Below are 229561 nucleotides of genomic sequence, written 5' to 3'. Positions count from 1 at the left end.
ACCCCCGATCGAGAACAGCGCGAGCCCCGTGTCGATCAGATACGGGAACGCCTGCGACGAGTGCACGTACCGGCCGTCGTCGACGAACATCTCGACGGACGTGCGGTCGACCAGGATCCGCAGCCGCACCGTGCGGGCCGACGGGTCAAAGGGGCTGTGACTCTCCTGCCACCTGCCGGAGGTGTCGGGGTTGACGGTGGTGCGGCGGTTGACGAACGCGTAGTCGTCGTAGATCCCGGCGTCGATGTGCCGCCCTCCGTCGGGGGAACGGCGCAGCTGGAGGCCGGCGCCGGTCAGCGTGTTCCAGGTGATCTCGGTCGTCACCTCGTAGGACGTGCCGGTGTAGTCGAGGACGCGGGTGCCGTCGACCTCCAGGTCGCCCAGGTCCACGGTGCGCGAGACGTGGTCGTCCAGGGCGGGGACCGGCCGCGAGGCCAGGTAGTACGTCCCGTTCGAGGCCCGCTTCAGGGTGACCTCGCGGACGATCGAGTCGGTGCCGTTGAAACCGTCGCAGTCGATGGTGGGGGTGGTGTTGGCGTAGTCCCAGTTGTTGAGCCAGCCGATCGCGTGCCGGACGGACGGATCCACCGAACCGTCGTCCCGGTGCTTCTCGAACGTGACGGCCCCGTACCAGTCCCACCCGTGGTCGAGCCACTTCGGATCGCTCGCGTCGGCGGTGAACGTGGTGCCGTCGAAGGAACCGGTCCAGTACGCGTACGTGTTGGGCAGCCCGGCCGCCTTGCCGTTGGCGCTCGCGCCCAGCACCCACTTCGCCGTGCCGTCGTCCGCGGTGATGCGGAACAGGTCGGGGCACTCCAGGACGCCGATGCCGTCCTTGATGAAACCGCCGACGTACGTCCACGACTTCAGGTCCGCCGAGTGGTAGAAGCCGATCTTGTTGTTCTCGGCGAGGGTCATCACCCAGCGACCGCGTTCCTCGTCACGGACGACCTTGGGATCGCGGAAGTCGTGCACGCCGGGGTTGGCCAGCACCGGGTCGGTGCCGTGGTTGCGGAAGGTGCGGCCGCCGTCGGTGGAGTAGTACAGGTACTGCGCCTGAGTGACCTCGTCGGGCGCCATGGTGGCGATGACGATCACCGCGCCCGCGCCGAAGCCGGCGGTGTTGTCGGTGTCGACCACCGCCGAGCCCGACCAGACGTCGCCATTGGCGGTGTCCTTCGGCACGGCGATCCCGCGGTCGGTGAACGCGACCAGGTCGGTGCTGGTGGCCAGCCGCCAGGCGGTGCCCGCGGTCGTGCCGCCCGTCAGGTAGTCAGCGTTGTAGAGGTAGTAGTAGTGGTACTCGCCGTCGATCCACACCGGTCGCTGCGGATCGTTCATCCACTGGTCGGGGACCGTGAAGTGGTACGCGGCGCGGTAACTGGCGCAATCAGCTGCGGACTTGGGTTTCGCGGCGGCCGGGGGCGCGGCCGGCAGCAGCACGGCTGCCGCGCCCGCGGCCGATCCGGCGAAGAGCGCTCTCCTGGACATCCCACGCATCACTCATCGTTTCCTCTCGTCACTGAGCTCGTTGAGCTCGGAACGGCGGCTCATGGGGTCAGGACTTTGCGACCTAACTCGTTAAAGGTCAAGGGGTGCACGACTCTTGACAGCACCGTCGTGCACTTTCCATCATCTGGGGCATCAACCCTCAACTAACACGAGTTAGGCCCGTTGATGACCGACTCGCACGTCTCCCGCCGCACGCTGCTGCGGTACGGCGCCTACGGCGCGGGTGCCGCCGCCCTGACCGGCACCGCAGCGAGCTGGGACCGGCTCACCGGAGCCGACATCCCCGGCCGCGACGACGGTTCCCTCGTCGTCGCCACCCTCGGCCCCGCCTACGGACCAGAGGCCATCCGCACCCTCACCGAAGGCTTCGGCGAGGTGCACCCCGACATCAAGCTCCGGATCAACGCGGTGCAGGCCGTCGACTGGTCGGACTTCTTCGCGAAGATCCTCACCCAGATCGCGGCGGGCACCGCCCCCGACCTCGTCTATGTCGCCACCGAGGGCGTTCAGCTCTTCGCCCAGCGCCTCGGCGTCGCGCTGGACCAGTGGGTGAAGCGGGACGCGGCCGAACTGCGCGAGTACTTCGCCGACGTCCACCCCTCACTGGTGGAGTCGATGATGTACGAGGGCAGCCTCTACCAGCTGCCGGTCGAATTCAACGCGGCCGACATGTACCTCAACAACCAGGTGCTGAAGCGGGCGGGCGCCAGCTTCCCCGCGGCCGACTGGACCCGTGACGACTTCACCGCGCTGCTGCGGGACATGAAGAAGTCCAGCGGCAGCCGGTTCACCCCGTACTTCTGGACCAACCGCCTGTGGGGCGGTGTGGTGCCCTGGCTCTTCGCCAACGACACGAACCTGCTCACCGAGACCAAGGCGCCCGGCGGTGCCTGGCTGTGGGACTCCTTCTACCCGGCCGCCGAACGGCAGGGCCGCGGGGGCGGCTTCCGGTGGACGGCCCCGCAGGCCACACACGACCGCGTGGAGGAGGTCTACGACTACCTCGCCTCCCTCATCCAGGAGGACCTGTGCACCCGCCCCGAGGGCGGCAACGGCCAGAACCTCGTCGGCGTGTTCTCCACCGGCCGGGTCGGCGTCACGCCGGCCGGCGGCTTCTGGGCGGGCGGTCTGCATCTCGCGGGCATGCAGGGCGACGACTACGACGTGCAGTACTTCCCGCGCTGGCGCACCCAGCGCATGCAGTTCGGCGCCGCCGGCTACGCCCTGCTGCGCACGTCGAAGCGGCAGGAGGAGGCCTGGGAGTTCATCAAGTACGCCGCCCGGAGGGACACCCTGATGCGGCTGTTCAAGACCAACCAGACCACCCCGGCCCGCCGTTCGATGCTGACCGCCGACCGCTACCGGGAGACCGGCCCGAACCACTGGCAGACCTTCTACGACACCCTCGACAAGTTCCCCGACACCGGGCCGATCCCCGCCCCGCCGCAGGTCGCCGAGGTCGAGCAGGTGCTGCTCAAGCACACCGGAACCGCGCTCTCCGCCCGGCGCTCGGTGGGTCCCGCCCTGCGCCGGATGCAGGGCGATCTGGAGAAGGCCATGGAGCGTGACGTATGACGACCACCCGGACCCCCGCCCGGACAAGGACGGCGACTCCCCCGCCCGTGCCAGCCACGCCGCCGTCCGCCCGCGACCGCGGCACCCGCCTGCTGGCCACGCTGTTCCTGGCCCCGACGATCGTCGGCATCGTCGTCTTCACGGTCGTCCCGATCGTCGGCTCGGTGGTGCTCAGCCTCTTCCACTGGAACGTGATCGACGACCCCAGCTTCGCGGGCGCCGCCAACTACCGCGAGACGCTGACCGATTCGACCGTCCTGGTGTCCTTCCGCAACACGCTCGTGTTCATGGTGCTCGCGGTCGCCCTCCAACTGCTGATCGCGCTGGTGCTGGCGCTCGCGGTGAACGGACGGATGCCGGTGTGGCTGCGCTCGGTGTTCCGTTCGGCGTTCTTCTTCCCGCTGGTGCTGTCCGCCGCATCGATCTCGGTGGTGATGAAGTACCTGTTCAACCAGGACTTCGGTGTCGTCAACTGGCTGCTCGGGCTGATCGGCATCGCTCCGGTGCCATGGCTCACCTCCGAGAACTCGGCGATGGCGGCGGTCATACTCGTCTACGTCTGGCAGCAGTTCGGCTTCTCCTTTCTGCTCTTCGTCGGGGGCCTGAACAACATCCCCAAGGAGATCCACGAGGCCGCCTCCCTCGACGGCGCGACCGGTCTGCGCAAGCACCTCAACGTCACCCTGCCGCTGCTGTCACCCACCCTGCTGGTCGCGTCGGTGGTCGGCATCATCAACGCCCTGCAGGTCTTCGAGCAGCCGTACGTCCTCACCAACGGCGGACCCGGCGACTCCACCCGCACCGTCGTGATGGTCATCTACGAGAGCGCGTTCGAGCAGCTCCGCTTCGGCGAGGCGTCCGCGGTGGGCGTGCTGCTGTTCGTTCTGATCATGGCGGTCACCGCCCTCCAGTTCCGGCTCAGCCGGCGTTTCGTCCACTACCAGTGAGCCGGGTGAACCCCCTATGACCCAAGCGATTTCCACCGTGAGCCGGGCCCGCCACTCGCTCGCTCCGTGGGCGCGGATCACCGCACTGGCGGTGTGCGCCCTGCTGACGCTCGGTCCGGTCATCTGGACCGTCTCCACCTCGCTGCGCACGCCGGCCGAGTCCTTCGACCTGCCGCCGAGGATCATTCCGACCAGCCCGACCGTGGAGTCCTACCGCGGGGTCTTCGACCAGATCGATGTGTGGCTGCTCGCCCTCAACTCCACACTCGTGACCGCTTTGATCGCGGTCGGCCAGATGATCACCGCGGGTCTCGCCGGCTACGCGTTCGCCCGTCTCGAGTTCCGTTTCAAGAAGTCGCTGTTCGCACTGGTCCTCGCGACCATGATGGTCCCCTTGCAGGTCACGATCGTTCCGGTGTTCCTGGTGCTCAAGTCGATGAGTCTGACCGACACACTGCTCGGTCTGATCATCCCGGCGTTTCCGACCGCGTTCGGCACCTTCCTGATGCGCCAGTACTTCCTCGGCATGCCGAAGGACCTGGGCGAGGCGGCGATGCTGGACGGCTGCGGGCCCTGGCGGATCTTCCGCTCGGTCTACGCCCCGCTGGCCGCGCCCGGCCTCGCGATCGTCGGAGTGCTGGCCTTCAACTACCACTGGAACGAGTTCTTCCGGCCGCTGATCCTGGAGACCTCCGGCCAGAACTACACCCTGCCGCTGGGCCTCGTCTCCCTCCAGGGCAATCTCGGCACCGGCTCCATCTCGGTCGTCCTCGCCGGTGTCGTCCTTTCCATGATCCCCGCCGTCGCCGTGTTCGTCGTCGGCCAGCGCCCTCTGCGCGAGGGCATCACGTCCGCAGGAGTCAACCGTTGAAGCACGACCGCGACGCCCCCCGTTTTCGGGTCCGTCCGCCCGCCCACTGGCTCAACGACCCGAACGGGCCCTTCCGTTGGCGCGACCGCTACCACCTCTTCTACCAGCACAACCCCGATGCCCCGCGCCACGCGAACGTCCACTGGGGCCATGCCTCCAGTCCCGACCTCGCCCACTGGGAACACCACCCCATCGCGCTCACCCCGACACCCGGCGGCCCCGACGAGGCGGGCTGCTGGTCCGGGTGCGTGGTCGACGACGACGGCATACCGACCGCCGTCTACACCGGTATCGACCGCCACCACGCCGGCCTCGGCACCATCTGCCTGGCCCGGGCGGTCGTCCCGGACGACGAGACCCTCACCGACTGGAAGCCCCTGCCCACACCGGTCGTGACCGGCCCGCCGACCGGCCTGGACGTCGTGATGTTCCGCGACCCGTTCGTCTTCCGCAGCGGTGGGCGGCGCTGGGCACTGATCGGGGCGGGCCACTCCGACGGCACACCGTCGGTCCTGCTCTACGACTGCGACGACCTGGCCCACTGGCGGTTGGCCGGTGTGCTGCTCGACGGCAACGACCCTGTGGCGACGGACGTGTTCGGCGACAAGGCGGCGGGCTGGGAGTGCCCGCAGCTGTTCGCGACTGCGGGCGGGGAGTGGGTGCTCGTGGTGTCACTGTGGGACGGCGACCCGATGGGCACGGGCTTCCTGACAGGCCGTCTGGAGCCGGACGGCGACGGTGGGCTGCGGTTCGGGACCCGCACCGGCGGCCGACTCGACCACGGGCGGGACTTCTACGCACCCGCAGTCCTCCAGGAGGCAAACCGGGCCCTGATGTGGGGCTGGTCCTGGGAGGCCCGTGAGCAGGGCGAGGTGGACGCCGCGGGCTGGGCCGGTGTCCTCACCGCGCCGAGGGTCGTGGACGTCCATCCGGACGGCGCGCTGAACGTCGTACCGGCTCCGGAGCTGCAACTCCTGCGCGCGGCCGAGCCGTTCACCACCGCACCGGAACGCACCCCGCTGCCGCAGTCGTACGACCTGACGGTCACCGCCAGCACACCGACCACCGTCAGCCTGCTGCGCTCCGCCTCCGGCGCCGAGCTGACGATCCGCCTCGACCCGGACGAAGGCACCGTGACCCTGGATCGCAGCGACTGGCCGCAGCCCCGGAGCGAGGGGTCGGCGCCCCTGGTCGTGCGGGCGCCCGCGCGGGAGGTGCGCATCCTCGTCGACGGCTCCCTGTTCGAGCTGTTCGCCGACGATCGCGCCACCGTCACCGAACGGATCTACCGACGTCCCAACGACGTGCCCGAGCTCGTCGTGACCGGGGCCGGGGCCACCGTCATCGGATGGGAGCAGGTCCCACCGACGAGCGGCTGATCACCGGACCGGCGAGGCGCCGTACTGTCGCGGGCGGCGTCTTGCCTGTCTCGATGGCGTCGAGGAGGAGCCGGGTGGCCGCCTCGCCCATCGCCCAGTGCGGGAGGGCGACGGTGGTCAGGGGCGGGGACAGGAAGGCGGCCATGTGCTCCTGGTCGTCGTACCCGACCACGGACAGCTCTTCGGGGACGGTGATACCGAGCCGGGCAGCGGCGTGCAGTGCGCCCGCGGCGACACGGTCGTTGTAGCAGAAGATCGCGGTGGGGCGGCGGCCGGCGGGCACGCCGTCGAGCAGCCGCAGCGCTCCCTCGTAGCCGGCGGAGATCTCGCCGCCGGTCCGCACGACCCACTCCTTGGGAACGGTGATCCCCTCCACGCGCAGCGCGTCACGCAAGCCGCGCAGCCGCTCGACCGAGGCGATGTCGTCGAGGCCGCCGACGTGGGCGATCCTGCGGTGCCCCTCGTCGAGGAGAAGGCGGGCGGCCGTACGGCCTCCGGCGCGTTCGGCGGGGATGACGGCAGGCAGCGAGTCGTCCTCGGGAATGCAGTTGGCGAGGACGGAGTGGGTGCGGTGCAGGCCCTCGGGGACGCGGACGCGGCGCAGGGAGAAGGCGGCGTAGATGATGCCGTCCACACGTCGGTCGAGGAGCTCGGCGACCGCGGCGTCCTCCTTGGCACGGTCGCCTCCGGAGTCGACGGTCAGGACGAGGTGCTCGTTGTCCCAGGCGGTGTCCATCGCGCCGCGCAGCAGCCGGCCGGCGAAGGGCGAGGAGGCGATCTCGTCGGTGACCAGGCCGATCACGGCCGTACGACGGCGGCGCAGCCCGCGTGCGACGGGGTCGGGGCGGTATCCGAGCTGGGCGGCGGCCTGGCGGATGCGTTCCTGGGTGGCGGGCGAGAGGTTGCCCTCGGCCCGGCCGTTGAACACGAAGGAGACCGCGGTGTGCGACACGCCGGCGAGCCGCGCGACGTCCCGGGACGTGGGGCGTCCATGACCTGCCGGCTGCTTCTCCTCGCTGCTGCCCATGCCGTCCGCTGCCTTCATCCCCCGCCGGTTCCCCGCCCGCCCGCTTGATCACTGCTCACCCTATCCGTGACGCTGGGTGGACGACACAGTCGAAGGGAAGGTCCGGTAGTGATCAGCATTCCGGTACACACGCTCAACGACGGCACCAGGTTCCCGGCGATCGGTCTGGGCACCTGGCCCATGAGCGACACGGAGGCGGAAGGGGCGGTGGCGGAGGGCCTGCGTCTGGGCTACCGCCTGGTCGACACGGCGACGAACTATCGCAACGAGGCCGGTGTCGGGCTGGGCGTCGCCCGCAGCGGCGTCCCCCGTGAGGAGGTCGTGGTGACGACCAAGCTTCCGGGCCGGCACCACGGGTACGAGGAGACCCTGGCCTCCTTCGAGGAGTCCCGCGCCCGGCTCGGCCTGGACTACGTCGACCTGTATCTCATCCACTGGCCGCTGCCCCGCGTCGGCAAGTACGTCGACTCCTGGCGGGCCATGATCAAGCTGCGCGAGGAGGGTCTCGTGCGGTCGATCGGCGTCTCCAACTTCACGCCGGAGCACATCGAGAGGCTGGAGAAGGAGACCGGCGTCCTTCCCTCCGTCAACCAGATCGAACTGCACCCGCACTTCCCGCAGGACGAACTGCGGGCCTTCCACACCGCCAAGGGCGTCCTGACCGAGAGCTGGAGCCCGCTGGGCCGCGGTTCCGGCCTCTTGGACGACCCCGTGGTCGTCAGCACCGCCGAGGCGCACGGGGTGACGCCGGGCCAGGTGGTCCTGCGCTGGCACACGCAGCTCGGGGCAGTGCCGATCCCGAAGTCGTCGGATCCGGGGCGACAGCGCGCGAATCTCGACGTCTTCGGCTTCGAGCTGAGCCCGGCGCAGATGCACGCGATCGCCGACCGTGCCCACGAGCGCATGGGCGGAGATCCGGATGTGCACGAGGAATTCTGAGAGGTGCGGCCTAGCCATGAGGGTCGGGGGATGGGCCGGCTGGGCGGAGAGTCAGCTGGCACCTGTCTCATTCCAGGACGCCCGGTTCTGCGGGACCCTTCCAGCGCCGCGGACGCACCCCTGACACGCCTGGACTGACAGCGATCCCGCAGCTCGGCCGCCGTCGCTCGGTCAACGCGCCCTGCCGTACGAGCTGGTAGAGAGCGGGCAACAGCATCTTCCTGGCGAGGTCGCCAGTGATGCCGCACAGGACCAGGGCTCCGGCGCGCGTCGCAGTCGAATCGGCCATGGCGCGTGTCCTGTCTCTCGGGTTCTCCTGCGGGAGCGCGCCTCGGTCGATCACCTGATGCCGCGTACGCCGATGAGGGCGAAGGCGGCGGCCGGCGGGCAGGGAGCGCGAAATGCCTCCCACCGACGGGTCTGGCGAACACCTCTGTCCGGCGGGCTGCGGCGCGGCGCGAGAGGCTGCCGGATCGTTCCGGGCCGACATGAGCGCTCTCGCCGCTCGCGCCCGCTCCGCGCCTCGGCCGATCAGCCATCCCTCACACCGATCACAGGCGTGGCGTTCATTTGGGCCGATCGGCCACTCTCCCGCGTCACCACCTGCCGCTCCCCGCCCATATCCAGCCCTGTCGTGCCCCACGGTCAGCGGGGTTCAGTGCGCTCATCCGTTTTCGGATCCTTTCCAGATCGTCGGCCGTGACCACTTGCCATCGGCCGACGGTCACCTTATGGTCGTACGAACGTAAGGCATACGAACGTAAGCCAAAACCCAGGGAGTCCTGATGGCGACAACTCGGCCGGTGGCGCTTGTGACAGGTGCGTCATCGGGGATCGGCAAGGAAACGGCCCGCGCCTTCGTCGCGGCGGGTTTCGAGGTGGTCGGAACCGGCCGCAAGACCTCCGGACTCACTCCGCCCGCCGGTGTGACATACCTCGATCTCGACGTGGCCAGCGACGACTCGGCCACCTCCGCGGTCGGAGAGGTGATCGAACGGTTCGGACGCATCGACGTCCTGGTCAACAACGCGGGCCTCGGCTCGGCGGGCGCCGTCGAGGAGAACTCCGTCGCCCAGGCCCAGAACGTCCTGAACATCAACGTCCTCGGTGTCATCCGTATGACGAAGGCCGTCCTGCCGCACATGCGCGCCCAGGGAGGCGGACGCTTCATCAACATCTCGTCCGTCCTCGGGGTCGCCCCCCAGCCCTTCATGGCCCTCTACGTCGCGTCGAAGCACGCCATCGAGGGCTACTCCGAGTCGCTGGACCACGAGGTCCGCGAGCACGGCGTCCGGGTCCTCCTCGTCCAGCCCGCCTATACCAGGACCAGCTTCGACACCAACGCCGCGCAGCCCGACACCCCACTGGCTCTGTACGCGGAGCGACGGCGCGTCTTCGACGAGGTGATGGCGGTGGCGATGAAGGACGGCGACGACCCCGCCGTCGTCGCTAAAGTGATCGTCACCGCGGCCACCGACGACAAGCCGAAGCTGCGCTACACCGCCGGCCCGCTGGCATCACGCGTCACCAAGGCGCGACGCCTCGTCCCCGCCGGAGCGTTCGACAAGCAGATCCGCAAGAACAACCGCATGCCCACCTGACATCCCGGTCCGGCTTCAAGGGCACTGATCCCGACCGAATGTCTCCGGTGTGCCCGGCATCTCTGATGTCTCCGAAAGTCCATTGATGAGTCACTCGTTGATCTGCCGAGGAGAGTCATGCAGCAGCAACGTCAGCAAACGGCCCGGCATGGTGCATCGAGCACAAGACGTTTTCCGAAGAGGAACGTCGGCATCGCGCTGGCGGTCACCGCGACGGCGGCCGTTCTGGGCTCGGCGCCGTCCGCGTCCGCAGGGACGGGCCAGACGGGACACTCGTATCGCGGATCCGTTGTCACCGACGTACGGACCACGGAGAAGTTCGACTTCGCCGCCGGCGAGATCCCCGAGAACATCACCGTCAACCCCGACGGCTCAACGACCCTGTCCATGCTCGGCAGTTGCGCGGTGTGCCAGCGCACCCATGGGCCGCAACTGATGCACATATCCGCGTCCGGACACCGCACGGTGCTCGTGACCGGGCCGGTGGGTGAGGCAATCAGCGGCAACACCCGTGGCAATGACGGCACCGTCTACTACAGCTTGTGGGCCCCCGGCAACGCGGCCAGGAGCGGGTACCGGTCACCGGCACCGGCGCGGCCGGTCCCGTCCGCCTTGTCACGGGCGGCCTGCCCAACATCGACGATCTCAGCTTCCTGACCCCCCGCTCCGACGTGGCGTTCGCGGCACAGAACGGCTCCTCCTCGCAGAACGGCCCGGACAGAGTCGTGGTGATCTACCCGAACGGCACCTACAGGCCCGTCCTGACCAGCGCGGACGGTCTCGCCTCGCCCTCCGCGACCGCGGTTCGCGGCGACCGGCTGTACATCACCGACGGCGGGGTCCCCGAGCCCCACGACGCCAAACTCCAGACCGCGAGGATCAACTTCGCTGCTCTCCATGCCAACGCGGCACACTGACTCGACCCAGGCGGTATCCGGAGCACAAGCCCCGGCCGCATTGGAGGAACGCATGGTGCGGTACACCAAGGAACACAAACAGGAGACAAGGCAGCGGATCATTGCGACAGCCGGTCGCCGGCTCAAGCGCAACGGCATCGACGGCTCCGGAGTCGCCACGCTCATGAAGGACGCGGGGCTGACCAACGGCACCTTCTACGCCTACTTCGCGTCCAAGGACGAACTCGTCGCCACCGCGGTCGCCGACCAAATGCGCGCACAGCACGCGAACATCGTCGCGCAGGCGGCGCCCGGCCGGGCCGGACTCGAGCAGCTCGTGCGCTGGTACTTCTCCCCCGAACAGCGCGACAACATCGAGGACGGCTGCCCCAACGCCGCCCTGCTCGACGAGATCGGACGCTCCACGGATCCCACCAGACAGGCGTACACCGACGGCGCGCTCGTCCTCGTCGACGGCTTCGCCGCCCGCCTGGCACCCCACGATCCGCCGTCGGCGCGTCTGAAGTCACTCAGCCTCCTCGGCATGATGGCCGGGACGCTGCAGCTCTCCCGTGCCCTCACCGACCGGCAACTCGCCGACCAACTCCTCGAACAGGGCATCCGCAACGCCCTCGCACTGCTGGATGCCGAGCATCACAACTGAGTCGCCATCCACGTGTCGATCACGGGGACCGCCTGGTCGAAAGGGTTCGGCGGCTCCCTCGACAACCGCATCCGCTTCGCCGTCGAGGTCGCCACCACTCCGGCAGACGAGATCGGCGCCGGCCGCACCGCTTCCGGATCTCTCCCGAAACCCCGTTCAACGACATCACGGAGAGCGACACCCACGAGCTGTACCCGGCACTCGCGCGAACCCTCGCCCCGCTCGACCTCGCCCACCTGCACATCGGCCACCTGCACATCGGCCACGGCGGCGAACTTCTGCCCACCTTTCACACCGCCTGACAAACCCCGGCCATTCCGGTCCTGACGGGCCGGTATGCCCAGATCACCCCATGGAGGTACCACGTGTCCGAGCACGCTGTAGTTGAACTGAGCCCGGAAGCGATCGCATTCGCGGAATGGCTGGCCACAGGCCAGAATCCCCCGTCCGAGTTGGATGCGGCACGCATCCAGGCCGAGCAGGTCCATCTCGCGGCCCGGGAGCCGGAAGGCGTCACCTACCGGGAGGTGGACGCGGGTGGCGTGCTGGGAATCTGGTGCGAACCCGTCGATGCCAACGCCGACTACGTCCTCCTGCACACTCACGCCGGGGGCTCCGTTCTGGCGTCAGCACACGTCGACCGAAAGCTCGCGGGCCATATCGCCAAGGCCGCAGGGGCCCCCGTACTGGTCCTGGACTTCCGGCGAGCACCGGAACACAAGTACCCGGCTCAGGTGGACGACGCGGAGGCGGCCTTCAACTGGCTGCTGTCCGAAGGGTATGAGCCGGGGAACATCATCACGATCGGCCACTCGATCGGCGGGTTCATCGCCGTCGCCCTGGCGCTTCGCCTCCGAGACAAGAAGCAGCCACTGCCCGGAGCCATCGTGTCGATCTCCCCCTGGTGCGACCTCGAGATCGCCAACGAGACCATCGCGACCAACGCCGAGACGGACAAGATACTCAGCAAGGAACTGCTGGAGTTCTTCCGGGATGCCTGGATCGGCGGCACGGGCATCGAGTTCACGGACACCCGGATCAATCTGAACCGGGCAGACCTGAGCGGTCTGCCCCCGACCCTCGTCTCCTGGGGAACGTACGAGGTCCTGGCCGGCGAGGACGAGGAGTTCGCCACCCGCGTCAAGGACGCCGGAATCGACACGGCGACCGTAGTGGTCCCCGGCGGTCAGCACTCATACGTATACGGCGCCGGCCGGATTCCGGAAACCGACACCGCCATCGCGCAGATCGGCGCCTGGGTCCGCGAGAAGACGAAGATCTGACCGAACGGTCCGGGCCCGGCAGGCGCAAGACCCGTGCGCCTGCCGGATCGGGCCGTGGACGGACGCCGACACGGCCTGCTGCGGCGAGCAGATCCCGCGACACACGCGACCGCGCCCCGGTCCGGCAGACGACGACCGGGGCGACCAACCAGCCAACACAAGAAGGGCACCAAGCCCAGACCCGTCACGGGACAGGCGACAGGCGACAGACTCAGTGTTCCTGGATCAGGTGCGGAGCAGTGAGGTGTGGATACGGGCGATGGCCCGCAGTACCTCGTCGCGGTTCTTGGCTTGCTGGATCCATGCGGGCAGGCGGGCCACCACGGTCATCCTTCGGCCCTGTTCGTGCCAGGGGATCCCTTCACGTAGGGGCGCCTGCACGAATCGTCTGATCAGGTCCAGGTGTTCCAGGTTGTAAGCCCATACCCACCCGTGCCGGGTCTCGGTCTGCAACCACAGGCGGATGTCGAAGTACGGATCTGTGGCCGATTTGTGCCGGTCCCTGTGCAAGACCACAGATCCACGGTTCCATTCCTTCGCCAGCCCGCAGTTCCGGCAGACGAGACGCCTGGGCGCGAAGAGGCTCTGGTCCCGCACTCCGGTTGGGTCTGGTGCTGTCCCGACGTGCGCGACCTTCTCGCAGCCCGGGCAGCGCACGAGGACGGACACGAGAAAGTCGCACTTCGTGCTGCGTGGGTCCCGGAACCGATGGTGTGTGATCGGACGCATCGGACCAGTATGCGAGCCGAGCGCCGAAGGCTTCTACGGACTTAATCCAGAACAGTCGGTAGGCGTCACCGTGGTGCCGTCCTCCGAGATCACCCACCAGTCGGCCGGTCTGTCCCCGATGGAGCCGAGCGGGGAGTCACCCTTGCCGCGGACGAGGGCGGCCAGGTGGCCTCAAGAAGAGCCGGCAGAAACGTTCGTGGAGGTCGCCGCGTCGTCTCATTGCATGCGTCGGACGATCCCGGTCGCCCTGCCCATCAGCCATTCGAGCGGCCCTCGTTGGAAGAAGCGGGACCAGATGGTGGCGAGGACGGTGACGGACCCGATGAAGCCGAGCAGGATGTACAGGCGCGAGGCGGTCTGGCCTTCGGTGTTCAGGAGCCAGATGGCGACGATGTGGTAGACGTACGCCGTCAGCGACATCGAGCCGACCGCGATGACGGGCTTGGCCAGGCGACGCAGCCCAGGGAAGGCGTCCATGGCGGCCAGGCACGCGGTAATCACCAGGATCGCCACACCTGTGGCGGCCACGATGGACAGAGTCGCCTCGCTGTGAGGGGCGGCGGCCAGCATCCCGGCGGGAGTGTCGCCGAAGATGCCGATGCTGTCGGGCGATACGGACGACATGGACGGTCCGGATGGCATGGTCGATCCGGGTGACATGGACGGCATGGATGACATGCCCGAACCCTGTTCGGCTTTCCGGACAGCTTCGGCGGCACCGGGTACGAGACGCACCGCCAGCCAGGAACCGCCGTAGCCGGTGACGGCGAGGGCGACGCCGGTGAGGGCGAGGCGTATCCGGACGGCCGTGGCGGCCAGGTCGCAGCGGGCGACAGCCATCCCGGCGATGACGAACGGGACCCAGGTCAGGGCCGGATAGCCGCCGGTGAAGAACAGCGAGACGAGGCCGTCGGCCTGGCCGTAGGAGAGGAATACGCGGCCGCCGACCACCGGCTTCAGCGCGTACAGCAGCTGCGGGCCCACCAGGGCCCAGCCCACCGCGATCAGCGCCAGCGGCTTGGTGCCCAGCCGGTACAGCGGCAGCACGAGCAGGAAGAACAGGCCGTAGAAGGCGAGGATCGGCACGACCGGGGTGCCGGTCAAGGTCAGGGCGGTGCCCAGGGCAATCAGGATCACGGCCCGGATGATCACCTTGGCGACGGCCTGACGGCCGGCCAGGCCGGTCTTCGGTGTGCGGCGCCCGGTGATGAGGGCCACCGCGAAGCCGGCCAACACGGCGAACAGGGCGGAGGAGCGGCCTTGCGCCAGCTCCATCAGGTAGCCGATGACACCGTCCTGGCCCGGAGCGGGGCCCACATGGACCGCGTACATGCCGAAGACGGCCAGGCCCCGGGCCAGGTCCAGTCCGACGAGCCGGCCCACGCCGGGCGAGCCCGGCGTGGGCTCACCGCGCTTGTGTTCGGGAGGCGGTGCGTCGGTCGCCGGGGAGTCTGTGTGCTGTGTCATGGCTCTCAGACTGGAGACCGGGCGAGTCGCGGAGTATCCCGCAGAAGGCTGCCCTGCCCCTGCCGACTGGAGGGCGGTACCCCGCCGGGTGGCTGGAGCCGGCACCCGAGACGCTTCAGGGACGCTCCGGGGCTTTAGGGTCGAGGCGGTATGAGCCGGGCGGTAGGGACGAAGGTGAGGCGGAGCGCACGTGATCCGGGTAGTGGTGGTGGACGACGAGGCTTTGGTGCGCTCGGGCTTCGGGCTCATCCTGGGCGCGGCCGAGGACATCGAGGTCGTCGCGACCGCTGGCGGGGGCGACGCCGTTGAGACCGTCCGCCGGGAGCGGCCCGACGTGGTGCTGCTGGACATCCGGATGCCGGATGTCGACGGCCTCACCGTCCTGCGCGAGCTGCGGACGATGCCGGACGCTCCGGTGGTGGCGATGCTGACCACGTTCGACGCCGACGAGTACATCCTGACCGCGCTGCACTCCGGTGCGGCCGGTTTCCTGCTCAAGGACACCGAGCCGGAGCAGCTGGCCCACTTGGTGCGCACTTTGGCCGCGGGGGGTGTGGTGCTCTCCCCCAAGGCGTCCCGGACGCTGCTGCACAGCCACCCCGGCACCGAGGCGGCCGTCGACGTGGAGGCGGGCCGCGTCCGGCTGCTCACCGCCCGCGAGCGTGACGTCCTCGTCCTGGTGGCGGAGGGCCTGTCGAACGCCGACATCGGGGCGCGCATCCACCTGAGTGCCGGTACGGTCAAGGACCACGTCAGCGCGATCTTCACGAAGCTGCGGGTGACCAGTCGGGTGCAGGCCGCGCTGCTGGCGCAGCGGGCCGGACTGCTCGACGAGCGCCCGCAGCCGGAGGCCAGACGATGAGCCGTGCACGCGCCGCGTGGCAGCGGGTTCCGGCACCGGTCGTCGACCTCGTCCTGGTGGCGGTGGCAGCCATGGACCTGTGGTTGACCCTGTGGGAGGACACGCGGCCGGGTGTCGCGCTGGCCGCGCTCGGCTGTGGCGCGCTGGCCTTCCGGCGCAGGTTCCCCCTCGGCGTCTTCCTGCTCACCCTGCCGATCGCGCTGACGCAGCCGGTCGCCGTCGCTCCGCTCGTGGCGCTGTTCACCCTGGCCGAACGCTCACGGAACCGCCCTCTCCTCGCGGTATGTGTCGCCCTGGCCGCCGTGGTGAGCAGCGTTCCGTGGTCCCCGGCCAGTTTTGCCGAGGTCGGCCGGACCATGACGCTGATCGACTTCGTGTACAGCCTGGCCACCGCTGCCGCCCCGGTCCTCTTCGGACAACTCCTCCAGGCGCACCGGGACTTGGCGCGGCGGCTGACCGAGATCGAGGAGGCCAGGGAGCACGAGCGGGCCCTGCACGCGCAGGCCGTGCTCGCCCGCGAACGCGCCCAGCTGGCCCGCGAGATGCACGACGTGGTCTCCCACCAGGTCAGCCTGATCGCCGTACAGGCCGGAGCCATGCAGGTCGCCGCCCAGGACCCGAACGCCAAAGAGGCCGCTCGCACGATCCGTTCCCTGAGCGTCACCACACTCGACGAACTGCGCACCATGGTCACGCTGCTGCGCGCCTCCGGCGGCCACGCCACCGAGCTGACGCCTCAGCCCACCCTGGCCGACCTGCACAAACTCGTGGAATCCAGCGGCGCCCACGCACAGCTGAAGGGTGAACTCCCGCCCACCGTGGGCACACCGGCCCAACGGGCTCTCTACCGCACGGTCCAGGAGGCGCTGACCAACGTACGCAAGCACGCCCCCGGCGCCACGGCCTGCGTCGAGCTGTGGCAGAACGGCGACCACGTCGGAGTGACTGTCGCCAACACCCCGCCCACGCGCCCCTCCCTGTCCCTGCCCGGTTCACAGCAGGGCTTGGTCGGTCTGCGGGAACGGGCCGACATCCTGCACGGCACTCTGGAGGCGGGCCCGACCGTGGAGGGCGGCTACCGGGTGCGGCTGCGGATTCCGCTCAACGCGGACTGACCGACCAAGGCCTCGTCCTGAGCAGCGTCGATCTCGCCCGCGGGCTGGCTGACGGCCCCGGCCTCCGTCAGCGCCTGGCCGAGGTCTGACCCGACCCACGCTGCCCAGCAGGGCGGTGACCTGCCGGGACCGGTCCCGGGCGGTATCCCCTACTGTCCCGGCCATGAACATCCTTCGCAGGCCGAAGTTCTGGGTGCGACTCGTGTCCGTTGCCGCGCTCCTGGGGGCTGGATGGCTGGTCCTGGTCCCCCGCACGGCCGCGTACTTCGTGGATGACGAAGGCCACCCGTACGACATGAGCGTCATGTACTCCTGGGACACGAGGGACCAGGCCATGATCCTGCCGGGTGGGCTCTTCGAAGACGACGACAGCGGCGGGCAGGACGGCCTCGTGTCGATGGTCAGACTTGACTGCGGGACCGCGTTCACAGCTGGTGAAAACGAGGACCGGCGGTCCGCCGACGGGCAAGAGGCGTGCTCCGAAGTGGAGACACCGAGGCGGTTCTTCGGCGTCTGCCTCATCCTGCTCGGCTCCGCCGGGCTGTGGGCCGCCCCCAGGCTGCCTCACCTTCGGTCCCGCCTGCCCTGGGCTGCACAGGGCAGTGACGTCGACAAAGCACACCATCTCTCCGAGGGCCCCAGCGCTCCAGGCTCACATCAAGAGCCGGATCAGGGATGAGAATGGCATCCGCCGGCGGCCGGCCGACCCTCGACTATGGTCACGGCGCGCACCACACCCCGTAGGCCGGATGGTCTGCGTATCGCGGTGGGCGATGCGGCAGTGGACGTCCGGACGGCCCTGCGTGCGGTGATTATCGCGCGGGGGTGAGGAGCTGAGTGGCCGCCAGCTGCGCGTACAGCCGGTCCTGGGCCACCAGTTCCTCATGGGTGCCTACTGACCGGACCCGGCCGGTCTCCATGACCACGATCCGGTCGGCGCCTGTCACCGTCGACAGGCGGTGGGCCACCACCAGCACGGTGGTCTCACGGGCCAGCTCCGCGACGACGTCCCGCAGCGCCAGTTCGTTGACGGCGTCGAGCTGCGAGGTCGCCTCGTCCAACAGCAGCAGCCGGGGCCGCCGCAGCAGGGCGCGGGCGATGGCGACGCGCTGCCGCTCGCCACCCGACAGCTGCGAGCCGCGGTGTCCGACCGGGGTGTCCAGGCCGTGGTGCAGGCGCTCGACGAGGGTGTCGAGCTTCGTCCGGGCCAGGACGTCGCGGATGTCGTCGTCCGTTGCACCGGGTGTCGCGAACACCAGGTTCTCGCGCAGCGTGCCGGCCAGCACAGGAGCGTCCTGCTCCACGTACCCGATGGCAGACCGCAGCTCGGGCAGGGACCAGTCCCGTACGTCCTTGCCGTCGACCAGGATGCGGCCGCCGGTGGCCTCGTAGAACCGCTGGATGAGCGCGAAGACTGTCGACTTGCCCGCACCGGAGGGACCGACGAAGGCCGTCATCCCGGCGCCCGGTACCTCGAAGCTCACCTGCTGATGGGTGGAGGGCAGGCCCGGACGGTAGCGGAAGGACACGTCCTCGAAGCGGACCGACGCCGGACCCGGCACCGCTGCCCGCTGCCTGGGCACGGCATCCGTCTGCCGGGCGAGTGGCTCCGTCGACAGGCATTCCACGTGCGCGATCCGGGAGATTGCGGCTGCCCCCTCCTGATAGTGGGAGACGGCGTCGACCAGCTTGGCCACCGGCTCGATCAGGTAGAAGAGGTACAGCAGGAAGGCAATGAGGGTGGATACGGGGATCTCCCCGGACGCCACGCGCACCCCGCCGACCGCGAGTACCGCCAGGAAGGCCAGCTGTACGGCGAGTTCGTCCGCCGAGCCTGCCACGGACTCCCACTTCGCGCTGGTCACGCCGTGCCGCCACGCCCGCCGTGCCGCCGCATCCACCCGGGCGGTCTCCCGCTCCTCGGCACCGGATGCCTTCACCGTTCGGAACGCCCCGAAGGCCCGCTCCAGCGCGGTGGAGATCTCTCCGACCGCCTGCTGCGAGCGTTCGGTGGCGCGGGCGATTCTCGGCATCACCAGCGCGGCGGCTCCGCCGACCAGCACGACCACGCCGAGTGTCACACTCAGCAGCACGACGTCCAGGAACGCCATCATCACGATCGCCGCCACCAGGGCCACCGCGCCACTGGCCGCGGCGACGACCGCCTGGGTGCTGACAGCCCGCAGCAGTGTGGTGTCCGAGGTGACCCGGGACATCAGGTCACCCGGTGGGATCCGCTCCCACTCCGCGATCCGCAGGCGCAGCAGCCGCCCCACAAGGGTGCGCCGCGCTGCCAGGACCACCGACTCCGCCGTCCGCTCCAGCACGTACGCGCCGTACGCCTCGACGGCCGTGCCCAGCACCACCACGGCGGTGAGCGCGATCAGGATGCCGGCGATGGTCTCACCTGTCGCGAGCCGGTCCACCAGTGTCTTGGTGGCCAGCGGCTGCAGCAGTCCCCCGGCGGCCCCGACCAGGGCGCACAGCAGGCCGAGGGCGACGGCCCACCGGTGCGGCCTGACATACGCGTACAGCGCCTTGACCGTCTCTCGGGCCGACAGGGAGGTTTCATCCGTCATCGGGGCGGATGCGGTGTTCACGAGGTTCCTTTGTTCTGTGGTCTGCCGGGCACCGCATCAGCGGTCAGGCGCACCAGGGCGTGAGAATGTGCGGTCAGGGGACGAGTCCGGCTGTCCCCGTGGCGAGGGAGTGCGCCAACGTCTCGGCTGCTTCAGGACGGACGACGAACAGGACGAAGGCGCCGACCGCAAGCGTCATGCCGAGGAGTTCCAGAGACTCGCCCCTGCCAGGGATGGCGTCATGGCCCGGTACGTCGGCCGATGATCCGAGGAAGCAGTCGGGCTCCTTGTGTCGCGCACGGTGTGTCATGACTCCAGCCTCGAAGCCTGGCCGCCTCGCGCCCATCCGGCAGCTGTCGGGTCCACCCCCGCCAAGTGGCTGGACAGGACCGCCGGCCGGTCGTGCCGGACCGGTCGGGACGTGACTCCGCCGGTCGGCGGGGCGGTACCCGCCGACCGGCGGGGCCGTTACCGAAGCCTGCCGGATGGTCCGCCTCCTGACGTCCACGCGAGATTCTCCGCATGACAAAGTCACAGCCGCTGCAGGAGACGTCAGCTCCGCAGGAGAACTCGCCTCCGCAGCCCCGAACTTCCCCCGAATCCGCCGTGCCGGCCTCGCCCGATCCCTCGATGGGACGCCTCGTCGGGGTGGACCTGGCCCGCGCGCTGGCGGTGTTCGGCATGTACGTCGTGCACATCGGTCCCCCGCTGTCGGCCACGGACGGCGTCGCCAGCTGGGTCCGGTACATGGCGGACGGACACTCGTCGGTCCTGTTCGCCACCCTCGCCGGGTTCTCACTGATGCTGCTCGCCGGTCGCCGGGAGCCGAAGACCGGCCTGGCCGGCCGGAAGGCGAAGGCCAGGATCGCGATCCGCGCCGTGGTCCTGCTGGCGCTGGGTACCGCGATGGCGATGGAATACGGCGGAGTGATCATCCTCGGCTTCTACGGGGTCTACTTCCTGCTGGCCCTGCCCCTCGTGCGACTGCGTGCCAGGACACTCGCGATCACCGCGGCCGCCCTCGCCCTCGTCACACCACAGCTGTCGTTCGCCCTGAACTCGCTGCTGACCGAGCCGATCCGGCAGAGCATCAACGCCTACGACCCGCTCCACCGGCTCAGCGACGTGGGAGTGCTCGATCTCCTGTTCACCGGCTTCTACCCGACGATCACATGGATATCGTTCGTGATCGCCGGTATGGCGCTGGCCCGCCTCGACCTGTCCCGGGCCGTCGTCCAGTGGCGCCTGGCCGCGCTCGGCGCCGGCCTCACCGCGGCCGCGTACGGCATGTCCTTGCTGCTGGCCGGCAAGCACGCGTTGGACAGCCTGGCGGAAGGCGGGCCGTCGTCCGGTGCCTCCGGGTCGATGTCCGGCAGCTCCGGGTCGATGCCCCCCGACGGCGGATCCTTCGAGCCCCAGGCCTCGTCGCTCCTGACGGCCGGGCCGCACAGCGGCACCACGTTCGGCATCATCGGCAGCGTGGGGGTCGCGATCCTCGTGATCGTGGGCGCGACGGTGGCGATGGACCGCCTGCCGCGACTGCGCCGCCTGGCGAAACCGGTCGTCGCCGTGGGCACCATGTCCCTGACGGCCTACGTCGGCCACTTCCTCGTACAGTCCGCGCTGGCCATACCCACCGGGACCAGTTCGGTGCAGTCCTGGGGGCCGCTGCTCATGTTCGTCCTCGGGGCGATCGTGTTCGCCACGATCTGGTCCCGCTTCTTCCGCCGCGGTCCCCTGGAGTTTCTGCTCAACGCCGCCACCAAGCCGGCGAAGCACATCCGATAGGGCCAGGCCCGGGGTGGCTCGCCTGCACGTCCCACCCCGGCATGGACGGCTCGCAGATCCAGCAAGCGCATGCGAACCAGTGAGGGCACCACACCTGGTCCCCTGCTGAGGGCGGCCCGAGGGAGCCGCGCCGTCAGCCCCGCCGGACCGCCCCGAGCTGGGCACGGTGCAGGCCTGGGGCGGTGAATCGCTGTGCCACCGTGCGCAGGACGCGGGCCATCGCCTGGGCGGGTGGGGTGGCGGGGCGTGCCGCGGCGCTCGCGAGGAGGATGCGGCGGGTGGGGGCCGGGACGTCGGAGGCGAACGGCAGGAGGCGTACGTCGCTGCGTCGGCTGGTGAGGGCCAGGCGGGGTGCGAGCGCGATTCCGAGGCCGGCGGCGACCATGGCCTGCGCCTCCTGGTAGTCGTGCGAGGAGTAGGCGATGCGCGGTTCGAATCCCGCCTGGCGACAGCTTCGGCGCAGGACGTCGGCGACGGGGTGGTTGTCGGCGCGGATGATCCACTCCTGGTCGGCGAGGTCGCCGAGACTCACGGAGGGATGTGTGCGCAGGGGTGAGTCTGCGGGGACGACCAGCACCGTGGGGTCGTCCAGCAGGTGGGTGAGCAAGAGTGCCGGATCGTCGAGGCGGTTCCACTCGTAGTCCCAGAGCAGTCCCTGCTCCACCTCGCCGGTGTGCAGCATCTCCCTGAGTTCCGCGAGGACTCCGGCGCGCACCTCGATGCGGATGCCGGCGTGGCGACGTCGGAAGCGTGTGAGTGCCAGCGGCAGCAGGGACGCGCTCGCCGTGGGGAAGGACCCGAGCCGCAAGGTGCCCTGGTCGAGGGCGGTGAAGGAGTCCAGGTCGGCCTGGGCGGCACGGAGTTCCCGGCGGATGGCCTGACCACGTTCGGCCAGCGCGGCACCCGGCGGGGTGGGGCGGATACCGCGTGGCAGCCGCTCGATGAGGGGCTGCCCTGCCTCCTGCTCCAGCAGGGACATCTGCTGGGAGGCGGCGGAGGTGGTCATGCCGAGGGCTTCCGCAGCGGCAGTGAGTGAACCGCGTTCGGTGGCCTCGGTGAGCAGCAGCAGACGGCGCACGTTGAGCATGCCGTCGACTTTAGCTGAGCTAAACCCAGGTGAAGCGAACTGCGATTGTTCCGAAGTCATGGCTCTGCGAAGGTCTCCGCAATCGCCGAGCGGTTCACCGGCCCGCAATGCGCCCGCAACCGCCGCCTCGGCCCTTGTCCCTACCTCCGTTGATCCAGGAAGAGTCTCAGACGTGCACATTCCCGCGACCCTGGTGCGTGGCGGCACAAGCAAGTGCTGGCTGTTCAACCAGGTCGAAGTCCCTGCCGACCGTGGCGACCTCGAAAGGCTGCTGGTCGCCGCGTACGGCGCCACCGATCCCGTGGAGCTGGACGGGGTGGGCGGGGCAACCCCCACCACCTCGAAAGCGGCCGTGGTCAGCGCCTCGCCCCAGCCTGGCGTCGACGTCGACTACCTGTTCGCTCAAATCGGCATCGGGACGGGCTCGGTGGAGTGGACGAGCAACTGCGGCAACTGCGCCACTGGCGTCGCCCTGTACGTGGTGACCAAGGGGATGGTTCCGGTCACCGGCGACCGGACACGCGTGGTGATGCGCAACACCAACACCGGCGCGGTTCTCGAAGGAATCGTCGACACCACCGGAGGCGTGGTGCACCACTTCGGCCACCAGACGGTACCCGGCACCCGTGCCGGCGGGGTCGCGGTCGGCCTCACCTTCCGCGACCCGGCCGACGGCACCGCCGGTTCGCTGCTCCCCACCGGCCAGGCAGCCCAGGACCTGCGGGTCTGCGCCGCCGAGCCGGTTCGCGTGAGCATGGTGACCGCAGGAGCTCCGGTCGTCCTTGTCGACGCCGCCAGTGCCGGGCGTACCGGTGCCGAGTCACTGGAGCTGATGAGCGCGGACGTCCCCTGGCTGCGCACCGTCCGTCATACCGCCGCACCACTGATGGGGCTGCTCCAGCCGGGCGAGGAACCGGGCGACGCGGTGCCCAAAGTGGGCCTGGTCGGCCCGTCGGTGCCGTACACCAGCACCCTCGGTGAACCGATCGGTGCCGAGGACTACGACGTGTCGGTGCGCATGCTCACCATGAACGCCCCGCACCCCGCGATCGGCCTGACCTCCGCCGTCGCCATCGCGGCTGCCGGACTGCTGGAGGGGTCCGTGGTCTCCCGGACCACCGGCGGCCCGACCGACGAGTGGTTGCGCCTCGGCACGCCCGCCGGCGTCGTCGCGGTCCGATGCACCGATGTACGGGACGGCCTGCCGCACCGGGTCACCGTGCAGCGCGCGGCCCGTCTGCTCGCCGACGCCCGCATCTACGTACCGGAGACAGGCCGCCCACAAGCCGCCTGAGCCGCACCGAACATCACCTCGGCCGGACCGGCTCCCAGCCGTCCGCACCGGGATACCCTCGCGCCCTCGGGGCGCGCCACCCCGTCCCCACCGCACCAAGGACAAAGATGTCTGCTGAAGTGATCTCCATAGGCGCCCTTCTGGTGATGTTCGTGGTCGGCACCGTGCTGCCGATCAACCTGGGCATCCTCGCCTTCGTCGCCACCTTCGTGGTCGGGACCGCCTCGCTCGGTCTCACCGAGGACGAGATCTTCGAGGGGTTCCCGGCGAAGCTCTTCGTCACCATCGTCGGAGTCACCTACCTGTTCTCCGTCGCCCGCCGCAACGGCACCATCGACTGGCTCGTCGCGGCCGGGGTGCGGCTGGTCCGCGGCAAGGTGGAGCTCATCCCCTGGGTGCTGTTCCTGGTGGCAGCCCTACTGACGGCGTTCGGTACGTTCACCCCGGCCGCGGTCGCGATCCTCGCGCCGATCGGCATGAACTTCGCCTACCGCTACAAGCTCAACCCACTGGTCGTCGGCATGATGGTGATCAGCGGCGGACACGCGGGCGCGTTCTCCCCGCTGGCCGTCTCCGGTGCGCTGGTGCTCGGCCTCGTCGACGAGACCGATCTGCAGGTCTCCGCCGTGGCGCTGTTCAGTGCCAGCTTCGTGATCAACCTGGTGCTCTCGATCCTCACCTACGCGCTGCTCGCCAGGCGTCCCGCCCCGCTGGTCGAGGGCGCCGCGGAGGCAGCCGACGACGAGGACCTCGCCGTGTCCGGCAGGCCCGACTGGCGGCAGTGGCTCACCCTCGCCTCTCTGGTGGCCCTCGTCGTCGGCGCGCTCGGCTTCCACCTGGAGATCGGCTTCCTTGCGCTGGCTGCCGGCGCGCTGCTGGCCCTGGTGGACATGAAGCGGCAGGAGAAGGCCGTGGACGGCGTCAGCTGGTCCACCCTGCTTCTGGTCGCGGGCATGATGACGTACATCGCCATGCTGGAGAAGGCCGGCATCATCGAGGAGATCTCCGAACATGCCGCCAACCTGGGCGCCCCCGTCGTCGTCGCCCTGCTGCTGTGCTTCACCGTGGCCATCACCTCCGCCTTCGCCTCCTCCACAGCGATCCTCACCGCGATCATCCCCATCGCCGTACCGCTGCTTCTCTCCAGCCACCTCAGCGCCGCCGGACTGATCGCCGCGCTCGCCGTCTCCACGACGATCGTCGACACCTCTCCCTTCTCGACCAACGGAGCACTCGTCCTCAGCAACGCCCGTGGGGTGGACACCCGGCGCTTCTACCGCCAGGTCCTCGGCTACACCGGCGGAATCGTCGCCCTCGGCCCCGTCGTCGCCTGGGGCGCCCTGGTCCTGCCCTGGTCATAGCGCGAGCACCGATGACGGACAGCGCCGAGCGACTGAGTCCTCCGACAGGCGGCCCGCCGAGTTCAACGAGACCGCCGTCGTCCCGCCCGGCGGCGCCGCCTCCAAAGGCCTGCTCGTCCATGCGACCTACACCGAGCTGGTCGAGGTCGAACCCAAGCACGGGCCCAGGGTATGGACGTCGGACAGCCACTGCGGGGTGAAGAGCAGCTCCCACCGTCCATGACGGCCCTGCCGACGTGGCGCGACGGCAATCCTGGATCCGAGGTATCGGGGTCCGGCTACCGCCTCGGTCCCGCGACGGCGTAGGCCGCGGTGCCGACGACCGTGAGGGTCAGGGCCGTCCAGGTGCCCGTTGCCGTGCCGGGAGGCAGCAGCATCCATGTCGCCACCTCCATCGGCGCACTCGTCGGAGGCGGGGCGAAGAACGAGAACGAGAGCCAGGCGAACGGCAGCGTCCACGCGTACTGGCCGCCGGAGAGCGCCGCGCCCAGAGCGGCCAGTCCCATCAGGCCCGCGCTGTCCCGGACGACGAACGCGGTGGTGGCCGTGGACGCGCCCATGGTCTGCAGTGTCAGCAGCGTCGCGGCGACGACCGCTCCGGCGAGCAGCACGTGCGTCGCTCTGCGGGGCATCCAGCGGATCGCGGCCGTCCGGTCCAGCGCGAGGTCCTGCCCGCCGAGCCCGATCGAGAAGGCCATCGCCCCCGTGGCGAGGATGAGCACGGGCAGCCGCGGATCACCGGGCCCCGTGCCCTCGTCCCGGGCGAGTGCCCACACCGCCACCGCGCCGATCACCACCGCGGCGAGCGACGCGGGTACCTGACGCGAACGCGCGTACAACATCAGCCATCTCACCGGGACTCACCGCCGGACAGCACCTCGAACGGGTCGCCCTCGCAGGAGAGCGCTGCGGCGCGCATCGCGTTGATCCGAGAGAGCTGCTCGGCCCGTGGAAGTGCCATGAGCTCCTTCCACACCGTGCGGGTCTCGGCTTCGGCCCGGGCGGGCAAACGTGCCGACGGGCCGCCGAGCGGCTTGAGGTCCCCGAGGACCCAGCCCAGCGCGACGGTCCGCGCGTATTCGTCTCCGCCCATGCCGCCCCAGCCGACGGGGGTGCACCCTGGCACCATGCCTTTGGCGATCAGGGCCCAGGTCAGCTCCTCGCCCTTCGCGGTGGCGACGATGTCGTCGTCGAAGTCGAGGAGCACGGTGCTGCGGGACCACCGCGGCGTGGAGCCCTCCGGCAGTACGGCGGTGTTCTCCCGGACCGAGTTCGGCGCCTGATCACCGAGGGCACCGTGCAGCAGACGCAGCGCCTCCTTACCGGTACCCGCGAGGTCCGCGAGCCGTGCCTGCTGCGTCTTCGTCACGCACACCGGGCCGTCGCACACCGGCTCCGCGGCGGCCTTGTCGACGACGTACATCCGGCGCGCGTCGGAGGGGAGGACGAGCAGGGCGATCGCCGCACCCGCCAGGACGGGCGTCAGGGCGGCCAGCCGGGCCCGCGGTGTCGCGGCGACGAGCAGTGCGAAGCCGGTCGCGGCGATGCCGAGCAGCCACATCGTCTGCCCGACGTGCACGGAGGCGGAGAGCGTGACGAACGCCTCGCGTGCGTCTTCCACCGTCGGTGACAGCAGCGAGATCCGGTTCGGCTCCGTGATGGGGAACCCGTCCGCCGTCTCCGTCTGCGTCCGGCCCAGCGACATGTGCATGAGGGCCGTGAACACGAAGGCACCCATGGCCAGCGCCGGTGGGGTGAGCGGGGACGGCAGGGTCCTACCGGCCCCCATGCCCAGAACTGCCCCCGCGACGAGGAAGAGTGCCCCCACCAGCGAGATCGGCAGCCACCCGAGGTGCGTGTACTCGGTGTGGGCGAGCACCTGGACCCCACCCACGAGGACGAGGAGCGCGAAGGCCGAGGCCAGCGTGATCGCCGTCGCGCCAGCCAGTGTGGCCGCGCGGTGCCGGGCGGGCCGCGGCGTACTCGTCAGCAGCTCGGACATCTTCGAGCGGTGGTCGCGCAGTCCCTGCAGCGCCCCGAGCCCCACAGCGAGCGGCCACAGGTAGAACAGCAGGGAGCGGGTCCACAGGGCCATGGGCGTCCACTGGGCCGTCCACGCCGTGGTGCCACTCCGCCACCCCCCGTTCAGCAGGCACAAGAACGCCAGCGCCGGCACCAGGACCACAACGCCGGCCCAGGGGGCGACTGAACGCCTCAACTCGATACGCAGGACGCGGCCGTTCACCAAGTGCCCCTTCCCTGCTCGGGGTTGAGCAGCAGCGCCGAGTAGCCGCGCTCCAGCGGGCTGTCGCCCACGTGTTCGGGGCCGCCCGCCGAGGCCAGCTCGTCCGGAGGGCCCTGGAAGACCAGTCGCCCCTCGGCGAAGAGCACCACGTCGGTGCAGGCGGCGGCGACGTCCTCCACCAGATGGGTCGAGACGAGGACACAGGTGTCCTTACCCAACTCCTGCAGCAGCTCGCGGAATCGCAGCCGCTGCGCCGGGTCCAGGCCGGCCGTCGGCTCGTCGAGGAGCAGGATCGTCGGGTCGTTGACGATGGCCTGGGCGATGCCGACCCGGCGCACCATGCCGCCCGACAGGGCCTTCATCCTCTCGTCGGCGCGGTCCGCCAGACCCACCCGCTCCACGGCTCGCTGCACGGCGGCGGGGATGTCCGCCTTGGGCACCTCCTTCAGCCACGCCATGTACTCGACGAACTCACGCACTGTGAAGCGCTTGTAGTAGCCGAACTCCTGCGGCAGATAGCCGATCCGACGGCGCACCGCACGGTGCTCCCCCATGCCGCCCACGGACTCGCCGAGCAGCTCCAGGCTGCCCTCGGTGGGGCGCAGCACGGTGGCCAGCGTCCGGATGAGGGTGGTCTTGCCCGCCCCGTTGGGGCCGAGGAGTCCGTGCACGCCGGTGCCCAGCGACAGGTCGAGGCCGTCGACGGCCATACGTTTCCTGCCGACCCGGACCTTCAGACCTGTCGCCCGGATCTCCCAGGCGTAGGCCGTCGGTGCGATGTCGGCCGCGCTCACGGCGGACGTCATGTGGTGTTCCCTTCCCATGTTCTTTCCGATGGTCATCGATGAGCTCCCAGCACCGAGTACGCCCCTCTGCGGGCGACCACGACACCGATACCGAGTGCGAGGATCAGCCCCCACACGGGCAGACCGCCCGTCTGCAGGGCGAAGGTCGTACGGCTGGTGGCCAGGGTCGGTGCCACGACCACGACGGCCCAGACAGTGGCCAGGACGACGGCGGCGCGGGTCACACCGACGACACCGCCGAGTGCCAGGGTCGTCGAGGCGAAGGCCAGACAGGGCAACAGCCACTGGGCCACCATCACCCCTGTCGCCCAACCGCCCACCAGCAGCAAAGGGACGACCACGGCGAGCACGGACGCGGTACGCCGCAGCACCAGGTAGAGCCCGGCCCTGGGCACGGAGGCCGTCAGTTCGTACGCCGGGTCCAGACCGCGCGACCAGGACGCCGCGACACCGAGCACGGGCAGGACCGGCGCGAGCAGCAGCACCAACGAGACCTCGCCGGAGCCGGAGCCGGAGCCGGTGTCGGACAGATCGAGCAGCAGCGCCACCAGCGTCACGCCCACGACCATGGCCAGCCACGGCACCATCGTGGGCGTCATCCACCTCGACAGCGGCGCCGACCAGCGCCGTCGGCGCGGCATCGTGGCAGTGACGGCGAGTTGGGGTTCGAGGCCGGACCACACGGTGTCGACGAGCGACGCCACGGCGGGCACCCCGGCGCCGACAGCGGCAGCCAACCGGTCACGGCACACCCGGCACATCTCCAGATGCGCCTCCACGGCCCACACCTCGTCGGCGGAGAGGTCCACGCCGCCGCGAACATACCCCTCGATGATCCGCTTCGACGCGTGTTCGATGCTCATGCCAGCGCCCTCCGCATCTCGATACGGGCCCGGCGGGCACGGGTCTTGACCGTGCCCTCGGGCAGCCCGAGCAGGACAGCGGTCTCCCGGACGGACAGCCCGTCGAGCACCATCGCCTGCAGTACCTGTCTCAGCTCCGGCGCGAGGCACCGCAGCGCGTCCCCGACATCACCACCGACGGTCTCCGCGAGCGCCAACTCCTCGGCGGCGGGTGCCACGTCGGGCGGGGCGGCGGCCGGCGGCGGCTCCGCGTGGTGAGCCCTGCGCCGGAACGCGTCGACGAGGCGGCGCGCCGCGATCGTCCACAGCCAACCGGTGGCCGTTCCCCCGACCGCGGCCCCGGCGAACGCACCCGCCGCGCGCCACACCGCCAAGTAGGTCTCCTGCATGACCTCCGCGACGATCTGCTCGTCCACACACCGACGGCGCAGCCGCACCGCCATCCACGGCGACGTACGCCGGTACAACTCCTCGAACGCGGCACGGTCGCCTTTTGCCACCAGCCGGACGAGACGCTCCTCGTCCACCTCGTGCAGCGCTGCTCTGACTGATCTCACACCTGCTAGACGCCCGGGCCGGACGACAGGTTTTCTCATCGCCGTGATCCACGTCACACAGGGGCCTGGCTGCCGCGGGCCTTCGGACAGTCAGCGGTTCGGCAAGGGCCGGACCTTGACGACCGACCGTGACGGCTCCCCGTGACAGCTGCCAGACCCTCGACGTGGCCCGGGAATTGGCGCGCAGGGACCACTCAATGGACTTCCTTGGCTTCAAGCCGAAGATCGTGTCCGGCTCCGAGAGCGATGCTCGTCAGCGTTGCCTGGCGTCGAGGGCGGCGAGGCCGCCACGGACGGCGGCAGCCGTCTCGTCGAGCTGGTTTCGCTCCCGCACCCGCCAGTCAGCTTCAATGCGAAACGGGTCACCTGTGAAGCGGGGGAAGACATGCAGGTGAACGTGGAAGACTTCCTGGAAGGCTGCTTCGCCGTCCGCAAGGAACAAGTTGACGCCCTCACATCGCAAACCTGATCGGCGCAGTGCGCGTCCGAGCTGATGCGCCACTTTCCAGACCTGGACGCCGACGTCCTCCTGAAGGTCCTCCAGTCCCACCGCGTGCGCCTTGGGGATGACCAGCAAGTGGCCTGGGGTGACGGGCTGGAGATCCATGAAAGCGATCACCGATTCATCTTCCAGGACAATGCTGGCTTCCGCCTGACCCCTCGCTATTGCACAAAAGATGCATGCGCCGTCCGTCACAGCCTGCCCCCTCAAGGCCCGAGTACCTCGTGCCGCTCACGACACCAGAAGCGGCACCGAGGCGCGAGCAAGTTTCCCCGGCATCCGACAACTCTCCCCGGGACTCCAGCGTGCCGTCTGAGCCGCCGCGCCTGCGGGACAACACCACCTGCCGGCCTGGGCGTTCTGGGCTGTCGACCGCGTCGGTCAGGCCGAGGGGCCGGGGTCGGAGGCCGGGTCGGCGGCGGGTGGGTGTTCGGCTCGGTCGGGCCACACCCCCACGTGGTCCGGTTCCTCGGTCAGGCGGACGCGGCCGCTCAGCCCGTAGCGCTCCACGTAGTCCCGGGGCAGCTGGAGACGGCCCGCGCGGTCCAGGACCGTGTACTCCTCTGTGCCCCCGCCACCGGGCCCGCGCAGGGTCTCGGTCGAGGTGCGGCCGTCGCGGATGCGGACCGTGCGGCGGACCTGCCCCGAGACCAGCGGGTCGTGGGTGACGACCAGGACGGTGGCGCCGAGTTCCTCGTTCGCGCGGCGCAGCGCGGCGAACACCTCCTCGCCGCTCGCGGTGTCGAGTTCGCCGGTGGGTTCGTCCGCGAGCACCACCTGCGGGGTGTTGGCCGTGGCGACCGCGACGGCCACGCGCTGCTGTTCGCCGCCGGAGAGCTCGGCGGGCCGCCGGTCGCGGCAGTGGGCGACGCCGAGGACGTCGAGGAGTTCGGCGGCTCGCGCGGCTCGCTGGCGGCGCGGTACGCGTACGTACTTCATGGGTAGTGCGACGTTCTCCAGGGCGGTCAGGTAGGGCAGCAGGTTGCGTCCTGTCTGCTGCCATACGAAGCCCACGGTGCGGCGGCGGTAGCCGAGCCGGTCGCGCCGCCCCAGCGCGAGCAGGTCGTGCCCGGCGACCCGAGCGCGGCCCGCGGTGGGCAGGTCAAGCCCGGAGAGGATGGACAGCAGGGTCGACTTGCCGGACCCGGACGCGCCGACGAGCGCCATGCACTCGCCCTCCTCGACCACCAGGTCCAGGCCCTGGAGCGCCTGGACCTCGACCTCGTCGGTGCGGTAGACGCGGACCAGGTTGTCGCACACGACGAGTCCTTCGTCCGCCTGCGGACGCTGGGCCTGTCGGGCCCGCTCCTCCAGGTGTCGCAGGTCGCCGGCGTGAGGGTCAATCACCGTTTCTCCCCAGTCGCAGGACCGCGCCGAGCCCGCGGCGCCGTCCGATCCAGGTCTCCACAACCACCGCCACCACGACCAGCACACCCAGGCCTGCGCCCAGAGCAGCGGTGAGCAGCAAGTCGGGGTCCGGGGTGGGGGCGGCGGGTCCGCCCGTGAACTCCCGCAAATCCAGGGCGGGGCCGAGCAGTACGGGCAGCGTCAGGCCCAGGGCGGTGCCACCCGCCACCGCTGCCAGAACCATCGGCAGCAGCTGCAGCAGGTGCAGACCGGTAGTGGCGCGGCCGCCCAGACCCAGTGTGCGCAGATAGGCGGTGGTGCGGCCGCGCGCCTCGGCGGACAGCAGCAGTTCCAGGACCAGCGCCAGCAGAGCCAGGAGCACCGCGAGCGCGGTGCATGCGGTGTACGCGGCCCTCAGGACGCTGATCATGCCGTCGTCCGCGGCATCGGCTTCTTCCTCCGAGCGGATACGCAGTTCACCGACGGCCGTGTCGCGGCCGGCGCGCGGCACCAGGGACCGCAGCTCCTGCACGTCCATGCGCGGGCCGTACAGCAGCAGGGAGGATCCCTCGAAGTCGCTTGCCCCGATGGCCGTCAGATCCCTGTTGTCGGCCAGCAGCAGCCGTTGCCTGGGGGGTGTCGTGCCGCGGACCGGCCCGAGCGCCGCGTCGTGGAGTACGTCGGTCGGGAGGGTGCCGACGACGCGCAGGCGCAGTGTCCTGCCGTGCGAGGTGATGGTGAGCCGGTCGCCGGCGCGGGCCCCGGTGGCCAGCACTCGGATGTCCTTGCCGGGCCGCGGGCCGGTCAGTCCGGCAGCCTCCAGCGCACGCGCCGCGGGCGAGTGGGGGGCCGCCGCCCGCAGGCGTGCGCCGTCGATGCCGACCAGGCTCGCGATGCCGTACCGGCTGCCGCTGGTCGCGCTCGTCGGGTCCACGCGCAACTGCCGGACACGGACGGTCTCGCGCACTCCGCGCACCTGGGCCAGCCGCTCGGCGATGTCGGGACTGCGGTGTGCGGCGAGGTAGGAGGCGTCCGCGCCGACCCGCCAGGCGGCAGCCTCACGGCGCCCCTCCGCCAGCGTCCCGGCCACCAGGCCCCCGAACACCGCCCCGGCCAGGGTCACCACCAGGACCAGCAGCGCAAGGGCCCGGGCGGGTGCCTCCTTCGCCGCCCGGGACAGCGCGATCAGCGCCACCACGCCGCGCCGCCGGGCCGACCAGCGCGCCAGGATCCGTACCGGCAGCGGGTAACAGCGCACCACAACAGCCACGGTGGCCAGTCCCAGCAGTGCGGGCACCGCGGCCAGCAGCGGGTCGGGCCCGGCCTCGCCGACCGTGCCCCGGCTCCGCAGCGCGAGAACACCGGCCGCGGCCAGGAGCAGGACCACCGCCTCGGCGGTCAGGCGGCGGCCCGCCGCGAACGGGGCCGGGCCGTGACCGGTGCGCGCGCTGCGGTCGCGCAGGGCATGCCAGTTGAGCGCGGGCAGCAGGAGCCAGATGAGTGCGGCGACCAGCAGCGCGTGCCGGTAGGCGGGCGAGGGGCCCGGCAGCGAGCGGGCGGCGGCGATGCCCGCCACGAGCCCGAGCAGCACGGCCGGTGCCGTCCGGGCCGCCCTCGCCAGCGCCAGGCCCGTCGCGGAGGCGCCGCGGGCGCGCTGCAGCCGATGGGCATCCAGGCTCCGGCGTACCGCGAGCAGCGCGGTGACCGCGGTCGCGAGCAGGCCGACGATGAGCAGGGATGCCAGCGCGAAGGAGATCACGACGCGGCCCTGGCGCCATTGCCGGCCGAAGTCGGTGAGCACGTCTGCCAGATGCGTACTGTCCTGCAAGGTGGAGGCGGGATGCGGGCCGATCTCGCAGTACATGCCGCCGTAGTCGGCGATGTCACCGCAGAACACGGACCGTGCGTCGTCCGGGTAGCGCACCAGCAGCCGCTGCAGTTCGCCCTGCCCCCGGTCACCGGCGAACCGTGCGGCGCTGCGCGCATCGAGGTCCAGGCGCATCCCCCACGTGACCGTGAGCGCCGCCCCGGCCTGCGCCTGCAGAACGGTGACGGTACGGGGCGCCACCAGCGCGCGGGCCTCCCAGTCCAGTCCGGCTGCGGAGCGCGGCGGGACCCGCGACGGGCCTGCCAGCAACGGCAGTTCACGCCGCAGCCGGTCCCCGCCCGCCGCACCGGCGCCCTGCGCACCGGCGCTCTCGGTGTTGCCGCCCTTGGTGCCGGCGCTCTTGGTGCCGGTGCCGTCCACCGTAAAGAAACCGACGACGACGGCGGTGGCCTGGACCTTGTCCAACGCGCCCGGGCTGAGCGGGAGTCTCTGCCCCAGCCGCAGCTTCAGGGCATCGCGGGTCCGGGTGGAGACGGCGACCTCGATGGCCTCACCGCCCCGAGCGGGCGGCCGCCCCTGGGCGTAGGCCCCTGGGCCCGGCGCGTCGGAGGCGTACACCAGGCCCAACCCCACCTTCCCCGCCCCCGTCACGGTGTCCAGGAGGGGCAGCTCCACCCGCGTCGAGTCGTGTACGAGGCCGCCGTTCAGGGCTTCGGGGGCCGCGTTGGCGATCACGTCGGTGACCGGGAGCAGGTCCTCGTCCAGGTCACTCGCCCAGGCGTCGGAGTCCGCGCTGTCCGCCGGCTCGAACTGGGCGCTGAACACGATGCCGGGCTCCGCCCGCTGCTCCTGCTCCAGCCGGGAAGCCAGTGCCTGCCCGGCGAGCCGGTCCAGGAGCCCCGGCCCAGCGGCGGCGACCGCGGTGAGCAGCGCCACCAGCACGGCCAGGCAGACCAGCAGCGGCACATCGGCGAGCACCTCGCGCACGGCAACCCGGCGCAGCGGCCGTGCCGAGCCCTTCACCGGTCATCCCCCGCGCGCAGCACTCGCGCCAGGTCGACCCGCCCCAGAAACCGGGCGGCGACCGTCACGACCGCGCAGATCACCAACGTCGTCGCACCCGCCGTCAAGGCCACCCGGAGCCAGGGCACGTCGGTGAGCAGCCCCGGGTAGAGAGGCCTGCCGGTGTCGTCGACCGTCACCACCGGCATCACCATCGCGGCCAGTACGGTACCCAGCAGCGTGCCCAGCACCGCCGCCACCGCGGCCAGCACGAGCTGCTCCGTCCACAGATACGCCGCCAGCTGCCCGCGCCGCACACCGAGCGCCCGCAGCAGCGCGAACTCACGCGTCCTGGCCCGCGCCGACAGCGCCGTATGCAGGGTGAAACCGACGACGGCGAACGCCGGCGCGAGGACGAGACACAGGGTGAGTGCCCCGCGTGCCCCCTGCCGCAGTGGGTCGGCGGCCAGTTCGGCCCGCATCTGTGGCACGTCGACAGCCGTGCCGAGGCGCGGATCGGCACGTATCGCGTCCAGCGCGGCCGTCGCATCCCCGCCCTCGGCGGCCACCCACCAGGCGGACTCGGCCGCGGGCAGGGTTCCGCCGAGCACGAACTGGGCGGCCAGCGCCCGGGAATCGGCCAGCAGCCGCGGCCGGTCACGCTCCCCGCCCGGCACCGCGTCGATCCTCCCGACGATCCTGACACGGGCGGTGCCGCCGCCGGCGCGCTGCACCGTGACCGTGTCCCCCACCCGGGCCACACCCGAGGACAGCAGCATCCGGTCGGCCAGCGCAGGCACCGGTGGACGCCCCTTGGCGCGGTCGGTGCCCAGCCGCACGTTCCAAGTGGGGTACTTCAGCGTGGTGTCCGGTCCGCGCAGCACCGCGTCCAGGAGCGTGCCGGGCGCCGGGCGGTCGGAACACAGCACCGGTCCCGGAGCACTCCCCGGCAGCCGGCGCGTCTTGGCACCCGGGCAGCCGGCGATCCTCCGGTCCGGGGCGTCGGCACGCAGGTCGTGCCAGGCGGCGGGCCGGGCCAGGCCGGGTATGCGGTCGACGGAGAGGCGGTAGGTGCGCCGCACCCTCTCGCCGGCCATGCTCACACCCAGCTGGACGATCCGTGCACCCTCACCGACGACCGGAACCTTCAGACGTACGGTGCGGACCGTGCCGCCGGTGTCCTTGAGGACGGCCTCGCTCGCGCGGGTGAGGCCGTCTGCGTCCACGAAGTGCACGGTGAGCGTGACCGGCACGGGGGTGCCGGGCCCGTCGGCCGACAAGCGCACACGCAGAGGGAGTTCATCCGCCGCACCACTCAACGGCAGCCCGTGAACGGGAATGTCCCGGCCGAGCGGGGCGACCAGTTCGGACACCGGCCGGTCACTGAGGTCGGGACGCAGGGCGGGAGCGGGGCCTCGGGCGGTGTTGATACCGGTGACGGTGACCCAGCTCTGACCGAGGTAGCCGTTCGCGTCGACCACCGGAGTCACCGCCCCCGCGCCTGGCAGTGCGCCGTACGCGGCGCGCCGCTCGGCGGTCGCGAGCCGCTCACCGGGGACGATCCGCAGGTCGGCGCCGACCCTGAACACCGCCTGGTCGTGGTCGCCGCGATCCAGGATGGCCAGCGCTGTGCTGCTGAGCGCGGCAACGGCCAGCGCCAGTGTGACCAGCAGCGCGGGACCGGCATGCCGCGCAGCACGCCGCGCGATCTGCCAGCCGCCCAGCGGCAGAACCAGCCCGGTACCGCGCCGCGCGAGAGGATCAGCGATCCGCGCGGCCAGCGGCAGCGCCCGCAGCACCAGCAACGCCGCCGCACACGTCATCGCCACCGGTGCCAGCACGAGCACCGGGTCAACGCCCCCGCTGGTGACCGGCGACCGGTACTGCCGCAACTGCAGCCAGCCCAGCACCGCCACAGCAGCCAGCGCCACATCCGCACCCAGCCGCTGCACCCCCGCGAACCGTCCCAGGCGCAGCCGAAGCCTGTGCACCGCCTGCCGGTCCCGTACGGTCCGCACCGTCGGCAGCAGCAACGCCGTACCGTGCACCACCACAGCCAGCAGCGCAGCCACCCAACCCGCCGCCAAAGTCGCCGTCGTCGGCACCACGCCCGGAATGAGACCCGCCCCGTCCAGAAAGCGCAGCAGCGGGCCCGCAAGGAACGGCGCGGCCACTCCCGCCGGTACCGCAACCACCGCCCACTGCCCCGCAGTCGCCACCGCCAGCCGCAAGGTTCCCGCACCCCGCGCGGCCAACAACGCAAGCTCGGCACGACGGTGCTCGGCGAGCTGACGCGCAGTGAGCACAAGAGCGGCAACAGCCAGAGCGGCAAGCAGGGCCGCCGGAATGTAGAGACCCGCCCGCGCCACCGCGATCGGGGTCCTCAGGTCGTCGAGCGCGTTGTCCAACGTGGACCTCACCTCGAGCTCCGCCGCCGACCCGGCCGTGAGCGGCGCACCGCGGAACACGGACAGCGAAACGTCACTGCCACCGAACGCGTCGGCACGCCGCTGCAACGGCCCGATATCGCCGAGCCCCAGCCCACCGGCATCCGGTACAGCCAGCCACAACGCATCGGCGTCCTTGGCCAGATCCGGCGTCGCCGTCAGTGCCTGACGCGACACCAGCGCCATCGATTCGGGCGCTCTGAAGGTGGGACTCAGGCTCGCCCAGACCGCCGGGCTGCGGCCGTCCGCCCGGTACAGCCCGGCCACCCGCATCCGGACCTGCCGCCCGCCGTCGGGCTGCACCCGCAGTTCGTCCCCGGGCCGCACCGCGAGCTCCGCGGCAAACACCTCACTCAGCGCGGTCTCGACCAACCCACCACCACCGCCGTCTGCCCGCGGCCAGCGCCCCGCCACCAAGTCGGCATGCCGCTGCGTGTCCTGGAGGGCGACGAGAGTGACGGCAGCGTCGTCGCGCCGGCGGCCGTCCGCCTCGGTCACACTGAGTGCGGCGGACCGGCTGGCCGGGACCCGTAACGCGGACCAAGTGTGATGCGGTACGCCGCCGAAGGCACGGTCGACAGCAGCACGTACCCGGCCGTCAACTTCTCCCGCACCACGCGGCCGGTACGCTCCGGAGACCTCGACCACCGCCCCCGGATCACGAGCCAGCCGCCGCTGTATCCCGCCCTCGACAGCCTTCTCGGTGAGCGCCGCGAGCGCGGCCAGGACGGTGGCAGCGAGCAGCACCGCAAGGCCCGCGGCACCCAGCACCAGGCCATGGTGCGCGGTTCCACGCACTGCGGTAGGCGCACGTCTCCCGCTCAACTCGCCGGTCTCCCCCCGTACGACCAGCCACAGTATGGGTCCGTATATCCCAGCCCCACAATCATCCGGACCGGCCCGCCTGGACAGGTCTGTGCGCAGCAGGCTTGAAACCGACCCCACACCAGACCCCCGACGCCGCTCCAGCCCACCCACCCAGCAACGGCGGCAACGGCGGCAACGGCGGCAACGGCGGCAACGGCGGCAACGGCAAATGCTCACCCCTGCCGCCGAATACCCGACATTCGACACCCCGGCGCGCGTCTCACGGCCCAGCCGAGAGCGACAGGCTTCACCTCAAGACCGCCCTCGCCAACTGCCCCGTCACCAAGCCCGAGCCTGGCGTGCCAGTACCGACAGCAAGCCTTCCAGCCGGCATGACGACCAAGGCCTACGGCGGGAGTACCTGAGTCCTTCTCCCCCCCAATCCCGCACTGAAGATTGCCGGATACCGGCAATGCGGCAAATCCTGCCGCGCATGCATGCTGGCGTCTGCCGACCAAAACGGGGGCGCCAGTGGAAACAAGCACCGCCCGCAGCATTGTGCGTGCACGGATAGGGGCGGGCCTGGCGGTAACGATCCTTCTCCTGCCCTTCGGCGGCTACGGACTGGCCCAGACCGGAGCCGTACCCGAAGGCGCACCGGTCGCGCTCGTCCCGCTGTCCGAAATCGTCGGTTTCATCCTCCTCACTGCTCTGCGTGAGGAACGAGCCCCGTTCCAACACTCGTCGACACGTCTGACTGCGAACACCCTGACCGGCGAACGATCCGTGGACCTGAACCGGATCGCCACCGTCCGGCTGGTGACGACCTTCTCGTACGGCAGCGTGTATCGGACTCTGGTGGTGCGCGATGCCCATGGCGTGCGTCTGGGCATCACGAGCGAGAGAAGCCGCAGGAAGGTGCGCCGGGCAGTCGAGAAGGCGGACTCGAACGCAGCGCGAGGTGTCCCCGGGCCCCGGGTGAGCCGTGCAGCCCGAGCCCATCTGGGCCTTGCCCCAGGGCAAGGGCTCGCCGTCCACACGGTGCTCGCCTTTCTGCTCCTCACTGCGCCCGGAAGTCTGTACGTGGCTGTTGTGCTCCGACTCGGCGGGCAGTGAGCATCTCCTCCATAACGGCTCATGAGCCCGCCATGGCCACTACCACGACGACGATCGAGATATGACGATCAAATACGAATGGCGGGGCGACTTCGACAACGCCGCCCTCAACGCCCTGCACGCTGACGGCTTCGGCCACCAAGTCACTCAGACCGACTGGCGAGAACAACTTGAACACCACAGTCTCGGCTGGGTCTGTGCCTGGGAGGACGGATCTCTGATCGGGTTCATCAACATTGCCTGGGACGGTGGCGTTCATGCCTTCATCCTGGACACAGTCGTCGCACGGCAGCACCGGGCGAAAGGCATCGGTACCACGCTCGTCGCGACCGCAGCCCAAAGAGCTCGTGCCGCGAAATGCGAATGGCTCCACATCGACTTCGAAGAGCACCTGCGCCCATTCTACTTCGACGCCTGCGGCTTCAAAGAAACAACAGCCGGCCTGATCGCTCTCCAATGCCATGAGCCAAGGCGCACAGCACCAGAAACGGCATCAGCAAACCCACACTCGGCCCCCTGACCGAATCCAGTCCGTCACCGGGTGTGGCTGCACCACAGCCAGACCAGCACCCGCCCAGCGGCAGCGGGCAGGTCGTCCGCGAACACGTCGATGCCCTCAGCGCCGGCATCCTCGATCCGGTCCGGGCCGGCATCCCCAGCCATCGCAAGATCACCTCGTGGATCATGCGGACCCGGGAGACGCTCACCGAAAGCCCGGACGAGCGACTCCTTCAAATCCGGCTCGCCTGCCCGGACATCGCCTGCGACCTCGCCCGAGCCTTCGCCGATCTTCCTGACTCAGAACTGAGATCCCCGGCAAGTGCTCTCGGCCCCGACACCACTGTCACAGCGCGGCTCTATTCTTCGCGAGACGCCCAATACCGATGAACGGAGCGCGTGCTGTGCAAATCGCAGGCTTGGACCTGTACGTGAACCATCCCGTGATGGCTCTCGGCTCCACGGAATGGATCCCGACCACACTCGCGCTGGAGGATCGGCCGGCCGCTGCATGCGAAACGCACATCGTCGTCCGAGTCCAGGCTCAGGTCCAGCTGGTCAAGGTACGAGTGTTCATCGAGGACATCTCCAGCGTCGGGACGAAGCAGGATGGCTTCACCACCGTATTTGACGGCTCCCTGCTACTGGCCGACGGACGCCTCGTCGTCGGTGACGTCATCGGTCAAAGCCGGTACACCACCAATCTCGTGGGCCAGCCTGGCAAGCGCCGTGTCACCGTCGCCGTGGACAACCCCAACGGACCGGCCGGCGCCGTCGACATCACACTGGGCGAGATCCCGCTGTAGGCATCCGACGACTTCACCGAACGGCAGCCAGAACTCTCAAAGCCCCCAGCCCGTGCTTCGTCCCCACTTGGTTGCGGGATTGACCAGGGGGCGGATCCGTCTGGCCACCAGATGCGAGGGGCGTCGCGGACTGCCACGGGGCCCGTGGGCCATTGCGGGGCGACGCCCGAAGAGTGCCCTGGACACGGCTGTGACGCTCCCGCACTCCTCGGAAGCTGGGCGCCCGCTTCTGTAATCGGGCGCTCCGGTTGGCCCGACCCGTCAACCAGAGCGCCCAATGGAAGTGTCGGCCGGCGCGGCTGCCGGAGGCGGGGTACCGCTCCGGCGGCCGGTCAGCCGGTGGCGAGGAGTTCGAGCGTGTCGATCACTCGGTTCGAGAAGCCCCACTCGTTGTCGTACCACGCGACCACCTTGACGTGGCGGCCCTCGACGCGGGTGAGGGCCGAGTCGAAGATCGACGAGGCGGGATTGCCCACGATGTCGGAGGAGACGAGCGGGTCCTCCGAGTACTCGAGGACGCCGGAGAGCGGCCCCTGGGCATCGGCGCGGTACGCCGCCAGCACGTCGTCGCGCGTCACGTCGCGGGCGACGGTCGTGTTGAGTTCGACGATCGAGCCCACCGGCACCGGTACGCGGATCGAGTCGCCCGACAGCTTGCCGTCGAGGTTGGGCAGCACTAGGCCGATCGCCTTGGCGGCGCCGGTCGTGGTCGGCACGATGTTGACGCCGGCGGCCCGGGCGCGACGGGCGTCGCGGTGCGGACCGTCCTGCAGGTTCTGCTCCTGCGTGTAGGCGTGCACCGTCGTCATGAACCCGTGCTCGATACCGGCGAGGTCGTCGAGCACCTTGGCCAGCGGGGCGAGCGCGTTGGTGGTGCAGGAGGCGTTCGAGACGATCGTGTGCACGGCCGGGTCGTAGGCGTCGGTGTTGACCCCGAACGCGAGCGTGACGTCGGCGCCGTCCGACGGCGCGCTGACGAGCACCTTGCGCGCGCCCGCGTCGAGGTGGGCCCGGGCGGCCTTGGCCGAGGTGAAGCGGCCAGTGGCTTCCAGGACGATGTCGACGCCGAGTTCGGCCCACGGCAGCTGCGCCGGTTCGCGCTCGGCCAGCACCTTGATCCGACGGCCGTCGACGACGAGTACGTCCCCGTCGACGGTCACCGGGCGTCCGAGCCGGCCGGCCGTGCTGTCATAGGCGAGCAGCCGGGCGAGAGTGGCGGGCTCCGTCAGGTCGTTGACGGCGACGATCTCCAGGGCGCCGTCGCGCTCCAGCAGGGCGCGCAGCACATTGCGTCCGATGCGGCCGAATCCGTTGATGGCGATGCGAGTCATGAGTGAGGTCCCTTCCCTTCGCCACCAGGCTGGCGCGCGGCCGACGCCGCTGACAGTGGCGGGATCGCCATGGTTCAAAAGGATCCCGCCATGCCCTGCCACGCCGGTGCCGGGTGGCTTACTCGCCCCGCGTGAAGGTGCGCCGGTACTCGCTCGGTGTGGTGCCGAGGATGCGCTGGAAGTGCAGGCGCAGGTTCGCGCCGGTGCCGAGCCCGATGTCGGCGGCGATCTGTTCGACGCCGCGCTGCGAGCGCTCCAGCAGTTCGCGGGCCAGGTCGATGCGGGCGCGCATCACCCACTGCATCGGCGTGTAGCCGGTCTCGTCGACGAAGCGCCGGGAGAACGTGCGCGGCGAGACCCCCGCCTGCCGCGCCAGTATGTCGAGGGTGAGGGGCTCGCCGAGCCGGTGCAGCGCCCACTCGCGGGTGGCGGCGAACCGCTCCCCGAGCGGCTCGGGGACGCTGCGCGGCACGTACTGGGCCTGGCCGCCGCTGCGGTAAGGGGCCGCGACCAGACGCCGGGCCGCGTGGTTGGACGCGGCCACTCCGAGGTCGCCACGCAGGATGTGCAGGCACAGGTCGATGCCGGAGGCGGCGCCTGCCGACGTGAGCACGCTGCCCTCGTCGACGAACAGCACGTTCTCGTCGACCCGGACGAGCGGATGCCTGGCCGCGAGTGCCCGCGTGTAGTGCCAGTGCGTCGTGGCGCGTCTGCCGTCGAGCAGGCCCGTGGCGGCGAGCGCGAAGGCACCCGTCGAGATGGCGGCGAGCCGCGCACCCCGGTTGTGGGCGGCGATCAGTGCCTCGACGACGGCCTGCGGCGGATCGTCGCGGTCCGGGAACCGGTAGCCGGGGACGAAGACGATGTCGGCCCACGCAAGCGCGTCGAGGCCGTGGGCGACGGAGTACGCGAGGCCGTCGCCGCCGGTCACGAGACCGGGTGTCGCCCCGCACACCCGCACCTCGTACGGCATGCTCGCGCGGGTCGTGAACACCTGCGCGGGAATTCCGACATCGAGCGGCTTCGCACCCTCGAGTACAAGGACGGCGACACGATGTGGGCGGGGTGCAGGCACAGGACGAGGCTACGCGGGGCGTGTCCGGCCGACCACATCACCAGTGACAAGGGCTACAACTCCAGAGCGATCCAGGCCTGGCTTCGGGAAGCGGATGCATTCTGAGGCCCGACTCCTGACACCTGTCAGGACCGGTGCGGTCGGCACCCTTCCAGCCTTCGCGGCGCAGGTACACCCCCTGTCAGGCCGGCCGCAAGGAGCGCCATGTCGCTGTGCACCCGTACGGCTGCCACGCTGAGCCTGGCCGCCTCGTTCGACGGTCCTGTCGGACTCACTCCGGTGGCACCGGCCACGGCATCTTGGGGCTGCCCCCCACGTCCACCGCGAGACCACGGGGGTTGACGCGCGGCGGACCTCTTCACCGCCGGGTCGTGGTTCGGCCGGAGTTGTTGAGCAAGGTGGCCGCCGCGACCACACGCTGGTCAGTACCTCGCTGCACGAGCCGCTGAGAACTACGGTGTTGGGGTGACTGTTGTTGAGACCGTAGCCCGCGTACGAGTCAGTAGCGGACGTCCTGTTGAGCAACTGGTATGCCATCCGCGACTTCCCTTGGTCGCCGGCTTGGACTCGGAACGTCCAGCGGTCCACGTCTGGGACTGCGAAGCAGGGCAGCTGCGCCAACTCGGTTCTGTTGGCGCCGAGTCGGCGGTCTACGGCGATGCCTCCGGTTGGGACCGGTTCAAGCGGACACCTGCTGTGGCATGGCATCCAGACGAGCCACTGCTCGTCGTGTCGGCCGAGGGCAGAATGGTGCAGTGGACTCCCGCCGGGCTCGGCGAACTGGAAAATCTTCCACCCACCGCCCGCTACCGCAGTCTGGCATTCAGCCCGAACGGCCAGACGTTGTGGGCATCGCCGTCGTCAGGCGATGAAGACAGCGCATGGGAGCGCTCTGACGTACTCGACCTCGCTTCGGGCACTGTCAGTACCGGCCCACGTTGGGACACCGGGGTCGCGGAGCATCCCATCGGCAGGCTGGTGACCACGCTCTGCAGCGATCAGGGCGCAACGCTCGGACTCTTCGCACGGGTCGATCACGAAGCAGCGCCTACCGCGATGCGAGTGCTTCGCCGGGCGCTGATCTTGGACGCCGACGGCTACGAGACGCCCATGTTCAGCGCAGACGGCCGCTACCTCGCGATTCGAGGCAACGCATACGGAAACTCACTGGACGTATTCGCCTTTCCTTCGCTGCACCGCGTTCTGGCGACAACACTCGGCGACCCCAGCCCGGGCTACCCATACCCGCCGGAGTGGCTTGAAGAGATGCGCTCCTGGTCACGACACAACATCGCGTTCGGAGTCCAACCCGGCGTGCTCTGGGTCGGAACGCCCACCGGGACTCTCATCGAAGTCGACCTCGAAAATCGGCACGCGGTCGAGCACGACGTCCTGTCCGGCTCCCCGGTATCCGGGCTGGGCGCCACAGCAACAGGCGAGCTCCTCATGGCCAGTCGTGGAGGCGATGTCGTGCTCCTGTCCGTGCGCGCCGACTCCACAGAGGCCCAAAGCAGGGACGGCGATACGTCGAGGGCGGCAGTCACCGCGTTCCTGGACGCCACCTCCGAGGTTCCTGACGACGGCGATCTGGAAACACACCTCGTCGTAACCGACGGAGCCCGCACCTGGGAATCGGATGATCTGGCAACGGTGACCACCGCAACCGCAACAGATCCGACCTGGCTGCAACTTCAAGCAGCTTTCAATGGCGCGCGCGACCAGGACAAGTGACCGCTCGAATGTGAATAGTCACCTCCAGGACGGAGGCAGCAGCAAGCTGTCCCGGGGCGGCCAACCTCCGGATGCACCGCGTGCTCCGACGTTCAGCCTGATGGAGATGTTTCCGTGCTACTCGCGCAAGTTCGAGTACTTCCTCCGCTTCGGGGGAATCGCCGCCACCGCGACCAGTAGGGCTGCTGCCGGCCTCTTGGCTCAGTCGTTCCACCGTTTGCGCTCGAACGCTGACGGTCCGGTCACCAGTGTGTTGGGGGGAACGTCCTTCGTGACGACGGCTCCAGCGCCGACCACGGCACCACGTCCGATCGTGACACCGGGGAGAACCGTGACCGCCGCGCCGAGCCACGCGTTGGCTTCGATCCTGATGGGTGCCCGGGTGATGAACTCGCTTCGCTCGGACGCCGGGAGGGGATGGTCGGAGGAGATCAGGTTGGTCTTCGGACCTATCAGGACACCGTCGCCCAGGCTGATGCCGCCCTGGTCCAAGAAGGTACAGCCCTGATTGACGAAGACGTGCTCACCGAAGTCGATGCCAAGCCCATGGTCGGTGTAGAAGGGTGGATAGACGGTGACAGAGCTGGGGACCGGCTTGCCGACGATCTCGGACAACAGAGCCGCGCGTGCGGCCTTGTTGTCGAAGGGCAGGACGTTGAGCCGTGACGTGAGCGTGGTCACGAGCTCGATTCGCTCGGCCACCCGCGCGAACTCGGGCGTGCGGACGTAGAGACGGTCTTGGTCAGGCAAGGGGGTTCCTCACGATGGGGCGCTCGGGCTGGAGCCGTTGAGTGGCATCCGCCGGGCGCGACGGTTGATCAACCACAGGTTGACCGGAACCATCAAAACGAGCAGGGCACGCCCGAATCAAACAACGATCACGACAGGCAGAATCAACGGTTGGTTGTCTGCCTAGGATGAGGGGCATGGACGTCACTGCCGTGCGCACCTTCGTCGCCGTTGCGGATGCGGGACAGTTCCAAGAGGCCGCCACCGATCTCTCGGTCACTCCGCAAGCGGTGTCCAAACGTATTGCCGCCCTGGAAAAGGAACTCGGCGTCCAGCTCTTCACCCGGGACGCACGCGGAGCGCGGCTCGCCATCGACGGGCAGGCGTTCCTGCCCCACGCCCGCAGGCTCCTCCAAGCCGCTGAGCGGGCCGTCGCTTCGGTACGGCCAGAACATCGGGCGTTGCGCGTCGACGTGATCGGGCGCCAGCTCTCCCTGGCCGGTCTGCTGCGCGGCTTCCACCGGGCCCACCCCGAGACCGAACTGGATGTCGTGACGCTGTTCGACTCCGAAACGGCCATCGCCGCCGTCCGGGCCGGAACCATCGATGCGACTTTCCGTGCTGTGACCATGCCCGGCCAGCAGCTCCCCCACAGCGTGGAAGCCACATCCGTCTTCGACGAACCACTGCACCTGTTCACCGGACCGGGACACGAGTATGCGAACGCCCCCGCGATCACTCCCGCCCAGCTCGCCGGACGCCGGATCTGGATGCCCGGGAACATGCCCCGCACCGAGTGGGCCGCGTACTACGACGAGTTCGCCGCCGCCTTCGGCATCATCATCGACTCAGTCGGCCCGGACTTCGGTATCGAGCCCCTGCTCGACACCATCGCCAATTCCACGACACTGGGCACCTTCGTCAGCGAGCAGACCCCGCTGGTCTGGCCCGCCGGCCACGACCTGCGTCGCATCCCCGTCAAAGACCCGACCCCGATCTACCCTCACTCACTGATCTGGCGCACCGACAACCCTCACCCCTCCCTGGCCGCCCTGCGCCAACACCTCACATCCGCCTGTCCCGGCCGCCCCAACAGCGGCATCTGGGCACCAGGATGGAGCCACCCCGTGCAACCTGAACGTGCCTGACCACCACCCACAGGCAAGCACACAGCGTGACCAGGGCTCGGCCAGCGCCGACGGCCCGTCGCACAGCCGGTTCCGCATACCGCCGCTGGTGGCCTGCGGCTGAGCCAGGCACCCAGGGTGTACGACAGGAGACCGGCTCCCGTCGTAGGCTGAATCTCGCGCGTAATGGACAGGAGGCCGAGGTGGCCGAGACGGCTCAGACCGAGACGACGGTGGCCGAGGTGATGGCCGAGTTGGCCGAGCTCGAGGACCCGAAGGCACGCGAGGTGAACGAAAAGCACGGTGACGATCACGGTGTGAACCTCAGCAAGCTGCGCGCGCTCGCGAAGCGGCTCAAGACGCAGCAGGAACTCGCGCGCCACCTCTGGGACACGGGTGACACCGCGGCGAGACTGCTGGCGATCCTGATCTGCCGCCCGAAGGCGTTCGAGCATGACGAGTTGGACGTCATGTTGCGCGAGGCACGCACCCCCAAGGTGCACGACTGGCTCGTGAACTACGTGGTCAAGAAGAACCCGCACTCCGAAGAGCTGCGCCTGACCTGGTCCGCCAATCCGGATCCAGTGGTCGCAAGTGCCGGCTGGGCACTGACAACCGAACGCGTGGCAAAGAAGCCCGAGGTGCTCGACCTCGCAGGTCTGCTCGATGTCATCGAAGCGGAGATGAAAAGCGCTCCGGATCGCCTGCAGTGGGCGATGAACCACTGCCTGGCTCAGATCGGAATCGAGCACCCCGAGCACCGCACCCGTGCGATCGGCATCGGTGAGCGCCTGGGGGTGCTCAAGGACTACCCGACTTCCCCGGGCTGCACCTCTCCGTTCGCGCCCATCTGGATCACCGAGATGGTGCGCCGACAGCACGACAAGTAGGAAGGTTCGCGCTCACGCTCCTGCCGCTACTCCCTCCGAGAAGGCGGCACCGATGCCAGCCAACCGTCGAGCTGATGGATCCGTAAGCATCTGCGAATGCTCCCGCCCGGCTGCGGCACCCGCCCGCCCATTGCCCGCTGAGGGGTCGAATCCGGCCACCGGCTGGGATGCCGCCGCTGAGTGGCGGAGCGCACCATGTGGCTGACCGACTGGTGACGCTTGCAACGGAGCTACGAACGCCGGGCCGACGACTCCGCATCCTTCGTCGGCAGCACCGTATCCCTCATTGACTACTGCCGACTCTCCAAGTGAGTCGCCCCCTCGGAGCCCTGACGTGGGAGGAGTTGACGACGGAGCGGGACCAGTCCGGCAAGCACCCCCCTCCAGCGGCCACCCGTTTCGGCGTCCGGCCCGGACCCAGCGGCTCGGTCCACACCCATTCCCTCATCAGCCAACTGCCCACCCGGGCCAACGATCCGCTGAGCGAAACGAGACTGCCCGGCGGCAGACCGTCGGCAATGAAGAACCTGTGAAGACTGCATGATCCAGGCAGAGACCCACCCCGGCCCCACTTGGGACAATGCCCCCTTGCACTCACGACTACGACAGAAGGTGGTTCACTCCGTGAGACTGACCCGCGCGACCCTCGCCGTAGCCGCCGGCGCCCTCGCTCCGGCCCTGCTGCTCTCCACTCCGTCCTTGGCCAGCGCCACGACGCCGTCGACCGCTGCCGCCGCGGCAGCAGCGGACACGGGCTCCCCCTACGACGAGATGGACGCGGACGACCTGCGCATCGCGATCGTCCGCATCCTGGCCGACCCCGACAGCGGCAGGCGCGTGACCCGAGAGGCCAACGAACTCCTCGACGACGGCACGGTGGAGGAGATGCGCGCCTGGCTCGAGACCGGCTACCGCCTCGCTCAGGCCGAGGACGACCGCGTCGCCATCGCCAGGATCCTCGCCGACCCCGACAGCGGCAGGGCCGTCGTCCGTAAGGCCAACAAGGCCCTCGACGACGGCAGCCCCGAGGTCGTGCGCGAATTCCTCGAAACCGGCCTCCGTCTCGCTCAGGCCGAGGACGACCGTGTGGCCATCGCGCGGATACTGGCCGATCCGAACATCAGCGACGCCCTGCGCGCGGCAGCGAACGCGGCCCTGGACGACAACACCCCAGAAGCGCTGCGCTACTTCCTTGAGGTCGGCCAGTACGAGGTCGACAGCTAGGGCCTGCCGTTCGGATTGGCCCGGATCAGGGAGCGGGCCTGGTGCGCGTAGCTCCAAGGCGCGGGAGAGAGTCAGCGCGGAGTGTTGGCGACTGACGACAACGCCTCAGAAATGCGCGCCAGGCCCCAGCCCGGCACGATCCAAACGAATTGGACCTGGCCGTCGTCGGAAGCCATCTCACGCTGCTGTTGGGTAGCCTGCCGTCGTGGGAATCGAACTGAACACTGACGACTGGATGGAAGAAACTCGGGCGTCCTACAACACCGTCGCCGCCAGCTACGCGGACCAGATGCGCAACCTGCTGGACGAAACGCCCTATGAGCGCGCGGTCCTGGCGCTGTTCGCCGACCAGGTGCGCACCAGCGGCGGGGGCCCGGTCGCGGACGTGGGATGCGGACCGGGGAGAATCACGGCCCACTTGCGTGACCTGGGAGTGGACGCCTTCGGGATCGATCTGTCGCCCGGGATGATCGAGGTGGCTCGGCGCGACCACCCCGGGCTACGGTTCGAGCTCGGCTCGATGACCGACCTCGACCTTGCTGATGGCTCGATGGCCGGGCTGGTCGCCTGGTACTCGCTGATCCACATCCCCGACGACGAGATCAGCTCGGTCTTCGCGCACTTCAAGCGAGTGGTCCGGCCTGGTGGCCCTTTGCTGCTCGGCTTCCACGTGGGTGATGAGTCGCAGCTGAAGACGCAGGGCTATGGCGGCCATCCGATGAAGCTCCACGTCCATCGTCGACAGCAGAGCCGCATGGCTGCCTGGCTCAACGAAGCCGGCTTCACCGTCGAAGCGCACCGGACTCTCACCTCGGCCGAGAGCACACTCGGGGGAATCGTTCTCGCACGTCGCCAGCCCGATACCCAGTAGGCCACAGACCGTTCAACTACCCAGCCGTGGCTTCCAGAGTGTGCCGGGGCTCGGTCTCTCGACGTGCCAGGCGACGGGTGATGCCCCGGTGGCGAGCCATTGCCACAAGTGGCGACAGCCGTACCCCTTGTCCTATGGCGATTGCTCAGTTTGTGTCATTGCGGCCCGCTCCCTCGGCGATACAGGCTGATCTGAAAGGACGTTGAGTCCGATCCTTCTTGGTTCGTGATCACTCGTTCGTGGCGCTGGTTGCCGCCCACTCTCGCCTGATCAACCCGAACACCCACGAGTCGGATACCTCGCCGTTCACGACGCAGTCCTCCCGCAACGTCCCTTCACGCATGAATCCGATCTTTTCCAGGACCCGGGCAGATGCCACGTTGCGCGTATCGGTCTCGGCCTGAACTCGATTCAGGTCCAGTGTGTCGAATGCCCACTGCAGCAAGGCGTGCGCGGTCTCCGTCGCGTAGCCGTGTCCCCACATCGCTTCGTCGAGGACGTAGCCCAACGACGCGCTGCGGTAGTCCGGGTTCCATCCGGTCAGACCGCACCAGCCGACGAAGGCCCCGTCAGAAGCGCGGTCGATGGCCACCCGGGCCCCGGTGCCTTCGTCCGCCATCGTCCGGCACATGTTGATGAAGCGTTCGGCGCGGGCCCGGTCGGTCCACGGCGGGGAGTCCCAGTAGCGCATCACGTACGAGCTGCTGTGCAGGGCGAAGAGCAGGTCCGCGTCGGCGTCGGTGAACGGGCGCAGTCGCAGGCGAGCGGTGTGCAGTACGGGGGTGGCCAAAGTCATGCGCACCATCTTGTGTCCTCACGGGGCGGGCAGAACATCGAATATTCGATCCCGTCCGATCCTCACGACCAAGGCTCCGCCTACCAGCAGATGCGGGACCGAGGAAACCGAATCCGAGCATGTCTCCGTTGGCGCGCAGGATGGTCTGGTTCGCGAACTGCGCGTGCAGCAGCATGAGCAGGTCGAAGAGCAGCACTGGCGCCGCGAGCATCGGGCCGCGCTTCACAGGCTCCGGCCGGGAGCCGGTATGGATCGCCCGGCGGGTGCCCGCGCACCAGGCACCCGAGCCGCCGTCCTGGGGGCCGACGTTGGCCCTGTCCAGCCTCCGCGGTGTCCACTTACGCCATCATCTCTCCTCGGTCACTGCTGCATTCTCGGGTCCTGAGTGGCGTCGGTATACATCTGCGGGCAGCCACGATCGATCGCGTCGGTGCGCAGTTCGTAGTGCCAGGGTTCGTTCCTGTAGATCTGGCACAGCCCGTACTCGGCACCGTGTTTGGACAGCCACGCCGTCGCATCGGAGTTCCCGAGGTCGACGGCGTCCCCCGACACGTGAGGAGACGTCGTCGCGGTCGCCACCCATCGGGCGGCCTCGTCTTCAGATCCGTACTTGGAGACCGCCTCGCGACGAAGCTGATCCTGGTACTCCGGGGAACGCCAGCCGCTGTTGACGTATAACTCGACTCCGTTGTCCGCGGCGTCCGTTGCAGCCTGGCGGAGGGCTTTGAGCAGCTCCGGATCGAGGTTGGCCACAGCCGGAATCTCGCCATCGAAGACCGTCACGCCGTCGGGGACGGCGCCATCTGCCTCGCCGAGCGCACCGCGACGTTCCATGCGAAGAGTGTTCGTGGGTGATGCGGCCGATGAGGACGAGGACTTCGGCATCTGGTAGCCGAGTGCTGCGATCATCGCTGCTATGACGACTACCAGGCCGACGACTGGGAGCCATCGAATCCAGCGGTTCCTTTTTTGTGCTGATGGTGGAGTTCGATTCATTCTGCCAGTGAAGGCAGCGTGGCGTTGTCAGCACGTATGCGGTTTTTGAGATGCCGACGATATGCGCCAGCTCGTAACATCAATATCATCCGCGTGTTGATTGTTGAGGACGAACTCATTCCGACAGCTACGTCCGGACCATGACCGTTCTCACCGATAACCGCTGTACCGATTTTCCCAAGGCCGTGGATTCGTGGGGAATAGGCGGGTCACGCGGAGTCGCGCCGTACGGCTGAGAGTTCGTAACAGGATCTTGGATGCTGGTGGGCGCTGATCAAACCGCTGCTGCCACCCTGGCCGGAGAGGTCACCAAGGCAGGGGCTATGGCTCATACCCGGCGGATCGCGTGGCCCAGATACGTCACCACCGGACTGCCCTGAGGCTCGAGCACCATGTCGACCAGCTCCGGCAGTTGCTCGTCGGTCAGCGAGCCGCGCCTGCGCCCGCGCGTCGCGCGTACCAGGCTGCGTACGTCGCGCGGCTTGAACGCCGAGACGTCCTGCGCGGACAGCCCCGCCCGGCCGAGGGCCTCGGCGAGCTCCGTCGGGCGGCGCAGCCGGTGTGCGGCATAGCGGCCGCGGGGCATGATCCGTGTGCCGGGGAAGGCCTGGAAGGCGCCGAGGTAGATGAGGCGAGAGATGGAAGTGCGGTTCACGGTGTCGTAGACGAAGGCTCCGCCGGGGCGCAGCACGCGCGCCGCCGCCGCGAGGACCGCGTCAGGCCGTTCGGTGATCTCGAGGGTGTCGGCGCAGTACAGGAGGTCGAAGGAGTCGTCAGGCAGGCCGAGTTCCTCCGCGGGTGTCGTGAGGTACGTGATACCGAGACCGTCGTCCGCTTCCTGGGCGAGGGCCGTCGCGGCGGGGGACGCATCGGCGGCGACGACCTCGAAACCTAGCTGGGCGAGACCGCGGGCCAGAAGACCGCGCCCGCTCCCGACGACGAGCGCCCGGCTGCCTGCCGCCGTGAGACCCACCTCCGAGAGCACGCGGCGCAGGTACTCAAGACGTACGGACTGAAAGGTCAGGGCCCGGATGTGGCGGCCGTCGACGACCGTGGGCCCGGCCGTGTCGAGTGCGATGTGCGGGGCGGTGGCCATGGCAGGCTCCCTCGACAAGTCAGGTCAGGTTCCCTTAGTAAACCTATTATCCGTAAGTTCCCTGAGGGAACTCAACGGCGATACGATGGGCCCGTGACCCGTACCCCCCTCTCCGGCGTCGCGTGCTCGATCGCCCGCGCGACCGATCTGTTCGGCGACGCCTGGACGGCCCTGATCATGCGCGACGTCCTCGTCGGCATCCGCCGCTTCGACGAGCTGGCGGAGGACCTCGGCCTGTCCCGCAAGACCCTCGCCGCGCGGCTGGCCCGGCTGGTCGAGGAAGGCGTACTGACGCGCGAGCGATACCAGGCCGCTCCGCCGCGCGAGGAGTACGTGGCCACGGAGAAGGGCCGGGAGTTCTACCAGGTGCTGCTGGCGCTGATGGCCTGGGGCGACAAGTGGTACGCAGGACCCGCAGGGCCGCCTGCCCAGATCCGCCACGATGCCTGTGGGCACCTGGCCACGCCGGTCGTGTCCTGCGACGCGTGCCGGGAGCCGCTCACGGTAGCCGACACGACGCAACTGCCCGGCCCCGGCGGGCGCGTGGGGCCGGGCACGCAGCTGCTGGGGCCGCTGATCGCTGCCCGGGGAGAGGGTGCCCCAGAGCCGGAACCCGCCCAGAATCCCGTCCGATCAGTTCCGTGAAAGTGTCGTTCCGGTCAGGGCAGGGTCAGGATGCGGGGGCCTTCTTCGGTGATGGCGATGGTGTGCTCGATATGGGCCGCTCGGCTGCCGTCGGTGGTACGGAGGGTCCAGCCGTCGAGTGCGGTGTAGTAGTCGTCGTGCCCGCCGGCCATGAGCATGGGTTCGATGGCGAGAGTCAGGCCGTGGCGGAGGCGGAAGCCGCGGCGGGAGCGTCCCCGGTTGGGGACGTGCGGATCTTCGTGCATGCTGCGACCGATGCCGTGACCCCCGAAGTCTGCGGGCATGCCGCAGCGGGCCGCTTCGGCGATGGCGCCGATGGCGTGCGAGATGTCACCGATGCGGTTGCCGGGGATGGCGGCGGCGATGCCGGCGTCGAGAGCGCGCTGGGTGGCGTCGATCAGGTCCAGGTCGGCGGGCCGAGGGGTGCCGACGGTGAAGCTGATGGCCGCGTCTCCGGTCCAGCCGTCGAGTTCCGCGCCACAGTCGATACTGACCAGATCGCCGTCACGCAGCCGGTAGCCGGTGGGGACCCCATGCGCCACGGCGTCGTTGACCGAGGTGCAGAGCACTGCGGGGAAGGGGGTGGAGGCGAAGGAGGGCTGGTAGCCGAGGAAGGGCGAGCGGGCCCCGGCCTTGGTCAGCACCGTGCGCGCCGCTTCGTCCAGTTCTTGCAGGGACACCCCGACGCCTGCCGCTTCCCGGGCGGCGGCGAGGGCTTGGGCCACGATGCGCCCGGCTTCCCGCATCGCGTCCAGCGCCGTGTCGGTCTTGATCTCCACCATGTCCTGCGACTCCTCGTCTCACGCCCGTGTTCCCAATTCTTATACCGGTATTAGTATCACGGTCACGATGGGAACTCCGTTGCCCCCGTGGGAACGGCAGAGCAACTCATGTGCCCCCGTGGGAACGGCAGCGCAACTCGTGCGGAGTCCACGTAGCGCATGGCGGTCTTGGCGTCGAGACCCAACACCTCGGCAAGGTGCACCCGCTCCACCACCACGGAGCAGTACGCGTCAAAGGTCCAGGTTGCCGACAGCCAGGTCGACGTCACCGGGACTGCCGAGCGCATGGGCCTCTCCCCCACCGGTTGCCGATGGGGGCTCTGCCGACCTGGGCGGCGAACCCATTTGCGGGCTGGGTCAAGCAGTCCTGCTTGGCTTTGTGCAGCATCACCGACGACTTGGGACTTCCGAGGTGACGGAATACATGGCGGGCAGAGGGCCACCGCTGTTCCGATCACTGTCCATGCCCTGTCCGGCTCAGGCCAACGCGCAGGTGGCTCGGCCAGCTGGTCAACTGGCCATACGACTCCGTACCTCTTCGCAAGGGAACTCAGCTATGGCGATCGTCGTGGTTCTCGATATGCCGGGCATGACCCAGGACCAGTACGAGCAGAGCGCGGAAAAGGTCGCCGGCCGCCCCGGCCCGGTCAAGAGCCCCGCCGACTGGCCGGTGTCCGGCCTCATCTCGCACACTGCAGCGCCCACCGACAACGGCTGGCTCGTCGTGGACGTCTGGGAGTCCGAGGAGGCGTTCCAGCAGTTCGGCGAGACCCTCGTCCCGATCCTGCGAGAACTCGGCCTCGCGGACGTGCAGCCGCAGACCTACCCGGTGTTCAACGTGGTCACCCGCTAGGGCACGATCGAAAGTGCCTGGCGAGGATGGCGGAGAGCCCATTTGTGATCCAGAATGACTCGGTGGTCACGCTTGAGACTCCCCGTTTGATCCTGCGTCGCTGGCGCGAGGCAGACGTTGCGCCCATGGCTGCCGTCAATGCCGACCCCGAGGTCATGCGGTGGATCCGTGACGGCAGCGTTCGTGACGAACAGCAGACCCGCGGCGGGATCCAGGCGTGGGAGAGCGAGTGGGAGTCACAGGGCTTCGGCCTGTTCGCCGTGGAGATTCGGGCCACTGGCGAGTTCGCCGGGTTCACCGGCCTTTCGGTACCCGACTTCTTGCCGGAGGTCCTGCCGGCGGTTGAGGTCGGCTGGCGGCTGGGGCGTTCCCACTGGGGTCAGGGCTTGGCCACCGAGGCCGCTGCGGCCGCTGTACGGTTCGGGTTCGAAGAGCGAGGGCTGGATCGGATCGTCAGCATCACTCAAGTGGGCAACGACGCCTCCGAACGGATCATGACCAAACTCGGGATGCATCCGGTCCGTGAGACCGTCAGTCCCACGTGCGGTCGGCGAGTACGGGTGTTCGAGTTGTCGTCGGATCAGTACGTCACAACCACTCGTTGATGGCGGCAACGAGGACGGTAGCCTCGTAGCCGAACCCGAGTTCGTCGTACTTGGTGGCCCACGACCCGATGCCTGTTGAGGCGGCTGATGCCGCACTCGACCGCGTGCCGCGCGTTGTAGTCCTCCGGGCCGAACCTCGGTGGCCGGCCACCACTGGGCCCGCGCCTCTTGCGGACCGCGTACGCCTACCGACCTTCGCCTGGCGCGGTCGTCGCACTCGGCCAGCAGCAGTTCGGCCAGGAACACCAGGTAGGACATCTGGTCGTTGCCGGCCTTGGCCGCCAGGTCGGGAAACTGGTTGCGGATCGTGGGCAGTCGCAGGACCCGGCATGCCTGGTCGACGGCGGCTTCGGCGGCTTGTTCACTCATCCGGCGGCGAGGACTCATGGCGGCAGCTTCTTCCTGCTCGGCTTCTGGGTAGGTCTCGGGGCCGGCGCGCGCCCAGCGGCGGCCACGGCGGCTCGCCGGCTGGGAAGCAGCTGGTCGTAGATCGACACGTCAGGCATGGGGCGGGTGTCTTTGGGCAGTTGCGCCAGGCGCCGCTGGGTCAGCGAGGTGACGGTCGCTGCGACGGCCCGGTCTGCCTCGGTAGTGGCTCGGCGTCGTGGCTTGGCCGAGGTCGGTTCGTCGTTGTCGGCGATGCGGCGGGCTTCCAGCGCGGCCGCGTCCGCAGTGAGCGCTCCGACCTGGAGCGCGGCGGCCAGGCCGGCGACGACGTGGCCGTGCTGCATGTGCCGGTGCAGCAGCAGAACCTCGATCAGAGCGCGGGTGCCGGCGGTGTCGCCGTGGGCGTTGCGGGCGGCTGTCCACCAGGCTTCGTGGATCGGGGTGAACTGGCCCGCGGCCCGGGCCTGTTCGAGGACCGTGGCGCCGGGCAGCGCGCCCGGTTTGCGCAGCAGCGCTTCGAGATCGTGATCGGGCTCGAGCCGTGATCCGCTCTTGGTCAGCAGCCGTTCGTGCTGGGCGATCTCGGTGCGGCCGTCGAACACCACGAGCTCGGAGGCGTGCAGCAAGACCCGGACCTGGCGGCCGATGAACCGGGTCGGGACCGAGTAACGGTTGGTGCGGACGGTGATCTGGGAGAACCGGTCGACCCGTGGGGTGAACCAGCGGCCGGTCTCGAACGTCTCGACGGGCAACGGCTTCAACGACGGCCGTTCGACGGCGAACAGCTCGCCGATCGTGCAGGGACGGGTCCCGATCCGCCGGGCCTCGTCGGCCAGATTCCACTCGTCGATCAGCATGTTCAAGTGCGCCAGCGAGTCGATCTCGGGGACGGGAACGAAGTGGTTGCGGCGAAACCAGCCGATCTGGCCCTCGACGCCGCCTTTCTCGTGGGCGCCCTCGATTCCCGGCGTGCAGTGAACGGCTCGATGCCCTAGTGGGACCGCAATGCGGTACACCGGTCGGTCTCGACCCGGCGCCGCGTGAAGCCGAGCACCGACGCGACCGCGGCCTTCAGGTTGTCGTACCGGATCTTGCCGAACGGCACGCCGCCCAGCGCTCTGAAAGCGTGCTCGTGGCCCTCGAAGAACGCCTCCTGACCGCCGGAGGCGAACACCCGGTGCACCGCCTTCCCGGAGAACGACAACCGCAGGCAGAACAAGTGGCACTTCACCAGCTCGCCCCGCAAACGAACCGCGACCTCGCCGAAGTCGACCTCGGCTTCGGCGCCGGCCAGGTGCGACTGCTCGATGAACACCTGCGCCGGGCCACGGCCGGCCTCAACCCGAATCTCCGGCTTCCGCTTGGCGACGTAGGCGCGCACGACCTGGTAGGACACGTCGTCCATCGCGTGCTCGTTGATCAACCGGCGATGGATCCGGACCACCGTGTGACGCTGCTTCCTCGGCGCATCCAGATCAGCCAGCAGCATCTGGTCGATCACCGGCTTGAACGGATCCAGCTTGGAACGGCGAGGCGCGTACGGTTCCCGAGGTTGCGGCCACGCCGAACTCAGCGCCTTCTGAACAGTCCGCCAGCCCACCCGGTACTTGCGCTCCAGCGCCCGGTTCGACATGCCCTCGCGAGCGTCACGCCGCAGCGCGGCATACAACTCGACCTTCGACTGGCCAGGCGGCATCGGCGGTGCTCCTTCACTGAGCACATTCACCTTGCCACCGCAACCTCGCGAGTGACACTACTTCTCACGAACAACTTCCCAGCCGGTGACATCCACTCAGACGGACAACTGACAAACACCGTCAGAGCCATCCTTGCGAAAACCATTGGTGCCCGACTTGCTCCGCTGATGGACTGACGTCCTACCGTGAGTCTGCCGCGTGACGGAGATAGTGGTTGTGACAGGCTATGACGTGCTTGCCGAGGTGTACGAATGGCTCATCTCGGATGCAAAGTTACCTCCAGCCGAGTTCGCTGCGTCGTTCGACGACGTCCTCAATCTCCTGTCGTCGAACGCTCACGTCCTCGACTGTTCGTGCGGAACCGGACAGTTGGCGGTTGGCCTCGCCGGTCGTGGCATGCAGGTTGTCGCAACTGACGCCAGCGAGGCGATGGTTCGTCGGACTGCAGAGTTGTCTGAGGAGTTCGGGGCATCCGTCCGGGCCGTACGGGCGAACTGGGAAGAGTTGCCCGACCATTTCCAGGACAACACGTTCGACACGGTGTTCTGCGTTGGCAACTCGCTTCACCATGCTGCGGGCGCGACAGGCAGGGGTGCTGCTCTGAAGTCGATGTCACGGCTTCTGCGCCCCGGCGGGCGCTTGGTACTCACATCCCGCACTTGGGAACTCGTGAGGGCCAGAGGTTCCCGGCTGGAGATCAGTGACCGACTCGTCCGCCGGAACGGTCGCGATGCCGTCGTGGTCTACCGCTGGGAGATTGCGCCGCATTGGGAGGAGGAGCACCACATCGAGATTGCGATCGCGCAAGTTGATGCGACCGGGTTGGTTCTTGTCCGCTCGGAACTGCTGTCCTGCTGGCCCTACCGGTACGAGGAACTCGAAGTCGAGCTGCACCGGGTCGGACTCCAAACGGAACTGAGCACGTTCGATCTTGAGGCCGAGAACTACATGGTGGTCGCGAGCAAGGTGTAAACACCGGACTCTCAGTCCCTGGCCGGACCGCGCGGTTGCTCGCAGGACGCTTGCGCCCTCTCATCGGTGCGGGTTCAAGTGGTCAACGCAACGCCTCGGACGAGGAATGCTCGTCGATCAGACGGCGGTAGATCCGGGGTGCCGGTGTGGCGCTGTTTCCTGGTCGCGTCCAGATCAATGAGCAGGATCTCGTCGATCAGCAGCGTGAACGCATCCAGCTTCGACGGCCGCGCCGAAGCGGTTGTCGTGCGTGGCTGCGGCAAAGCCGAGGTCAGGGCCTTGTTTACCGTGCTCCAGGTGACGCCGTACTTGCACTGCAACGCCCGGTTCGACATGCCATCGCGGGAGTCGCGCCGCAGCGCGGCGTACAACTCTCGACCTTCGACTGGCCAGGCGGCATCGGGGGTGCTCCTTTACTGGGCACATCCAGCTTGACACCGCAACCCCGATGGTGACGTCAGAATTCGCGAACATCCTTCTGGGCCATCACCTGGTGCCGTCAGCTTTCACGAACAACTGACGTCACCAACTAGGCTCTGGTCCACTTCGTGTGGGTGTGCGCGCAGGGTGACTGTTGATCTTCGGGCGATGGCAGTTGAGGTCGCCCGAAAATCGCTCGGCTGGACGATGGTGTGGTCGACAGTCTTTCGCCGTGAACGAAGTGCTGTCGCAGCTGGATGAGGTGCTGTTCTCCTCGGTCGAGGGCGTGTTGATCGAGTCGGTCGAGGTGACCGACACGGTCGTCCGGGTCGAGGCTCGTACGACCGCAGGACGGGCGGCCTGTCCGGAGTGCGGATACTGGTCTGGGCGAATACATGGCTCCTACCTGCGTTTTCCTCGTGATCTGCCGACAGCGGGCAAGCTGGTCGTGGTGTCGTTACGAGTGCGGCGGTTCGTCTGCGCGGAGGACTCCTGCGCGCGCAAGACCTTCGCTGAGCAAGTACCTGGGCTCACGCGCCGGTTCGGACGACGGACCGAGCGGTTGCGATCGACGCTGATGTCGGTCGGTCTCGCGCTGGCGGGCCGGGCAGGCGCCCTCATGACGGATGCTTTCAAGATCCCGGTCAGCAGGAACACCTTGTTGAGGCTGATCGCCTCGCTCCCGGACCCCGCCACCACTACACCCCGCGTGGTCGGCGTGGACGAATACGCCCAGCGCAAGGGCCGGATCTACGGAACCGTGCTCGTCGACGTCGAAACACGACGTCCGATCGACCTCCTTCCCGACCGGGAGGCAGACACGCTCGCGGCCTGGCTCGCCGAGCGGCCCGGCATCGAGATCATCTGCCGTGACCGGGCCCCGTTCTTCGCCGAAGGCTCCACCCGCGGCGCCCCGCAGGCCCTCCAAGTCGCCGACCGCTGGCATCTGTGGCACAACCTGGGCGAAGCTGCCGGGAAATGCGTCTACCGGCACCGCGGCTGCTTGCGCCCCACGCCGGCGCAGCCTGAAGAACCAGAAGAAGAGCCGGAGCCGACCGCATCGTCGCCCTGGCCCACAGGGCACCGGTTCGCCGAACGCACCCGCGCCAAACACGCCACCATCCACGCTCTCCTTGCCGCCGGGCACAGCAAGCGATCCGTCGCCCGGCAACTCGGCATGACCCTCAACACCGTCCTGCGCTTCTCCCGCGCCACCACCCCGGAGGAGATGTTCACCGGCCAGTGGCAAAGCCGTGCGACCAGGCTCGACGACTACAAGCCCTACCTTGATCAGCGCTGGCAGGAAGGCTGCACCAACGCCTGGAAACTGTGGGAGGAGATCAAGGAACAGGGCTATCCACGCGGATACGCCAGCGTCCGCGACTACGTCAGCAGGACTCTTCGAGGCAAGCCCCAACCGGTCGGCCCCCGACCGCCATCAGCCCGCGCCGTCACACGCTGGATCCTCACGCACCCCGACGCTCTACCCGAAGGCGACCGGCTCCACCTCAAAGCCGCCTTGGCCAACTGCCCCGAACTGACAGCACTCGCCGAGCACGTGCGCTCCTTCGCCCACATGGTCACTCACCTGCAAGGACACCGGCTCCCCGAATGGATCGAAGCAGCCAGCGCCACCGCCGAACTGCCCAGCCTCCGCCACTTCGCTCAGCACCTCCTGCGTGACCTCGACGCCGTCACCGCCGGCCTCACTCTCCCCTGGAACTCCGGTGTCGTGGAGGGCCATGTCAACAGGATCAAGATGCTCAAGCGCCAGATGTTCGGCCGCGCAGGATTCGAACTCCTACGCAAACGGGTTCTATTGGCGTGACCGAGCGTCACCGAACCACACGAAGTGGACCAGAGCCACCAACTACCGACAGAACCAGCACGGGTGCTGCAGCCGTCGGTGGGGTTGGGGCCAGCGTTCCAGTGCTTGAAGGAGGTGCGTTGGTAGCTCTCCTGCGATTCGGTGCCCGGGGTCAGGCGGTCGATGGCGATGGCGATGGCGAGCGGCACGGTCTCCGCGGCGTGGGCCGGCGGGGCGGGGGCGAGCGGCAGGACGACCAAGGCGGCGGCCACAAGGCCCCGCAGAGCAGTCTTGATCACCTGCTGTTGATAGCGGCCGCGAGCGGCACGGCGGCCGCGGCGATGACGAGTGTGCGGGAGTGCTGCCGTAAGACAGTGGGGGCGGGCATGATGTTCTCCGTTCTCGCCCTTGCGGGCGGGCATGAGAGAGGCGCACCCCGAGTTGTCCAGGCGTAGGGGGTGCGCCTCTTGCTGTGTACGGGTGCGGTCAGAGGACGGCTTTGACGTGGGGCCGAGCCAACGCGCGGCGTAACGCTGCCGGCGTTGCCTGTGGCGAGGATCTGCTGCCCCGGCTCGCTTCCGGGAGGATGCAGGCCTACGGACCAGCTGGTGAACCCCGTAGGACAGCTTCTGACGCTGTCATCATGTCGCGCCGGCTGGTGCGGGCGCCGAAGCCTGCCCCTCACGAGAACTTCCCTCACGGGCGGCTCCCCTTCGCCCGCTGGCAGTCACGGCACAACAATTCGTCAGTACCGGAACCCGAAACATTGTCTGAAGTAGTGAAAGGGAGCTGCCAGACAATCGGTCAACCGTGGAAGCTCATGCCCTGCGCCCCGCAAAGAGGCCGGCACGTGACCGCTCCAAGCGGCACCGGATCCCGGGAAACAGGAGGAGGCAGTGCGCAAAGCTGTATTGGGCTTGTTCGTGGCACTGGCCGCGGTGCTCGCGGTAGTACCGCTCGCCGGCGCCGACCAGAGCGAGACCGTCGCCTGCTGCGGCCCGATGCCGCCCAGCCAGACGTAAAGGGCACTCACCGCGAGCTCGGATCTGACCGAAGTCCGGGCTCATCCATGAAAGGGGAAGGACGTATATGAAACTGCGCATGCTCCTCGCCGGAGGCGCCGCAACTATCGCGGCCGTCGGTCTGATGACAGCACCCTCGAGTGCCGCGGCCCAAGAGTCGACTGGTCTGCAGTTCGGACGCTCGGCACAGGCCTGGGACTGCCCGCAGGGGAACGTCTGCTTCTACGAGGGCGCTGACGGAACCGGCTCGTGGTGCGGGTCGGCATCTTCAATACCGGACTCGGGATGTGGCATCCGTCGCTCGTTCTTCAACAACGGCTACGCATCTCCCGGCCAAGATCACGTGCGCGTGTACGACTACGCCAACTACGGGGGCACCATGCACGGGTGTCTTCACTACGGGTGGGCGGAAGGGCGCGGCAACTTTGCTGGCGCCGTGTACATCGGTTCCTACCGGTGGGGAGGGGAGTGCTGACACCTTGGCGGTGACGTGATGGCCAGGCTCGCTTCGGTGAAGTCGATACGGCCTCAACCGTTCCAAGTGCGCTCAATGCACCCGCCATCAGCCCTCGCCCCGGCGCATCTGCTCTTGGGCAACGGTGGCGAACCTCGAAAGCCAAGACCCGCTTCTAGAGCCCCGCACCCGGGGCAGTGCCCTGGGTGCGGGGACTACCCTCCCTGGCGCACGATCTACGGGTTCGCCAGACGATGGGCCGCTGCCGGGATCCTGGGCGTCATCCGCGACCAACTCCGCCGCCGCATCCGCCTCGCCGCGGGCAAAACACCCCAGGCCGCGTCGGTCATCGTCGACTCCCAGTCGATCAAGGCGTCCGAGACCGTGAGCAAGGCGACGCGCGGTTGGGACGGTGAGAAGTTGATCAACGGGAGGAAGCGGAATCTGATCTGCGACCACCGCAGTCTGGTGCTGCTGGTCATGGTCACCCCGGCCGACGCCCAGGACTCCCTCGTTGCCCGGGAGTTGCTGCTCCGCCTCGCCCTGATGCACCCGGAGATCGCCATAATCTGGGCCGACTCGGGATACGCCAAGAACGGGCTCATTCCCTGAGCGAGGACGTATCTCGACATCACCGTCAAGATGGTCCGGCGCCCGCCGAACGCCAAGGGCTTCATCGTGCTACCACGCCGCTGGGCGGTTGAACGGGCTTGGTCGTGGGTCATGAGAGCCCGTAGGCGCTGCCATGACCACGAACGACTGCCCGAGATGAGTGAAGCGCTTATCACCTGGGCGGCCATCACGTTGATGACCAGGCGCCTCACCCGTCGCACGGCCCGCCCCGCCGAACGCCGCGACATCGCCCACGGCTACGTGATGCCCGAAGCCGCCTGAGAGGTCGTTTTCTCCCGTTGTTTCATCCCGGAAAGGCTATTTGATCCCAGGGTGTCGGGTCGCGCCAGGAGATGGTGGCTTCGCCGGTGAGGCGGCGGGCCATCAGGTCGGTCATGGCCAGCTGAATCACGGCTTCGGAGCGTGCGGGGAGGGTTTCGTAGTCGCGGGCCAGGCGGCGATGGAACATCAGCCATCCGTAGGTGCGCTCCACGGTCCAGCGCTTCGGCAACGGGGAGAATCCCCTGGTTCCGGGGGTGCGTTGGACGATTTCCATGTCGATGCCGAGGGCCGCGGCGTGCTCGATGAGGTGCTGGCGGTAGCCACCGTCCACCCAGACCTTGCGAATGGTGGGGTGCGCGGCGGCCACCTGGTCGATCAGGCCGGTGCCCGCGACGGAGTCCTGCACGCCGGCGCCCGTGACCAGCACCGCGAGCAGCAGGCCGAGGGTGCCGGTGACGATGCTCCGCTTGCGGCCCACAATCTTCTTCGCCGCATCCGTGCCCTGGCCTGCGGCCGGGACGCTGGTGGAGGTCTTGACGCTCTGGGCGTCGATCACGCATGCGGACGGCTCTGCACCCCTGCCCTCCTTATGCCGTAACAGTCGCCAGAGCAGGCCGGTGAGCTGGGCGAACACACCACCCTTCTGCCACTTGGCGAAGTATCCGTACACGGTTTCCCAGGGTGGAAAGTCGTGCGGCAGGTAGCGCCACTGCACCCCGGTGCGGTCCACGTACAGGATCGCGTTCATGATCTCGCGCTCGTGCTCGGGCGGGCGGCCGATGTTCAGCGCATACCGGCGCCGCTCGGCCCGCCATGCCGACAGCGCCGGCTCGATCAACGCCCAGCGGGCATCGGACAGGTCACTTGGATACGCACGGCTTTGGGTCATGACCAGGTGTTACCGCCGGACAGGGGGTGTGCGCCCAGGCGTGCGTCCCAGCGTTGGAAGCACGGACCAGGTGGCCTCGTCGGAAACTGCTCCTTCCGCAACCTTTGTGACGGTCACTTTGTGAAGTCCCGCTTGATGGCAACTCCATTTGAGTAGCCGTACTCAGGCGTGTGGCTGTCCGTCCGCTTCAGCATGGTGAACATGTTGAAGTGGGTCCTGGACCTTGGCCTGGCGGTCCTGTTGTCAGGGCTCGAAGTGGCGGGGCTGGTTGCCTTCTGGTTCGTCGAAGGCATGAAGAAGTGGGCTGCCAAGGGAGAGCCGGTTCCCGGTGAGACGAGTCGGCTCTTCCTGGTGCTGAGCGTGGGGTCGACTTCCTCGGCGCTGATCAGCTACGGCTTCTCTTGGGCTGATCTGCCGGTGGCCTGCGCGTCTCAGGCGGTCTTGGCTGCACTTCTCGCGTTGCTGCTGATCCTGGGTGCAGGAACCGAATGCGGCGAGCGGATCAGCAGATACCGACTACGGCGCCGTCTTCGTCGGCAACGTCGCCGCTGGCACGACTCCCAGCGCGAAGTAGGTGGACATGCATCGGCTCCGGTCCGCCGATGCTGGCGGCGGTGGTGACCTCTCGTCACTGAACCGGCTCATGCGGCGGACGTCCTGGGATGAGACAGGTGTAAGGCGCGTTCCGCCTCTCCGGACACCCCACACGACCCATCCCCTGCATCCGACTCGTCAGCCCCATGACAACGACACCCACACACCAAGAAATACGGAGGAATATTCACTTAAAGGGTTAAAAGGACCTCTAATAGGAATGCGGGTTGGCCGGTTGGGTCGGTCGCGGACGCACACGGACCCTGCCGCACTCCAGTCGGGGCACCACGTCGCGGGCACTTCCACGGCGCGCCCTCACTTTCGTCCAAGAGTCCTCGACCTTTGTCCATGGATGGGGCCGCCTCCAGGGTCGAGGGTGGACCCATGAGTGAATTCAGCATCGGGGACACGGACTTGCTGCTGGACGGGCGACCGGGGCGGCGCGCTGCACGACGAGTCACCGCGCAGACGTCACCGTCGTAGGACTCGACACGCCCGATCGGCGGCCGCTGGTGCCGCAGCGAGAGGTTCCGGGGTTTCCGGGAGTTCCCCACGGAGTACGCGGACGGCTCCCCTGCCGGACGCACCGCCGTACTCGCCACACCCACGCGGGTCCTTGGTGAGGTGGTCATCGCGGAACTCACCACACAGGCCCCGATCCGATTGGGCCAGAACCCGGGAACTCATGCCGCCCGTAGTCCACTTGAGTTCCTTCTGAAGGGAGTCGAACAGCACGTGGGAGACAGCACCAGCTCCATTGCCTATGGCAGCGTGATCGAGCGGCGACGGATGCCGAGTGGACTGGTGGCGCTGGCACTCGGCGGTTTCGGCATCGGGCTGACCGAGTTCCTGATCGCTGGGCTGCTGCCGCAGGTGGCATCGAGTTTCGCGGTGTCCGAGGCGGCGGCGGGGTGGCTGATCTCCGGGTACGCGTTGAGTGTCGCGGTCGGCGCGATCGCGCTGACCGCGGCGACGGCGCGACTGCCCCGCAAAGGGGTCCTGGTCGGTCTCGTGGCGCTGTTCGTCGTCGGCAACCTGTTGTCCGCTCTCGCGCCGAGCTATCCGGTGATGTTGCTCGGGCGGATCGTCGCGGCGTTGTGCCACGGGTCGTTCTTCGGTATCGGATCACTGGTCGCTCGCAGCCTGGTGGCACCGGAGAAGAAGTCCCGCGCGGTGGCGGTCATGTTCGCGGGGCTGACGCTTGCGAACGTGCTGGGCGTGCCCTTCGGCGCGCTGGTGGGTGAACGCTGGGGCTGGAGAGTGGCCTTCTGGGCGGTCACCGCAATCGGCGTGCTCGCGCTGGGGGGAATCGCCGCCTTCGTCCCCGACGGGGCGGGAGACACGCGGCAGCCGACAGCGACGGGCCACTCGGATCTGACACCGGTCCACGGCTTGCGCGCCCAGTTCCGTGCGTTCCGCTCCTGGCAGGTCTGGCTGACGTTGACGGCCACCGCGCTCAGCTACGGCGGGATGTTCGGTGCGTTCAGCTACATCGCCTACACGTTCACCGAGGTGGGCGGCTTCCCCCCCGCGGATGTCGCCTGGCTGCTGATGGTGTACGGCGCCGGTCTGGTCGTCGGAAACCTGGTCGGCGGACGAGCGGCCGACCGCGACCGTGACCGCGCCCTGGTCCTTGCCCTGCTCGGGCTTGCCGTGACCCTGGCCGTGTTCGGTCTGCTGGCCGACAGCGCCACCGCCTCGGTGATACTGGTCTTTCTGATGGGGCTGTTCGGGTTCGCCAGCGTGCCCGGCATGATCACACGCGTCACCGACTTCGCCCACGGGGCGGCGCTGGCCGCCAGTGCCAACGTGTCCGCGTCCAACATCGGCAACGCGCTCGGCGCCTGGCTCGGGGGCCTGGCCATCACCGCCGGCCTCGGCTACACCGCGCCGCTCTACGTCGGGGCGGGCATCGTCCTGATCTCCGTCATCGTCATGGCCGTTGCCGCACGCCAGGCCAAGTCACCCGCGCAGCAGACCGAGTACTGCGCATGAATCGACACCGGCCCGGCCCGTAGGACGTTGGGAGCGCCCACCGTGTCGGCATGGTCCGTATGGCCGCAGACGAAGCAGTGGAACTCTTCCTGCACCTATCAGGGCGCGCAATGACCTCTTTCCGTAGTACCGGGAGTATCGGCGGCCCAAGTCGCTCACGGGCCGGGGCCGGCACGTCTCGCGCGCCGGCTCCGACGCCGTATCCAGCCCGTACGGAGCGCTGTTGGCCGGCAGCCCTCATGAGGTCATCGACAAGATGTCATGGCAGGAGGAGCACTTTGCCGGTCTGTCGTTGGCTTTCCAGGTACGAGTGGGCCTCGGCTGCTTCTGCCAGGGGGTAGGCCCGGTCGATGATGGGGTTGATCTTTCCGTCTGCCAGCAGTTCCAGGCACAGTTGCTGGTCCCGCAGGGTCGCCCCGCGCACGCTGGCGATCTTTACCTGCCCGCCGATGAGGGCGAGTGCGTCCAGCTCGAGCCGGGATCCCTGGTCGGTCGGTGTGCCCAGGACGATGACCGTGCCGCCGAGCCGTATGCAGGAGAGGGAGAGCTGGAAGAAGTCGTTGCCGCCGACACAGTCCCAGACGGCGTCGGCGCCCAGACCGCGCGTCAGCTCCCTGACCTGTGCCGGCAGTCGGGGATCGGTGGAGTGCACGATGTGGTCGTAGCCGAGATTCCTGAGCGCTTCGTCGCGGTCCGGCTTGGTGGTGGTGCCGATGACGGTGGCTCCGCTCAGCTTCGCCAGTTGTGCGCAGGCGATCGCCATCCCGCCGCTGGCGCCGGTGATGACCACCGTGTCGCCGGGACCGACAGGTGCTTGCCGCGCACAGTTGAGCGGGGTGGTGTAGGTCCACATGGTGGCTGCGGCTGTCTCGTACTCGATGCCGTCGGGGATGGGCAGGATGGCGTCCTGGCGACGTGCGACGTACTCGGCGTATCCGCCGAAGACCTGGTGTCCGGGGTAGGCGGTGTCGATGCACAGGTTCTCGAGCCCGCGTAGGCACAGGGCGCAGTTACGGCACGGCGGGTGCGGAAGCTGCACCACCCTGTCGCCGGGGCGCCACCTGGTGACGTTCTCGCCGGTGGCGACGATTTCACCGGCCGCGTCCCGGCCGAGCTGGAAGGGCACAGGCCACGGCGGCCGTCCCGGGAGTGGCTGCGGCAAGTTGCCTGAGCGATACCGCAGATCCCAGCTGTTGACGGCCGTGGCGTGCACGCGCATCAGGATGTCATCGGGGCCGACCTCGGGAATCGGCGCCTCGACGTACTTGAGCACCTCGGGCCCGCCGTGTTCGAACAGGCGGACCGCCATCATGGTCTGTTCCACTGTCACGTTCCTTCACATCGTTACGCGGTTCATCAAGGGACTCCATGGAGCTGCCTGCGCCGCGCCCACCCGGTGACATCCTGGGCGAGCGCACGTCGGCCAGACGGCTTACCAGGGATGGATCGGCAACTGACCAGTCCGACGACCGGCCACTTGGTCCCGGGGGCGGTGGGCGTCAGTTCGAGGTATCCACGTCCCCGCTCGACTCCAGATGAAGGAGCGCTCCGAGCACGACGGAACCGGACAGCGCGGTGCGCGCGACCGACGTCAGGTGCCGCACAGCATGGTGATCAACGGGGGTCGACGGCGGGACGGGATAGGCCTGCATGCCCTCCAGGCAACAGCCGACTCATAAAGCACGTACCGCTGGGCGCATGAAGCTTCCATGAAGCCGGCTCTCCACGCCGGCGCCCACTCCCCTGTCCCCGACCGAGATGCCGGTGACGCCCTCGCCGACCTGGTCGACGACGCCCGACCGCTTGCGCGCCCAGGACGGCGAGGGAAGGGCACGGGGAGTAAGCGCTGCAGCCGACCGCGGCAAACTCTGCCGGACCGAGCGATTCTCGTGACACCGGCCGTGTCACGCGTCGTGGCAGCCGCACGCGCCCTCGCCGTCTTCGAGGACGGCGACGTGCACTGGGCGCACTGCTCGGTCTCCTTCACGGCCGCGACCCGCTCGTCACCGCCGCTCCGGAGGCGATGGGGCGATGGAGTCAGCGGGAGCCTGAGGAATGCCGCCCGCTGGGGGTGGGTTCCTGCGGTAGGCGCAAGGTGAACGTTGCTCCCTTGCCCAGCCCGGCGGATTCCGCGGTGATGTCTCCGCCGTGGGCGCGGGCGATGCCCCGGGCGATGGTCAGGCCGATGCCGCTGCCACCGGCGGCAGCGGGTCGGCCGGGATGCTCGAGGCGTTCGAAGCGGTGGAAGATGCGCTCGAGGTCGTGTTCGGCGACGCCCATGCCGTCGTCCGTGACGCGGACGATCACGTGGTGGCCGGGAGACGGTTCGGTGTGCACGGACAGCGCCACATGCCCGTACGGATCGCATGCCGCCAGCGCGTTGCCGAGCAGGTTCACCAGGATCTGAGTGATCCGGTCCGGGTCGCAGGAGGCGCTGACGCGGGTGCCCGCGTCGACGGCGAGGGCTACCGTCTGGTCCTCGTACTGGGGGCGCAGTCGCTCGGCTGTGGCCCGTGCCAGCGTGGCCACGTCGGTGGGCTTGCGATGAAGATCGAAGGCAGCCTCCTCCGACCGGGACAGGCTGGAGAGGTCGCCTGCCAAGCGCTGCAGCCGGTGAAGGTCGTCGGCGAGGGAGGCGAACATCGCCTCGTCGGGGATGAAGATGCCGTCGGCCACGCCCTCGATCTGGCCGCGTAGGAGGGTGATGGGGGTCCGCATCTCGTGGGCCACCTCCGAAATGAGCCGGGCGCGACGGCGTTGGGTGTCGGCGAGGGCTGCCGCCAGCGTGTTGACGTCTTCGACCAGCGCCGCCAGGCCCGGCTCGCTGGGGAGTTCGAGGATGTCGTCGTAATGTCCCTCGGCGAGCCGGCGCGTGGCGGCTCGCACCTTGTCGAGCGGACGCAGCAGAAACCGGGACAGGGCGACGGACGCCGGGAAAGCCGCGCCCAGTCCGAACAAGAGGCCGATCTGCAGGACCACGTCGCCTTCGATGTCGTCAAGTCCGAGCCACACCTCGATCAGCGCGCTGATCGCCGCCATGGCCGCCAGTGCCAGGAGGAGCACCATGACGTGCGAGAGCACCAGCCGGTTGCGCAGCGACATCCGCTGCTGGATTCGGCGCAGCCGCGCACGATATGTGCGGTAGGCCGGGAAGCCGGGGGACGGCATGGCTGAGTGTCCTTCCTGGCCGTCAGACGGGGCGCCCGACGAACCGGTAGCCGATGGTGCGGACGGTGCCGACGAAACGGGGTGCGCTCGCCTCGTCGCCCAGCGCGCGCCGCAGAGTACGGATGTGTACGTCCACGACGCGCTCGTCGCCGAAGAAGTCCTCGCCCCACACGTGGGTCAGCAGTCCGCGCCGGGTGAAGACCCTCCCAGGGGCCCCGGCCATTGCGAGCAACAGATCGAAGTCGAGAGCGGAAAGCTCCACCGTCCGGTCGGCATCGACGAGGACTGTTCGTGTCTCGGGATCGACAGTCAGACCGTCGAAGCGCAGCACGGCGTCCTCTTGCGCCGCATCGGGGCGGCTGTCGGTGCGCCGCAGGATGGCACGTACCCGTAGTGCCAGTTCGCGGGGGCTGAACGGCTTGGTGACGTAGTCGTCGCTGCCGGTGGTGAAGCCGATCAGCCGGTCGACTTCCTCGTCCCGGGCGGTGAGCATGATTACCGGGATCTGGCTCGCCTCCCGGATGCGGCGCAGGACCTGGAATCCGTCCAGCCCGGGGAGCATCACATCGAGCACAACGAGGTCCGGCCGGTCGCGGGTGACCGCTTGCAGGGCGGACGGTCCGTCCGCGGCTTCGACGACGTGGAATCCGTCCGCCTCCAGGTAGCCGCGCACGGTCATGCGGATCTTGGGTTCGTCATCGACGACCAGAACGCGCTGCGTACTCATCGTGCTCGCTTTCGCCCGAGGTGGGGAGGGAAGGGGAGGGCCGTCATGGCCGCGGGGTGACCGGCGGCGTGGAGGTGGAGGGCCTCGAATGTGACCAGCGTACGGGGGATGTCTTGGTCGGTAACGATCTCCCGGACTGCCTGGCCCTTCCGGCACCGGGCCGCGGGGTCGTCGAGCAGTTCCCGCACGAATCCCCGTCACCGGTGCACGTTGTCGCCGCGCTCCACCTGCCGCACCTCGGCTTGGTCCTCGCCGGGCCGCGTACCCCGGCAGCCGAGCCCACCGCCGCACCGGGCCCGCCACCACAATGGGCCGAACGCCGGGAGCCGCGGTGATCTCACTGCGACAGGAGCGACGACCCGCCACGGTCGAAGCAGCCCTGTGCGAACCTGCTTCCCCGTCCTGCCTGCTTCCCCGTACTGCGGGCCGCGTTCGACCGGCAGGCGACGTCGATTTCCCGTCGATGGCCCCTCTGTCGGCCGCGCTGACCTTGCACAGAGCACCGCCCGCGCCCCGTCGGCGGGGCAGCGGGCGGCGGGCTCGGCTCGTGGTCGCGGCTCAGCGCGAACTGGCGCGGCGTATACGCGCCTTCAGCTTCGGGAACTGCTCGAGGGCGTTGGTCCGCTCCAGAGCGATCCGCTGGCGCCGACTGTAGATCTCGTCGACGGTCGGTTCGGGGTCGCCTGCCTTGAGATTCGGCAGGCTGCCCTTGAGGAAGGGCATCGTCTCGACGTTGTCAGCCGCGTAGAGGTGGCGGGTCGCGGGCCAGTCGCTGCCGAACATGATGTGGTCGTCGGGCACCAGCGACGCCAGCGGCTCCAACTGCGCGGCGGTGAACGCCTGTGCATTGTCGAAGAACATCCGCTTGATGTACTTGAGGGGTCCTTCCGGCAGCACCTCGTTGAACGGCGGGAAGGCCGAGTGCCGTGTCGCGAGCCGGAAGGCCAGGAACGGCAGTGCCCCGCCGCAGTGCGTGAAGTGCCAGCGGATGTTCGGGTAGTCCCGCAGGACACCGTTGTAGATCAGGCTCGTCATCGCACGGGTCGCGTCGAAGTTGTACTCGAAGACGTTGTTGCCGGCCGGGATGTCGGGGCCGAAGCAGAGCTTGGGAGCCGGGTTGTTCTCCGGACCCGTCGGGTGGACATAGACGTAGGCATGGCGGTCGTTGAGAACCTCGTACAGAGGCGCGAACGAAGGATCCCCCAGGTAGACGCCCTTGTAGTTGGTGAGCAGGCAGATGCCGTCGAGATCCAGCTCGCCGAGCGCTCGGTCCACCTCGGCCACCGAGCCCTCGATGTCGGGCATCGGGGTGACCGCGAAGATCCCGAACCGGTCGCCCCGGGCCTGCACGAGGTTGTGGGCGTAGTCGTTGACCGCGCGGGCGGTGGCGCGCCGGTCGTCGACCGGGCCGACGGTGACCTGGAGGTCGCCGAACGACAGGACGCTGGCCTGGATCCGGTACTGGTCCATGAAGGCAACGTGCCGCTCGACCGACCACGGACCGTACGCCCCGGTAATGGCGCCGAGGAGGCCGTAGCGCTGCAGGTAGTCGTTGTACACGTCGGGCGAGTAGTGCGCGTGGGTGTCGATACGCCAGTTGCCCTTCGGCAGTCCGGGACCGGACGATGCCGTCTCCGGACTGGCCATGGCAGCAGGCACCGTGGCCGCCGCAGCCGTGACGAGCGCCGCGGCCGATGCGCCTTCGATCATCCTTCGACGCGAGATGTTCCGTCGCAGGTTCATTTCAAGTTCCCCTCTTCGTTCTGGGTGCGAGTCAGGTCGTATGTGCGTGCGTCACGGCGCCGTCGCCAGGCCGGGCAGGGCCCACGCAGGACGCGATGGTCCCCGCCGTGATGAGGGCCGCCCTCTCCTCAGGCGGGTATGCGCGAGGTCCAGGCCGGTCCGGGAGCGCAAGCGGGTAGGCCGCTCCTCGGCCCGGCCAGTCGCCGCCAACAGGGCGATCCGACAGTCATGCGTGGGATCCCGATGGCGCCGACGTAGCCGGGCTGGCCGGCAGTCGGCTGCGGAGCGGACCCGCGAGCAACGCCGCCGTCCTCACCCGCACCCTGGTGAAGGCCGGCGGTTCCGTCCTGCAGCGCGTCATCGCCGACCTCCTGCCCAGCGGAATCCACGTGCTTGGACGACCCCGGGCGCAGGAACGCGCCGATCACAGCGGAGCCGGACAGCGCGGTGTCAACCGCCGTAGTCAGGTGCGGCACGGCAGGGTGGCCAACGCTGTCCACCGGTGGGATGAGGAGTGCGTGCATGACCGCCAGACAACAGCCGCCCCATAAAGCACGTACCGCTCAGCTCATGAAGCTTCCATGAAGCCAGTCGCCGGACTGACGCCCACTTCCCGAGGCGGTCTCCTGCTTCTTCCAGATTCAGGTGCCGCCCCGGCCGCCGTGCTGAGGAAGCTGACGCGGAGGGCCAGGTGCTGCCACCTGACTCGTACGACGAACGCGAGACTGACTCGGACGGGTCCGTCAGGAGTGGTGGTCAGCTCTTGGGAGCCTCAACTCGACGGGGGCGACGACGGATTGACACGAGTCCGCTTTCGCTGCCTGAACGCGGTTGTTCCGGTTGGTCTCTGTCAAGACCTCTCGGTGACTACTACTGGAAGTCCCGCGGCGTGTCGGCGTGCTGGAGCGTGGTGAGCCACTGGGTGACGACGGCGTCGATGAAGCTGTCGGTCACCTGGCCGCGGTCGAGGAAGAGGCGGGCGAGGACGGGCCCGTACAGCAGAGTGAACTCGTCGTCGCTGATCTGGATGCCCGAAGGCTCCAGCAGTTGGTTGAAGCCGGTGTAGCGGTCTTCGCTGATGCGGACGAGTGCCCGGGCGCTGTCGGGGTCGTGGTCGGCCTGAGCGGTGACGGCCAGTGCCGCGGTCCGCACGGCCGGGACGCTGACGCCGGCGCGCAGGCTTTTGAGCCAGGCGGTGGCCACGTCACGTACGTCGTTGCCCGGTTCGGGGTAGGTGCCGAGGTCGGGGCCTTCGAGGACGAGGTCGAAGAGGAGTGCGGCTCGGGTGGGCCAGTGCCGGTAGAGGGTCTGGCGGGTGACGTCGGCCCGCTCGGCCAGCAGGGCGTAGGTCAGCCCGGCCGGTCCGACCTGGGGCAGCAGTTCTCGTGCGACGGCCAGCACGCGGTTGCGGGTGCGCTGCACGCGCGGGTTGCCCGGGGTCGGCTGGCGGCGGTGGAGGGGCTGCTTCATGCCGCCACCCTACCCACACATCATACATTGTGTGTGATTGAGGTCACACTCCAATCCGAATCATACGTTGCGTGTGATAGTTCTTGGAGCGTAATCACACGCACTGGATGATTCACTTGTCACGGTGCACCTTCGAAAGGTGAACAGCCATGTCATCTCGGAACCTGCTCGCACCCTCGTTCGCCCGCACCCGCCTGGGCTCCGGCCCCGGCCTGCTCCTCGCCCACGGCGCCGGCAGCAGCCTGGCCGGCACCTACGGCCCCGTCCTGGAAGCACTCGCCGCCCGCCACACCGTCGTCGGCATCGACTACCCCGGCAGCGGCGAAACTCCCCGCTCCACCACCCCGCTGTCCGTCGACGACCTCGCCGACCAGCTCATCGCCGCCGCCGACGCGGAGGGCCTCGACCGCTTCGCCGTGTCCGGCTACTCCCTCGGCGGCCCGGTCGCCATCCGCGCCGCCACCCGCCACCCCGAGCGCGTCACCGCACTCGTCCTGACCGCCGCCTTCCCGCACCGCGACAACCGGCTCGCTCTCGCCTCCTCGGTCTGGAGCAAGATCGCCGCATCCGGCGACCGCGAACTGCTCGCCGAATTCCAGCTCATGATGGCCCTCGGCACCCAGGCACTGGAGTCCATGCCCGCCGAACAACTGCAGCAGACCCTCGGCTACGTCGCCGCCGGCGCGGCCGACGGCAGCTCAGAACAGACCGACCTCGTCGGCCGGCTCGACGTCCGGGACGACCTCGCCGGCATCACCGTCCCCACCCTGGTCATCTCGACCACCGACGACCGGCTCGTCTCCACCGCTCTGCACCGCCGGCTCGCCGAGACCATCCCCGGCGCCCAGCTCGCGGACATCGCCACCGGCCACCTGCCGATGCTGGAACGAACCGACGAATGGCTGCAGCTCACCACCGACTTCCTCGACAAGCACCACGCCTGACGGCGCACATCGATGAAGGGCCAAGCAGCGAACAGCGGCGGGGCCCCTCACTCGGACCGCCCATTGATCGCGAGTCACTTACAAGCCCAAGTGATGGACTTGGCCGCCTCCCGGTCCCGAATCACTTGAATCTCTGTGGGTTCGTAGACCCACTTCCCCTCTCGAGTTCATGGAGGAATCATGCTCAGCTTCGGCAATCTCGACGGATCCACCCACTTCCGCGACCAGCAGAAGGAGAAGGCCGGCCCGGTCACCATCATCAACACGTTCGTCGCCCCGGAAGGCAAGGAGGACGAGGTGGTGGCCGCCTGGACGGACGACGCGGAGTACATGAAGAAGTCGGGGAGCCTTCTTTCAGTGCAGCTGTACCGGGGCATAGGCGGCAGCCGGCTGTTCACCAACGTCGCGGTCTGGAAATCCACCGAGCACCTCCGTGCAGCGCTCGGCACGCCGGAGTTCGCCTCGCACCTGGAGCGCTACCCCGCCGGCACCGTCGCCTACCCGCACCTGTACCAGAAGTTCGCTGTCGAGGGCGTCTGCGAAGGGGAATGACGACCGCTCCCCGGTTCCGGGCTGTACGTCGCCACGCACACGACGCGTGGCGACGTACAGCCCCTGGGCCGCCGGACGACCAGCGGAAGCGGCAGCATCACCGCAAAGTCGTCCGCCCGTCCTCCGCGGCGGCGAACACTGTCACACCGTCTCGACGGAGTCTGCCTTGCCACGGACGACTTCCCGCAGACGCTTCTTGTCGATCTTGCCGACCTTCGTCAGCGGAAGTTCGTCCAAGACCAGCAGGTCCTCGGGGAGTTTGTAGCGGGCCACCTGCATCGTGGTGAGGGCGGCGCGGACCGATTCGAGAGTCAGGTCGGTGCCCGGTTCGAGTACCACCACCACGCACACCCGCTCCCCCAGGTCCGGATCGGGCTTCGCGACGGCGGCGACGCGGGCGACACCAGACAGGCGGTAGATGAGGTTCTCGACCTCCTCGGCGGAGATCTTCTCGCCGCCCCGGTTGATGAGGTCCTTGTCGCGCCCTTCGACGACGAGGTTGCCCGAAGGGTGCAGCCGGACGATGTCACCGGTGCGGTACCAGCCGTCAGGGGTGAACGCGCGGGCGTTGTGCTCGTCAGCCCGGTAGTAGCCGCGCGGGGTGTACGGGCCGCGGGTGAGGAGGGCGCCCATGCTCCCGGGAGGTACGGGGTTGTCGGAGGCGTCGACGATGAGGATTTCGTCATCGGGGCACACGGGGCGTCCCTGGGTTTCGATCCTGATGTCCTCGGGGTCGTCCATGCGTGTGTAGTTCAGCAGCCCCTCCGCCATGCCGAAGACCTGCTGGAGCGTGCCGCCGAGCACCGGTTCGGCGCGGCGGGCGACCTCCGGGGCGAGGCGGGCGCCACCGACCTGCAGCAGTCGTAGCGCGGGTGGGGCGGCGTGGCGGCCGGAGGACACGGCTTCGATCCAGCGCTGGACGACGGCCGGCACGGCGGCGGTGACCGTCACACCCTCGGCGGACATCAGCGGCAGCACCTTGTCGGGGTCCGGAGTGCGGGCCAGGACCACACGGCCACCATTCATGAGCGTGCCCAGGATCCCGGGGCAGGCCAGGGGAAAGTTGTGTCCGGCGGGCAGGGCCACCAGGTAGACGGTGTCGGAGCCGAGGTCGCACACCTCGGCGCTGCGCCGCGCGTTGTACTCGTAGTCCTCGTGGGTACGGGTGATGAGTTTCGGCAGTCCGGTCGTACCGCCGGAGAGCAGGAAGACCGCGATGTCGCTGCTCTCCGGGGAGATCCGGTCGAGCCGGGCCCGTGCGGCGGCCGGGTCTTCGGCCGGTTCGGCCAGCGCGCGCAGATCCGTGGCATCGGTGCCGGCCGAGTCACCCGCGACGAGCAGCAGTCGTACGCTCGGCGTGGCTTCGGCGACCTCCCGCCCCAGTGCCTGGTGATCGAAGTCGCCGAGTCGGTCCGGTACGGCGATCGAGGTGACCTCGGCATGGGCTGCCAGGTAGCGCAGTTCGTGACCGCGGTGCGCGGGCATCGCCATCACGGGCGCGATCCCGGCCCGCAGACAGGCCAGGGTGAGCGTGACGAACTCCCAGCCGTTGTGCAGTTGGACGAGCATCGCGTCACCGGGATTGAGGCCGGAGTCCAGCAGACGGCACGCCAATCCGTCGGCCCGGTCGACGAGTTGACGGTAGGTCAGGCGTATGTCGCCATCCACGACGGCCACTGTGTCGCCGTAGGTCTCGGCCCATTCATGGAGGTACGAACCGAGCGGCCTGCCACGCCAGTACCCGGCCCCGCGGTAGCGGTCGGCCGCTTCCTCGGGCCAGGGGACGAATCCCTCACGCATCGTCGGATCCTCCTTGATCCTGGGGGTCACGCAGCAGCAGTACTGCGTCGAGCGCGACGACATCGCCGTCGGGCAGAACGCGCAGGGGATTGATCTCGCACTCGGCCACGGCGTTGTCGGCAGCGAGGGAGGAGAGCGCGAGCAGCACGTGGGTGAGCCGCGCGCGGTCGACCGGGGTGGCGCCGCGCGCCCCGAGGAACATTTCGCGGGTGGCGAGTTCGTCGAGCATCGCGTGGGCCTCGTGCGTAGGCAGGGGCGCGAGGCGCAGGGAGACGTCGCCGAGGATTTCGGCGGCCGTCCCTCCGGCACCCAAAGCCAGCACGGGGCCGAAAACCGGGTCGCGGCGTACACCGACGATGAGTTCGGGGCCCGTGGGGGCCATCTGCTCGACCAGGAGTGCGGGGCTTGCGGGCATGCGGGTGAGCGCGTCGTCGAGCTCCTCGTGCGTACGGATGCCGATCTGGACCCCGCCGATCTCCGTCTTGTGCAGGATCTCCGCGTCGAGGATCTTCACGACGACCGGTCCACCGAGCGCGTCGAGTGCCGCGTGCGCCGCGGCGGGGTCGGCGCACACCCGTCGTACGGGCGTACGGATGCCCAGGTCCGCGAGGACGCCCTTGGCGGTGTGCTCGTCGACAGGGCCGGACAGGGGCAGCGCGGGTGCACCCGGCGCGGTGACGACTGCGGCCTCCAGGCGGGCGCGGGCCGCCGCGTCCTCGACGAGCGCGCGGACCATGACCGATCCGGAGGCCGGGGTGGCCGCGCAGGGGATGCCGGCTTCGCCGAGTTGCCGGCGGGTCTGCCGCGCCTGTTCCTCGGGGCCGCCGACGACGGCGACGAGCGGGGTGGCCGTGCGGGCGGCGGCCAGCGCGGCCGAAAGGTCGACAGCCGTGGGTTCCAGCAGCCCGTAGACGGCGGTGACGTCGATGCCGGGGTCCTCCGAGACCCGCTCCACGACCTGTGTGAGCGCGGGCGAGGGGCGGCCGGTGTCGACGGGATTGCTGAGGTAGGTGAGGGCGGGGAGCAGCTCGCGCAGCTCCTTCACCGTCCGTTCGACCAGTGGTGGAACCTGGATGCCGTGGGAGCGCAGGGCATCGGTGAGCAGCAGTCCGGGTCCGGCCTGTGCGGTGACCAGGCCGATGCCTGGGCGTGGATTGGCCGGGAGCCGTACTCGGCTGAGGGCTGTGACGGCGTCTACGAGGTCGCGTTCGTCGTCGACGAGGACGGCTCCGGCCTGGCGCAGGGCCGTCCGTGTCACGCGCCAGGAAGTGGCCAGGGCGCCGGTGTGGGAGCGGGCGAAGTCACCGATGTCGCTGCGGCCCACGACCAGGGCCACGACAGGGACACGATCGGTCAGGCGGCGTACGGCCTCGGTGAGGCGGCGTCCTTCCGCGGCGGTCTCCACGTGCAGGGCGACGGCCCGTACGTCGTCGTCCTCGGCAACGTGGTCGAGGACGTCCGCCTGGGTGACGTCCAGGCTGTTGCCCAGCCCGACCCCGAGGCGCAGACCGACGCCGGCCTCGGCCAGGGCGAAGGCCAGCGCGTGGTTCACGCCTCCGCTGGCGGCCACGACCGCCACCGGGCCCGGTTCCAGATCGGCCACGCCCGGGACGAAGCTGGCCGTCAGTCGTCGGTGGGGAGCGAGGAAGCCTGAGGTGTTGGGCCCGAGGACACGGATGCCGGTGTCCCGCACCACCTCGGCCAGCGCCTGTTGCCGCAGCGCACCGTCGCCGCCGGCTTCCGCGAAACCGCCGGCGCACACCAGGGCGGCGCGAGCGCCGGCGGCCGCCGCGTCTCGGACGGCCCCGGCGGTGGCCGCGGCCGGGATGCAGGACACCACCAGGTCCGGTGCGGTGCCATGGGCCTCGGCGGCCTCGGCGACGGTCGGGAAGAAGCCCTGGCCGGGATCCGGCCGACCGGCGTTGACCTTCATCACCGGTCCGGGGAACGAGGCGAGGGAGTCGGTCATCGCCGAACCGAGCTTTCCGGGCGTGGCCGACGCACCGAGCACGGCGATGGCACGGGGCGCGAACAGTGCATCCATGGCGGTCACTTGGTGCCTCCGACGAGGTCGGCCCGGCCGGACAGCAGGAGTGTGGTCGCGCTGTCGTCGTCGTACGCCCCGATGACCGCGGCGGGCAGGCCCTGCGTGAGCCGGGCCTCCTCCGCGATGAGCACACGGGTCAGCGTCGTACCGCCGCGTATGCCAACGAGCGGGGCGCCCGCCTCTGCCGTCTCTCGCACCTGGTCGAGGGCGAGCGACAACCCCTCTTCGGTGTCCGGGGCGTCGATCCACACGCCCGCGCACGACGACTGACCACTGAACGGGACCATCGGGATGTCAGTGCCGTCGGTCCCGGTCAGAAAGTCGTCCCCGACTGTCACCCGGCGCGACGGAAGCCGGAACGGCCCTCCACGGAAGGGTGTCTCCAGGGGCACTGCCTCGTGGCGCTGTCGCCACCATCCATCGACGCGGTCCACGTACGCCGTGTCGCGCACGGCAAGTTTGCCTCTCGGGATGCTGCGGGTGAGGAAGTGGAAGGCGAACTGCGTCGGCTCGTCGAACGAGCGGACGTAACGGCCGAAGTGCTCCCACCACGAGAGGCTGGGCCGCGCCGAGTTCTGGATCTTCTCGACCTTGGGACGGCGGCGCGTCTCGTAGATCTCGAGTGCCTCCGGCACGCTGTGCGGCGCCTCCCCCAGGGCCTCGGCCAGCGCTACCGCGTCTTCCATGGCCATCTTGGTGCCGGACCCGACGGAGAAGTGCGCGGTGTGCGCCGCGTCGCCGAGGAGCACCCACTTTCCCCGTCGCCATGAACGGGCCCTGCGGGTGGCGAAGTTGGCCCAGCGGGAGTTGTTGCCGACCAGTGGATGCCCGTCGATCTGCTCGCGGAACAGGTCTTCCAGGTAGCTCTTGGTCTTCTCGTCGCTCGTGCCCGGCGGGGTCGAGGGATCGAAGGCGTCGAGTCCGGCCCTGGCCCAGGAGTCGGCATCGGTCTCGACGATGAAGGTGCTCAGCGAGTCGCTGATCGGATAGGCGTGGGCGGCGAAGACGCCGTGGGGGCCGTCCTGGTGGACAAAAGTGAGCCCATCGAACATGTACGGGGTGCCGAACCAGATGAACTTCGCTGTGGCCACCTCGGCGGTCGGTCCGAAGTCGTCGGCGAACAGGGTGCGGAAGCGGCTGTTGGCGCCGTCGCACACGACGACCAGATCGAAGTCGTCCAGTTCGGCGGGGTCGCGGACCTCGTGCTGGAAGCGCGTCGACACGCCCCCGGCGCGAGCCCTCTCCTGCAACAGGCCGAGCAGCGTCTTGCGGGCCACGGCCGCCATGCCCATGCCTCCGACGCGCTCCCGTGCGCCGTGCACTCGGACCTCGATGTCGTCCCAGTGCCTGCCGTGCTTGTCCAACGCCTCGCTGAGGACTGGGTCGGCGTTGTCGATGGCGTCGAGTGTGGCGTCGGAGAAGACCACTCCGAAGCCGAACGTGTCGTCGGGACGGTTGCGTTCGAAGACCACTACCTCGGCGTCGGGCAGGCTTCGCTTGAGCAGTGTGGCGAAGAACAGTCCTCCGGGACCTGCGCCGATGCAGGCAACTTTCATCGTCTTTCCTTCGCTGTCACAACCACGCGGGCAGCTTCGGCAGGAATGCCCCGCCGGCGGGATGGAGTGGACCGGGCACGGGGCGCCCGGTCGTGTAGGCGGCCAGGCTGGGAAGGTCACCGCTCACCACGACCGGCTCCGCGCCGCCGGGCACACCCAGGAGCCAGCTGCGGGCGCCGTCCTCGACCCGCAGCTCGACGGGGGGACAGTCCGGGTGGGTCAGGAAGGCAGTGGCCACATCGTCGACGAGCGCCGCGCACACTTCGTGCGGGATGTCGTCGAAGGTGGTGATGTCCAGGTCGACGGTGTGGACCCATACTTCTCGCACCCGCATCCACGGCACCATCGTGGCGGGCACTTCGCGTCCCCGTGCCGTCCGCACGGTCGCACCCCAGCACTGGTCCGGCAGACCGGCGAGTTCCTCGGCCAGTCGGCCGTCGGCCGCGAGGAGGTCGGCGCGCAGGGCGCCGGCCGGTTGGCGGGCGCCGTCCTCGATCTCGTTCGTACGCTGGTCGGGACTTTCGTACATGGGTGTCTCGACACCGGTACGCGCCCAGGTCAGCAGGTTGACGAGTGCGTCGGCGTTGCGGGCGACGTGCGCGACGACGTGGGCCCGGCTCCAGCCAGGCAGGTACGACGGCCTGGTGATGCCCGAGTCGGTCAGCCAGTGCACGGCGGCTTCGAAGGCCGTCGTGCCCTTGGCGACCCACTCCAGCATCGGTTCCGGGCGTGCACTCACCGCGTCTCCCGGCGGCAGGTGTTGCGGCACTCGCCGATCCCCTCGATCCGGGTGACGAGGCGCGTACCGTCCTGCAGATAGCGGGCGGGCTTGCGGGCATGGCCGACGCCGCCCGGAGTGCCGGTGGCGATCACGTCACCGGGCACCAGAGTGATGATCTCGGACAGGTACGCGACCAGCGTCGCGGGGTCGAAGACGAGGTCACCGGTGTCGGCCTTCTGGACCGTGTCGCCGTCGACCTCACAGGTCAGGCTCAGGCCCTGGGCGGCGACCGCGGGGTCGTCGGCGGTCACCAGCCACGGTCCGATGGGGGTGGTGGCCTCGAAGGTCTTGCCCTGGTCCCACTGGGTGGTTCGGTACTGCCAGTCGCGGGCGGTGACGTCGTTGAGCACGGTGTACCCGGCGATCGCGGCGCGTGCCTGCTCCGGGTCGGCGCGGCGGACCTCGGCCCCGATGACGACGCCGAGTTCGGCCTCCCAGTCCATCTGGGTGGACGCTGCGGGCAGGGTCACGTCGTCGTACGCGCCGACCAGTGCCCGCGCGTACTTGTTGAACAGCGTCGGATGCGAGGGGAGTTCGCGCCCCATCTCCAGAATGTGGGTGCGGTAGTTGAGGCCGACGCACACGACCTTCTCCGGGGCGACGACCACCGGGGCGTAGTCCAGGGCGCCTTCGTACGTCTCGCCGTCGGCGTCCGCGGCCCGTGCCGCCCAGTCGCCGTGGCGCAGGAAGGCCACCAGGTCGCTCTCGCCCAGGTCCACGGCCTTGTTCTCGTCGACGCGGACGGCGCGCGTGGTGCCGTTGACCCGGATGGTGGCGAGCTTCACTTGTGTTCTCCTCGGGCGGTACGGGCGAGGCCCAGGGCCTCGTAGACGGGCTCGTCGCTGAAACGGAACAGGTCGACCTGGGTGCGGGCGGACAGTGAGACCTCGCACCAGGACGGGACGACGAACAGGTCGCCCTTGGCGATCTCGAAGACCTTGTCGCCGACATGGGCGACCGCCTCGCCGTCGAACACCTGCCAGACCGCGGAGCCGACCGTGCGCACCGGGGCGGTCTGCGTACCGGCCCGCAGGCGGCGCATCTCGGTGCGCATCGTGACCAGGGCGTCCTTGCCGGTGGTGGGGTTGGAGAAGCGCACTCCGGCGTGCCCGGGCTCCAGCACACCTGGTACGCCTTCGTTCTCCAGTTCCAGTTGTGCGGTCAGGGCTGCGTCGGTGTGCTCCCAGCGGTAGGCGCCCAGCGGGGAGTTGGGCTGGTCGAGCTGCCCGATCGGGCGCAGTCCGGGGTGGCCCCACAGTCGCTCGCCGCGCGAGCGCTCGGGGGTTTCACGGGTGGAGAGTTCGTCGGGGCCGAACTCGAAGAAGCCCGCGTCGAGTTGGGAGACGAGCGGGATGTCGAGGCCGTCGAGCCAGGCCATCGGCTTGTCGGTGACGTTCTGGTGCTCGTGGAAGGCCCAGCTCGGCGTGAGCAGCAGGTCACCACGGCGCATCGCCACCGCGTCCCCGTCGACGTTGGTCCACACACCCTCGCCCTCGACCACGAACCGGAAGGCTCCCTGGCTGTGGCGGTGCGAGGGGGCAACCTCGCGCGGGCCCAGGTACTGGATGGCGGTCCACAGGGTCGCAGTGGCGTAAGGACGGCCCGGCAGGCCGGGGTTGGACAGGGCCATGGCGCGGCGCTCGCCGCCACGCCCCACCGGTACGAGCTCTCCGGAGCGCTGTGCGATGGGCAGCAGCTCCGCCCACCGCCACAGGTGCGGGACCGCGGCGGGTTGCGGCGACATCGGCATGAGGTCGTCCACCTGGGTCCACAGCGGGATCAGGCCCGCGTCCTTGAAGTCCGCGTACAGCTCGTCGAGCAGCTTGCGCTCGGTCTGTTCGCTGGTGGTGTCGGTCACGGAAACCTCCACGTCGTGTGTTTGGCGACCGCCAGAAGAAGCGCGATTCCTTCCGCGCTGTTGCTGACGCTACGCCGCCTTTTCCCCTCATCGGAATCCTTGGAGGGTAGGATTCCTCTGTGGAGAATTCAGAGAATTCGGCGGACCGTTCGCCCGGCCCCTCGTATCCGGTGAGCGCCGCCGGCAACGCCCTGCGCGTCGTCCGGCTGCTGCACGAGCTCGACGAACTTCGGGTGATGGACGTCGCGGACCGGCTGGGCGTCGCGCGTTCGACCGCTCACCGGATCCTCGCGATGCTCGTCTTCGAGGGGTTCGCGGCGCAGGACCGCCACAAGGTGTACCGGCCCGGGCCGGCCCTGCAGGCGATCAGGGGAAGCCATGCGGCCCCTCCCCCGGACCTGATCACCATCGCGCAGCCCCACCTGCGACGGCTGGCGGACGCCGTGGGTGAGACGACCCACCTGATGGTGCTCGAAGGCAACGGAGCCCGCTTCCTGGACGGCGTGGAGGGACCCCAGGCGCTGCGCGTCAGCTACCGCACCGGCACGCTGCTGCCCGCGCACGTGGCCTCGGGCGGCAAGGCCATGCTCGCGGCCCTGCCGGCCGACCGGCTCCGGGCCCTGTACCCCAACGGGCTCCCCGGGGACCGGGCCAAAACTCCCAAGGACTTCGAGAGCCTGATGCACGAGCTGGTGTCCGTGCGCCGCCACGGCTACGCCCTCAATCTGCAGGAGAGCGAGCGCGGAGTCCTCGCCGTCGGCGCCTGCGTGCGTGACCGCACGGGCAGTGCCGTGGCCGCCGTGGCCGTGGCGGCTCCGTCCGTCCGCTGCACCCGCGCACGGCTCACGGAACTGTCCCGACCACTGCTCGCGACCGTGCAGGACATCGGCCAGGGACTGTGAACGGCGGCGACGTGCGGCACCGTCGGCCCATGGGTGCCGTACTGGGTGCTGTACGCCGTACCTGCGAGGCGGTTACGCCTCCTCGCAGGCCGGGTTGTTCACTTGTCCGGTCCAGTCACCTCGAGGGACGGCGCCCAGCGCGGGATCTCGCCCCTGCCGGAGACCAGACGGATGTTCTTGCTGTAGCCGTACTCGCGCAGGGTTTCCGCCGCGGTTTCCCGCCCGAAGCCGCTCGCTCCCACTCCACCGAACGGCGCGCCCGTGAAGTTCCGGTTGTAGTTGTTCACGAACACGAACCCGGTGTGCAGGGCGCGGCTGACCCGCAGCGCGCGCTCGGAGTCCGGTGTGAACACCGCGGCGACCAGGCCGAAATCCGTGCCGTTGGCGATCCTGACGGCCTCGTCCTCGTCGCGGAAGGGGATCATCGAGATGACCGGGCCGAAGATCTCCTCCTGCGCGATGCGCATGTCCGGTCGAACACCGGTGAACAGCGTCGGTGCGACGTAGAACCCGCCTGACAGCTCCGGGTCGTCGGGGAGCGGCGCCTGCGCCGCGATCGTGGCACCCTCCTTGACGCCGATGTCGATGTAGTCCAGCACCCGCTTTCGCTGGGCGGCGGACACCATCGGTCCGATGTGCGTGCCGGGGTCGACGCCGTTGCCGACGCGCAGCCGCTTCACCGCGTTTCCATAGCGGCGCGCGACCTCGTCGTAGATGTCTGCGTGTACCAGGACGCGGGATGCCGAGGTGCAGGCCTCGCCCTGGTTGAAGAGGCCGCCCTCGATGGCCCACGGCAGCGCGAGGTCGAGGTCCGCGTCCTCGAAGATGATGAACGGGTCCTTGCCGCCGAGCTCCATCAGGGTCGGCGTCAGGTTGTCGGCCGCGGTCTTGATGACCGAGACGCCGGTGGTGGGCGACCCGGTGAACGAGATTTTGCCGACGAGCGGGTGCCCGGCGAGCTGCGATCCGATCGAGCCGGTGCCAGGGATGATGTGCACCACGTCGTCGGGCAGGACGGACTGGATGATCTCCACCATGCGCATGGCCGACAGCGGGGCCTGCTCCGGCGGCTTGATCACCACCGCGTTGCCGACGGCCAGCGCCGGGGCCAGCTTGCTGGCGGTGTGAATCGGCGGCCAGTTGAACGGCACGATCGCGCCGATGACGCCGTAGGGTTCGAGCACCGTGATGTCCAGCAGGCTTCCGCCGTCGTTGACCTGGCCGGGCATGGAGTCGCACAGGCTCGCGAAGAACTCGAAGATCCCGATGGCCGCGTTCACGTCCATATTGCGCGCCTGGGTCAGGGGCTTGCCGTTGTCGCTGCACTCCAGGGCCGCGATTTCGTCGGCGTGTTCGCGTACCGCCTCGGCGATCTTCCGCAGCCAGCTGCCGCGCTCGCGGGCGGTGCGGGCCTTCCAGGAGAAGTGCGCGTCGTAGGCCGCCTGTACGGCCTGGTCGACTTCCTTGTCGCCGGCGCCCTGCACGACGGCCAGCGGCGCGCCGGTCGCGGGGTTGTCGACGGTGAACTGATCGGCGGCGTCCGCGGACGACCACCGGGTGCGGATCGCATCTTCGGGTGGTGACGACCTTGCCATGGTCTTGCTCCGTTCAGGGTTTGCTTCGGTGGGAACGGCTCGCTGGCGAGATGCGGTGGCCGTCGGTGTGTGACGGCCTCAGGGCCTGAGAACGATCTTGCCGTTCGTGTGCCGGCGTTCCAGTTCCCGGAAGGCGTCGCGGACTTCGTCGAGCGGGTAGACGCGGGCGATGGGGATTTCCAGCTCACTGTCGGCGATCAGCGCGGCGAGTTCCCCGAGGACGTCGGCCCTTGCCGCCGCAGCGCTGCCCTCGGCCTTGGTGCCGTGCTTCGCCGCGCCCGGGAAGTCGATGATCGTGTTGATCCGTTCGCCGGGTACGCCGAGTTCCAGTGCCAGTTCGATGTAGGGAGCGCCGAAGGTGTCGATGAAGGCGTCGATCGTGCCGGCGGCCGCGGCGCGGATGCGCTCGCCGACACCCTCTCCGTAGGTCAGCGGGATCGCTCCGTGCCGGGTGAGCCATGCGTGGTGGGGCTCGCTCGCCAGACCGATGACGGTGGCCCCGGCGTGCCGCGCGAGTTGGACGACGAGGGAGCCCACCCCGCCGGCGGCGCCGGAGACGACGACGGTCTCGCCACGCCCGACCTTGACGGCATGTACCGCCGCGTACGCCGTGGTGCCGGCGACGAAGAGCGCGCCGGCCTGCTCCCACGGGACGCCCGCCGGTCGAGGGCTGAGGTGGTCCTCCTCCACGATCACGTACTCGGCGTGGCTGGCCCGGTTGTCGGTGAAGCCGATCACCTCGTCGCCAACGGCGAATCCCGTGACTCCTGCGCCGAGTTCCTCGACGATCCCGGCGAGGTCGCTGCCCTGCCCCGACGGGAACGTCGCCGGAAACATGTCGTGGAAGAACCCCTGCCGGATCACGGCCTCACCCGGGTTGATCCCGGCGGCCACCACCTTGACGAGTACCTGGCGTTCATCGGGCGCGGGCCGTTCCACATCGACCACGTTCAGTACGTCGATGTCCCCGTACTCCGCGAATCGCACTGCTTTCGCCATCGTGGCTCCTCTGATCGCACTGCGGGTGAAGAGAAAGCGGGACTGCGCGGACAGTCGGTCGTTCACAGCCCCAGAAGGCGGTCGGCATTGCCGTGCGCGATGCGTGCGAGGTCGGCCGGCGCGTACGGCGCGGAGCGCAGGAACCCCACGGCCTCGGAGCTGGACTCGAACGGGTAGTCGATGGAGAACAGCACCCGGTCGACACCGACGGCATGAACGGCTCCCAGCAGTGCGGCGTGCGACATGACTCCGCTGGTGGTCACGTACACGTTCTTCCGCAGGTAGTACGAGGGCAGGTGATCCACCCTCTGCTCAACGGGCACTTGGGGGTAGCGGCTGTCGAGCCGGGCCATCTGGAACGGCAACAGCTCGCCCATGTGTCCCAACGTCACCGAGGCGCCCGGGAACTCGTCGAACACGCCGCCGTAGATCAACCGGAGCGCATGGGCACCCACCGTCGCGGTCCAGCCCCAGGACGGCCCGACCAGCACGGGGTAGCCGTCGAAGACACGCCAGTTGTCGGCCGGGATGACGGCCGGGTGCAGATACAACGTCACGCCGAGGCGCTCCAGTTCGGCCCATACCGGCCTGAACCGCGGTTCGTCCAGGTAGTGCCCCCGCACGTGGTCGTTGTACAGCACGCCCTTGAGCCCGAGTTCCTTCACCGCCCGGCGCAGCTCCACGACCGCGGCCTTGGGGTCCTGCAGCGGAAGGACCGCGAAGCCCGCGAACCGTTTCGGATGTGCGGCGACCACCTTGGCCAGATGGTTGTTGACCCGCCGAGCGACGGCCACCGCCTCCGCCGGATCCTCGATCACTTCCAGGCCCGGCGTGGAGTACGAGAGGACCTGGACATCGACGCCGTTGGCGTCCATGTCCGCCAGGCGCAGTTCTGTCAGATCGTCCAGCCGACGGAACCACTCCTGCTTGATCGCCTCCGGCACGTCCATGCGCTGCCGGATCGCCGCCTCCTGCCGGATGGCTCCAGGAATGGAGAACGCCTCTTCCACGGCCACGATGCGCATCTTCTTCTCCTTCTTGGCGTTCCGGTCGTCCTTCGAGCCGCCGACCGCCGTGGCGGCCCGGCTGCCGACCGCCGCCTCGGCGGCGAGCGCGGGTTGTCCCGCGGCCAGACCGCCGACCACGGCGGCTCCTCCGGCAGCGGCGGTCGCGGCGATGAATCTTCGCCGCGTGGCCGCGGTCGGAGGCTCGGCGGGTGGAGTCACGGCTTGGACGGGACGTTCGTTGGACATGTCCGCTCTCCCTCATTGGTGGCGCGGTGGTTGTCGGGACGTACCAATCGCTGTCGCGCTCCGCGGAGGTGCGCGTCGTTTCCCCCGGAGTGGTCCGATGACCCGCCGAGCCGGTCGATGCCCGGTCGCGTGACGGGGTGGATGCCGGACGGGGCTCGGCCCGAACCGTTCGTCCCCGCCCGTCAGTTGGTCAGCGGGTCAGTCCGTCAGTCGGTCTTCTCGCCGCTCTCGGCCAGGATCCTGTTGCGCACGCCGGCGAGGGCTCCTGCCATCGCACCCGCGGGCCTGCCGAAGGTGGTGGCCGAGAACTGGGCGGGGCCGGTCTTGGCGGTGAAGGAGTGCGGGTAAGCGAACTCCCGTAGTCCTTCCTCGCCCTGCTTGCGCCCGTAACCGCTGTCGCCGCGGCCGCCGAAGGGCACCGCGGGGTTGATGGAGAAGACCAGGGCGTCGTTGATGCTGGTCATTCCGACGCGGAGCCGGCGGGCGATGTCCTCGCCGCGGTCGCGGCTGAAGACGGCGCTGCCCAGTCCGTAGCGGCCGCCGTTGACGTGGGCGATGGCCTCCTCGGTGTCGGTGACCTTGACGACGGCGAGTGTGGGCCCGAACGTCTCCTCGGTCACCGCCAGGGCGTCGGGGCTCACGCCGACGAGGATGGTGGGGGTGACATAGCGCTCCCCCACTGCGTCGAGGCCGCCGACAGTGGCTGTCGCGCCGCGGTCGAGGGCATCCTGGATGTGCTCCCGGATGATCGGGATCTGGGTGGGCAGGGGAACGGGCCCGATCTCCGCGGCCTCGTCGCTGCCGACACGTACCTGCTTGGCGAGGTCACTGATCTTCTCGACGAACGCGTCGTGAACAGACTCGACGACATAGGCCACTTCGAGACTGATGCAGCCGTGTCCGGTGTTCTGTATGGCGCCCCACACGATGTGCTTGGCGGCTTCGTCCAGGTCGGCGTCCTCGGCCACGATGACGCCGTCCTTTCCGCCGAGTTCCAGCAGAACGGGGGTCAGGGTCTGCGCGCACTGGGCGGCCACGGTCTTGCCGGTGTTGACGCTGCCGGTGAACGCGAGCTTGTTCAGGCCGGACTCGATGAGCGCCTGGCCCGTGGCCCCGAACCCGTTGAGGCACTGCAGGACGTCCGGGAAGTCGGGGACCGCGCGCTGCCAGGCCCGGACGAGCCACTCGCCGATGCCGGGCGTGATCTGGCTGGGCTTGAGGATGGCGGCGTTTCCGGCCGCGATCGCCTCGATCAGGATGGCCCCGGGCGTAAGCAGGGGGAAGTTCCACGGTCCGATGACACCGACGACGCCGTAGGGCTGGTATTCGACCCACGCACGCTGGTTGGGCACGGTGGGACTGTCCGGGACCTCCCGACGCCCCAGCACACGCTCGGCGTTCTCGACGGCGTACTGCACGTGCTCCAGAATCCCGAGCACTTCCACGCGGGCGTCGTCGAGGGGCTTGCCGTTCTCGGCGTGGATGAGGGCGGCTCCCTCCTCACCGCCCACGGCTATCTCCCGCCGCCAGGCCCGCAGCCGCTCCGCGCGGGCCTCGAATCCGAGGTCCCACCAGGGCCCGGAGACCGAGCGGGCGGCGGCCACGGCCGTGGCCGCCTCTTCCTTGCCGGCAACGGGGTACCGGGCGAACTCGGCCCCGGTGGCCTGATCGACGGTGACCACCTCGCTCCCGCTCTGTCCGATGACTCCGTCACGCGTGGTCGTTGGAGTGTTGCTGGTCACGGGTCTCTCCCAATTTCTTACGACCGCATGCGCCCGAGCAGCACCCCGAGGGTGATGACAGATGGCGGACGCGGTCTTCGGCGCGGTGAAGGGCCGCCGTGTGACAGCGGGGCGCGCCGGCGTGAATGACTTCAGCGATGGCTCGAAGCTCTTGGCAAGTACCAGATTATCAACCTGCTGGCTACTGTCAAGCATTTGATAGCTAACAAGACTCTTGTTGCTCAGTCAGTCAGGTCGACGGCGGCACGAACGATGCTGTCCGCGTCGAGCCTGTGATGCCGGTAGACGTCCTCGATCGATCCGGACTGCCCGAACCGCGTCACGCCGAGGGAGGAAACAGGCACACGGTTAACGGTGGCCAGGAAGGCCAGGGTGTGCGGATGGCCGTCGAGGGCCGTGACCAGAGGTGTGGCGCGCTCGGCCGGGAAGACCTGGTCCAGCACCCAGGACTCGGCCCGCTCGTGGTCCTGCCTGGCACGCACCGCCCGGTGCAGGAGGTCGGGACTGGTGGCACACACCACCTTCGCCGGGACCCCGACCCGAGCCAGCCGATCCGGGTGAACAGTTCCTCAAGCCGCCGCCCGTACTTGAGTGTGATCACCTGCCGGCCGGCCGCGCTGAACATGCCCTGCAGTCTCTCGGCGGCGATGTCGGGCACGACCCGGTCCAGCGACTGACGGTTCAGGTCGACGACCCAGACCACCTCTCCCAGTTCGCCGACGGCGGGATCTAGCACCGCCTCCCACACCGCGCCCTCGTCCAGCTCAGCGTCCCCCACCAACGAGAACTGCCGACCGGCACCCACGTCGCCGACCGTGGCGTTGGCATAGCGCCGCGAGAGCGCTCCCCAGATCGGCGCGGTCGCACCAATGCCGACGGACCCGGTCGAGTAGTCGACCGGGTCCGGATCCTTCGATCGGCTCGGATAGCTCTGCAGGCCGCCGAACTCGCGCAGCCTCGGCAGACAGGACGGGTCCAGTTCGCCCAGCAGGTGGTTGATCGCGTGCAGCACGGGCGACGCATGCGGTACGGGCGACGCATGCGGTTTCACCGACACCCGGTCCTGCGGCCGCAGATGCCGGAACCAGAGCGCGGTCGTGATCGACACCATGGACGCCGACGACGCCTGGCGCCCGCCCACCTTGCGTCCCGAGGGATTCGTGCGGACACGGTTCGCGTGGTGGGTGAGCGCAGATGACAGCCAGAGCACCCTGCTCTCCACCTCGCGCAGAACGCCGAAGTCGTCCTGAGTGTCGGGCGGCGTTGTTACTGGGCTGCTCATGACTGACCAACTCCTGCGGTCGGCGGCGACTTCGCAGAGGCCACCTGACCATCAGCGCGTGAGCGGTCCACTCAGCCGCTCTTGAACTGGAGCCAAGTTAGTTATGAGACATTGATCCAGTCAACACTTGGGACAACAGCGTGGAATCTACCGTGTCATTCTCATGACTCAGCGCCAAGAGTTGAGATAGTCTCGCCGGGCGGGCAGGAAGCGACCACCTGCCCGCCGACCATGACTGCCCTAGGCGCGCGGAGCCGCGTAGCGAGCCGCGAGTGCCGACTGGTTGCCACCCCCGCCGAAGGCGGTCTCCGCGGCGAGCAAGGCCTCCAGGGCGGAGTCCTGACCCTCCAGACCGGGGGCGCAGACGGTCTCACCCAGGCGCAGCCCGGCCAGGCTGGCCGATGCCACGTCCTCGGGCGTCATCGCCCAGGGGATGTTGTAGCCGGCGCCGCTGTTCCACTCCGTTGCCACCACGCCGGGGCACAGCACCTGGACGCGGAGCGGGGTGTCGGCGAGTTCGTTGGCGAGGGTGCGGGTGAAGCCCAGGGTGGCGGCCTTCGCGGCGACGTACAGGGTGCGCCGGGGCATTCGCGGGTCCGTGAGACCCGCGCTGAAGGCGAGGAGCGAGGCGACGGTGACGATGGTGCCTTCGCCTGCCGCGAGCATTCCGGGAAGCGCGGCGTGCACCAGCCGGACGGGAGCGACGGCGTTGAGGGTGAGCAGGTGGTCGATGTCGGCCGACTCGACATCGGCGAGCGGGGCGTAGCCGCCGGCGCCGGCGTTGCTGATCAGCGTGCGTACGTCCCCGGCGGCCAGACGGTCGGTGACAGCGGTGATCCCGTCGTGGGTCATGAGGTCGGCGGGCAGCACCTCGACGGCTGCTCCATGGGTACGAAGTTCCTCGGCGAGGTCGGCGAGCCGGTCGGCGCGTCGCGCCACCAGGACGAGGTCGTGGTCGCCGGCCAGGAGCCGGGCGTAGGCGGCGCCGATGCCGGAGGAAGCGCCGGTGATCAAAGCGATGGTACGAGTCATGAACCCAGTGTTATTCAAGCACTGGAGTACTGTCAAACGCTTGATGGTTATGAAGTGTCATATCCTTCTCCCGTGATACGAAACAATGAGGAGCTCGTCGAGCCCAACGCTCTTGACCGGGTGACCTGGGCGCTGCGCCGCGCGGAACTGGCCGTACAGGCACTCAAGGAGCAGCGGCTGCGCCCGCTGGGCCTGGCGGCCTCGCACTACACCCTCCTGATGTCGGTGCACTCCGACCCTGGGCTGACCGGCGCCGAGCTGGCCCGCCGCCTCAACGTAACCCCGCAGGCCGTCGCCTCACTGGTGGCACGACTGGAGAGCCGCGGGCAGCTGGAGAGACGCGAGCACCCGCGCCACCGCCACGTGCAGGAGTTGCACCTCACCGACACCGGGCGCGAGATTCTGCGCGCGGCCGACAAAGTGATCGCCGGCATCGAGCTGCAGATCATCGACGGTCTCGGCCCGGAGGAGAGCACCCAACTGCGGGGGCTGCTCGACCGGGTGGCCGAGACGGTTCGCGAGGACTGAGCCGCGGCAGGCCCTCAAGAAGGACCAGTGGTCAGGCAGTTAAGGATCAGTGGTCAGGCAGTTGGCTGTGATCAGGCGTTTGACATATGCCCAGGTGTCGTATTCTCGCCGCGTGAGACACGATGATGACGGGCTGATCGCTGCCGACGCACTGGACCGGGTGACTTGGGCAATGCGGCGGGCGGAGTGGGCTGCCCAGGCCTGGAAGGATCAGCGGTTGCGACCGCTGGGTCTCGCGGCCGCACAGTACACCCTGTTGATCAACGTCCATTCCGATCCAGGTCTGACCGGCGCAGAACTGGCCCGCCGCCTGAACGTCACCCCGCAGGCAGTGGCCTCCCAGGTGACCCGCCTGGAGGAGCGCGGCCACCTGGAACGCCGACCGCACCCGCGCCACCGCCACGTGCAGGAGTTGCACCTCACCGACGCCGGCCGCGAGATCCTGCGTGATGCCGATGCCGTGATCGTGGAGATCGAACAGCAGATCGCCGAGAAGCTCGGTCCCGAGAAGACCTCGCAGCTGAGGGCACTCCTCGATGAGGTGGCTGACGCGGTCCGGGCGCCTTGACCGGTCCCGTTCCAAAGGGGAAGCGGGCCCGTGCCCGGCTGCGCCGAGCGCGCCGATCACCGCCCGTGCTGTTCCGCGCTTCCAGCGGCGCGTTCCGCCCCTGACCCAAGGAGAACCGGTGGGCGTCCCCACACTCGATCCCCTAGACCTCCAGATCATGCAAGCGCTGCAGCTCGACGGGCGCGCCCCCTTCAGCCGTATCGCCGCCGTCCTCGGGGTCTCCGACCAGACCGTCGCCCGGCGGTACCGACGGCTGCGCAGCACCGTCAACGTGCGGGTGCTGGGCATGACGGACGAGAACCGCCTCGGCCGCCAGAGCTGGATCGTACGCATGCACTGCCCCCCGGACGTGGCGGAACAGCTCGCGGACGCACTCGCCAAGCGCCCGGACACGCTCTACGTGAATCTCATCTCCGGTGGCACCGAGGTCGTGTGCGGCATGAAACCACGCAGCCGAAAGGAGCGGGACGAACTGCTCTTCGACCGGCTCCAGCGCACCCGGCAGATCGTCACGGTGACCGCCCACTGCCTGCTGCACTCCTTCTACGGCGGCCCACTGGGCCGGCTGAACAAGTCCAACGCGCTCACCGCCGGCCAGGAGGCCGCTCTGCGACTGCCGACTCCGGTGTCGCTCGATGTCCCTGTCACTCTGGACGCGGCCGACAAGGCGCTGCTCGCGATGCTCCGCCGCGACGGCCGGGCCACCCTCACCGACCTGCGGAAGGCCACAGGCCAGTCGGAGTCGGCGGTCACACGGCGGCTCGAGACCCTGCGCTCGACCGGCGTGCTGTACTTCGACGTGCAGTACGACCACGGGCCTCTCGGGCAGGAAGTCGGCGCGATGCTCTGGCTCACCGTGGCACCCCGCGCACTCGCCGACGTCGGCCGCAGCCTCGCCGCACACCCTGAGGTGCATTTCGCCTCCGCCACCACGGGTCAGGCCAACATCGTCGCCTCCGTCCACTTCCGGAGCCCCGACGAGCTGTACACCTACCTGAGCGAGAGGATCGGTGCCCTCAGCGGCATCCAGGCGGTGGAGTCGGCTCTCATCCTGCGCCAGGTCAAGCAACTCAGTTACGAACCGAACCGCTGACCCGGCACGCGATCGCGCCGAGATCGGCGCGTCGCGGTCCGGGACCCATGGGAGTACGGGTCCCGGACCACGCGCGGGCGCCTTCCCGTCCCCACGGACGCGCCCCATACCGGTACCGGCCGCTCCATGCCCTCGGTGCGACCCGGCCCGGTACGTTCTGCCGGCCTGCCTCTCGGAGGGCCGCGCTGATCAGGTGACCGGATCAGCTCTCCGGATGAGCCAGCTCCAGGTCGAACTCACGTCCCGGCCCGTCCACGGCTATCGGCGCGGCAACCGGCGGATATCCGCCGGCGACAACCGAGTAGTCGCCCGCGTCCAGGTCGGCGAAGACATAGCCGCCGTCAGGCCCGGTGGTCGCCGTGCCGATCACGTTGCCCGCCTCGTCCACGAGCGTGACCCGCGCGTCGGTCAGCGGCCGGCGATCGGCACCCGCCCGCACGGTGCCCCGAAGCACTGCCCCCGGCCACAACGCCACGTCCAGACGGGCGAGTCGAGGGCCGAACACCCGCACCGGAAGAGCGGCGGGCCGGAACCCCGCCGCGTTCACGATCACCGTGACATCACCCTGCGGCAGCTCTCCGAACGCGAACGCGCCTGCCGCGTCGGTCGTTTCGGCCGCCAGCGCCTCTCCCCGCGCGTCCGTCACCGCCACCGTCGCACCCTGCACGGGCGCCCCGTCTCCGGCGGTGACCACTGTGCCGGCCAACCCGCTGTTCGCGGACAGCAGGACGTCGTGCGACAACGGCTCCTCCCCCACCACCACGGTGGACGCCTGCGGTTGGTGGCCCTGGGCCGCCGCGATCAGCACGTACGATCCCGCGCTCGGTGCGTCCAGACGGTAACGGCCTCCGAGATGGGCCACGGCCAGGCCCAGCTGTCGCCCACCCAGTGAGATCAGTGTCAGCGTGGCTCCCTCGACGGCCTCCCCTCCGGTCTCGAGTGTCCGGCCGTACAGGGCGGGACCCCGTCCACCATCAGGGACCCACGTGTCAGCCCCGGCTGCGGAGCCGACCGCGCCCAGCCGCTGCTCAAGCCCGCCCGACCACCCCCCGGCATGGGCACCGACCAGCACCGGCTCCGGCTCCGGCTCCGGCGCGAACTCGGACTCGGACTCGGACTCGGCGGAAGGCCCGGCGTCCTCGGGTGCCACCTGATCCGCAGAGCCGGCAACAGGTGTCATGGTGTGCTGCGGAGTTCGCAGCAGTACCGCGCCGACGAGTGCGGCAACCAGGGCCAGGCAAGCGGCCACGATCAGGCACAGATAGAGGCCGTCGAGGAAGGCCTCACCCAACGCGCCCATGGCCCGACCTGTGTCCTGGCCGAGGTTCACATGGGCCGCCGCTCCCAGGCCGCCCGCGTCCACGGCGTCGGTGATCCGGTGGGCCGCCGCCCCGGTGAGGCCGACATCGCGCAGGTGGCCGGGCAGGGTGTCGGCGCTCTTCGTCGTCAGCAGGGTGCCCAGCACGGCCGGGCCGAGCACAGCGCCGACCTGGCGGAAGGCGTTGTTGCCCGCCGCCGCCATACCGGCCAGGTGGTGCGGCACCGCCGCGACCGCCGTGGCGGTCATCGGGGTGATCACCAGTCCGAGGCCGAGGCCGAGCAGGGCCAGCCGCCAGGCCAGCGGGCCGAAGCCGGTCCCGGCGTCGATCGCGGTCAGGGACAGCAGCGACCCCGCGGTGACCAGCAGGCCGGTAGTGATCATGAATCGGGGCGGGATCCGGTGCATGAGGCGGCCTGCCAGCGCGCCCACGACCAGGGACATCACGCTGACGACCAGCAGCCGGTAACCCGCGTGCAGAGTGTCGAGGCGCTGCACCAGGCCGAGGTAGAGACTGAGGACGAAGAAGAAACCGATCAGCCCCAGGAACGTGATCATGGCGATCAGTGCCGTAGCGCTGAAGGCCGCGCTACGGAAGAGCGACAGGTCGAGCATCGGGTCGGCGCTGCGCCGCTCGACCAGGACGAAGGCGATGGCACCGACCACGGCCACCGACAGGGCCGCGATCACCCGGCCCTCGGTGAACGACGCGGCACCGCCCTCGATGACGCCGTAGACCAGCGCGGTGATCGTCACCGCCGCGGTGATCTGACCGGGCCAGTCCAGCCGACGCTCACCGGGCGCGCGGGAGTCCTTCACCAGGGGTGCCGCGACCGCCAGGGTGATGGCCGCCACCGGTATGGCCGGCAGGAAGATCCAGCGCCAGGTCGTGTGGTCGAGGATCACACCGGCGATCAAGGGGCCGACGGCCAGCGCGGCCATCAGGGACGCCGCCCAGAGCCCGACGAACGTGCCACGTTTGCGCGGATCGGGTACGGCATGGCTGATCAGCGCCAGCGTCGACGGCAGCAACGCGGCCGCGCCCAGCCCGGCGCACGCCTGACCGACCCACAGAACCTCGATCGACTGTGCCGACAGTGCGATCGCGGCTCCCGCGCCTGCCAGCGCGAGGCCTGTCAGGTACACCTTCCTGCGGCCGTGTACGTCTCCGAAGACCCCGGCGGTCAGGATGAAAGCGGCCATGGGGAGCTGGAACGCGGACGAGACCCAGGTCAGTTGGGAGGTCGACGCGTGCAACGCGCTCTGGATGGTGGGCAGGCTCACCGAGACGGTGGTCACCGGCAGATAGGCAACGAACATTCCGAGACAGGCCATGACCACTGTGGCCACCTGCCGTTCTCGTGGCTCGTTCACCGATGGCGCGACGTTCACGAAACTCTCCCTTGTGGCGCGGCGGGGCCGCACTCGACCGACAGGTCGACACCTTCCGGCCACTCCTGCCTCCCGAGCCAGCCACCGTCTCCAGAACCCGGAAAACCGACACCCGGAGCGGTCTCGCTGAGGATTTCCGACGGGCCGACGGCTTTGGAGCCCAGTACGGGCAAGCCCTCACCCTGACTCCGGGCCCGCCCAGGAATTTCGATCACAGCGGGCGACGACGAGCGTCACCCCAAGGTCGCTGCCGCCGACAGCGGCGTACCGCGGTCGTGGTACAGGCAGTGACCGCCGCAGGGCGACGCGAAGACCGACCCCCTTGAACGAGCCTGGAGGCCCAAAGCAACACGGAGGTGGACTGTGATCGAGGTGAACAACCTCAGTAAGAGGTACGGCGACAAGCTCGCGGTCGACGCACTGAGCTTCACCGTGCGCCCTGGAGTGGTGACCGGATTTCTCGGGCCCAACGGGGCGGGCAAGTCGACGACGATGCGGATGGTCATGGGACTGGACCGGCCGTCGTCCGGAACCATCCGCGTCAACGGCCGCCCCTACGAGCAGCACAAGGCCCCGCTGCAGGAGATCGGGGCACTGCTGGAGGCGAAGGCGATCCACCCTGGTCGCTCGGCGTACAACCACCTGCTCGCGCTGGCGGCGAGCAACGGCATCGGCAGGCAGCGGGTGCTGGAGGTGATCGACATGGTCGGTCTGACGGAGGTGGCCCGCAAGCGTGCGGGCGGCTTCTCGCTGGGCATGGGACAGCGGCTGGGCATCGCCTCGGCACTGCTCGGCGACCCGCACATCGTCATGCTGGACGAGCCGGTCAACGGCCTCGACCCCGAAGGCGTGCTGTGGATCCGCAACCTCCTGAAGGACCTCGCGGACCAGGGGCGGACCGTCTTCGTCTCCTCCCACCTGATGACCGAGATGGCGTTGATCGCCGAGGACCTCATCGTGATCGGGCGCGGCCGGCTGCTGTCCGCGGGCCCACTCGCCGACTTCATCGCCCAGTCCGCCGGCCGGAGTGTGCGAGTGCAGTCGCCGCAGGCCGCGTCCCTGCGTGACCTTCTGCTGGGGGACGGCGTCTCGGTCAGCAGCAGCCGGCCCGGTGTGCTGGACGTCCAAGGGCTGGAGGCCTCCGAGATCGGCGAACGCGCCGCGGCCGCCGGGCTGGTGCTGCACGAGTTGTTCGTTCAGGAGGCGTCGCTGGAGGAGGCGTTCATGGAACTGACCCGCGACTCCGTCGAATACCACGCCACCACCGCCGAGTTCGCCACCGCCGGAAGGACGAACCGATGAGCACCACCGCCCTCGACACCCAGGACGCACAGGACTCACGGAAGCCGACCGAGACCGCCGGTCGGCACGCGGGCGGTCAGCAGGTCACCTTTCCGCGGGTCGTCCACATGGAATGGATCAAGCTGCGGTCGCTGCGCTCGACGCTCTACACGCTGGCGATCACCGTGGCCCTGGTCATCGGCTTCGGGCTGCTGTTCAGCAGTGTGGTCGGTTCGGGAGACGGCCCGGGAGAGGACGATTTCGGTGACCCGACCTCGATCAGCCTGGGCGGGGTGATGCTCGCCGCGCTGGCCGTCGCGGTGCTCGGGGTTCTGATGAGCGCCGGCGAATACGCCACCGGATCCATCCGCGCCACGCTGGCCGCGGTCCCCTCACGCTTGCCTGTGCTGTGGGGCAAGGTGACCGTCTTCGCCGTGGTGAGCTTCGCGCTCATGCTCGTCGCGGTCCTGGGGGCCTTCCTGGCCGGTCAGTCGGTCATGTCCTCCCGCGGTCTGGAGACCACGGCACTGTCCGATCCAGGGGTGTTCCGGGCGCTTGTCGGCGCGGCGGTCTACCTCACCGGAGCCGGGCTGATCGGACTGGCGGTCGGCGTCCTGCTGCGCAACACCGCCGGAGCGATCACCCTCGTGGTGGGCTCGCTGTTCGTGGTGCCCGGCCTGATCCAGCTGCTGCCCAGCAGCTGGAACGACGCCATCGGGCCGTATCTGCCGTCGAACGCGGCGAACGCGGTCATGACGGTGCGGACGGCCAGTGACTCGCTGTCCCCTGGGTCCGGGCTCGCGGTGTTCGCCGTCTACATCGTCGTGCTCCTGGCCGGCGCGGCCGTACTGTTCAAGCGACGCGACGCGTGATCCCGGTCGCCGCGGTCACGCCGTCAACCCGCTCGTACGCCTTCAGGCGTGAGGACAGACGGCCACATCTGTCCGAAACCGGGGATCTGTACTGAGGATCTGTACTAAGGAACGGTGAAGCCGTGATCGGACCGGCGTCGCTGCAACGGGTGACCGGCGCTCACCCGCGCCTGCTGGATGCCGCCCTCGCCACCCTCGTGGGCGGTGTCGGCCTGTTGCCCCTGCTGTTCGGACGGTGGCCCGACGGCGTACGGCCGTCGGGCGCCGACGCCGTCGCCGCGGCGGCCGCGTTCCTGCTTCTGCTGGCCCGCCGCCGCGCGCCACTGCCCGTCCTGGCGCTGACAGTGCTCGGAGAGGTGACCTTCACCGTCCTCGCGTCGTATCCGTCGCGGGTGCTGAAGATCGCCGCGTTCATCGCGGTCTACACCGTGGCCCGAACGGTCCGCCGGCGGATCGCCTTGATCGCCGTCCTGGGCACGGCCCTCTCCCTGTACGCGGTCATCACCTATGCGACGGATTCGGCCGCCGGGCCTGAGGCCGGTGCCGTGTTGGCCTGGACCGGGATGTTCGCCGCAGTCGGGGCCACCGTACGCACCTGGCACGACTACGCCGCCGCGATGGAGGAGCGAGCGCTGCGGGCCGAGGCGGGCAAGGAAGAAGAGGCGCGCCGCCGGGTCGCCGAGGAGCGGCTGCGCATCGCGCGGGAACTCCACGACGTGATCGCCCACCACATCGCCCTGATCACCATTCAGGCAGGGGTCGCAGGTCACTTCCTGCGAGGCCGGCCCGATCAGGCCGAGGTGGCGCTCGGTCACATCCGTGACGCCGGCCGCACGGTGCTGGACGAACTGGGCCCGCTGCTGCACGTACTGCGCCAGTCCGATGACGAGAAGACGGACGAGACACAACCGACCGAGCCTGTGCCCGGCCTGTCCCGCCTCGGAGGGCTCCTCGAATCGCTGACCGCCGCCGGGCTGAGCGTCCGCCACCGAAATTCCGGCCCTCCGCGCCCGCTGCCGACCGCGATCGACCTGGCCGCCTACCGCGTCATCCAGGAAGGGCTGACCAACGCACACAAGCACGGCGCGACCGCCGCCGAGGCGGAACTGCTCGTCGACTACGGGCACGACGAACTGCACATCCGGATCACCAACCCCCTGGACGTCGGCCCGTACCCGGCGTCGGCCTCCACGGGCACCGGGCACGGGCTGACGGGCATGCGCGAGCGCGCCCACGCGGTCGGCGGCAGCCTCCATGCCGGTGCGGACGCCGATGGCCGTTTCCGTCTCGCTGTGGATCTACCGCTGCCCGCGGCCGGACCGCCGACCGACACTCGCACGTCGGACTGGCCGGGCACGGCCCTGCCGACGACCGCCGCCAACGGGAGGAGGCAGGGATGACCGTCCGCGTTCTGCTCGCCGACGACCAGGCCCTCGTACGCACCAGCTTCCGCATGCTCATCGAGTCGGAGCCGGACCTGGAGGTCGTCGGAGAGGCGGCGACGGGCGAAGAGGCGGTCGCCCTGGCCCGAAGTACCCGTGCCGACGTCGTGCTGATGGACATCCGGATGCCGGACATGGACGGCCTCGCAGCCACCCGAGCCATCTCCGCGGACGAAGACCTCGCGGGCGTCCGGGTGCTGATCCTGACGACCTTCGAAGCCGACGAGCACGTCTTCCACGCGCTGCGCGCCGGGGCCAGCGGGTTCCTCGGCAAAGGCGTGGAACTCTCCTACCTCCTCGACGCCATCCGGCTGGTCGCCCGCGGAGAGGCGCTGCTGTCACCCAGGGCGACCAGGACACTCATCGCCCACTACCTCGCCTCACCCGACAGGACGAGCACTCCGACCCCGGAGCTGACGGCGCTGACCGACCGCGAGCGCCAAGTGCTCCATTTCGTGGCCGCCGGACTCTCCAACGACACCATCGCCGAACAGCTCCACATCTCGCCCTCGACCGCCAAGACCCACGTGAACCGCATCATGACCAAGCTCGGCGTCCGCGACCGCGCCCAACTCGTCGTGATCGCCTACCAGAACGGCTACGCCCACCCCGGCGCATGACCGACCGCACACCATTCGGTGCGCCGGGTACCCGTCGGCTGCGCTGCCTGACAGCGTGCGGGGGTTACGGCACCATCGCCAGGCCGACGTAGCCCGCGGGGAGCATCAGTGTGTTCGGCACAGCCCGTAGACCGCCGCCGCGCCTCGGGGGAGGAGGACACGGCGGCGGCCCCGGTGTCCGACGGTGCGGCGTCGCAGGCCGCCGGACGCTTGGGAGCCCGGGTGGCCGGGTGAGTGCACCGGCCACCCGGGGGCTCAGAGCAGTGCTTCGGCGGTGATGGGCAGTTCGCGGATGCGGCGGCCGCTGGCGTTGAAGACCGCGTTGGCGATGGCGGGCGCCACCCCGACGATGACGATCTCGCCGAGTCCCTTGACGCCGATCGGGTCGGCTTCGTAGTCCTCCCCCTCGACGAAGATCGCCTTCATTTCAGGCATGTCGGCGTGTGTCGGCACGAGGTAGTCGGCGAGGTTGGCGTTGACGATCCTGCCGTCGCGGTGGTCGGTGACCGTGTGCTCCAGAAGGGCATGACCGATACCGCCGGTCATGGCCCCGATGGCCTGACTGTCGGCGAGCCTCGGGTTGATGATCCGGGCGGCGTCGTACACGCCGACCATGCGCCGTACCCGTACCAGGCCGAGGCGGGCGTCGACTGCGACTTCGGCGAACGTCGCGGCGTAGGCGTAGAAGGAGAACTTCTCCGATTCCGGCGCCCCGGCGTACGAGCCCATCGCTTCGAGGTGGGTGCGGTTGTTGCGGGCCAACAGCCGCCGGTACGTCTCCCCGCGGGTGGGCTCGTCCTTCACATACAGCCGGCCGCCTCGTACGACGATGTCGGCGGCGTCGGCTCCGTACAGCGGGGAGTCCTCGTCGTCGACCGCGAGCGTGATCGCCTGCTTGCGCAGCTTGTCGCAGCCGTCCTGGACAGCGGATCCGACACTGGCCATGGTCTGCGACCCGGCGTGGACGGGGGCCGGGGGCATGAGGGAGTCGCCGAGCAGGAAGGTCACCTGACGCATGGTCAGGCCGAGGGCGTCGGCGGCCACCTGACTCATGGACGTGGCCGTGCCGGGACCCATGTCGCTGGTCGCGGACTGCACCAGGGCGGTGCCGTCGGCGTCGAGCCGGACCGAGGCCTGGGCCGCGCTGCGCTGGGTGTCGTAGACGCCGGCGGCCATCCCCATACCGATAAGCCAGTCGCCGTCGCGCACCGAGCGGGGCTCGGGGTTGCGCCGGTGCCAGCCGAACTCGCGGGCGCCCGCGCGGTAGCACTCGCGCAGGCGACGGGTGGAGAAGGGCAGACTGGTGGACTCGTCGTCGGCGGGTTCGTTGCGCAGCCGCAGCTCGATCGGGTCCAGGCCCAGTTCGTGAGCGAGCTCGTCCATCGCCGACTCGACGGGGAAGGCGCCGCTGGCGTAGCCGGGGCCGCGCATGAACCACGGCGTGCTCACGTCCAGCGGGACGTGACGGTAGGCCTGACGGACGTTGGGCGTGCTGTAGAGCATCCGGCCCGGTTCCAGGACGTGTTCGCTGTGCCGTTCGTAGCGGGAGCTCTCGGTGCGGATGTCGTGCGCCGACGCGGTCAGGCGGCCCTGCCGGTTGCCGCCGAGGCTCAGTTCGTACTCGTATGCGGGCCGGAATCCCACGCCGAAGTACAACTGCCTGCGCGTGAGCACGAGTTTCACGGGGCGTTTCACTTCGCGGGCGGCCAGGGCCGCGGTGACGGCGTGCACGTAGGTACGGGCGGCACTGCCGAAGGCCCCGCCGACGAACGGCGAGATGACGCGGACGCTGCCGGGCGCAATGCCGAACTCGCCGGCCAGGGTGCGCACGGCGCCCACCACGTTCTGGGTCTTCTCCCAGACGGTCAGCCGGTCACCGTCCCAGCGTGCGACGGTGGCGTGCGGCTCCATCGGGTTGTGGTGGTTGCGGGCCATCCGGTATGTCAGGTCCAGCCGGACCGGGGCAGATTCCAGGGCTGCGTCGGCGTCGCCGCGCGCATAGGTCTCCGGGTCGTCGTCGGGTTCGGCGACGCTGATGTCCGTCGAGACGGACTCGGCATCGTAGGAGACCCGCACCAGGCTCGCGGCGTGCTGTGCGCTCTCCAGTGTGGTCGCCACCACGACCGCGACGGGCTGTCCGAAGAACCGGACCCGGTCGTCCTGGAAGGGACGCAGCCGCTGGCCCGGTGGGAATCCCCCTTGGACAGGCGGCAGCCTGGGCGCGTTGAGGTGACTGATCACCTTCAGGACGCCGGTCTCGGCTTCGGCGGCGCGGGCATCGATGCCGGTGACACGGCCCCGGCCGACACTGCTCTCGACGAGAACCGCGTGCACGACCCCGTCGGGGCTGTTGTCGGCGGCGTACTTCGCCTTCCCGGTCACCCTCAGCCGTGCGTCGACCCGGGGCTCTGCCGCACCGACGGCTGCCTGCGGCTGCGGGCTCATTTGGTGCCTCCTACGATGCGCAACTCGCGTTCGACAGTGCGTTTGAGCAGCTCGACCTTGAAGCCGTTGTGCGCAAGGGGGCTGGCCCCGACGGCCGCTTGCTGCGCGGCGGCCGCCCACAACGACTCCGAGGGACGCTCACCCACGAGATGCAACTCGACTGCGGGCAGCTTCCACGGCACCGTGCCCACTCCCCCGGCAGCTACCTTCGCCTCCTGGATCACGCCACCGCGCACGTGCAGTGCGACGGCGGCCGACGTGAGCGCGAACTCGTACGACTGCCGGTCGCGCACCTTCAGATAGCCGGACTTCAGAGGGCGCGGAAGCGCCTGGATCTCGACCGCTGTGATCAACTCGCCCTGCCGGAGAGCCTGTTCACGCTGCGGAGTACTGCCCGGCCGCAGCAGGAAGTCGGCGAAGGCGACACGGCGTTCCCCGTCCGGGCCCAGCAGGTGCACGGTCGCCTCCAGTGCCGCGAAGGCCACGGCGGCGTCGGAGGGGTGGGTCGCCACGCAGTCGTCGGAGGTACCGAGGATCGCGTGGGTGCGGTTGAAGCCTTCGAGCGCCGCACAACCCGAGCCGAGGTCGCGCTTGTTGCAGTCGGCGCTCACGTCACGGAAGTACGTGCACCGGGTGCGCTGCATGATGTTGCCGCCGATGGTGGCCATGTTCCGCAGCTGCGCCGACGCGCTCAGTTCCAGCGCCTGGGAGATGACGGGGTACAGAGTGCGCACCTTGGGGTGGGCAGCGGCCTCGGCCATGGAGACCAGGGCGCCGATGCGCAGGCCCCCGCTCTTGGTGCCGGTGACCTCGCGCAGCGGGAGCGCACTGATGTCGACGAGCGTGTCGGGGCGTTCGACGGTCTCCCGCATCAGGTCGACGAGTGTGGTGCCGCCGGCGATGTAACGCCCGCCGCGCCGACCGGCGTTGAGGGCCTCACGCGTGTCCGCGGCCTTGGTGAAGGTGAAGGGATACATGGGGATCAGCCCTTCCGGCCGGCGGCCTGCTCGACCGCCCGCTCGATCTTCACGTAGCAGCCGCAGCGGCACAGGTTGCCGCTCATCCACTCCCGGATCTCCTCGGTGGAGCCGGTGTGCCCCTCCTGGATGCACCCGACGCCGGACACGATCTGCCCCGGCGTGCAGAAACCGCACTGGAAGGCGTCCTGGTCGATGAACGCCTGCTGCAGCGGGTGGAGCCGGTCGCCCTTTGCCAGGCCCTCGATCGTGGTGACCTCGGCGCCTTCCAGACGCACCGCGAGCGTCAGACAGGAGTTGACCCGGCGTCCGTCGACCAGGACCGTGCAGGCGCCGCAGGCCCCGGCGTTGCAGCCCTTCTTCGAACCGGTCAGGTCGAGACGCTCACGCAGCAGGTCGAGGAGCGAGGTGCGGTTGTCGACCGTGAGGGTGCGCCGGACTCCGTTGACCGTCAAGGAGACACGGCTGCCAGGTGGCGCTTCGACGGCGCCCGCTTCCTCGGCGGCGAGCGCGGGCGACCCTGCGACCAGGTCGCCGACCACGGCGGCTCCGCCTACAGCCGTGGTCGTGGCGATGAAGGTACGCCGGGTGGGCGCGGATGGGGACTCGACTGGAGGAGTCTCGGCTTGGACGGGATGTTCGGCGGGCATGTCCACTCTCCCTCAATGGGGTGCGGGTCGATGGGGGCGGTCGGTCGTCGAGGGCTCAGACATGGCCGTGCCGCTCCACGAAGGCGCGCCCGTTGCTCAGGCCGGCTGCTGTTCCCTCGTGCCGGCGAGAAGGGTGGGTGCCACCGCACGGCAGGACCAACAGCCGGACGGGGCAGGCCGTGAAGCGGTGCGCCACGGCCGCGTCGGCCGCACCCGAATCGATGGCCGGGTCGTTCCGCCGGTCCGGCCACAGAGCCACCGGAGTGAAGTCGCGGTCGGCCGCCAAAGGCTGGAAGCAGACGGCACTGCCAGCCGAAGGGCCGTCGGTGATCAGGGTCAGGATCCGGAGCACAGGTACAGCATTAACCTCCTGATGGACATCAAGCAAGCGTTAGCGCATCAAGCATCTTTACACTCACACGACTCTTTGCGCCCATGCAGTTCCGCCACAGGGAGGACGGCCACCCGCCCCCGCCGACAGGCCGTGACTCACTCACCGAGATCACGCCGCGCCGGAGCCCGCACGACGCAGGTCCGACGACGGCAAGGCATCAGGATTGAGCTCGGCGAGCACGCGGAGCAGCAAGGAATGAAACACTGCCCGCTCAGCCGGAGCGAGGACCACGAGCGCTTCTCCGTCGAGTCGCTCCACGACCTCCCGCGCCCGATCGGCGAGCTTCGCGCCGCGGTCGGTGATGGTCAGCTGAACGGTTCTACGGCTCGAAGGGTGGTCGTGGCGAGCCAGAAGGCCGCGGCTCACCAGTGCGTTGACGGCGGCTCCCATGGACTGGGGAGTGATACCGGTCCGACGCGCGATCTCCGCCGCCGAGATGCCCGGCGTCCAGACCACGTGCTGCAGAGCGTTGTGCTGCGCCGCCGTGAGGTCGAGCGAACGCAGCGCTCTCTCAAGACGGGTTCCCATCACATGCACCATCTGCCACGCGAGGTAGCCCATGCGTGTGGACGGATCTGCGTGAGTGCGGCTCATGAGCAGCCCCTGGAATCAATAGTAAGGTACCTTATATTTCCATGATAGAACTATCAGGTACCTTGTAATCACGGATGGAGAGCCCTCTCCCATGCCCACACCACCCACCACTTCCGTCGAACCGCGCCACGCGCCCCATCACCACGCGATGGACAGTGCTCCGGCGCCGCAGGGTGCCACCGGGTTGAAGGCGGTCCTGCTCCCGGTCGTGATCGTGCTGGCCATCGGCTCGATCTTCGTCAGTGTGTTCCTGGCCGCCTTTCACGCCCCGCGGCCGCACGACCTTCCGGTCGGCGTCGTCGGGACGACCCAGCGGCTCGAGCAGATCACCGGAGGGCTGGAGCTCGGGCTGCCCGGCGGATTCGAGGTGAAGCGCTACGCCGACGAGAACGCGGCCCGCCACGCGCTGCAGGACCGGAAGGTGTACGCCGCCTACGTCACCGGCCCCGGAAGGTCCGCCGAGTTGTTCCATGCCGGAGCCAACGGCCCCTCCGTGACCTCGACCGTCACCGGCGCCTTCTCCGGTGTCGCCGAGGCGAACGGCGACCGGCTGACCGTGCGGGACATCGTGTCGGCCTCGGCGGGCGACACCCGCGGCATGTCGGTGTTCTACGCCGGGTTCGGCGTCGTCCTTGCCGGGTTCCTGTTCGGCATGATGACCTACCAGATGGCTCCCCGGCTGGAGTACCGGTGGCGGATGGCCAGTCTGGCCGCCTTCAGCGTCCTCGCCGGCGTCCTGGTGGCGGTGATAGCCGGGAGCCTGGGCTTCGCGGCACTTCCGGGACCCTTCCTGGGCATCGCGGGGGTCATCGCCCTGATGGCCGCGGCCGTCGGCAGCGCGACCATGGCGTTCATGCGCCTCTTCGGCCGGGCCGGGATGTCGCTGGCCGCCGTGGTCCTGTTCACCTTCGGCAACAGCACGAGTGGCGGCACACTGCCCACCGCCTACCTGCCCGACTGGCTTCATCCGTTCTCGGAGATCCTCCCGGTGGGAGTCGGCGTGCGAGCCGTCCAGGGCCTGTCCCACTTCGGCAACGACGGGCTCACCGCCGGCATCGTCGTCCTGGTGACATGGATCCTGGTTGCCGCCGCGCTGCTCTTCTGGCGTGATGCCCTCGGATCACGCCGTGCAGCAGTCGACTGACCCGGGCCGTACGCCGCGTTCTCGTAGACTGCGGCCGTGACCGATGCGGCGTTCCCCACCACCGGATATCTCGCCTGGCAGTTCTCCCAGATCATCGCCGGACGACTGGAACGGGCGCTGCGCGCGGAGGACCTCACGTTGGCGCAGCACAATGCTCTGCAGCAAGTCATCTGGACGCCGGGAGTGTCCGCCGCGGAGATCGCGCGCCGCTCCGGCATCACGGCCCAGTCCATGGGGGCCGCGGTGAGCGGGCTCGTCGAGCGAGGACTGCTGCGGCGTGAACCGCATCCGACCAGCCGCCGCAGCATGTGCCTGTTCGCGACTGCCGAGGGAAACGAGACGGCCGCTCGTGCGGCGTCGATCGCCCGTCGGATCGAATCGGAGACGACCTCGCCGCTCTCCCCTGACGACAAGGACGCCATTCACCGGCTGCTCCACCGCTTGGTCGAGGAACTGAACCCCGACGCACTTGCCGTCGACAGCCGATCGTTGAACTAGCCCCGGACAGCGGAAAGACGCGGGACACAGGTCACCAGGCACAGGTGAGCGCCGCTCTGGAGACGCAGTCCCGACGCGGACCGAGCGACGTGCATCGACGCACCGCGAGCAAAGGATCGGGATGCCATGAGCAGTGCCGAGAGCCGTCCGCCGTCGTACGGATCCACCCGCGGTCGTCCCCGCAGCGAAGCCGTGGAACAGGCCATCCTGGAGGGGGTGATGAAGCTCCTGGAGGACGGCGTTCCGCTGGCTGATGTCTCCATCGAACGCATCGCTCGCTCCGCCGACGTCGGCAAGGCCGCCATCTACCGGCGCTGGAGCGACAAGGAGGATCTGTTCGTCGACGTGATGCGCGCCGCCGAGCCCGCGGAGCCCGAGCTCCCCGGCACCTCCATGCACGACGACCTGGTCGTTCTGCTGGAGTCGCTGCGCCAACGCGCCCTGGTCAGCGGCTTGTCGGCGATCCTCCACAACGCGCACGCCCAGATGAGGAGCAGCCCGAAACTATGGGCCGCCTACCATTCCGGCGTGATCACTCCCCGACGCGATCTCGGCCTGGAGATCCTCCGCCGAGGCCGGACGAACGGGGAACTACGTACGGACGTCGACCTGGAGCTGGCTGTCGAAATGTTCGTCGGTCCCCTGCTCACCCGCGCGTTCATACGCCACGACCCCGACCTCCCGGACGGACTGGCCGAACAGATCGTCGACACCGTCCTCCACGGCCTACGGCCCGTCAGCTCCCCGAGCGCTTGACCAGGCGGGGCAGCAGGCGGTGGGCGTTGGCGGTGGTCAGGGACTGCCATCGGCGGCCCCGGTCAGCGCCCCGTTGTCCAGCGTCCAGTCCGGACCGTAGAGCACTGGGCGCGGGGCGAGATGACGTCACCCACACCGGAGACGGTCAGCCCGAGCAACGGCCACGTGAGTGTCCGGGCAGTCGCTATGTGCACGGCGATCGCTCCGCCGATCGAATGGCCGAGCAGCACGACGCCGGGGCGTCCGTCGCCCAGCTGCTGCCAGGCATCGGCGATCGCTTCGGCGATGATGACAGCGGCCTCGGCGAACGACGGTTGCCGGCGAGCGGACTCCTCGTCGGCGGGATGGCCGGGGCGCGTGAGCGCGAGGGCCGGGAAGCCCGCGGCAGCTGCCCGGCTGAGCAGTGAGGAACCGGGCGCGTCGAAGTAGCGGCTGTCGTAACCGCCACCGTGCAGGCCCACGAGGAGCGGGGTGTCCTTTCGTTCCGCTGTGGTCCAACGTCCGTCAAGCGGCATCCCTCGGCCGAATTGGCCCTTCTTCGAAACAGACACGTGTCAGCGTCTCCTTCTTCGCTGGTGACGGTGGCGATTTTCCACTTCAGGTTGACGTCGTCAGACGATCGAACTTCCTTTGAGATCTCCGCTGAGTGGCCGGAGGCGGACGACGGCGCCTCGGCGGGATCCAGGTGATCGCTCCGGCACATGCCGTCGGAACGGCCCGCCCGTTCTTCCGGCGGGCCGTCACGGATTGCGGGTGATCCTGGGCACGATGCGGGGTCTCAGGGGACGTCGAACGCGGCGGCCGCTTCCGCGAAGGACGCCGGTTCGCGGCCGAGCAGCATCCGCAGGACGTTGCTGTTGCCGTGCAGGCCGTGCCGGTCGTAGTCCTGCCACATGGCACGCATGTCGGGGCCCCGGGACGGATCGTCCTCCACCCCTGGCGGGAGCGGCGCCTTTGCCCAGTCGATTGTCCGCGCCTCGAGCTCCACGCCTCGGGCACGTCCCGCGATGCGCAGGGCCTCGGCCGGCGTGGTGGTGGGTCCCGCCAGCTCGTAGGTCGCCGAGTCGTGGCCCTGCTCGGACAGCACCTTGACGCCGACTTCCGCGAGCTCACGCAGGTCGATGAAGGAGAACCGGTGATCGACGTCGAACGGCACGTCGACCTGCCCGGCGGGAGCCCTCCCCCACGTCGACAGGACGATCTGGGCGAACATCGAGGGCTGGAGGATCGTCCAGTCCAGGTCCGAACCCCGCACAGCGGCCTCGGCGTTGGCCTTGCGCAGGTGGTGACGGAGCCCGGGGGTGTGCGGGTGGAGGACGGACAGGTACACGAACCGTCGCGCGCCCGCGTTCTCGGCCGCCTCCAGCGCCCTGATCGCGAAGACGTCCTCCTCCGGGTGGAACGCCGGCGGGATCATGAACACGGAGTCGACGTCCTTCACCGCCCGGCGGACGGAGTCGGGCTCCGCGAGATCGGCCTCGACGATCTCGTCGGCGCCCAGGGCGGCCACCCGTTCACGGCCCGCCGGCCCGTGCACGACCGCACGGACCCTGAACGAAGCTCGCCGCGCCGCCTCCAACACATACCTGCCACAGAGTCCGGCCGCCCCGATCACCGCGAGCAGGGGCGGCTCTTCGCTGTGTACGGCTTCCGTTTCGGACACTTTCCGGTTTCCTCTCGCTGGATCCTCGATGGCTTCGCGGCACACGATGACGGACTCGTGCCCAGGATCAGGGATTGATCACGGGCATCCACATGGGTTCGTCGCGGCGTTGGACGGCGTCGACGGCCCCCATCACTTCGCTGAGCGGGAACCGATGGGTGATGAGCTCGTCTGCGGTGAGGGCACCGGTCTCCAGCAGGCGCAGGACTTCCAGCGCGTCGTTGCGGGTACAGGCGCGGGTCCCGACGAACCGCCACATGTTCATCATGAGTGCCATCGGTGACTGCTGCAGCGGCGTCATGTTGCCTCCCATGTGCACCAGTGCGCCGCCGGTCGCGACCCCGGCCATGGCCTGACCTGTGACCGGCCCGTCGGGAACGTAGTCGAGGACCGCGTGTGCTCCGCCGGGTGCCAGTTCACGCAGCCGGCCGGCGAGCGCGCCGGTGGCCGCCCAGTCGTCGGGGAGTTCGTCCAGGGCGACGACGCTGGTCGGGATGCCACCGGCCAGCCCGGCGACGGCCTTGAGCCGGTCTCTGTGGCGGCCGACGAGGATGAGGTCGGCGACACCGAAGTGCTTCGCGAGCTTGACCGTCGCGGTGCCCATGGCACCGGTCGCGGCGGTGACGACGACGGTGGATCCCATCGGCAGCTCGGCCCACTTGAGCGCGCGTACCGCGTTGCCCATGGTGAGAACCTTGGCGGCGACGTCGAAGCCGACGGATTCCGGCAGCGGGTCGACCAGCCAGTACGGGATGCGTACGTATTCGGCGAGCACGCCGTTGTGGTACTCGTCGTAGAGGGGCATCGAGGAGTCGTTGAAGGCGGCGTAGCCCATCATGGACTGCTGCGGGCACATCATGTCGCGGTCGGTACGGCAGTAGATGCAGGTGCGGCAGTTCAGGAGGGTGTGCGCCCTGACCCGGTCACCGACGCGGACGCCGGTGGCGTCGTTGCCGACGGCGGCGATGGTGCCGGCGGCCTCGAAGCCGAGGGTGGTCGGCAGATGCTTGAACGCGCCCATTTTGAGCAGGCGCATGATCCCCGGGGCCAGGCCGGCGGAGGCGACCCGCACGACGACGTCCATCGGACCGGGCTCGGGAACGGGGATGTCCTCCAGGACCAGGGTGCTGGCGTCACGATGGGCGCGCAGGGCAAGCATCGTGGTCATGAGCGGACCTCCGCGGTGAGGGCCGCGAGCCGTTCGGGCGAGTACTGGTCGGCGGTACGGGAGGTCTTGGCGACCTGCGGAACCTCGCTGCGCGAGAGCAGGCTGACATAGTCACCCGCCTCGGTCGCGACACTGGCGTACGAGATCCCGAGCGGGATGCGCACGAAGTCGCCGGGCTCGAGGTCGACCAGGCCGTGCTGGGTGATCAGGGTGCGGTGGCCGTTGGCCTGGTACTGGATCTCGTCGGCGTCGAGGGTGCGGCGGTAGCGGCGTTCACCGCCGGGCACGATGTTGACGAGGCCGATGCGGACGCGGTCGGTGCCGTACAGCCAGGTGGTGTCCTGGGAACGTTCGGGGCGCAGTACCTGCAGCCGGCGGTCGTCATTGTGAACATGTTCGAGCAGCTGCTGTTCGTCGACCCCGAAGATGGTGATGTCGCGACCGGGTGTGCCCAGGTTCCAGCTGACGGCTTCGTTGGCCGGGGCGGGCTGCCAGCCGGGAAAGGGAGGGAACACCGCCTGGGACTCACGCTGGGCCGGCACCAGCTCGGCGACCGGCGCGGGGATGTAGAACAGCAGGTGGCTTGCGGCGCGGCCGTAGTTGTCGTGGGCCACGCCCCGGGGGATGCGGGAGAACTCGCCGGGCCGGTGCTCGACCACGCCGAGTTCGGTCATCAGGGTGCGCTCGCCGGCGATCTGGTAGGAGAGCTCGTCCACGTCGCAGTTGCGGTGATAGAAGGGCTGCCGGCCGTCCATCTTCTGCCACTCGACGCGGAGTTCGTCGTTCTCGTACACACCGCGCGGCGGGGCGAACGCCTCTGCCTGGTACTCCTGCGGGTAATGCACCACCGTCAGTGGCGGCTGCTCGTCCCACAGTTTCATGGGCACCTTGGACGGATGCGGCGGCGCCAGCAGCAGGTGCTCGTCGCGGACGACGCTCTGCAGCGGCTGGTCCGATGCCATGACCATGAGGTCCTCTTTGACACTCACGGCAACCTCCTCATTCGGGGTGGCGTCGCTCAATGCGGCTCAGGTTGTCAGCCGATCCCGCTGCCGGAACTCGGCAGGATCGGGGTCTCTTCGGAACGATTTCGGTGCTGCCGGCGCTGTTACTTCTTTCGACCCCAGAACATCTCGATTCCGCGCCATTCCAGCAACTGCGGACTGTCGACGGTGTCCCCGAATGCTTCGCGGACCTCCTCGCCGGACCAGTAGGGAATGTCTTCCACGGAGACCTGCTGAAACAGCTTGTCGAACCATTGCCGGAGATGGACGTCGGAGTTGATGCGCGCGGTGAACGTCGGCCCCTTCAGAACCGACTCGGCCAGCACGATGCGGCGGCCCGGCTTCATCACGCGCAGCAGGTCCCTGGCCGCCTCTTCCCAGTCGTCGCAGTGCTGGGTCGCCTGGAGCACCGCGACGCAGTCGTACTGCTCGTCGGCCTTCGAGTCGGCGTAGTCCCAGCGCCAGCAGCCGGTCTGGCCGTTCCGCCCGGGGAGCTTGCCCAGGACCGCCTTCCGGCCCTCGTGGATGATCTCCACCTCATCGACGACGCCGTCCGGTCCCACGATCTCCCGCATGTCTTCCACCCACCCCGCGGGGGCGATGCCCTCGCCGATGAGCAGGACCTTGTCTCCGGCGCGGAGTTCGAGGAGGCCATAGACGATTTCGGAGATCGGCCGGGCCAGTTCCCTCCAGATGTAGGGCAGCCCGCCGGCGATCGACACGGCGGTTCCCCACTTGTTCTGCAGGGTGCTGTCGTGGACTTCCTTCCCGAAAATCTCCTCGTCCCACGGCTGAATGTGGTCCCACGGGTTTCCGCCGCCGAAACTGCTCTTGGGATCGCTGGTCACCTGATTGCCTCCTACGACTGGGCCCTCGCACCTGCGATGGCCGCCAGAATTGACTTTTGCCGACTTCCAGGACGCCACGGCTCCGGCATCCTCAGGACGGCCTCCGCGCGTCAGGCGCAGGTGTTCGCGAGGGTGCCGATGCCCTCGATCTCGATCCGGACCTCGTCCCCGGACCGCAGGAACAGGCCTCGTTTGTGCCCCACTCCGGCCGGGGTTCCGGTGGCTATCACGTCGCCGGGTTCGAGGGTCGTCTGCCGCGACAGGTACGAGACGAGCGCGGGAACCGGGTGGATGAGCTGGGAGGTACGCGCGTCCTGGCGGAGCTCGCCTGCGACCCAGGTGCGCAGGTGCAGGTCATCAGGATCGGCGAACTCGTCGAGCGTGGCCAGGGCGGGGCCCATGGGGGTGAAGGTGTCGAAGCTCTTGGCCGCGGTGACGTTGGCGGCCCGGCCGGGAACGCGTCCCTTCTGGACATCGCGCGCGCTGACGTCGTTGCAGATCGTGAAGCCGGCGACGAACGAGTACGCGTCCGCCTCCGGCACGTCGGTCGCGCGCCTGCCGATGACGACCGCGAGTTCGCCTTCGTAGTCGACCTCGTCCGGGGCCGCCTTCGGGAGGCGGATCCGCTCTCCCGTGCCGATCACCGAGGACGGGGCCTTCAGGAAGATGACCGGATCCTCCGCCGTGCCGGCGTACCCCACCTCCGTGCGGTGACCGGCGTAGGCGTAACCCACCGCCCAGATCTTGGAGGGCCTGGGGACGGGCGCGACGAGCTGGGCCTGGGCCAGGGGTACCCGGTCGCGGACCACGGCCGTGGCGATGGACGCGATGTCGAGGCCGGACTGCAGGGCGGCACCGAGGTCGGTCGCGTCGAGGTCGAGGAGGGCCACGGTCTCGCCGTCGTCCTCCATCCTGCCGATCCCCTTGGCCGTGCTGACGAGCCTGGTCACAGGGCCACCGCCTGGTTGTCCAGGCGCAGCAGCTCGTCCTGGGGGTCACCGGCGCGGTAGCGGGCGACGAAGCGGTCGGGGTTGAGCTCCAGGCCGGAGGGGTTCGCCGCGAAGGCGGGGCCGGACATGAAGGCCACCTCCTCCTCGGTGGTGGCGAAGTTGGCGCAGGAGAACTCGACGATGTTCCTGTCCGGGTCGCGGTAGTAGAAGCTGGTGGCCTGGCCGTGGTTGGCGGCACGGTGTGGGCGCGCACCGATGGACGCCATGTGCTCGAACTGGGTGACCAGTTCACCGAGCGAGCCGGCACCGAACTGGAAGTGATGCAGGCCCGGCCCGGAGGCATCGGTCCCGATCAGGCTGTCGATGCCGAACAGCGCGAGGACCTGGCTGCTGTGCGGGGCGTCGTGCACGCGGAAGAAGCCCAGTCGGACATCGACCGCTCGCTCGGGCATCCCCGCGGGACGCGGCGGGGCGTCGGGCTCGGGGGTCCGCTCGTAGAACGGTCCGTGTCCCAGTACGTGTGTGTAGAAGGCGGCCATGTCGTCGTAGCGGCCGGTCTTGAGCACGACTTCGGCTATCTGCAGCGCGACGGCTTGTGTCTCGGTGGCCGCGGGGGCGGCAGCGCTCTGGGGGGTGGTCGTCATCGTGAGGGACTCCTTGCCCGTCAGACGTTGGGGTGCAGCGGCCTCGAGGTGCGGTGCGTGATCCGCCACTCCCCGCCGGAGTGGCGGAACCGGTGAACGGTGGTGAGGACGCGGTCCAAGACATAGGCGCCGTCGGGTTGCCGGACGTGCAGCAGAACCATGGCCTGCAACTCGACCCGCTTGTGGCCACTTCCGTCGTCATCGTCGTCCTGACCGGTGACGACCTCGTTGGCGAGCACATGGGCGGTCTGTCGTCCGGTGTCGGCCTCTCGCGCCTTGAGGAAGCCGAGTATCTCGTCCCGGCCGCGGAAGACCCGGCCGTGTGCCTCGAACTCGGCGTCGGCGGCGAACGCGCCGATCCCGGCGGTGGCCCGGCCACTGTCGATGTCGCGGTGGTAGCTGACGACCAGAGCCCGACAGTGGCCCACATCATCGCTTCGATCAGCCGGAGACACCACGACGTTCTCCTATCTCTTGAACTGGGGTCAGCGTAGCACTGCAGCCACCCTGTCGACAGATGCCTGATCCATCTTGCTATTCCACAAAACTGCCTGAACATGCGAGTCTGACTCGAGTTCAAGAGTTTGGGTCGCGACTGACCCGACCCGTGTTCAGGAAGGCAGGTCCCCTGTGTCTGACCGCAACGAAAGAGCCGGATCCCGGCGTGTCCTGGTCGTCGGGGCGGGCCCCGTGGGCCTCTCGCTCGCGATCGAGCTGGGGTGGCGCGGTGTGCCGGTGACGGTGATCGACCAAGGTGACGGCCGCGTGCCCTTCCCGGCGGGCGAGGCGATCTTCTCCCGCACCATGGAACACCTTCGGCGCTGGGGCTGTGCGGAAGAGGCGCGCGCGGAGTCGGCACCGCCCACGGACTATCCGCACCGCACGGTGTTCGCCACGTCAGTGACGGGACACGTGCTCGCCGAGTTCGACTACGGGGTCACGAACCGGTCTCCCGGCGTGTACGGCCCGCTGACACCGGAGGGCCCCGCGTTCCTGTCCAAGTTCTCGTTCCTGCCGTTGCTCGAACGGACGGCGCGAGGCCTGCCCTCGGTGGAGATCAGGTTCGCCACGCGTCTGGAGACGTTCGACCAGGACTCCGACGGTGTCCTCGCCGTGGTGCGTGACCTGGAGAGCGGCGCGTCCGAGACACTGGCCGGCGCGTACCTCGTGGCCTGTGACGGCGGCCGCAGCGGTGTCCGGCGCGCACTGGACATCGAGTTCGAGGGCATGTTCGCGCAGGGCCAGAACTTCGCGGTGCACTTCCGTGCGCCGCAACTGCCGGCCCTGCTCCGGGAGCGATTGGGCGGCCCGGCGGTGCAGATCCACACACTGTCGTCGGCACGCAGGCCGTACATCACGGTGGTCAACGGCGTGGACGAGTGGCGGCTCTCGGTCTACCTGGAGCAAGAGCCGGAGCCCGGGGACGCGGTCGCCTGGGTGCAGGAAGCCGTAGGTGCGCCCATCGACGTGGAGATACTCGCCGCCCAGCCCTGGAGCGGGCACTGCGTCGTGGCCCGCAGCTACCGCGCGGAGCGGGTGTTCCTCGCGGGTGACTCGGCGCATCTGCTGTGGCCCAAGGGAGGCTTCGGTGCCAACACCGGGATCGGCGACGCCGTCGACCTCGGCTGGAAGCTCGCCGCGGTCCTTCAGGGCTGGGCGGGCTCCACGCTGCTCGACAGCTACGAGTCGGAGCGGCGGCCGATCGCCGTCCGCAACGTCACGGAGGCGTCGAACAACTGGCGGTCCGACTCCCAACTCGCACCCGACGACACGCTCGGCCGCGCGGACGCGGAGGGCGACGGGGCCCGCGGTGAGATGGGCGAGACGATCCGCCGGTCGAGAGGAAAGGAGTTCCGCTGCACGGGCATCCAGCTCGGATACCGCTACAGCGGCTCCCCGATCTGCGTGCCGGACGGTACTCCGGAGCCGCCCGACGAGCCGGACGACTACGTCCCGTCGACCTGGCCCGGTTGCCGCGCACCGCACGCATGGCTGCCCGACGGCAGCTCGGTGCTCGACCACTTCGGCCGCGGGTTCGTGCTCGTGGTCTCGGGGTCGGCCGACCCGTCCGCGCTGGTGGAGGCCGCACACCATCGTGGCGTGCCGCTGACGGTGCTGCGCCTCGCCGATCCGGCCGCGGCGAGGCTCTACGAGAGGCCGCTGGTGCTGGTCCGCCCCGACGGGCATGTCGGGTGGCGGGGCGAGCAGGCTCCGGCCGACCTCGGTGCGGTGCTCGACCGGCTGCGCGGGGCGGAGGCCGGGAATCCGGCCGCGGGTTCGGTCATGGTGACGCGGACGGGGTCGGCGAGAGTCGCCAGTCGCCAACTCTGACCGTCGCAACTCTCATGGCCGGAACTCCGACCCGCCGCGATCAGCGGTCACGCCCTCTTGATCGGTGAACGCCCCGCCAGGACGGACTCCATCAGGAAGCGGAGCATCTCGTGTGCCGGTCTGTTCCGGTCGTTGGGCACGTGCGCGCCTTCGAACACGGTGACCACGGTGTCGCGGAGGAGCGTGGCATCGATGTCGGGGTCGCCGTCGAGGCCGTGCTCGGCCATGACCTCGTCGACCAGTCCGACGATCCAGCCCAGGAAGGTGTTGTGGGCGGCCCGGACCGCCTCCGAATGCGGAAGCCGGTCGTGCATGGCCTGGTGCAGCGGCCGGGAGTAGCGCATGTCGGACAGCCCCCGCACCAGCCGGCTCAGCGGGTCGGCGCCCGCCTGCTCCGCACTGAGGGTACGGATCTCGCGGCTGAGCATCCGGTCCATCACCGCGGCGAAGATGTCGTCCTTCGAGTCGAAGTACCAGTACACGTTGCCCCTGGCCACCCCGGCGGCGGCGCTGATGTCCGCCATCGTGGTCTTGTCGTACCCCTTGGCGAGAAAAAGCTCGGTGGCCGCGGCCAGCAGATCACCTGTCCGCTCTTCACGGGGGATCTGTTGGCGGTTCCGCGGCATCCCGGGCTCCTCTGATGTGTTCAGCTCGTCTCAACCGAGTGTAGCCAGCGAGCTGAAGGGCCTGACGGCAATGGAGGGTTCTCGCCGGGAGACACGCGGCACGGTCTGCGCAAGTCCGAAGCCCGCGGGATGGCGCTTCGGCGCAAACACGGCTGTGCCCCTGCCAATGGCAGGGGCACAGGCGTCTCGGTTGGTCGGGCTACGGCACCAGGACGATTTTTCCACTGGTGTGACCGGTCATGATCCGGCGATGGGCGGCAGCGGCTTCGCTGAGCGGGTGACTGCCGGCGATCAGGACTCGCAGTCGCCCTGTCTCCGCAGCCTCCGTGAGTTGCAGGCGGGCGGCGGCACGGATGGCCGTGCCCGGATCTGCGCCGGGCCCGCCGCCGAGGAGCTTGATGCCGGCCTGGGCCCCGCGCTCGAACCCCGCGATGGTGGCGATCCGGGACCGGTCCGTCACGAGTTCCACGGAGATGTCCACCGCCTCGTCGGTGCCCACCAGGTCGGCCGCCGCGTGGACGCCCTCCGGTGCTGCCGCGCGTACCCGGTCGGCCAGCCCTGGACCGTATGCGATCGGGATCGCTCCCAGGTCGCGAAGCAGGTCGTGCCTGGCCGCGCTTGCCGTTGCGAGGACGGTGGCGCCGCGCGCGACCGCCAACTGCACGGCCATCAGGCCGACTCCTCCAGCGGCGCCGTGCACCAGCACCGACTCGTCCTTGCGCAGGCCGATCGCCTCGAGAACGTGTACGGCGGTGACGCCGGCCGCCATCAGGCCGCCGGCCTGCTCCCAGGACAGGCTTCCGGGCTTCGGCACCACCGAGGAGGCAGGGACGACGAGTTCGGCGGCGTACGCGCCGGGCGCACGATAGGCGATCACCTCGTCGCCGACCTCGACCGGACCTGCGGGGCCGGTCGCATCGGCGCCCACCGCGGTCACCACACCTGCCGCCTCGGCACCGAGCCGGATGGGCAACTTCGCCGGATCGGTCCCGAAGGCGCCGCTGTACAGCTTCTGATCGAAGGGGTTGACGCCGGCGGCACGGACCGCGATGCGCACCTGCCCCGGCCCGGGATCCGGGACGGCGACATCGATCACCGACAGGACCTCGGGACCGCCGTATGCGCTCGCTACTACTACTTTGCTCATGTCAGAGGCCAACTCTGTTTCGAAGGATTCATTCCGCCCACTCGTGGTCACTCCCAACCGTGCCGCACTGCGCATAAGTGCGCTGGCTCCTCGGTGCTTGACACCTGCTTGGGCCAACAGGGCGAGCGTCCGCTCGATGACGGGGACGTCACCGAGTCCCTGGTCAACGGCGGCCCAAAAATCGTCGGACGACCTTCGCCGCGGCTCAGCACTCCGGCGCACGCCGTTGCCGCCGACCTGGGAAGCGCATCCTGCTGAGCCGCACGGGGCTGGTTCCCACTAACTATAAGGTACCTTATCGTTTAGCTGGCCTGAGGACACGTACGACCCGTACGTGATCGACGCCGCCCAAGTGGCCCAATCAGCAGTACCGCCGACGAACCCGGACTGCATCCATCACCACGTACCCCAGGCCCGTTCACCGGCGAGTTGACCGCACGCATCGGGTTCGTAGCCGACCCCCTCAACGACCAAGCCCCGCCCGGCACTTCACCGGACAGGGCCTCGTCAGGGCGCACAGGACACGAGGTGGATTCGGCGAGATGGAGGCATTCGACGATGCCCTCGTTGGTCCAGCCGGTGACGATGGGAATGCGGACTGCGCGTTCGCGGTGGTTGAGGTCGGCGGGCCGACACCGCTCGGCGGGGTGGTCCCTCACTTGCCGAAGCCTGCTGTTAGCCCGCCGATGAGCTGTCGGCGGCCGAGAATGTAGACGGCGAGGATCGGCAGCGTCGAGAGGACCACCGCGGCCAGGATCGCCGGGATGTTGATCGTGAACTCGCCCTGGAAGCTCCATACGAACAGCGGCAGGACGCGCTTGTCGGGGCTCTGGGTGAGGATCAGCGGGAAGAGGAAGCCGTTCCAGACGTTCAGGGCGTCGTAGATCGTGACCGTGATCAGGGCGGGGCGCGACAGGGGCACGGCCAGGCTCCAGAGCATCCGCCAGTGGCCCGCGCCGTCCGCGCGCATGGACTCGTACAACTCGTCGGGGATGTCGCGCAGGAAGTTGACCAGGATGATCACTGTGAGCGGGATGGCGAACGCCGCCGAGGGGAGCACGATCGCGGGCAGGGTGTCGTACATCTGCGCCTTGGCGATCAGGTAGTACACCGGGATGATCGTGGCCTGGAGTGGGATGGCGAGTCCCAGCAGGAAGACACTGAACGCCCAGCGCAGCGCCCGGCTGGTGCCGCGGACGACGGCATACGCGGCCAGGAACGACACCACGAGGGTCAACAGCGTCGCGCCGACCGTGACCAGGGTGCTGTTGAGGAGGTAGTGGGTGAAGCCGCTGTCCAGGACCAGGCGGTAGTTCTCCAGGGTGGGACTGGTCGGCAGGGCGAGCGGGTTGGCGTCGAAGAAGCCCTCGCGGGTGCGCAGGCTGGTGACGACGACCCAGTAGACCGGGACGAGGACGACCACCAGCCAGAGCAAGCCGCCGAAGGCACCCAGAGGGTTGGTGCCGCGCAGCCGGGCCAGGCGGCCGGGTGTCCCCGCGGTCGTCGGTGTCGGGCGGGCCGGGGAGTCGGTGGACGGGGCGTGGGAGAGCGCGGACATCACATTCCTGCCTGCTGGCTGCGCATCCGGTTGAAGCCGGAGAACCGGAGAAGGGCTAGGGAGAGCAGAAGTCCTGCCAGGACGAGCACCACGGAGATGGCGCTGGCGAGGCCCATCTCGTTGCTCTGGAAGCCGGTGATGTACATGTCGAGCGGCAGGATGCGGGTGGCGTAGCCGGGGCCACCGCCGGTGAGCACGAAGACGAGGTCGAAGTAGGTGAGCGAGCCGACGACCATCAGCGTCGACGACGTGACGATGGTGTAGCGCAGCTGGGGCAGGGTGATGTGCCAGAACTGCTTGAGCCTGCCCGCGCCGTCGATCGACGCGGCCTCGTACAGGGATGCCGGGATCTGCCGGGCTCCGGCCTGGTAGAGCAGCGTATGGAAGGGCACGAACTGCCAGGCGATGACGAACACGACGGCGTAGAAGGCGAGTTGGGGGTCTCCCAGCCAGTCCTGGCCGAGGATCGGCAGGTCCAGGGCCGCGCCCAGTCCGAAGTTGGGGTCGAGCAGATTCTTGAAGATGACGGCGATCGCCGCCGTGGAGATCAGCAGCGGGACGAAGTAGAAGACGGCGAGCAGGGCGCGGTAGCGCTGCTTGCCGGAGACGAAGACGCCCAGCAGGAGGCTGATCGGGGTCTGCACGACCCATGAGAACACCATCATCTTGGCGGTGAGCCACAGGGCGTGCCGGGTGACGTCACTGGTCAATGCCTCGCGCCAGTTGTCGGTTCCCGCCCAGGCCGGGCTCCCCAGTCCGTCCCAGCGGGTGAAACTGAGATAGACGACGATCGCCATCGGCACGAGCGCGAAGAGGGCGAAGAGCAGCAGGGCGGGCAGGGCCATGAGGAAGGGCGGACCGCCTGCCCGGGACGTGTGCGGTGGCGCCTCGGAGGCGTCGGCGCTGCTCACTTCGCCGCCGCCTTGTCCATCTGCGAACAGAACTCCTTCGGGCTGATCTGGCCGAGGAAGAGCTGGTCGAGGCGGGTGAGCAGTTCGTTGCCGAGTTCGGGGGTGAGCGCCTGGTCCCATGAGAGCTGGAAGCTCTTGGCGTCGCGGGCGAGGGTGTAGACGTACGTCGTCCAGTCGGCGTTGTCCGTGGCCTTCAGCTTGGCGTCCAGATCCTTCACCGGCGGCACGTCGCCGTTCTTGAGGAGGTTGTCGACGTAGGTGTCGTTGTAGACGCCGTCCTTGAGGTACGACACCGCCGTCTTCTTCTCCTTGGCGCTCGCCTGTGATGACAGGGAGAAGAAGTTGGCCGGGTTGCCGACGATGTTCGTCGCGTCGCCCCTGCCACCGGTGACAGCCGGGAAGCCGGTCCAGCCCAGGTGGCCCTCGGAGACGAACTTCGGCGAACCGGTGTTGATGGTGCCGTACCCCCAACTGCCCTGGAGGATCATCGCGGCCTTGCCGGTGTACAGCTGGGCCTCGGCCTGGCCGGTGTCGGCGGAGACGGAGGTGAAGCCCTTTGCGAAGCCGCCCGCGTCCACGAGCTGTTCGATCATCTGGGCGGCCTTCAGGACGGCCGGGTCCGACCAGGCGTCCTTCTTGCCGGCGGCGATGTTCGCGAAGATCTCGGGTCCGCCGACGCGGTCGACGAGGTACTCCAGCCACATCAGGTCGGGCCACTTGGAGGCACCGCCCATCGATATCGGGGCGATGCCCTCGGCCTTGAGCTTCTTCACGAGCGCGAGCAGGTCGTCCCAGGTCTTCGGCGGCTGGGCGCCGGCCTTTTCGAGCAACTCCTTGTTGTAGTACAGAACCACGGGCTGCACGCCGTTGACGGGCACGCCGTAGACCTTGCCGTCGAAGGTCGTGGACTTGAGCACCGAGGGGAAGATGCGGTCCTTCCACTCGGGACTGGCGTCGAGATCGGAGGTGAGGTCGGCGACCTTGCCCGCGTCCACGTAGCTCTTCAGCCCCCCGCCGCCCCAGTTCTCGAAGAGCACGGGGCCGTTGCCGGCGCCGACGGCGGTACGCAGCTTCTGCTTGAAGGGGTCGTTCTGGAAGTACTGGTAGTTGATCTTGGCGTCCGGGTGTTCCTTGTTCCACTCCGTGGCCGAGGCCCGGAAGGTCGCTTCGGACCCCTGGGTCAGCGCCCAGGCCAATGTTCCGTCTCCGCTGCCGCCGGCGGCGGTGCGGCCACTGCTGCCACAGGCGGACAGGGTGATGGTGAGAGCGGCCGCCGAGGCGGTGATCAGGACACGGGAAGGCATTCTCGGGGTCATCGTGAGCTCCTTCAGCTCTTCAGAGGCTCGATCGCGTCGGACGGCTCGTCTGAGTAGCCGGAAGCGATGAGGGTGGCTCGAAAGTTTTCGAAACCTCTGCGTTTTCTGGCCGACAAATTAGGTCCGGGTTCGTCGCCGGTCAAGATGTCGGCAGCGGTAATTTTTTCAGTCCGTGCAGCACTGGAACCTGGCGAAACGTTGCGCTACCTTCCCCGTAAAGCAGCGAAAGGACCAGCATGGCGAAGAGAGCCGTCGAGCGGACCACCCTGACCGGCATCGCCGAGGCGGCAGGGGTCTCCGTGGCCACTGTCTCCAAGGTGGTCAATGGCCGCAGTGACGTCTCGCCCGAGACCCGGGCGCGCATCGAGCGGCTACTGGTCGAGCGCGATTACGTGGCTCGAGGGCCGGGCGGTGCGCAGTCACCGGTGCGCACGATCGACCTCACCTTCGACCAGCTGGTCAACCCGAACAACCTGGTGATCACACAGGGGGTGACGGAGGCCGCGGCCGAGGCCGGGGTCGATGTCGTCATCGGTACGGCGCCCGACGACCCACTGGGCGCCGCCTGGGCCCGGAAGATCACGAACGCCGGACGGGAGGGCGTCATCCTGGTGACGTCCGAGGTGACCGCCCGGCAGCGGGCGCAGTTCGCCCAGCACGACATCCCGCTCGTGCTCATCGACCCGATGAATGTTCCGGACGAGAGCGTGCCGAGCATCGGCGCGACGAATTTCAGCGGCGGCATGGCGGCGACCGAGCATCTGCTGAAGCTCGGCCACCGGCGGATCGCGATGATCGAGGGCCGGCACGACGCCGTCTGCAACACCGCCCGCCTGCACGGCTACCAGGCCGCGCTCACCGGCGCCGGCCTGAGCCCTGATCCCCGGCTCATCAAGCGGGGGGCCTTCCGGTTCGAACCCGCCTACCAGGCAGCCCTGGAGCTCTTCGCCCTGGACGAACCGCCCACCGCCGTGTTCGCCGGCAACGACCTGGAGGCGTTCGGCGTCATCGAGGCCGCCCGCGTCCACGGTCTGCGGGTGCCGGACGACGTCAGCGTCGTCGGCTTCGACGACACCGCCGCGGCGCGCACCTCCGCCCCTGCCCTCACCACCGTCCGGCAGCCGTTCATCGAGATCGGCCGTGCCGCGCTGCGCACCCTGCTCCGCCTCGCCGCCGGCGAGCCCCTGGACAGCCACCGGGTGGAACTTGCCACCCAGTTGGTGGTGCGGGACTCGACCGCCCCGCCGTCCACCCACTCCTGAATCCGCCGCGCCCCACCCCACCCCGAGGAACGCGCCATGACCACACCTTGGGCCGATCCGGCCTGCCCTCGCGACGACAGGGTCGAGGCCCTGCTCGCGGAGATGACCCTGGAAGAGAAGCTCGCCCAGCTCGGCAGCGCCTGGCCCGGCGTCGAGCGGGTCAGCGGCAACGTCGCCCCGATGCAGGACGTCTTCGCCCGACACACCGACTTCACGGAGGCCAGGAAGGACGGACTCGGCCACCTCACCCGCCCGTTCGGCACCAAGCCGGTCGAGCCCAGCGAGGGGGCGCGGCAACTGACCTCACTACAGCGCGAGTTGATGGACAGCACCCGCCTCGGCATCCCCGCCATCGCCCACGAGGAGTGTCTGACGGGTTTCACCGCCCACCACGCGAGCGTCTTCCCCACCCCGCTGTCCTGGGCAGCCTCCTTCAACCCCGAACTCGTCGAACGCATGGCCAACGCCATCGGCACGAGCATGCGCCAAGTCGGCGTCCACCAGGGACTCTCCCCCGTCCTCGACGTCGTACGCGACTACCGCTGGGGCCGCGTCGAGGAGACCCTCGGTGAGGACCCCTACCTCGTCGCCACCACCGGTACCGCCTATGTGCGCGGCCTGGAGAGCGCCGGGATCATCGCCACCCTCAAGCACTTCGCCGGCTACTCCGCCTCCAAGGCCGCCCGCAACCACGCCCCCGTCTCCATGGGCCCGCGAGAGTTCGCCGACGTGATCCTGCCGCCGTTCGAGACGGCGATACGGGAAGGCGGCGCCCGCTCGGTCATGAACTCGTACGCCGATGTCGACGGAATGCCGGCCGGGGCCGACCCCTCTCTGCTCACCCAACTGCTGCGCGAGGAATGGGAATTCGAGGGAACGGTGGTCTCCGACTACTGGTCCATCGCCTTCCTGCGCACCATGCACCGCATCGCCGCCACCGAGGGCGAGGCCGGCGCACGGGCCCTCACCGCCGGCATCGACGTGGAACTCCCCGACAGCCTCTGCTACGGCGAACCCCTCGCCGAACTCGTCCGCGAGGGAGCCGTATCCGAGGACCTCGTCGACCGGGCCGTACGACGCGTGCTGCGCCAGAAGACCGAACTGGGGCTGCTGGACGCCGACTTCGACCCCGGCATCGCCCCCGAGGGGCCCATCGATCTCGACCCTCCCACCCATCGGGCCATCGCCCGCGAGCTCGCCGAGCAGGGCATCGTGCTGCTGGACAACCCGGCCGGGAACCTCCCCCTCGCCGCGGACACCGGCTCCATCGCCCTCATCGGCCCCTGCGCCGACGACGCCAACGCCTTCTTCGGCTGCTATTCCTTTCCCAACCACGTCCTGCCCCACCACCCGGGCCACGACAACGGCATCGAGGCCCGTACCCTGCTGGACGCCCTGGCCACGGAGCTGCCCGGCACCCGCATCGCGTACGAACAGGGCTGCCCAGTCAAGGACATCGACCGCAGCGGGTTCGACGCGGCGGTGGAGGCGGCCCGCCGGGCGGACGTCTGCATCGCCGTGGTCGGCGACCGCGCCGCCCTCTTCGGCCTCGGCACCTCCGGCGAGGGCTGCGACGCGGAGGACCTCTCCCTGCCGGGCGTCCAGGACGAACTCGTCGAGGCCCTGCTGGCCACCGACACCCCGGTCGTCCTTCTCGTCGTCTCCGGCCGCCCGTACGCGCTCGGCGCCTACGCCGACCGTGCGGCCGCCGTCGTCCAGGCCTTCTTTCCCGGCGAGGAGGGCGGCCCCGCCCTTGCCGAAGTGCTCTCCGGGCGCATCAATCCGTCGGGCAAGCTGCCGGTGCAGATCCCGCGGACGGCGGGCGCCCAGCCCGGCACCTACCTGCACGCCCCGCTCGGCGGCAACACCCAGGGCGTGAGCAACCTGGACCCCACCCCGGCCTATCCCTTCGGGCACGGACTGTCCTATACGGCCTTCGCCTACGACGGGTTCGAACTGAGCGCCGAGGAGATACCCACCGACGGCGAGGTCGAGATCAGCTGCCTGGTCCGCAACACCGGCGACCTCTCAGGCTCCGAAGTCGTCCAGCTCTACACCGCGGACCCGATCGCCCAACTACCCCGGCCAGTAACTCAGTTGACCGGCTTCGCCCGAGTCCTCCTCGCCCCCGGCGAGCGGCGCAGGGTCGCCTTCCGCCTGCACGCCGACCGTCTCGCCTACACGGGGCCCGAACTGCACCGCATCGTCGAACCGGGCGAGATCACCGTCATGCTCGGCACCTCCAGCACGGACATCCGGCTCACCGGCACCCTCCACCTCACCGGCCCGACCCGCCGCGTCGGACATGCAAGGGTTCTGCACACGCCTGCGCGCATCGGCTGAGACGTCGGTATATCCGCCTCCGACCGCCTGCGACCGGGCTCGCACCCCCGTCACAGGCGGTCAGGCCGGGCTGCGCACCCCGGCCCCCGACCAGCCCACCGCCCTGCCGGGCCCGCCTGTGAGTGACGAAGTCCCTCGCCCATGATCGAGGCCGTCGGCAATTCTCTACGAGAGGCCCGCGCCTCCCTTTCAGAGGCGACTCACTTACCCGAGATTGACATCCAGGGGAAAGTTTCCTCCCCCTCACCATGAGTAGACATCATCTCGGCTTCGGCGAATCATGGCGGAAGGATCACCCGGTTGGCGGACCAAGCCGAGAAAAGGGCAGGAATCATGGTCGAGACTGTTTCCTTCAGGAACAAGGCAGTGGAAATTTCTGGACACCTTCACCTGCCGGACAACTTCAGGGAAGACGAGAAATTCCCGGCTCTTGTCGGCATTCATCCGGCTGGCGGAGTAAAGGAACAGACCATCGGATCCTACGCCAGGAGGCTCGCTGCGCAGGGATTCGTCACCGTGGTATACGACTCCTCATTCCAGGGGGAGAGCGGCGGTGAACCTCGCCTCTTGGAAGACCCGACGACCAGAGTGGAGGACGCCCGCTGCGCAGCCGACTTCCTTACCACTCTTCCGTTCGTCGACTCCGAACGAATGGGAGTTTTTGGCATTTGCGCCGGGGGCGGCTATGCCATCAGCGCGGCACAGACCGAACGTCGCTTCAAGGCAGTAGCCACCGTCAGCGCAGCCCCCATGGGCGAAGGCTCCAGAGGCTTCCTGGGGCATACGTCCCCGGTGGCCGAGCAGATCGGAACGCTGGAAATGGTTGCCAAGCAGCGCACGGCGGAGGCGAGAGGAGGCGCACCACTCTACGCCCCGTTCGTCCCTGAAACGCTGGAGGAGATCGACGAAAACACACCGGACCTCCTGCGTGAAGGATACGACTACTACCGGACGCCGCGAGGCCGGCATCCAAATTCCAAGGGCCGCTTCCTGCTGACCAGCATGGACAAGATGTTCGCCTTCTCGGCGTTCGACCAAATTCCAGAATTGCTGACCCAACCGATGCTCCTCATCGCAGGGAGCAAGGCGGACACAAAGGTGTTCAGCGACCAGGCTTACGAGCTTTCCACGGGGCCGAAGGAGTTGTTCGTCGTCGACGGTGCGACTCATATCGCGATGTACGACGTGCCCGAGTACGTGGATCAGGCGATCACCAAGATGGTGGAGTTCTTCGCTGTCCTTTAGTACCACCGTGACCTTCGACCACGACCACTGACCCGGGCATTTCTTCAGCACGATTCGAGGTCGCCCAAGCCGACCTCGGCCAGGGTTCCTCGACGTGGACGTCGGTCATGCGCTCGTCGAGAACCAGGCAGCCGGCCGCCCCGTTGGCCGCTCGCCGGCAGCCCGAAACGGTCCTCCAGGATCCAGTCGTGTCGAGGTACCCAGTCTCCGCGCCCGCCCCGTATCCGGCACGCAGGCCAATTCCCGCGGTCGCGCCTTTCTGCGGAGCCCGAGAGAACCGCCGGCCCGGAGAACGGTAGGCAGGGGAAATTTTCTTCCCCCTCACAGCGCGCGCTTCCGATGCGAATCTTGGTCACGAACTGAGCAGAGAAATTCGAGGAGCTCGATCACCATGTCCCGTTCCGGCCACCCCACGATCGCCATTGCCTTTCATTCGGGCTACGGCCACACAGCCGTCGTCGCCGAAGCCGTGGCGCGCGGCGCAGCGGCGGCCGGCGCCGAGGTGGTCTCGATTTCCGTCGACACCATCACCGACGAGCAGTGGGCGCAGCTGGACGCCGCCGACGCAATCATCTTCGGTGCCGCCACGTACATGGGTACCGCCTCCGCGGCCTTCCACGCGTTCGCCGAGGCCAGCAGCAGGCGCTGGTTCTCCCATGTCTGGGTGGACAAGCTCGCCGCGGGCTTCACCAACTCCGGCGCCAAGAGCGGTGACAAGTCATCCACCCTGGGCTATTTCTCCACCTTGGCCGCCCAGCACGGCATGCACTGGATCAGCCTGGGTCTGCTGCCGGGCTGGGATTCCACCACGGGCAGCGAGGACGACATCAACCGGCTGGGCTTCTTCATGGGTGCCGGCGCCCAGAGCCCGACCGATGCCGGTCCGGAAGCGGTCCACAAGTCGGACATCGCCACCGCGGAGCACCTGGGGGCGCGCGTCGCACGCCAGGCCGCGATCTTCCGAGCCGGGCGGGCCTCCCTCCCCGCCTGATCACAAGGCCTTCCTTTCCGTATTCGATTCCCGCATCCCCGCATCCTCGCAAGGAGCGCACCATGTCCGACTCCCCCGACCTCGCCCTCATCCGCCGGGTCTACGAATCCCGAATGGCGCCCGAGGTCACCAAGGAGGTCATGGCCCCGGACTTCGTCTGGGACATCACCCCGGGCTTTCCGAACAGCGGCGTCTACCACGGCTGGGACAGTGTGGCGAAGGACTTCTTCGGCAGGACGATGCCGAACTACGCGTCGTTCGGCGCGGGTCCCGAGGAGTTCTACGCGGACGACGAGGGCCACGTCTTCGTGTTCGGGCACTACCACGCCGAGACCAAGGCCGGTGCCAAGGCCGACGTCCGGTTCATCCACCTGTGGACCGTCCGTGACGGCAAGGCCGTCAGCATGCGGCAGGCCGCCGACAGCCACGTCCTCCAAGAAGCCCTCAAGGGCTGAGAGCCCGACAAGGAGCCCCCCATGGCGAAGATCCTCTTCGTGATCACCGCGTCCGACCACTGGACGCTGGCAGACGGAACCCGGCAGCCGGCCGGCTTCTGGGCCGAGGAAGCCATCGGCCCGTACAAGGTCTTCAAGGAGGCCGGATACGAGATCGCGGCGGCGACACCCGGCGGTGTACCGCCCACAGCGGACGCGCTCAGCCTCACCGCGGAATTCAACGGCGGCGAGGAAGGTGCGCAGCGCATGCAAACCGCCCTGCGCGAGGCGACCGAGCTGGCGCACCCGATGCGCATCGAGGACGTGAACATCGACGACTACGCGGCCGTCTTCTACCCCGGCGGGTGGGGCCCGATGGAAGACCTGCCCGACAACACCGAGTCCGGCAGGCTGCTCACCGAGTGGCTCGCTACGGGCAAGCCGGTGTCGCTGGTGTGTCACGGCCCCGCGGCGCTGCTTGCCACCATCGGCCCGGACGGGACGTCCCCGTTCGCCGGCTACCGCCTGACCGGACTCTCCAACGCCGAAGAGAAGCTGAACGGCCTCGCGGACCGCGCGAAGTGGCTGCTGCAGGACCGTCTTGTCAACGAACTCGGCGCGGACTACCGCGAGACCGAGCCGTTCGCCCCGCACGTCGAGACCGACCGCAACCTGTACACCGGCCAGAACCCGGGCTCGGCGGTCCCGCTTGCCCAAGAACTCGTCAAGGTACTGGGCTGACGAGGCACAGGGCTGACGCCACAGCTGTGTGACCGCTGGGCGGCCCGGTGCGTGCTCCGGGCCGCCCAGTCCTCTCCCGCCTCTGCTTCCGCCTGCTGCCATCCAGGCTGAAACCGATGCCGTTTCGTACATGAGCCAAGCGGACATGGACAGGATTGCTCCTCCTCACAGCCGTCGAGCTTTTGTGCGAGGCTGCAAGTCATGAATCGCAACCCTCATCTGAACGAGCTGGGTGAGTTCCTCAAGGCCCGCCGTGCCGAGGTCAGTCCTTCCGAGGTCGGACTCCGCGCGGGGCAACGCCGGCGTGTGAGCGGTCTGCGCCGTGAGGAGGTGGCCCTTCTCGCATCGATCAGCACCGAGTACTACACCCGGATCGAACAGGGGCGGCTCCAGGCCTCGGCTGCCCTTCTGAACGAAATCGCCCGGTCGCTCCGTCTCAACGACGACCAGCGCACCTACCTCTTCGATCTTTCGGCGAAAGAGCGAGTGCGCCCGCCTGCGTCAGGTGACCGCCAGCGGGTGGACACGCAGTTGCAGCGCATGCTGGACGATCTCACCGCCTCCCCGGCATTCGTCATCGGCCGGCGCACCGACATCCTGGGCTGGAACCAGCTCGCCGCCGCCCTCTGGGTCGATTTCGGGCGCTACCCGGAGCAGGAGCGCGTTTTCGTCCGGCTGCTGTTCACCGAGCCCTGGATGCGCGAGCTGTACGCCGACTGGGAGGAGGTCACCCGGCTGGCCATCGCCCAACTCCGTATGGAGAGCGCGCGCTACCCCGGCGACCAGCGCCTCACCGCTCTGGTAGAGGAGCTCTCCACCCGTGACGCACAGTTCCGGGAGTGGTGGACGGCGCATGACGTCGCGATGCGGGGCAAGGGCGTCAAGAAGCTCCGTCACCCGGTGGTGGGCGAGCTGACACTCGACTGGAACACGCTCACGTGTGGCACGGACCCCGACCAGCACATCATCGTGTGGAACGCCGAACCCGGTTCCCCGTCCCACGACGGGTTGCGTCTTCTGGCCTCCTGGGCCGCGGACCAGAAGCGGACCGCGTCCGACACTGTGTAGGCCTTCCCTGCCATCCGATCCAGGAGCATGGCGTCTCTCGCCATTGCTACGGGGGGGAAAGAACCCTCCCCCTGGTAGACGCATCCCAGTCAAGAACCTTCCCCTTTTGCCGGCGTGCGCGAGGCACGAATGTCGAAAGCCTCAACGACCGCAGGCCGAGCAATGGGGTAGTCGATGAAGGCTGTAGGTTTCACGGAATCCGGCGGGCCGGAGGTGCTTCAGGTCCTGGAGCTGCCCGCCCCCGAGGCCGGCCCGGGCGAGGTGCGGATCCGGGTGCACGCCGCGACCGTCAACGCGGTCGACGCCCTGCAGCGGGGCGGGCCCTTGGGACCACCGGACGCCCGGCCGCCGTTCGTTCCCGGCATGGAAGCCGCGGGGGTCGTGGACCAGATGGGCCCTGGTACGGACACGGATCTGAGGGTCGGCGACCGCGTGATGGCGATCGTGCTCCCCAAGGGCTCGCACGGCGCCTATGCCGAGCAGGTCGTGGTGTCGCTGGACTCGGTCGTCCGAGCTCCTCGTGACGCGACCGACGTGCAGGCCGCGTCCCTCCCGATGAACGGACTGACCGCGCGCCTGGCCCTGGATACGCTCGGCCTGGAGCCCGGTCAGACCGTCGCGATCACCGGAGCGGCCGGCGCGGTCGGCGGTTACGCCGTCCAGCTGGCCAAGGTGGACGGGCTGCGGGTGGTGGCCGACGCCTCGGAGCGGGACGAGGTGCTGATCAAGGAACTGGGTGCCGACGTCGTACTCCGCCGCGGTACCGAGTTCCCGAACCGCGTACGCGCCGAGATCCCTGACGGCGTCGACGGACTCGTCGACGCCGCGTCGCTCGGCGAACTCACGGCTCGAGCGATGCGCGACGGCGGCCGAGTGGTGACGCTGCGCGGCTTCGACGGCCCCGGCGAGCGAGGCGTCGTCTTCGAGCCGATCGTCGTGTTCCGCTACGCCAGGGAGCGCGCCAAGCTCGACCGGCTCCGGCAGCAGGTGGAGGAGGGCCGCATCACGCTGCGGGTAGCGCAGGCGCTCCCCGCGGAACAGGCCGCCGAAGCGCACCGGCTCCTCGCCGCAGGAGGACTCCGTGGCCGACTGATCCTCACGTTCTGAGCACGGCGACGAGCGAGGCACAGCCAGTTCGGCGTAGTCCCGGACGCGACCGAACCGAGTGGCCCTGGTCAGTGCGACATGCCACGGACGCCGATGGGGCGGTGTCGAACTCCCTCTCGTTCAGCCGCACTTCGCGGGCGAAATCATGCAGGTGCCGCACCAGCGCCTGGATGATCTCCTTGACGCGCGGGTCGTCGGCCCGCTCCGTCTCGGCGAGTACCGCCAGGGTGAGCTGGTGTTCGTCTTGGATGATCACGTCGGCGTCTCCTCGTGACAGTCGGCTGCCGGCCCGCGGCTCGCACTGCCAGGCGAGTATCCGAAGGCCGTCAGGCCCGAACAACACCGCTGTCCATTCAATGAACAGCGAACAAGTGATCAGCTGTTGCGGACCTTGACGCCAGGGCGCCAGCCGAGGAGGCGGGAGATGCCGAGACCACTCGCGATCACGGACGGAAGCACCGCCTGGTGCTTCACCGAGTCGGTGCGCACGACCACGGACAGCGCCGCTACGACCCGGCCTTCGGCGTTCACGATGCGCGTGGCCACCGAATCGGTACCGGGGGTCAGTTCTCCTCGCACCGTGGCCGTTCCCGTGCGACGGCAGTCGCCGATCTCCTTGCGCAGTACCTCCGGTGCCACGATGCTTCGCGAGGAGTATTCCCGCAGCTCACCTGAGAGAACGGTCTCGATCAGGTCCGTACCGCCGTGGCTGAGCAGAACCTTGCCCACCCCCGTGCAGTGCAGTGGAAGCCGCCCACCGACCTGGGAGACCAGCTCGGCTGCCTCCGGCGCGGACAGCCTCTCGATGATCACGGCTTCCTGGCCCTCCAGGACCGCCAGTTGCACGTGCTGGTGGAGTGCGGTGTAGAGATCCTCGAGGAACGGCTTGGCCAGCGTGCGCAGTGATTCGGTGAGCGGGGCCAGGGTCCCGAGTTGCCACAGCCGCAGTCCCACCGTGAATCTGCCGTCCGGCCGACGGTCCAGCGCGCCGAAGTCGGCGAGTTCCATGGCCAGTCTCCGCACAGTGGCATGCGGCATGCCCGTCTTACGCACCAGGTCGGCGAGGCTGAGCGCAGTCTGCCCGGGCTGGAACGCGAACAGTACTTCCAGCAGGCGGGAGCCCACCGTCCTGCCGGGCTCGCTGGTCCGGGGCATACGTACCGGCTCCTCGCTGTGCGGTACCGCTGCTGGTTGCCGCCTCAGCCTAAGTGCGACTTCGAAAGCGGTGTCCATTCAATGAACACAGCTGTTCCGGTGGCGCGGGGAGCCAGTCAGGATCTGCCGTGGCCAGTTCGATTGCCCTCGACCGCCGTCGACGAGCCGCGAGCCAGAGGAGTCCATCAGTGCCTGTCACCATGCCGGGTCCGCGCATTGCCGTCGTCGGGGGTGGCATCGGTGGTCTGGCCGCCGGCGCCTTCCTGCGCCGCGCGGGGTTGACGGCGACCGTCTACGAGCAGGCGCCCGCACTCACGGAGGTCGGCGCCGGGCTCGTGGTGGCCCCCAATGCCGTACGGCTGCTCCGGCGCCTCGGTGTCATGGACCGGTTCCTCCACCGGGCCGTACCACTTGACTGGGGTTGGGAGTTCCGCCGCTGGACGGATGGGACAGTGCTCTCGGTCGAGAAGCTGAGCGGTGTCTGCGAGCGGCTCTACGGCGAGGCCACCTACGTCGTGCACCGGGCCGACTTGCTCGACTCGCTCAGGGCGGCTGTGCCCGGTGAGTGGGTGCGCCTGGGCGCGCGCTGCACGGCGGTCGAGGCACGCAAGGACGTCGTGCAGCTGCGCTTCGCCGATGGCAGCCATGCCGAGGCGGACATCGTCATCGGCGCCGACGGGGTGCACTCCGTCGTCCGCAGCGCGGTGACCGAGCCCTCCCCGCCGACGTTTTCCGGTATCTGCGCCTTCCGCACCATCGTGCCGGCCCGAGCCGCGCCCGACTTCGCGCTGCGCCGCGCCCAGACCCTCTGGCTCGGGCCCGGACGGCACTTCGTGCACTACCCGGTCGCCGGTGGGCAGGCCGTCAACGTCGTCGCCTTCGCCCCGGCCGGGGATCACACCGACGAGTCCTGGAGTACGACGGCCACGGTGGAGGAGTTCCATGCCGAGTTCGCCGACTGGGACCCGCGGGTGACGGACCTGATCACCGCCGGCGGTGTGCCCGGGCGCTGGTCGCTGCTGGACCGGGCGCCCCTACGGCGTTGGAGCCGGGGCAGGATCACCTTGCTCGGCGACGCCGCGCACCCCATGTTCCCCTTCTTCGCCCAGGGCGCGGCCCAGTCCGTCGAGGACGCCGCGGTTCTGGCCCGCTGCCTGGCCGCGTATGCGAACGACCCCGAGCGCGCTCTGAAGCGGTACGAGGCGGCGCGGATCGAACGCACCACGCGCCTGCAGGAGATCAGTCATGGTCGCAGAGACATCAACCATCTGCCCGACGGGCCCGAGCAGCAGGCTCGCGACGCCGCACTGGCCGAATCCGATCCGCTGGTGCGCAACGGCTGGATCTACGGCTACGACGCCGAGGAGGCACCCACCTCGTGAACAACACCCCCGACGTCAGGGGGAATGCCACCATGGCCACCACTTCCGCGGTACCGGACCGGCAACGTCAGGCCGAGGAGGAGCTGGTCCGGGCTCAGCAGGCCATCGTGACACCCGACCCGGCGATCCCGGACAAACACATGCGCGTGTGACCCCGTCCCGGGCACCCCGTCCGAGCACCCCGTCCGGGCACGATCGAGGCCGGGCACAGACTCGCGCCGCACAACGGCCCATCAGTGGAGCCGGCCATGACGTCCCGTCTCGTGCTGCCCAGTCTTCGTGAGGGGGTAAGGATCCTTCCCCTGGATAAGTCATTTCCAGGATGGAATTCTCCCCTTTGCGGGTTCGCGCGATGGTGACAGGGTCGATGACGCTGTCGGCGACCAGGACCGGTCCACGGAGAGCATTCACCTGAACAGGCGGGGTCACCAACTCCGGGCTGGCAGTTGTTTTCCGCGCGTGCCCGATATTCGCTATTGCCATGCGACATGCGGAGGAGGCGAGAAATGAATGTGTGGACCGACTCTGCGCGGCGGCCCGTCGGGCTGGCTCGTCCTGCTCGAACACCTCGTGCCCGCGGATGTCGACGAGGCGACGCCGGACCCAGTCGGCCAGGATCACGAATACCACCGCACTCCGCGGTGCCGACGTCAACCGATCGGCCGTCGGGCGGGCCAGGAACCGACGGAGTTTGCCAAGCTCACCTCGTTCTTCGGTGAGTACCTGAACCAGCCCCCCGGCCGAAGGCTGGGCAGCCTGACCCCGAGCACACGCTAGGAGCACCACCCCATGTCCGAACGGAAGAAGTTCGCGCCGCCGGCCATCCAGGAGTTCGCCCCCAAGCTGGCGGAGGTGACTGACACCGTCCTGTTCGGCGACATCTGGGAGCGGCCGGGTCTGTCCCCGCGTGACCGCAGCCTGGTAACCGTCACCGCTCTCGCCGCCCTGTACCGGGGCGACCAGCTCGCCTTCCACCTCGGCAAGGCGCTGGAGAACGGCGTGACCAAGGACGAGCTGATCGAGGCCATCACCCATCTGGCCTTCTACGCCGGCTGGCCCAACGCCATGGCCGCGATGAACCAGCTCAAGAGCATCGTGGACAACTCCGACCAATCCGGCTGAGGGGCTCTCCCAACATGCCTGCCCTGCCCGCACCGCCTCGCGCTCCCACGCCCCGGGCCAGACCCTCCACATCGTCGAGGGCATCGCGACTGGAGCGGACGGTGCCGCGCCCGGCAAGGTCATGAACCATCTCGCGCTGTGGGAGACGGACGACACCACAGGGCTCGAACACGTCACGGACGACGACTGCCACGTCCCGCGCTTCAGCACGCGTACGCGTCCCTGACGCCACGACAGGCCCGACCAGAGTTGGGAAGCCAACATGCGAGCAACCATCATTCACGCGCCAGGTGACATCCGGGTGGAGAACGCTCCCGACCCGAAGATCACGGCATCGACGGACGCGGTGATCCGTACCGTCGCCACCTGTGTGTGCGGCTCCGATCTGTGGAGCTACCGGGGTGTCCTGCCGGTCACCGAGCCGCAGCCGATCGGCCACGAGTACGTCGGTGTCGTCGAGGAGGTCGGCAGCGGCGTCTCTGGCGTCAGGCCGGGTCAGTTCGTCATCGGCTCCTTCGTCGCCTCCGACAACACCTGCCCGATCTGCCAGGCCGGCTATCACACCTCATGCCAGCACGCGCAGTGGGTCAACGGCGCCCAGGCCGAGTACGTACGTGTCCCGCTCGCCGACGGCACTCTGGTCGCCACCCCGGAACAGCCGGCCGAGGAGCTCATCCCGAGCCTGCTGGCCCTGTCCGACGTCATGGGTACCGGCTGGTACGCCGCCAAGGCAGCCGAGGTCGAGCCCGGTTCGACGGCCGTGGTCGTCGGCGACGGCGCGGTGGGCCTGTCCGGCGTCATCGCCGCGAAGGAACTGGGCGCCGAACGCATCATCGCCATGAGCCGCCACGAGTCCCGACAGAAGCTGGCCCTGGAGTTCGGCGCCACCGACATCGTCACCGAGCGGGGCGCGGAAGGCGTCGCCCGTGTCAAGGAACTGACGGACGGCATCGGCGCCGACTCGGTCCTCGAGTGCGTCGGCACCCAGGAGTCGCTGCACCAGGCCCTGCAGTCCACCCGCCCGGGCGGCAACGTCGGCTTCGTCGGTTTCCCGCACGGCTCGCAGATCGACGGCCAGGAGCTCTTCTTCTCCCACGTCGGCCTGCGCGGTGGCCCCGCCCCCGTACGCGCCTACCTTCCCGACCTGATCGAGCGCGTCTTCAGCGGCCGTATCAACCCGGGCATGGTCTTCGACCTCACCCTGTCCCTGAACGAGGTCGCCGAAGGTTACAAGGCCATGGACGAGCGCCGCGCCATCAAGGCACTGCTGCGTCCGTGACTGAAGCCCCGGCGGTGGTGGGCAGCCCCAGCCGCGCCCACCGCCGCCGGCCGTGACGAGCGTCCTTCCGCCCTCACCGGATGATGGAGATTGGGGAACACCGATGACGACATGGACCAGCGACGAGCTCGACCGAATCGGCGGGGCCGACGAGCTGGAGATGTCGCCGCTCCGGCGTGACGGCACCCTGCGGGGGCCGGTGCCGATCTGGGTCGTCCGCGACGGCGACCATCTCTACGTCCGCTCCTTCCGAGGTACGGACGGCGGTTGGTGGCGCACGGCACGCGCGAATCATCAGGGTCGTGTCCGATCCGGCGGTGTCGACAGGGACGTCACGTTCGTCGAGGTGACGGACTCAGAGACCAACGACCGCATCGACACCGCGTACCGCACCAAGTACGGCCGCTTCGGCGGCGCGTATGTCATTCCCATGGTGGCGGCACGCCCGACGACGCTGGAGCTGGTGCCCAGATGAGCCAGATGTGCCCGGTGGGTGCCACTGGACTCGCGCCAGCAGCCCGCCCGACGCAGGAGCCAGCCCCGTGATCGGTCTCGAACTCGTCGTGCTCCTGGGTGTGGCCGTGCTGGTCGGCCAGTTCGTCGCGCAGCGGCTGGGCGTGGCACCACCCGTCGTGCTGCTTGTCGTGGGTGCCCTTGTCGGGCTGGTCCCGGCCGTGCGCCAGACGCAGCTTCCCCCGGAAGTGGTGCTGCTGCTCTTCCTGCCGGTGCTGCTGTATTGGGAGAGCCTCACGACGTCCATGCGGGAGATCCGTACGAACCTGCGCGGCATCGCCCTGCTCAGCACGGTCCTGGTGATTCTCACCGCGTGGGCCGTCGCGGTCGCCGGGCACGCGCTCGGTCTGCCGTGGGGACCGGCGTGGGCGCTGGGCGCGGCCGTGGCTCCGACCGACGCCACAGCGGTGGGCGTCCTGGCCCGCTCCCTGCCGCGCCGTCAGGTCACCGTGCTGCGTGCCGAAAGCCTCGTCAACGACGGCACCGCACTGGTCATCTTCGGCCTGGCGGTCGGTCTCACCGTCGGCGAGGAACACCTCACCCTTCCGCACGTCGGCGCACTGTTCCTCCTGGCCTACGGCGGAGGGGCCGCAGTCGGCGTGGCGGTCGCCTGGATCAACATGAACCTGCGGCGGCGCCTGGACGATCCCCTGCTCGGCAATCTCGTCATGATCCTTGCGCCGTTCACGGCGTATCTGCTCGCCGAGCTGATCCACGCTTCAGGCGTCCTCGCGGTCGTCGTGAGCGGGCTGATCATGGCCCAGGTGGCTCCCAGCCTCATCCGCGCCGAGCACCGCCGCCAGGCCCTGGCGTTCTGGCCACTGCTCACCTTCATCATCAACGGCACACTTTTCGTCCTGGTCGGAGTGGAACTCCAGTACGCGCTCCGCCACTTGAACGGATCCGACCTCCAGGACGCCCTGACCGCGATCGGAGTGGTCAGCGTGGTGCTGGTCGTGGTCCGGTTCGCGTTCCTGTTCTCCTCCGCCTACCTGATCCGCGCCATCGACCGGCGTCCTCAGCAGCAGGAACTGAGAATCAGTCACCGGGCCCGTGTCGTCAGCGGACTTGCGGGCTTCCGCGGCGCGGTGTCGCTCGCCGTGGCGCTCTCGGTGCCGGAGACCCTCGACTCCGGCGCTCCCTTCCCCGACCGTGCCTTCATCGTCTTCGTCACCTCCGGCGTCATCGTGGTGACTCTCGTGGTGCAGGGCCTGCTGCTGCCGGGCGTGGTGCGCTGGGCCCGGCTGCCGCGCGACACGTCTGTCGACGAGGAAGAGGTACTCGCCGACACCATGGCCACCGAGGAGGCAGTCCAGGCCATACCGCGACTCGCCGAGGAACTGGGCACCACCCCGAAGGTCACGGAGTGGCTGCGCCAGGAGTACGAGGCCCACCTGGCCACCGTACGGGCCAGGGGCGCAGGCTCCGACGGCGATCCCGCCCTGCTCCACAACCGCCACTACACCGAGCTGCGCCTGGCCCTCATCGCCCACAAACGCGCAACCGTCGTCCGCCTGCGCGACGAACGGCACATCGACGACACCGTGCTGCGCCGGCTCCAGGCCGCCTTGGACAACGAAGAGGTGCGGCTGGCCGGACGCGAGCAGGCGGAGTGAGCCAAGCCAGACATCCCGGCCTGGCTCCGAGCCTCACGAGCCCTACAAGAAGGGACCCCCTCGTCATGTCCTCCGGCCTCATCGACGTCCACGCCCACCTGCTGCCCGACTTCTACGTCCAGCAGGCGACGGCGGCGGGCCACGCCCACCCCGACGGCATGGGCGGCTGGCCCACGTGGTCCGTGCAAGCGCACCTGGACCTGATGGACCGCAACGGCATCGACACCGCGATGCTCTCCATGTCCTCCCCCGGCGTGCACTTCGGCGACGACGACGCGGCTCGCCTCCTCGCCCGGCGTGTCAACGAGTACACCGCCGAGCTGACCCGCGACCACCCCGGCCGGTTCGGCAACTTCGTGTCGCTTCCCCTACCCGACGTGGACGGCTCGTTGCAGGAGATCGTATTCGCCTTCGACGAACTCGACGCCGACGGCGTGGCCTTGCTGACGCACACGCACGGTGTGTACCTGGGCGACCAGCGCCTCGACCCGGTCTTCGCGGAACTCGACCGCCGCCGGGCTGTGGTCTTCCTTCACCCGACCTCACCGGTGTGCTGGGAACAGTCCGCACTCGGCAGACCGCGGCCGATGGTCGAGTACATCTTCGACACGGCCCGTGCCGTCACGGACCTGGTGATGGCGGGCGTCCTGACGCGCCATCCGAACATGCAGGTGATCGTTCCGCACGGCGGCGGCGCGGTTCCCGTCCTGGCTGACCGCATCAACGAGTTCATGAGGCTGTTCCTGACTTCGGAGAAGTCACCCTCCCTCGATGCCGTCCAGCAACTACAGGGCTTGTACTACGACATGGCGGGCACAGCCTTCCCACGCCAGGTCCCCGCACTGCTCAAGCTCGTCGGTCCGGACCGCGTGCTGTTCGGCAGCGACTACTGCTGGACGCCTCCCCCGCTGGCCGATGCCCACATCGCGGCTATCGACGCGGCCGAGTCACCGGTTGAGGGGTCCACGTGGCGTTCCCTGACAACGGCCAACGCGAAGCGCCTGTTCCCGGGGCCAGGTCGGTGAAAGCGTCAGTTGGCGCGTCGAATCGTGCTCGGACTTCCACCACGCCAGGTGGCAGTCCGGCCCGTCAGACTGCGCTTTCGCTCAGGTAGAAGCGATGAGTATCGAGCACCAAGAACGACACCGAATGGAGAATTGATGCACACTCGAACACTTGGGCAGGACCTGCGGGTCTCCGCCATCGGTCTCGGCGCCATGGGAATGTCCCAGAGTTACGGCCCCAACCCCGGTGATCGAAGCGCCATGGTCGCCGTGCTCCGCGGGGCCGTGGACCGCGGAGTCACGTTTTTCGACACCGCGGAGGTGTACGGCCCATACGTCAACGAGGAACTCGTCGGAGAGGCCCTCGCTCCGGTCCGTGACAACGTGGTGATCGCCACGAAGTTCGGCTTTCGTATCGAGAACGGTGCGTCAGTCGGACTCAACAGCCGGCCCGAGCAGATCCGTGCCGTCGCGACGGCCTCACTCCAACGGCTCGGGTTGGAGACGATCGACCTGTTCTACCAGCACCGTGTCGATCCACAGGTGCCGATCGAAGAGGTCGCCGGCACGGTGGCCGAGCTCGTGCAGGAGGGCAAGGTCCGCTGCTTCGGGCTGTCGGAGGCCGGTGCGGAGACCATCCGTCGTGCTCACTCGGTCCACCCGGTCACGGCAGTGCAGAGCGAGTACTCGCTGTGGACCCGGGATCCCGAGTCACAGATCCTGCCGACGTGCGCGGCGCTCGGCATCGGATTCGTTCCCTTCAGCCCGCTCGGCAAGGGGTTCCTCACCGGGGCCGTGGACGCCTCGACGTCGTTCGCGGCCGACGACGTCCGAACAACCATTCCACGGTTCACGGCCGAGAATCGAGCGGCCAACCAGGCTCTCGTCGATCACATTGCATCGCTCGCGGAGGCCAAGGACGCCACACCGGGACAGCTCGCGCTCGCCTGGCTGCTTGCGCAGCATCCGTGGATCGTTCCGATTCCCGGAACGCGGCGCATCGCGCGCATCGAGGAGAACATCGGCGCCACTCAACTACCGCTCTCCGCCGACGAACTGTCGGGCCTCAACGCACTCGCTGATCGGGTCGGGGTGCAGGGAGACCGCTACAACGAGCACCACATGTCACTGGTCGACAAGTAGCCGGACGAACGGAAGCAGGCTGCGGCGGACGACACACCGGTTTCGGTGGCAGCACCCGTTCGCCGCCACTTCCGTCTGCGTCGAGCCGCACACCGATGAAGATCTCCCAGGGCTTCAGCATTGATCGGCGCCGGCTCTGACCAGGCCACGAGGTGGGGTGGGTTCACAGTCCGCCGTCCGCCGACCGCCGGCCGATGCGGCGATCAGCCGTGGATGGCGTTGAGGACGGCGGCAAGTTTTTCAGGCGCACTGATCATGGCCATGTGGCCGGTGTCGAGATCGATGACGTCGGGCCCAAGCAGCGAGATGGATCGCTGCTGAAGTTCCTCGACGTAGCACTGGTCGCGCGTGAGATGCACGTACGTCCGGGGAATTTCGCGTCTGTAGCCGCTCAGGTCCACAGCCTCGCGCAGCAGGGCGGCCGAGTCGTCGGCCAGCCGGTTCAGGGTGGACGCTGTGGTCACCTCGTCCATGTCGTTGCACAGCATCGCGGCGGCGCCCTCGCGGGTTTGGTGGTAGACGCCGTCGGCGATGGACTGCTCCACCAGACCCCGCACTCCCGGATCGATCTGGTCAAGCACCCGGGAACCGTCCGCCGGCACCACGGCCGACACAAGGGCGACGTGGCGGATCCGGTCAGGTATGAGGTCCAGGACGCGCGGGATCGTGACGCCCGCGAAGGAGTGACCGACCAGTACCACGTCGCGCAGATCCTTCGCTTCGACGTCCTCGCGGACCGCATCGGCACAGTCCGCGAGAGTGACCGTGCCCAGGTCGACTTCAGCCCTGGTTCCGCGCCCCGGTAGGTCGACCGCCAACGCTTGCGCACTTAGATGAGGGATCAGCTCGTCCCAACAGTTCGCGCCGAAGCTCGCCCCATGGATGAGAACGAACGCCATGACTTGCCTCCTTGCCAACGACACCAACCCAACCATAATTGAATTCAGTTCTGCTGGGGAAGTCTGTTGCAGAGCAGGGGAGCAAAACGCCAAGACGTGGATCGGCTGGGGTTGTTCACGCCGCAGCGGCCAGCAGGGGCTCCCGACAACATGCGGATGCACACCCGCAAATGAGCGACAAAGTCCCCCTGCTATGGTGCGCCGATGTCATCGATCAAGAAGTTCCAAGTCACCTTCGACTGTGCAGAACCTGAGCGCGTCGCTCGTTTCTGGTGCGAGGTGTTGGGGTACGTCGCACCGACGCCACCGGAGGGATTTGCCACTTGGGACGACTTCAACCGCTCCCTGCCTCCGGAGGATCGGGATTCATGGTTCGCCTGCAGTGATCCCTCAGGTGTGGGCCCCCGACTGTTCTTTCAGCGCGTTCCCGAAGGCAAGGTCGTCAAGAATCGGGTGCATCTCGATGTGCGGGCCGGCACGGGACTCGTGGGTGCAGAGCGCCTGGCCACGCTCGAGGCCGAATCCACACGACTGATCGCACTCGGCGCGGTACACGTGCGCACCCTCCTTGCCGATGACGACAACGAGTCATGCATCGTGATGCAGGACATCGAGGGCAACGAGTTCTGCCTCGACTGAGCGTGCGGCAGAGCAGGGAACCAACGCAGCTCCTGTGCCTGTGGGTCAAGACATCCTGTAGGTCAAGACATGTGGAGAGCGGGTGAATGAGGTGGCGCAGCCGCTCACTGGACGAAGGTGACATCGGGCAAACCCGCTGAAGGGCCGTCCAGAACATGGTCGTTGCGTTCCCGCAGCCAGCGGTCGAAGAACGAGGTGACACACGCTCGGATCACCGTGACCGCACGGGCGGGGTCGATCGTGCCGATGGTCTCTTCGACGATGTCCTGGCCGAGACCGGTCTGGGGCATGACTGCCGCGAGATCGGTGTACGTCTGGTGCCGGGAGCCGCGCAGGGTCAGGTCGCGGCGCCATCCGGTGCTGTGCGACCAGAACGCCGCCCATGACGGCTCGGTTCGCGCGTGGTCGATGCCTTCACGGCCCATCAGGAGGAAGGGGCGGTCCAGGCCGTGGGCGGCAACCGGTGAGAGGTTGGTTCCGTTGGGTTCCTGGTTGAACTCCAGGGTGCCGTCCAAGTCGATCCCGGCGCGGATTCTCCGGTCCTCGTACATGCTCTGAGCGGCGGTGAATCCGCCCCCCGACTGGCCGGCCAGGCCGATCCGGTGGGTGTCGAGCACTTCCGCCAGCCCGTGCGGCAGCGCGTCGAGCCGGTCCACCACAAAGCGGGCGTCGGCGACCCTGGTGCGCAGCGTCTTCTCCAGCAGGGCGGGAACGGTGCCCTCACGCTGGGCCCGCGCGAATTCCTCGAACAGCACCTCGTTCGTCTTGACCGAGCCGTCGGGAAACTGCACGCCCGGAGACTCGTAGGTGTGGTCGACGGTGACAACGACGTAGCCGTGACTGGCCAGTTCCTCGGCCAGCAGGGTGCCCCAGCCGCGAGGGTCGCCGACGCCTGGCGAGTACAGCACCACCGGCCGACGCCCGCCGCGTGGGTCCGCGGGCGCCTGTTGGTAGGCGTGCGTGCGTGTGCCCGCCCAGTCCACTGTGCCCGGCGGGATGCGATGCGGCTCCAGGGCGTCGAATCGCTCGGCCGCTCCGCGTTCCATGTACGGCGCGAGGCGCTGCCCGCGGTGTGGCGCGAGGGCCGGATACCAGACACTGATCATCAGCTCGCGGTGGCCCACCGACGGCATCCATGGGTCGGGCCGACTACGGTCCACCAGACGGAGCGAGACCGTACCGATCGTGCACGGTCCCGTCGGGGCGGGGAGACGGAGCCGGATCGCCGAGCGGAGGGCCGGCCGGGACTGGGCCCGTGCGGCAGGCGTACCCACCAACGGCGACATCGCCAGAGCGGTCGCTGCCAGAAACCCGCGGCGTGGAAGAGAGAAGGACGACATGCCGTCCATCCTGGCCACGACCACCGACGGGGTCACTCGTGCTACCCCCAGCTGCCCTGGTTCGGGTTTCCCCGGATGCGGACCCTTGCCCTCATCGATGCTCCGTCAAGTGGCGCCAGAACAGCCGCAGCTGTTGTGGACTCGTCCGCGCTGCCCGGCCGCGCGCACGATCTCGCCGGGGCCCGCACGCACCGGATCATCCGCGGAAGGGCCAGCGGGGACCTCCGTCGGGTTCGGCTGCCTGACGGGGCGGGGTGCATGGCTGGGCTCAACCATGCAGGGTGGGCCGGTAGATGAGCTCCTGGATGTCGCCGTCGAGTGTCCGGCTCTCGATCAGCTCCAGGTCGAAGTCGGCCGCACCGTGGAAGATCGGGTCCAGTCCGGTCTGACCGGTGATCACGGGGAAGAGCGTCACCTGGACGCGGTCGACCAGACCGGCGTCCATCAGCGCCCGGTTCATCGACAGGCTGCCGTGCGAGCGCAACGGCACCTCGGACTCCTCCTTGAGCCGGGCGACGACGTCGACAGCGTCGCCGCTCACGATATTCGCGTCCGGCCAGTCGAGGGGTCCTTCCAGTGTGGTCGAGACCACCGTTGCCGGCAGGTTCCTCATCCGCGTGACCCATGGGTCACGCACATCGGACTCCTCGGTACTCGATTCCAGCATCTGCGCGAACGCCCGATAAGTGTTGGCTCCGAAGACCATCCGCTGCTCCTCGGTGTACAGGGCGAGGCGGTGGTCGAGGAGCTCGGGGCCTTGCTTGCCCCAGTAGCCGGTCCAGTTGCCGCCGGCGGCGCCGAATCCGTCGAGGCTGGAGAAGACGTCGAACGTGTAGGTGGCGGTCATGATGCTCTCCTCGAGTGTGGTGATCGCTTGTGTGGATAGAGACTGGCGACCACGGCGAAACTCATCGCCCTTGGACTCACGGAGTCCGGCCACCCAGGACGCGGCTCCATGGGGCGGGCGCGGCCGGTCACTCGTCTCGGCGTGACGGCTTGTAGAGGTAGTCGAGGCGCAGGGGCGCGAGTGGGGGCAGAGGCGCGCCGTCCGTCGTCCGGCAGGACTGGAGGAAGTGGGCGAGCAGGCGGCGGGAGGCTGCCATGGTCCTTCGAGGAAGCCGGTGGCGCCGCGGGCAGCATCGACACAGCCACGCGTGTACTGGACGCCTTGGAAGCCACCCAGGGCATGACCTTCCTGATCGACGGTGCCGCAGGAGGTGTCGGCCCATCGCCGCGCAACCCGCCCAGGCGCGCGGCCTCTCCGTGATCGGCACCGCGAGCGAACGCAACCACGGCTTCCTCGACCAACTCGGTGTCGTACCGGTCACCTACGGGCCCGCTCCGGCCGATCGACTTGCACCGCTGGCTCCGTACGGTGTCGACGTGGTTCTCGACCCGGCCGGGAAGGGCTCCCTGGCCGAACTGGTCGCCATCGCCGGCCACGCGCACGGCAAGATCGTAATCACCGTGCCCCGACACGGCGGACGAATCGGCCCGCAGTCGCTGGATGAGGCTGCCCCGGCGGCGCGTTGCCCGCCGACGACCGTCCACCGATTGCTGGATTACTCGGGGTCCTGTTGAGCCGGCCGGAGTTCCGGGGACAGCCGGACCGGGTCCACTTCGGTCACGGCGGTCTTCGCGTCCAGTTCCCAACCCTTCCCGTACGCCGTGGCGAAGGCGTCCTCGCCCAGCGCGGTCCGCCCTCGGCTGGTGAGGTCGCGGACCTGGCGGTCGGTGTGGTCGTGGGCGCCGCGCAGCCGGGAGGCGGCGCCGAGCAGGACGGCGGACTCGTGATGCTGACCGTATGCCTCGGCGAGCGCGGCCGTGTTCACCGCCACCAGCGACAGGATCGGCAGGTCCCGGGTCTCCAGCGCCGCCGCGTACGCCTTCGCCAACGCCTTCGCCGCGCCGGCGGGATCGCCCGTCTCCAGGCAGAGCCAGGCGCGTGCGCTGCCGACCAGCGTCCGCCCGTGGTCACCGGGGAACGGAATGTCCCCGTGCAGACCCCGTTCGGCTTTGTCGAGCAGTTCCCCCGCCCGGTCCAGGTCACCGAGCCGAACCCACAGGACGGCCTCCCACGCGTCGACCAGGAGCAGCATCTCCGGCGAGTCCGCGCGCAGTGCCCGCTCCCGGGCCGAGTCGACCATCGCGATCACCAGGTCTGTGTCGCCGCGCCGCAGGTACAGGTCGATCCAGCGCAGGTCGCCGAACACCTCGTCGCCGAGGCTGAGCGAGCCGAACTCGCCTGCCAGCGACCGGGCTTCGCGCAGGTCGGCCAGCGCGCCGTCGAGGTCGTCGTCGTACTGCCGCAGCTGGGCCCGCAACGGCAGCACGTTGGCCTGGCCCCAGCGGTCGCCGACCTGCCGGAAACCGGCCAGGGCCGCTTCGACATCGGTGCGCATACGGTCGAGTTCGCCGGCGTGTTCGGCGAACTGGGCCCGGAACATGCGGGCCAGCCCGGACAGCCACACGTCGTCGCCGTCGGCCAGGCGCTCGACGAGCGCGGGCGTGGTCCCCTCCTCCTGCAGGAACGCCAGCGGGAGCGCGGTGAGCGCGCCGTAAGGGCCGGGCAGTTCCGGGTACGCGAGCAGCCGGTCGGCCAGCTCGCGCAGCTCGGCCTGGTCGCCGGCGGCCTCCTCGGCGGTCGTCCCCGGCCGGGTGTCGACCCGGTTGAGCAGGTGGATGGCGCGGGCACAGTCGCGGTCGGACGTCGGCGCGCCGCCGGACACCGACAGAGCTTCGCCCAGCCAGTAGGCCGCGTCGGACTGCCGGCCGAACATCCGCCAGTACCAGGTCAGGTTCAGGGCGAGGGTGACCGCGCCGGGGGCGTCGCCGGGGGCGCATCGCCGGCGCAGGGCGGCGAGCGTGTTGTCGTACTCGGCGCCGATGCCTCGTATGGCCGTCAGCTGGCCGGGCCCGCGCAGCTGCGGGTCGTAGCGGGCCATCAGCTCGGCGAAGTGGTCGGCGGCCAGGTCGCGGGCGGTGCCGAGGTCGCCCGTCTCGGCGAGGCGGTCGGTGCCGTACTCGCGCAGCGTCTCCAGCATGCGGTAGCGGCCCGGGGCGGGCGCGAGCTGCAGCAGCGAGCGGTCGACCAGGCCGGCGAGCAGCTCGGGGATTTCGGCGGCCGGTACCGCGGTGTCGGCGCAGACCGCGGTGGCCGAGGCGGGCGTGGCTCCGCCGGGCAGGATCGAGACGCGTTCGGCGACCGTACGTTCGTGCTCGCTCAGTAGGTCCCAGCTCCAGGCGATGACCGCGTGCAGGGTGCGGTGCCGGGGCAGCGCGGTGCGGTTGCCGGTGGTGAGCAGCCGGAACCGGTCGGAGAGCCCGTCGGCGAGTTCGGGCAGGGACAGCGTCCGCAGTCGGGCCGCGGCCAGTTCGAGGGCCAGTGGCATGCCGTCCAGGCTGCGGACCACCCGCCGGATCTCGGGCAGCGTCTTCTCGTCGGCCTCGAAGCCGGGGCGTACGGCCGCGGCCCGCTCGGTGAACAGGCGTACCGATGCCGCCCGCCGGGTCTGTTCGACGTCGTCGTCCGGGCCGGGCAGTGCGAGCGGGCCGAGCGGCACGAGCGCCTCGCCGTCGACCGCGAGGGGTTCGCGGCTGGTGGCGAGCACGCGCAGTCCGGCGCAGCGGGACAGCAGCGTGGCGAGCAGGTGGGCCACGGCGTCGATCAGGTGCTCGCAGTTGTCGACGAGCAACAGGCTCTCCTGGCCGCGGAGTTGGTCGACGAGTGCGTCCAGTTCGTCGCCCTCGGCTCGCGGCCGGGCCTCGAACATCACGCCGCCGCGCAGCCCGATGCCGGCGAGCAGGGCCGCGCCGACCTTGGCCGGCTCGGTGACCGAGGAGAGGTCGATCATCCGGGCGCCGTCGGGGTACGCGTGGCGGTGGCGGCGGGCGGCCTCGACGGCGAGCCGGGTCTTGCCGGCGCCGCCGGGACCGAGCACGGTGACCAGGCGCCCGGCCGCGAGCAGCGTGTCGATCCGGGCGAGGTCGTCGTCGCGCCCGATGAAGCTGGTCAGCGGCGCGGGCAGGTTGCCCGCCCCGGACCGCGCGGTGTCGGCGTCCGGGGCCGGCCGCTCGGCGCGCAGAAAGCTCAGGTGGCGCTCGCGCAGGGCGGCGCCCGGGTCGGCGCCGAGGTCGTCGGCCAGGGTTTCGCGGACCCGCTCGTACAGGGCGAGTGCCTCGGCCTGGCGTCCCTGGGCGGCGAGCGCGTCCATGAGCAGGGCGGCTGCCCGCTCGTGGACGGGGTGTTCGGCGAGCAGCGCGGTCAGGTGGGCGGCGGCCGCGTCGGCACGGCCCAGGGACAGCTCGGCGTCGGCGAGATCGGCGATGGCCTCGGCAGAGGCGTGGGCCAGCTGGGTCGCGACGGCGGGCGCCACTGCGGCAACGGCTGTGGGCTCGGTGCCGGGACAGTCGCCCCACAGCGCCGCCGCCTCGCCGAGCATGGCCGCCGCGGTGTTCGGGTCACCGGCGCGCAGGCGGTCACGGCCGGAGGCGGCGAGTTGCTCGAATCGCAGCGCGTCCACGTCGGCTGTGTCCACGTCCAGCCGGTAGCCGCCCGCGGCGTGCGTGACGAAGTCGGCCGAGCCGAGGACACGACGCAGCCGCGAGACGAGGGCCTGCAGGGCGTGGGCGGGACCGGCCGGCGGGCCCTCGGCCCAGATCGCGTCCACCAGGACGGCCTGTGCGACCGCGCGACCGCCGGCGAGCGCCAGCCGTACGGCCAGACCCTGCAGCCGCGTGCCGACAACGGGCAGGGCGGTGTCACCGCGAGACACCTGAAAGGCGCCGAGCAGCGTGATGCGAAGCCGCGCATCCCCGTCCATCCTCTGATCTTCGCGCGCACACCCACGATCCCCAAATCAGTGCAGCCGTGCTGGACTTCCCCGTCCACGCCCGTACCGGAAGGCGCCGCGAGCAAGGCGGCGAGCGCGATCGTCATCACGGCGTCGTGCGACTGGCCGTCCCTCCGCGTCGCGCTGCCACGAGAAGCCTGTCCGGGTGCGCGAACGCAGCACTGACACGTTGCGGGACTGGAGTGTCAACGCCATGTGCCCCCATGTCAGCGCCGTGTGTGCCCCGTGTGAGCGGCCCGCGTCAGTCTTTGCCTGCCTCAACAGAACAGGCTTCGGAAGGGGAGTTTCGTGCATGACGTAGTGATTGTGGGCGCCGGCCCCGTTGGTCTTTTCCTTGCCTGCGAGCTTGGCCTCGCGGGCTGCTCTGTCCTGGTGCTGGAGCGGGCGCCTGAGGGCGGCTCCCAGTGGAAGGCGGACCCGCTGGGGATGCGGGGCCTGTCCGCCGCGGCGGTCGAGGCGTTCTACCGCCGCGGGATGTTGCACCCGCTGCTGAAGGCGTCGGGCGTCCATGACGATCCCGGCGCGAACTCCGCCACGGACGAGCCGTCATCCCCTCGCGGTGTGAGCCACTTCGCCGGCATGATGCTCGATCCGGCCCAGGTCGACGTCACCGCCCTGCCGTTCCGGCTTCCCAGCCCGGCAACGGAAGGCGTGATGACGAACCTGGAAGCGGTCGAGACGGTGCTGTCCGAGCGGGCGTCCGGACTCGGCGTGGACGTCAGGCGCGGTGTCACGGTCTCAGCCATCGCACAGGACGACGAGAGCGTGGTCGTACAGGCCGGCGAGCACGAGTACGCGGCACGCTGGGTCGTCGGCTGCGACGGCGGACGCAGCACGGTGCGCGGGCTCGCGGGCTTCGAATTCGTCGGCACCGAGCCGCAGTTCACCGGCTACGTCGTGCTCGCCGCCATCGCCGATCCCGAGAAGCTGCGGCCCGGGTTCAACCTGACGCCGACAGGCATGTACCTCCGGACGCCCGCGAAGGAGTACATCGGCATGCTGGAGTTCGACGGCGGCGCGTTCGATCGCTCGCAGCGGCCGACTCGCGAACATCTCCAGACGGTTCTGCGCCGTGTGTCCGGCACCGACGTGACACTGAGCGACGTCCGTCTCGTCTCGAGCTTCACCGATCGGGCGATGCAGACGACGAGGTACCGCCAGGGGCGCGTCCTGCTCGCGGGCGACTCCGCCCACATCCACTCTCCGCTGGGAGCACAGGGACTCAACCTCGGCCTCGGCGACGCCATGAACCTGGGATGGAAGCTGGCGGCGACCGTGCACGGCCACGCGCCGGACGGGCTTCTCGACACCTACACCCACGAGCGCCGTCCGATCGGCGCGGAGGTGCTCGACTGGACGCGCGCGCAGTCCGCGGTCATGAAGCCGGACCCGCATGCCCAGGCGGTCCAAGGCGTGCTGCGCGACCTGCTCGGGACCCGAGACGGAACGACCTACGTGTTCAAGAGGACATCAGGGTCGTCGAACCGCTACGACCTCGGCAGCGAGCACCCGCTCGTCGGCCGCAACGCCCCGGACCTCCGTCTTGAGGACGGCCCTCGCCTCGGCGACCTGATGCAGGACGGCCGAGGCGTCGTACTCGATTTCAGCATCGACCGAGCCCTACGCGATTCAGCGACGGGCTGGGAGAACCGGATCCTGTACGCAGCCGGTCCGGCGAGGAACGACCTCGGAGTGGGCGCCGTGCTGGTCCGGCCCGACGGCACGGTCGCCTGGGCAGGTGATCGCAGCCCTGACCCTGAAGCGTTCGAGCAGGCCGCCTGCCGTTGGTTCGGCGCACCGCACATCTGAACCGTCCACCCCTACAACCGAGTTCCAGGAGCACACATGACAATCACCATCCGACCGGGAAGCACCGTGATGTTCACCGGCGATTCGATCACCGACCGCCAACGACTCGAAAGCGAAGAGCATCTCGGGTTCGGCTACCCGCTGCGCGTCGCGGGCGAGTGGGGACTCCGCCACCCGGACCGGGCCGTGACCTGGCTGAACTCCGCCATCGCGGGCGACAAGGTGATGGACCTCGAAGCCCGCTGGCAGGCAGACGTCCTCGACGCGCGCCCCGACGTGGTGTCGATCCTCGTCGGCGGAAACGACGTCGGCTGGCACTCGTACGACCCGGACGGCCATGTGATCCCTGTGGAGGACTTCGCGGCGGGGTACGACCGCCTGCTCGCGCCCCTCGCCGGGGCCGGAGCCGATCTGGTCCTCATCGAGCCGTTCCTGCTGCCGATTCGCGGCCTTGTCGAGGTCGGCGACGTGCACCTCGGCGAAGAGGTCCGAAAGGAGTGGCGGGCCGACCTGGACCCGAAGATCCAGGTCGTGCGCGAGCTCGCCCGCAAGTACGACGCACAACTGCTCGCCGCCGACGGCATGTTCGCCGAGCTCGCCGCGACGACCGGGCCGGAGTACTGGGCTGCGGACGGCGTGCACCCGACACCGGCCGGTCACGCCGCACTCGCGGCGGCCTGGCTGCGCCTGGTCGCGTGACCGGGCCTCGCGTTCGAGGGCGACGACGGCTGCACCGGCGACGGCGAGGAGCTTCACCGGCCAGGGGTGTCGCCGATGCGGCGGACGGAAGTAGTCAGCTCTCGCCGAAGTCCTTGGTCTTGATGAAGCGGCGGTCCGTTTTCGACGGGCCGCTCTTCGTCCCGCGCAGGATCCAGTAACCGGCGTCCTTGCGGGGCTTGTTGAAGCCGAACGTGCCGATGAGCAACTCGTCGCGGCCATCGGTGTCGAGGTCGGCGATGTGCAGGTCCCAGCCGAAGAAGTCGCGGTCCCCTTCGTGCTGCGGGGAGCCGCCGAGACCGATCACACGCCGGTCGATCTTGACGGCACGGGCGGCGTCGAGCCCGTCCTCGCCTCCGAGGAGCACCACCACCTGGCCGAAACGGCGATCGACGCCCGATGACTGGGTGGCGATGTCGTCGTGGCCGTCACCGTTGACATCGCCGACCGCGACGGCGCTGACGACATCCAGCTTCCCCAGATCGCGGGCGGCCCTGCCCCGGCCGGGGCCCTCGCCGCTTCCGTAGACGGCAACGGCTTGGGTGAAGCCCACCCGGGCGAGGATGTCGGCGTGGCCGTCGCCGTCGAAGTCACCGGCGGCCACGGGCTTGCCGCCGGGGACCAGGCTGTCGTCCTGGTTCGTGATGCCGGGTACGGCCCCGGCGTGTTTCAGCCCTTGGGGCGTCCCCCGGTAGAACACGGCGTCGATGACGTCTTCCGGCATGTCCTCCTCGAAGCGGACATCCTCCTCGTCGTACTCGCCCTTGGTCACCAGGTCGTCCCGGCCGTCGCCGTCGAAGTCACCGACGGCCGTATGCGCCGCGGACACCCAGCCCTGTTGGCCCACATCGGTGCGGGAGGTAGTGCGCGGCGCCCCTCTGTCGCGGCTGAGCGGGCCGTACAGGACAGTGGCGAACTGCGGCTTTCGGTCGTATTCGCTGCCGGGCACTGCCAGGGTCAGCAGATCGAGGGCGCCGTCGCCGTCGAAGTCCCCGGCGGCGGTGGCCGGGAGGACGTCGGCGGGCAGCTTGGTGACACCGACGGGGCCGTCGGGGCCGCCCCAGACGATGCGCTGCTCAGGCGTCTGCTTCCCGCTGGGGTGGCTCAGCCGGTTGCGTACGACGACATCGGCGTGGCCGTCGTCATCGAGATCCCCGGTGAACTGGGTCGACCGGTCGTACGTGATCGGCGAGCTGGTGATCCGGGGGTCGGGCTTGGCGTAGCGCTCCGCCAGACGGAAGGCCCTGCCCGGCTTCGGGCCGCCGGGTGCGGCGAGGGCGACGAAGCGGTTGTTGTGCCAGTCGCCCCCTCGCTTCGGCTCCTTGTACCAGCCGTTGACGAGCGCGTCGGCATGCCCGTCGCCGTTCACGTCGTTCCGGTTGACCTCGCCGTCGTCCCGCTGGGCGGGGGAAGGGGGCACCGGCGCCGATTCCCCGTCATCGCCCGAGCAGCCCGTGAACAGCAGGGTGGTCGCACAGAGGCAGGCCAGGGCGACAGCAGAGCGGTGGGTACGTGGGCGGCGCATCTCGCAAGTCTGCGAGACGCAGCTCACGGGCCCGTAACGGCGAGGTCAGGGTCGGATTCCGGTCAGGCACTGTGCCGTCGGTGCGGCACTGGCGTCAGGGGGCGGTGAACGCGTCGGCGGTCACGTCGCGTTCGAGGCTTGCGCCCTGGAAGCCGTACGTCCCGATGTCCGAGACCTTGATCAGGAGGCAGTAGCGGTCGACCGCGTCGAGGGCGTCGGCCACCTGGTGGTAGTTCCTCCTGAGGAAATGGATCGCGGCCTGGTTGGCCAGGGAGCTCTGGCCGCAGACCAGCATGACCGGGCGGGTCGCCTGCGGTGGCCTGAACTTGGCCACCAGCGCGTACTCCACCTCGTTCTTCCGGTAGGGGTACCGTCGGCCGCCGACATCGAACGCCACCGACTCCGGACCCTGACCGTACGGCAGGATGCTGACACCTGGCAGGTGGGCCGCGAGGTGGCCGCCCGTGCGGAGGTTGGCCTCGCCGAGCGGACCGCCGATACAGAATTCCGTACGGTCGTCATTGGTGCCGCGGAAGTCGTCGCTGGTCTCGGTCGCGACGTCACAGCCGAGTTGGCCGGCCAGGGTCGCGACCTCGATCATGGCGCGGATTTCCTTGTGTGTGGTGACACCCCGCGTGTTGTGTTTGTTGCCGATGACGATGAAGCAGGTCTCCCCCGGGACGAGGCCGAAGAAGTCCGCCTTGCGTCGCAGTCGGCCGGCGCGCTTGCCGCGCTCCCAGAGCCAGACGAGCCCACCACCGATGAGGCTGGTCACCAGACCGACCAGCACATTGACGACTACGGAAAAGATCGCCGCCCCCTCGCGCCCCCGCCGCGCACAGCAGTTCCGTGCGCCTCGAACGGTTGATCCTCCATGACGGGACCTGCCTGTGACAACCGGAGCCTGCCCGAACGACGGATGGTGGAGAGTGAGGGGCATGGAGTTCTTCTGCTACCACCGCGATCGGCCCGACTCCGTGGCGCTGCGTCACGAGTTGCTGGAACAGCACTGGTCCTACATGGACCGGTTCGACAAGGAGATGATCGCCCGCGGTCCGACCCTCACCGGGGACGACGTGCCCACCGGCAGCGTGCACATCGTGGACCTGCCGGATCTTGCCTCCGCCCGCGCGTTCGCCTTTGACGAGCCCGGCTACCAGGCCGGCGTGTACCGGGACGTGTTGCTGCGCCGGTGGCGCAACCTGCTGGGTCGCACCATGTGGGACTTCCCCGGTGGCGGGACCGACGGCAACCGGTACCTGGTGCTCGGCCTTGGCTCGGGCCAAGGTGCCGACCTCACCCTGCCGCCGGACCGGGACGAACTGATCGCGTACGGGCCGCTGTTGTCCGACGACGGCACAACCTGGGTGGGTACGGCGGTGCTGGTCCGGGCGCCGGATCCGGAGACGGCTCGCGCCGTCCTGACCCCGGGCCTGTACGCCGACATCGAGGTCCACGACTGGCAGTTCGGCGGCCGATCGTAGTGAGCTGACGACGCGGCGAAAGGCATCGAGACACCCCGGAACGCGTTACTTCCCAAAGGGCCCTCGACACAGGGGAGTTGGGGCCTCACGATGGTGCCCCATCGGTCCTGTCGACGGATGGGACACGCCGCACTGGGGGTGGCTGTGGGGTACGCACGATTGCCGCGCGAGTACCGGATGAGACGGTCCCGGATGCACGTGTTCCTCTGGGTGATCGGCGTGGGCACGCTGAGCGTGTTGGCGGCCCTGTGGGGCGCCGAGGTTCCCACCTCGTTCCGGTACCCCATCCTCGCGGCGTGGGTGGCCCTCATGGGGTGGCTCTTCTACGCCACGTTGCACTGTTCGACCATCGCGGACATCAAGGCGCTCCACGTACGCGGGATGGCGAAGCGCCGGCATTTGGCATGGGAGGACATCCAGGACATCAGGGCAGAGGCCAACCCGGCATCGGCGATGCAGAGCGGTGCGCCGAACGTGCTCGTGCACGCCTACGGCCGGGACGGCTCCAAGGTGCTGTTGCCGTTCGTCGACGACCTTCACGTGAACGTCGAGCGCGAACTCGGGCTGCTGCGCGGCTCATGGGAGGAACTGCGCGGCGCGGACTGGGCGCCCGACGCCCGGGCCGCTGTCCTCATCGACCGACGCAATGCACGTCAGGCGGCCCTCATGATGGGGTTCGCCGCCGTGATGCTGGCCTTCATCCCACTGACCGTGCTGATGCTGCTGCCCCTGTTCGTCGACATGCCGGAGTGGCTGGAGTCGTTCCTGAACCCGTTCACGGTCATGGGGGTGGGAGCGCCCCTGATCTTCGCGCTGACCGCGATCGCCTCGTACCGCAGCCGTCGGCCCAGCGGCTGACGGCCGCGGCCGGAGGCCCGCGGTCAGGGCGCGGGTGCGATTACAGCCTCTTGGCCAGGAACGGCAGGACTGCGTCGGCCACCTCGTCCGGTACCTCCTCGGCGAGGTCGTGGCCGGCGTTGAAGACGTGACCTGTGACGTCGTGGGCCATGGGCCGCATCTGGGCCTCGTTCCGGTCGCCGATGAACGCGGAGCCGCCGAGCGCCAGCACCGGGATGTCCAGCTTCCGCTGTGACGCTCGGCGGTTCTGTTCGGCGTCGACGAGCATCGCCCGGTAGATCGCCAGCATCGCGCGGATGCCGCCAGGCATGGAGTAGCAGCGTACGTATTCGTCGATGGCGTCGGGGGTGGCGGTGTCGGGGTGGCTGCGCTCGTACTTGATCATGTAGGTGATCAGTTCGCGTTCGTGCCCGGCGATCAGCATCTCGGGGACGTCCGGCTGGAAGTAGAAGCCCAGATGCCACAGGTGCATGCCACTTGAGACGTTCTCGTGGGTGAGTGCGGTGTGGTCCTCGAAGCCGAATCCGGGGAACAGCGCCTCGCAGAAGACGAGGGCGTTGACGTGATCACGGTGTCGGGCGGCGAGCTGGTAGCCGATCACTGCTCCCCAGTCCTCTCCCATCACGCTGTAGGAGTCGTGTCCGAGGTGGGCCATCAGCGCGGCGATGTCGTCGCTCATCGTCGCGCTGTCGTATCCGTCCGCGGGACGTGCGGAGTCGCCAAGACCACGGAGGTCCGGTACGACGACGGTGTACTGGTCCGTCAGCTTCGGCACTAGGTGCCGCCAGTGGTAGCCGGTCTTGGGCACGCCGTGCAGCAGCACCACCGCCGGGCCGGAACCGGCTGTCCGGTAGTGCAGACTCGTTCCGTTGACGGTGGCACGGCCTGTGCGTACGGGGTTTGCGTGATGGTCGACGATCATGTTTCTTCTCAACTTTCCTGACGGGCTTGGCGATTTGGGCGCCCGATCGTGCGTTCTGGTCCTGCCGGTCGGCGCCCTGGTCTGGCGATGAGGGCCGGTGGCTGTCTCAGCCGCGTGATCACTGCGTCTCCAGCGGGCTGTCCTGCCTCTCCATGACGTCGTGGTCCGGCAGGTCGACGATGAGGCGGCCCGGCCCGTTCGTGCCCGCGGCTGCCGGGCCGGCGTGATGGCCGGCGGGGCGCAGGACGACGTTGTCCGGGTAGAGGCGACCGAGCAGTGCCAGCGCAACGAGGTTGTCCTGGCCGGTGGCTTCCAGGGTGACGTCGCCGTCCTGCGTCCACAGCAGTCCGGGGGCTCGTAGTGCGGTCCACAGCTCGGCGGTCCGGGTGTTGCCGACGGTCGCGGCGTCTGTGGCGGCGGTCTGGTGGGCGAAGCGGTGGCCGCGCAGCGCCTGGCCGAGGTCGAGGTGTGCGGTGGTGCCGTCGTGGGTCACGGCGATGCGGGCGGTGCGGGTTCCGTCGACGACCGGTCCGATGACCACGCGGCCAGTTACCGGCCCCTGCGCTGCGGCGGCGGGCGGTAGGTGGTCGATGAGCGTGCGGGGTGCCGCGTAGTAGTCCTGCGATTCGGGGACGTACGTGATCGTGTCGCCCGCGACGGGTCCGGGTCGCCAGGTCAGCAGGTGGCGGGGCGCGGTGAGGGGCGGTGTGCCGATGACGGCGGGCAGGACGGTGCCGCCGTCGTGGTCGAAGCCGTAGCCGGCCGGGCCCGAGGTGCCGGTGACCGCATGGCGGGCGAAGTCCACGATGCTGGTATGCCGGATCTGGCGGACCAGGAGTTCGGTGAGAAAGCTGTCGCGGGCCGACTCGATGTGCCGCAGCCCGGTCGGGGTGACGAGGAGCGGGACGTTCTGCCAGTTGGTGAAGGGCAGGAGGGCGTCGCGAAGCAGGACCATCTGGTGCAGCCACTCGTTGTAGAGCTGCATCGCGACCGGTCCGCCGCGGCTGCCCATGAGCAGGTCGGCCGCGCGGTGGGTGAGCAGATGTCCGTCGCAGTGGCTGCGGACCACCAGGGGGCCCGCGGGCAGCGGTATTCGGTGGGTGAGCAGGCGGTCCAGGGTCGCGGTCGCCCAGGAGGCGATCTCCCGGCCGATCTTCTCGGCCTGCGCGCCCAGTTCACGGGCTGCCGAAGCGCTGTCGGGGCCTACGGCCAGCGGCAACGAGGTCTCCCGCGTACCGAGGCCGAGCGTCGCGTGGATCTGGTGCTCCAGGACCTCCCGGTCGATGCTGCGTAGGGCATCGACGACGCCCTGCAGCAGCGGCTCGGCACCGGTGAAGAACTGACGGGCTCTCATCGTGCGGGTTGTCGGGAAGGTGTTCCACCGGGAGCCGCCGAGGGCGGGTGTGGTCGAGGTCTGAGCGGGGGGCATGGGTCCTCCGATGGGGTCGGTGTGCGGCATGCGCTCTCGCCGGCGTCGGTGACCTGGCGGACGCCGGTTCATTTTGTGGATCGTGCGTTACAGATTGAGGGCATGAAAAAATCAGTCGAGGGCGGCCAGCGCTACCTCCACGAGGGGTTCCAGGGCGCGGACGTCGGGTGTGATCTTCGAGGACACGAGCAGGCCGTTCAGGAAGGTGACCAGGAAGGCGGCCAGGGTCTGCGGGTCGCGGGTCGTCGAGATCTCGCCCCGCTCCGCCGCCACGCGCAGCACATCGGCGAGCGCACGCCGACTGGCGTCCTGCACGTCACGTACGGTGCGCCGGGTGGCCGAGTCGGCCGGCAGGCGCTCGCAGACGCCATTGACCAACAGACAGCCCCTGCCGTCGTGTTCGACCGCGATCCGGACCCGCTCGACCAGCATCGTGCGGATCGCCGACCGAGCATCCACCCCCTCGTCGAGGCTGCGCAGGGCGGCCGCCGCGAGGGTGGAGCGGTAGTGCTCCAGCGCGGCCCGGTACAGGCCGTCCTTGTCGCCGAACGCCGCATACAGGGATCCCTGGCCGATCCCTAGATGCCCGGTCAGATCGCGCACCGAGGTCGCCTCGTATCCACGCGTCCAGAACAGGTCCATCGCGCGGCTCACCGCCGCCTCGGTGTCGAACTCCCGCGTCCTTGCCATGCACTCACACTAACCTATCTGGATCGCTCGCTCAAGAAAGCGGTGCGGGGCCACGAACCGCCGCGGCGTCCAGCTGTGCGACGCGTGCCCGCCGAGCGTCTCGGCCGCGGGCCGGGTACGGGTCACGCTCACGGCCTACTTGGATTCGACTCGTCCGAGCGGGTCGGGGCCGGTCGTCAGCGCGTCGCGTGCCGTCTGCCAGGCGGGATCGCCGGGGTAGAGCTCGGTGCGGAGGTAGGCCCAGGTGAGGCGCTGGACCGCGGACACCCGCTCGGTGTTCTCGTCCGTGGTCTCGGCGACGTCGTATCCAGAGACCCCGCCGAGCCCGTGCTCCGCGTCGAACAGGGTGAGCAGGGCCTTGGGGCCCGGGGAGAGGACGTACGGGTCGGCGTGCCAGTCCGCGCCCGCGACCGTCAGGTGGGCGGAGGTGTCCTTGTCGCCGGCGACCACGAGCGTGGGCGTCGTCATCTTGGAGAAGTCCGTGGTCAGGAAGAAGGAGAGATTCTCGGCCACGGACTCGGTGAGGGCGTCGCCGCCCCTGCCGGGCGCGGCGAGCAGGACACCCGCCTTGATCCGGGGCTCGGCCAGGTTCACTTCCGTTCCGTCGTCCGGATCGGTGAGCCTGGCGCCGAGCAGCAGGCTCGCGGTGTGCCCGCCCATCGAGTGCCCGGCCACGGCGACCTTGCCATGGTCCAGCCGCCCGGAGAGCTGCGGGACGGCGGCCTCGATCATGTCGAGCTGGTCGAGGATGCGCGTCATGTCCTCGGCACGCGATCGCCAGTACAAGGGTGCCCCCGGAGTACTGGGATCCAGACTCAGCGTCCGGGAGCTCAGATGCGTGGGCTGGATCACGACGAAGCCGTGCGCCGCCCAGTAGTTGGCGAGGGGGGCGTAGCCGTTCAGCGAGGAGAGGTGGTTCGAGTAGCCCTGACCGTGCGAGAGGAGGATGACCGGCAGGTCGCTCCCCGTCACGGGCGCGGAGACCCGCACCTGAAGGTCCACGGCTCGACCGGGGGCTGGCAGCACCACCGGACTGACCGAGAGGACGGGCGTGGGCGAGCTGACCGTGTCGGCCGTCTGAGCCGATGCGCTCATGATGCGTATTTCCCTTCAATGGCCTCAGCTGCCGGTCTCGTTCGGGCCGACTGCGGGTGAGGCGGACGGGAGCATCCGCCTTCAGCCAGACTGAAGCGGATCGCTGTTCCGCTTAACCTACGGAACACTGTTCCGCTTTGTCAACGGCACCCAGAGGATGCTGCCTGCCGCCGCAGCTGCGGTGTTCGTCGCCTCCGGCGTCGACGCGCCGATCCGCGAGATCGCGGCCAGAGCGGACGTCGGAATGGGGACGGTCTACGGCCACTTCCCGACGCGGGCGGATCTCGTCGTCGCCGTCCACCGTCACCAGGTCGAGGCATGCGCCGATGCCGGCCCGAACCTGCCGGCACCGAATCCCCGCTCGCGGCACACCCGGAGTGAGTCGACCTCTTCGCCGATTTCCTGGCCACCAAGCACGGACTCGCCAACGCGCCACAGTGGGACAGCAGCGGCTTCGACGCGCTGCACACCTGCTTCCTCGACCGCCTGGCACCCGCCTGCGGGCAGTTGCTCGACGCCGCAACTGTTCGGCCAGGGTTACGCCGTCAGTTCGGTGACCAGCTCGTCCAGAGTGTCCGACCTCCAGTTGAAGGTGTCGGTGCTCGCCGGTGGATCCCCGACCGGCCGGTGCACGTAGGCAGTTCGCATTCCCACCGCCTGAGCTCCGCGAAGGTCCCAGGCGTGAGCGGCGACCATCAGCACGCGTTCCGGTGGGCATCCTGCCGCGTCGAGCGCGAGTCGGTAGACCTCCGGCGCGGGCTTGTAGGCCCGGGCCTCATCAGCGGACAAGGCCTGATGCCAGGCCAGTTGGGCGTACGCGTTGAGGCGGAGGAGAGTCGCGCGACTCGCATTGGAGAGCCCCAGCACAGGAAATCGCCGGGCGAGGCGTGCGAGTCCGGCGATGGAGTCGCCCCAGGGCGCGAGGCGCCGACTTGCGGTAGCAAGACGCGCGATGGCCACCGGGTCGGTGAGCCCTGCGCGGTCGGCCACACGCTGAGCCGCCTCACGGTCGATGACCTCGGTGTCGACGTACGTCCGGCTTTCCCTCGCGATGCGTTGCTGCTCGCGCTCGACGTGATTCCGCCACACCGTGAGCAACTGGTCGACGGACGCATCGTCGGACGCGGGCACCGCCTCGCGAATGGCCGCTCGGAGTCCACCCGGTTCGTCGACCATCGTTCCGAGGATGTCGAAGACGACGACCTCGATGTCGCAGGCCTCGGCCATGCGGTCTCCTCCTCATGGGGGTCAGGCGTGATGTGACCCGGGTCGACACGCGGACTGGACAGCGAGGGCGCGCCCGGTTTCCGCACACGTTCAACGCCCCACGCCAGCCGCGTCACCGGTTCGGTAGGTAACGATTGTTGCCCGACTCTGCGTCACCAGTCAAGGTGGTGACGATCCGGTCGCATCCGTGTCAACCAGACTGGTCCTCGCCGCTCAACAGCGCGGCCGGCCGGCGTCGGGAGGTGATGTCGAGCTTCCCGAAGCTCTCGTGGAGGTGACACTCGACCGTCGAGGCGGTGGTGAAGGGGCACGTGGCGATCTCGGCGTACGTGGATCCGGCGGCGGCATGGCCGTCGACTGCTCCTCCTGGGGCGTCAGGTCGTGCTGATCGCCACCGGAAGCCGACAGCGGCGGCCGGTGTGTCCCGGCCGCCACCGAATACTCGGGTGCGGCGAGGCCGGCTCACCCTTAGGCTCCGCTTCGGAGGACCGCCGGGGCGCCCTGTCGACAGCGGTCAGTCAGCGAATCGGGGATGTGCAGAGGAATGACTTGTCAACTGTTCGCGGTCTGCTTCGGTGCGAGCCAACCACTGCGTCTCGCGCAGTTCTGGGCGGGGGTCCTGGGCTGGGAGATGGTCGACGATCCGGACGACGGCGTCACGCTCCTGCCCAGTGATGACACCGGGTTCCGCATCCGTTTCCTTCCGAGCGAGGAGCCCAAGGTCGTCCAGAACCGGATGCACTTCGATCTGACGAGCACATCCCTGGAGGACCAGCAGCAGACGGTGACCAGGGCGCTGGGGCTCGGTGGACAGCACATCGACATCGGCCAACTCCCGGAGGAGGGTCATGTGGTGCTCGCCGACCCCGAAGGCAACGAGTTCTGCGTCGTCGGGCCGGGCAACAGCTTCCTCGCCGACTGCGGGTTCATCGGAGCGCTGGCCTGCGACGGTTCGCAGGAGGTCGGGTACTTCTGGAGCGAAGCACTGGGGTGGCCGCTGGTCTGGGATCAGGACCAGGAGACCGCGATCCGCTCGCCCCACGGCGGTCCGAAGATCACGTGGGGTGGTCCACCGGTGGCGCCGAGGAAGGGCAAGGACCGACTGCGTTTCGACCTCGCGCCGCCTGTCCACGGTGATCGGCAGACAGAGGTCGATCGGCTGGTCTCCCTCGGAGCGACTCGAATCGACGCCGGCCAGGGCGAGGCCGGTGGGGTGGAGATGGCCGATCCCGACGGCAACGAGTTCTCTGTTTTGACACCCCGGTAGCTCCACCAGCATCCGGGTCCGGCGGGGCTCGTACAACAAGTCCTGGAAGAGCGACTCCCCCGGCCACGCTGTCAGTTGATCTGCCACAGCCGGACCGTGCCGTCGTGGCTCCCGCTGGCGAGCGTGGTGCCGTCCGGGCTGAACGCCACGGATCGCACGGTACCGGTGTGGCCGGTGAGGGTGGCGACGTTCGTACGCCTCGCGACGTCCCAGAGCCGAACGGTGTGGTCGTCGGGGTAGTCGTTGCCGAACGCGGTGCTGGCGCCGCCGCCCCCGCTGGCCAGCAGCCGTCCGTCGGGACTGAACGCCACCGACATCGCAGCGCTGGTGTGACCCTTGAGAACGGCGACGGTGCGGGCGGACGAGACGTCCCACAGCCGGATGGTGCGGTCGTAGCTGCTGCTCGCCAGCGTGGTGCCGTCCGGGCTGAACGCCGCAGAGTGGACGGTGCTGGTGTGGCCGGTGAGGGTGGCAACGCCCGAACGGCCCGCGACGTCCCACAACCGGACGGAGGCGTCGTCGCTGCCGCTGGCCAACAGCCGTCCATCGGGACTGAACGCCACCGACAACACGAACGCACTGTGGCCGTGCAGTATGCCGACGTTCGAACGGCTCGCGACGTCCCACAGCCGTACACGGTCGAAGCTGTGGCCGCTGGCCAGGAGGGCGCCGTCCGGGCTGAACGCAACGCACCATGCCCAGTCGGCGGTGGCACTGCGGGTCAGGGTCAGGGTGGCTGTCGTGCGTCCGGAGACCAGATCCCACAGATGTACAGCGTCCTGGGCATCGGCGAGGGTGGTGCCATCCGGGTGGAAGGCGATCTCCAGCGGAGTGATCCGCCGGGCGTCGGTCAGGAGGGCGGTCGGATGTCCGTTCTCCGCGTCCCACAGCCGGATGGTGCCGTCCTGGATGCCGCCGGCCAGCGTACGCCCGTCCGGACTGAAGGCCAGGGTGACCACCTCTCCGGCCTGTATCAGGAGCGATACATAGCGGATGCCAGCGGTGACACCGGTCCTACGGGGGACCGGGGCGAGGGACGCGTCGACAGGGCCGGCCCCTGAGGAAGCCGGCGTGAGCAGCCCAGCGGTGGGGCCCGGGGCGGCGCGGGAGCCACGATGCGAGGACAGCCGCGACAAGGTCACGCCGGCAGCGGAAACGGCGGCTGCTCCGAATCCGGCCAGCAGGAGTGAGCGACGGCGCCGCCGGGTCCCGGCGGGCACACGTCCCACCTCTACGGCGACGGCGTCCGCAGTCTCCCCCAGGTGCTGTGCGTCGAGGGGCTGCGCCGACAGCAGCAGGTTCGGCCCCTCTACCCCCTCCGGTGGCGCCAGCCAGTACAGCCGGTACGTGGCGGGAGGCGGAAGCGGCGTAGTGCCCTCGCCCACGTCGATCCGCAGCGCGCCCGCACACACCTCCGGCTCGGCGCCGGGTACCTCGACGATCTGCCCCACCGCGCTCATGATCCGGGCCGGCACCCCGGCCGGCAGCGGCCGTTGATCCGGGGCCAGCCGCCCGGCGGCGTTGGCCGCCACGGTCTCCTCGTCCGTCCACGAACACGCCGCCGACTGCGTCGTCACCATCCGCCTCCCTCCGGAATGCCTCTCCCCCACTCCTCACCCTCCCCCGCGTCAAGGTCGCGAAGAGTGCGTCCCGGCCCACTGCTCCCAGGATTTGGGGGCATGCCTGGTGATCCTCGTACGTCGATGCCGAGCCGCCGACCTGCTGATGTTCATGACGGTGGCCAGACGTTCGAGGCTTCCGTCGGCCGCGGTGCAGGCTCGGATCAAACCCTCGCGAATGCCTTGGAGGCGGGTTGGGAGCCGGTCGAGTCCACGCAGGGCCGCAAGCCAGTCGCCAGGAGTCGGGGGCGGTGTGCCGGGGTCGCGGGAGTTGCGGCCGGTGCGGAGCATGCCCATGGCCCACAGGTAGCTGTCGAAGATCTCGGCCATGAGGGTGGCGTCCTCACTCATGGCCTCGGCCTCCAGGGCGGTCAGGGTGATGGTGATCTCCAAACCACCGCTCTGGTCGTCAACGGATCGGCAGGAAATTGTCATCAGCCCCCCAGGGCAATACGGGCCGTACGTTCGTCCGTCACATGCCGGTACAAGCAGTGAGTGGCTTCCTGACGTAACGGGGCTCGGCACGGTCGATCTTCGTGACGGGCCGTTCCAGGACTCCGCACACCGCGATGGCGCGCTGTTGACCAAGCTCTGTCACACGGTTCGTCTTCCGTGCCCAGCATCGGCCCTTGCGATCTGCGCGAGCCCCACTTCGCTCGGTGCCTCCGCCATCCCCTCATGGTCGCAGCGAAGTTGAGATCGGAACAGGGGAGCATTTGGTCTCGCTCACGGATTCCTGAAGGCCAATTCCTGCGCGTGCTCAGCCGACGGCCGCGCCGAACCACCTGGGCAACTGGTCGCGCAGATCCTGCTGTTCGTCACCGACCCACGCCACATGGCCGTCCGGCCGGAACAACACCGCGGGCACGTCCAGTTCCTCACTGACGTCGACGACGTGGTCGACCCGGTCCGCCCACCCCGACACCGAGAGCCGGCCGGTCTGGTCGAGCAGCAGGCCGCGGCCGCCGTGCATCAACTCGTAGAGACGCCCCCGCTTCAGCACCACGTCCCGCATCCGCCTGCCGAGCAGTTCATGCCCCTCGCCGAAGTCGTAGCGGACGCCGATCGCGATGATCTTCTCGATCAGATACCGGTTCACCTCCTCGAAGCCCATCAGTTCCGACATCAGCCGACGCACCGACTGGGGACCCGGCTCGGGGGACATCAGCACGGTCTGCGCGCGGGTGTTGTCCAGCACGTCGGCGGCGACCGGATGCCGTTCGGTGTGGTAACTGTCCAACAGCCCCTCCGGCGCCCAGCCGTTGACCTGGGCGGCCAGTTTCCAGCCGAGGTTGAACGCGTCCTGGATGCCGAGGTTGAGGCCCTGCCCGCCCAGCGGCGGGTGGATGTGCGCCGCGTCGCCGGCCAGCAGTACCCGGCCGGTCCGGTAGCGCTCGGCCTGCCGGGTGCCGTCGCCGAAACGGGAGAGCCAGCGCGGTGAGTGCACGCCGAAGTCGGTGCCGGCGAACACCCGCAACTGCTGCTTGACCTCCTCAAGGGTCGGCGGGACCGAGCGGTCCTCGGCCACCCCTTCGGCGGGCACGACGACGCGGTACAGCCCGTACCCGTAGGGCCCGACGCCGAACCGAAGGTGGGTCTTGCGGACTTCGGCCACCACGGCGGCCACCGTCTCCTGCGGCGCTGCCACCTCCATCTCGCCCAGCAGCGTCTCGGCCCTGGCGGGCTCGCCGGGGAAGCCGACGCCGAGCAGCTTGCGCACGGTGCTGCGGCCGCCGTCGCAGCCGACGAGCCAGCGCGAGTGCAGTTGCGTGCCGTCGGCCAACTCGGCGGTGACCCCCTGGTCGTCCTGGCTCAGCCCGACCAGTTCGCAGCCACGCCGGACATCGACGCCGAGTTCGGTGGCGTGCTCGGTCAGCAGCCGGTCGGTGACCGGCTGCGGGATGCCGAGAACGTACGGATGGGCGGTGTCCAGCCGGTCCGGCGACGGCTTGGTGATACCTGCGAAGAAGCCACCGACCGGATACTGCTTCCCGAGCGCGAGGAACCTCTCCAGCAGACCGCGCTGATCCATCACCTCGACGCTGCGCGCGTGCAGTCCGAGGGCGCGGACAACCTTGGTCGGCTCCGTCTCCTTCTCCAGCACGACCGCGTGCACGCCGTGCAGTCGCAGCTCGCCGGCCAGCATCAACCCGGTCGGTCCGCCGCCGACGACGATCACGTCAATCATCAATTCCCCCTCGTTCAACACGATTCATTCGGCCAGTTGCTCCGCGCGGTCCGGCAGCTCGCACGCCCGCACCTCCGCGCCGATCGCCTGCAGCAACACCGCGAGTCCTATTGCCGACTCGACGCCCCGCGATACCCAAATACCAACAAAGGCATAGGCACTTCGCGACTCACCGATTTCCGCCGGTTCTGTCCTCGACCGGAGATTCTGCAGCACGACCCGGGTCTTGCCGCAAGGCCCCCGGTGCGCTATAGGTTGATAGTGGCAAGGAGAGGCACTCTCCTTGCCTTTGCCATGTGTCGACGGCACCCCGGGAGTGCGTTCCCACTCCATGGGGCAAGGCCCCACCATGAATTCCCGAAGAAGTATTCGACTCGCATTGGTCGCTCTGCTCACTCTGATCGCCGCCGCGCTGGCACCTGGCGCGATCACCGGTGCGGGAGCCGCCGCCACCGCCTACACCGATCCGCTGCAGACGATCGGCGCGAGTGAGCGGGCGGGCTACGGACTCCGCTGGAACGCGGTCACCCCGGAGACGACCGCGAACCTCGACTCGAAGCTCAACAACGTGGGCGTCACCGAGGTACTGGAGAGCGCCAACCACCCGGCACGCTCCTGCAACGCCGCCGAGCGGGGCACCCTGCCGACCGCTCCCACCGCGAGCACCAGCTTCTGCTGGGACACCGGCGACGCGACAACCCCGGACTGGCACCCCCAGTCGATCACCAGCTCGGGCGACGCCGACGACGACGGCGCCTGGGGTACCAACAGGCTGATCCTGGCCGGGTGGAGCTACGTCGGCACCGGAACCGGCGACGCCCGCTACAACACCGTCCGCGTCGCCTTCATCGACTACAACAACCCCGCGGCCCCCAAGTACCGCTGGGTGCTCCTGGTGACGCCCACCAGCGGCGGCGAGAACTTCGCGCGGGTCGCCGCGCATGCGGGAGGTATGGCCTGGTACGGCGACAAGCTGTTCGTCTCCGGCCAGCAGGGCCACACGAACGCGATCTACGTCTTCAGCATGCAGCACATCCTGCAGGCCTCGGTGAACAGCCACGCGATCGGCAAGGTCGACGGTGGCTACTCCGCCTGGGGCTACCAGTACGTCATGCCGGCCATCGGCTCATATTCGTACGACGCCGGGGCCTGCACGGGCAACGTGAACACCGCCGTGCCCTGCGTCGGTTCGCTCTCACTCGACCGCAGCAGCGTGCCCGACAGCCTGGTCACCACCGAGTACCTCAACAACGGAACCAAGGGCCGCATGCTGCGCTACAACTTCGGCAGCGACTACCTGCTCAACAGCAGCAGCGCCTCCGGCTCGTTCGTCCCGGCCGTCCAGGGCTACCGGAGCGGCGTGGGGAACATGCAGGGGGTCCTCGCCCACAACAACGTCTGGTACGTCGCACATGCCTCGGCCTCGTCCGGCGTCCACGGACACCTCTGGGGTCAGACCACGACCCGCAGCGTCGCCACCTGCGGAGGCACCTATCAGTGCTGGGCCGAGCACCCGGAGTCCCTCACGTACTGGCAGAGCACGGGCCAGGTCTGGTCCCTGACCGAATGGGCGAACCTACGGACAGTGTTCGCCGTGCCCCTGTCCTCGCTCCCCTCCTGAAGCGTGGCTCCGAAGGCCGCGAACAGGCAGCCTGAGCCGGTCTGTTGGCGGCCTCCGGTCATGCGGCGAAGCCGGGGCCGTGCATGCCCGGGTGACGGCCCGGGCTGCTCAGTACGGGGCGGTCGTCACACCACGCTCACGGGATGCCGCACCACCGCGTCGAACAGGTACCCCTGTGTGTTCGGCACGGCGGTGTCCGGCTGAGTACGTCCGGCTGTGTCGGTGGCGCGGGCCAGCAGGTGGGTGGCGCCGGGTGCGTCGGGCTTCCAGCTGAGGGACCAGCGGGACCAGGTACCGGCGCCGGACCGGTCGTGGAGGCGGGCCGGCCGCCAGGTCACCCCGGCGTCGGTGCTGACATCGACCCGCGCGACGGCGCCCGCGCCCGACCACGATCGCCCGTGCAGTACGTGCCGCTGTCCCGCCGTGAACGTGGCACCGCTCGCCAGCTCGAAGGCGCTCTTCGTGGCCTGCCGGGTGATGGGCGCACTGCCGCCCTCCGGGTGGGCGGGGCCGAACAGGCGATAGAAGGTGGTGTTCCACGGCGAGAAGAGCGGCTGCGCGGACACCTCGATGTCGCCGACCCACTTGATCGACGCGATCCCGACCCAGGAGGGCACCAACACCCGTACCGGATAGCCGTGATCGTAGGGAAGCCGCTCACCGTTCATCTCGTACGCGAGCAGTACGTCGTCCAGCGCCTTGGCCAGCGGCAGCGGACGGCGCACCCGGCCAAGGTTCTCGCCTCCGCTGATGTACTCGGCGTCGAGACCGCGCGGTTGCACGTCCACGGCGTACGGAGACAGGCCGGCCCTGCGCAGCACGTCGGACAGGCGCACCCCGCGCCAGCGCGCCACACCGATCGCGCCCAGAGTCCACGGTGTCCCGGTGACCGTCTCGCCCTGCTGGGTCGTGTAGTAGGAGCGTCCGTTTCCGGCGCACTCGACGAACGCGGTACGGGTGACCGCCGGCAGAGCTCTCAGATCGTCGTACCCGAACTCCACCGCCCGGTCCTCGCCGGGGGCGCCCCGCAGTCCGCTCCCCCACAGCCGCAGCCGCCATTCGTCGGCCTGCAGGACGGGGGTGGCGGTGTGGTTCCGCACGAAGAACCGCTCGTTGGGGGTGTGGAGGCCGGTCCCGCGCAGTGCTTCCCAGCGGGTCTCGGCGTTGGTCCCGCGCTCGATGAACCACTCGGGCGGCAGTGTCTTGACGATCGGCCGGTCGGCGGCGTGGGCGGGACGTGTGGCGCCCAGCGCGGTCCCGGCGGCAGTGGCCGTGGCGGTCGCGGCGATCAGGGTGAGCAGCCGGCGGCGGGTGACCCCGTCCGCCCTGGCTTCGCCGGCGAGCCACTGGCGCAGCCTGCGGCGGTCGTAAGCGGATTCGTCGTGGTGGCCGGCGGGGGTGGCAGAAGGCATGGCGAGTCCTCGTCAGAAGGGGTGGAAAGCACGAGAGGAGGTCAGGCGCGGGCCGGGGCGAGCCCCCAGCGGCCGGACTTCCGAGCACAACACGCCTGCTGAGCAAGGCTGTTGGCGGGAAGCGCGAGAAGGCGCGTGATCAGCCGGTCGTCCGACACAGTGCCGCGGCCACCCGGACGAGGTCCACGGCGCGGCGGCGAGTCAGAGGCTCCGGCGACGGCATGGCGGGATGCAAACACGTGGCACGCAGGAGTGTCAACGGAGCGTTCGCGTCAGGGAGTCGGCCGGCTCAGCACGACCAGTACCCGTGGCCGCTCCGAACCACCCGCGGAACGGCGGCGACACGGGGGCGCCGGAAGACGGGGGTCGCCTTCGAACAGCAGGCCGGACGACCGAGGCCGACTTGCCCTTGACGCGCACGTCAAGGGTTAGCGTCTGCGCGCCGACGGCCGGGCCGGGCAGGTCCGACTGTCGCCCGCGCCCACTCACCCGCTCACCTGTCCTGGAGCCCCCGACATGGCCGCTGCCCTGCCTGCAACGACGCGCGAGATCCTGCTGACCGACACTCCCGTGGGGCTGCCCGGCCCTGAGCACCTCACGGTCGTGGAGAAACCTCTGTCCGCCCCCGGTCCGGGTCAAGTCCTCGTCCGGAACCGGTACTTCCTCGTGTTCCCGGGGCTGCGCACCCTGATCGGCGGCCAGGCCGACGGCGTACCACTGCCGCGCATCCACGTCGGTGACGCGCTCTTCGGTCCCGCTGTCGGCGAGGTCGTCGCGGCCTCGGCAGGCAGTTCGTTGCGACCGGGGGACGCGGTCATCCACCTGCTCGGATGGCGCGAGCACGCGCTGGTGGCGGAGGCCGACTGCACTCCGCTGGGCGATGCTCTGCCCGACCCGGTGGCCCACCTGTCATCCGGGGCGGCCGCCTACGGAGCACTGACCCGGCTCGCCGAAGTCCGCCCCGGCGACACGGTGTTCGTCACGGGAGCGGCTGGAGCCGTGGGGTCACTGGCGGGCTCTCTGGCACGTCTGCTGGGCGCCACGAGGGTCATCGGCAGCACCCGTTCGCCGGACAAGGCCGAGCGGCTGCGCACCGAACTGGGCTACGACGTGGTGCTGGTGCCGGGATCCCGGTCGCTCGACACGCAGTTGGCCGCGGCTGCGCCGGAAGGCATCGACGTACTGCTGGACACCGTCGGCGGTGAGCAACTGACCGCGGCCGTCCGCGCCGCGCGCCGCGGTGCCCGATTCGCACTGGTCGGCGCCCTGGCCGGACAGTTGTCGCCGGACGGGGACGGTGGCAGCGCGCTCGCGGAGATCGACACGTTCCGGCTCATCAACCAGAGCGTCTCGCTGCGCGGCTACAGCGGCATGGATCATCCCGAGGTGACGGAGGAGTGGACCAAGCGATTCGGCGACTGGCTGCGCTCCGGCGAGATCATCTTCCCGCACGTACGGGTCCCGGGCATGGATCGGGCGCCGCGGGCGTTGCAGGAACTGTTCGAGGGGCGGTATTTCGGGACCGTCGTCGTGGAGTTGCCGCCACGGTGAGGCCACGAGGCGCGGGCGTGTGCACGGGCACGGCGGGTGCGGGCACGGCGGGTGCGTGAAGAAGTGCAGGACGGGGGCGGGATGCGGATCGGGGATGCGGCGGCAGCGGCGGGGACCACGCCCCTGGCGCTGCGGTTCTACGAGGAACGCGGCGTGCTGCCACCGCCACCGCGTACGGCCGCCGGACAGCGTGAGTACGGGCCGGACGATGTGGCCAGGGTCCGCGTTGTCCGTGAGCTGCTGGCGCTCGGGCTCACCGTTGAGGATCTGCACGGTGTCGCCGACCGGATCGACGTGCTGGTCAGGAATCCTCAACGGCGCTGCGGGCCCCCCGACTCCGGCGTCCCCGGCTCCAGGGTCGCCGACCGCAGACTGGCGGCCCTCGACGCCGAGATCGACCGCCTGACCCGTCTGCGCGACCGCCTCGCACAGCACGTGGAGGATCGGCCCAACTCTTCTCCTTCATCACCTGAGGCGGCCATCCCTACCGAGGCCCAGTAGGCCGTGATCCACAACTTGGTAGGGTGCACAGGCTAGTTGCACCGCTTGGAGAGTTGTGGCAGCACTCAACGGAGAGGGGCCAGACAACGATGCAGGCGTCAGAGGTTTCGCGTGCGGTGGCCGCGGCAAAGTTGATCGCCTCATCGCTTGACCTGGCAGCCGACGACGCGATCGTTCTGCATGACTCGAACAAGATCACTCTACGTCTGCTGCCTTCTGATGTCCTGGCCCGGGTGGCACCTGTAGATCAACAGGTCTCACAGTTCGAGGTCGAGGTCGCGCAGCGGCTCGCCGAATCCGGGTGCCCGGTGGCTGCCCTCGAGCCGCGAGTGGAGCCACGCGTCTATGAGCATGATGGCTTCGTGGTCACCCTGTGGACCTACTACGAACCCGTCACACCGCAAGAGGTCTCGGCGGCCGACTACGCCAATGCGCTCGAGCAACTGCATGACGGAATGCGCAAGCTCGATGTCCCGACGCCGCACTTCACCGATCGAGTCGAGTACGCCCAACAACTCCTGGCGAACCGCGAACGCACTCCGGCGCTCGCCGACGCGGACCGGGAGTTCCTCAGCGACACGCTACGAAGCATGAGCCGAGCGATCGGCGAGCGCGGCGGCGCCGAGCAGTTGCTGCACGGCGAGCCGCACCCGGGCAACCTGCTCGCCACGAAGAACGGGCTGCTGTTCATCGACTTCGAGACGTGTTGCCGTGGCCCCGTCGAATTCGACCTCGCCCATGCGCCCGAAGAGGTCAGCGAGCACTATCCGGGTGTCGACCAAGACTTGCTGCGCGAGTGCCGGATCCTCGTGCTCGCGATCATCACAACGTGGCGCTGGGATCGAGGCGACCAACTCCCCGACGGGCGCCGGCTGGGCGCAGAGTGGCTCAGCCAGATCCGAGCGGCACTGGGTCGCAACGACCTGGATACCCATGGCTGATCGCGGCTCTTCGAGGTGGGGCACGGACGAGTTCTGATCCCGTCAAGGGTTCAGAGGTCCCGCCAAAGGTCGGAGGCCGATGGCCTTTCAAGGGCGCGCTTCGGCCGGAAGGTGCTTCTCGAAGGGCAGCGGGCCGAGGGTTTCGGGGTCGGCGGACGTGTCGAACAGCGGAGTGTAGCCGGTGGCCAGGTACAGGCCGCGGGCTTCGGGCTGGCGCGGCCCGGTGGTCAGGTAGATCCGCTGGTAGCCACGTACGCGCGCCTCGTGCTCCAGTTGGGCGACGACGAGTCGCGCGAGACCGCGTCGGCGGTGGGCGGAGTGCGTCCAGATCCGTTTGAGTTCCGCCGTGGCTGCGTCGTACCGGCGGAAGGCGCCGCCCGCGACCGGCTCGCCGCGCTCCAGGAGCAGGAGCAGCAGCCCGCCGTGCGGTGGGGTGAACTCCTCGTCGGGGTAACGGGCGAGTTCGGCGTGTGCGTCCTTGCCGTAGCGCGTCGAGTACTCGTCGCCGAGTTCACGCAGCAGCGGTCTCACCCGTGGGTCGGAGACGGGCACTTGAATGACCGTCAGCTCAGTTGGAGACGCCGGTGGTTGGGCGAATGACGTCATCCATTCACCGCCGCGAGGTTCTGCGTGGCGCGGACCGCCCGCTCGGCGTCGCGGTTGGCATCGCGCTTGGCGACCTCCTCGCGGACGATCGGGATCACGTACCGGCCGAAGTCGATCGCGTCGTCCAACAAGTCGTAGCCGCGGGCGGAGAGGATGTCGACACCGAGGTCGTAGTAGTCCAGGAGGGCTTGGGTGACCGTCTCCGGTGTGCCGACCAGGGCGTTGGAGTTGCCCGCGCCCCCAGTGGCGGCGGCTGTCGGAGTCCAGAGGGCACGGTCGTAGCGCTCGCCCGCTTCAGCGATGGCGATCAGCCGCTGCGAGCCGGCATTCTGCGGCTGAGCCTGCCCGTTGTGGCGCTCGCCGATCGCCTCGCCCTTCTCCTTGCGGGCCTTGATCGCGCCGACCGTGCGATGCGCCTTCTCCCAGGCCAGTTCCTCGGTGGGGGCGATGATCGGGCGGAACGCCACCTGGATACGGGGTACTTCGGTGCGGCCCGCGGCCTTCGCGGCGGCCTTCACGTTCTCGATCTGCTCGGCGGTCTTCGCGAGGGGCTCGCCCCAGAGGCAGTAGATGTCGGCCTCGGCGCCCCCTGCGGCGTACGCGGCGGGCGACGAACCTCCGAACGACACGTTCGGGCGGGGCTGTTGAACCGGGAAGACGTCGCTGACGAAGTCGTGGAACTGGTAGTGCTCACCCTCGTGGTCGAAGGGCTCGCGGGTGGTCCAGATCTTCTTGACGATCCGGATGTACTCACGAGTGCGGGCATAACGCTCGTCCTTGGTGAGGATGTCACCCTCACGGCCCTGTTCCTGATCATTGCCGCCGGTGATGAAATGCACGGTCAGCCGGCCTTCACTGATCTGGTCGAGGGTGGCGAAGGTCTTCGCGGCGAAGGTCGGGTAAGAGACGTTGGGCCGGTGGGCGAGCAGGATCTGGAGGTGGTCCAGCCTGCTCGAGATGTAGGCGGCGGCCGGCGCGGGGTCCGGCGATCCGGATCCGTAGGCGAACAGCACCCGGTCCCAGTCGTGTTCCTCGTGCGCCCGGGCCAGCCGGAGCGTGTACTCCTTGTCGAAGGCGGCGCCGGACCGCGCGGTGGTTTCGGATCCGTTGTTGGTCGCGGCGATGCCGAGGAACTCGACGGGCATGGGAATGGCCTTTCGTACGAATGGGGCCGCACGCGGGCGGGACGGAACAGCCCTTTGTGCAGCGGAGTGTGACGGCTCGTCAGGGAACTGATGCGACTTGGGGTGAGCGTGGCGACACTGCGCGTCGGGCGAACCGGACGGCGGCAGCGCGCGTCAGGGCCCGCGGGAGCACGTCGTTGCGGGGGTCAGCGCCTGCGAGGGTCGGTGACGCGAAGGGAGAACTCGCTCCGCGACGGGATCACCGAGGAGGGAAGGGCCGACGGACGGCCCGCCGCCCGAGTCAGGCGCAACACGCCGCGGACCACACCCGACCGAAGTCGATGTGGTCACGCGAGACCAGGCGCTGCTGGGCGTTCATGCGGCCAATTGAGCAATACATCTCGCTCGTCGTCAACCAACGCTCGTATGCCGGACCGGCTCCGCCTCCGGCAGCCACAGCCACAGCCACAGCCACAGCCACAGCCACAGCCACAGCCACAGCCACAGCCACAGCAGTGAATACCAGCCACCGCGTAGATCATTCCCTATATTTCCTATCGATTTACTAGGGAAGTATTGACGGCGCCCGGCCGGGATGCGCAGGATGATGCACATGTGCCCCACGCAGCAACGACTCGTTCGTCGTCGGCATGTCGACTTTGGTCACGTCGTCAGCGCCGCCTGCTGTCGCGTGTAGGGCACGCGACTCACACATCGCGCGTGCCGCTCCGCTCCTTCAGGTGATTTCACCCACCGCTCCCGACAGTCCTACCTCCTTCTGAAGGACGACCGCCATGACCACGGCACTTCCGGCTCCGGCCACTCCCCTGGATTCGGCACTCTCCGACGTGCGCCATCTTCGACTGGTGGGCGACACCACGCAGGGCGGCACCGGGGAACACGATGGGGCACCGCTCGTCGGCTATCTCCTGTTCGTTCCCGAAGGCACCGACCCCGCCGAGCTCTTCGCCAAGGACGGGGTACGGCCGGACCTCCGACCGGCCACCTACGACGACTCGCCTCGCACGCCGCGAACTGGCGGTGACGTCATCCATGTCGACACCGCGCGGCATGTCGCGGAGGCGGACGGGCGTGAACTCGACCTCACCTACCTTGAGTTCGAGCTGCTGGCCCATCTCGTCCTGCGCCCTCACCAGGTGCACTCGCGCGAGCAGTTGGTGGCCGACGTATGGGGCTACGACCATGTCGGCGACGGCCGCACCGTGGACGTCCACATCGCGCGCCTGCGCCGCAAGCTGGGCAAGGCTCACCAGCACCGGATCGTGACCGTACGGCGCGTGGGCTACAAGTACGTGCCCGACCTGCAAACGAGCCCCGACGCCGCGCTCTGCGGCCGGCCTTGAGGAGACCAGTCCCATGGGCTTTGCCCCCGCACCGTCCGGTCCCGCCCCGGAGTCCGACCGGATCGCAACGGGCCGTGCGCACTGGCTGCGCGTGGCCCGCGAGACGGCGGACGACCTGGCCACGGACGCGGTGGTCCGGGAGCAGGCGGGCAAGGTCCCGTTCGACGAGGTGTCCCGGCTGCGCGAGGCGGGACTCCTGACGCTGCTGATTCCGGCCGAGCTCGGGGGCGCAGGCGAGGACTGGCCCACGGCCTACGCCGTGCTCCGGGAGATCTCCGCGGCCGACGGCGCCATCGGTCAGCTCCTCGGCTGTCACTACTTCATGTCGTGGAGCGCCCGGTTCTTCACCGAGCCCGCTCTCGCCGAGCAGGTCGGGCGGCAGTCCGCGGCGGAGCAGTGGTGCTGGGGCGGTGGCTTCGCCCGTCAGGAGCCGCCTCTCGCGCTGAACAGGACTGCCCGTGGCTATCTGCTGGACGGCCGGCAGAGTTACGTCACCGGGGTCCTGGTCGCCGACCGGCTCGTCGTGCGGGCCGTTCGGACCGACACTGGCGAACCACTGGCCGTCGTCGTCGATCCCGCCCGGCACGGCGTGGTGATCGACGGAGACGCCGACCCGTTCGGCCAACGGCTCGCGGCCGGCGGCAGCGTGGAGTTCGACGGCGTACCGGTCAGCACCGACGAGATACTCGGCTCCCTGTCCGCGGACGAAGACGCCCTGTCGCCGGTAGCCTCCCTGGCTTCGCCGGTCGGGCGGCTCGTGTCCGTCCAGCTCCGTCTCGGCATGGCCGAGGGGGTGCTCGCCGAAGCCCGTGAGTACAGCCGGGCCGGTCATTCGCCCTGGGACCCGGCCTGGCCGGCCGGGTCTCCACAGGACCCGCAGGTGCTGACCACCTACGGGGAACTCACCGTCCTCACCCGCTCCGCGTCCGCGCTCACCGATCAAGCGCTGGAAGCCATGCGGTACGGGCTGGCTCGCGGCGAAGACCTCACGTACGACGAGTACGCGGAGATATCGGTCCTCGTGGCGATGGCCGAGGCCGCCGCCTCCAGGGCCGTGCAGGAATGCACCGCCCGCGCTCTGGACGTCATCGGCGCCCGCTCCACGTCCTCGCGGCTGGGCTTCGACCGCTTCTGGCGCAATGCCAGGACCCACACCTTGTACGAGCCCGTGGCCGACCGGCTCCGCGATGTCGGGGACTACTTCCTCAACGGTGCGCATCCCCCCTTCGTCCTGCCCGCCTGACCGCGCAAGGTCCGGCCTTGATCTCCGGCGGCCTGAACCCTTCGGATGCCGGGCGAGAACGGATGCCCGGCATCCCGCCCGCGGCGGACGCCGACCGAATTCGTACGGGATAATGAACGTATGCGGATCTCAGCCAGGGCGGACTACGCGGTACGTGCCGCACTGCAGCTCGCCGCGTCCCGAGATGACGGGCCACTGAAGGCCGAGGCCATCGCCGACGCCCAGGACATCCCGCACAAATTCCTCGAAGGCATCCTGAACGACATGCGCCGGGGCGGTCTCGTCCTCAGCCAGCGCGGCGGGAACGGCGGCTACCGGCTCGCCAAGCCTCCCGAGTCCATCAGCATCGCCGACGTCATTCGTGTCGTGGACGGACCGCTGGTCTCGGTCCGCGGGGTCCGCCCTCCCGATCTGTCCTACACCGGACCCGCCCAGTCACTGCTTCCCCTGTGGATCGCGCTGCGCTCCAACGTGCGCGAGATCCTCGAGGGCGTGTCCCTCGCCGACGTCGCATCGGCCGAGTTGCCCGCCGGGGTCTCCGCGCTGACCGACGCCCCCGGCGCCTGGACAAACCCCTGACCGCAGGGCCACGCACAGCCTGATCTCACAGAACGAGATCAGGCTGTCCATCATATGAACACCCTCTTGGGGTGAAGGCCACCTTCTGCCACGATCCCCATCAACCAGGTGGGAAAACTAGGGAACTGCGGGGTGGCCATGAGAACGCTCAACCGCACAGACCGGTTGCTGCCCCTTCTGACCTCGCGTCGCCACATCGACCTCGGCCGTACGTCCAGCGCCATCTGTCGACCCGTCTGACACCGACCGCGGAACCTGGTGGCTCACGCAGAACACCGCTGCGCTCCCTGCCACCCGCCCCTGTCGGCGCACCGGACGCTCTTCGACACTTCTCGGCTGACTGCGTCACCCACGCATCCCCGTGACCGCATGCCTCGGGCACGGCGTGACTGTGACAGCGACGCACCATCCACTCCTGCGACACCCGCCACGTTCCGCTCCTCAGCCCGCGACGGCATCCCTGCCGCCGAGGGCCGGTAGTGGAGTGCTGGTGCGTGCCAATGGGACTTACGCCTCGCGTCTCCGAACTTCCTGACAACCCATCTCCCCTGAGAGGACACCTCCGTGTCTGCCGCACGACCGCTCACCACCCTGCGCACCATCGCCGTCATAGCCGCGCTTCCCCTGCTCACGCTCACTGCCTGCGGTTACGGATCCGACTCCAAGGACGAGGACACGTCGAAGGTCGCCGCCGAGGGCAAGAAGCTCTCCGCGGACACCGTCCGGATCGGCTACTTCCCGAACCTGACGCACGCCACGGCACTCGTGGGCGATCAGGAGGGGCTGCTGCAGAAGGAGCTGGGCGGCACGAAGGTCTCGTACTCGCAGTTCAATGCGGGTCCTGCGGAGATCGAGGCGCTCAACTCGGGTTCGATCGACATCGGCTGGATCGGTCCCTCGCCCGCGATCAACGGTTACAGCACCACCGACGGCAAGGGCCTGCGGATCATCGGGGGTTCCGCGTCCGGCGGCGTGAAGCTTGTGGTCAACCCCGACAAGGTCACGTCCTTGAAGGACGTCAAGGGCAAGAAGATCGCCACCCCGCAGCTGGGCAACACCCAGGACGTGGCGTTCCTCAACTGGATCGCCGAGCAGGGCTGGAAGGTCGACGCGCAGAGCGGCAAGGGCGATGTGTCGGTGGTCCGCACCGACAACAAGATCACCCCGGACGCCTACAAGTCCGGCTCGATCGACGGGGCGTGGGTGCCCGAGCCGACCGCCTCCAAGCTGGTCGCCGAGGGGGGCAAGGTCCTCCTGGACGAGGCGGACCTGTGGCCCGACAAGAAGTTCGTGATCACCAACATCATCGTCTCCCAGAAGTTCCTCACCGAGCACCCCGACGTCGTCCAGGCGGTGCTGCGCGGCTCGGTGAGGACCAACACGTGGATCAACGCCAACCCGGAGAAGGCGAAGGCCGCCGCGAACGAAAAGCTGAAGGAGCTGTCCGGCAAGCCGCTGCCCGCCGGCGTGCTGGACCCGGCGTGGAAGTCGATCCAGTTCACCGACGACCCGCTGGCCTCGACCCTGAACACCGAGGCCGCGCACGCGGTCAAGGCGGGCCTGCTCAAGCAGCCCAAGCTGGACGGCATCTATGACCTCACCCCGTTGAACAAGGTCCTCAGCGCCGAGGGCAAGAGCACGGTCGACGACGCCGGACTCGGCGTCAAGTAGCCCCCCGGACAAGACCGGACAAGCCCGCCCCCGTTACCTTCTTCGTGGCCTCGCGATGAGGCTCCCGGCCTTCGGCCCCGGCATGACTTCGCCCCCTCGTCGACGATGATCGAAAAAGTGGTGTCACCGGGATCGAAGGCATTGGCAGACCGCTGATTAGAGGCTCGAGCGCCGAACCGGGACCCGGGGAAGGCAGTCTCTTCGTAACGTGGATGCCGGCACGCTGATGCCGCAGGTGAGGGCCGGGGAGAGCACGAGCACGGGAGCGAAGGGTATGGCGGACGAAACTGGCGTCGGTGTCTATCTGGGGCTGGATGTCGGCAAGGGCGAACACCACGCCACCGCCGTCAACCTCGCGGGGAAGAAGGTGTTCGACAAGCCGCTGCCCAACAACGAGCTGAAGCTGCGGGAGCTCTTCGACAAACTCCGGGCCAAGCACGGAACGGTGCTGGTTGTCGTTGACCAGCCGGCTTCCATCGGGGCTCTGCCCCTGGCAGTCGCCCGGGATGCAGGCTGCCAGGTCGCCTATCTGCCCGGCCTGACGATGCGGCGGATCGCCGATCTTTACCCTGGTGAGGCCAAGACCGACGCCCGTGACGCTTTCGTCATCGCGGACGCCGCCAGAACGATGCCTCACACCCTGCGGACGATCAATCCCGACGACGAGACCGTCGCCGAGCTCGCCATGATCGCCGGGTTCGACGACGACCTGGCGGGCGAGTCCACCCGGACCGCAAACCGACTCCGCGGCCTGCTCACCCAGATCCACCCGTCGCTCGAGCGTGTCCTGGGCCCACGGATCCAGCACCCGGCTGTGCTCAGGCTGCTGGACCAGTTCGGCTCACCGGCCCAGATCCGCAAAGCCGGAAGGCGACGGTTGATCACCCTGATTCGGCCGAAGGCGCCGCGGATGGCCGAGCGGCTGGTCGAAGACATCTTCACCGCACTCGACGAACAGACTGTCGTCGTTCCGGGCACCGACGCTGCCGCGCTGATCGTCCCCAGCCTCGCCAGCTCTCTCCAGTCCGTCCTTGACCAGCGCAAACTCCTCGCCGCCCGGATCGAGGAACTCCTGGAGGCCCACCCTCTTTCCCAAGTCCTGATCTCCATGCCCGGCATCGGGGTCAGGACCGCGGCCCGCATCCTCATCGACGTTGGCGACGGCAGCGGCTTCGCCAGCGCCGGACATCTCGCCGCCTACGCCGGCCTGGCACCCGTGACCCGGAACTCCGGATCGTCCATCCGCGGCGAGCACCCCTCCAAGCGTGGCAACAAACAACTCAAACGGGCCTTCTACCTCGCCGCGTTCGCCTCGCTCTCCCAGCCGGAGTCACGTGCCTACTACGACCGCAAACGACGCGAGGGGAAACACCACATCGCCGCTCTCATAGCCCTGGCCCGACGTCGCATCGACGTCCTCTTCGCCATGCTCCGCGACGGCACCTTCTACCAACCACCCACACCAGCTACGGCTTGACGAAAGCCATAGAGGCACTTTTTTCTCGCCCGCATGAGTTCCCAGGAGGTGACGACCATGGCAACCGCCCTCGCCAAGGCCGCCGACACCGGCACGTCGGTAGCATCCGCCGCGCGGATCGAGCACGTCTCGAAGTCCTTCACCACACCCGCCGGCCAACAGCTCGTCCTGGACGACATCACCCTCGATGTCGCACCCGGCGAGTTCGTCACCCTCCTGGGAGCCTCCGGCTGCGGCAAGTCCACCCTGCTCAACCTCGTCGCCGGACTCGACAAACCATCGGCCGGCACCATTGGTACCGACGGCCGCCCCGCGCTGATGTTCCAGGAACACGCCCTGTTCCCCTGGCTGACCGCGGGCAAGAACATCGAACTCGCCCTGAAACTGCGCGGCATGCCCAAAACGGAACGGCGGGTGAAGGCGGAGGAACTGCTGGAACTCGTCCGACTCAAGGGCGCCTACGGCAAGCGGGTGCACGAACTGTCCGGCGGAATGCGCCAGCGGGTCGCCCTGGCCCGCGCACTCGCCCAGGACAGCAAACTGCTCCTGATGGACGAACCCTTCGCCGCCCTCGACGCGATCACCCGCGACGTGCTGCACGACGAACTCACCCGCATCTGGCGCGAGACCAGCGTGTCGGTCCTCTTCGTCACCCACAACGTCCGCGAAGCGGTACGCCTGGCCGAGCGCGTGGTCCTGCTCTCCTCGCGTCCGGGGCGGATCGCCCACGAGTGGACGGTCGACATCCCGCAGCCACGCCGCATCGAGGACTCCGCCGTCGCGGAACTGTCCGTCGAGATCACCGAACAACTGCGTGGGGAGATCCGCCGCCATGGCCAGCACTGACACCGGGGTCCACATCAAGAAGGACGGCTCCCAGGCAGCCGGGGAGTCCCAGGACCCTCAAGACCTGGCGGGACTGGAGGCCGGTCTCGACGCGCTGGATTCGGTGCGGGTCGACCGTACGCCGCTACGCGAGACCCTGATCGGCAAGGTGCTGCCGCCCGTCGTCGCCGTGGCGCTGGTGCTGGTGGTCTGGCAGGTCCTGGTCTGGGCGAAGGTCACCGACAGCTACAAACTGCCCGCACCGTCCGCGGTGTGGAACGAGCTGACCGACGCCTGGCGGCAGGGCACACTGCTGGAGTACATCTGGACCAGCGTCTCCCGCGGCCTGCTCGGTTTCGCCATGGCCCTGGCGATCGGCACGCCCCTGGGCCTGCTGGTGGCCCGCGTGAAGTTCGTCCGCGCCGCCATCGGCCCCATCCTGTCCGGACTCCAGTCACTCCCCTCCGTGGCGTGGGTACCCCCCGCCGTGCTCTGGCTGGGCCTCAACAACTCGATGATGTACGCGGTGATCCTGCTCGGCGCCGTCCCCTCGATCGCCAACGGACTCGTCTCCGGCGTCGACCAGGTACCCCCGCTCTACCTGCGGGCCGGCCGCACACTCGGCGCCACCGGACTGCGCGGCACCTGGCACATCGTGATCCCCGCCGCCCTGCCCGGCTACCTCGCCGGCCTCAAGCAGGGCTGGGCCTTCTCCTGGCGCTCACTCATGGCCGCCGAGATCATCGCCTCCTCCCCCGACCTGGGCATCGGCCTCGGCCAACTCCTGGAGAACGGCCGCACCGCCAACAGCATGTCCATGGTCTTCCTCGCCATCCTCCTCATCCTGATCGTCGGAATCGCCATCGACCTGCTGATCTTCAGTCCGCTGGAGCGGCGGGTACTGCGCAGCCGGGGGCTGCTGGTCGCCCAGTGAACCAACGGATCGCGACGGGCTGCAGCAGCGGTTCACCGCTTCCGCCACGTGCTCAGCCGGTCCAGGGCTGCCACCGGTCTTCCCGTGCATGGTCGATATTGCTGCCCCACACCAGCACCCCACCGAACAAGCCGGGCTTGTCCCGCGTGGCCAGGGCCGGGGCTTCGAGCATGTCGGCGGCCTCTTCCAAGTAGGTGACCAGCGTGTCGAGTTCTTCGCCGGGGGCTTCGTTGTAGCGGGACCACCGGCCCAGGTAGCCGGTCGCGGTGTCCAGGTACAGGCCCGAGGTGCCATCGGCCGGGCCCAAGGCGACAACCGGAATCCAGGTCGCCTTCCACACGGTGATCCGCTCCTCCTCGGGACGGTCGGTGTTGAAGGTGTCCTGGTGGGCCTGGGAGTCCATCTTCAGCCGGTAGGTGGCAGCCACGGCGTCCAGAGCCATAAGAGCCCAGTTGCCCGGAAGGCATCCTCCACCATTGACCCCGTCGTCGCCCGCCGTCAGCAGCCACAGAACATGCAGCTCGACGGGTATCCGGATGCCGAGGTCACCCTCCAGGGCGGCGATGGCGGTGGGGCTGGCCCCGGCACTGAGCGCAGCGTAGGAATCGGGGGCGTTGTACCGGAGCCAGCCGGTGATGCGCTGCCAGGCATCGGCAACCTGCCGTACGGTGACCGCGTCGGTGGCAGGGTCGGCAGGCTGATCCCGGGCCTGTTCCTGATCCTGGGCATCCGCGGCGGGCTCGGTGGGCTCGGCGAAGGAGATCGGGTTCAGGTACCGGATCTCGATCCGGCCGGGCTCGCGAATGTAGCCGATGGCCAGGGCGGGACAGTCCTCGAACAGGTCGCCGTCGACCGTCACGGTGAGGATGCCCGGCAGATTCGAGGGCCGACCCATGTCCGGGTCGTCGGCCAACTGGCCGACCAGGACCCTCAGAGCGTAGGGGACACCGGCCCCGAGCTGGACTGCGGTGTCGCGCACGTACGGGGATATCTCGACGTCCACGGCCTGGTGTTCCTTGCTGATCAACTAAAGAGCGGGGCGACTCATGGTAAGCACGGTCGCGTGCCCACGGACTGCGCGAAGTCATCGTGAGCAGTGCGAAATGCGCTTCCTTCACGCGCAGTCGGGCGACTTCTGCCAGGCCAAACTCCAGCTTTCTGTGTCCACCCATGCAACCTTGGCCGAACCAGGTTTCCATTCCGAACGAGAGACTGCCCCTCCGCTGGTCCGAATCCAACTTCTGCCGCCGGGGTCCTCGAACTCCAGTCGAAGACCGCCGAGATCGCCCTCGGTCAACCGGGGCAGTTCAGGCACTTGCGAAGCCATGCTCCGGAAGAGCGCGGTGTTGGGAATGGTGATCTGTGTGCACGGCCTGATGGAGTTGAGGTCCCACCAGACACCAACTCGCCCCCTGAGGACGAGGCGCATGCTCATCACCCGGGCGCTGTTGCTCACCACGACCACGTTCGAGCCGGAGCGATAGAAGTCCACACGCTCTGCGTACGCTCTTTCCTGATCCTCTTCCTGGCGCTGCTCCGCGTTGACTTCACGCTGTTCCGCTCTGGCGTCCCGCTGTTCGGCTCTACAGCCCAGGACAAGTCCCCCGAACGCGGCTGCGACCGTCACGATGGCGGCCACGGTTCGGCCGATCCGCACGATTGCCGGCTCCGGCGATTCGGAGTCCGTCGAGCCGCGGCCGTCGAGATGAGGGTTGGGACCTGCCTGTGCCGCAGGTCGTTGCGGAGACGAGGGTTCGGCCGAACTCGGCCCGTTCTCAACCTGATTCGGCGGATCTTGGTTTTCCGGTGCAGCCATCACGAGGACGTATCCAGCCAACGAGGGCTTCACGCTTGCTGACAAGGATCGTTTGAAAAGCTTCAGTGCTGCTCGTATAGGTGCTTGCAGTGCGGCCCGGCGGGACAGGGGATGTCCGATGGCCGCTAGTGCTGTGCCCGAATAGGTTCGCCGGGTTGGTGGTCGGGGCGGTTCGATGTGCGGGGACACCCGATCCGGCCGCTGGAGGCGCGGTGGCCGAGCCTGTCCGTGTGCGCAGGCTGACCGACCAGGAAGGGCCGAAGCTGCAACAGATCGTGAGCCGGGGCAGCGCCAGTGCGGTGGGCGATAATGCCAATTGCCTCGCCCGGCGGGAACCGGATGCCTGTGATCGCCCAGCTGGTACAGGCCGACGGGGACACCGTGCGCGGTGTGATCCACCGCTTCAAACGAGATCGGCCTGGCCCGCCTGGACCCTCGGCGGGCGGGAGGCCGTCCCCGCCAACTCGGCGATGAGTTGGGCCCGCTCGGAATCCGGCCCATCCAAGGCGCGGGCTGGGCCGAACGCAGCCATCCCTACCGGCTACCGGCCACGGCATGCGCTACTTCCACGTGGGATGAGGGCCCCACACGTTCTGGAGAGCCGTCTGGGCGTCCTTCCCGAGAACCCCGTGCGTCGTCCCGCCTGGCAGTGTGGGCAGCTCTGCCCAGTGAGTCACGGTTTCGGCACTGGTAAGGCCATGGGGCAAACGGACGACCCCGTCGGAGTCGACGAAGCAGTCTCTGTGCTCCGCCCCGTCCTCATCCCAGTGCTGAGTCGTGAAGTACATCGGCCTGACCAGCCAAAATTCCTCGCCCAACGCCGTATCGGACTCAGATAGGCTGTCAGCCGGATACCGACCCGTGATCGCTGCTGCCACCGGTGTACCGCTCTCAGGCAGTCTGTCGCGTGTGTCAACCCACGTCACCACGGTGTTCAGATTCGTCATCTCCACCCTCGCTCAGGCACTCACCAAGTCGTCTTCTGCCCATTTGCCGACCCGTCGGCAAGGGCACTGCCCCGGCACCAGGCAAGACCGCGTGGCGTTCGCGAAGGTTGCTTGCGACGGAACGAGCACAGCACCAAACGATCCGCGACTGCCTCCCCCACCCTCCAGACATACGCGCCACCAGCGGTCGGACCAAACAGCACCCCGCGCATCCAACCGCCATCACCAACCAACGCGGTACGGAGACGCGGCCGAACGAGGCAGCGGCGCCGACGGGGCCGTACGTACGCACCGCTCCCCTGACCCGTATCCGGCAGTGCTCCCGCGTCCTGGGGATTCTTCTTACCCAGTTTTCATAGGGTGCCTATGTAAATGCGCGATACTTGATGACTGTGGATCAGTCGCATTCGAAGGACCGCCTCCCGGAAACCGCGCGGGCGCTGGCCGACCTGGCTTCTGCCGTGGTCAGGGCTGTGACGGACCGGCGGGGTATGAGCTTCACCGCCGCATCCGCCCTCGCACGGCTCGAACGGGAGGGCCCGGCCCGGCTGACCGCGTTGGCGACGGCGGAAGGGGTCACGCAGCCGTCGATGACCCAGTTGGTGCAGCGCCTGGAGCGTCAGGCGCTGGCGCTGCGGATCGACGACCCGGAAGACGGCCGGGTCACCCTGGTCGCCATCACGGACACCGGGCGGGAGGTGCTCGCCGAGCGCCGACAACAGCGTGACGCCCGCTTGGCCGACCTGCTGTCCGCCCTCCCCGACGAGGAGCAGCACGCCTTGGCGGCAGCCATGCGGACGGCCCTGCCGCTCGTGCAGCGGATGCTCCAGGACGACACACAGCAGCGTCCCCTCCTCGAACAGGACGACATCGGGAGCGAGCGATGACCGCCGAGCAGTCCCACATACCCGCAACCGGCGACGCGGGGCGCGGCAACCGCAGAACGTGGATCGGCGTGGATCACCCCCGCTACAAGTGGGTCGCGCTGACCAACACCACCGTGGGCATGCTGCTGGCCACGATCAACAGCTCGATCGTGCTGATCTCGCTGCCCGGGATCTTCACCGGTATCCGGCTCGATCCGCTGGAGCCCGCGAACGTGAGCTATCTGCTGTGGATGCTGATGGGCTACATGCTCGTCACCGCGGTGCTGGTGGTCGCTCTCGGCCGGCTCGGCGACATGATGGGCCGGGTCCGGATCTACAACGCCGGCTTCCTGATCTTCACGCTCACCTCGGTGGTGCTGTCCCTCGACCCCTTCCACGGCGGGGGCGGAGCGCTGTGGCTGATCGGCTGGCGCATCGTGCAGGCCGTCGGCGGCTCGATGCTGATGGCCAACTCCGCGGCCATCCTCACCGACGCCTTTCCCGCCCGTCAGCGCGGTATGGCCCTTGGCGTCAACATGGTCGCGGGCATCGCCGGGTCGTTCATCGGCCTGGTGCTGGGCGGGGCCCTCGTGACGTGGAACTGGCGCTCGGTCTTCTGGGTCAACGTGCCCATCGGTCTGATCGGCACGGTGTGGGCGTACAAGTCGCTGCACGAGACGGGCGTGCGCAGGCCGGGGCGGATGGACTGGTGGGGCAACATCACCTTCGCCGTCGGGCTCAGTGCCCTGCTCGCCGGAATCACCTACGGCATCCAGCCCTATGGCGGCCACACCATGGGCTGGACCAACCCGTGGGTGCTGGCCGGGCTGATCGGCGGTGTCTCCATGCTCGCGGTCTTCTGCGCGGTCGAGACGAGGGTCGCCGAGCCGATGTTCCCGCTGCATCTGTTCCGCAACGCGGCGTTCGCGGGCGGCAACGCGGCCACCCTGCTGGGGTCGATCGCGCGAGGTGGCCTGCAGTTCATGCTCATCATCTGGCTGCAGGGCATCTGGCTTCCCCTGCATGGCTACGACTACGCCGACACCCCGCTGTGGGCCGGTATCCACATGCTGCCGCTGACCGCCGGCTTCCTGCTCGCCGGGCCGATCTCGGGAGTGCTGTCCGACCGGTTCGGCGCGCGGCTGTTCGCCGCATCCGGATTCGCGGTGATGGCGGCGTCGTTCGCCGGACTGCTCATGCTGCCCAGCGACTTCTCGTACGGGGTCTTCGCCGCACTGATCTTCCTCAACGGGCTCGGCGGCGGCCTCTTCGCGGCGCCGAACACCTCGATCATCATGTCCAACGTCCCGGCCGACGCCCGCGGTGCCGCCTCCGGTATGCGCGCCACGTTCCAGAACGCCGGCATGGTGCTGTCCATGGGCGTGTTCTTCTCCCTCATGGTGGCCGGACTCTCCAGCACGCTGCCGCACACCCTCAGTTCGGGCCTCACCGCCCAGGGCGTCCCGGCACACGCCGCCCACACCGTCGCCGAACTGCCCCCGGTGGGCGTCCTGTTCGCGGCCTTCCTCGGCTACAACCCGATCCAGCACCTGCTCGGCCCGGACGTCCTCTCCCACCTCTCGCCGACTTCCTCGGCGCATCTCACGGGGCGTGAGTTCTTCCCGCACCTGATCTCACAGCCGTTCCACGACGGTCTGGTCATCGTCTTCTCCCTGGCCATCGCCATGTCCCTGGCCGCCGCGGCCGCTTCACTGATCCGTGGCCGCGCCGGGGCGTTGCCCACCACGCCGACACCCGTGACGCCCACTCAGGCAGTCCCTGAGGTCGGTTCGGTCACGCCACCCGCCCTGGAAATGCGCGGCACGGTACGCGACAGTGCCGGCGAGCCGCTGCCCCACGCCACCCTCACACTCGTCGACCGCTACGGCCGCCAGAAGGCCATTGCCAGATCAGGTCAGGACGGGACGTACGAACTGGCATCGGCGGAACCCGGACCACACATGCTGGTCGTATCGGCCAGAGGGCACGAGCCCCGCGCCATACAGGTCACCACGGGAGCGGAACCGGCCCTCTCGGACCTCGCCCTGACAGCGGTCTGCGGTGTGGAGGGCACCGAGCGCCAAGCGCACATCGGCCGTACCCCCGACTGACGGGCACCGGGCCGCGCCTGTCCGCCACTGCCGTGCTGCTGGCGCCCGCCCGGGGCGGGGCTGCGGCGGCCGGATCCGCGGTGAGCAGCTACGGGTACTCCCGATGCAGGGCCACAATGACTCCAAGAGGCGGGTACCGATCTGTCGAGGCTCCCCCGGCCCAGTCGCCGCAGGCTGTGGCACAGGTAGTGGCGCAGGCGGTGACACAGGTCGCGTTCGCGTTCGATAGTGTTCTCTCCATGTCGAGTCGCCGAGTCTCCGAGCGCACCAGGTTCCGCCTGGTGCTCATCGGTGTGCACGCGCACGCTGTGTCCGACGTCGACTGTCGCTGAGCCCCGGGCTCGTAGAGGCGTTTTCGCCTCCCTGTTGTCATCACCCGAGCCCAAACCGGCACATCCACTCTTCCCGTGTCGTCGGTGTGGTCTCGCACAGCCCAGCGTCTCTTTCAGCTGCTCTGGATGCCTTCCGACGGCAATCCCGCCCCGAAAGGCATCCATCCCCCATGCGTGAACGCAGACTGATATCCCAGCGCGCCGCCGTGGCCACCGTCGGCCTGGCCCTCGTCGGAGGACTCGCGGCCTGCTCCGGGCCGAAGGACAGCAGCGCGGACTCCGGAGCGAGTGACGGAAAGCCCGCCAAGGGCGGCAAGCTGACCGTGCTCAACTCCGACGCGCAGGCGGACTTCGACCCCGCCCGCCTCTACACCTCCGGCGGGGGCAACGTCCCCTCGCTGGTCTTCCGGACGCTGACCACCCGCAACCGAGCGGCCGGCGCCGCGGGCACGAAGGTGGTCCCCGACCTCGCCACGGACCTCGGCACCCCCAGCAAGAACGCCACGGTGTGGACGTACACCCTCAGGAAGGGGCTGAAGTTCGAGGACGGCTCCGCCATCACGTCCGCCGACGTCAAGTACGGCGTGGAGCGGTCCTTCGCAGCCGAACTCTCGGGCGGGGCGCCGTACTTGCGCGACTGGCTGATCGGCGGCGACACCTATCAGGGCCCCTACAAGTCCGGCAAGGGCAAGAAGACCCTCGACTCCATCGAGACACCCGACGAGCGCACCATCGTCTTCAAGCTGAAGAAGCCCGTCGGCGACTTCCCATACCTGGCGACGCAGACCCAGTTCACGCCGGTGCCCAAGGGCAAAGACACCGGCACCAAGTACGAGGAGCATCCGGTCTCCTCCGGCCCGTACAAGGTCGTGAAGAACACCAACGACGGCGAGCGGCTCCAGCTGGAGCGCAACCCGTACTGGTCCCAGAAGCTCGACGACCAGCGCAAGGCCTACCCGGACACCGTCGACGTGCGTTCCGGGCTCGACTCCGCGGTCATCAACCAGCGGCTGTCGACCAGTTCGGGGGACGACGCGCGTGCGGTCACGACGGACACGAACCTCGGCCCCGCCGAACTCGCCGAGATCGGCCAGGACAAGGCTCTGAAGTCCCGGGTCGGTGTGGGGCACTTCGGCTACACCAACTACCTGGCCTTCAACCCGAAGGCGAAGCCGTTCGACAAGCCCGAGGTGCGGCAGGCGATCTCGTACGCGATCGGCCGCAGCAGCGTCATCAACGCCGTGGGCGGCTCCTCGCTCGCCGAGCCCGCGACCACCTTCCTCCCGGACCAGAAGGCCTTCGGCTACACGCCGTACGACCTGTTCCCCGCTGGTAAGAACGGTGACCCCGTGAAGGCCAAGGAGGTACTGGCGAAGGCCGGTTACAAGAACGGGCTCACCGTGACCCTCACCCACTCCACCGACGAGGGCGAGATGGGACCCAAGGTCGCGGCGGCCGTCCAGCAGTCCCTGGCGAAGGCCGGCATCACGGTGAAGCTCAAGGGTCTGGAGGCCAACGCCTACAACGAGAAGCGCTGGGACGCCAATGACGGCCCCGGGTTCTTCATCACCCGATGGGGTGCCGACTGGCCCGCCGGCTATCCGTTCCTCGCCCCGATCTTCGACGGCCGTCAGATCGTCAAGGACGGTGCCAACTTCAACAGCGCCCAGCTCGACGACCCCGCGATCAACAAGGAGTTCGACGAGATCAGCGGGCTCACCAACCTGGACGCCGCGGCCAAGCGCTGGGGCGCCCTGGACAAGAAGATCGGTGAGCGGGCCCTCACGGTGCCGCTCTACCACCCGGTCTACCAGCGGCTGGTCGGCAAGGACATCAAGAACGTCGTCATCAGCGACTGGACCGGCGTCCTGGACATCTCGCAGGTGGCGGTCAAGTAATGACCGTGCAGGACGTGTTGGCACCCGGGGCGGGCGGACCGGCCGCCCCGGGACCCGCGGCGGGGGCCCGCGGTGTGTGGCGGACGCTGCGCACCCGGCCCTCGGCCGTCGTCTCGGGCGCGGTGCTCGCCGCGCTGGTCCTCGCCGCGCTCGCCGCGCCGCTGCTCACGGCGCTCAGCGGGCAGAACCCGTACACCTACCACGACGAGCTGGTCGACTCCGCGAGCGGCGGCGCGCCGAAGGGCTCCTTCGGCGGTGTCAGCGGCGACCACTGGCTGGGCATCGAGCCGGGCACCGGCCGCGATCTCTTCGCCCGGCTGGTGTACGGCGCCCGGGTGTCGCTGCTGGTGGCGGCCGGGGCGACGCTGCTCCAGGTCGTGATCGGCGTGAGTGTGGGCCTGGCCGCGGCGCTCGGCAGCAGGTGGGCGGACCAGCTCCTCAGCCGGGTCACCGATGTGATGGTGGCCCTGCCGATGCTGGTGCTCGCCATCGCCCTGACCACCGTGGTACCGGGCGACTTCCCCCGCCCACTGCTCCTGATCCTGGTCATGGGTGCCCTCAACTGGGGCGGCACATCCCGGATCGTACGGGCCCAGGCCCTGACCCTGCGCCGCCTCGACTTCGTCGCCGCGGCCCGGCTGGGGGGCTCGGGTCCCTTGCGTGTGGTGCGGCGGGAGCTGCTGCCGTCGCTCGCGGCGCCCGTCATCACGTACGCGGCCATCCTCCTGCCGTCCAACATCGTGCTGGAGGCGTCGCTGTCGTTCCTCGGCATCGGCGTGACACCACCCACGCCCTCGTGGGGCCAGATGCTGTCGACGGCGACCACCTGGTTCCGAGCCGACCCCATGTACGTCCTGCTGCCGTCCGGGCTGCTGTTCGTCACCGTCCTCGCCTTCACCGTGCTGGGCGACGCGGTACGCACCGCACTCGATCCGCGGGAGGCGAGCCGCCTGCGGGTGGGCACCCGCAAGGAGAAGACCCGTGACTGACCGATTTCCGGGTGCGCGCTTCGCGGCCAAGCGCCTGCTGGGGGCCGCACTGGTCCTGCTGGTGCTTTCCGCCGTCCTGTACGCGCTCTTCTACGTCGTCCCCGGCGACCCCGCCCAGCTCGCCTGCGGGGAACGCTGCAATCCGGCACAGGTGGCTCAGGTGCGCGAGCAGTTGGGGCTCGACGAGCCGACGTACGCCCAGTATCTGCACTTTCTGCAGGGCCTGTTCGCGGGACGCGACTACTCGGCGGGCACCTCGCTGCAGCACTGCGCAGCGCCCTGCCTCGGCCTGTCCCACCAGAACGACCAGCAGGTCACCACGCTGATCCTGGAGGGCCTGCCGGCCACCGCCTCGCTCGCCTTCGGTGCGATGGCGGTGTGGCTGTCGCTGGGTGTCGGCACGGGGTTGCTGTCCGCGCTGCGGCGGGGCGGCGCGACCGAGCGCGTGCTGACCGTCCTCACCCTGGCCGGGACCGGCACCCCGGTCTTCATCCTGGGTCTGCTGCTGCTCATGGTCGTGTGCGCCTATCTGCAGTGGCTGCCCTTCCCGTCGTACGTACCGCTGTCCCAGGATCCCGAGCAGTGGGCGTGGAACATGCTGCTGCCCTGGCTGACGCTGGGCCTCTTCGAGAGCGCGAAGTACGCCCGGCTCACACGTTCCTCCACTCTTGAGGTCCTCGCGGAGGACCACATCCGCACTTTCCGCGCGTACGGGGTGAGCGAACGCGCCATCGTCACCCGGCACGCGCTGCGCGGGGCGCTGCCTCCGGTGATCGCGCTGAGCGCACTGGACCTGGGGTCGATGATGGGCGGCGCGATGCTCACCGAGCAGCTGTTCGGCATCCCGGGCCTGGGCCGGCTCCTCATAGACAGCGTCCGCACCGTCGACCTGCCGGTCGTCGTCGGTGTGGTGCTCGTCATCGGGACCGCAGTGGTCCTCGCCAACGCCGTGGCGGACGTCCTCTACGCCCTGGCCGACCGAAGGGTGGTCCTGTCGTGACATCACAGCAGCCGACGGGTCCGGCAGCCGAGTCGGCCGAACCGCTCGTCGACGTCCAAGGGCTGACGGTCGACTTCCCCACGGGAGGGGAGACCGTACGGGCCGTCGACGACCTGTCCTTCCGGCTCACCGCCGGGCAGGCACTGGGGATAGTGGGTGAGTCCGGTTCCGGGAAGAGCACGGTCGCCGCGGCCCTGCTCGGCCTGCATCGTGGCACCGGAACACGCCTGAGAGGCACGGTGCGGGTCGGCGGGATCGAGGTGGGGACCGCGTCCGTGCGGGAGTTGCGGCAACTACGCGGCGGCATCGCTGCCATGGTCTTCCAGGACCCGCTGTCATCCCTCGACCCCTACATGGCCGTCGGCGACCAGATCGCCGAGGTCCACCGGGCGCATGCCCCGCATGTCTCGCGTCGGGCCGCGCGACAGCGCGCGGTGACCGTGCTGGACCGGGTCGGTATCCCCGATGCGGTACGCCGCTCCCGTTCCCGGCCGCACGAGTTCAGCGGCGGCATGCGGCAGCGCGCCCTGATCGCGATGGCGCTCGCCTGCGAACCGCGGCTGCTGGTGGCCGACGAACCGACCACCGCGCTGGATGTGACGGTCCAGGCCCAGATCCTCGACCTGTTGCACGACCTGCGCGCGGAGACCGGGATGGGCCTGATCCTGGTCTCCCACGACCTGGGGGTGGTCGCGGGCAGCGTGGAGGACATGCTTGTCATGAGGAACGGGCGCACCGTCGAGCGCGGCCCGGTCGGCGCAGTCCTCAGCACCCCTCAACAGCCCTACACGCGCGAGCTGTTGGCAGCCGTCCCCCGGGTGGACACACGGCGTTCGGCGGTGGCCGCGCCCTCGTCGGCTGTTGTCCCGTCGGGTGTCGTGCCGTCAGGATCCGGCGGAGACTTCCTGCTGGAAGCGGTGGGTGTGCGCAGGGAGTTCGGGCGCAGGAAGGACCGCACGGTCGCCGTGGACGGCGTCTCACTGACCGTGGCGCAGGGCGAGACACTCGGCATCGTCGGCGAATCGGGCAGCGGCAAGACCACGCTGGGCCGGATGCTGGTCCACCTGCTGGAGCCCAGCGGTGGCTCCGTCCGCTATCAGGGGAGCGAGCTGACCGGTTTCCGCAGCGACCTGCAGATGGTGTTCCAGGACCCCGTGTCCTCGCTCAATCCGCGCCGCAGCATCGGCGAGTCCGTCGCCGACCCACTGCGCGCCGCCGGAACCCTCACCGACGCGGACATCACACGGCGCTCGAGGGAACTCCTGGAGCGTGTCGGGCTCGACCCGCGGTGGTATCACCGCTATCCGCACGAGTTCAGCGGTGGTCAGCGCCAGCGCGTGGGCATCGCACGGGCGCTCGCGCCCGGCCCCAGGCTCATCGTGTGCGACGAGCCGGTCTCCGCACTCGACGTCACCACCCAGGCACAGGTCCTGGACCTCCTGGCACAGCTGCAACGCGACCTCGGGCTCGCGCTGGTGCTGATCGCCCACGACCTGGCGGTGGTGCGGCGGGCCAGCGACCGGGTCGCGGTCATGCGCCGGGGGACGGTCGTCGAGGAGGGCCCGTCGGACACGATCTACGACAGCCCGCAGGACCCGTACACCAAGGCCCTGCTGGCAGCCGTCCCGGTGCTCGACCCGGTTGAGGCGGCCCGTCGACGCACGGCTCGCGCAAGCGGCGACACCGGGGTACTCAAGGCGGCTGTCGGCTAGCCTGCCGGGCGTGTATCCACCGTGGCTGCCCCGACGTGAGCGGGGCAGCCACGGCAGGTCCTGGTTGGCCGGGGAGGTCTCGGCCGGTACTTCGCCGTAGCGCTTGGTGAGTTGAAGAACTTCGATCATCGGATCCTCCAGGTCGCGTTGCTTCGTGGCACGCACCGTCGCGGTGAGTCCGAGATCAAGGCTGGCCGTGGTGTCTGGGGCCAGTTCGGCGATTCTGCGCGCTGTATGTGAGAAACGGCGGGGTCCCGAGAGCGTCGGTCATGTCGGCTCAGGTGCGGCGCCACAATCCTAAGAAGCAGATAAAATGCTGCACGTACTTCACGAGAATGACGCTTCTTATGCATGAAAGGAACGATGGCGCGGCATGCGGGACTCACCGTTCGACGAACTCGACATCGCCATCGTGGACGCCGTGCGATCGGCCCCGCGCGTGAGCTGGCGCAATCTGGCACCGGTGCTGGGCGTGGATCCGGCGACCATCAGCCGTCGTTGGTCTCGCATGCACTCCGAGGGAGTCGCATGGGTCACGGCCCACCCGGCGGGGAGCGCGACACCCGACTGTGCCCTGGTGGAGATCACCTGTGTCCCGGGGCGATCGGGCACCGTGGCGGACGTCCTCGCCGCCGACATCGAGGCTGCCACCGTCAAGTTGACCTCCGGTACACGGGATGTCGTGGTGCTGGCGCAGGCCCCGGACTTCGATGCTCTCTCGGGCTATCTCCTCGACCGGGTGGAGCGCATCCCCGGGGTCACGTCCATACACAGCCACATCGTCACGCGGTCGGCCCTGGAGGCCAGTCGGTGGCGCGAAGGCGCACTGAACGAGGAGCAGCGCCGGCAACTGCGTACCGACGCCGGGCCCCGACCGGATCACGCCGCCGCCCTTCAGGCCCCCGACCGTCGCATCATCCGGGCGCTGAACATCGACGGACGGATGTCGTTCGAGCGGATCGCCGCACAGGTCGATCTCAGTCCCGTCGCCGTGCGGCGCCGGTTGACACGGCTGGAGGAGGCGGGACTCATCATCTTCCGCTGTGACACCTCGCGTCTCATCTCGGGACATGCCATCGCCGCCGTCTACTTCGGGTCACTCGACGCCCACGAACTGGAGGAGGCCGAGGGGCGGATCCGTACGCTGCCGGGAGTCCGGGCGTGCAGCATCGTGGCCGGTCCTCACAACGTCATCATCGACGCCTGGCTGCGGTCGACGGCGGAGACGCACGACCTGGAGCGCAAGATGAGACAGGTCCTGCCCGCGCTGCGGATTCAGGACCGGTCGCTGGTCCTTCGTACGATCAAACTGCTCGGCCGAGTCCTGGACTCGGAGGGCAGGTCGGTGCGCTCCGTGCCGCTGCTGGCCGAGGACTCCGCAGCCGAGCATCAGTGACGTCGGCTCCCTGGTCGAACCGTCCGGCAGCGCACGTGGGAGAGCCGATTCTCGCCGTATCAGAAGAATCCGGTGCGAGGAGCGGTGACCTCGATCGTGTCCTTCACCAGGGCGAGAGCGGCCCCCAACGGACTCGAGCGTCCCCCGCTCACGGTCACGTCGCCCACCTCCGGGCAGCCGAACACCACTGCCTTTTCCGGCCCGTCGAGCGCGTGCAGGGGGTCGCCCGGCTGCGTCTCCTCCAGCCGGACCCGGACGAAGTAGGGCTGGTCCACGGATGCGCCGGCGACGGCCCGCAGTCGGCGATGCCGGGACATCGCGCCCAGGGCCTCACCGGCGGTGTCCTCGATCACCGGCTGCGTCTCCACGCGTACCAGCGCCGGATCCCACCCCCAGGCCAGCGCGGCCAGCAGCCGCACCTTCGTGGCGGCATCCTCGCCGGACAGGTCGGCCGAGGGATCCGCTTCCGCGATTCCCCGGCGCTGCGCCTCGCGGATCGCGTCACTCAACGAGTCGCCCCGGGCAAGGCGGTCGAGGACGAACGTGACGGTGCCGTTCGGGCAGGCCCGAATCGTCTCGCAGCCCATCCCGCGCAACGCCGTTCTCGACAGGTCTCCCGCCGGCAGGGCCGCCCCCGTCGCCCCGGAGATCCTGATCATGACTCCGAGTCCGCGGGCCGCCTCGTCGAGTTCTCGCCAGTGGCTGAGCAGATGGCTCTTGGTGGCCGTGACCACGTGGACCCCTTGGCGCAGTGCCTCGACGGCCTCGTTCGCGGCCTGCTGCCGGAGTTCGGGCGAGGACGGAATCGCCTGGACGAACACGCGGGCAGCGGTCCGTTCGAGCGTCTCTTCCAGCGAGACGAGCGGACCCCATGCCGAGCGTGGCGGTACGGGCTCACCCCCGCGCAGCCAACACTGCGCCGAACTGGCACGGATGGCACGGACCCTCGGCCGTACTCCGTGTTGACGCGCGAGCCTGTCCCCCTGTCGAGCCAGGTGGTTCACGAAGGCCTGGCCGACCGAGCCGTAGCCGGAAAGCACCACATCGGCCTGACTCACTTCGCCCATGAACCTCTGCTCCGTTTCTTCCATGCGGGCCTTCATGTCTTCCGGATCCGCAGCGCCTGGATGTTGGCCAGCTCGTGGACCCCCCACTTTCCCAGCTCGCGTCCGTAGCCGCTGGCTTTGATGCCGCCGGTGGGCAGGCGGGGGTCGGTCGCGGAGATCGTGTTGATGAACGCCGCTCCGGCGTGGATCCTGTCGCTCACGGACGAGGCGTGATCGCGGTCCGTGCTCCACACGCTGCTGCTCAGCCCGTAGCGCGAGGAGTTCGCGAGGGCGATGAGCTCCTCATCGTCCGCACCGGTCGTGAGCGCGCCGAGCGGACCGAACGTCTCGTCGGTGAGGAGGGCCGAGTCGTTCCCGTCCACTTCGACGATCGACGGCGAGAACCATGCGCCCTGACCGGACTCGGGCGCGTCGGCCTGCGCGATCACACGGCCGCCGGCCGCCAGGGCCCTGGCACGCTGCTCGCTCAGGGAGTCACGGAGGTCCTGGCGCGCGAGCGGGCCGACCTCGGTCGTCTCCTCCGCCGGGTCGCCGACTCTCAACTCGCTGACGTGCGGCACCAGTTCGTGCACGAACGCGTCATGCACATCGCGATGGACGAGGAGACGCTTCGCCGCGATACAGCTCTGACCGTTGTTGAGGAATCGGGACTTCACAGCGGCGGCGGCCGCGGCGGGGACATCGGCGTCGGCGAGGACGACGAACGGGTCGGATCCCCCGAGCTCCAGCACACACTTCTTGAGCGCGGCGCCGGCGCGCGAGGCGACGAGGGCACCCACGCGATCGCTGCCGGTGAAGGTGACGGCGGCGACCCGGCTGTCCTCGATGATGTCCGATGCCGTCGGCCCGTCGACGACGACGGTCTGCAGGATGCCCGCGCCGAAGGCCTCCTGGAACACGTCCTCGACCGCCATCGCACTTCCGGTGACGGACTCCGCGTGCTTGAGGACGACGGTGCTGCCCGCCGCGATCGCGGGAAGCATTGCCCGGATCACCTGCCACCACGGGTAGTTCCACGGGAGGATCGCGAACACGACCCCGATCGGCACGACTCGGACTATCGCGGTGTCGCCGTCGATGTCGAAGGTGTCCGGCCACAGGATCTCGGGCAGTTCATCGGCGTAGTAGCGGCACGCGGTGACGCACTTGTCGATCTCGGCCCGCGCCTGCCTGATCGGCTTCCCCATCTCGAGGGTGATGAGCGCCGCCAACGGCTCCCGCCGCTCCACCAGGACGTCGCCGAGCCGGCCGATCGCCGCGACGCGGTCCTCCACACGGGACAGAGGCCACTGCGAGGCCGACGCGTCGTCGAGCACCCGGTCGATGGCTTCGGGAGTCGTGTACGGGTAGAAGCCCAGCTCGTAGCCTGTCGTGGGGTTGACCACGACGATGCCGCCGTCCCTCCCCGTCATGCCGCGACCGCCGATGCGTGGTCCTCGCGAAGCCAGCGGGTGAAGCGATCCGTGATCGAGACCGGGTCGATCAGCAGCTTCTCGGTGCCTTCCGCGTTGCCTGCCTCGATCCGGGCATGCAGAAACGCCGGGCCCCGCACCGTGAGCAGCTCCCCGAAGGCGGCCTTCAAGCCGTCGACGGTGGCCGTCGAACGCGTGGTCCAACCCACGGCGGCCGCGAACCACCCTAGGTCGACCCTCGACGAGTAGGTCGGCAGGGCGCCGGTCGACCCGTACACCCCGTTGTCGAGCAGGACGAGGAGCAGGTTGTCCGGAGCCAGATATCCGCCCGTCGGGAGGACGTTCGGGTTCATCAGCAGCGATCCGTCCCCCTCGATGCCGACGACCTTCGGCGCGGAGGGGTCCACGCTGAGTGCCAGTCCGGTCGCCACCGATCCGACGAGGCCCATCGCGTCGAGGAGGTACAGGTGGTTGTCGCCGTCCTTCACCGAGGCCAGCTCGCGGCTCGTCGCCGCGCACGTCACGACCACGGGATGCCGGCCTGTCAGGTCCGCAAGAGCCTGGAGTGCTTCGATGCGCTTCATCAGGCGGCCTTTCCGTCGGTGTTCCAGAACGACCCGAGGACCACTACCGGGCGATACGTCATGACGGCGTGCACACCGGCCTCCTTCACCGTGTCGTGCCAGTCCTCGGCGCTGCTCCTGCGGTCCAGCTCCACGACGGGAAGCCCAACCGTGCGCAGCAGGGCAGGTACGGGCTGGCTGATGGAGTGGATCATCGAGTTGTACTCTCCGAGGCTCCCGCGGGTGTTCGCGAAGACGAGCAACGGCAGATGGTAGGAGAGCGTGAACGTCGTGAGTGCCGTGAGCGCGTTGCCGAAACCGTTGTCCTGCATGACGACGGCGCCGAGTTCACCGGTGAACGCGACCGCCCCCATGACGCCGACCGCCTCTTCTTCCCGCGAGAGCGGTGTGACACGCGGCGAGACGCCGTCCGTGCCGCCGTCGGTCGCGACCAGCGAGTCGACGACCGGTGCCACACTCACGGAGGGGATGTACCCGACCCGCGCGGTGCCTGCAGCCCAGATGCCGTCGGCGACGGCTTTCGCATACGTCATGTGCGTGTGGTTCCTCTCAGGTGGTGAGGGCGAGCGCGCGGGCGAGGACGGGCGGGTCGATGTTGCCGCCCGAGAGGACGGCGACCGCCCGCCCGTACTTCCCCGGCTCGGCGAGATAGGCGGCGACGCTCAGCGCGCCGCTGGGTTCGGCGACGAGGTGAGCACGACGCGCCAGGGTGCCCACGGCAGCGAGGATGTCGTCCTCGTCCACCGTGACGATCTCGTCGACCGTCGCCTGGATGATCGGGAAGGTGATCTCGCCCACGACAGGCGTCCGCGTTCCGTCGGCGATGGTGCGATACGTCGCCTGCGCGTCCCACTCGATCCGGCGCCCGTTGGCGAGCGAGTCGCGCGCGTCCGCGGCCATTGAGGGCTCGACGCCGACCACCCGGGTTCGGTGGGACAGGGCCTTCACGGCGACGCCCACTCCCGAGATGAGCCCGCCGCCTCCGATGGGCACGAGCACCGTGTCGATGTCGGACAGGTCGGCGAGTACCTCGACGGCGAGTGTCCCCTGACCGGAGATCACGTCGGGATGGTCGAAGGGAGGGATCAGCGTCATCCCCCGCTCCACCCGCACCGTTTCGGCGACGATCTCTCGTCGGGCACCGGGGGCCATGACGACCTCGGCGCCCAGGGCTCTGGTGGCCTCCACCTTGACGGGCATGGCCTCCTCCGGCATGACGATCACGGCCCGGACGCCTGACGCTCGGGCTGCCCACGCAACTGCCTGGCCGTGGTTGCCGCTCGAATGCGTGACCACGCCACGTGCCCTGACGTCCGGATCGAGGCGTCTGATCGCGTTGACGGCACCGCGCAGTTTGAAGGCGCCGATCGGCTGGAGGTTCTCGGCCTTCAGCCAGAGGTCGCCCGGCGCCCACGAAGCGTGCAGCAGCGGAGTCCGCACCACGTCCTCGGCGATCCGTACATGCGCTGCGCGGATGTCGCCGACGGACACTTCGAGATCAGACAATGTTCCTACCGCGTCTCATGAGGGAGTTGGGCATTCAGGCCCCGTCTCGGACGGCGATGGCGTCGAACTCGACCCGGGCCTTGTAGGGCAGTTCGGCGACGGCGATGCATGTGCGGGCCGGCAGGGGCTCGACGAGGGCCTCCTGATAGATCGCGTCCATGGCGTTGCGGTCGTCCATCGAGGCCAGATAGACCGTGATCTTCACAAGATGCCGCAGCTCCAGCCCCGCCGAGGCCAGCCTGCTCTGGAGATTGGCCAGGGCCTGTCGTGTCTCGGGGACGATGCCACCCTCCACGATGTCGCCGTCTGCGATGCCCAACTGCCCCGAGATGTAGACGAGTCCGGCCTCGGTCGCCCGCACGGGACTGTACGGATGCCGCGCTCCCGAGGGACTTGTCGGTGCGAGGTTCGTCATGCTCCTGCTCCTGGGTGGGGTTCTGCGGGGACGTCCGCGTGGCCTCGCAATTTCCGTACCAGGAAGGCCATCGGGATGGAGGCGAGGACGAACGTGCAGCCCGCGACGGCGATGTACGTGTGCACGCCGGTCGACGAGTTGACGGACTCTTCGTCGACGACGATTTCGTTGGCCGCGAGAATCGCCGATCCGATGAAGCTCATCGTCACCGAGCCGACGGCGACCATCACCATGACCATGCTGGAGACGGTGCCCTGCCGCTCGGGCGGCGCGAGGACGGACGCGAGGTTGAACCCGGAGGTGACCAGCGAGCCTGCCGTCATGCTCAGCATGAACGAGCAGATCACGGCGATCGGAAGGTTGTCGGCGCCGGCCGAGAACATCACGAAGGAGGCGATCGTTCCGAGAGCCACGCCCACGGCGAGGGGCCGGGCTGGGCCCACGCGGGTGGCGATCGCACCCGCCACGATGCCGCCGAGCATGATCCCGATCGATGGGATGCCGAACATCAGGCCGAGCGCTCCGGGGCCGTTGATGCCGTATCCGAGGCCCTCGTCGGGAGAGACGTCGATCAGCAGGCTGAAGAGCTGGAGCATGCTCCGATAGGCGCCCGTGCCCATCACGACGACGAGGAGACCGAGTCCGAGGACCGCTGAGATGCCACGGATGTCGATCACGGGCTCCGGGATGCGGCTCAGGACGAGGTACCAGACCGTCAGCGCGGCCAGCCCACCGATGAGGATGGCGAGCGGGGCGATCCCCAGCCAGCCGAATTCCTGCCCGAGGCTGATGTAGGCGAGAACGGCCGCGAGGCCGCCGCCGAGTGTGAGCGCCCCGGCGACGTCGACCTTGCCCGGCGTGCGGTTGCGGGAGTTCGGGATCACGAGGTGGACGCAGAGCGCGGCCACTCCCGCGAACACCGCGGAGACCACGAAGACGAACTTCCAGCCGAACGCCTCGGTGGCGAAGTCCAGGATGAAGGGGGAGACGATCCCGAAGACGGCCGAGCCCGAGGTGACGATGCCTGTCACCACCATGGCGAACTTGGGCGCGCAGATGTCGCGGATGATGGCGACGGAGAGGAACAGGCCTGCGATCGCGGCGCCCTGCAGGGCGCGTCCGAGGACGAAGACACTGATGTGGGGCGCGAGGAGACACACGACTCCGCCGAGGCCGGCGACCATCAGTGTGATCACGAGCACCTTGCGTTTGCCGTAGATGTCGGCGCTCTTGCCGAGCAGTGGTGCCCAGGTGGCTCCCGCCAGCATCGCGCTGGAATCGATCCACGCGAACTGATTGGTGTCGAAGGCGTCGCTCAGCTCCGGAAGCACGAAGGTGGGCGAGGCGAGCACAGTGTCGACCATGACGTTCACCAGGATGAGGATGGCGACACAGCCGACGACCGGCCTGGTCCAGCCGGTGTTCAGTTCGATCGCCGGCTCGTCTCTGGTGAGGCTGGGGCTCATGTCTTGCATGAGCGGCTCCTTTCCACTGCGGATCGCTCCGGGCGGCTGTGCCGGGGTAGGGCGGAGAGGGACGTGCAGACGTGATTCACGGGCGTGCCACGGCGTGGAGGCTTCTCTGTCCAGGTGCTGGGGACAGGTCCTGTGACGAACCGGAGTCGGCGAGCGTGCACTTGCGGACGACTCCCTGTTGGGTGACCAGGGTGATGTTCTCGGGCGCCGACAGCGCACCGATGTCCCGCAGCGGATCTTCGGCGCAGAGGACGAGGTCCGCGGCGTATCCGAGGCGCAGTGTCCCGAGTGTGTCCGCCACTCCGAGGAGCCGGGCACTGTTGGATGTGGCCGCGCGAATGGCGTCGATCGGCGACATCCCCAGTTCCACGAGGCACGACAGCTCGAACGGGTTCTGCCCGTGCGGGGTGATGCCGGCATCCGTGCCCACCGCGATGTTCACCTTCCGCGCGATGGCCGCGGCGATGTTCTCCTTGGTCCGCTCGTTCCAGCGAAGCTTCTTCTCGTAGCGCCACGGCGCGGTCCTCTGCGGGTCCAGTGGCTGGAAGGCGGTCGACAGGGTCGGTACCAGAAAGGCCCCCCTCTCTCCGATGAGGTCGCATCCTTCGTCATCGATGCCGAAACCGTGCTCGATCGACATGACACCGCAGCGGATCGCGGCGAGGATGCCGGCCCGGCCCTGTGCGTGTGCGGCGACCGGACGTCCTCGGTGGCGATGTCCCTCGTCCACGACCGCCGCGATCTCCTCGTCGAGCAGGTCCTGGTCGTCGGGATCGTCGTGGGCGCTGCTGATCCCGCCACTCGTGCAGATCTTGATGACGTCGGCGCCGGCGCGCAGCATCCGTCTCGCCGCCTTCCGTGCGCCCACCACGTCGTCCGCGATCTCGCAGTAGTCGAGGCCGAGACTTCTTCCGCCGGGGAAGGTGTCGTCGGCGTGTCCGCCCGTGTGGCTGATCACGCCGACCGACGTCTGCAGGCGTGGGCCGGTGATCAGTCCTGATGCGACGGCGTCGCGGAATCCGGCGGGAAGTCCACCGAGGTCTCGCGCTGACGTGATTCCGGCGTCGAGCGTCCGGCGCAGACGTTCCGTCGTCTGGAGAACACCCAGGACGGGGTCCGTCAGAAGAGCGGCTTCCAGGATCGACCGGTCGGAGGCCACACCGAGGTGGGTGTGGCAGTCGAACAGTCCGGGGAGGAGTGTTCCGCCCCCACCGTCGATCGCCCTGACGCCGGGGATCGGCTCGGGCGCCTGTGCCGCCGGTCCGGCATAGGTGATCCAGCCGTTGTCGTTGGCGTCCAACACAGCATCGTCCACTGCCTCTGTGCTGACACCGTCGATGAGCCGCACGTTGCTTATCCGCAACGGAGCTCCGTCGTTGAGTCCCACGCGCCGACCTGCCCTCATTGGCCTTCTGCTGACAGCCGTCAAGCTAAAGCGACCCTGCGGTTCAGCCTGAAGAATGCATGGAATCTGCCTCAGAGACTGGCCTGCTGCATGAAAGCACCTGTGGACAGCTCACTCGACCTCACGACTGTTGTCGCGCTGCGGGCGTTCCCGGCATCAGGCGCCGCTCCCCCATGAGCGCCACTCCCGCGTGCGCGGCGTCGAGGAAAGGACTCGGCGCCGACTGCTGTGCCGGAGAGCTGGTCAGCGGTACGCCCGCAGGAACACATCGACACCGTCGACGATGATCGCCAGAATCTCCGGCTCTCCCGCCTCGGTGCCCGCCCGAACGTCGAGTGTCTCCAGCGCGAGACTGATGGTGAGGGCCGTGAAGTGGCGCGCCGCAAGGCCGGGATCCGCGGCCCGGATCTCACCGTCGGCGACCAGCGTGGTGAAGCGCTCCTCCAGCATCCGTTCGGGGCGGTCGCGCGTGGCCTCGGCCAGTTGCGGTACCGCCCATCGCTGCGAGGTCAGTCGTCGGAAGGTCACGTAGTCGGACGACGGAAAGGCCTGCGTGACCACTCGTTGCCCGAACGCCGTCAAGGCTTCGCGCAGGTCACGGCCCCGAGCCAGCTCCTCGTCGATCGCGGAGCGGATGGTGTCGGCCACTGCGTCGTGGGCACGCTCGATCACCCGCAGAAAGATCGTTCCCTTGTCCCCGAAGTGGTCGTAGACGGTCCGCTTCGAGACCTGTGCCCGACCTGCGATGGCGTCGACGCTCGCCCGCTCATAGCCCTCCGCGAGAAACAGCGCCTCCGCGGCTTCCAGGATTGCCGCCCTCTTGCCTTCGGAGCGCCTCCGGCGCCCGGGAGTCTGAACCGCCGCGATAGCCCTCGACATGGGCTCAGCGTACAGTCGCCCCCTAAAACCACACTCATGAGTGTACTTTGTGACTCAGGCCGGCGCGTGTGGTCGGCCGGTCCACCCTGGCGTCGCCCGAGCCTTCGAAGCACCGAGGTGCGGCCGCCCACTACGTGGAGGTACTGACATGGCTTTCCATCCGGCCGATCACTGGGAGGGCTACCTTGCTCCGCCCGACTTCGAGGAGTACTCGGCCAGGTATGCGGACTTCTTCCGGATGCGGCGCGAGGACGGCATCATCGAGGTCCGCCTGCACACGGACGACGGCCCGTACGCGCACACCCACGCCGCACACAACGTCTGGACGCGCGTCTGGCAGGAGATCGGCAACGATCCCGAGAACCAGGTGCTGATCATCACCGGCACCGGTGACCGGTGGATGACCGGCAACCCCAAGGGACTCAACCCCAAACCCGCCTCCGACCTGGATCCCGACCACATCTACCAGCGGATGACGGACGGCTGGAAACTCATCGAGAGTTTCGCCAACAACATCGACATTCCGACGATCGCGGCCGTCAACGGCCCCGGCGTGCACACCGAGTTCGCCATGATGAGCGATGTGACACTCGCGGCGCCGGACGCCGACTTCATGGACCCGCACTTCTGGCTCGGTTCCCCTCCCGGGGACGGTCAGTACATGGCGCTTCAAGCCCTGATGGGTCCCAAACGCGCCGCGTACTACATCTATGCGGCCAAGTCGATCCCCGCGGACAAGGCCCTCGAGTGGGGGCTCGTCAGCGACGTACTCCCCCGCGAGGAACTCCTCGACCGGTCCTGGGAACTCGCACGGTTCATCATGAAGCGGCCGCGCTACACGCGGTGGGCCACGCACAACATCGTGTCGCGGCACTGGAAGAAGACGGTGGCCGAGGACTTCGGCTTCCACATGGCGCATCAGATGCTCGCCAACGTCGCCAGCAAGTCCCGGGTGCCCGACCCGGAACTGCTCGCCGACTCCGAGGCCCGCAAGCTGTTCTGACGACGTCTCGACAGGTCGGTCCGGCTTCCGGCTTCCGGCTTCCGGCTTCCGGCTTCCGGCTTCCGGCTTCCGGCTTCCGGCTTCCGGCTTCCGGCTTCCGGCTTCCGGCTTCCGGCTTCCGGCTTCCGGCTTCCGGCTTCCGCATGGTCGAAGCCCGACCGACCTGTTGCCTCCGACGCAGTCCCGGCACACGCACATCCCTTGAAAGCGGAGTACGGGTTTGATCGAACGACATGAGCATCTCGGGAAACTTGTCACCGACACGACCGCACAGCTCAGTGCCACCTCGCCCTGGCTCGTGGTGAGCACGTCGCCGGCCCACCCGGCGTCGGCCGAGTTCAACGCGGCGAGCGGCAGAGACATCCAGCAATGGATCGGTCGACAGGTTGCTGACTGGCCCGCACCGATCCCTCTCGGAGGCGAGCCCCCGGACGTCCGCCCGGACAGGCTGACATTCGCGCCGGCGCGGCAACCGGGCCGTACGGCGAACTCGTACTACTACGCGTTTGATTCGGACGGGTCAGTAGTCGGTGGACTGCAGGTAGGAGCACTTCAGAACAGTCCCCCGGACGGCGAACCCGTCTGGGCACTGGGCGAGGGAGCTGTCGCCTGGATCACCATCGCCATGCTGCGTCTCAACGCGGCTTTCGCCCGTCACGTCTCGGCCCTGGGCGAAGCCGCCGTGGAAGTCGCTGTCGTCTGCCCTGTCGACACCAGCCCCACGGTACCGATACAGGTGTGGAACCACGCCGGTGGCGCGTACGGTCCGGCAGGAACGCGCCAGTACACCGGTGTCGGCTCCGCTCGTTCCGCCGTAGACCTGACCACGTGCCTGTCACCCCGGCTCACGATGACCGCACGGCCGTTCCTCGTCGACCTGCTGCAGCAGTTCGGAGTCTCCGAGCCACGCCATGTCGACCCGTCCGGAGTCGTCCGGCGCCGGCACTTCACCGGCCACGACGAGTTGATTCACGCGTGGGCCGATGCGATCGGTATTCCGTCCGAACCGTGACGGTCGCCGTGCCACCTGGCTCCTGCCACACCTTCAATGCCCTCGGCGACGGTGGAGGTTCAGTGAGCCGGTGACCAACGGACGGTCAGGACCGCGACATCGTCGTGCCGGCCGCCTTGGCCGGCGAAGGCGAGACTGTCCTCGAACAGGGCCTGAGGCAGTTCGGTGGGCGAGAGGGCGAGCTTCTCCAGACGCTCTTCGACCGGGTAGAAGGTGCCGTCGGGCGCGCGGGTTTCGGTGAGGCCGTCCGTGCTCAGCAACAGCGTCGCGCCGTGGGGAAAGCGGAACCAGCCGACCGTCGTGGGTTCGGAGGCGAGTTCGGCGAGACCGAGCGGGACGCCGGAGTCCAGCGAGGGGTTGGTGATGGTGCCCTCGCGCATGACGTAGGGCGAGATGTGCCCACAGTTGATGGCCTGCACGTCCTCGATGCCCGTCTCGATACCGATGATCAAAGCGGTGACGAAGCGCTCGTCGTCGCCGGTGTGTTCGGCGTAGGAGTTGTGGCGCACGACAGCGGCGTCCAGTGCGTCGACGAGCGCCGTGAGAGTCGGCTCGCGGTGGGCGGCCTCGCGGAAGGCTCCGATGGTGGCGAACGCGGTGCCCACCGCGGCCAGTCCCTTGCCCTGCACGTCCCCGATCAGAACGCGCGTCCCCCACGGCGATGCGACCACGTCGTAGATGTCGCCGCCGACGAGTCTGTCCTCATGGAGGGGTTCGTAGACACCGTTGACCAGCACGTCACCGGTGACCAGGGGAAGTGGATGCAGGATGTGGCGCTGCATGGCGGCCGCGGTGGAGCGCAGCCGCACCATCTCGTGTTCCCGCCTGATCCGCCTGCTGCAGGCGTAGACCGAGGTCGTGGCCAGGACGAGGGTGAACAGGACCAGCAGGAGGCGGTCGAGCCAGCGGCTCTCGTCGACGTCCCGCAGCACCGCGGTAGTGGTGACGACGAGTGTGGTCCACGCGGCGACGAACCCTGTCTGCCGGACGGTGCACAGGGCCGATGCCGTTCCGGGCAGGAACACCAGAAGTCCGAGGAGCCACACCTCGGAGCGGGACAGGATGCCGAGGACCTCCACGAGGGCCGTCAGCGCCACCACGGCGGCGATCAGTTCGGCGTTGCCCGGAGGCTCGATGGCCTCGAAGGCTTCGGTGGGTCTCTTCCGGAGGCTACCGGACATGAACGCTCCCAGGCAGGTGGTGATCTCCTGGAACTGTATTCGGGCCCCGGCGCGCTGCAGGCTTCTCGCCGAGCAAACACTCGGTTCAACCGGCCCGGTCCATCGAAACGCCTCACGGGAGAGGTCGTGCAAGGCCCACCTGGTAGGCGATGGCAACCAACTGGGCGCGGCTGCGTGCCTCCATCTTCGTCTTGGCCCGCTGAACGTGCGTTCGGACAGTCAAGGGGCTGAGGCAAGCCTCCTCGGCGATCTCGTCGTCGGATTTCCCATCCGCTACGAGAACCACCATCTCGCGCTCGCGAGGGGTGAGGTTCTCCAGAACCCGGGGAGTCGGGCCGTCGCCGCGGTCGGGCGTGGCGAGGAAGCGTGCGATGAGGGAGCGTGTGGCTGCAGGGGACAGAAGTGCGTCTCCTGAGGCCACCGTGCGAATTCCGCCGAGGAGTTCATCAGCCGTGACGTTCTTGCCGAGGAAGCCGCTGGCGCCGACGCGCAGGGCCCGGGCCACGTGCTCATCGCTCTGGAACGTGGTGAGGATGAGGACGCGAGTGTTCTGCAGGCCCGTGTCGGCGCAGATGGCAGAGGTCGCGGCGAGGCCGTCGCTGCCGGGCATACGGATGTCCATGAGGACGACGTCGGGGTGATGGACGCGTGTGAGGTCGACGGCTTCGGCACCGTCGGCTGCCTCCGCCACCACTTCCAGGTCGTCGCAGGAGTCGATCAGGATTCGGAATGTCGCCCGCAGGAGGGCCTGGTCGTCGGCGAGCAGTACGCGGATGGTCATCAGGGTCTTTCCGGAGTCAGGCATGAATGGGCAGTTGAGCGGTGACGGCGAAGCCGCCTTCAGGTCGGTGTCCTGCCCGGAGACGGCCGCCGGCGGACTGGGCGCGTTCCTGCATTCCGATGAGGCCGAAGCCGCCGCTGGGGGCAGGTGCTCGCGGGACGGTGCCGCCGTCGTCGCTGACGGTCAGGGTCAGACGGTCGACGGTGTAGGCGAGTTCGACTCGAGCCGTGCTCGCGCCGGCGTGCTTGGCGACGTTGGTCAGCGCTTCCTGTGCGATCCGGAACGCGGTCAGGTCCACTCCGGGTGACAAGGGCCGTGTCTCGCCGTCCACCGTGACGAGGACGGTGAGTCCGGCGGCACCGAAAGCGGATGCCAGCTCGGGTAGTCGCCCAAGTCCGGGACTCGGCTCCAGAGGGTCCTCGGCGTCGTCGGACTGGCGCAGAAGGCCGACGGTGGCCTGGAGTTCGCGCAGCGCCGATGAGGTCGTGGTGCCCAGTTCGGCAAGAATCGTCTGCGCCTGCTCCGGTCGGGTCCGGGCGAGGTGCGACGCGGTGGCGGCCTGCGCATTGGCCAGGGCCATGTGATGGGCGACGACGTCGTGCAGTTCGCGGGCGATGCGGATCCGTTCCTCGGCGACGCGGTGGCGTGCCTCCTCCTCCCGCGTACGTTCGGCGTGCTCTGCTCGTGTGTGAACGGCTTCCAAGTAGGCCCGCCGGGCCCGGACCGCCGAGCCCTGCACGACCGGAAGCATGATCCAGAAAGCGGGACTGACCGTCTTGAGTCCCCAGGGCTGGTTGTTGTCGTCGGAGAGAAGGGCCGTCAGGACGATCAGCGCGATCACGGCGGCGCCGTAGACGTGCGCGGTCTTCTGCGGGGTGCGCAGGGTGAGTTCGTAGAGCGCCACGATCACGGGGAGCAACAGGAGAGGACTGATCAGATGGCCGATGCTGCCCGAGATCGCGGCGCAGGCCGAGGTGACCGCGACGACCGCACCTGGATGGCTGCGCCGCCCCAGCAGCGAAATGCACGCGGCAGTGGCGAAGAGAAGCCCGGGCCACCGGCCCGGTCCCCCTTCGTTGTACTGGTTGCTGGTGGCCGCGTACACCAACATCAGGAACCCCGCCTCGACGAGCCGGGGGTGTCGGCCGGCGTGCCGCCGCCAAGTCGCGAGCATGAATCTCTCCGCTGGGGATGGGTCCGGTCCCGACACGCCGATGGTTGTTCCCTTCGGCCGGCCTGGCCCGGAGTGGTCGTGGAGCGGGGAGGGGCCCCATGCCGGGCATGGGTCCCCTCCCCCTGGTATGTCGGTCAGACACGCGCCATGTCCTGGTGTGATTCGCCGGTCGGGGCAGGGAGTTCAGCGGCCCTGCGGTTCAGGGACTCGCCCTCGATGTCCACCCGCGGCAGCAGTCGGTCCAGCCAGCCGGGGAGCCACCAGGCCCGCTTGCCCAGCAGCGCGAGCACAGCGGGAACCAGGACCATCCGGACGACGATCGCGTCGAACAGGACAGCGGTGGCGAGGCCGAAGCCGACCATCTTGACCATGGAATCAGCGGCCGTCATGAAGCCCGAGAACACGGCCATCATGATCAGCGCGGCCGCCACCACGATCCGGCCGCTGTGGCGGAAGCCGGAGACGACCGCCTGGCCGGCCCCTTCCCCATGGACGTACGCCTCGCGCATCCGGGACACCAGGAACACCTGGTAGTCCATGGCGAGTCCGAAGACGATGCCCACCAGGAAGATCGGCATCATGCTCATGATCGGACCGGTCTGATCGACTCCGAGGAGACTGGCACCGTGGCCGTTCTGGAAGACCGTGACCACGGCACCGAAGGACGCGAGAACCGACAGGAGGAAGCCGAGAGCCGCCTTGAGAGGCACCAGTACGGAACGGAAGACCACCAGCAGCAGGAGGAACGCCAGGCCCACGACGACCACGAGGTAGGGGATCAGCGCGTCCTGCATCTTCTTGGCGATGTCGATGTTCAGCGCTGTGGTGCCGGTGACTTCGAAGGTGGCACCGGTCTCGGTCTCCGTCGCCGAGCGCTCATCGCGGATGGCGTGGACGAGGTTCTTGGTCTGCTCGCTGGCGGGAGCGGTGGACGGGGTGGCAGACAGCACCGCGGTGTCCTTGGCCTCGTTGAACTGGGCCGACGAGACGGACACGACGCCCTTCGTGGCGCCGATCCTCTCGGCGACCGTCTCCACCGCGGCCTTCGGGTCGTCAGCGTCCCGCGCGTCCACGACGATCGTCAGCGGCCCGTTGAAGCCGGGGCCGAAACCCTCCGCGAGGGCGTCGTAGGCACGGCGTTCCGTCGTCGAGGTGGGCTTGGCCTCGTCACCCGGCATGCCCAGCCGCAGATCCAGGGCAGGCACGGCGAGAGCGCCCAGGCCGACGACGGTGACGAGCAGCACCGCTACGGGCCGTCGCAGGACGAAACTCGCCCAGCGGACGCTCCAGCTTCCGGCTTCCTCGCGCTTGCTGTGCTCCCGGTTCTTGCTGGGTGCCTGGCTTTCGCCGGGTTCCTGACTCCTGCGAAGTTGCCGGCCGCGACGGGGGATCCTGATCCTGGGGATGCGCAGGCCACGCTCGGATTTACGGGCCCGGCCGCTGCGGGTCTGACGGGCGAGGACGGCGTTCGGCCAGAAGCCGAGCAGTGCGGGAACCAGGGTGAGCGCGATGAGTACGCCGATGACGACCGTTCCCGCGGCGGACAGGCCCATCTTCGTCAGCATCGGTACACCGACCACCGAGAGCCCGGCCAGCGCGATGACGACCGTGAGGCCGGCGAAGACGACCGCGGAACCAGCCGTGCCCAAGGCCAGACCGACGGCCTCCTCCGGAGTGCGCCCCTTCGCCCGTTCCTCCCGGTAGCGGGAGACCACGAACAGTGAATAGTCGATACCGACCGCGAGACCGAGCATCATGGCCAACTCGCCACTGGTCGAGGAGAGTCCGAAGGCGTTGGCCAGAGCGGTGATCCCGGCCAGGCTGATGCTGACGCCGATGATGGCGGTGATCAGCGGAAGCCCTGCCGCCGCCAAGGAGCCGAAGGTGATCAGCAGTACGATCGCCGCGACGAAGACGCCGACGATCTCGCCTATTCCGGCGGGAGCCTCGGTGGCCAGCGCGCTTCCGCCGACCTCGACGGTCAAGCCCGTGTCGCGGACCTCCTCGATGGCCCCCTCCAGCTCCTTCTTGCTGCTATCGGTGACCTCGTCGTCCTTGGTCTTGTACGTGACCGTGGCGTAGGCCGTGCTCTTGTCCTTGCTCAGCCCCGGCCCGTCGAACGGGCTCGACACGTCGGCGACCTGTGGTCCGTCGGCCGCCTCGGTGAGGAACCGGTCGACGGCCGATCGGTGGCCCGCCGCGGTGATCTTCTGGCCGTCCGGCGCGATGAAGACGATGCGGGCGCTCGCGCCGTTCGCCTCACTGCCGGGGAACTGCTCGTTGATGAGGTCGAACGCCTTCTGGGACTCGATCCCCGGCATCGACGACGAATCGTCAGGGGCTTCCGCAGCGCTGAGGGCACCAATGCCGACGACGGCCAGCACAGCCACCCACAGCAGGGCCACCCACCGACGCCGTCGGAAGGCCCGTTGGCCCAGTTGGTACAAGAAGGTCGCCATCGAAGGAGTCTCCGTATCTCGTGTCGGGAACCCCTTCAGCCTCTCGACAAGCACCATCCCGAGTCGTCATCGGTGCTGCGGCAATCCGCCTACTGGGTTTCAAGTACGGCTCACCTCGGACCTCCGCCGTGAGAACTACGACGCGGCGCACTCCACATTCCTAAAATCACACTGGCCAGTGTACTTTGTGGAATGACATCGATGGATGGTGGTCGGCAAGTCCACCTCGGTACCGCCCGGCTTCGAGAGCTCGCGAGGCGGCCACTCACTCAGGGCCCCGGACCGCAGCCAACTCTCCGACGTCCGCCGACTCTCCGTGTCTTCAAGCTCCCCGCTGATCGTCGCAGCAGCCCCGTCACACGCAGGAGGAAACCATGAGGATGCCCGCCATCGAGCCAAGTGCCCTGTCGGACGAGCAGCGCATGCTCGACGAGCAGGTTCGGCGGATGCTGGACGGGCTGCGGACACCCTTCACCTCGACGGACGAGAAAGGCGCGCTGATCGGCCCGTTCCCCGTGATGCTGCGCTTTCCCGGCCTTGCCCGGCCCCTGCTGGAGTGGTTCACGACCGTCACGAGCGGCAGCGTGCTCACGACGCGCGTGCGCGAAGTAGCAGTCCTCACCATCGGATCACGGTACGGCGCGGCCTACGAGCTCTATTCCCACAGCAGGGTCGCGTTGGCGGTCGGCCTGTCCAAGAGCGTCGTCGCAGGTCTGGTCGCCGGACAGCGGCCCTCGGCTCTGACGTCGGAGGAGCTGGTCGCTCACGATGTGGCGGCATGTCTCTATTCGGGCTCGCCGCTTCCGGGAGCGCTCTACCGCTGTGCGGTCGAGTCCTTCGGCGAGCAGGGTACGGCGGAACTCGTCTTCCTGATCGCGCAGTACTCCAGCATCTCCGTGATACTCAACGCCTTTGACGTCCCGTTGCCAACTGATGCCGAGTGACGGTCACTTCAGGCGCTCGCGGTCTTCAGGAGCGCGCCGAGGCCCCGGGGCGGGGCCTGTCAGCGCAGGTCGAGGCGCATCAGGATGCGGGGATGACCGGCCAGTACCGAGGTGGTGTCTGCGACGTGGGTGAACCCGGCGCGTTCGAAGTTCTTCCGGAGCCCTGCGTACGCCATCGTCATGTCGACCTTGGCGTCACCGTTGTCGAGGGGGTACGCCTCGATGACCGGTGCGCCGTGGTCGCGGGCGTACTCGACCGCACCGGCGATGAGCGCGTGCGAGATCCCCTGCTTCCGATGGCCGGGGCGTACGCGGATGCACCACAGCGACCAGACGGGGACGTCGTCGACGTGCGGGATCTTGCGGTTGCGCGCGAAGGAGGTGTCCGCGCGCGGCGCCACCGCGGCCCAGCCGACCGGCTCGTCGCCGTCGTAGGCGAGCACTCCTGGAGGGGGTCCAGTACGGCACAGTTCGGCGACGTATTCGCCGCGGGCCGGCCCGCGAAGCTCGTTGTTGAGCTTGGACGGAATCCGGTAGCTCAGGCACCAGCAGACGTTCGCCCCGGGTGACTTCGGGCCGACCAGGGTGCGGACGTCCTCGAAGACCGCAGCCGGGCGCACTTCGATGGTCATGACACCACGATGGCACGGCGTGCGCGGTGACGCCGTGCGACCTTCCGGCGGCAGGGACCGGCTCCGGATCCGAAGCGTCCCATCACGCGTTCGCTGGATCCGCTCGGTCAGCGGGCGTCCGAGTCCGGGTGGGCCGTGTCCCATGCCTGGTGGGAGGCGGCGATGGCCGGGCGATGTGCGATCGACCAGTCGGCGAGGGCCTTGACGAGGTGGGTGAGGCTGTGGCCCATCTCGGTCAACTCGTACTCGACCTGGGGCGGGACGGTGGGATAGACGGTGCGCTTCACCAGGCCGTCGCGTTCAAGGCGGCGGACGGTGAGCGTGAGCATGCGCTGCGATATGTCGCCGGGGATGGCGCGCTGGAGCTCCTTGAATCGGCGGATGCCGGAAGCGAGTTCGACCACCACGTAGACGGACCACTTGTCGCCGAGCCGGTCCAGCACGTCCCGGACACCGCACTCGTCCTGCGGTGTCTCGCAGTGGATCACGGGTTCTGCGACCACCGGGGCGGTAGCCGGGCCGGTTACCGCCGTGTGCCCTGCTGACATGAATGTGCCTCCTTATGCGATCGAGTTCCTCTGCTGAGGATGGAACCACACAGCTCAGGAGGGACTTCCCATGATTCTGGTCACCGGCGCCGCCGGGGCACTCGGACAGCTCGTCGCCCGGCGACTGGCGGTACGCGACGACGTGCTGCTCGGCACCCGCACACCCCGTTCCGCGGGCGAGCGCCGCGTCGACTTCGACGATCCGGCCTCACTCGACTTCTCGGGTGTGGACACGCTGCTGCTGATCTCTGCGGGGTTCGGCGAGGACGACGTGGTCATCGCCCGACACGAGGCTGCGATCACAGCGGCCGAGAAGGCGGACGTACGACACATCGTCTACACCAGCCTGAGCGGCGACGGCGACCATCTCGCCTACGCACTCCCCCATCGCTGGACCGAACGCAGGATCCGGCACAGCGGCTCGGACTGGACCATCCTGCGCAATGGCCTGTACGCCGAGTTCCTCGCCGCCATCGCCGCCCCGGGCCCCGACGGGATCATCACGGCGCCGCTCGGCGAGGGGCGCCTGGCCGCCGTCGCCCGGGAGGATCTCGCGGAGGCGGCCGCTCGCGTGGTGAGCGCCCCGCAGCAGCACGCGGGCCACACGTACGAGCTTGTCGGCGAGGAAGCCCTCGGCGGCACGGAGTTGGCGGCAGCGGTCGGCGGCTCCTACGAACCCGGCTCACTCGCCCGAGCCCGGGAAACGATCACTGCGGCCGGAGAGGCGCTGCCCTACCAGGTGCCGATGCTCGTGGGGACGTACTCGGCGATCGCGGCCGGTTTCCTGGACGGCACGGACATCGAACACAACGCGCTGCGTGGGCTGTTGGTGCGGGAACCGCGGTCCGCGCTGGAAGCGTACGCGGCCTCGGTCGACGCGGCACACTCTGCGACGTAGACCGATTCGGGCCGACACCGTCCCATCTCAACCGACACCGTCCAACCCCAACGGACGCTCCCCGCCGTGCCGTTGGGGAACCGCAGCGACGGCGTCGGGCCCCATGGGCGCGGTGGCACACAGGTGGGGGTACGGCTTGACGTGGGCGCGCAGGTACGCGGCCGCGTCGGTGTCCGAGTGGGGGCGGGAGCAGGAGACCGAGTCCGCTGCTGTGCGGGGAGGCGTCGGATCGTACGAGGTGGCTGGGCGATCTGCAGGTCGAGCTCGTCGGCTCCGGGCCTCTCGTGTGGTGGGAGGGCGACGTCGGGCTAGCGGTGTGCGAGACCGTCGATCATCAGGGCGAGGGTGAAGTCGAACCGGTCGTGGCCCTCGCCGGCGGTGAGTTCGGCGGCATGGCGGGTGGTGTGGGGGAAGGTCCCGGCGGGCAGGGCGGCGAACCGGCGTAGCAGTTCGTCGCGGTCGTGGACCCAGACGGTGTCGTCATCTGCTGATCGCCGGCGCGCGATCGATACCTCGAGGCAGTAGGCGGCCACGTACAGCAAAAGGGCGTCGATCGCCCAGGCGGCGGCCTGCGGGGCGACACCGCCGGCGAGGAGGATCGCCAGCATTCCTTCGCTGACGCGCACGGTCTCGAGGTCGGTGGGGGCCATGGCGAGCGCGGCACGCGAGATTCCGGGGTACTTCAGGTACTGGTCGCGGATCTGGGCGCACACGCCGCTGATCTGCTCCCGCCAGACCGCGGGGTCGGGCTCGGGCAGTACGAGTTCGGCGCACAGCCGCCCGATGAGCAGCTCGTCGAGGTCGGCCTTGTTGACCACGTGGGCGTACAGCGAGGCGGGTCCAGTGTCGAGCGCGCCGGCCAGTCGGCGCATGGTCAGTGCCTCGTAGCCCTCTGTGGCGATGACGCCCAGAGCGGTGTCGACGACCTGCTCCACGGTGATCGGGGCCTTGCGGCGCCGCGGCCTGGGACCGGCTTCGGCCTCGGGGTTCGGCGGCTGATGACGCGCCGCGCGTCGCTCTCTCGGGTTCACGCAGCCATCATAGCTTGACGCGAACACTGTTCGTAGATAGAACATCGTTCGTGACGGTGAATGCGAAGCAGGACGTGGACGTGACCGTGGTGGGAGCCGGGCCGGTGGGCCTCGTGCTCGCCGCCGAGCTGGCGCTCTCCGGGGCGACGGTGCAGGTGATCGAGCGACTGGCCGAGCCGGCCGAGGCCATGAAGGCGGGGTCGATCAACGTGCCGACGGCCGAGGCGCTCGACCGCCGCGGCCTGCTGTCTGCCGCCGAACAGGTGCAGCGGGAGATCCTCGGGCGGGTGGGGTCGTTCAGCCGCAAGGCCGACGACCGGCAGCCGGGCAGCGGCCGGCACACCGGTGGCGATCAACAGCCCGGTGGCGGTCGGCGAGCACCCGACTCGCGGTTCACCGGGCATTTCGCGGGGATGGTCCTCGACGCCGACCTCGTGGACTGGTCCGATGCCGACCTCGCCGCGCACACCGCGGTCGCCGGAGCGCGGATGGTGCCGCAGCGGGAACTGGAGGAGCTGCTGGCCGGCCATGTCACGCGACTCGGGATACCGGTGCGTCGAGGGGTCGAGGTCACGTCGCTCGAAGACACCGGCGACGGCGTGCTCGTCGGCACCACCGCCGGCACGGTACGCACCGGGTGGCTGGTCGGGTGCGACGGCGGGCGCAGCACCGTACGCCGCCTCGCGGGCATCGAGTTCCCCGGCACCGACCCCGAACTCACCGGACACCTGGCGCTCGTCGACATGGCCGACCCGGAGAAGCTCACGAACGGATGGGCATGGTCGCCCCGCGGGGCGTACCGCTACGGGCCGCAGCCCGGGCGGGTGGTCACCGTGGAGTTCGACGGCGCTCCCGGCGACCTCCCCCACGCTCGGCTTCGCTCGCGCCGGGGCACCCCCATGGCGCCGGTCACCCTTGAGGAGATGCAGACCAGTCTGCGCCGGGTCTCGGGCACCGACGTCACACTGACCGCGCTGCGCGGCACCGCGACCCGCTGGACCGACAACGCCCGCCAGGCCGCGGCCTACCGGTCGGGGAGGGTGCTGCTGGCCGGCGACGCCGCGCACGTGCACTCGCCGTTCGGCGGTCAGGGGCTCAACCTCGGGGTCGGCGACGCGATGAACCTCGGCTGGAAGCTCGGTGCCGTGGTCGCCGGATGGGCACCCGAAGGGCTGCTCGACACCTACGACGCCGAGCGTCGTCCACTCGGTGCCTGGGTGCTGGACTGGACGCGGGCCCAGATCGGGGTACTGCGCGGGGACGGCAAGTCGGCCGCTCTCCGGGAGGTCGTCGCCGATCTGCTGAGCACCCGGGACGGCACGACCTACGCGGTCAAGAAAATCTCCGGCGCCGACCAGCGCATCGACCTGCCCGGCGGCCACCCACTGATCGGCCGCTACGTCCCCGACGTATGGCTGGAGGACGGCTCCCGTCTGGTCGACCACGGTCACGGCGGCGGGTTCCTGCTGCTCGACCGCACTCCTGACGGCACGTTCGCCCGCCTCGCCGAAGCCTGGGCCGGGCGGGTGACCACCGTGACCGCCGAGCACGCGTCGCCGACCGGGGTGTTGGTACGCCCGGACGGGGTGGTCGCCTGGGCCTCCGACACCACCGGCATCGCCGCCGTCACCGGCCTCGAGGCAGCCCTGCACAGGTGGGCCGGCGCACGGTCGTCGCCGCCCGAGCACGTGCCGGTGGGCTGAACCCCGGCCCGCGCGGCCTCAGCCGATGCTCTGCGGGTCGGGTTCGATGAGCGGAACGGCCCGCGCTTTGTCGCGCCGACGAGGCCCGCCCGCGTACTTCGTCGAGGTCTGGTCGATGATCTCCGAGGCGGCGTCGCCCTCGAGCGCCGTCGGACAGAAGTCCGACGGAACCTCAGCTCATCCGCCAGGGACGGAGCTTCTCGGGGTTTCGCACCGCCCAGATGTGCCTGATCCGGTCGCCCGCGATCTCGAACGCGAACACGGTCGCGATGTCGCCGTCCTGCTGCGCCACCAAGCCGGGCAGGCCGTTGACCGTGCACTCGACGAACGTCGTGCGGTCGCCCGACACACGGGCGATCTCGGCGTAGGCGCGTGCGATCTGCTCGCCGCCCACGATCGGGTGCAGGTGGGTGACCGCGAGCCCGCCGCCGTCGGCGGTCGCGGTGGCGCCGGGGTCGAGCAGGCCGATCAGGGCGTCGATGTCCTTGGCCTCCCACGCCGTTCTGAACTGTCTGACGATGTCGGCCTGCCCGGCACTCGGGCCCGCCGGGGTCTGCGCCGCGGGGATGCGACGGCGGGCGGACGAGGCGAGCTGGCGGCACGCCGCCGGAGTGCGGCCGACGATCTCGGCGACCTCGCCGAAGGGGTAGCGGAAGACGTCGTGCAGGACGAACGCGACACGCTCGGCCGGGGTCATCGAATCGAGGACGACCAGGAAGGCCATCGTCACCGACTCGTCGAGGGTGACCCGATCGGCCGGGTCGATCCCGCCGACGCCGGAGCGCCCGGAGATCCACTCCGTGGGCTCGGGCAGCGGTTCCGGGATCCAGTCGCCCACGTACGTCTCGCGCCTGGCCCGTGCCGAGCCGAGCAGGTTCAGGCAGATGCGGCCTGCGACCGTCACCAGCCAGGCGCCGGGCGACTCGATGGCCCGCTGCTCCCGTGCGGACATGGCGTACCAGCGGGCGTAGGTCTCCTGCACGACGTCCTCGGCGTCGGCAAGGGATCCGAGGAGCCGATAGCCGAGGTTGATCAGTTGGCGCCGCTCGCTCATGATCGCGCTGAGGCCCGGATCGCTCTGATCGTCACCGGGCTCGGCTCTGGTGGTCATGGTCTGGGAGTCTCCCTCGCTCGCTTCTGTGCCTCTACCCGTTACGACAGCGCAGCCCTTCGGAATGTGAGGCCGAGCCGCCGCCTCACATTCCGAAGGGCTGCGCTGTCGTAACGGTGACGACGACAACGAGACGGAGAGGCGACTTTCGATGAACGACTTCCAGGCCATCGCGGACCGCGTCGAGATCGAGGCACTGCGCGGCGAGTTCACCGACGCGGCGATGATGCGCGACCGACCCCGCCTGGCATCGCTGTTCACTCCGGACGGCGCCCTGCGCATGCCCAACATTCCCGTCGAGTTGGTCGGCCGCGAGGAGATCCGTGTCGGGGGCGAGCGGCTGCAGAGCCAGTGGGACTTCTTCGTACAGACCACACACCCCGGCACGATCCTGCTCGACGGCGACACCGCGACCGGCCGCGCCTACATCCAAGAGCTCGCGCGCACCCTCGACGGACGCCAGGGTCTGAACTACGCCGTCTACCACGACCGCTACCAACGCACCACGGAGGGCTGGAAGTTCGCTGAGCGGGTGTACGAGGTCAGATACCTCGACACCTCCCCGCTGGCGGGCACGGCGCCAAACGCGGCACAGGGTTCCGAGACCGACTCGGCAGACGCCACGGCCGCCCCGGTTCCGACCACGTCCTTCGCCGAACCTGCATCGGCCGCACGACTGGAGCAGGTGGCCGCAGCGCTGCGTGCGGGCGGCTTCGCCGCCGAGATCCTCGACGACGCGGCGGCCGCGCGCGCCCGCGTCGCGGAGCTGGTCCCCGAGGGCGCCGGCGTACTCACCGGAGCAAGCGAGACCCTCCGACTGTCCGGCATCGACGAGGACATCAACACCGGCGGCCGGTACGACGCCATCAGGCCGCGCGTTCTCGCAATCGACCGTGCCACCGGCGCCGACGAGATCCGAAGGCTGGTCGCCGGCCCCGACTTCGTCGTCAACAGTGTCGCCGCGGTCACCGAGACCGGCTCGCTCGTCCTTGCCTCGGGCAGCGGCAGCCAACTCCCGGCCAACGCGGGCGGAGCCGCCCACGCGGTCTGGATCGTCGGTGCGCAGAAGGTGGTGCCCGACCTGAGCACGGCGCTGCGCCGCGTCGAGGAGTACGCCCTCCCGCTGGAGAACGACCGCGCCCAGGCGGTGTACGGGATGCCCAGCGCCGTAAACCGTCTCCTCATCCTCAACGCGGAACCCCGCCCCGGGCGCGGCACCGTGCTGCTCCTCCGAGAGGCCATCGGATACTGACCGGTCCAGGGGAACCGCTCCGGGGTCGGGACCGACGGCTGTTCTTGGCGCGCTCATGGTGGCGTACGGCGTACGGGAGCGCTCCCGGACACTCGAACTCGTACCAGCGGCCGACCGGTCCGCCGGGCGTCACGTCGATCGCCCCGCACACGGCGCCGGCCCAACTCGGCTGCCACCGGGGCCCGTTAGGACGCCAGGGGTGACTCCGGGGCGGTGCGGCGGGCATCATCTGTGGGTGCACCGGCGGTGCGGATCCCGACGAGGGCGTACGCACCCGGCCGCGGCACCGCGCCAGGTCTGAACGCACCGGCCAACGGAGGGTCCTCATGATCGAGTCCGAGCTGAAGCAAGCCCTGCACCCTCATCTGCGCAAGGAGACATTGAAGGTGGCCCTGTCCGGGTACCTCGGTGCCGGTTTCCGGCGTGCCGTCCTCGGGGTGACCGACCGTCGGGTGCTTCTGGTCAAGAGCGCCTACTGGTCGGTCCGCGACAAGGGGCTCCTGTGGGCGGACCCGCTCGACGAGGTGGCTCTGGGCAACAGACCCAATGAGCTGCACATGAACGGCGCCTACACCGGCAACACGTACGTTCGCATACGCCGCGCGGACGGCAGCACGTTCCGTCTGAACCCCCGTACGAACTTCATCGGCGGAGGTGACGGCACCCGGCGCAGCGTGGAAACCTTGTACTCGTCGGTCAAGGGCCGCTTCTGATCCCGTCTGTTTCTGATCCCGTCTGTGCTCAGAAGACCAACTCGCCGATGCCCAGCAGGTTTCCCTCACTGTCACGGAACCAGGCACCGCGTTCGCCTCGTGCGCCCTTGCTCGGGTAGTTCCCCTCGATGTCGGCGATGCTGTTCCTGGTACGGAGTCCAGGAACGTCGACCTCCTCGAACACCACGCCGCGCCGCTTGAGTTCCGATACGGCTGTCTCGATGTCGTCGACCTCCAACGCCATCTGCGTAAAGGTCCCGGGCGAGGCTCCCGTCGACTGGAAAACGACGAAGTCAACGCCTCCGCACCGATACAGCAGACCACCGGGCCGCTCGTCGAAGGGCTCAAGGCCGAGTTGCTCGGAATAGAAACGCCGCGCCCGGTCCAGGTCCTGGGCGGGGAGCCTTGTCGCCACACGTGCTCCGGCAAGAATGTTTCTGTCATCTGCGTTCATGTCTCCACTGTGCCGTGAGCAGTGGCCGGACGGCCGGAGGCAACAGCGGCGAGCCATGGCGGATGCGGTGTGCACCGAGCCCGCTCCTGAAGGGGTCCGTCTGCGTCAGGCGCGTACCCTGCCGGCCGTACTCGCCATGTCGACCAGGTCGGCGAGGGCGTTCGCGAGGGCATCGAGGCCGGGGCCTGCCGGACCGCCCGGCTCGGACATGTAGACGTCCCGCCGGATCTCGATCATCAGGGCGCTGACCCGGGGGTCGTTCCCGTAGTACCTCAACGGGACGTACGTCCCGCTGAAGGGGGTGTTGATGCCCGTGCCGCCGAAGCCGGCGAACGCCATCTCGGCGTGGGCCAGCAGGTCGGCCGGGGTGTGGAAGTCGTCCCGGCCCAGGCAGATGAGCGGCCGGGGGCCGTCACCGTGCAGTTCGTAGGGCAGGCGCTCGGTCGGGTAGGAGTGGACGTCGATGATCACAGCCCGTCCGACGGCCTCCAGCCGCCGCGTCACGGCATCCGTGACCGCAGCCGCGTACGGGTGGAAGTAGCGCTCGACGAGCTGCCGTCCGTCGTGGTCGGCCGGGCGGAGCTCTTCCCGGTGCGTGGTCCGCGTGTAGACCGCGCCCATGCCCACGGTCAGCATCTCCTCCCGCTCGTCCGGGAACCGTTCGGGGTCGACGACCAGCCGCGACAACCGGTTGACGAACTGCCAGGGCCCGGTGGTGCAGCGCTCGGCGGCCGTCGCCGCGATCCGTGCGGTGTGCGAGTCGGTGATGTGGTCCAACTCCCGTTCCAGCGCGGCATCTTCGAGCACGATGCCGCTCCGTACGTCCGCCGGGATCACTCGCGAGGAGTGCGGGACGTGCAGGATCACCGGGGAGTCCGGCGCGCCGGCCACGAGACGGAAGGAAGCCGACACGTCGGTCATTCACAAGTCCTTGATGTGTGCGTATGCGGGTGCGGGCCATGCGTCAGGGCATGTGCACCTTTCCTACTACACCGACCGGCCGAGCTGGAGGGGTGCGCGGGCCGCGCGGCGAACCGGCGGGATCGGCTACCCCTCCAGCACCGTCTCGACTACAGGCCGTCGCGGACCATGGCGGCGACGATCTGGACGTGGCGGTTGGCCGCCGTGTTCGAGAACTCGTTGTCGTAGTTCAGGCCGTAGGGCCAGAAGTGGCCGCCGCCGGTGGACAGTGTGGCGCCCGAACCGTCGAACTGTTTGACGAGCGCGGTGGCTTGTGCGCCGCGCCAGGTACCGCTGCCTCCGATGGAGGACCATCCGGAGCTCGTGCCCACGCCGATGGTGTGGGCGATCTCGTGCAGCGCGGTCCGCTCGGTCATGTAGCTGCGGTTGCCGAAGCGGATGGTGCCGTTGATGTTGCCGTCGGCTGTGGGTACGCCCGGGTCATAGCGGACGGTGATGGTCTTGCCGAGGTCACTCACGTTGTTGTAGCGCGCCACAGCGGCGTTCATGGCCGTCGTGATGAGGTTGTAGGCCGTCTGCTGGTCCTGTGTGGGGTTGGCGGCCCGTTCGAGGGTCCAGGTGATGGTGGCCGCCGCCACCTGTTCCTGAGGTGCTGGGGCGGCCTTGGGTGCGGCCTGCGCGACGCCGGGCACGGCGAGCACGGTGGCTGCCAGCACGGCTATGACCGCCAGCCTTCGCCGGGGCATGGCCGTTCGCTCGGTGGGCTCCGAGGCGTGTCGTGGGCTCATTGAGGAGTCCTCCTGTGGGGGGGGTTGGGGCCGTCGAGTGAGGGGGTGACGGCTTGAACAGCCCGTCCGCCGAGGAAAGCGGAACGGGGCAATGGGATCTCACTGTGGACGTGCCGTCGTTGCCAAGCCGGGGCCGGCTGTGCGGCCGAGATATCAAGCGCCGTTCGAGATATCGGTCAAATGTGATGCCTCCAGAGGAAAAACGGTGGGCACATGATGGCCAATTACCTGCGACAGAACAGGGCTCTTTTACGCCGAAATTCGTCCGCCGACTCATCCACACGGCGATATCGTCACCTCCGCCGGGGTTTCGGCCGGGATCGACATGGCGCTGCATCCGGTCGGCCGAGGCGAGCGAGCAGTCCCGACACGGAAGCCAGTAGGAAGCGCCCGGAACCCGCTGAGCCCGAGCCCCACGGCTGGTGATGGTGTGTCACCGGTCGGCGGGCTCGGTCTCCCGGTCGAGGGCGAGCGGCTGGGCCGCGTACGTGATGCGGACGATGCCGTCGGGGTGCCGCTCCGTGCCGCCCCGTACGCCGAAGACATCGTGCAGGAGGTCCGGTGTCAGGACCTCCAGTACGGGTCCTGCCGCGACCACCGCGCCCTCGTGGAGCACGACGAGGTGGTCGCAGAGCCGGGCTGCGAGGTCGAGGTCGTGCAGGACCGCCAGGGTGGTGATCCCGGTGCTGCGGATCAGGTCCAGGAGCTCGAACCGGGCGCGGATGTCGAGGTGGTTGGTGACTTCGTCCAGGACCAGGAGCTGCGGCCGCTGGGCGAGGGCGCGGGCCAGCAGTACGCGTTGGCGTTCGCCGCCGGACAAGGTGGCGTAGTCCCGGTCCGTGAAGGGTGCGACGCCGCAGCGGTCGACTGCTTCCGCCACGGCCTGGTGGTCCTCGGCGCCGTCCCGGCCCATCAGGCCGTGGTGGGGCGTGCGTCCCAGGGCGACGATCTCGGTCACGGTCAGGCCGGTGGTGGTGCCGGCGTCCTGGAGGACGGCCGCCGTACGGCGGGCGGCGGTGCGCGGGGACAGCTCCCACACGTCGTCGTCGCCCACCCGGACCACACCGTCGGCCGGGCGCAGAGAGCGGTAGACCGTGCGGAGGAGAGTGGACTTGCCGCTGCCGTTGGGGCCCACGAGCCCGACGATGTCGCCCTTGGCGGCCTCCAGGTTCACCTCGCGGAGGATCGGCCTGTGGTCCAGGGTGACGTGGAGCTGGTCGACGGTCAGTTTCATACGGTGTCCGGCCCTCGTCGCGGCTTCAGCGGCTTCATACGGTGTCCAGGCCCTTGTTGCGGCGCAGCAGCCACAGGAAGAAGGGGGCGCCCAGCAGGGCGGTGAGGATGCCCAGTGGCAGTTCGTTGGGGCGGTTGACGGTTCGGGAGAGCAGGTCGACGAGGACGAGGTAGATGGCACCCAGGAGCGCGGTCAGGGGCAGCAGTCTGCGGTGGTCGGCACCGGTGGTGAGGCGGACCAGGTGGGGGATCATCAGGCCGACGAAGCCGACACCGCCGGCGACGGCGATGACGGTGCCGGTGAGCAGCGCGCTGATGACCAGCAGGACGGCGCGCAGCCGGTTGACGTCCACACCCAGCGCGGTGGCGGACTCGTCGCCGGCCAGCAGGGCGTTGAGTCGCCGTCCGAACAGGGTCAGCACGACGGTGCTCGCCAGGACGACCACGGTGACGGTGGGCAGTTGGTCCCACTGGGCACCGGCGACGCTGCCGAGCATCCAGAACATGACGGTCCTCAGTTCGGTGGGCGTCGCCAGCAGCTGGACGAAGCTGGTCATCGACAGCAGGACATAGCCGACCGCGACTCCGGCCAGCACCAGCCGGGTCGGGGCCAGCCGGCCCCGTCTCTGGCCCAGCGCGAAGACCAGGGCCCCGGCCGCAAGGGCACCGACGAACGCCGCGCCGGACACACCGAGACCTGCCAGGCCCCCGAGCGCGGCGCCACCGAGGGTGATGACGAGCACTGCGCCCAGCGAGGCGCCGTAGGAGAAGCCGAGGACGATCGGGTCGGCGAGCGGGTTGGAGACCAGGGTCTGGAGTACCGCCCCCGCGACGGCCAGTCCTGCGCCGACCAGTGCGGCCAGGGCGACGCGGGGCGCCCGGAAGGTCCACACGATCTGGTCCAGCGCCGGGTCGTTCGTCGCTCCCCGGCCGGTGAGGTGGTGGAGGAGGATTCCCCACACGTCGGCCACCGGGATGTTGACCGCGCCGATGCTCACCGCCACCACCATGACGGCGACCAGGACAACCAGCAGGCCGACGACTGCGAGCGGCACCCGCAGGCGGCTGGGGATCTGGTTCAGAACTTGTCGGGGTGCAGCATCTTGGCGATCTTCTCGACGGCCAGGTCGTTGCTCGGGCCGAGGTACATCGAGTCCGACACGGCCACGTACTTGTTGTTCTTCGCGGCCGGCCACTGGGGGAACTCCTTCAGCAGTTTCTTGGCGTAGGCCGCCGGGTTCGGGTCGTTGTAGCCGATGACGACCAGCGCGTCGACGTCGGTGGCGGCCACCTTCTCCTTGCTCAGGTCGGCGAAGGAGGTCTTGGAGGCCGACTCGAAGGCGTTGGTGCCGCCGGCCTTGGCGAGGATGTCGTTGTAGATGCCCTTGGCGACGACCGAACTGAAGTCGTTGCCTCCCATGGTCATGTTGGAGAACAGGACCATGACCTTCGGCTGCTTCTCGCCCTTCACCTTGGCGGAGACGCCGGCGATGTTCTTCTCCGACGCGGTGATCAGCTTCTCGGCGCGGTCGCCGACGTTGAAGACCTTGCCCATGTCGCGCAGCAGCGTGTAACTGTCGGCGACGGTCATCTTGGAGGTGTCCTGGTCGCAGCCCTGCGGGGAGACGTAGGTGCCCGCGCCGACCTCCTTGAGCTGCTCGCGGGTGGCGAAGCCGTTCTTCTCGTCGAAGCCGTAGGAGGTCGTGGACAGCACCAGGTCCGGGCGCAGCCCGATCATCGCCTCGCGCGGGATGTCGTAGGCGTCGTTGAGCTTGACGTCGCCGCTGGGCAGGGCCTTGATGGCCTTGGCGCGGCCCGCCACCTCGGACATACCGTAGCTCTGCTGGTTGGCGACGATGCGGTCGCCGAGGCCGAGGGCGAGCAGCGTGGAGACCTCGGCGACCGAAGCGCCGTTCATGGTGACCACGCGGCTGGGCGCCTTGGTGAACTTCTCCGGCACTCCGCAGTTGTCGAGGGTCACCGGGTAGCCGGACTTCGCGGCGGCCGCGGCCGCGTTGTCGCCGGTGTCGTCGGCCTTGTCGGTCGAGGAGTCGGCGCATGCCGCGGTGACCAGACAGAGGGCGCCGGCCAGGGCTGTGGCGACCGGCCGTTTCTTCGACATGCTGGCTCCTTGCTGCGGTGTGATCATGAGGCGACGGGTTCTGCTGCAGTAGTCGGGGGGTGGGGCCCTGAAGTTCCCGGAGAGATCCAACTACTTGGCGGGCATTGCCAGATGGCCCTGTTTTCCCGCCGGGGCGGGCAGCGTTCCAGTGGCGACGCAGTGGTCGAGGTAGCGGAAGACGAGGTCCCGGTCGACGGGCGGGCAGACGATGCCGCTGCCGTGCAGCCCGGTCGCGACGTTGTCGCCGCGGACGCGCCCCGGGCGCAGTTCGGGCCCGGTCGTCTCGTCGGTGTCCGTGTCCCAGGAGTCGAAGAAGGCGAGGGTGGTCGCCGCCGCTTCGGAGGCGCTGGACGAGTGCGGCAGTTCGGCACGCCACTGGGTCAGCGGCATACGGCGCAGCGGGTAGCCGTACTCCTCCAGCCAGTCGTAGACGTCACTCAACCGGACCGGGTTGGTCACGTGGTTGAAGACCGTGGCGGTCGGCGGGCGTCGTCCGAGACAGAGGCGGACGAGGGCCTGGGCCACATGGTCGACCGGTGTCCAGGTCTCCTCCTCGAACAGGTCGGGGACGATGCCCGCGGGAACCCCGGCACGCAACACACTCCACAGGAAGTCCCGCTCGTTCACGTAACCGGTCGAGTGCGGGCCGACGATTCGTCCGAGGCGGTGCACGGTGACCGGCAGCCCTCGCTCGGCGGCCTGTTCCAGCAGCCGCTCGGCGGCCCACTTCGACTGCTGGTAGCCGTACCGCAGTCCGGTGTGGGGCGGGAGGAACGCCTCCGGCACCTCAGGTGCAAGGCCGATCGGTGGGGCGACGGAGAGGGTCGAGACGAAGTGCAGGGGCGTCGAGCGCACGGCCGCCATGCGCAAGAGGTCCCTGGTGGACTCGGTGTTGGCGGCGCGAAGGGTGGCGTACTCGCGCATGATGCTGACCGTCGCGCCGTTGTGGACGATCGCGCCGCAGGTGTGCGTGAGTTCGGCGAAGAGCGCCTCGTCGAGGCCGAGACGGGGGCGGGCCAGGTCCGCGGGAACCGCCGTGATGCGTTTTCTGGCTACGTCCGAGAGATGGATCTGGTGGTTTTCCAGGGTCTGGTGGATGCGGGCGGCAGCCTCCGCGGGGCTCGGGGCCCTGACGGTGCAGACGACCTCCGCGTCGGTGCTCGTGAGGAGTTCGGCCAGCAAGTGCACGCCCACGAACCCGGTGGCGCCGGTGAGCAGGACTCGGTCCGGTGTACCGACCGCCCGGGGAGGACCGCCGCCCGGACGGATGTCCGGATCGAGGACGGAGTCCGCGAGCAGGACCGCCGGAAGGCCGGGACCGGCCGGCTGCGGCTGGACTTCGGCCTGAGCCTGCTGCTCCTGCTGCTCCAGGAATCTCGCCAGTTCGGCGGGCGTCGGGTGCTGGAAGAGCCAGGCGACCTTCACGTCGCGACGCAGTTCGACGCCCAGGCGGTTGGCCACCTGGATGACCTGGAGCGACTGGGCCCCCAGGTCGAACACGTCGTCCCGCGCGGAGACGGCTGCCACGGCGAGCACCTGCTGCCAGACGGCGGCGATCGCGCGCTCCAGCATGCTGTCGTGCGCCGCTGTCTCGACACCGGGATCCGGCACCTGTGCGTCGGGATCCGGCATGTGTACGTCGGGAGCCATCGCGGCCAGCGCGTTCCTGTCGATCTTTCCCGCGCTCGTCCGGGGCAGGCGGTCCAGGAACTCGACGGCCGACGGGATCATCGCGGCAGGCAGTGCCGCCCGCAGATGATCCCTGATCAGAGCCACGGCCGGGGCGGGCCCGTCCGGGACGACGTGGGCGACCAGGCGCCGCGTCCCGTCGTCCAGCAGCTGTCCCACGACGGCGGCGTCGCGGACTCGGGGGTGGGCCAGGAGGGCGCTCTCGACCTCGGCGGGGTGCACGCGATGTCCACTGATCTTGAACTCGGTGTCCGACCGGCCCAGATAGCGCAGCTGCCCGTCGCCGCCGATCCGTACGAGGTCGCCGGTGCGGTAGGCGCGGGGCGCATCGGGCAACACGTCGAGCGGGGCGAAACGGGCGGCGTCAGGTGGGCGGTCTCCCCGGTAGCCGACGGCCAGGTTGTCGCCCAGGAGGTGGAGTTCGCCGTCCACGACCGCGGCGCGGGTGCCGGGGAGCGGCAGTCCGATGGGAACGTCTCCCGGGGCGAGGGAGGAGTCGTGGAGGTCGGCGACGGTGGCGACGACGGTGGCCTCGGTCGGGCCGTAGGTGTTCAGCAGCCGGACCGACGTGCCGACGGCGTTGCGCCAGCGGTCGACCCGCTCGGGGAGGGCCGCCTCGCCACCGATGACGACGGTGCGTACCTCGGCGGGCAGAGCGGCGGCACCGGTGGAGATCGCGTAGGACAGTTCGTGCCAGTAGGCCGTGGGCAGGTCGAGGAAGCTGATCCGCAGCCGTGCGCAGGTGTCCAGGAACCCGGTGACCGAGTCGGTCATGTCGTCGGTACGGACGACGAGTGTGGCGCCCGCGCAGAGAGTGAGAAAGACCTCCTCGACGCTGGTGTCGAAGTGCAGGGCGGCGAACTGCATGACACGGTCCGCATGGTGGAGGCCGTAGCGGTGGGTGGCCCCGGCGACGAAGTGTGCGAGGGCGCGGTGGCCGATCTCGACGCCCTTGGGGCGTCCTGTGGAGCCCGAGGTGTGGATGACGTAGGCGAGGTCCTCCGGTGTCGGTGCCGTCGGCCGGGCCGCCTCTTCGGACTCGGGTTCCGGCCGGTCGAGTTGCAGCACGGCCCGGTCTCCGAAGTCGTCGGCGTGAGCACTGGTCGTCACGACGAGTGCGGGCCGGGCATCTTCCAGCAGCTCCGCCCTGCGGGTCCGGGGCGCGGTGGGGTCAAGTGGGCAGTAGGCGGCACCGGAGAGCAGGATGCCGAGGATGGTGGTGATCGCGTCGATGCCTCGGGGCAGGGCGACGGCCACCAGGTCGCCGCGGCCGATCCGACGGGCGGCCAGCCGGCGGGCCAGGTCACGTGCCGAGCCGAAGAGCTGCGCGTACGTGATGCTGCGTCCGTCGTGTTCGACGGCGACGGATCCGCCGCGCCGGGCGGCGTGGTCGGCGATCAGGCCGAGGACCGGCCGCACGGGGCCGGGCAGCGGCCCCCCGTCCAGGACGGGGACGGCCTCGCGCGCCCGCAGCTCACCGAGTGCCCGGTCGGGGGCGGCGACGGCCTCCCCGAGCAGGGAGAGGAGTCCCTCCTGGAGCGCGGCGACGGCCGTCTCGTCGTAGAGGTCGGGGTTGGCGTCCACGGCGATGCGCAGGCCCGCGCCCTCTGAGCGGTCGTAGACGTTGACGGACAGGTCGTCGACGGGGCCCGCGGAGATGTTGTGGACCGTACTGCGGTGTCCGGCGAACCGCAGGTCGTACTCGAAGGGCATGATGTTGACGCCCGGCCCGGACAGCCGGCGCTGTCCTCCGACGAGTCCGAGGTCGCGCCGCAGTTGTTCGTAGCGGTACCGCTGGTGCGGCAGCCCGGCGCGCAGCTCGCGGGAGATCCTTGCCGCGAGGTCACGCAGACTGTCCGACGCGGTGACCGTCACGCGCAGGGGCAGGATGTTGCGCACCATGCAGGGAACGCGGAGCGAGACCGAGCCGAGGCGCCCCATCGCCGGCAGGCTGAGGACGATCTCCGGGGCTCCGGTCGCGTGGTGCAGCTGGGCCGCGGTCACCGCCAGCAGGACCTCTGACCAGGTGACCTTGAGGTCGCGGGCGACGGCACGCAGGGTCTCCGTCTGCGCCGGAGCGAGGTCCACCACCCGTCGGTGGAAGGTGCGCGCGGGCAGACCCGTACGGCCTGCGGGTGTCGCCACGGCCGGCCGGTCCGCGAACCGGTCCGCCCAGTAGTCGCGGTCCTTGGCGAAACGGGCCGACTCCCGGTAGGCGCGTTCCTCGTCCCGCACCGAGGCCAGGGTGCCGAAGCCGCTTTCCGCCACCGTCTCGCCCACCGTCAGGGCCGTGTAGACCTCGGCGACCCGGCGGGCGACCAGCGACAGGCCGAAACCGTCGAGGGCGATGTGGTGCACACGGTGGTACCAGAGGTACTGCTCCGGTGCGATCCGCAGCAGGGCGTGGCCGAAGAGGGGCCCGTGCGCGAGGTCGACGGGGCGGGCCATGTCCCGGTCCATCCAGGCCAGGGCCGCCGCGCGCGGGTCGGGCTCGGCGGTGAGGTCCGCCGTGTGCAGGTGCCAGTCCCCGGCGGGGACATCCGTCTGCCAGGGCTGCCCTTGCCCGTCGACGACGAAGACGGCGTTGAGGGCCTCCGTTTCCGCGACCACACGGTGCAGGGCCGTCTCGAGGACGGCCGAGTCCACCGGTCCGTCGATGTGCACGTACTCGGCCGTGTTGTAGGCGGGGCTGTCCGGGTCGAGCTGCTGGCCGGTCCAGATGCCTTCCTGTGCGGCCAGCAACGGTCGCCGGTCGGTCGTGTCTCCTGTGTCGTTCTTGGCGTCGTCATGCGGTGGCATGGTCCGCTCCCCCCGTACGTGCGGAGAGCAGCTGCCACCACTGGCCGAACGAGGTGCACTCGGCGAGCTCGACGAAGGACACGTCCGCGCCGGTCTCCCGCCACCGTTCGACGAGGGTGACGATGCGCAGGGAATCCAGCCCCGCGTAGAGGGGGTTCTCTTCGAGGTCGACTTCGTCGGGCTGCTGGTACAGGAACTCCGCCAGGTCCGCGCGGAAGCCGTCCAGCGTGAGGGGAGGAGGCATGTCGTTCTCTCTCGGTGGCTCGTTGGCTGTCGGTGGCGTGTCGGCGGCGGTCAGTTGACCTTGCGTGCGGAGTCGCCCCAGAAGCGGTCGCGCAGTTCGCGGCGCAGGATCTTGCCGCTGGGGTTGCGCGGGACACTGTCGATGAACTCGTAGCGGGCGGGCAGCTTGAAGCTCGCGAGCTGTGGGACGAGGAAGGTGTGCAGGTCCCGGGGTCTGGGCTGCTGTCCCGGTGCGGTGACGACGAAGGCGTGCACGTACTCGCCCCAGCGCTCGTCGGGGGCGCCGACGACGACGGCCTCGGCGACTCCGGGGTGGCCCTCCAGGACGTTCTCGATCTCGGCCGGGTAGACGTTCTCGCCGGCGACGAGGATCG

General features: G+C 69.0%; 212 protein-coding genes and 8 pseudogenes (2 of these 220 running past the window's edge). 102 read left to right on the top strand and 118 right to left on the bottom strand.

All coding sequences use genetic code 11. From position 1 onward, the window contains the following. Positions 1-1500, bottom strand: the 5' portion of a protein-coding gene (locus OG718_RS50915) for a glycoside hydrolase family 32 protein (protein WP_143643183.1). The gene continues 45 nt to the left of window position 1, outside the view; only the first 1500 of its 1545 coding nucleotides appear in the window; its start codon is at positions 1498-1500; its stop codon lies off the left edge, out of view. 177 nt (positions 1501-1677) lie between these two features. Between OG718_RS50915 and OG718_RS50910 the strand changes: the two genes are divergently transcribed. From OG718_RS50910 to OG718_RS50895, 4 genes are read left to right on the top strand one after another with little or no spacing between them, the layout of a single operon-like run. Beyond that, positions 1678-3087 carry an extracellular solute-binding protein gene (locus OG718_RS50910; RefSeq protein ID WP_143643182.1) on the top strand — a complete coding sequence of 470 codons (1410 nt, stop codon included), beginning with the start codon at positions 1678-1680 and terminating at the stop codon, positions 3085-3087. After that, a complete protein-coding gene (locus OG718_RS50905; RefSeq protein WP_143643181.1) occupies positions 3084-4034 on the top strand; it encodes a carbohydrate ABC transporter permease in 951 nt (316 codons plus the stop codon). Before OG718_RS50910 ends, OG718_RS50905 begins: the two co-directional genes overlap by 4 nt. A 16-nt stretch (positions 4035-4050) precedes the next feature. After that, positions 4051-4905, top strand: a complete 855-nt coding sequence (locus OG718_RS50900) for a carbohydrate ABC transporter permease (RefSeq protein WP_143643180.1) — start codon at positions 4051-4053, stop codon at positions 4903-4905. After that, positions 4902-6284, top strand: a complete 1383-nt coding sequence (locus tag OG718_RS50895) for a glycoside hydrolase family 32 protein (RefSeq protein WP_328847475.1) — start codon at positions 4902-4904, stop codon at positions 6282-6284. The genes OG718_RS50900 and OG718_RS50895 overlap by 4 nt, the downstream gene beginning before the upstream one ends. Here OG718_RS50895 and OG718_RS50890 read toward each other — a convergent pair. Then, the gene (locus OG718_RS50890) at positions 6247-7311 is read right to left on the bottom strand and encodes a LacI family DNA-binding transcriptional regulator (RefSeq protein WP_143643222.1); all 1065 of its coding nucleotides are present in this window, start codon (positions 7309-7311) and stop codon (positions 6247-6249) included. The genes OG718_RS50895 and OG718_RS50890 overlap by 38 nt on opposite strands. A gap of 108 nt (positions 7312-7419) precedes the next feature. Between OG718_RS50890 and OG718_RS50885 the strand changes: the two genes are divergently transcribed. Then, complete coding sequence (locus OG718_RS50885; protein WP_328847474.1) at positions 7420-8250, top strand: aldo/keto reductase; 831 nt, start codon at positions 7420-7422, stop codon at positions 8248-8250. 67 nt (positions 8251-8317) lie between these two features. Here the strand turns inward: OG718_RS50885 and OG718_RS50880 are convergent, their stop codons facing one another. Further along, positions 8318-8539: a hypothetical protein gene (locus tag OG718_RS50880; protein WP_260695744.1), complete on the bottom strand. Its 222-nt coding sequence runs from the start codon at positions 8537-8539 to the stop codon at positions 8318-8320. A 496-nt stretch (positions 8540-9035) separates the two neighbouring features. Here OG718_RS50880 and OG718_RS50875 point away from each other — a divergent pair, with 496 nt between their 5' ends. The 5 genes and pseudogenes from OG718_RS50875 to OG718_RS50855 all read left to right on the top strand — a co-directional run bounded on the left by OG718_RS50875 (position 9036) and on the right by OG718_RS50855 (position 12694). Next, positions 9036-9851: an oxidoreductase gene (locus tag OG718_RS50875; protein WP_328847473.1), complete on the top strand. Its 816-nt coding sequence runs from the start codon at positions 9036-9038 to the stop codon at positions 9849-9851. A 542-nt stretch (positions 9852-10393) separates the two neighbouring features. Further along, positions 10394-10768, top strand: a complete 375-nt coding sequence (locus tag OG718_RS50870) for a hypothetical protein (RefSeq protein WP_328847472.1) — start codon at positions 10394-10396, stop codon at positions 10766-10768. 52 nt (positions 10769-10820) lie between these two features. Continuing rightward, positions 10821-11411 carry a TetR/AcrR family transcriptional regulator gene (locus OG718_RS50865; RefSeq protein WP_328847471.1) on the top strand — a complete coding sequence of 197 codons (591 nt, stop codon included), beginning with the start codon at positions 10821-10823 and terminating at the stop codon, positions 11409-11411. 45 nt (positions 11412-11456) lie between these two features. Beyond that, a pseudogene (locus OG718_RS50860) lies at positions 11457-11698 on the top strand (oxidoreductase); the annotation flags it as partial. Between the two features lie 78 nt (positions 11699-11776). Next, a complete protein-coding gene (locus OG718_RS50855) occupies positions 11777-12694 on the top strand; it encodes an alpha/beta hydrolase (RefSeq protein WP_143643175.1) in 918 nt (305 codons plus the stop codon). A 225-nt stretch (positions 12695-12919) separates the two neighbouring features. Here the strand turns inward: OG718_RS50855 and OG718_RS54530 are convergent, their stop codons facing one another. Continuing rightward, entirely contained in the window at positions 12920-13210 is a 291-nt protein-coding gene (locus tag OG718_RS54530) for a hypothetical protein (protein ID WP_143643174.1), read from the bottom strand. Between the two features lie 429 nt (positions 13211-13639). Further along, positions 13640-14890 (bottom strand): DUF418 domain-containing protein, encoded by a 1251-nt coding sequence (locus OG718_RS50845; RefSeq protein ID WP_328847469.1) that lies wholly within the window; start codon positions 14888-14890, stop codon positions 13640-13642. Between the two features lie 190 nt (positions 14891-15080). Between OG718_RS50845 and OG718_RS50840 the strand changes: the two genes are divergently transcribed. The 3 genes from OG718_RS50840 to OG718_RS50830 all read left to right on the top strand — a co-directional run bounded on the left by OG718_RS50840 (position 15081) and on the right by OG718_RS50830 (position 17546). Beyond that, positions 15081-15752, top strand: coding sequence for a response regulator transcription factor (locus tag OG718_RS50840; protein ID WP_328847468.1), 672 nt, complete (start codon positions 15081-15083; stop codon positions 15750-15752). Further along, positions 15749-16867: a sensor histidine kinase gene (locus OG718_RS50835; RefSeq protein WP_328847467.1), complete on the top strand. Its 1119-nt coding sequence runs from the start codon at positions 15749-15751 to the stop codon at positions 16865-16867. Before OG718_RS50840 ends, OG718_RS50835 begins: the two co-directional genes overlap by 4 nt. A gap of 163 nt (positions 16868-17030) precedes the next feature. After that, on the top strand, positions 17031-17546 hold the full coding sequence (locus OG718_RS50830) for a hypothetical protein (protein ID WP_328847466.1): 516 nt from the start codon (positions 17031-17033) through the stop codon (positions 17544-17546). A gap of 133 nt (positions 17547-17679) precedes the next feature. Here the strand turns inward: OG718_RS50830 and OG718_RS50825 are convergent, their stop codons facing one another. Further along, positions 17680-19467 carry an ABC transporter ATP-binding protein gene (locus OG718_RS50825; RefSeq protein ID WP_443055303.1) on the bottom strand — a complete coding sequence of 596 codons (1788 nt, stop codon included), beginning with the start codon at positions 19465-19467 and terminating at the stop codon, positions 17680-17682. A 73-nt stretch (positions 19468-19540) separates the two neighbouring features. Then, positions 19541-19756: a hypothetical protein gene (locus OG718_RS50820; protein WP_143643169.1), complete on the bottom strand. Its 216-nt coding sequence runs from the start codon at positions 19754-19756 to the stop codon at positions 19541-19543. A gap of 212 nt (positions 19757-19968) precedes the next feature. Between OG718_RS50820 and OG718_RS50815 the strand changes: the two genes are divergently transcribed. After that, positions 19969-21234, top strand: coding sequence for a DUF418 domain-containing protein (locus OG718_RS50815; RefSeq protein WP_328847465.1), 1266 nt, complete (start codon positions 19969-19971; stop codon positions 21232-21234). A 133-nt stretch (positions 21235-21367) separates the two neighbouring features. Here the strand turns inward: OG718_RS50815 and OG718_RS50810 are convergent, their stop codons facing one another. Next, complete coding sequence (locus OG718_RS50810; RefSeq protein ID WP_143643168.1) at positions 21368-22321, bottom strand: LysR family transcriptional regulator; 954 nt, start codon at positions 22319-22321, stop codon at positions 21368-21370. Between the two features lie 172 nt (positions 22322-22493). Between OG718_RS50810 and OG718_RS50805 the strand changes: the two genes are divergently transcribed. Continuing rightward, a complete protein-coding gene (locus OG718_RS50805) occupies positions 22494-23615 on the top strand; it encodes a PrpF domain-containing protein (protein WP_328847464.1) in 1122 nt (373 codons plus the stop codon). Between the two features lie 107 nt (positions 23616-23722). Continuing rightward, entirely contained in the window at positions 23723-24976 is a 1254-nt protein-coding gene (locus OG718_RS50800; protein WP_260695742.1) for an SLC13 family permease, read from the top strand. 278 nt (positions 24977-25254) lie between these two features. Here the strand turns inward: OG718_RS50800 and OG718_RS50795 are convergent, their stop codons facing one another. The 9 genes from OG718_RS50795 to OG718_RS50755 form a co-directional block, all read right to left on the bottom strand. Continuing rightward, positions 25255-25830: a hypothetical protein gene (locus OG718_RS50795; protein ID WP_328847463.1), complete on the bottom strand. Its 576-nt coding sequence runs from the start codon at positions 25828-25830 to the stop codon at positions 25255-25257. Further along, positions 25827-27221, bottom strand: a complete 1395-nt coding sequence (locus OG718_RS50790) for a hypothetical protein (RefSeq protein WP_328847462.1) — start codon at positions 27219-27221, stop codon at positions 25827-25829. The genes OG718_RS50795 and OG718_RS50790 overlap by 4 nt, the downstream gene beginning before the upstream one ends. Then, positions 27218-28027 carry an ABC transporter ATP-binding protein gene (locus tag OG718_RS50785; protein WP_328847461.1) on the bottom strand — a complete coding sequence of 270 codons (810 nt, stop codon included), beginning with the start codon at positions 28025-28027 and terminating at the stop codon, positions 27218-27220. The genes OG718_RS50790 and OG718_RS50785 overlap by 4 nt, the downstream gene beginning before the upstream one ends. 32 nt (positions 28028-28059) lie before the next feature. Further along, positions 28060-28890, bottom strand: coding sequence for a zf-HC2 domain-containing protein (locus OG718_RS50780; RefSeq protein ID WP_328847460.1), 831 nt, complete (start codon positions 28888-28890; stop codon positions 28060-28062). Further along, positions 28887-29390 (bottom strand): RNA polymerase sigma factor, encoded by a 504-nt coding sequence (locus tag OG718_RS50775; RefSeq protein WP_223064993.1) that lies wholly within the window; start codon positions 29388-29390, stop codon positions 28887-28889. The genes OG718_RS50780 and OG718_RS50775 overlap by 4 nt, the downstream gene beginning before the upstream one ends. A gap of 310 nt (positions 29391-29700) precedes the next feature. Then, positions 29701-30144 (bottom strand): HIT family protein, encoded by a 444-nt coding sequence (locus tag OG718_RS50770; protein WP_328847459.1) that lies wholly within the window; start codon positions 30142-30144, stop codon positions 29701-29703. Between the two features lie 186 nt (positions 30145-30330). Continuing rightward, positions 30331-31296 (bottom strand): ABC transporter ATP-binding protein, encoded by a 966-nt coding sequence (locus OG718_RS50765; RefSeq protein ID WP_443055302.1) that lies wholly within the window; start codon positions 31294-31296, stop codon positions 30331-30333. After that, positions 31289-34147: a hypothetical protein gene (locus OG718_RS50760; RefSeq protein WP_328847458.1), complete on the bottom strand. Its 2859-nt coding sequence runs from the start codon at positions 34145-34147 to the stop codon at positions 31289-31291. The genes OG718_RS50765 and OG718_RS50760 overlap by 8 nt, the downstream gene beginning before the upstream one ends. Next, on the bottom strand, positions 34144-37344 hold the full coding sequence (locus tag OG718_RS50755; protein ID WP_328847457.1) for an ABC transporter permease: 3201 nt from the start codon (positions 37342-37344) through the stop codon (positions 34144-34146). The genes OG718_RS50760 and OG718_RS50755 overlap by 4 nt, the downstream gene beginning before the upstream one ends. A gap of 567 nt (positions 37345-37911) precedes the next feature. Between OG718_RS50755 and OG718_RS50750 the strand changes: the two genes are divergently transcribed. Next, the gene (locus OG718_RS50750; protein WP_328847456.1) at positions 37912-38496 is read left to right on the top strand and encodes a hypothetical protein; all 585 of its coding nucleotides are present in this window, start codon (positions 37912-37914) and stop codon (positions 38494-38496) included. A 61-nt stretch (positions 38497-38557) separates the two neighbouring features. Beyond that, positions 38558-38950 (top strand): annotated as a pseudogene (locus OG718_RS50745) (GNAT family N-acetyltransferase); the annotation flags it as partial. Positions 38951-39030: 80 nt separating this feature from the next. Here OG718_RS50745 and OG718_RS50740 read toward each other — a convergent pair. Then, positions 39031-39159 carry a hypothetical protein gene (locus tag OG718_RS50740; RefSeq protein ID WP_260695740.1) on the bottom strand — a complete coding sequence of 43 codons (129 nt, stop codon included), beginning with the start codon at positions 39157-39159 and terminating at the stop codon, positions 39031-39033. 239 nt (positions 39160-39398) lie between these two features. On the opposite strand from OG718_RS50740, the gene OG718_RS50735 reads away from it, so the two are divergent. Then, the gene (locus OG718_RS50735; RefSeq protein ID WP_143643157.1) at positions 39399-39800 is read left to right on the top strand and encodes a hypothetical protein; all 402 of its coding nucleotides are present in this window, start codon (positions 39399-39401) and stop codon (positions 39798-39800) included. Positions 39801-40132: 332 nt separating this feature from the next. Here the strand turns inward: OG718_RS50735 and gap are convergent, their stop codons facing one another. Beyond that, positions 40133-41131, bottom strand: coding sequence for a type I glyceraldehyde-3-phosphate dehydrogenase (gap, locus tag OG718_RS50730; protein ID WP_328847455.1), 999 nt, complete (start codon positions 41129-41131; stop codon positions 40133-40135). 118 nt (positions 41132-41249) lie between these two features. Further along, positions 41250-42206, bottom strand: coding sequence for a GlxA family transcriptional regulator (locus tag OG718_RS50725; protein WP_328847454.1), 957 nt, complete (start codon positions 42204-42206; stop codon positions 41250-41252). Between the two features lie 561 nt (positions 42207-42767). Between OG718_RS50725 and OG718_RS50720 the strand changes: the two genes are divergently transcribed. Further along, positions 42768-43937, top strand: coding sequence for a hypothetical protein (locus tag OG718_RS50720; RefSeq protein ID WP_328847453.1), 1170 nt, complete (start codon positions 42768-42770; stop codon positions 43935-43937). A 201-nt stretch (positions 43938-44138) separates the two neighbouring features. On the opposite strand, the gene OG718_RS50715 is transcribed toward OG718_RS50720, so the two are convergent. Then, on the bottom strand, positions 44139-44687 hold the full coding sequence (locus OG718_RS50715; protein WP_143643154.1) for a DapH/DapD/GlmU-related protein: 549 nt from the start codon (positions 44685-44687) through the stop codon (positions 44139-44141). Positions 44688-44863: 176 nt separating this feature from the next. On the opposite strand from OG718_RS50715, the gene OG718_RS50710 reads away from it, so the two are divergent. From OG718_RS50710 to OG718_RS50690, 5 genes are all read left to right on the top strand, one after another. Beyond that, a complete protein-coding gene (locus tag OG718_RS50710; RefSeq protein ID WP_328847452.1) occupies positions 44864-45814 on the top strand; it encodes a LysR family transcriptional regulator in 951 nt (316 codons plus the stop codon). A 224-nt stretch (positions 45815-46038) separates the two neighbouring features. Continuing rightward, the gene (locus OG718_RS50705; protein ID WP_328847980.1) at positions 46039-46683 is read left to right on the top strand and encodes a DNA alkylation repair protein; all 645 of its coding nucleotides are present in this window, start codon (positions 46039-46041) and stop codon (positions 46681-46683) included. Positions 46684-46991: 308 nt separating this feature from the next. Then, positions 46992-47216 (top strand): hypothetical protein, encoded by a 225-nt coding sequence (locus tag OG718_RS50700; protein WP_328847451.1) that lies wholly within the window; start codon positions 46992-46994, stop codon positions 47214-47216. Positions 47217-47307: 91 nt separating this feature from the next. Next, positions 47308-47907: an ALF repeat-containing protein gene (locus OG718_RS50695; RefSeq protein ID WP_328847450.1), complete on the top strand. Its 600-nt coding sequence runs from the start codon at positions 47308-47310 to the stop codon at positions 47905-47907. Between the two features lie 217 nt (positions 47908-48124). Then, positions 48125-48778 (top strand): class I SAM-dependent DNA methyltransferase, encoded by a 654-nt coding sequence (locus OG718_RS50690; RefSeq protein ID WP_143643214.1) that lies wholly within the window; start codon positions 48125-48127, stop codon positions 48776-48778. Positions 48779-49007: 229 nt separating this feature from the next. On the opposite strand, the gene OG718_RS50685 is transcribed toward OG718_RS50690, so the two are convergent. From OG718_RS50685 to OG718_RS50675, 3 genes are all read right to left on the bottom strand, one after another. Next, positions 49008-49574 carry a GNAT family N-acetyltransferase gene (locus OG718_RS50685; protein WP_143643150.1) on the bottom strand — a complete coding sequence of 189 codons (567 nt, stop codon included), beginning with the start codon at positions 49572-49574 and terminating at the stop codon, positions 49008-49010. A 360-nt stretch (positions 49575-49934) separates the two neighbouring features. Continuing rightward, positions 49935-50570 carry a M15 family metallopeptidase gene (locus OG718_RS50680; RefSeq protein WP_328847449.1) on the bottom strand — a complete coding sequence of 212 codons (636 nt, stop codon included), beginning with the start codon at positions 50568-50570 and terminating at the stop codon, positions 49935-49937. A 328-nt stretch (positions 50571-50898) separates the two neighbouring features. Continuing rightward, the gene (locus OG718_RS50675; protein WP_328847448.1) at positions 50899-51666 is read right to left on the bottom strand and encodes a methyltransferase domain-containing protein; all 768 of its coding nucleotides are present in this window, start codon (positions 51664-51666) and stop codon (positions 50899-50901) included. Between the two features lie 93 nt (positions 51667-51759). Here OG718_RS50675 and OG718_RS50670 point away from each other — a divergent pair, with 93 nt between their 5' ends. Beyond that, positions 51760-52311 (top strand): winged helix-turn-helix transcriptional regulator, encoded by a 552-nt coding sequence (locus tag OG718_RS50670; RefSeq protein ID WP_328847447.1) that lies wholly within the window; start codon positions 51760-51762, stop codon positions 52309-52311. A 14-nt stretch (positions 52312-52325) separates the two neighbouring features. Here OG718_RS50670 and map read toward each other — a convergent pair whose 3' ends face one another. Then, positions 52326-53093, bottom strand: a complete 768-nt coding sequence (gene map / locus OG718_RS50665; RefSeq protein ID WP_328847446.1) for a type I methionyl aminopeptidase — start codon at positions 53091-53093, stop codon at positions 52326-52328. 556 nt (positions 53094-53649) lie between these two features. Here map and OG718_RS50660 point away from each other — a divergent pair. Continuing rightward, positions 53650-53946 (top strand): hypothetical protein, encoded by a 297-nt coding sequence (locus OG718_RS50660; RefSeq protein ID WP_143643145.1) that lies wholly within the window; start codon positions 53650-53652, stop codon positions 53944-53946. A gap of 62 nt (positions 53947-54008) precedes the next feature. After that, positions 54009-54551: a GNAT family N-acetyltransferase gene (locus OG718_RS50655; RefSeq protein WP_328847979.1), complete on the top strand. Its 543-nt coding sequence runs from the start codon at positions 54009-54011 to the stop codon at positions 54549-54551. A gap of 189 nt (positions 54552-54740) precedes the next feature. Here the strand turns inward: OG718_RS50655 and OG718_RS50650 are convergent. After that, positions 54741-54938 (bottom strand): annotated as a pseudogene (locus OG718_RS50650) (IS21-like element helper ATPase IstB); the annotation flags it as partial. Next, positions 54935-56634, bottom strand: a pseudogene (gene istA / locus OG718_RS50645) (IS21 family transposase). The pseudogenes istA and OG718_RS50650, both read right to left, overlap by 4 nt. A gap of 217 nt (positions 56635-56851) precedes the next feature. Between istA and OG718_RS50640 the strand changes: the two are divergent. Beyond that, positions 56852-57607: a class I SAM-dependent methyltransferase gene (locus OG718_RS50640; protein WP_328847978.1), complete on the top strand. Its 756-nt coding sequence runs from the start codon at positions 56852-56854 to the stop codon at positions 57605-57607. A 74-nt stretch (positions 57608-57681) separates the two neighbouring features. On the opposite strand, the gene OG718_RS50635 is transcribed toward OG718_RS50640, so the two are convergent. Continuing rightward, a complete protein-coding gene (locus OG718_RS50635) occupies positions 57682-57978 on the bottom strand; it encodes a hypothetical protein (RefSeq protein ID WP_328847445.1) in 297 nt (98 codons plus the stop codon). Positions 57979-58259: 281 nt separating this feature from the next. On the opposite strand from OG718_RS50635, the gene OG718_RS50630 reads away from it, so the two are divergent. From OG718_RS50630 to OG718_RS50615, 5 genes are all read left to right on the top strand, one after another. Then, positions 58260-59855, top strand: coding sequence for an ISL3 family transposase (locus OG718_RS50630; protein WP_328847444.1), 1596 nt, complete (start codon positions 58260-58262; stop codon positions 59853-59855). 875 nt (positions 59856-60730) lie between these two features. After that, positions 60731-60856: a hypothetical protein gene (locus tag OG718_RS50625; protein WP_328847443.1), complete on the top strand. Its 126-nt coding sequence runs from the start codon at positions 60731-60733 to the stop codon at positions 60854-60856. A gap of 67 nt (positions 60857-60923) precedes the next feature. Continuing rightward, on the top strand, positions 60924-61331 hold the full coding sequence (locus OG718_RS54525; RefSeq protein ID WP_143643142.1) for a peptidase inhibitor family I36 protein: 408 nt from the start codon (positions 60924-60926) through the stop codon (positions 61329-61331). A 75-nt stretch (positions 61332-61406) separates the two neighbouring features. Further along, on the top strand, positions 61407-61922 hold the full coding sequence (locus OG718_RS50620; protein ID WP_328847442.1) for a transposase: 516 nt from the start codon (positions 61407-61409) through the stop codon (positions 61920-61922). 156 nt (positions 61923-62078) lie between these two features. Next, entirely contained in the window at positions 62079-62204 is a 126-nt protein-coding gene (locus OG718_RS50615) for a hypothetical protein (RefSeq protein WP_260695737.1), read from the top strand. Positions 62205-62226: 22 nt separating this feature from the next. Here the strand turns inward: OG718_RS50615 and OG718_RS50610 are convergent, their stop codons facing one another. Next, positions 62227-63093, bottom strand: a complete 867-nt coding sequence (locus tag OG718_RS50610; RefSeq protein ID WP_328847441.1) for an IS5 family transposase — start codon at positions 63091-63093, stop codon at positions 62227-62229. Positions 63094-63294: 201 nt separating this feature from the next. On the opposite strand from OG718_RS50610, the gene OG718_RS50605 reads away from it, so the two are divergent. Next, a complete protein-coding gene (locus OG718_RS50605; protein ID WP_328847440.1) occupies positions 63295-63714 on the top strand; it encodes a hypothetical protein in 420 nt (139 codons plus the stop codon). A 762-nt stretch (positions 63715-64476) separates the two neighbouring features. Further along, entirely contained in the window at positions 64477-65682 is a 1206-nt protein-coding gene (locus OG718_RS50600) for an MFS transporter (RefSeq protein WP_328847977.1), read from the top strand. Between the two features lie 259 nt (positions 65683-65941). On the opposite strand, the gene OG718_RS50595 is transcribed toward OG718_RS50600, so the two are convergent. The 5 genes from OG718_RS50595 to OG718_RS50575 form a co-directional block, all read right to left on the bottom strand. Next, positions 65942-67006: a quinone oxidoreductase family protein gene (locus tag OG718_RS50595; RefSeq protein WP_328847439.1), complete on the bottom strand. Its 1065-nt coding sequence runs from the start codon at positions 67004-67006 to the stop codon at positions 65942-65944. 713 nt (positions 67007-67719) lie between these two features. After that, positions 67720-68850 carry a sensor histidine kinase gene (locus OG718_RS50590; RefSeq protein ID WP_328847438.1) on the bottom strand — a complete coding sequence of 377 codons (1131 nt, stop codon included), beginning with the start codon at positions 68848-68850 and terminating at the stop codon, positions 67720-67722. Between the two features lie 22 nt (positions 68851-68872). Next, positions 68873-69577 (bottom strand): response regulator transcription factor, encoded by a 705-nt coding sequence (locus OG718_RS50585; protein ID WP_143643136.1) that lies wholly within the window; start codon positions 69575-69577, stop codon positions 68873-68875. 558 nt (positions 69578-70135) lie between these two features. Then, positions 70136-71287: an amidohydrolase family protein gene (locus OG718_RS50580; RefSeq protein ID WP_328847437.1), complete on the bottom strand. Its 1152-nt coding sequence runs from the start codon at positions 71285-71287 to the stop codon at positions 70136-70138. A gap of 903 nt (positions 71288-72190) precedes the next feature. Continuing rightward, positions 72191-72790 carry a TetR/AcrR family transcriptional regulator gene (locus OG718_RS50575; protein ID WP_143643134.1) on the bottom strand — a complete coding sequence of 200 codons (600 nt, stop codon included), beginning with the start codon at positions 72788-72790 and terminating at the stop codon, positions 72191-72193. A gap of 149 nt (positions 72791-72939) precedes the next feature. Here OG718_RS50575 and OG718_RS50570 point away from each other — a divergent pair, with 149 nt between their 5' ends. Together OG718_RS50570 and OG718_RS50565 are read left to right on the top strand one after the other, a co-directional pair. Next, entirely contained in the window at positions 72940-73734 is a 795-nt protein-coding gene (locus tag OG718_RS50570; protein WP_328847436.1) for an alpha/beta fold hydrolase, read from the top strand. A 180-nt stretch (positions 73735-73914) separates the two neighbouring features. Beyond that, positions 73915-74286, top strand: coding sequence for an antibiotic biosynthesis monooxygenase family protein (locus OG718_RS50565; RefSeq protein WP_055612992.1), 372 nt, complete (start codon positions 73915-73917; stop codon positions 74284-74286). Between the two features lie 141 nt (positions 74287-74427). Here OG718_RS50565 and OG718_RS50560 read toward each other — a convergent pair whose 3' ends face one another. Genes OG718_RS50560 through OG718_RS50535 form a run of 6 tightly spaced genes read right to left on the bottom strand, consistent with a single transcriptional unit; the run spans position 74428 to position 82328 of the window. After that, positions 74428-76086, bottom strand: a complete 1659-nt coding sequence (locus tag OG718_RS50560) for a (2,3-dihydroxybenzoyl)adenylate synthase (RefSeq protein ID WP_328847435.1) — start codon at positions 76084-76086, stop codon at positions 74428-74430. Then, positions 76079-78130 (bottom strand): acetate--CoA ligase family protein, encoded by a 2052-nt coding sequence (locus tag OG718_RS50555; protein WP_328847976.1) that lies wholly within the window; start codon positions 78128-78130, stop codon positions 76079-76081. The genes OG718_RS50560 and OG718_RS50555 overlap by 8 nt, the downstream gene beginning before the upstream one ends. Before the next feature lie 5 nt (positions 78131-78135). After that, positions 78136-79689 (bottom strand): FAD-dependent monooxygenase, encoded by a 1554-nt coding sequence (locus OG718_RS50550; protein ID WP_328847434.1) that lies wholly within the window; start codon positions 79687-79689, stop codon positions 78136-78138. A gap of 16 nt (positions 79690-79705) precedes the next feature. Further along, entirely contained in the window at positions 79706-80428 is a 723-nt protein-coding gene (locus OG718_RS50545) for a maleylpyruvate isomerase family mycothiol-dependent enzyme (protein ID WP_328847433.1), read from the bottom strand. Beyond that, on the bottom strand, positions 80425-81255 hold the full coding sequence (locus OG718_RS50540) for a fumarylacetoacetate hydrolase family protein (protein WP_328847432.1): 831 nt from the start codon (positions 81253-81255) through the stop codon (positions 80425-80427). The genes OG718_RS50545 and OG718_RS50540 overlap by 4 nt, the downstream gene beginning before the upstream one ends. Continuing rightward, entirely contained in the window at positions 81252-82328 is a 1077-nt protein-coding gene (locus tag OG718_RS50535; protein ID WP_328847431.1) for a cupin domain-containing protein, read from the bottom strand. Before OG718_RS50535 ends, OG718_RS50540 begins: the two co-directional genes overlap by 4 nt. Before the next feature lie 119 nt (positions 82329-82447). On the opposite strand from OG718_RS50535, the gene OG718_RS50530 reads away from it, so the two are divergent. Beyond that, a complete protein-coding gene (locus tag OG718_RS50530; protein WP_260695735.1) occupies positions 82448-83230 on the top strand; it encodes an IclR family transcriptional regulator in 783 nt (260 codons plus the stop codon). A gap of 98 nt (positions 83231-83328) precedes the next feature. On the opposite strand, the gene OG718_RS50525 is transcribed toward OG718_RS50530, so the two are convergent. The 7 genes and pseudogenes from OG718_RS50525 to OG718_RS50495 all read right to left on the bottom strand — a co-directional run bounded on the left by OG718_RS50525 (position 83329) and on the right by OG718_RS50495 (position 91133). Continuing rightward, positions 83329-84825 (bottom strand): aldehyde dehydrogenase family protein, encoded by a 1497-nt coding sequence (locus OG718_RS50525; protein ID WP_328847430.1) that lies wholly within the window; start codon positions 84823-84825, stop codon positions 83329-83331. Between the two features lie 78 nt (positions 84826-84903). Then, positions 84904-85824: an NADP-dependent oxidoreductase gene (locus tag OG718_RS50520; protein ID WP_328847429.1), complete on the bottom strand. Its 921-nt coding sequence runs from the start codon at positions 85822-85824 to the stop codon at positions 84904-84906. A 62-nt stretch (positions 85825-85886) separates the two neighbouring features. Continuing rightward, positions 85887-87077, bottom strand: a complete 1191-nt coding sequence (locus OG718_RS50515; protein WP_328847428.1) for an amidohydrolase family protein — start codon at positions 87075-87077, stop codon at positions 85887-85889. Between the two features lie 206 nt (positions 87078-87283). Further along, complete coding sequence (locus OG718_RS50510; protein WP_328847427.1) at positions 87284-88819, bottom strand: aldehyde dehydrogenase family protein; 1536 nt, start codon at positions 88817-88819, stop codon at positions 87284-87286. 221 nt (positions 88820-89040) lie between these two features. Further along, the gene (locus OG718_RS50505; protein WP_260695733.1) at positions 89041-89163 is read right to left on the bottom strand and encodes a hypothetical protein; all 123 of its coding nucleotides are present in this window, start codon (positions 89161-89163) and stop codon (positions 89041-89043) included. A 203-nt stretch (positions 89164-89366) separates the two neighbouring features. Beyond that, positions 89367-90101 (bottom strand): annotated as a pseudogene (locus OG718_RS50500) (pyruvate dehydrogenase); the annotation flags it as partial. Positions 90102-90341: 240 nt separating this feature from the next. After that, entirely contained in the window at positions 90342-91133 is a 792-nt protein-coding gene (locus tag OG718_RS50495; protein WP_328847426.1) for an SDR family NAD(P)-dependent oxidoreductase, read from the bottom strand. A 72-nt stretch (positions 91134-91205) separates the two neighbouring features. Between OG718_RS50495 and OG718_RS50490 the strand changes: the two genes are divergently transcribed. The 3 genes from OG718_RS50490 (at position 91206) to OG718_RS50480 (ending at position 93322) form a co-directional block, all read left to right on the top strand. Next, a complete protein-coding gene (locus OG718_RS50490; protein ID WP_143643122.1) occupies positions 91206-91661 on the top strand; it encodes a MarR family winged helix-turn-helix transcriptional regulator in 456 nt (151 codons plus the stop codon). Positions 91662-91773: 112 nt separating this feature from the next. After that, complete coding sequence (locus OG718_RS50485; protein ID WP_326732737.1) at positions 91774-92229, top strand: MarR family winged helix-turn-helix transcriptional regulator; 456 nt, start codon at positions 91774-91776, stop codon at positions 92227-92229. Positions 92230-92347: 118 nt separating this feature from the next. After that, complete coding sequence (locus OG718_RS50480; RefSeq protein WP_328847425.1) at positions 92348-93322, top strand: Lrp/AsnC family transcriptional regulator; 975 nt, start codon at positions 92348-92350, stop codon at positions 93320-93322. A 202-nt stretch (positions 93323-93524) separates the two neighbouring features. On the opposite strand, the gene OG718_RS50475 is transcribed toward OG718_RS50480, so the two are convergent. After that, positions 93525-95975 (bottom strand): MFS transporter, encoded by a 2451-nt coding sequence (locus tag OG718_RS50475; RefSeq protein WP_328847975.1) that lies wholly within the window; start codon positions 95973-95975, stop codon positions 93525-93527. A 420-nt stretch (positions 95976-96395) separates the two neighbouring features. Here OG718_RS50475 and OG718_RS50470 point away from each other — a divergent pair, with 420 nt between their 5' ends. The 4 genes from OG718_RS50470 (at position 96396) to OG718_RS50455 (ending at position 100247) form a co-directional block, all read left to right on the top strand. Beyond that, positions 96396-97334 (top strand): ABC transporter ATP-binding protein, encoded by a 939-nt coding sequence (locus tag OG718_RS50470; RefSeq protein ID WP_143643119.1) that lies wholly within the window; start codon positions 96396-96398, stop codon positions 97332-97334. After that, positions 97331-98185 (top strand): ABC transporter permease subunit, encoded by an 855-nt coding sequence (locus tag OG718_RS50465; RefSeq protein WP_328847424.1) that lies wholly within the window; start codon positions 97331-97333, stop codon positions 98183-98185. Before OG718_RS50470 ends, OG718_RS50465 begins: the two co-directional genes overlap by 4 nt. Positions 98186-98307: 122 nt before the next feature. Next, positions 98308-99585 carry a sensor histidine kinase gene (locus OG718_RS50460; RefSeq protein WP_143643117.1) on the top strand — a complete coding sequence of 426 codons (1278 nt, stop codon included), beginning with the start codon at positions 98308-98310 and terminating at the stop codon, positions 99583-99585. Beyond that, positions 99582-100247: a response regulator gene (locus OG718_RS50455; protein WP_143643116.1), complete on the top strand. Its 666-nt coding sequence runs from the start codon at positions 99582-99584 to the stop codon at positions 100245-100247. Before OG718_RS50460 ends, OG718_RS50455 begins: the two co-directional genes overlap by 4 nt. Positions 100248-100502: 255 nt before the next feature. On the opposite strand, the gene OG718_RS50450 is transcribed toward OG718_RS50455, so the two are convergent. The 5 genes from OG718_RS50450 to OG718_RS50430 all read right to left on the bottom strand — a co-directional run bounded on the left by OG718_RS50450 (position 100503) and on the right by OG718_RS50430 (position 105307). Next, complete coding sequence (locus OG718_RS50450; protein ID WP_328847423.1) at positions 100503-102692, bottom strand: xanthine dehydrogenase family protein molybdopterin-binding subunit; 2190 nt, start codon at positions 102690-102692, stop codon at positions 100503-100505. After that, positions 102689-103669 (bottom strand): FAD binding domain-containing protein, encoded by a 981-nt coding sequence (locus OG718_RS50445; protein WP_328847422.1) that lies wholly within the window; start codon positions 103667-103669, stop codon positions 102689-102691. The genes OG718_RS50450 and OG718_RS50445 overlap by 4 nt, the downstream gene beginning before the upstream one ends. Before the next feature lie 5 nt (positions 103670-103674). Then, positions 103675-104319 (bottom strand): (2Fe-2S)-binding protein, encoded by a 645-nt coding sequence (locus OG718_RS50440; RefSeq protein WP_143643113.1) that lies wholly within the window; start codon positions 104317-104319, stop codon positions 103675-103677. Positions 104320-104374: 55 nt separating this feature from the next. Then, positions 104375-104671, bottom strand: a complete 297-nt coding sequence (locus OG718_RS50435; RefSeq protein WP_328847421.1) for a hypothetical protein — start codon at positions 104669-104671, stop codon at positions 104375-104377. A 150-nt stretch (positions 104672-104821) separates the two neighbouring features. Continuing rightward, positions 104822-105307 (bottom strand): MarR family winged helix-turn-helix transcriptional regulator, encoded by a 486-nt coding sequence (locus OG718_RS50430; RefSeq protein ID WP_328847420.1) that lies wholly within the window; start codon positions 105305-105307, stop codon positions 104822-104824. A 91-nt stretch (positions 105308-105398) separates the two neighbouring features. On the opposite strand from OG718_RS50430, the gene OG718_RS50425 reads away from it, so the two are divergent. From OG718_RS50425 to OG718_RS50415, 3 genes are all read left to right on the top strand, one after another. Further along, on the top strand, positions 105399-106451 hold the full coding sequence (locus tag OG718_RS50425; protein WP_328847419.1) for an ABC transporter permease: 1053 nt from the start codon (positions 105399-105401) through the stop codon (positions 106449-106451). Positions 106452-106487: 36 nt separating this feature from the next. Continuing rightward, complete coding sequence (locus OG718_RS50420; RefSeq protein WP_328847418.1) at positions 106488-106949, top strand: MarR family winged helix-turn-helix transcriptional regulator; 462 nt, start codon at positions 106488-106490, stop codon at positions 106947-106949. 126 nt (positions 106950-107075) lie between these two features. After that, the gene (locus tag OG718_RS50415; protein WP_328847417.1) at positions 107076-107705 is read left to right on the top strand and encodes a TetR/AcrR family transcriptional regulator; all 630 of its coding nucleotides are present in this window, start codon (positions 107076-107078) and stop codon (positions 107703-107705) included. A gap of 62 nt (positions 107706-107767) precedes the next feature. Here the strand turns inward: OG718_RS50415 and OG718_RS50410 are convergent, their stop codons facing one another. From OG718_RS50410 to OG718_RS50375, 8 genes are all read right to left on the bottom strand, one after another. Then, a complete protein-coding gene (locus OG718_RS50410; protein WP_143643107.1) occupies positions 107768-108256 on the bottom strand; it encodes an alpha/beta fold hydrolase in 489 nt (162 codons plus the stop codon). A 227-nt stretch (positions 108257-108483) separates the two neighbouring features. After that, positions 108484-109368 (bottom strand): SDR family oxidoreductase, encoded by an 885-nt coding sequence (locus OG718_RS50405; RefSeq protein ID WP_328847416.1) that lies wholly within the window; start codon positions 109366-109368, stop codon positions 108484-108486. 67 nt (positions 109369-109435) lie between these two features. Beyond that, complete coding sequence (locus OG718_RS50400) at positions 109436-110536, bottom strand: zinc-dependent alcohol dehydrogenase (protein WP_328847415.1); 1101 nt, start codon at positions 110534-110536, stop codon at positions 109436-109438. Next, positions 110533-111525: a hypothetical protein gene (locus OG718_RS50395; protein ID WP_186001449.1), complete on the bottom strand. Its 993-nt coding sequence runs from the start codon at positions 111523-111525 to the stop codon at positions 110533-110535. Before OG718_RS50395 ends, OG718_RS50400 begins: the two co-directional genes overlap by 4 nt. 119 nt (positions 111526-111644) lie before the next feature. Continuing rightward, the gene (locus OG718_RS50390) at positions 111645-112388 is read right to left on the bottom strand and encodes a methyltransferase domain-containing protein (RefSeq protein WP_189845601.1); all 744 of its coding nucleotides are present in this window, start codon (positions 112386-112388) and stop codon (positions 111645-111647) included. A 110-nt stretch (positions 112389-112498) separates the two neighbouring features. Then, a complete protein-coding gene (locus OG718_RS50385) occupies positions 112499-113338 on the bottom strand; it encodes a fumarylacetoacetate hydrolase family protein (protein ID WP_328847414.1) in 840 nt (279 codons plus the stop codon). Then, entirely contained in the window at positions 113335-113982 is a 648-nt protein-coding gene (locus OG718_RS50380; protein ID WP_328847413.1) for a VOC family protein, read from the bottom strand. The genes OG718_RS50385 and OG718_RS50380 overlap by 4 nt, the downstream gene beginning before the upstream one ends. 20 nt (positions 113983-114002) lie before the next feature. Further along, complete coding sequence (locus OG718_RS50375) at positions 114003-114440, bottom strand: nuclear transport factor 2 family protein (RefSeq protein WP_143643102.1); 438 nt, start codon at positions 114438-114440, stop codon at positions 114003-114005. Positions 114441-114612: 172 nt separating this feature from the next. On the opposite strand from OG718_RS50375, the gene OG718_RS50370 reads away from it, so the two are divergent. Next, the gene (locus OG718_RS50370) at positions 114613-116313 is read left to right on the top strand and encodes an FAD-dependent monooxygenase (protein ID WP_328847412.1); all 1701 of its coding nucleotides are present in this window, start codon (positions 114613-114615) and stop codon (positions 116311-116313) included. Between the two features lie 47 nt (positions 116314-116360). Here the strand turns inward: OG718_RS50370 and OG718_RS50365 are convergent, their stop codons facing one another. The 5 genes from OG718_RS50365 to OG718_RS50345 form a co-directional block, all read right to left on the bottom strand. Then, a complete protein-coding gene (locus tag OG718_RS50365) occupies positions 116361-116939 on the bottom strand; it encodes a TetR/AcrR family transcriptional regulator (protein ID WP_328847411.1) in 579 nt (192 codons plus the stop codon). 199 nt (positions 116940-117138) lie between these two features. Continuing rightward, the gene (locus OG718_RS50360) at positions 117139-118086 is read right to left on the bottom strand and encodes a quinone oxidoreductase family protein (protein ID WP_328847410.1); all 948 of its coding nucleotides are present in this window, start codon (positions 118084-118086) and stop codon (positions 117139-117141) included. 655 nt (positions 118087-118741) lie between these two features. After that, positions 118742-119644, bottom strand: coding sequence for a carbohydrate ABC transporter permease (locus OG718_RS50355; protein WP_143643099.1), 903 nt, complete (start codon positions 119642-119644; stop codon positions 118742-118744). Continuing rightward, complete coding sequence (locus OG718_RS50350) at positions 119644-120489, bottom strand: carbohydrate ABC transporter permease (RefSeq protein ID WP_143643203.1); 846 nt, start codon at positions 120487-120489, stop codon at positions 119644-119646. Before OG718_RS50350 ends, OG718_RS50355 begins: the two co-directional genes overlap by 1 nt. Positions 120490-120551: 62 nt before the next feature. After that, entirely contained in the window at positions 120552-121871 is a 1320-nt protein-coding gene (locus tag OG718_RS50345; protein ID WP_328847409.1) for an extracellular solute-binding protein, read from the bottom strand. Between the two features lie 236 nt (positions 121872-122107). Between OG718_RS50345 and OG718_RS50340 the strand changes: the two genes are divergently transcribed. The 8 genes from OG718_RS50340 (at position 122108) to OG718_RS50305 (ending at position 131062) form a co-directional block, all read left to right on the top strand. After that, on the top strand, positions 122108-123133 hold the full coding sequence (locus OG718_RS50340; protein ID WP_328847408.1) for a LacI family DNA-binding transcriptional regulator: 1026 nt from the start codon (positions 122108-122110) through the stop codon (positions 123131-123133). Between the two features lie 36 nt (positions 123134-123169). Beyond that, complete coding sequence (locus OG718_RS50335; RefSeq protein ID WP_328847407.1) at positions 123170-125476, top strand: glycoside hydrolase family 3 N-terminal domain-containing protein; 2307 nt, start codon at positions 123170-123172, stop codon at positions 125474-125476. Between the two features lie 300 nt (positions 125477-125776). After that, positions 125777-126721, top strand: a complete 945-nt coding sequence (locus tag OG718_RS50330; RefSeq protein ID WP_328847406.1) for an alpha/beta hydrolase — start codon at positions 125777-125779, stop codon at positions 126719-126721. A gap of 391 nt (positions 126722-127112) precedes the next feature. Further along, positions 127113-127712: a flavodoxin family protein gene (locus OG718_RS50325; protein WP_143643095.1), complete on the top strand. Its 600-nt coding sequence runs from the start codon at positions 127113-127115 to the stop codon at positions 127710-127712. A 62-nt stretch (positions 127713-127774) separates the two neighbouring features. Then, complete coding sequence (locus tag OG718_RS50320) at positions 127775-128167, top strand: nuclear transport factor 2 family protein (RefSeq protein ID WP_328847405.1); 393 nt, start codon at positions 127775-127777, stop codon at positions 128165-128167. A gap of 21 nt (positions 128168-128188) precedes the next feature. Beyond that, a complete protein-coding gene (locus OG718_RS50315) occupies positions 128189-128887 on the top strand; it encodes a type 1 glutamine amidotransferase domain-containing protein (protein WP_328847404.1) in 699 nt (232 codons plus the stop codon). A 201-nt stretch (positions 128888-129088) separates the two neighbouring features. Beyond that, on the top strand, positions 129089-129955 hold the full coding sequence (locus tag OG718_RS50310; protein WP_328847403.1) for a helix-turn-helix domain-containing protein: 867 nt from the start codon (positions 129089-129091) through the stop codon (positions 129953-129955). Positions 129956-130129: 174 nt separating this feature from the next. Continuing rightward, entirely contained in the window at positions 130130-131062 is a 933-nt protein-coding gene (locus OG718_RS50305; protein ID WP_328847402.1) for an NADP-dependent oxidoreductase, read from the top strand. Here OG718_RS50305 and OG718_RS50300 read toward each other — a convergent pair. Next, the gene (locus OG718_RS50300) at positions 131052-131318 is read right to left on the bottom strand and encodes a dioxygenase (RefSeq protein WP_328847401.1); all 267 of its coding nucleotides are present in this window, start codon (positions 131316-131318) and stop codon (positions 131052-131054) included. The genes OG718_RS50305 and OG718_RS50300 overlap by 11 nt on opposite strands. A gap of 119 nt (positions 131319-131437) precedes the next feature. Next, entirely contained in the window at positions 131438-132217 is a 780-nt protein-coding gene (locus tag OG718_RS50295) for an IclR family transcriptional regulator (protein WP_143643090.1), read from the bottom strand. 200 nt (positions 132218-132417) lie between these two features. Here OG718_RS50295 and OG718_RS50290 point away from each other — a divergent pair, with 200 nt between their 5' ends. The 8 genes from OG718_RS50290 (at position 132418) to OG718_RS50255 (ending at position 140276) form a co-directional block, all read left to right on the top strand. Beyond that, positions 132418-133599: an FAD-dependent monooxygenase gene (locus OG718_RS50290; protein WP_143643201.1), complete on the top strand. Its 1182-nt coding sequence runs from the start codon at positions 132418-132420 to the stop codon at positions 133597-133599. Between the two features lie 510 nt (positions 133600-134109). Further along, positions 134110-134376, top strand: coding sequence for a hypothetical protein (locus tag OG718_RS50285; protein ID WP_143643089.1), 267 nt, complete (start codon positions 134110-134112; stop codon positions 134374-134376). Positions 134377-134388: 12 nt separating this feature from the next. Continuing rightward, a complete protein-coding gene (locus OG718_RS50280; protein WP_143643088.1) occupies positions 134389-134721 on the top strand; it encodes a carboxymuconolactone decarboxylase family protein in 333 nt (110 codons plus the stop codon). A gap of 262 nt (positions 134722-134983) precedes the next feature. Beyond that, positions 134984-136000, top strand: coding sequence for a zinc-dependent alcohol dehydrogenase family protein (locus tag OG718_RS50275; RefSeq protein ID WP_328847400.1), 1017 nt, complete (start codon positions 134984-134986; stop codon positions 135998-136000). A 103-nt stretch (positions 136001-136103) separates the two neighbouring features. Next, a complete protein-coding gene (locus OG718_RS50270; RefSeq protein ID WP_143643086.1) occupies positions 136104-136475 on the top strand; it encodes a DUF2255 family protein in 372 nt (123 codons plus the stop codon). A gap of 67 nt (positions 136476-136542) precedes the next feature. After that, on the top strand, positions 136543-138129 hold the full coding sequence (locus tag OG718_RS50265; RefSeq protein ID WP_143643085.1) for a Na+/H+ antiporter: 1587 nt from the start codon (positions 136543-136545) through the stop codon (positions 138127-138129). A gap of 65 nt (positions 138130-138194) precedes the next feature. After that, positions 138195-139154: an amidohydrolase family protein gene (locus OG718_RS50260; RefSeq protein WP_328847399.1), complete on the top strand. Its 960-nt coding sequence runs from the start codon at positions 138195-138197 to the stop codon at positions 139152-139154. Positions 139155-139289: 135 nt separating this feature from the next. Further along, the gene (locus OG718_RS50255; protein WP_328847398.1) at positions 139290-140276 is read left to right on the top strand and encodes an aldo/keto reductase; all 987 of its coding nucleotides are present in this window, start codon (positions 139290-139292) and stop codon (positions 140274-140276) included. Between the two features lie 203 nt (positions 140277-140479). Here OG718_RS50255 and OG718_RS50250 read toward each other — a convergent pair whose 3' ends face one another. Next, positions 140480-141175, bottom strand: coding sequence for an alpha/beta fold hydrolase (locus tag OG718_RS50250; protein WP_328847397.1), 696 nt, complete (start codon positions 141173-141175; stop codon positions 140480-140482). A 204-nt stretch (positions 141176-141379) separates the two neighbouring features. Here OG718_RS50250 and OG718_RS50245 point away from each other — a divergent pair, with 204 nt between their 5' ends. Continuing rightward, the gene (locus OG718_RS50245; protein ID WP_143643081.1) at positions 141380-141814 is read left to right on the top strand and encodes a VOC family protein; all 435 of its coding nucleotides are present in this window, start codon (positions 141380-141382) and stop codon (positions 141812-141814) included. Between the two features lie 104 nt (positions 141815-141918). Here OG718_RS50245 and OG718_RS50240 read toward each other — a convergent pair whose 3' ends face one another. The 3 genes from OG718_RS50240 to OG718_RS50230 form a co-directional block, all read right to left on the bottom strand. Next, a complete protein-coding gene (locus OG718_RS50240; RefSeq protein ID WP_328847396.1) occupies positions 141919-143154 on the bottom strand; it encodes an alpha/beta hydrolase family protein in 1236 nt (411 codons plus the stop codon). A 268-nt stretch (positions 143155-143422) separates the two neighbouring features. After that, positions 143423-144001, bottom strand: coding sequence for a dihydrofolate reductase family protein (locus OG718_RS50235; protein WP_306942478.1), 579 nt, complete (start codon positions 143999-144001; stop codon positions 143423-143425). Between the two features lie 127 nt (positions 144002-144128). Then, complete coding sequence (locus OG718_RS50230; protein ID WP_260695727.1) at positions 144129-144257, bottom strand: hypothetical protein; 129 nt, start codon at positions 144255-144257, stop codon at positions 144129-144131. On the opposite strand from OG718_RS50230, the pseudogene OG718_RS54520 reads away from it, so the two are divergent. Continuing rightward, a pseudogene (locus OG718_RS54520) lies at positions 144257-144598 on the top strand (NADP-dependent oxidoreductase); the annotation flags it as partial. The gene OG718_RS50230 and the pseudogene OG718_RS54520 overlap by 1 nt on opposite strands. A 118-nt stretch (positions 144599-144716) precedes the next feature. On the opposite strand, the gene OG718_RS50220 reads toward OG718_RS54520, so the two are convergent. Continuing rightward, positions 144717-147977, bottom strand: coding sequence for a BTAD domain-containing putative transcriptional regulator (locus OG718_RS50220; RefSeq protein ID WP_328847394.1), 3261 nt, complete (start codon positions 147975-147977; stop codon positions 144717-144719). 318 nt (positions 147978-148295) lie between these two features. Here OG718_RS50220 and OG718_RS50215 point away from each other — a divergent pair, with 318 nt between their 5' ends. After that, entirely contained in the window at positions 148296-149816 is a 1521-nt protein-coding gene (locus tag OG718_RS50215; protein WP_328847393.1) for an FAD-dependent monooxygenase, read from the top strand. Positions 149817-149852: 36 nt separating this feature from the next. Next, positions 149853-150515: a GDSL-type esterase/lipase family protein gene (locus OG718_RS50210; protein WP_328847392.1), complete on the top strand. Its 663-nt coding sequence runs from the start codon at positions 149853-149855 to the stop codon at positions 150513-150515. Positions 150516-150609: 94 nt separating this feature from the next. Here the strand turns inward: OG718_RS50210 and OG718_RS50205 are convergent, their stop codons facing one another. Further along, positions 150610-152058 (bottom strand): FG-GAP repeat domain-containing protein, encoded by a 1449-nt coding sequence (locus OG718_RS50205; protein WP_143643076.1) that lies wholly within the window; start codon positions 152056-152058, stop codon positions 150610-150612. Between the two features lie 94 nt (positions 152059-152152). Beyond that, on the bottom strand, positions 152153-152833 hold the full coding sequence (locus tag OG718_RS50200) for a hypothetical protein (RefSeq protein ID WP_260695726.1): 681 nt from the start codon (positions 152831-152833) through the stop codon (positions 152153-152155). 163 nt (positions 152834-152996) lie between these two features. Here OG718_RS50200 and OG718_RS50195 point away from each other — a divergent pair, with 163 nt between their 5' ends. Next, entirely contained in the window at positions 152997-153542 is a 546-nt protein-coding gene (locus OG718_RS50195) for a YciI family protein (protein WP_143643075.1), read from the top strand. Between the two features lie 192 nt (positions 153543-153734). After that, positions 153735-154400, top strand: a complete 666-nt coding sequence (locus OG718_RS50190) for a PH domain-containing protein (RefSeq protein ID WP_143643074.1) — start codon at positions 153735-153737, stop codon at positions 154398-154400. 40 nt (positions 154401-154440) lie between these two features. Here the strand turns inward: OG718_RS50190 and OG718_RS50185 are convergent, their stop codons facing one another. From OG718_RS50185 to OG718_RS50170, 4 genes are all read right to left on the bottom strand, one after another. Next, positions 154441-155322 carry an alpha/beta fold hydrolase gene (locus OG718_RS50185; RefSeq protein ID WP_328847390.1) on the bottom strand — a complete coding sequence of 294 codons (882 nt, stop codon included), beginning with the start codon at positions 155320-155322 and terminating at the stop codon, positions 154441-154443. 118 nt (positions 155323-155440) lie between these two features. Beyond that, positions 155441-156751, bottom strand: a complete 1311-nt coding sequence (locus OG718_RS50180) for a hypothetical protein (RefSeq protein WP_328847389.1) — start codon at positions 156749-156751, stop codon at positions 155441-155443. A gap of 111 nt (positions 156752-156862) precedes the next feature. Beyond that, on the bottom strand, positions 156863-157441 hold the full coding sequence (locus OG718_RS50175) for a TetR/AcrR family transcriptional regulator (protein WP_328847388.1): 579 nt from the start codon (positions 157439-157441) through the stop codon (positions 156863-156865). Between the two features lie 135 nt (positions 157442-157576). Beyond that, entirely contained in the window at positions 157577-158536 is a 960-nt protein-coding gene (locus tag OG718_RS50170) for an alpha/beta hydrolase family protein (protein ID WP_328847387.1), read from the bottom strand. A 157-nt stretch (positions 158537-158693) separates the two neighbouring features. On the opposite strand from OG718_RS50170, the pseudogene OG718_RS50165 reads away from it, so the two are divergent. After that, positions 158694-159079: pseudogene (locus tag OG718_RS50165) on the top strand (TetR/AcrR family transcriptional regulator); the annotation flags it as partial. On the opposite strand, the gene OG718_RS50160 reads toward OG718_RS50165, so the two are convergent. After that, complete coding sequence (locus OG718_RS50160) at positions 159074-159763, bottom strand: haloacid dehalogenase type II (RefSeq protein ID WP_328847386.1); 690 nt, start codon at positions 159761-159763, stop codon at positions 159074-159076. The pseudogene OG718_RS50165 and the gene OG718_RS50160 sit on opposite strands and share 6 nt — an antisense overlap. A gap of 544 nt (positions 159764-160307) precedes the next feature. Here OG718_RS50160 and OG718_RS50155 point away from each other — a divergent pair. Then, on the top strand, positions 160308-161030 hold the full coding sequence (locus tag OG718_RS50155) for a VOC family protein (protein ID WP_143643068.1): 723 nt from the start codon (positions 160308-160310) through the stop codon (positions 161028-161030). Positions 161031-161101: 71 nt separating this feature from the next. Here the strand turns inward: OG718_RS50155 and OG718_RS50150 are convergent, their stop codons facing one another. From OG718_RS50150 to OG718_RS50135, 4 genes are all read right to left on the bottom strand, one after another. Continuing rightward, positions 161102-162610 carry a WD40 repeat domain-containing protein gene (locus OG718_RS50150; protein WP_328847385.1) on the bottom strand — a complete coding sequence of 503 codons (1509 nt, stop codon included), beginning with the start codon at positions 162608-162610 and terminating at the stop codon, positions 161102-161104. A 48-nt stretch (positions 162611-162658) separates the two neighbouring features. Continuing rightward, a complete protein-coding gene (locus OG718_RS50145; protein WP_328847384.1) occupies positions 162659-163042 on the bottom strand; it encodes a hypothetical protein in 384 nt (127 codons plus the stop codon). Positions 163043-163409: 367 nt separating this feature from the next. Next, positions 163410-164837 (bottom strand): rifampin monooxygenase, encoded by a 1428-nt coding sequence (gene rox / locus OG718_RS50140; RefSeq protein WP_328847383.1) that lies wholly within the window; start codon positions 164835-164837, stop codon positions 163410-163412. A 24-nt stretch (positions 164838-164861) separates the two neighbouring features. Further along, positions 164862-165053: a hypothetical protein gene (locus OG718_RS50135; protein ID WP_328847382.1), complete on the bottom strand. Its 192-nt coding sequence runs from the start codon at positions 165051-165053 to the stop codon at positions 164862-164864. Between the two features lie 163 nt (positions 165054-165216). Between OG718_RS50135 and OG718_RS50130 the strand changes: the two genes are divergently transcribed. Further along, complete coding sequence (locus tag OG718_RS50130) at positions 165217-166458, top strand: hypothetical protein (RefSeq protein WP_328847381.1); 1242 nt, start codon at positions 165217-165219, stop codon at positions 166456-166458. A gap of 125 nt (positions 166459-166583) precedes the next feature. Here OG718_RS50130 and OG718_RS50125 read toward each other — a convergent pair whose 3' ends face one another. Beyond that, positions 166584-167870, bottom strand: a complete 1287-nt coding sequence (locus OG718_RS50125; protein WP_143643063.1) for a sulfite oxidase — start codon at positions 167868-167870, stop codon at positions 166584-166586. 139 nt (positions 167871-168009) lie between these two features. After that, on the bottom strand, positions 168010-168093 hold the full coding sequence (locus OG718_RS54515) for a putative leader peptide (protein WP_363189606.1): 84 nt from the start codon (positions 168091-168093) through the stop codon (positions 168010-168012). Positions 168094-168386: 293 nt separating this feature from the next. Between OG718_RS54515 and OG718_RS50120 the strand changes: the two genes are divergently transcribed. From OG718_RS50120 to OG718_RS50110, 3 genes are all read left to right on the top strand, one after another. Further along, the gene (locus tag OG718_RS50120; RefSeq protein WP_328847380.1) at positions 168387-169421 is read left to right on the top strand and encodes an MDR family NADP-dependent oxidoreductase; all 1035 of its coding nucleotides are present in this window, start codon (positions 168387-168389) and stop codon (positions 169419-169421) included. 81 nt (positions 169422-169502) lie between these two features. Then, positions 169503-169922, top strand: a complete 420-nt coding sequence (locus OG718_RS50115) for a MerR family transcriptional regulator (RefSeq protein WP_328847379.1) — start codon at positions 169503-169505, stop codon at positions 169920-169922. Positions 169923-170011: 89 nt separating this feature from the next. Further along, positions 170012-170863, top strand: a complete 852-nt coding sequence (locus tag OG718_RS50110) for a phosphotransferase enzyme family protein (RefSeq protein ID WP_328847378.1) — start codon at positions 170012-170014, stop codon at positions 170861-170863. An 87-nt stretch (positions 170864-170950) separates the two neighbouring features. Here the strand turns inward: OG718_RS50110 and OG718_RS50105 are convergent, their stop codons facing one another. The 3 genes from OG718_RS50105 to OG718_RS50095 all read right to left on the bottom strand — a co-directional run bounded on the left by OG718_RS50105 (position 170951) and on the right by OG718_RS50095 (position 173208). Then, positions 170951-171469, bottom strand: coding sequence for a GNAT family N-acetyltransferase (locus tag OG718_RS50105; RefSeq protein WP_143643059.1), 519 nt, complete (start codon positions 171467-171469; stop codon positions 170951-170953). After that, positions 171466-172614: an LLM class flavin-dependent oxidoreductase gene (locus OG718_RS50100; RefSeq protein WP_328847377.1), complete on the bottom strand. Its 1149-nt coding sequence runs from the start codon at positions 172612-172614 to the stop codon at positions 171466-171468. Before OG718_RS50100 ends, OG718_RS50105 begins: the two co-directional genes overlap by 4 nt. A gap of 390 nt (positions 172615-173004) precedes the next feature. After that, positions 173005-173208 carry a hypothetical protein gene (locus OG718_RS50095; RefSeq protein ID WP_328847376.1) on the bottom strand — a complete coding sequence of 68 codons (204 nt, stop codon included), beginning with the start codon at positions 173206-173208 and terminating at the stop codon, positions 173005-173007. A 179-nt stretch (positions 173209-173387) separates the two neighbouring features. On the opposite strand from OG718_RS50095, the gene OG718_RS50090 reads away from it, so the two are divergent. From OG718_RS50090 to OG718_RS50060, 8 genes are all read left to right on the top strand, one after another. Continuing rightward, positions 173388-173957, top strand: coding sequence for a winged helix-turn-helix domain-containing protein (locus tag OG718_RS50090; protein ID WP_328847375.1), 570 nt, complete (start codon positions 173388-173390; stop codon positions 173955-173957). 13 nt (positions 173958-173970) lie between these two features. After that, a complete protein-coding gene (locus OG718_RS50085; protein WP_328847374.1) occupies positions 173971-175200 on the top strand; it encodes an acyl-CoA dehydrogenase family protein in 1230 nt (409 codons plus the stop codon). Positions 175201-175320: 120 nt separating this feature from the next. Further along, positions 175321-175779 (top strand): RrF2 family transcriptional regulator, encoded by a 459-nt coding sequence (locus OG718_RS50080; RefSeq protein ID WP_143643055.1) that lies wholly within the window; start codon positions 175321-175323, stop codon positions 175777-175779. 138 nt (positions 175780-175917) lie between these two features. Further along, positions 175918-176019, top strand: coding sequence for a putative leader peptide (locus tag OG718_RS54510; protein WP_327394225.1), 102 nt, complete (start codon positions 175918-175920; stop codon positions 176017-176019). Positions 176020-176343: 324 nt separating this feature from the next. Continuing rightward, on the top strand, positions 176344-177450 hold the full coding sequence (locus OG718_RS50075; protein ID WP_328847373.1) for an ABC transporter substrate-binding protein: 1107 nt from the start codon (positions 176344-176346) through the stop codon (positions 177448-177450). A 274-nt stretch (positions 177451-177724) separates the two neighbouring features. Next, positions 177725-178927 (top strand): IS110 family transposase, encoded by a 1203-nt coding sequence (locus OG718_RS50070; protein ID WP_328843381.1) that lies wholly within the window; start codon positions 177725-177727, stop codon positions 178925-178927. 57 nt (positions 178928-178984) lie between these two features. Continuing rightward, positions 178985-179773 (top strand): ABC transporter ATP-binding protein, encoded by a 789-nt coding sequence (locus OG718_RS50065; RefSeq protein WP_328847770.1) that lies wholly within the window; start codon positions 178985-178987, stop codon positions 179771-179773. After that, positions 179760-180686, top strand: a complete 927-nt coding sequence (locus OG718_RS50060; protein WP_328847372.1) for an ABC transporter permease — start codon at positions 179760-179762, stop codon at positions 180684-180686. The genes OG718_RS50065 and OG718_RS50060 overlap by 14 nt, the downstream gene beginning before the upstream one ends. Positions 180687-180738: 52 nt before the next feature. On the opposite strand, the gene OG718_RS50055 is transcribed toward OG718_RS50060, so the two are convergent. Both OG718_RS50055 and OG718_RS50050 read right to left on the bottom strand, forming a co-directional pair. Then, the gene (locus OG718_RS50055) at positions 180739-181689 is read right to left on the bottom strand and encodes a hypothetical protein (RefSeq protein ID WP_328847371.1); all 951 of its coding nucleotides are present in this window, start codon (positions 181687-181689) and stop codon (positions 180739-180741) included. A 111-nt stretch (positions 181690-181800) separates the two neighbouring features. Beyond that, positions 181801-182502, bottom strand: a complete 702-nt coding sequence (locus tag OG718_RS50050; protein ID WP_328847370.1) for a hypothetical protein — start codon at positions 182500-182502, stop codon at positions 181801-181803. A 212-nt stretch (positions 182503-182714) separates the two neighbouring features. Between OG718_RS50050 and OG718_RS50045 the strand changes: the two are divergent. Then, positions 182715-183055: pseudogene (locus OG718_RS50045) on the top strand (helix-turn-helix domain-containing protein); the annotation flags it as partial. 7 nt (positions 183056-183062) lie between these two features. On the opposite strand, the gene OG718_RS50040 reads toward OG718_RS50045, so the two are convergent. Next, complete coding sequence (locus tag OG718_RS50040; RefSeq protein ID WP_328847369.1) at positions 183063-183449, bottom strand: AQJ64_40280 family protein; 387 nt, start codon at positions 183447-183449, stop codon at positions 183063-183065. A gap of 392 nt (positions 183450-183841) precedes the next feature. Here OG718_RS50040 and OG718_RS50035 point away from each other — a divergent pair, with 392 nt between their 5' ends. From OG718_RS50035 to OG718_RS50000, 8 genes are all read left to right on the top strand, one after another. Beyond that, entirely contained in the window at positions 183842-184336 is a 495-nt protein-coding gene (locus OG718_RS50035; protein ID WP_328847368.1) for a MarR family winged helix-turn-helix transcriptional regulator, read from the top strand. Then, the gene (locus OG718_RS50030) at positions 184333-186426 is read left to right on the top strand and encodes an MFS transporter (RefSeq protein ID WP_328847367.1); all 2094 of its coding nucleotides are present in this window, start codon (positions 184333-184335) and stop codon (positions 186424-186426) included. Before OG718_RS50035 ends, OG718_RS50030 begins: the two co-directional genes overlap by 4 nt. Before the next feature lie 239 nt (positions 186427-186665). Next, positions 186666-186758: an Ms4533A family Cys-rich leader peptide gene (locus OG718_RS50025; protein WP_313904904.1), complete on the top strand. Its 93-nt coding sequence runs from the start codon at positions 186666-186668 to the stop codon at positions 186756-186758. Between the two features lie 170 nt (positions 186759-186928). Next, positions 186929-188656 carry an ABC transporter substrate-binding protein gene (locus OG718_RS50020; protein ID WP_328847366.1) on the top strand — a complete coding sequence of 576 codons (1728 nt, stop codon included), beginning with the start codon at positions 186929-186931 and terminating at the stop codon, positions 188654-188656. Further along, positions 188656-189645, top strand: a complete 990-nt coding sequence (locus OG718_RS50015) for an ABC transporter permease (protein ID WP_143642064.1) — start codon at positions 188656-188658, stop codon at positions 189643-189645. The genes OG718_RS50020 and OG718_RS50015 overlap by 1 nt, the downstream gene beginning before the upstream one ends. Then, entirely contained in the window at positions 189638-190645 is a 1008-nt protein-coding gene (locus OG718_RS50010) for an ABC transporter permease (protein WP_143642065.1), read from the top strand. Before OG718_RS50015 ends, OG718_RS50010 begins: the two co-directional genes overlap by 8 nt. Then, positions 190642-192357 carry an ABC transporter ATP-binding protein gene (locus tag OG718_RS50005; RefSeq protein ID WP_328847365.1) on the top strand — a complete coding sequence of 572 codons (1716 nt, stop codon included), beginning with the start codon at positions 190642-190644 and terminating at the stop codon, positions 192355-192357. The genes OG718_RS50010 and OG718_RS50005 overlap by 4 nt, the downstream gene beginning before the upstream one ends. Before the next feature lie 373 nt (positions 192358-192730). Beyond that, complete coding sequence (locus OG718_RS50000) at positions 192731-193753, top strand: Lrp/AsnC family transcriptional regulator (protein ID WP_328847364.1); 1023 nt, start codon at positions 192731-192733, stop codon at positions 193751-193753. A gap of 59 nt (positions 193754-193812) precedes the next feature. On the opposite strand, the gene OG718_RS49995 is transcribed toward OG718_RS50000, so the two are convergent. The 9 genes from OG718_RS49995 to OG718_RS49955 form a co-directional block, all read right to left on the bottom strand. Next, on the bottom strand, positions 193813-194820 hold the full coding sequence (locus tag OG718_RS49995) for a homoserine dehydrogenase (protein ID WP_328847362.1): 1008 nt from the start codon (positions 194818-194820) through the stop codon (positions 193813-193815). 32 nt (positions 194821-194852) lie between these two features. Then, positions 194853-196232, bottom strand: coding sequence for an aldehyde dehydrogenase family protein (locus OG718_RS49990; RefSeq protein ID WP_328847361.1), 1380 nt, complete (start codon positions 196230-196232; stop codon positions 194853-194855). Further along, entirely contained in the window at positions 196229-196816 is a 588-nt protein-coding gene (locus tag OG718_RS49985) for a thiamine pyrophosphate-dependent enzyme (protein WP_328847360.1), read from the bottom strand. Before OG718_RS49985 ends, OG718_RS49990 begins: the two co-directional genes overlap by 4 nt. Continuing rightward, positions 196816-197349: a hypothetical protein gene (locus tag OG718_RS49980; RefSeq protein ID WP_328847359.1), complete on the bottom strand. Its 534-nt coding sequence runs from the start codon at positions 197347-197349 to the stop codon at positions 196816-196818. Before OG718_RS49980 ends, OG718_RS49985 begins: the two co-directional genes overlap by 1 nt. Before the next feature lie 16 nt (positions 197350-197365). Next, complete coding sequence (locus OG718_RS49975) at positions 197366-198322, bottom strand: threonine ammonia-lyase (protein WP_328847358.1); 957 nt, start codon at positions 198320-198322, stop codon at positions 197366-197368. 34 nt (positions 198323-198356) lie between these two features. Continuing rightward, positions 198357-198737: a RidA family protein gene (locus tag OG718_RS49970; protein WP_306942399.1), complete on the bottom strand. Its 381-nt coding sequence runs from the start codon at positions 198735-198737 to the stop codon at positions 198357-198359. Further along, on the bottom strand, positions 198734-200212 hold the full coding sequence (locus OG718_RS49965; RefSeq protein WP_328847357.1) for an MFS transporter: 1479 nt from the start codon (positions 200210-200212) through the stop codon (positions 198734-198736). Before OG718_RS49965 ends, OG718_RS49970 begins: the two co-directional genes overlap by 4 nt. A gap of 76 nt (positions 200213-200288) precedes the next feature. Beyond that, complete coding sequence (locus OG718_RS49960; protein WP_443055299.1) at positions 200289-201575, bottom strand: metal-dependent hydrolase family protein; 1287 nt, start codon at positions 201573-201575, stop codon at positions 200289-200291. Positions 201576-201860: 285 nt separating this feature from the next. After that, positions 201861-202496, bottom strand: a complete 636-nt coding sequence (locus OG718_RS49955; RefSeq protein WP_143642078.1) for a TetR/AcrR family transcriptional regulator — start codon at positions 202494-202496, stop codon at positions 201861-201863. A gap of 148 nt (positions 202497-202644) precedes the next feature. Here OG718_RS49955 and OG718_RS49950 point away from each other — a divergent pair, with 148 nt between their 5' ends. Further along, positions 202645-203499, top strand: coding sequence for an enoyl-CoA hydratase/isomerase family protein (locus OG718_RS49950; protein ID WP_143642080.1), 855 nt, complete (start codon positions 202645-202647; stop codon positions 203497-203499). A 220-nt stretch (positions 203500-203719) separates the two neighbouring features. Then, entirely contained in the window at positions 203720-204511 is a 792-nt protein-coding gene (locus tag OG718_RS49945; protein ID WP_328847355.1) for a hypothetical protein, read from the top strand. A 59-nt stretch (positions 204512-204570) separates the two neighbouring features. Here OG718_RS49945 and OG718_RS49940 read toward each other — a convergent pair whose 3' ends face one another. From OG718_RS49940 to OG718_RS49925, 4 genes are all read right to left on the bottom strand, one after another. Next, positions 204571-205692: a PP2C family protein-serine/threonine phosphatase gene (locus OG718_RS49940; RefSeq protein ID WP_328847354.1), complete on the bottom strand. Its 1122-nt coding sequence runs from the start codon at positions 205690-205692 to the stop codon at positions 204571-204573. Between the two features lie 112 nt (positions 205693-205804). Continuing rightward, positions 205805-206473 carry a response regulator transcription factor gene (locus tag OG718_RS49935; protein ID WP_143642331.1) on the bottom strand — a complete coding sequence of 223 codons (669 nt, stop codon included), beginning with the start codon at positions 206471-206473 and terminating at the stop codon, positions 205805-205807. Positions 206474-206489: 16 nt separating this feature from the next. Continuing rightward, positions 206490-207647, bottom strand: coding sequence for a sensor histidine kinase (locus tag OG718_RS49930; RefSeq protein ID WP_328847353.1), 1158 nt, complete (start codon positions 207645-207647; stop codon positions 206490-206492). Between the two features lie 134 nt (positions 207648-207781). Beyond that, positions 207782-210106 carry an MMPL family transporter gene (locus OG718_RS49925; RefSeq protein WP_328847352.1) on the bottom strand — a complete coding sequence of 775 codons (2325 nt, stop codon included), beginning with the start codon at positions 210104-210106 and terminating at the stop codon, positions 207782-207784. Between the two features lie 374 nt (positions 210107-210480). Here OG718_RS49925 and OG718_RS49920 point away from each other — a divergent pair, with 374 nt between their 5' ends. After that, positions 210481-211050 (top strand): carboxymuconolactone decarboxylase family protein, encoded by a 570-nt coding sequence (locus OG718_RS49920; RefSeq protein ID WP_328847351.1) that lies wholly within the window; start codon positions 210481-210483, stop codon positions 211048-211050. Positions 211051-211109: 59 nt separating this feature from the next. Here the strand turns inward: OG718_RS49920 and OG718_RS49915 are convergent, their stop codons facing one another. Both OG718_RS49915 and OG718_RS49910 read right to left on the bottom strand, forming a co-directional pair. Continuing rightward, the gene (locus OG718_RS49915) at positions 211110-211682 is read right to left on the bottom strand and encodes a GNAT family N-acetyltransferase (protein WP_328847350.1); all 573 of its coding nucleotides are present in this window, start codon (positions 211680-211682) and stop codon (positions 211110-211112) included. 107 nt (positions 211683-211789) lie between these two features. Beyond that, positions 211790-212230: a winged helix-turn-helix transcriptional regulator gene (locus tag OG718_RS49910; RefSeq protein ID WP_143642094.1), complete on the bottom strand. Its 441-nt coding sequence runs from the start codon at positions 212228-212230 to the stop codon at positions 211790-211792. 70 nt (positions 212231-212300) lie between these two features. Between OG718_RS49910 and OG718_RS49905 the strand changes: the two genes are divergently transcribed. Beyond that, positions 212301-213128 (top strand): NAD(P)H-binding protein, encoded by an 828-nt coding sequence (locus tag OG718_RS49905; RefSeq protein ID WP_143642096.1) that lies wholly within the window; start codon positions 212301-212303, stop codon positions 213126-213128. Between the two features lie 308 nt (positions 213129-213436). Here OG718_RS49905 and OG718_RS49900 read toward each other — a convergent pair whose 3' ends face one another. Continuing rightward, positions 213437-214159, bottom strand: a complete 723-nt coding sequence (locus OG718_RS49900; RefSeq protein WP_260695642.1) for a TetR/AcrR family transcriptional regulator — start codon at positions 214157-214159, stop codon at positions 213437-213439. A gap of 50 nt (positions 214160-214209) precedes the next feature. Here OG718_RS49900 and OG718_RS49895 point away from each other — a divergent pair, with 50 nt between their 5' ends. After that, positions 214210-215862 carry an FAD-dependent oxidoreductase gene (locus tag OG718_RS49895; protein ID WP_328847349.1) on the top strand — a complete coding sequence of 551 codons (1653 nt, stop codon included), beginning with the start codon at positions 214210-214212 and terminating at the stop codon, positions 215860-215862. A 172-nt stretch (positions 215863-216034) separates the two neighbouring features. Here OG718_RS49895 and sigJ read toward each other — a convergent pair whose 3' ends face one another. Beyond that, on the bottom strand, positions 216035-216973 hold the full coding sequence (gene sigJ / locus OG718_RS49890) for an RNA polymerase sigma factor SigJ (RefSeq protein WP_328847348.1): 939 nt from the start codon (positions 216971-216973) through the stop codon (positions 216035-216037). Positions 216974-217124: 151 nt separating this feature from the next. Between sigJ and OG718_RS49885 the strand changes: the two genes are divergently transcribed. Then, positions 217125-218225, top strand: a complete 1101-nt coding sequence (locus OG718_RS49885; RefSeq protein ID WP_328847347.1) for a nuclear transport factor 2 family protein — start codon at positions 217125-217127, stop codon at positions 218223-218225. A 326-nt stretch (positions 218226-218551) separates the two neighbouring features. After that, positions 218552-218938 carry a hypothetical protein gene (locus tag OG718_RS49880; protein WP_143642103.1) on the top strand — a complete coding sequence of 129 codons (387 nt, stop codon included), beginning with the start codon at positions 218552-218554 and terminating at the stop codon, positions 218936-218938. Between the two features lie 28 nt (positions 218939-218966). Here OG718_RS49880 and OG718_RS49875 read toward each other — a convergent pair whose 3' ends face one another. The 9 genes from OG718_RS49875 to OG718_RS49835 all read right to left on the bottom strand — a co-directional run. After that, positions 218967-219392: a VOC family protein gene (locus tag OG718_RS49875; RefSeq protein ID WP_143642105.1), complete on the bottom strand. Its 426-nt coding sequence runs from the start codon at positions 219390-219392 to the stop codon at positions 218967-218969. A gap of 105 nt (positions 219393-219497) precedes the next feature. Beyond that, positions 219498-220313: an N-formylglutamate amidohydrolase gene (locus tag OG718_RS49870; RefSeq protein ID WP_328847346.1), complete on the bottom strand. Its 816-nt coding sequence runs from the start codon at positions 220311-220313 to the stop codon at positions 219498-219500. A 149-nt stretch (positions 220314-220462) separates the two neighbouring features. Continuing rightward, positions 220463-221059 carry a hypothetical protein gene (locus OG718_RS49865; RefSeq protein WP_328847974.1) on the bottom strand — a complete coding sequence of 199 codons (597 nt, stop codon included), beginning with the start codon at positions 221057-221059 and terminating at the stop codon, positions 220463-220465. A gap of 475 nt (positions 221060-221534) precedes the next feature. Beyond that, positions 221535-222335, bottom strand: a complete 801-nt coding sequence (locus tag OG718_RS49860; RefSeq protein ID WP_143642108.1) for an ABC transporter ATP-binding protein — start codon at positions 222333-222335, stop codon at positions 221535-221537. A 34-nt stretch (positions 222336-222369) separates the two neighbouring features. Next, entirely contained in the window at positions 222370-223344 is a 975-nt protein-coding gene (locus tag OG718_RS49855) for a FecCD family ABC transporter permease (protein WP_328847973.1), read from the bottom strand. 68 nt (positions 223345-223412) lie between these two features. Continuing rightward, positions 223413-224456, bottom strand: a complete 1044-nt coding sequence (locus tag OG718_RS49850) for an ABC transporter substrate-binding protein (protein WP_143642110.1) — start codon at positions 224454-224456, stop codon at positions 223413-223415. Between the two features lie 90 nt (positions 224457-224546). Continuing rightward, complete coding sequence (locus OG718_RS49845; RefSeq protein ID WP_328847345.1) at positions 224547-228944, bottom strand: amino acid adenylation domain-containing protein; 4398 nt, start codon at positions 228942-228944, stop codon at positions 224547-224549. After that, positions 228931-229188 (bottom strand): phosphopantetheine-binding protein, encoded by a 258-nt coding sequence (locus OG718_RS49840; RefSeq protein WP_328847344.1) that lies wholly within the window; start codon positions 229186-229188, stop codon positions 228931-228933. Before OG718_RS49840 ends, OG718_RS49845 begins: the two co-directional genes overlap by 14 nt. Before the next feature lie 50 nt (positions 229189-229238). Continuing rightward, on the bottom strand, positions 229239-229561 hold the final stretch of the coding sequence (locus OG718_RS49835) for a fatty acid--CoA ligase (protein ID WP_328847343.1). The gene runs 1237 nt beyond the window's last position; only the last 323 of its 1560 coding nucleotides appear in the window; its start codon lies beyond the right edge, outside the window; the stop codon is at positions 229239-229241.

The organism is Streptomyces sp. NBC_00258 (assembly GCF_036182465.1).
In the GTDB taxonomy this organism is placed as follows: domain Bacteria; phylum Actinomycetota; class Actinomycetes; order Streptomycetales; family Streptomycetaceae; genus Streptomyces.
This window is presented reverse-complemented; position numbering and strand designations above follow the sequence as displayed.

What these genes read in the sequence shown, in the direction of transcription:
- OG718_RS50910 (WP_143643182.1), top strand. Translation starts at nt 1,678, where the DNA reads ATGACCGACTCGCACGTCTCCCGCCGCACGCTGCTGCGGTACGGCGCC.
- OG718_RS50905 (WP_143643181.1), top strand. Translation starts at nt 3,084, where the DNA reads ATGACGACCACCCGGACCCCCGCCCGGACAAGGACGGCGACTCCCCCG.
- OG718_RS50900 (WP_143643180.1), top strand. Translation starts at nt 4,051, where the DNA reads ATGACCCAAGCGATTTCCACCGTGAGCCGGGCCCGCCACTCGCTCGCT.
- OG718_RS50890 (WP_143643222.1), bottom strand. Translation starts at nt 7,311, where the DNA reads ATGGGCAGCAGCGAGGAGAAGCAGCCGGCAGGTCATGGACGCCCCACG.
- OG718_RS50880 (WP_260695744.1), bottom strand. Translation starts at nt 8,539, where the DNA reads ATGGCCGATTCGACTGCGACGCGCGCCGGAGCCCTGGTCCTGTGCGGC.
- OG718_RS50875 (WP_328847473.1), top strand. Translation starts at nt 9,036, where the DNA reads ATGGCGACAACTCGGCCGGTGGCGCTTGTGACAGGTGCGTCATCGGGG.
- OG718_RS50865 (WP_328847471.1), top strand. Translation starts at nt 10,821, where the DNA reads ATGGTGCGGTACACCAAGGAACACAAACAGGAGACAAGGCAGCGGATC.
- OG718_RS50845 (WP_328847469.1), bottom strand. Translation starts at nt 14,890, where the DNA reads ATGACACAGCACACAGACTCCCCGGCGACCGACGCACCGCCTCCCGAA.
- OG718_RS50835 (WP_328847467.1), top strand. Translation starts at nt 15,749, where the DNA reads ATGAGCCGTGCACGCGCCGCGTGGCAGCGGGTTCCGGCACCGGTCGTC.
- OG718_RS50830 (WP_328847466.1), top strand. Translation starts at nt 17,031, where the DNA reads ATGAACATCCTTCGCAGGCCGAAGTTCTGGGTGCGACTCGTGTCCGTT.
- OG718_RS50820 (WP_143643169.1), bottom strand. Translation starts at nt 19,756, where the DNA reads ATGACACACCGTGCGCGACACAAGGAGCCCGACTGCTTCCTCGGATCA.
- OG718_RS50815 (WP_328847465.1), top strand. Translation starts at nt 19,969, where the DNA reads ATGACAAAGTCACAGCCGCTGCAGGAGACGTCAGCTCCGCAGGAGAAC.
- OG718_RS50810 (WP_143643168.1), bottom strand. Translation starts at nt 22,321, where the DNA reads ATGCTCAACGTGCGCCGTCTGCTGCTGCTCACCGAGGCCACCGAACGC.
- OG718_RS50800 (WP_260695742.1), top strand. Translation starts at nt 23,723, where the DNA reads ATGTCTGCTGAAGTGATCTCCATAGGCGCCCTTCTGGTGATGTTCGTG.
- OG718_RS50785 (WP_328847461.1), bottom strand. Translation starts at nt 28,027, where the DNA reads ATGACGTCCGCCGTGAGCGCGGCCGACATCGCACCGACGGCCTACGCC.
- OG718_RS50780 (WP_328847460.1), bottom strand. Translation starts at nt 28,890, where the DNA reads ATGAGCATCGAACACGCGTCGAAGCGGATCATCGAGGGGTATGTTCGC.
- OG718_RS50740 (WP_260695740.1), bottom strand. Translation starts at nt 39,159, where the DNA reads ATGGCTGGGGATGCCGGCCCGGACCGGATCGAGGATGCCGGCGCTGAG.
- gap (WP_328847455.1), bottom strand. Translation starts at nt 41,131, where the DNA reads ATGACTCGCATCGCCATCAACGGATTCGGCCGCATCGGACGCAATGTG.
- OG718_RS50710 (WP_328847452.1), top strand. Translation starts at nt 44,864, where the DNA reads ATGGACGTCACTGCCGTGCGCACCTTCGTCGCCGTTGCGGATGCGGGA.
- OG718_RS50705 (WP_328847980.1), top strand. Translation starts at nt 46,039, where the DNA reads ATGGCCGAGTTGGCCGAGCTCGAGGACCCGAAGGCACGCGAGGTGAAC.
- OG718_RS50685 (WP_143643150.1), bottom strand. Translation starts at nt 49,574, where the DNA reads ATGACTTTGGCCACCCCCGTACTGCACACCGCTCGCCTGCGACTGCGC.
- OG718_RS50680 (WP_328847449.1), bottom strand. Translation starts at nt 50,570, where the DNA reads ATGAATCGAACTCCACCATCAGCACAAAAAAGGAACCGCTGGATTCGA.
- OG718_RS50675 (WP_328847448.1), bottom strand. Translation starts at nt 51,666, where the DNA reads ATGGCCACCGCCCCGCACATCGCACTCGACACGGCCGGGCCCACGGTC.
- map (WP_328847446.1), bottom strand. Translation starts at nt 53,093, where the DNA reads ATGGTGGAGATCAAGACCGACACGGCGCTGGACGCGATGCGGGAAGCC.
- OG718_RS50660 (WP_143643145.1), top strand. Translation starts at nt 53,650, where the DNA reads ATGGCGATCGTCGTGGTTCTCGATATGCCGGGCATGACCCAGGACCAG.
- OG718_RS54525 (WP_143643142.1), top strand. Translation starts at nt 60,924, where the DNA reads ATGAAACTGCGCATGCTCCTCGCCGGAGGCGCCGCAACTATCGCGGCC.
- OG718_RS50620 (WP_328847442.1), top strand. Translation starts at nt 61,407, where the DNA reads ATGCACCCGCCATCAGCCCTCGCCCCGGCGCATCTGCTCTTGGGCAAC.
- OG718_RS50615 (WP_260695737.1), top strand. Translation starts at nt 62,079, where the DNA reads ATGAGTGAAGCGCTTATCACCTGGGCGGCCATCACGTTGATGACCAGG.
- OG718_RS50610 (WP_328847441.1), bottom strand. Translation starts at nt 63,093, where the DNA reads ATGACCCAAAGCCGTGCGTATCCAAGTGACCTGTCCGATGCCCGCTGG.
- OG718_RS50605 (WP_328847440.1), top strand. Translation starts at nt 63,295, where the DNA reads ATGTTGAAGTGGGTCCTGGACCTTGGCCTGGCGGTCCTGTTGTCAGGG.
- OG718_RS50600 (WP_328847977.1), top strand. Translation starts at nt 64,477, where the DNA reads ATGCCGAGTGGACTGGTGGCGCTGGCACTCGGCGGTTTCGGCATCGGG.
- OG718_RS50590 (WP_328847438.1), bottom strand. Translation starts at nt 68,850, where the DNA reads ATGCCGTCCCCCGGCTTCCCGGCCTACCGCACATATCGTGCGCGGCTG.
- OG718_RS50585 (WP_143643136.1), bottom strand. Translation starts at nt 69,577, where the DNA reads ATGAGTACGCAGCGCGTTCTGGTCGTCGATGACGAACCCAAGATCCGC.
- OG718_RS50580 (WP_328847437.1), bottom strand. Translation starts at nt 71,287, where the DNA reads ATGATCGAAGGCGCATCGGCCGCGGCGCTCGTCACGGCTGCGGCGGCC.
- OG718_RS50575 (WP_143643134.1), bottom strand. Translation starts at nt 72,790, where the DNA reads ATGAAGCAGCCCCTCCACCGCCGCCAGCCGACCCCGGGCAACCCGCGC.
- OG718_RS50570 (WP_328847436.1), top strand. Translation starts at nt 72,940, where the DNA reads ATGTCATCTCGGAACCTGCTCGCACCCTCGTTCGCCCGCACCCGCCTG.
- OG718_RS50565 (WP_055612992.1), top strand. Translation starts at nt 73,915, where the DNA reads ATGCTCAGCTTCGGCAATCTCGACGGATCCACCCACTTCCGCGACCAG.
- OG718_RS50560 (WP_328847435.1), bottom strand. Translation starts at nt 76,086, where the DNA reads ATGCGTGAGGGATTCGTCCCCTGGCCCGAGGAAGCGGCCGACCGCTAC.
- OG718_RS50555 (WP_328847976.1), bottom strand. Translation starts at nt 78,130, where the DNA reads ATGGATGCACTGTTCGCGCCCCGTGCCATCGCCGTGCTCGGTGCGTCG.
- OG718_RS50550 (WP_328847434.1), bottom strand. Translation starts at nt 79,689, where the DNA reads ATGAAAGTTGCCTGCATCGGCGCAGGTCCCGGAGGACTGTTCTTCGCC.
- OG718_RS50525 (WP_328847430.1), bottom strand. Translation starts at nt 84,825, where the DNA reads ATGGCAAGGTCGTCACCACCCGAAGATGCGATCCGCACCCGGTGGTCG.
- OG718_RS50520 (WP_328847429.1), bottom strand. Translation starts at nt 85,824, where the DNA reads ATGGCGAAAGCAGTGCGATTCGCGGAGTACGGGGACATCGACGTACTG.
- OG718_RS50515 (WP_328847428.1), bottom strand. Translation starts at nt 87,077, where the DNA reads ATGTCCAACGAACGTCCCGTCCAAGCCGTGACTCCACCCGCCGAGCCT.
- OG718_RS50495 (WP_328847426.1), bottom strand. Translation starts at nt 91,133, where the DNA reads ATGACTCGTACCATCGCTTTGATCACCGGCGCTTCCTCCGGCATCGGC.
- OG718_RS50475 (WP_328847975.1), bottom strand. Translation starts at nt 95,975, where the DNA reads ATGGCCTGTCTCGGAATGTTCGTTGCCTATCTGCCGGTGACCACCGTC.
- OG718_RS50465 (WP_328847424.1), top strand. Translation starts at nt 97,331, where the DNA reads ATGAGCACCACCGCCCTCGACACCCAGGACGCACAGGACTCACGGAAG.
- OG718_RS50455 (WP_143643116.1), top strand. Translation starts at nt 99,582, where the DNA reads ATGACCGTCCGCGTTCTGCTCGCCGACGACCAGGCCCTCGTACGCACC.
- OG718_RS50450 (WP_328847423.1), bottom strand. Translation starts at nt 102,692, where the DNA reads ATGAGCCCGCAGCCGCAGGCAGCCGTCGGTGCGGCAGAGCCCCGGGTC.
- OG718_RS50445 (WP_328847422.1), bottom strand. Translation starts at nt 103,669, where the DNA reads ATGTATCCCTTCACCTTCACCAAGGCCGCGGACACGCGTGAGGCCCTC.
- OG718_RS50440 (WP_143643113.1), bottom strand. Translation starts at nt 104,319, where the DNA reads ATGCCCGCCGAACATCCCGTCCAAGCCGAGACTCCTCCAGTCGAGTCC.
- OG718_RS50430 (WP_328847420.1), bottom strand. Translation starts at nt 105,307, where the DNA reads ATGAGCCGCACTCACGCAGATCCGTCCACACGCATGGGCTACCTCGCG.
- OG718_RS50425 (WP_328847419.1), top strand. Translation starts at nt 105,399, where the DNA reads ATGCCCACACCACCCACCACTTCCGTCGAACCGCGCCACGCGCCCCAT.
- OG718_RS50415 (WP_328847417.1), top strand. Translation starts at nt 107,076, where the DNA reads ATGAGCAGTGCCGAGAGCCGTCCGCCGTCGTACGGATCCACCCGCGGT.
- OG718_RS50400 (WP_328847415.1), bottom strand. Translation starts at nt 110,536, where the DNA reads ATGACCACGATGCTTGCCCTGCGCGCCCATCGTGACGCCAGCACCCTG.
- OG718_RS50380 (WP_328847413.1), bottom strand. Translation starts at nt 113,982, where the DNA reads ATGACGACCACCCCCCAGAGCGCTGCCGCCCCCGCGGCCACCGAGACA.
- OG718_RS50365 (WP_328847411.1), bottom strand. Translation starts at nt 116,939, where the DNA reads ATGCCGCGGAACCGCCAACAGATCCCCCGTGAAGAGCGGACAGGTGAT.
- OG718_RS50360 (WP_328847410.1), bottom strand. Translation starts at nt 118,086, where the DNA reads ATGAGCAAAGTAGTAGTAGCGAGCGCATACGGCGGTCCCGAGGTCCTG.
- OG718_RS50355 (WP_143643099.1), bottom strand. Translation starts at nt 119,644, where the DNA reads ATGTCCGCGCTCTCCCACGCCCCGTCCACCGACTCCCCGGCCCGCCCG.
- OG718_RS50350 (WP_143643203.1), bottom strand. Translation starts at nt 120,489, where the DNA reads ATGGCCCTGCCCGCCCTGCTGCTCTTCGCCCTCTTCGCGCTCGTGCCG.
- OG718_RS50345 (WP_328847409.1), bottom strand. Translation starts at nt 121,871, where the DNA reads ATGACCCCGAGAATGCCTTCCCGTGTCCTGATCACCGCCTCGGCGGCC.
- OG718_RS50340 (WP_328847408.1), top strand. Translation starts at nt 122,108, where the DNA reads ATGGCGAAGAGAGCCGTCGAGCGGACCACCCTGACCGGCATCGCCGAG.
- OG718_RS50335 (WP_328847407.1), top strand. Translation starts at nt 123,170, where the DNA reads ATGACCACACCTTGGGCCGATCCGGCCTGCCCTCGCGACGACAGGGTC.
- OG718_RS50325 (WP_143643095.1), top strand. Translation starts at nt 127,113, where the DNA reads ATGTCCCGTTCCGGCCACCCCACGATCGCCATTGCCTTTCATTCGGGC.
- OG718_RS50320 (WP_328847405.1), top strand. Translation starts at nt 127,775, where the DNA reads ATGTCCGACTCCCCCGACCTCGCCCTCATCCGCCGGGTCTACGAATCC.
- OG718_RS50315 (WP_328847404.1), top strand. Translation starts at nt 128,189, where the DNA reads ATGGCGAAGATCCTCTTCGTGATCACCGCGTCCGACCACTGGACGCTG.
- OG718_RS50310 (WP_328847403.1), top strand. Translation starts at nt 129,089, where the DNA reads ATGAATCGCAACCCTCATCTGAACGAGCTGGGTGAGTTCCTCAAGGCC.
- OG718_RS50305 (WP_328847402.1), top strand. Translation starts at nt 130,130, where the DNA reads ATGAAGGCTGTAGGTTTCACGGAATCCGGCGGGCCGGAGGTGCTTCAG.
- OG718_RS50295 (WP_143643090.1), bottom strand. Translation starts at nt 132,217, where the DNA reads ATGCCCCGGACCAGCGAGCCCGGCAGGACGGTGGGCTCCCGCCTGCTG.
- OG718_RS50290 (WP_143643201.1), top strand. Translation starts at nt 132,418, where the DNA reads ATGCCGGGTCCGCGCATTGCCGTCGTCGGGGGTGGCATCGGTGGTCTG.
- OG718_RS50285 (WP_143643089.1), top strand. Translation starts at nt 134,110, where the DNA reads ATGTGTGGACCGACTCTGCGCGGCGGCCCGTCGGGCTGGCTCGTCCTG.
- OG718_RS50280 (WP_143643088.1), top strand. Translation starts at nt 134,389, where the DNA reads ATGTCCGAACGGAAGAAGTTCGCGCCGCCGGCCATCCAGGAGTTCGCC.
- OG718_RS50275 (WP_328847400.1), top strand. Translation starts at nt 134,984, where the DNA reads ATGCGAGCAACCATCATTCACGCGCCAGGTGACATCCGGGTGGAGAAC.
- OG718_RS50270 (WP_143643086.1), top strand. Translation starts at nt 136,104, where the DNA reads ATGACGACATGGACCAGCGACGAGCTCGACCGAATCGGCGGGGCCGAC.
- OG718_RS50260 (WP_328847399.1), top strand. Translation starts at nt 138,195, where the DNA reads ATGTCCTCCGGCCTCATCGACGTCCACGCCCACCTGCTGCCCGACTTC.
- OG718_RS50255 (WP_328847398.1), top strand. Translation starts at nt 139,290, where the DNA reads ATGCACACTCGAACACTTGGGCAGGACCTGCGGGTCTCCGCCATCGGT.
- OG718_RS50250 (WP_328847397.1), bottom strand. Translation starts at nt 141,175, where the DNA reads ATGGCGTTCGTTCTCATCCATGGGGCGAGCTTCGGCGCGAACTGTTGG.
- OG718_RS50245 (WP_143643081.1), top strand. Translation starts at nt 141,380, where the DNA reads ATGTCATCGATCAAGAAGTTCCAAGTCACCTTCGACTGTGCAGAACCT.
- OG718_RS50240 (WP_328847396.1), bottom strand. Translation starts at nt 143,154, where the DNA reads ATGTCGTCCTTCTCTCTTCCACGCCGCGGGTTTCTGGCAGCGACCGCT.
- OG718_RS50235 (WP_306942478.1), bottom strand. Translation starts at nt 144,001, where the DNA reads ATGACCGCCACCTACACGTTCGACGTCTTCTCCAGCCTCGACGGATTC.
- OG718_RS50230 (WP_260695727.1), bottom strand. Translation starts at nt 144,257, where the DNA reads ATGGCAGCCTCCCGCCGCCTGCTCGCCCACTTCCTCCAGTCCTGCCGG.
- OG718_RS50220 (WP_328847394.1), bottom strand. Translation starts at nt 147,977, where the DNA reads ATGGACGGGGATGCGCGGCTTCGCATCACGCTGCTCGGCGCCTTTCAG.
- OG718_RS50210 (WP_328847392.1), top strand. Translation starts at nt 149,853, where the DNA reads ATGACAATCACCATCCGACCGGGAAGCACCGTGATGTTCACCGGCGAT.
- OG718_RS50205 (WP_143643076.1), bottom strand. Translation starts at nt 152,058, where the DNA reads ATGCGCCGCCCACGTACCCACCGCTCTGCTGTCGCCCTGGCCTGCCTC.
- OG718_RS50195 (WP_143643075.1), top strand. Translation starts at nt 152,997, where the DNA reads ATGGAGTTCTTCTGCTACCACCGCGATCGGCCCGACTCCGTGGCGCTG.
- OG718_RS50190 (WP_143643074.1), top strand. Translation starts at nt 153,735, where the DNA reads ATGCACGTGTTCCTCTGGGTGATCGGCGTGGGCACGCTGAGCGTGTTG.
- OG718_RS50185 (WP_328847390.1), bottom strand. Translation starts at nt 155,322, where the DNA reads ATGATCGTCGACCATCACGCAAACCCCGTACGCACAGGCCGTGCCACC.
- OG718_RS50180 (WP_328847389.1), bottom strand. Translation starts at nt 156,751, where the DNA reads ATGCCCCCCGCTCAGACCTCGACCACACCCGCCCTCGGCGGCTCCCGG.
- OG718_RS50175 (WP_328847388.1), bottom strand. Translation starts at nt 157,441, where the DNA reads ATGGCAAGGACGCGGGAGTTCGACACCGAGGCGGCGGTGAGCCGCGCG.
- OG718_RS50170 (WP_328847387.1), bottom strand. Translation starts at nt 158,536, where the DNA reads ATGAGCGCATCGGCTCAGACGGCCGACACGGTCAGCTCGCCCACGCCC.
- OG718_RS50160 (WP_328847386.1), bottom strand. Translation starts at nt 159,763, where the DNA reads ATGGCCGAGGCCTGCGACATCGAGGTCGTCGTCTTCGACATCCTCGGA.
- OG718_RS50155 (WP_143643068.1), top strand. Translation starts at nt 160,308, where the DNA reads ATGACTTGTCAACTGTTCGCGGTCTGCTTCGGTGCGAGCCAACCACTG.
- OG718_RS50150 (WP_328847385.1), bottom strand. Translation starts at nt 162,610, where the DNA reads ATGGTGACGACGCAGTCGGCGGCGTGTTCGTGGACGGACGAGGAGACC.
- rox (WP_328847383.1), bottom strand. Translation starts at nt 164,837, where the DNA reads ATGATTGACGTGATCGTCGTCGGCGGCGGACCGACCGGGTTGATGCTG.
- OG718_RS50125 (WP_143643063.1), bottom strand. Translation starts at nt 167,870, where the DNA reads ATGCCTTCTGCCACCCCCGCCGGCCACCACGACGAATCCGCTTACGAC.
- OG718_RS54515 (WP_363189606.1), bottom strand. Translation starts at nt 168,093, where the DNA reads ATGCCGTCGCCGGAGCCTCTGACTCGCCGCCGCGCCGTGGACCTCGTC.
- OG718_RS50120 (WP_328847380.1), top strand. Translation starts at nt 168,387, where the DNA reads ATGGCCGCTGCCCTGCCTGCAACGACGCGCGAGATCCTGCTGACCGAC.
- OG718_RS50115 (WP_328847379.1), top strand. Translation starts at nt 169,503, where the DNA reads ATGCGGATCGGGGATGCGGCGGCAGCGGCGGGGACCACGCCCCTGGCG.
- OG718_RS50110 (WP_328847378.1), top strand. Translation starts at nt 170,012, where the DNA reads ATGCAGGCGTCAGAGGTTTCGCGTGCGGTGGCCGCGGCAAAGTTGATC.
- OG718_RS50105 (WP_143643059.1), bottom strand. Translation starts at nt 171,469, where the DNA reads ATGACGTCATTCGCCCAACCACCGGCGTCTCCAACTGAGCTGACGGTC.
- OG718_RS50100 (WP_328847377.1), bottom strand. Translation starts at nt 172,614, where the DNA reads ATGCCCGTCGAGTTCCTCGGCATCGCCGCGACCAACAACGGATCCGAA.
- OG718_RS50095 (WP_328847376.1), bottom strand. Translation starts at nt 173,208, where the DNA reads ATGTGCATCATCCTGCGCATCCCGGCCGGGCGCCGTCAATACTTCCCT.
- OG718_RS50090 (WP_328847375.1), top strand. Translation starts at nt 173,388, where the DNA reads ATGACCACGGCACTTCCGGCTCCGGCCACTCCCCTGGATTCGGCACTC.
- OG718_RS50085 (WP_328847374.1), top strand. Translation starts at nt 173,971, where the DNA reads ATGGGCTTTGCCCCCGCACCGTCCGGTCCCGCCCCGGAGTCCGACCGG.
- OG718_RS50080 (WP_143643055.1), top strand. Translation starts at nt 175,321, where the DNA reads ATGCGGATCTCAGCCAGGGCGGACTACGCGGTACGTGCCGCACTGCAG.
- OG718_RS54510 (WP_327394225.1), top strand. Translation starts at nt 175,918, where the DNA reads ATGAGAACGCTCAACCGCACAGACCGGTTGCTGCCCCTTCTGACCTCG.
- OG718_RS50070 (WP_328843381.1), top strand. Translation starts at nt 177,725, where the DNA reads ATGGCGGACGAAACTGGCGTCGGTGTCTATCTGGGGCTGGATGTCGGC.
- OG718_RS50065 (WP_328847770.1), top strand. Translation starts at nt 178,985, where the DNA reads ATGGCAACCGCCCTCGCCAAGGCCGCCGACACCGGCACGTCGGTAGCA.
- OG718_RS50060 (WP_328847372.1), top strand. Translation starts at nt 179,760, where the DNA reads ATGGCCAGCACTGACACCGGGGTCCACATCAAGAAGGACGGCTCCCAG.
- OG718_RS50050 (WP_328847370.1), bottom strand. Translation starts at nt 182,502, where the DNA reads ATGGCTGCACCGGAAAACCAAGATCCGCCGAATCAGGTTGAGAACGGG.
- OG718_RS50040 (WP_328847369.1), bottom strand. Translation starts at nt 183,449, where the DNA reads ATGACGAATCTGAACACCGTGGTGACGTGGGTTGACACACGCGACAGA.
- OG718_RS50030 (WP_328847367.1), top strand. Translation starts at nt 184,333, where the DNA reads ATGACCGCCGAGCAGTCCCACATACCCGCAACCGGCGACGCGGGGCGC.
- OG718_RS50025 (WP_313904904.1), top strand. Translation starts at nt 186,666, where the DNA reads ATGTCGAGTCGCCGAGTCTCCGAGCGCACCAGGTTCCGCCTGGTGCTC.
- OG718_RS50020 (WP_328847366.1), top strand. Translation starts at nt 186,929, where the DNA reads ATGCGTGAACGCAGACTGATATCCCAGCGCGCCGCCGTGGCCACCGTC.
- OG718_RS50015 (WP_143642064.1), top strand. Translation starts at nt 188,656, where the DNA reads ATGACCGTGCAGGACGTGTTGGCACCCGGGGCGGGCGGACCGGCCGCC.
- OG718_RS50000 (WP_328847364.1), top strand. Translation starts at nt 192,731, where the DNA reads ATGCGGGACTCACCGTTCGACGAACTCGACATCGCCATCGTGGACGCC.
- OG718_RS49995 (WP_328847362.1), bottom strand. Translation starts at nt 194,820, where the DNA reads ATGGGCGAAGTGAGTCAGGCCGATGTGGTGCTTTCCGGCTACGGCTCG.
- OG718_RS49990 (WP_328847361.1), bottom strand. Translation starts at nt 196,232, where the DNA reads ATGACGGGGAGGGACGGCGGCATCGTCGTGGTCAACCCCACGACAGGC.
- OG718_RS49985 (WP_328847360.1), bottom strand. Translation starts at nt 196,816, where the DNA reads ATGAAGCGCATCGAAGCACTCCAGGCTCTTGCGGACCTGACAGGCCGG.
- OG718_RS49980 (WP_328847359.1), bottom strand. Translation starts at nt 197,349, where the DNA reads ATGACGTATGCGAAAGCCGTCGCCGACGGCATCTGGGCTGCAGGCACC.
- OG718_RS49970 (WP_306942399.1), bottom strand. Translation starts at nt 198,737, where the DNA reads ATGACGAACCTCGCACCGACAAGTCCCTCGGGAGCGCGGCATCCGTAC.
- OG718_RS49965 (WP_328847357.1), bottom strand. Translation starts at nt 200,212, where the DNA reads ATGCAAGACATGAGCCCCAGCCTCACCAGAGACGAGCCGGCGATCGAA.
- OG718_RS49955 (WP_143642078.1), bottom strand. Translation starts at nt 202,496, where the DNA reads ATGTCGAGGGCTATCGCGGCGGTTCAGACTCCCGGGCGCCGGAGGCGC.
- OG718_RS49950 (WP_143642080.1), top strand. Translation starts at nt 202,645, where the DNA reads ATGGCTTTCCATCCGGCCGATCACTGGGAGGGCTACCTTGCTCCGCCC.
- OG718_RS49940 (WP_328847354.1), bottom strand. Translation starts at nt 205,692, where the DNA reads ATGTCCGGTAGCCTCCGGAAGAGACCCACCGAAGCCTTCGAGGCCATC.
- OG718_RS49935 (WP_143642331.1), bottom strand. Translation starts at nt 206,473, where the DNA reads ATGACCATCCGCGTACTGCTCGCCGACGACCAGGCCCTCCTGCGGGCG.
- OG718_RS49930 (WP_328847353.1), bottom strand. Translation starts at nt 207,647, where the DNA reads ATGCTCGCGACTTGGCGGCGGCACGCCGGCCGACACCCCCGGCTCGTC.
- OG718_RS49925 (WP_328847352.1), bottom strand. Translation starts at nt 210,106, where the DNA reads ATGGCGACCTTCTTGTACCAACTGGGCCAACGGGCCTTCCGACGGCGT.
- OG718_RS49920 (WP_328847351.1), top strand. Translation starts at nt 210,481, where the DNA reads ATGAGGATGCCCGCCATCGAGCCAAGTGCCCTGTCGGACGAGCAGCGC.
- OG718_RS49915 (WP_328847350.1), bottom strand. Translation starts at nt 211,682, where the DNA reads ATGACCATCGAAGTGCGCCCGGCTGCGGTCTTCGAGGACGTCCGCACC.
- OG718_RS49910 (WP_143642094.1), bottom strand. Translation starts at nt 212,230, where the DNA reads ATGTCAGCAGGGCACACGGCGGTAACCGGCCCGGCTACCGCCCCGGTG.
- OG718_RS49905 (WP_143642096.1), top strand. Translation starts at nt 212,301, where the DNA reads ATGATTCTGGTCACCGGCGCCGCCGGGGCACTCGGACAGCTCGTCGCC.
- sigJ (WP_328847348.1), bottom strand. Translation starts at nt 216,973, where the DNA reads ATGACCACCAGAGCCGAGCCCGGTGACGATCAGAGCGATCCGGGCCTC.
- OG718_RS49885 (WP_328847347.1), top strand. Translation starts at nt 217,125, where the DNA reads ATGAACGACTTCCAGGCCATCGCGGACCGCGTCGAGATCGAGGCACTG.
- OG718_RS49880 (WP_143642103.1), top strand. Translation starts at nt 218,552, where the DNA reads ATGATCGAGTCCGAGCTGAAGCAAGCCCTGCACCCTCATCTGCGCAAG.
- OG718_RS49875 (WP_143642105.1), bottom strand. Translation starts at nt 219,392, where the DNA reads ATGAACGCAGATGACAGAAACATTCTTGCCGGAGCACGTGTGGCGACA.
- OG718_RS49870 (WP_328847346.1), bottom strand. Translation starts at nt 220,313, where the DNA reads ATGACCGACGTGTCGGCTTCCTTCCGTCTCGTGGCCGGCGCGCCGGAC.
- OG718_RS49865 (WP_328847974.1), bottom strand. Translation starts at nt 221,059, where the DNA reads ATGCCCCGGCGAAGGCTGGCGGTCATAGCCGTGCTGGCAGCCACCGTG.
- OG718_RS49860 (WP_143642108.1), bottom strand. Translation starts at nt 222,335, where the DNA reads ATGAAACTGACCGTCGACCAGCTCCACGTCACCCTGGACCACAGGCCG.
- OG718_RS49855 (WP_328847973.1), bottom strand. Translation starts at nt 223,344, where the DNA reads ATGGTGGTGGCGGTGAGCATCGGCGCGGTCAACATCCCGGTGGCCGAC.
- OG718_RS49850 (WP_143642110.1), bottom strand. Translation starts at nt 224,456, where the DNA reads ATGTCGAAGAAACGGCCGGTCGCCACAGCCCTGGCCGGCGCCCTCTGT.
- OG718_RS49845 (WP_328847345.1), bottom strand. Translation starts at nt 228,944, where the DNA reads ATGCCACCGCATGACGACGCCAAGAACGACACAGGAGACACGACCGAC.
- OG718_RS49840 (WP_328847344.1), bottom strand. Translation starts at nt 229,188, where the DNA reads ATGCCTCCTCCCCTCACGCTGGACGGCTTCCGCGCGGACCTGGCGGAG.